Raw genomic sequence first — 171,661 nt, 5'->3', positions numbered from 1 at the left:
CCACACAGATTGTCTGATAAATTGTTAAAGAGCAGTGCAACGCGGCTTTCGCTCACCGTTGCGAGGTGGCGTATAATACGCTTTCCTCTTTCAGAGTCAAGCGATTATTTCGCGCTTTTCTCTTCAACCGGCCCGGCTGTTTGTGTGAAGTGATTCACATCCGCCGTGTCGATGGAGGCGCATTATAGGGAGTTCTCTGACAGTGACAAGCGGAAAACGACAATTTTATTTCAACCGCTCACCTTTTCGCCACAACGTCTATTTTTGCTGCTTTTTGATGGTTTCCGGTAGCGCCACCAGGCTATTAATCACCCAATCCGCTGCATTTTCTGCTTCTGGCGTGACGGGTTTGCCGGTACGCACCAGAATTTTATGCCCTACACCTGCCGCGGCAGCTGCCTGCATATCTTCCAGTTTGTCACCCACCATATAGGAAGCGCTCATATCTATATGAAGGAACTCTTGTGCCGAGATGAACATGCCCGGATGCGGTTTACGACAATCACAGGTCTGACGATACTCTTCTACAGTGCCCTGCGGGTGATGAGGACAATAATAGATACCGTCCAGGTCAACACCACGATCGGCCAGCGACCAGTCCATCCATTCGGTTAAGGTTTCAAACTGTGCTTCGGTGAATTTACCGCGCGCGATACCTGACTGGTTGGTTACCACCACCAGCGCAAAACCCATCTCTTTTAATTCACGCATGGCATCTATCACGCCATCGATGAATTCGAATTCGTCTATCTCATGCACGTAGCCATGATCGACATTAATCGTGCCATCACGATCGAGAAAAATTGCGGGTACTGATTTTGCCACCGGTTTGCTCCTGAAAAGGGATGTCCGGCTAGTATCTCATGAATCACCGCGCAATAAAGTGCTCATCGCGCAGAGTTGGATTGATTTAGACGTCTGGATGCCTTAACATCCGTTTTGTTGACGGTCATCGCCCGTACAAGGCAGCAGAAAATGCCACGGCTAACTTACATACGATAAAAATAATCTAATGATTAAACTTTCGAATATCACCAAAGTGTTCCAGCAAGGGAACCGTACCATTCAGGCGTTGAACAACGTTAGCCTGCATGTTCCGGCTGGACAAATTTATGGCGTCATTGGCGCCTCAGGTGCAGGTAAAAGTACGCTCATCCGTTGCGTTAACTTGCTCGAGCGTCCTACCGAAGGTCAGGTTCAGGTTGATGGCCAGGAGCTGACAACGCTTTCTGAATCGGATTTAACCAAAGCTCGCCGCCAGATTGGCATGATCTTCCAGCACTTCAACCTGCTCTCCTCGCGTACCGTGTTTGGCAACGTCGCCCTGCCGCTGGAGCTGGACAACACGCCTAAAGAGGAAATCAAACGTCGCGTTACCGAGCTGCTGGAGCTGGTCGGCCTGAGCGATAAGCATGATATCTATCCGGCAAATTTATCCGGCGGCCAAAAACAGCGCGTGGCCATTGCGCGAGCGCTGGCCAGCAACCCAAAAGTGCTGCTCTGTGACGAAGCCACCAGCGCCCTGGATCCTGCAACCACCCGCTCCATTCTGGAACTGTTAAAAGACATCAACCGTCGACTGGGACTGACCATCCTCCTTATTACGCATGAGATGGACGTGGTTAAACGCATCTGCGACTGCGTGGCGGTGATCAGTCAGGGTGAATTGATTGAACAAGACACCGTAAGTGAAGTGTTCTCACATCCGAAAACACCACTGGCGCAGCAGTTTATTCAGGCCACCCTGCATCTGGACATTCCGGAAGACTATCTGGCACGTTTAAAAGTGCAACCAGAAGCCAACAGCGTTCCAATGCTGCGGATGGAGTTTACCGGCAAGTCAGTGGATGCCCCGCTACTGTCTGAAACCGCCCGTCGTTTCAACGTTAACAACAACATTATTAGCGCGCAGATGGATTACGCCGGTGGCGTGAAGTTCGGCATCATGCTGACCGAAATGCACGGCACGCAACAGGATACCCAGGCGGCTATCGCCTGGCTGCAAGAGCATCATGTAAAAGTAGAGGTACTGGGTTATGTCTGAGGCAATGATGTGGTTGCTGGCGCGCGGCGTATGGGAAACGCTGGCGATGACCTTCGTATCCGGCTTTTTCGGGTTTGTCATTGGCCTGCCGGTGGGCGTGCTGCTGTATGTCACCCGCCCGGGACAAATTATTGAGAATGCGAAGCTGTATCGCACGCTCTCTGCGCTGGTGAACATCTTCCGTTCCATTCCCTTCATTATTCTGTTGGTATGGATGATTCCATTCACCCGCGTTATTGTTGGAACCTCCATCGGCCTGCAGGCGGCGATTGTTCCGCTTACCGTAGGGGCTGCGCCCTTTATTGCCCGTATGGTTGAGAACGCGCTGTTAGAGATCCCATCGGGTCTGATTGAAGCATCACGCGCCATGGGTGCGACGCCGATGCAGATCGTGCGCAAAATCTTACTGCCAGAAGCCCTGCCAGGTCTGGTCAATGCCGCGACCATCACGCTGATTACCCTGGTGGGTTACTCTGCGATGGGTGGTGCTGTCGGTGCCGGCGGTCTGGGTCAGATCGGTTATCAGTACGGCTACATTGGCTACAATGCCACCGTCATGAATACCGTACTGGTTCTGCTGGTTGTGCTGGTTTACCTCATTCAATTCTCTGGCGATCGCATCGTCCGGGCTGTTACGCACAAATAACGTTACACAACACAAACTCGACGAGTTAAGGATAAGAACATGGCGTTTAAATTGAAGACCTTTGCTGCGGTAGGCGCGCTGATCGGCTCTCTGGCACTGGTAGGCTGCGGTCAGGATGAAAAAGATCCAAACCACATCAAAGTGGGCGTTATCGTCGGTGCGGAACAGCAGGTTGCCGAGACGGCAGCCAAAGTGGCGAAAGAGAAATATGGCCTCGACGTCGAGCTGGTGACCTTCAACGATTACGTTCTGCCGAACGAAGCGCTGAGCAAAGGCGATATCGATGCTAACGCCTTCCAGCACAAACCGTACCTGGATCAGCAGATCAAGGATCGCGGCTACAAGCTGGTTGCGGCAGGCAATACCTTCGTATACCCAATCGCGGGCTACTCTAAAAAGATCAAATCGTTAGAGGAGCTGCAGGACGGTTCTCAGGTAGCAGTACCGAACGATCCAACTAACCTCGGCCGTTCCCTGCTGCTGTTGCAGAAAGTGGGCCTGATCAAACTGAAAGACGGCGTTGGCCTGCTGCCGACCGTTCTGGACGTTACCGAGAACCCAAAAAACCTGAAAATTGTTGAGCTGGAAGCACCGCAGCTGCCACGCTCTCTGGATGATGCGCAGATCGCCCTGGCGGTTATCAACACCACTTACGCCAGCCAGATCAACCTGACCCCAGCGAAAGACGGCATCTTCGTTGAAGATAAAGACTCCCCGTACGTTAACCTGATCGTGACCCGCGAAGATAATAAAGACGCAGAGAACGTGAAGAAATTCGTTCAGGCTTACCAGTCTGACGAAGTTTACCAGGAAGCGAACAAAGTCTTTAACGGCGGAGCAGTTAAAGGCTGGTAATCTGACCTCTGTGTAATATCATTCATGACGGGCGAAAGCCCGTCTTGTCATTTATGCAGGCAACTGATTCAATATCTGACGATTTGATTATTCATAGAGGAAATATTATGCGTGCTTTACCGATCTGTCTTTTAGCACTGATGCTGAGCGGCTGTTCTATGCTAAGCAGATCTCCTGTTGAACCTGTTAAAAGCACAGCAACCCCGCCTAAAGTGGAACCTGAAAAGCCAAAAGCGCCACGCCCTGCGCCCGTCAAAATCTACACCAGCGCAGAAGCCTTAGTGGGTAAACCGTTCCGCGATCTGGGTGAAGTCTCCGGCGACTCCTGCCAGGCTACCAATCAGGACTCTCCTCCAAATATCCCGACTGCGCGTAAACGCATGCAGGTCAATGCTTCCAAAATGAAGGCCAATGCGGTTCTGCTGCACAGCTGCGAAGTGACCAGCGGCACGCCAGGCTGCTACCGTCAGGCCGTTTGCGTGGGTTCTGCCCTTAACGTCTCGGCAAAATGAGTGCATTCCAGTTCGAGCAGATAGGCGTTATCCGCTCGCCCTATAAAGAGAAGTTTGCCGTGCCACGCCAGCCAGGGCTGGTAAAAAGCGGTGGCGGCGAACTTCACTTGCTTGCTCCCTATAATCAGGCCGATGCCGTGCGCGGACTGGAAGCCTTTAGCCACCTGTGGGTGCTGTTTATCTTTCATCAGACCATGGAGGGCGGCTGGCGGCCTACCGTGCGTCCACCTCGTCTCGGCGGTAATGCCAGGATGGGGGTGTTTGCCACACGCTCGACCTTCCGCCCTAACCCTGTCGGGATGTCACTCGTTGAGCTGAAAGGCATTCGTTGTCAGAAAGATCAGGTGATCCTCGAGCTTGGCAGTCTGGATCTGGTCGATGGCACGCCGGTGGTGGATATCAAACCCTATCTGCCCTTTGCCGAAGCGGTACCGGATGCGCGTGCCAGCTACGCCCAGCAGGCCCCGCTGGCGGATATGCCCGTTTACTTTTCCGACGAACTGGCTCCCCGCTTAATCGAGCTGGAAAAGCGCTACCCTCGCCTGCGGGATTTTATCGTCGAGGTGCTGGCGCAGGATCCCCGTCCGGCCTACCGAAAAGAGGAAGGGACCGGGAAAACTTACGCCGTTCTGCTGCTGGATTTTAACGTTCGCTGGCGCGTCACTTCTGCGGGTTTCGAAGTGTTTGCCCTTGAGCCGCAGTAATTTTATTCTCTTCTCTTTTGGCATCATTGCCACACTGGTAAACTAAACCACTTTTTTTGTGTCAGGCTGCCGGTCAGCCTGTTCCAATCGTCGAAATGGAACCGTAACAACATGCGTACTAGCCAATATCTGCTCTCCACACTGAAGGAGACACCTGCCGACGCCGAAGTCATCAGCCACCAGCTGATGCTGCGCGCCGGGATGATCCGCAAGCTGGCCTCAGGGTTGTATACCTGGTTGCCGACCGGCGTGCGCGTTCTGAAAAAAGTCGAAAACATCGTGCGTGAAGAGATGAATAACGCCGGTGCTATCGAGGTGTTAATGCCGGTAGTTCAGCCCTCTGAACTTTGGCAGGAGAGTGGACGCTGGGAGCAGTATGGTCCGGAACTGCTGCGTATTGCCGACCGTGGCGATCGTCCATTTGTTCTCGGCCCAACGCATGAAGAAGTGATTACCGACCTGATCCGTAATGAGCTGAGCTCATACAAGCAATTGCCGCTGAACTTCTTCCAGATCCAGACCAAATTCCGCGACGAAGTGCGCCCGCGTTTTGGCGTGATGCGTTCCCGTGAATTCCTGATGAAAGATGCCTACTCTTTCCATACTTCTCAGGAATCACTGCAAGAGACCTATGACAAGATGTATGAGGCATACAGCAAAATCTTTTCCCGCATGGGTCTGGATTTCCGTGCTGTACAGGCTGATACCGGCTCTATCGGCGGTAGCGCATCTCATGAATTCCAGGTGCTGGCACAGAGCGGCGAAGACGATGTGATCTTCTCTGACTCCTCAGACTACGCCGCTAACATCGAGTTTGCAGAAGCGCTGGCGCCAAAAGAACCTCGTGCAGCAGCCACTGTTGAGATGACGCTGGTTGATACACCAAACGCGAAAACCATCGCCGAGCTGGTTGAGCAGTTCAATCTGCCGATCGAAAAAACGGTAAAAACGCTGCTGGTAAAATCTACCGAAGGCAGCGCATTCCCGCTGGTTGCCCTGCTGGTGCGTGGCGATCACGAGCTGAACGAAGTGAAAGCAGAGAAGCTGCCGCAGGTTGCCAGCCCATTAACGTTCGCAACGGAAGCAGAAATTCGTGCCGTCGTGAATGCCGGTCCTGGCTCTCTGGGTCCAGTGAATATGCCAATCCCTGTTGTGGTTGACCGTACGGTAGCCGCGATGAGCGACTTCTCCGCTGGCGCGAACATCGACGGCAAACATTACTTCGGCATCAACTGGGATCGCGATGTGGCGACACCAGAAGTGGCTGATATTCGTAACGTGGTGGCAGGCGATCCAAGCCCGGACGGCGTAGGCACCCTGATGATCAAACGCGGTATCGAAGTCGGTCACATCTTCCAGCTGGGTGATAAATACTCCCGCGCGATGAACGCTGCCGTTCAGGGTGAAGATGGCCGTAACCAGGTTCTGACCATGGGCTGCTACGGTATTGGGGTTACGCGTGTGGTTGCTGCGGCTATTGAGCAGAACTACGACGAGCGCGGTATCGTCTGGCCGGATAACATTGCACCGTTCCAGGTGGCGATCCTGCCAATGAACATGCACAAGTCCTACCGCGTGCAGGAGCTGGCCGAGAAGCTGTACAGCGAGCTGCGTGCCCAGGGTATCGAAGTGCTGATGGACGATCGTAAAGAGCGTCCAGGCGTGATGTTTGCTGATATGGAACTGATCGGTATTCCGCACACCGTGGTCATTGGCGATCGTAACCTCGATAACGAAGAGATTGAGTACAAGTATCGTCGTAACGGCGAGAAGCAGATGCTCAAAACCGGTGACGTGCTGGATTACCTGGTGAAAGCCATCAAGGGCTAAGCCACAAAAAACCCTGCTCCGGCGGGGTTTTTTATTTCAGCTATTTGCTGTCGCAGTTCTTACCTGCTTCAAACCTGGCGTTCCGATCCGGCACCAGCGTTTTCACTCTCTCGCCGCTGTCCGGGTTAGCTTCCAGCGTAAAGTGCCCGTCAACCGTGAGCAGCACCGGTTTGGTATCACTTCCGCGCGCCGCCGCGTAATCCCGCTCCAGCTGAGCGTTATTGGCCACGCTCACCTTTTTGCCGGTGGCACAGTCGGTGAAGATCGCTGCATCAGCCATATAGAAATACATGCCGCGCATCGCCATTGGCGTTGCCGGCAGCGCGGCGGTGACCGGTGCCAGCGTATAGTTAAACTGTGATTCGATGGCATTGCCCTGCATGTCGAGCATCTCCAGTCCTTCGCCTTTGGCACGGAAATAGCGCTTTTCACCCGCCGTATCCGTCAGCACCAGCTTATCGGCGGTGCGTGCCCATGTGCCGTAGCTGGCAAAGGAGGAAGGCGCTTTGCCCCCCTGGTAGCGTTGGTTCATCACCCAGGAGCCATCTTTTTCCAGAAACAGCGAGGTTTCGATGCCTTCGCAATCGGCGCAGGGCAAAACGCCACGCCAGCTCTGCTGCATCGGTTTTAACGCCTCTGCCTGGGTTGGTTCCAGCGCCTGCATCTCTGCGCGGTTATGGCACCCCATCAGGATGAACAGCGTGCTTGCTGCCACCACTGAAAATATCGCTGTTTTCACTTTGTATTCCTTATCGTATCCCGCCCGTTAATCCTGAGGGCGGCGGACTTTGCCGCGCAGCGCCTTGACGGACGATTTCTGTGATTTCGAAGCCAGACGGCGCTCTTTCGAGGCGCGGGTCGGGCGGGTGGCCCGACGGCTTTTTTGCTCTGCCGTTAACGCCTGGATCACCGCCACCAGCCGGGCCAGCGCCGCTTCCCGGTTCATATCCTGGCTGCGGTACTCCTGCGACTTGATGATAATCACCCCTTCGCTAGTGATCAGATGATGGCTGGCGGCGAGCAGGCGTTCTTTATAGTACTCTGGCAGGCTGGATGCCCGAATGTCAAAGCGCAGATGAATGGCCGTTGAGGTTTTATTGACATGCTGACCACCCGCGCCCTGCGCGCGGATCGCGGTGATCTCAACTTCATTATCTGGAAGGCTGACAGTTCGGGACAGGACAATCATGAGCGTGACTGCCAGGCTTCAGGATGAATTTCCAGATTATTCTCAGCATCCGATAACCAGATGGCGCCATCCTGAATCGTCGCCTGCAGGCTCATGGTACGCCCGGCAAAGGCGCTCAGCGCAGCGAGCTGTTCATCATCAAGATACCATACCGACAGGTTCTTGAATTGTGAGCATTTATTCTTGTTCTGCTGCCACCAGATCTCCGCGGCGCGACTGTTATAGGTAAAGAGCACCACTTCGGCAGCCTGGGTGCAGGCTTTCTTAATACGGCGTTCATCCGGCAGGCCGAGCTCAATCCACAGATCGATCCCCAGATGGTCGTTAAGCAGCCAGGCTTCCGGCTCGTCTTCCGCGCTCAACCCGCGGGTAAACTGCAGGCGCTCGTTGGCATACTTAATCCATGCCAGCAGGCGCAGCATCATGCGCTCCTGCGTTTCCGATGGATGACGCGCCAGCGTCAGGGTCGCATCCAGAAACTGATTGCGGTCTAAATCCGCCACATTGACTGCGGCTTTGTAAATTGTCGCTTTAAGCGCCATGAGAGAACTCCTTTCGAATCAGGTGCGCATTGTAGCGAAATCTCCGCCAAAAGGCTGTTACAGGCTCGCGAATGTCTGCCACATCAACCTGCTGATATTGCTTAAATGAGTATGGTATAGTCACCTTGCTAAACCGGGTTTATGCTCGTAGGCTTAATTGTATCTCACAGTAAAGTCAGTGCGCTGGCAGGAGGGGATGTGAATAATTATTGTGAGTTAATTCGCAAACGGTATGCGGAAATTGCCAGCGGCGATCTGGGATACATCCCTGATGCGTTGGGCTGTGTATTGAAAGTTCTGAATGAAATGGCGTCGGATGACACGCTTTCAGAATCGGTCAGAGAAAAAGCGGCTTATGCTGCTGCGAATTTACTGGTGAGCGATTATGTCAATGAATGAAACTTATCAACCCATCAATTGCGATGACTATGACAACCTCGAACTCGCCTGCCAGCATCATCTGGTTCTGACGCTGGCGCTAAAAGATGGCGAAGTTCTGAAGGCAAAGGCGAACGATCTGGTATCCCGTAAAAATGTGGAGTACCTGGTGATCGAGGACGGCGGCGCAACGCGCGAACTCCGTCTCGATAAAATTGCCAGCTTCAGCCATCCCGAAATCGGCACCGTCGTGGTGAGCGAGTCCTGATCCGCTGTAACGGGCAGCCCGCTGTCCGTTACGCTTTCCACTCCAGCTGTACGCCCGTCTCCGTATCCGCCGCTCCTTCTCTCGTCACAAACACCCCGGCCGCCGCGACCAGCGTTTCGCCGTAAAACAGCAGCGGTGTGGCATCCCGACGCCAGGGAGCAACATTGAGCTCCTGCCAGATTTTTTTGATCTTGCGTCCGCCGTTGCGCCCGACAATGTGCAGCGTTCCGCTGGCGCGGAAACGTACCGTCACCGGCTCGTCGGGCTGCGGCAGGCGTAAATTACCGCCCGCCTGAATGTGCAGAGCGCCCAGGCCTTCCGGCAGTTGTAGAGGTTGATCCAGCGAAGGCCAGTCGATAATGCGATCGCCCAGCGAGGCATGGCTTTTCACCCACCACAGCTGCCCCCTGAAACGCCTGATCTCTCCCGCCCCCAGGCGCAGTTGCGGTGCCGCATCTTCCCGGGCAAGCGCCACCTCCTCCCAGAGCCGGGTGAGCATAGCCCGGGACGGCATTAAGGCCCCGTGCGCCGCCAGCCATCTTCGCAGAAGCGCCGCCCGACGCACCACGCTCATCGCCTCCAGCGGCGCAATCGCCAGCGCCCCGTCGTTGGAAACCAGTGACGCCAGCTCGTCAGCCAGCAGCTCGTCAAGCAGCTGCTCCTGCTCCGCGCACAGCGTGGCGCTACGGGAGGTAGCCTGAGCGAAATGCGGCCAGCGCTGCGCCAGCAGGGGCACGACGCGCAGCCGCAGGAAATTGCGGTCATAGCTGTCGTCCTGGTTGCTTTCATCCTCTATCCAGCGAAGGCCCCAACGCTGCGCCTCCTCGTGCAGCGACTCGCGCGTCTCACTCAGCAGGGGACGGATCTGTTCAGTATCCCCAAAACGCGCCCGCGCGGGCATGGCCGACAGCCCTGCCGGGCCGCTGCCGCGCTTAAGCGCCAGCAGAAAAGTTTCACACTGATCGTCCAGGTGTTGCGCCGTGACCAGCGCTTCGCCAGGCAGAAGCGCCTCGCGAAAAGCGGCATAACGCGCCTTGCGCGCCTGCGCTTCCAGCCCCAGCCCCTCCTCCCTTAACGCCACTCGCGTCACGATCAGCGGGATAGCCCATTCGCGACAGAGGCTTTCGCAGTGCGCGACCCAGCTGTCCGCATGCGGGCTCAGACCGTGATGAACATGAATAGCGCGCAGTTCGAGACCGGGATCCTGTTCACGCCAGCGCATCAACTGATGCAGCAACACCGTGGAATCCAGGCCACCGCTAAATCCCACCAGCAGTCGGCGGTACGGGTGGAGGGCTTGCTGAAGATCGGCTGTGGTCATCGTCGTTATTTATGCAGAAAGATGCCCGGCACGTTACCGGGCAATTCTTATGGAGGCAAGCGTTACTGCTGGTACAACTCCAGCGGCAGGCCGTCAGGATCGTTGAAGAAGGTGAAGCGTTTTCCGGTGAAAGGGTCGATACGAATGGCTTCGCACTTTACGCCATGCGATTCGAGATGCTGCACGGCCTGGTCGATGTCATCCACGCTAAAGGCAAGGTGACGCAGACCGCAGGCTTCCGGCCGGGACGGGCGCGCCGGCGGGAAGGGGAACGAAAACAACTCGATGACGTACTGGCCGTTCAGCGCCAGATCGCCCTTCCAGGAGTCGCGTTCCTCGCGGTAAAACTCACTCTGCAGGGTAAATCCCAGCGTATCGCAGTAAAACGCCTTACTTGCGGCGTAGTCGGTGGCAATAATGGCAATATGGTGAACCTGCTTTAAGCCCAGCATAGTCTCTCCTTTTTAAAGTGCCTGAACGTTATATCCGAACCCCCATGCTGTGCAAGGGGTCACTGCGCTTTTAGGACCCGTACCCGGTAGATGCCGTTTTCATCCCTTTTGGCACCGTGAATGTCCGTTTCGAATCCCGGATAGTGACGACCAATCGAGCAGAGCATTAACAGGAAATCGAGCACCGCCCTGCTCTGCTCGGTGATCATCTCTCCAGGCATCAGCAGGGGTACGCCCGGCGGATAGGGCAGGATCATATTGGCTGAGATCCGCCCCACCAGATCCTCCAGATCGACCGTTTCCACTTCCCCTTTCACCTGGCGCTGCCAGGCATGATGCGGTGTGAGCTTCATTTCCGGCAGAACGTCAAACGCCTGCAGCATCAGGCGCGGCAGATCGTGCTGGCGGATAAGCTTGTGGATCCCCTGGGCCAGCTCCTGAATGCGCATGTTGCGGTAAAAGTCAGGATCCTCGGCATAGAGATCCGGCAGCATATTTTTAACCCGCAGATTCAAATCGTAGGCGCGCTTAAATTCCATCAAGCCACGCAGCAAGCCCATCGCCCGGGTTTTATCAATACCGATACTGAACAGAAACAGCAGGTTATAGGGCCCTGTTTTTTCGACCACCACGCCGCGCTCATCGAGGAACTTCGCTACCAGCGCCGCCGGGATCCCCTCCTCGCTCATGATGCCCTGCTCGTCCATGCCCGGCGTAAGAATGGTGACTTTGACCGGATCGAGGAACATATGATCCGCATCGGCATCGCGGAAGCCGTGCCAGCTTTCGCCTGGTGCAACCGGCCAGCATTCGGCTTCGTCAATATCGTCCGGTTGCCAGATATCGAAGAACCAGCCGTCGGCTTCATCTTTAAGGCGCTGGACCTCTTTACGAAAATGCAGGGCGCGCTCGACGGAACGGTTAATCAGACGCTTGCCGGGATTGCCGCGCAGCATCGCCGCGGCGGTTTCAATCGAGGCCACTAGCGGATAACTCGGCGAGGTGGTGGTGTGCATCATAAAGGCTTCGTTGAATGTCTCTTCGTCGTATTCACCCTTAATGTGAATCAGCGAGGCCTGGGAAAACGCCGCCAGCATCTTATGCGTAGACTGGGTTTCGAAGAACACTTTGCCCGGCACCCGCTCGCCACTCATCCCACTTTTACCCGCGTAGATGGGGTGGAAATTGGTATAGGGCACCCATGCCGAGTCAAAATGAATCGAGGGGACATCGAGGGTCTGTTTTACCCAATTAGTGTTGTAGAGCAGGCCGTCGTAGGTGGAGTTAGTGATCACCGCGTGAACCGGCCAGCTTGCCCCCGGCACGGCGGCCACTTTGCTCTCAATCGCCGCATGGGAAAACTCCCGGCGCGGGATCCCGCCCAGAATACCCAGTGCGTTGCGGGTGGGCGATAGCCAGATCGGCACTACGTCGCTCATCATCAACAGGTGCGCCAGCGATTTGTGGCAGTTGCGGTCAATCAGCAGGGTACTGCCATCCGGCGCGGCGTACATGCCGACAATCTTATTGGAGGTCGAGGTGCCGTTGGTCACCATATAGCTCTGCTCGGCGCCAAAGGTGCGAGCGATATACTCTTCGGCTTCAAGATGCGGGCCGGTATGATCCAGCAGCGATCCCAGCTCCGTCACCGAGATCGACACGTCCGCCTTCAGCGTATTGCCACCGAAGAAATCATAGAACAGACAGCCCACCGGGCTTTTCTGATAGGCCGTTCCCGCCATATGGCCCGGGGTGCAGAAGGTATACTTCCCCTCTTTCACATAGGTAAAGAGTGCCCGGGTAAACGGCGGCGTAATGGTATCCAGATACTCCCCGGTATATTGCTGAATGCGGGTGGCGATGTCCTCTGCCACCCCCAGTGAATATTCAAAGAACCACAGCGCCATCCGCAGATCGTGGGCGCTGACGTCCATCGTAGAGTGGGTATTGATAAAGGCGTACAGCGGCAGATATTCATTGAGTTGATTGATATCGCTGCACAGCTCGAGGTCGTATTCGTCCCAGTCGAAGATGACGCCGCAAATGCGCGGATTGTGTTCGATGAACTTCAGTAGATCGGCGCTGTTCTGCGGCCAGATGAGTTGAAACCCGCGCGACGCTAACGCCTGCTCCAGCTCCTTGATGGGTTCGTCTTTATAAAAGACGCCGTGCGGCCCCATAATGGCAATGATGTTCACGGTTTACCTCCTTAAAAAACATTCACTAAGCATAGTTGAGGTAAACCGCAGGCATAAAAAAAGCCGCAACAATGTGCGGCTTTTCGGAGTATGGCCTGACTTACGCGTAACCGTAGCTCATCAGACGCTGGTAACGACGGTTAAGCAGATCTTCTTTGCTCAGCACGTCGAGGTCTGCGAGATCGGCCAGCAGCTGCGCCTTCAGCGAGGCCGCCATTACTTCTGGCTTACGGTGCGCGCCACCCAGAGGTTCCGGGATAACGGTATCGATCAGCTTCAGCTCTTTCAGGCGCGGGGCGATAATGCCCATCGCTTCTGCGGCCAGCGGCGCTTTGTCGGCGCTTTTCCACAGAATGGATGCACAGCCTTCCGGGGAGATAACGGAATAGGTGCTGTACTGCAGCATATTCACTTTATCGCCCACGCCAATCGCCAGCGCACCACCGGATCCACCTTCACCGATAACGGTGCAGATAACCGGCACGCTCAGGCGTGACATTTCGCGCAGGTTGCGGGCAATCGCTTCAGACTGACCGCGCTCTTCTGCACCGACGCCCGGATAAGCACCCGGGGTGTCGATAAAGGTGATGATCGGCATGTTGAAACGCTCGGCCATCTCCATCAGACGCAGGGCTTTGCGGTAACCCTCCGGCGCTGGCATCCCGAAATTGCGGCGAATTTTTTCTTTGGTTTCGCGCCCTTTCTGGTGGCCAATAATCATCACCGGACGACCGTCGAGGCGTGCGATACCGCCAACGATAGCTTTATCGTCAGCATAAGCGCGATCGCCTGCCAGCTCGTCGAATTCATCGAACGCCAGGCGGACATAATCCAGGGTGTACGGACGCTGTGGATGGCGTGCCATCTGGGCAACCTGCCATGCGCCGAGATCGGCAAAGATTTTGCGCGTCAGTTCTACGCTCTTTTCACGCAGACGATGCACTTCTTCGTCGATGTTAATATCCAGTTTTTCATCCTGACGGCCAACGGCGGTCAGAGAATCGATTTTCGCTTCCAGCTCTGCAATCGGCTGTTCGAAATCAAGGAAATTCAGACTCATAGTATTCCTGTATTAGTCAAACTCCAGTTCCACCTGCTCCGAACCAATGAGGCCACGCAGATCGTTGAGTAAACGATCGCTCGGAGAGACACGCCACGACGCACCAAAGCGCAATCGTGCACGCGCATCCGCCCTCTGATAGTAGAGATGTACTGGAATGGTCCCCGAGCGGTGGGGTTCCAGAGACTGACGGAGTCGGTTTAAAAGCTGGTCATCAATTTGCCTGTCCGTCAGCGAGATAGCAAGCCCGCGAGCATATTTTTCCCGGGCTTCGTCAATGTCCATCACTTCGCGGGCGGTCATTTTAAGCCCCCCACTGAAGTCATCAAAGCTGACCTGTCCGCTGACGATAAGTATGCGGTCTTTTTCCAGCAACTGCTGATATTTATCCAGCGCGTCGGTGAATAACATCACCTCCAGCCGCCCGGAACGGTCATCCAGGGTACAGATGCCGATACGATTGCCGCGCTTGGTGACCATAACCCTCGCGGCAATGACGAGCCCCGCAGCCGTGGTAATCTTACCACGTTCTGTCGGATGCATGTCTTTCAGCCGATAGCCTCCGACATAGCGCTCAATTTCTTTAAGATACTGGTTGATCGGGTGCCCGGTCAGGTACAGACCCAGCGTTTCACGCTCGCCGTCCAGCACCGTCTGTTCCGGCCACGGCTGACAGCTGGCATAGGATTGTTCGATCTGCTCTGGCTCTTCGGCCAGCACGCCGAACATATCCGCCTGACCAATGGCTTCGGCTTTCGAATGCTGATCGGCGGCCTTCAGGGCATCGGCCAGCGAGTTCATCAGCGCGGCGCGGTGTGGTCCAAGGCGGTCAAAGGCCCCGGACATGATCAGTTTTTCCAGCACCCGGCGGTTAAGCTTTTTAATATCGGTACGGGCGCAGAGGTCGAACAGCTCGCGGAAATAACCGCCCTGATTACGGGCCTCGATAATCGCTTCGATCGGCCCCTCACCCACGCCTTTAATGGCGCCAATACCGTAAACAATCTCCCCGTCATCGTTAACGTGGAAATGGTACTGACCGGAGTTGATGTCCGGCGGCAGGATCTTGAGCCCCATGCGCCAGCACTCATCCACCAGACCGACCACCTTCTCGGTGTTATCCATATCGGCGGTCATTACCGCGGCCATAAACTCTGCCGGGTAGTGCGCTTTCAGCCACAGCGTCTGATAGGAGACCAGCGCGTAGGCGGCGGAGTGTGACTTGTTAAACCCGTATCCGGCAAATTTCTCTACCAGATCAAAGATTTTTATTGCCAGTTCGCCGTCAACGCCGTTTTTTCTCGCTCCTTCTTCAAAGGTCCCGCGCTGCTTGGCCATCTCTTCCGGCTTTTTCTTACCCATCGCACGACGCAGCATATCCGCGCCGCCGAGGGTGTAGCCGGAGAGCACCTGGGCAATCTGCATGACCTGTTCCTGATACAGGATAATGCCGTAGGTGGGCTCCAGGACCGGTTTCAGGCTTTCGTGCTGCCACTGTACATCCGGATAAGAGAGCTCTTCGCGACCGTGCTTACGGTCGATAAAGTTATCTACCATCCCCGACTGCAGCGGGCCCGGACGGAACAGGGCCACCAGCGCGATCATGTCTTCGAAGCAGTCAGGCTGCAGACGTTTGATCAGATCTTTCATGCCGCGGGATTCAAGCTGGAAGACCGCCGTGGTCTCCGAACGCTGCAGCATGTCGAAACTTTTCTTGTCATCCAGCGGGATCGCCGCGATATCAATCGGCTCCAGACCCTGTTTGGCCCGGCGCGGGTTGATCATCTTCAGCGCCCAGTCGATGATGGTGAGCGTACGCAAGCCGAGGAAGTCAAACTTCACCAGGCCGGCGTATTCCACGTCGTTTTTATCGAACTGGGTGACCGGGTGCGAGCCGGTTTCATCGCAGTACAGCGGCGCAAAATCGGTAATTTTGGTCGGGGCAATCACCACCCCACCGGCGTGTTTACCGGCGTTACGGGTGACACCTTCCAGCTTGCGCGCCATGTCGATCAGCGCTCTGACCTCTTCGTCAGCCTCGTAAATTTCCGGTAGCTGCGGCTCGGCTTCGAAGGCTTTCGCCAGGGTCATGCCCGGATCGGGCGGCACCAGCTTCGAGATGCGATCGACAAAACCGTATGGATGCCCCAGCACGCGGCCCACGTCGCGAATAACCGCTTTTGCCGCCATCGTACCGAAGGTAATGATCTGCGATACCGCATCGCGGCCGTACATGTCCGCCACGTGCTCGATGACCTGGTCGCGTTTCTCCATGCAGAAGTCGACGTCGAAGTCGGGCATCGAGACACGTTCCGGGTTAAGGAAACGTTCGAACAGCAGGTCAAATTCCAGCGGATCGAGATCGGTAATTTTCAGCGCATAGGCCACCAGCGATCCGGCACCCGAACCACGGCCAGGCCCTACCGGCACGCCGTTGTCCTTCGACCACTGGATAAACTCCATAACGATCAGGAAGTAGCCGGGGAACCCCATCTGGTTAATCACCTGGAGTTCAATATCCAGACGTTCGTCATAGGCCGGGCGCTTCTCGGCGCGAACGGCCGGATCCGGGAAGAGGAATTCCAGACGCTCTTCCAGACCCTCTTTCGATTTCATGACCAGGAAGTCTTCCGTGGTCATGTCCCCGGTCGGGAACTGCGGCAGGAAGTACTCGCCCAGGCGGACGGTGACGTTGCAGCGTTTGGCGATCTCTACGCTGTTTTCCAGCGCTTCCGGGATATCGGAAAACAGCTCGCACATCTCCTCTTCGCTGCGCATGTACTGCTGCGGCGAATAGTTGCGCGGACGTTTCGGATCGTCGAGGGTAAAGCCGTCGTGGATAGCAACGCGAATCTCATGAGCATCAAAATCGTCGGCATTGATAAAGCGCACGTCATTGGATGCCACAACCGGCAGACCATGCTCTTCTGCAAGGGCCACCGCGGCGTGCAGATAGTTCTCTTCATCAGGACGGCCGGTACGGATCAGCTCCAGATAGAAGCGATCCGGGAAGAATTCTTTATAAAAATCGACGCACTGTTCCACCAGCGCGCCATTGCCGCGCAGCAGGCATCGGCCAATGTCGCCCATACGCCCGCCGGAGATCAGCAGCAGGCCTTCATTCAGCTCCGCCAGCCACGCGCGATCGATCCACGGCCCTTGCGGACCGTAGCCGCGCTGATAGGCCCGGGAGATCAGCAACGTCAGGTTCTGATAACCGGTGTTGTTCATCGCCAGAACGGTGATCTGCGTCATTTCATCGGCGAGAAGCTCGCTCTGAACGTGAAAATCGGCACCAATCACCGGCTTAATACCGGCCCCGTGCGCCGTTCCGTAGAACTTCACCAGACCGCACAGGTTGGTGAAGTCGGTGATCGCCAGCGCAGGCATGCCAAAGGCGGCCGCCTTTTTCACCAGCGGCCCGGTCTTCGCCAGCCCATCAATCATGGAATAGTCGCTGTGCACCCGCAGGTGTACGAAACGTGGTTCAGCCATCTTCAGATTCCGCGTTACTTATTGGCGTCTTGATTCAGGACATCAGTCCCAGTGCGCGTTTCACCGGTCCAAAACTGCGGCGGTGATGTTCAGTTGCGCCGTGTTCAGCCAGTCTTTCCAGATGGAAAGCGGTAGGATACCCCTTATGCTGGGCAAAGCCATACTGGGGAAAAGTGAGATCCAGCGCGGCCATTTCGGCATCGCGGGTAACCTTAGCGATGATCGAAGCGGCGCTGATTTCGGCCACCCGACTGTCGCCTTTGACAACCGCCAGCGACGGCATGGGCAGCGCCGGGCAACGATTTCCGTCGATCAACACATACTCTGGCACCACGCTCAGTCCGGCCACCGCACGCTGCATCGCCAGCATAGTGGCATGCAGAATGTTCAGGTCGTCGATCTCATGCGGCTCCGCTCGCCCCAGACTCCAGGCCAGCGCTTTCTCTTTAATTTCATCGTACAGCGCCAGGCGACGCTTTTCGGATAATTTTTTCGAGTCATTCAGACCGATAATAGGACGAGCAGGATCGAGGATCACCGCGGCAGTGACAACGGCACCCACCAGCGGCCCCCGCCCCACTTCATCCACACCCGCCACCAGATGGGTGTGAGGGTAAACAAATTCTATCATTGCGCTAACTCCAGCACCGCGTCAGCCGCCTGCTCATCGGCATTACAGCGAATTTGCTGGTGCAGTTCCCGGAAGGTGTCATGCATTTCATGGCTGGTTTTGCCGTCGGCCAGCAGCGGCAACAGCGCAGCGGCTAACGCCTGCGGCTGGCACTCGTCCTGCAGCAGCTCTTTGACCAGCTCGCGTCGGGCAAGCAGGTTCGGCAGGGAGACGTAATCGGTTTTAACCAGCCGTTTCGCCAGCCAGAAGGTGAATGGCTTCATGCGATAGCCCACCACCATCGGGCATTTCGCCAGCATGCACTCCAGCGCGGCGGTGCCTGATGCCAGCAGCGCGGCATCGCTGGCGACCATCGCCTCACGGCCTTTGCCATCCAGCAGATGAACATGCAGATCCGGGGCGACCTCCGCCTTAATGCGCTCGAACTGCTCCCGACGTTTGGTATTCACCAGCGGCACGACCACTTCGAGATCGGGGTAGGTCTGACGCAGGATCTGCGCCGTTTTCAGGAAATCTGCGCTGAGCATTTCCACTTCCGCACCACGGCTCCCCGGCAGCAGAGCCAGACAGTGAGCGTGGTGAGGTATGCCGAGCGCGTCGCGTGCGGCATTTTTATCGGGATCCAGCGGCATGGCATCCGCCATGGTGTGGCCGATAAAGCGGCACGGCACGTTGAATTTATCGTAAAACGCTTTTTCGAAAGGCAGGAAAGCCAGAACGAGATTCGTCGATCTGCCTATTTTGAAAACGCGTTTCTGTCGCCACGCCCAGACGGACGGGCTGACGTAATGGATGGTTTTGATCCCCTGCTTTTTCAGATTACCTTCGAGGGTAATGTTGAAATCAGGCGCATCAATGCCGACAAAGACATCGGGCTTGAGTTCGGTAAAACGACGCGTCAGATCGGCGCGGATATGCAGCAAACGACGCAGGCGACCCAGCACCTCGACGATCCCCATCACCGCCAGCTCTTCCATCTCATACCAGGCTTCACACCCTTCAGCCTGCATCAATGGACCGGCAACGCCGACAAAGCGCGCGTTGGGAACGCGCGCTTTGAGCGCTCGAATAAGACCGGCACCAAGAATATCGCCGGAGGTTTCTCCGGCGACAAGGGCGATCGTCAGCGGGCGACTATCAACCATTAACGAATCAGACCGCGAGTTGAGCGTGCGAAGAATTCCACAAACGCGTTCACCTCAGGATGCTGTTTCGCCAGTTCAGCGATTTCCGGCTTCGCCTCTTCCAGCGTTTTACCGTTACGGTACAGCTGTTTGTAGGCGTTGCGGATAGCCATGATCGCTTCACGGCTGAAGCCGCGACGCTTCAGGCCTTCGATATTGACGCCAAACGGCGTCGCATGGTTGCCCTGCGCAATCACATACGGCGGGACGTCCTGCGCCACGCCGGAGCAGCCGCCGACCATCACGTGCGCACCAATGATGCAGAACTGATGGACTGCGGTCATGCCGCCAATGATGGCATGATCGTCAACTGATACGTGTCCCGCCAGCGTTGCGTTGTTGGCGAGAATACAGCGGCTACCTACGGTACAGTCATGCGCGATATGCGCGTTGACCATAAAGAGGTTGTCGCTGCCCACCTTCGTCAATCCACCACCCTGTTCGGTACCACGATGAATGGTGACGCTTTCGCGAATGCGGTTACGATCGCCAATTTCCACACGGGTCGGTTCGCCAGCATATTTCAGGTCCTGGTTAACTTCGCCGATGGAGGCGAACTGATAGATCTCGTTGTCGCGGCCAATGGTCGTATGACCATTCACGACGACGTGAGATTTCAGTACGGTACCCTCACCAATTTCGACATGGGGTCCAACAATACAAAATGGACCAATGTGGACGTTAGCACCGATAACGGCACCCTCTTCCACAATGGCGGTTGGATGAATAAAGGCGGTTTTATCAATCACGTATCAGGCCTCCCGGCTACGCGCACACATCATGGTTGCTTCGCAAACAACTTTGCCGTCAACCAGAGCTACGCCTTTAAAGCGAGTCAGGCCACGACGCGTTTTTTCAAAAGTCACTTCCATGATCATCTGATCACCAGGCACAACCGGGCGCTTAAAGCGCGCTTCGTCGATACCTGCGAAGTAATACAGCTCACCCGGCTCCAGTTTACCAACGCTTTTAAACGCCAGAATACCGGTAGCCTGAGCCATCGCTTCCAGGATCAATACGCCCGGGAAGATAGGCTTCCCAGGGAAATGCCCCTGGAAGAATGGCTCGTTTACAGAAACATTTTTCACTGCGCGCAGAAAACGACCTTCTTCAAAATCCAGCACACGATCTACCAGCAGAAACGGGTAGCGGTGCGGCAGAAGTTCTAAAATCTCTTCAATATGCAGAGTATGAGTGTCAGTAGTCAAAATACTCTTCCTGTCAAAATATCTGAATGGCAATAATAACACGGCCTGCCGGTTTTAAAGAAAGCCGACAGGCCGGGAAGTGTGCGTTAAACGGGTGAACGCTTAGTTTTGTTGATCGATTTTGCGCTCAATGGCCTTGAGGCGCTTGCTCATATCATCAATATTCATCACCAGGGCGGCAGTTTTACGCCACGCCTTGTTAGGCTGCAACGGAATGCCTGAGGAGTAGACGCCCGGTTCGGTAATAGGACGCATAACCATGCCCATCCCTGTGACCGTGACTTTATCGCATATTTCCATATGCCCGTTAATGACGCTGGCACCGCCAATCATACAGTAACGGCCAATCTTCAGGCTGCCTGCCATAATAACGCCACCGGCAACCGCAGTATTGTCGCCAATCACAACGTTATGTGCAATCTGGCACTGGTTATCGATGATAACACCATTACCGATAATCGTGTCATCAAGCGCACCCCGGTCAATGGTCGTGCATGCGCCAATTTCGACGCGATCGCCGATGATCACCCGTCCCAGCTGCGGGATCTTCACCCAGTTACCACGATCGTTGGCATAACCGAAACCATCAGCGCCAATGACGGTGCTGGACTGGATCAGGCAATGTTCACCGATTTCGATCTCATGGTAAACGGAGACATTGGCCCACAGGCGAGAGCCTGCACCAATTTTTGTTTTTTTACCCACGAAGCAACCGGGACCAATGACCACGTTATCGCCCAGCACGACGTCTGATTCGATAACTGCATTGGCACCAATTGATACGTTGTTACCCAGCTGCGCCGTCGGATCAACCACCGCACTGGGTGCGATGTTCTGTGCCGGCTGCGGCGTGGTATCAAGAATTTGTGCCATACGGGCATACGTCAGGTAGGGGTTCTTCACTACCAGCGCTGCACCTGCGGCAAATGGCAAATCGTCCTGCGTCAGTACGACAGCAGACGCCTGGCAAAGCGCCAGATGTTCACGGTACTTCGGGCTTACCATGAAGGTGATAGTGCCTGCCTTAGCAGACTGCATGGACGCAACAGCGGTGATGACGATATCGCCATCACCGTGTAATTCTGCATCCAACTGCTGAGCTAAATCAGCTAGTCGAATTGAAGGCATTACTTATTTAACCTGTTTCAGGACATCAGCGGTGATGTCTTTAACATCGCTGCTGTTGAATGCAACAGCATTACCATCAACAACCAGATCGATGTTCTGATCGGCAGCAACAGCTTTCACAGCGGACTGGATACGGGTAACCAGCTTGCCACGTTCTTCGTTAGAACGACGTTGACGATCCTGCTCAAAAGCTTGCGCTTTTTGAGAGAAAGTCTGACGCTGAGCCATTACGTCTTTTTCCAGTTTGCTGCGCTCGCTCGCTTTCATGGTAGAACCATCGCGCTGCAGACGCTGCATTTTGGATTGCAGATCTTTTTCCATACCCTGCAGTTCGCTTGCACGGCCTTTGAACTCGTTTTCCAGTGTGGCAGAAACACCTGTTTTCTGCGCAACCTGCTGGAACAAGTTACCCATATTGACGATTGCAATTTTGTCCGCTGCCTGAGCAGAAGTTGCCATCGCTAAACCGAGACCTGCAGCTAATAACCACTTTTTCACAATTAACTCCTTACCATCCCATTGGTACCCGAAGGTACCGTTCTTTGCGTGGCAAGGCGATCCTGCGATCGCCAGTTGTCAGCGCTACACTGCCAACGCATTCCTTTGCGACGGACAATTACCAGGTTTTACCAATGTTAAACTGGAACTGCTCCGCTTTGTCTCCCTCGTATTTCTTAAACGGCTGGGCGTAGGAGAAGACCAACGGCCCCAGCGGTGACATCCATTGTAGTGCGAGACCCGCAGACATACGAATATTGCTCGGATCGCTGTAGTCCGGAATACCTGCTTCTCTCGTCGCAGAGGTATTCTGCCAGTTAGTATCCCATACGGTACCCGCATCCAGGAAGAAGGAGGTACGTACGGAATTGGCATACTTATCGCTGATAAACGGCGTCGGGGTAATAAACTCCAGGCTAGCGACGCCCATGGCGTTACCGCCTACAGCATCATCAGAGCTACATACCTGGCTCGATGAAGGTTTGTCGCAGTTGTCTTCGTCATTGCCGCCGTAATAGGCCGCTTTCGGACCAATGTTATTGGACTGGAAGCCACGCACGGTGCTTGAGCCGCCCGCATAGAAGTTCTCGTAGAATGGCAGTTCTTTGCCACCTAAGCCGTCGCCGTAACCCCAGCGCGTACGACCCAGAACCACCCATTTATGATCTTCGTCGATCGGGAAGTAGGACGCCGTATCGAGGGTGACTTTGTAGAACTCATTATCTGAGCCCGGGACGGTAACTTTACCGTTCAGGTTGACGCGTGAACCTTCGGTTGGGAAGAAGCCACGGTCGAGGCGGTTGTACGTCCAGCCATAGTTGAAGGTGAAGTCATCGGCGGCAAAGCCGTTATCATCATTCGAGGTGCTTGCAGACTGTCCGATAGAGTCCAGATAACGCCACATGGCCACCTGCGGCTGCATGTTGGACAGGTCGTTATGCACATAACCTAAGCCAGCACGCAAGGTGTTGTATTCGTTAATTGGGAAGCCGAGCGTACCATCAACACCGTAGCTTTTGTTGGTGTACGAAGACAGGTCCGCATCATCCGCTTTAAAGTCGTTATAGAAAATACGACCGCCCAGACTCACACCATCAACGGTGAAGTACGGATTAGTAACGGAGAGTTCAGAGTAAGTCTGGTAGTCGTTCTTGGTACCGTTGATACCCACAGAATAGCCGGTACCTAACCAGTTATCCTGCTGCACGCCCACCTGGAAGCTTACGCCGCTTTCCGTGCCGTAACCGACACCAAAGTTGAAGCTACCGGTATTACGCTCTTTGACCTTGTAAACGACGTCTACCTGGTCTGGCTTACCTGGCACGCGCTGGGTGTCGGTATCGACGGTTTCGAAATAACCCAGACGGTTCAGACGCTCTTTACCCTGATCAACCAGATCGCTGCCCAGCCACGCCCCTTCCATCTGGCGCATTTCGCGGCGCAGAACGGCATCTTTAGAGGTATCGTTACCTTCGAAGCGGATCTTACGAACGTAGAAACGGTTACCCGCATCGACGTTAACGTGGAGCTTAACGGTTTTATCCGTATCGTTGATTTCAGGCTGAGTCTGTACGCGCGGATAGGCATAACCATAGCGGCCGAGCAGCTTTTTAATGCCGTCTTCCATCTTGGTCACTTTCGCGCCGCTATAGAGCTCACCCGGCTGCAGTTTGGTCAGGCTTTCGATCTCGGCAGAGTGACCCGCGAGGTTACCACTCACTTCCACACCAGAAAGCTTGTACTGATCGCCTTCGGTAATGTTAACGGTGATGTAGATGCCTTTCTTGTCCGGCGTCAGGCTGACCTGGGTCGAGTCGATGTTGAAGCGCGCGTAGCCGCGGTCCAGATAGTAGCTGCGCAGGGTCTCAAGGTCGCCCGCCAGTTTCTGTTTCTGGTATTTACGGTCGCCCACCACGTTCCACCACGGCACTTCGTCGCGCAGCTGGAAGGTGGAGATCAGTTCATCGGTGCTGAACGCATGGTTACCGACGATGTTGATCTGCTGGATCTTCGCGGAAACGCCTTCCTGGAAGACCAGCTTCAGGTCGACACGGTTACGTGGCAGCGGAGTCACCACCGCTTTCACGCTCGCGCTGTATTTACCGACGCTGTAGTAGAAATCTTCCAGGCCTTTCTCGATATCAGAGAGGGTGGTGCGATCCAGAGATTCGCCAACACGCACGCCAGAGGCTTCAAGGTTTTGCTTGAGCATGTCGTCTTTCACCGACTTGTTGCCGGAGAAGGTGATGCTGGCAATGGTTGGGCGCTCTTTTACCTGAACCAGCAGCGTGTCACCATCGCGCAGGACGCGGACGTCCTCGAAGTTGCCGGTGGCAAACAGGGCGCGAATGGTATTACTAATGTCTTCATCATTAACCGTGTCGCCTGGGCGCACTGGCATACTGAGGAGGGCCGCACCAACGGCGACACGCTGAAGGCCTTCGAAATGAATATCTTTCACTACGAACCCGTCAGCACCGTATACGGTCGCGCTGCTAAACAGCAGCGACGCTATGAGCAACTTTTTCATCGCCATCGTTATTATGCGTTCTTCCTAACACTCTCTTACAACCGAGAGAAATCATTGAAAAGTGCAAGCCCCATTAACAGCACCAGTAAAATCGAACCAATGCGATAACTAAAGTCTTGAACTCGCTCGGATACCGGCCCGCCTTTTAGCTTCTCAATAGCTAAAAACAGCAGATGACCCCCATCTAAAACAGGCAGTGGGAACAGGTTGATTATCCCGAGGTTCACGCTAATGAGCGCAAGAAACATGAGATAGTAAATCACCCCGAACTCTGCTGACATCCCAGCCCCCTGAGCGATCGAAATCGGCCCACTGAGGTTGTTCAGTTTTACGTCACCGGTAATCAATTTACCCAGCATTTGCACGGTCAGTTTCATCAGTTGCCATGTTTTATCCGTGGCTTCAAGGATGGCGCTGAACGGCCCATACTGGCGTATTGTCTTGTACTCATCAGGCAGCGGGATCACTTTTGGCACCACGCCTGCAAACCCTTCTGCCTTTCCACCGCCCGGTTTGGTATCCGGGATAAGCGTTAAGGAGAGCGGGCTCCCCTGCCTTTCTATCTCCAGCGCCAGCGGCGTACCTGGATTATCACGCACCAGAGTAACAAAGGTCATCCACTGCGTTAAAGGTTGACCATCGACTTTAACGATCCTGTCGCCCGCTTGCAAACCTGCTTTACGCGCTGCGGAATCAGACTGGACTTCTGCCAGCACCGGTTCAATCTGCGCGCCGCGTGGGCGAATGCCTAACGCCGCAACGGGATCCTCTTTATCTGGCTCAAAAGTCCAGTTGCGTAAGTTCAGAATTTTATCCTGACGCGTACTGGAACCGAAAGGTGACACGCTGACGGTGGTCTGCTCGTCGCCAATTTTGGCAACCAGTTGTAACCGCACCGCATCCCAATCAGGGGTTTCGATGCCATCAATCGCTTTAAGTTCCATGCCCGGATTAATTTGCGCGCTTGCCGCGATGGAGTTGGGTGTAATTTCACCAACAACCGGACGAACGCCAGGGACACCGATGATAAACACCAGCCAGTAGGCAAAGACAGCGAAGATGAAGTTGGCCACCGGACCGGCAGCAATGATGGCGGCGCGCTGGCCGACGGTTTTGTTGTTGAACGCGTAATGTCGCACTTCAGGCGCCACTGGCTCTACGCGCTCATCCAGCATTTTGACGTAACCGCCGAGTGGGATAAGGGCAATCACAAATTCCGTGCCGTGGCGATCGTTACGACGCCAGAGCGCTTTCCCAAAGCCGATTGAAAAGCGCTCTACCCTTACGCCACAGCGCCGAGCAACCCAGAAATGGCCAAATTCATGCACCGTGATAAGTACACCCAGTGCAACAATGAACGCCGCCAGATTCCAGAGAATGCTAAGCATAAAACCTTCCGTTAAATCGTCCCAAACACCAGCAAAAACAGGCAAGCAAACACGGGAACTGCCGCCGTCAGGCTGTCTATGCGATCCAGGATACCACCGTGCCCTGGAATAAGATTGCCACTGTCTTTGATCCCTGCTTCACGCTTAAACATACTTTCGGTCAGATCACCCAGCACGGAAGCCAGCGCTGCGACGATAGAACAGACCAATAATGTTGCCGGTGCCACCTCAAGGTTGGCCCATACGCCATAACCCCAGGAGATAATCGCCGCCGTAAACAGACCGCCGATAAAGCCCTGCCAGGTTTTTCCCGGAGAAACCTTCGGTGCCAGTTTATGTTTGCCAAACAGTTTACCAAACATATAGGCGCCAGAGTCAGCCCCCCAGACGAGAATCATGACATAAAGCAGCCATAACGCCCCACTGTAAGGGTTGTCGTCGTAGTGCCAGGTACGGAGGGCAAGCATTCCCCAGAAGAAAGGAACGATGGTGAATAGCCCAAAACAGAGGCGCAGTAGTTTTGAATTACGCCATAGCGACGCAGAGCCAGGATAGAAGAGCACCAGCAGCAGCGCTGCCAGCCACCATCCCAGCGAAAGCCAGAGCGAACCCGCTATTATCGGCTGATGAATATTGTGATGGTACTCTGGCAACATAAAGAGCATCAGCGCCAGCATCAGGCCACACAGCACCGCCAGCCATACCCGCTGCGAACGCGAGGTAAAGCCGCTAAGCTGCCCCCATTCCCACGCTGCCAGCATGCAAACGACCAGTGTAACAATAGCGAAGCCCACCGGTGGCAGTAAAAACAGCGCCGCGATGACAACAGGTATTAAAACAAACGCAGAAATCAGGCGATACTTCAGCAAAAGCTACCCCCATCAGGCGTTGTCGCCACCAGGCTCGGTACCACCGAAACGACGCTCTCGATTGGCAAAGGCATGCAGCGCACCTTCAAAGTCTTGTTCATCAAAATCGGGCCAAAGAACATCTGTAAAGTAAAGTTCGGCATAGGCAATTTGCCACAGCAAAAAGTTACTGATGCGATGTTCTCCCCCTGTCCTAATTACTAAATCCACGGGTGTCAGTTCACTCATGCAGATTTGCTGACTCAGCGCCTCTTCATCAATCTGGTCCGGCTGTAATAGCCCTTCCTGAACCTGTTCAGCCAAATGCCGTACACCCTGGACAATGTCCCAACGTCCACCATAATTCGCCGCGATATTGAGCGTTAAACCGGTGTTTTGCCCGGTCAACGCTTCCGCTTTACGAATGCGTTCCTGAAGACGTGAGTTAAAACGACTGGTATCGCCGATAATCCGCAGGCGAACGTTGTGGCGGTGCAGGCTTTTTACTTCGCTGTCGAGCGCCCACACGAACAATTCCATCAACGCGCTAACTTCCTGCGCAGGTCGATTCCAGTTTTCACTGCTGAAAGCATAGAGCGTTAACGCGTCAATGCCGTTATTGGCGGCAAAAGAAACGGCGCGGCGCACAGATTTCGCCCCAGCTTTATGCCCAAAGGCTCGGATCTTCCCTTGTCTTTTCGCCCAGCGGCCATTGCCATCCATGATGATTGCTACATGACGACAGCCATGTGCTGGCAAGTTCTCGCTTATTGGTTGATTCGCAGACAACATAACGCGTTTTTGGTCCCTGAAAGGATTTAACGGTACTCAGGAATACTGAAGCCTTTACGTAAAAAAGCCGTGTCATACCACGGCTTACCTGACCACGTAACGTCAACTACCCGTAATCAGGTGGCGCAGACTATATCACTGAAGCCCAACGCTAACAAATAGCATGACCATACGCGGCTGGATTATCACCAGCTTGCGAGGTGCGTCACCGCTTTTTGCGCCGTGAGCCTGGCTTTCGCATCGACGGTCAGCACATCATCCACACTTTGCGGCTCGCGTAAATCCATCGCCTCAAGAACAGACAGGTTCAGCGCAGCGATATCCGTAAAGCGGATCCGCTGTTCGAGGAAGGCGGCGACAGCTATTTCGTTCGCCGCGTTGAGGGCGGTCGTCGCCGCTTGTCCCTGCTCGAATGCTTCCATCGCCAGCTTCAGGCACGGATAGCGCTGATAGTCCGGCGCACTGAACGTCAGCGCACTTAATTTGCAGAAGTCGAGCGGCTTAACGCCGGAGACCACGCGGTTTGGCCACGCCATCGTATGGGCGATAGGCGTACGCATATCGGGTTCGCCTAACTGCGCCATCACGCTGCCATCCCGATAACGGACCATGGAGTGGATCACCGACTGCGGGTGAATCAACACTTCCATCTGCGCTGCCGAGGCGTTAAACAACCAGCGGGCTTCAATGTATTCCAGACCTTTATTCATCATGGTGGCAGAATCGACGGAGATTTTACGCCCCATTGACCAGTTCGGATGACGACAGGCCTGATCCGGGGTCATTGAGACCAGATCAGACAACGGCGTATCACGGAATGGGCCACCAGACCCGGTAAGCAGGATAGAAGAGACCCCATTCTGCTCAAGATCAGCGTACCCCAGGTTTTGCTGAAACGGTTGCGGTAAACTCTGAAAAATAGCGTTATGTTCGCTATCTACCGGCAAAAGTTGCGCGCCACGCTGCTTCACCGCCTCCATAAACAGGCGTCCACAGGTCACCAGCGACTCTTTATTCGCCAGCAGCACCGTTTTCCCGGCATCGATCGCCGAAAGCGTCGGCAGCAGGCCCGCAGCCCCGACGATTGCCGCCATCACCTGATCAACCTCACCCAGGGCAGCCATATCGCAGGCCGCCTGCTGACCGCTTAATACCTCGGTCCGGCTGCCGCTCTCGATCAGCAATGCTTTTACCTGGCGAGCACTCTCCTCGTCGTCCATAACCGCATAGCGTGGCGAAAACTCAAGACACTGCTCAACCATCCGCTGAACGTTTTTCCCGGCGACCAGTGCGGTCACAGCGTAATGTTCAGGATTGTGGCGAACGACGTCGAGCGTGCTGCAACCGATGGAGCCGGTTGAGCCGAGGAGTGTTAATTGCTTCATGAATTGTCCAGAAGTAGTGAAACCAGCAAAGCAAAACGCCGCCAGCAAAGCCCATCGGGCCTTCTGTACGGCGTTTTATCAGATTACGTCAGAAATCAGAACTGCATCAGTTCCGCTTCTTTTTCTGCCAGCGCCGCATCAAGTTTCTTGATAGCAGCATCGGTCAGTTTCTGTACGTCGTCCTGAGAACGGCGATCGTCATCTTCGCTGATCTCTTTGTCTTTCAGCAGTGCTTTCACTTTATCGTTCGCGTCACGGCGAACGTTACGCACGGCCACACGGCCCTGCTCTGCTTCACCACGTACCACTTTGATCAGATCTTTACGACGCTCTTCGGTCAGCGCTGGCAGTGGAACACGGATATCCGTGCCTGCAGAGCTTGGGTTCAGACCCAGATCGGAGGCCATGATGGCTTTCTCAACGGCCGGGCCCATTGAACGATCGAAGACGTTGATCTTCAGCGTACGGGTATCTTCTACCGTCACCTGCGCCAGCTGACGCAGCGGGGTTGGCGTACCGTAGTATTCCACGACGATACCGTCCAGCAGGCTCGGAGAAGCACGGCCAGTACGAATTTTGCTGATTTGGGTTTTGAACGCTTCTACGCATTTGTCCATGCGTACTTCAGCATCTTTTCTGATGTCGTTAATCACGTTACGAATCCTTGGAAACTTGTCTCAGGCAGACTATCCACCAGCACATCGCTACAGGTGTGCTAAGTATAGTCGCGTTTAATTCATGACAACGCCAAAGGCGCGTCCAGGTAAGATATCACTACAAAGTAAAGCGGAATCTTACCTGTATTTAGCGTCGACGGAAATTATTCCGTGATCAAAGTGCCTTCTTTTTCGCCCATAACGACACGACGCAGCGCGCCAGGCTTGTTCATGTTGAAAACACGGATCGGCAGTTTGTGGTCGCGAGCCAGCGTGAAGGCGGCAAGATCCATCACTTTGAGTTCTTTATCCAGCACTTCGCTGTAGGACAGCTGATCGTACATGGTAGCCGCAGGATCTTTTGCCGGATCGGCAGTAAACACGCCATCGACTTTGGTCGCTTTCAGTACCACATCGGCTTCGATCTCAATACCGCGCAGGCAGGCCGCGGAATCGGTGGTAAAGAACGGGTTCCCCGTACCGGCGGAGAGGATCACCACGCGGTTGTTGCGCAGCAGGCTGATGGCTTCGGCCCAGCTGTAGTTATCACACACGCCATTTAACGGAATAGCGGACATCAGGCGTGCATTCACATAGGCACGATGCAGTGCATCACGCATAGCCAGGCCATTCATGACCGTTGCCAGCATACCCATGTGGTCGCCCACCACGCGATTCATGCCTGCTTTTGCCAGACCCGCGCCACGGAAAAGGTTACCACCGCCAATGACTACGCCAACCTGGATGCCCAGTTCAACCAGTTCTTTGATTTCCTGCGCCATGCGGTCAAGGATGCTTGCGTCGATACCGAAGCCTTCCGACCCTTGCAGCGCTTCGCCACTCAGCTTAAGCAGAATGCGTTTGTAAACGGGTTTTGCATTGGTAGCCATATTTCTTTCCTGGGACTGTCAACGATTAAGAGGGGGTTAATTCTGGCGACATGATATATCGCATCTCAACACAGACACTATAGGCATCTGGCTGATTTACACATAACGTACACAAAAAGAAGCCGCCCTCAGGCGGCTCCTTTTCAATCATTAAGACTGCTTGGACATTGCAGCAACTTCTGCTGCGAAGTCAGTCTCAACTTTCTCGATACCTTCGCCCACTTCGAAGCGGATGAAGCCAGTTACGTCAGCGTTGTGCTCTTTCAGCAGCTGAGCAACAGTTTTGCTTGGATCCATAACGAAAGGCTGGCCAGTCAGAGAAACTTCGCCGGTGAATTTCTTCATGCGGCCTTCAACCATTTTCTCTGCGATTTCTTTTGGCTTGCCAGACTGCATGGCGATGTCCAGCTGAACCTGGTACTCTTTCTCTACTACTTCAGCAGACACGTCTTCTGGCTTAACGAATTCTGGCTTGCTTGCAGCGATGTGCATTGCCAGCTGTTTAACCAGCTCTTCGTCAGCGCCTTTAGCCGCAACCAGAACACCGATACGCGCGCCGTGCTGGTATGAACCCAGTACTTCGCCTTCCAGGGAAGATACGCGACGGATGTTGATGTTCTCACCGATTTTAGCAACCAGCGCAACACGCTCTTCTTCGAACTGTGCTTTCAGAACTTCAACGTCGGTGATTTTGCCAGCAATAGCTGCATCCAGAACTTTGTTAGCAAATGCCTGGAAACCGCCATCTTTAGCAACGAAGTCAGTCTGGCAGTTAACTTCCAGAATGATGCCGTAGGTGCCGTCGATCTTAGTGATGATCACGCCGTCAGCAGCAACGTTGCCTGCTTTCTTAGCGGCTTTGATCGCACCAGACTTACGCATGTTTTCGATTGCCAGCTCGATGTCGCCGTTCGCTTCAGTCAGCGCTTTTTTGCAATCCATCATGCCTGCGCCAGTACGCTCACGCAGCTCTTTTACCAGGGATGCGGTAATTTCAGCCATTCTTAAATCCTCGGGAGATGTGAACTGCCCGGCCAGAAGCCAAACAGTATAAATTGAAAAAAGGGGCCGATAATTGGCCCCTATTCATACACGGTACTAATAAGGGGTAGAACCTTATTATTCAGCTTCTACGAAGCTTTCTTCCGCCTGAGAAGCCAGATCCTGGGAACGGCCTTCACGAACGGTAGTAGCTACAGCGCTCAGGTACAGGCTAACAGCACGGATTGCATCGTCGTTACCCGGGATAACGAAGTCAACACCGTCCGGATCGGAGTTGGTATCAACGATTGCGAATACTGGGATACCCAGGTTGTTAGCTTCTTTGATTGCGATGTGCTCGTGGTCAGCATCGATAACGAACAGCGCGTCTGGCAGGCCGCCCATATCTTTGATACCGCCCAGGCTGTTTTCCAGCTTGTCCAGCTCACGAGTGCGCATCAGCGCTTCTTTTTTGGTCAGCTTTTCGAAAGTACCGTCCTGAGACTGGGTTTCCAGATCTTTCAGGCGCTTGATAGACTGACGAACGGTTTTCCAGTTGGTCAGCATACCGCCCAGCCAGCGATGGTTCACGAAGAACTGGTCGCAGCTGTTAGCAGCTTCTTTCACAGCTTCGCTTGCAGCGCGCTTAGTACCAACGAACAGAATCTTACCTTTACGGGAAGAGATCTTGTTCAGCTCAGCCAGGGCTTCGTTGAACATTGGTACAGTTTTCTCAAGGTTGATGATGTGAACTTTGTTACGCGCGCCGAAGATGAAAGGCTTCATTTTCGGGTTCCAGTAACGGGTCTGGTGACCGAAGTGAACACCAGCCTTGAGCATGTCGCGCATGGAAACAGTTGCCATGTTTAAAACCTCTATTTAAAAGTTGGGGTTATGCCTCCACGTATCCCATATTACCGACCCCAAAGGGCACCCCGGAATATGTGCCGATACGTGTGTGTTGTTACACAAAGTGAGATTTGTCGCTCCCGTCCATCCTGTGTATCTGAAATGGATCGGAAGTCCGGCGCGCTTTATACCACAAAACGCTACCTGAAACCAACAATTGTTGGCGGTGTGTGCGGTGAAGGAATCTCAATTTGGCAGCATGTGCGCCAGACTGATACCATTGACAACACTTAGACTAGTATTGTCGAAAAAAACGACACTGATGGACAGATTACATGGCTATCTCTATTAAGACACCTGAAGAAATTGAAAAGATGCGCGTCGCCGGTCGTCTGGCCGCTGAAGTGCTGGAAATGATCGAGCCGTTCGTCAAACCGGGCGTCAGCACCGGTGAGCTGGATCGCATCTGTAATGACTATATCGTTAACGAGCAGCACGCGGTTTCCGCCTGCCTCGGCTACCACGGTTTCCCGAAATCCGTCTGTATCTCTATTAATGAAGTGGTGTGCCACGGTATTCCGGATGACGAAAAGCTGCTGAAAGATGGCGACATCGTTAACATCGACGTGACCGTCATTAAAGACGAGTATCACGGTGATACTTCCAAAATGTTCATCGTTGGTAAACCGACTATCCTGGGTGAGCGCCTGTGTAAAGTGACTCAGGAGAGCCTCTACCTGGCCCTGAAGATGGTCAAGCCAGGCATTCGTCTGCGTACCCTCGGTGCGGCTATCCAGAAATTTGTCGAAGCAGAAGGTTTCTCGGTGGTGCGCGAATACTGCGGTCACGGCATTGGCCGTGTCTTCCACGAAGAGCCGCAGGTTCTGCACTATGATGCGGATGACGGCGGCGTGGTGCTGCAGGCGGGCATGACCTTCACCATCGAGCCGATGGTCAACTCCGGCGATTACCGCATCCGCACCATGAAAGATGGCTGGACGGTGAAAACCAAAGACCGGAGCTTGTCTGCCCAGTACGAGCATACTATTGTGGTGACCGACAACGGCTGCGAAATTCTGACGTTACGCAAGGATGACACCATCCCGGCGATACTCTCGCAAGACGCATGATAAGAAGCCGGCAAATGCCGGCTTTTTTAATGGCTATCGTTTTTTCTTATGGGTGGCGCGCAATGAGTAACCTTTTACCCGAACAGTATGCCAATACGGCACTCCCCACCCTGCCCGGTCAGCCGGATAACCCCGGCGTCTGGCCGACGGCCGAACTGAACTGCGCCGGCATCAAAGCGCATATCGATACCTTCCAGCGCTGGCTGGGAGACGCCTTTGACAGCGGGATCTCCGCCGAAGCGCTCATTGAGGCGCGCACCGAATTCATCGATCAGCTCCTGCAGCGCTTATGGATTGATTACGGGTTTGGTCAGCTGGGTGATGTGGCGCTGGTCGCCGTCGGCGGCTATGGCCGCGGCGAGCTGCACCCGCTTTCGGATATCGACCTGCTGATCCTGAGCCGGAAAAAGCTACCTGACGAGCAGGCGCAGAAGATTGGCGAATTGCTGACCCTGCTGTGGGACGTCAAGCTGGAAATCGGCCACAGCGTGCGCACCCTGGAAGAGTGTCTGCTGGAGGGGCTATCCGATCTCACCGTCGCCACCAACCTGATTGAGTCGCGCCTGCTGATTGGCGACGTGGCCCTGTTCCTCGAACTGCAAAAACACATCTTCAGCGATGGCTTCTGGCCGTCAGAAAAGTTTTTCGCCGCCAAGGTCGATGAGCAGCAGGTGCGCCACCAGCGCTACCACGGCACCAGCTACAACCTGGAGCCGGATATCAAAAGCAGCCCCGGCGGCCTGCGCGATATCCACACCCTGCAGTGGGTCGCCCGTCGCCATTTCGGTGCCACTTCGCTGGATGAGATGGTGGGCTTTGGTTTTCTCACCGAGGCGGAACGCACCGAGCTGAATGAGTGTCTGCATCTGCTGTGGCGCATCCGTTTTGCCCTGCACCTCGAAGTGACCCGCTACGACAACCGTCTGCTGTTTGACCGCCAGCTGAGCGTCGCCCAGCGTCTGCACTACAGCGGCGAAGGTAACGAGCCGGTTGAGCAGATGATGAAGGACTTCTTCCGCGTCACCCGTCGCGTGGGGGAACTGAATCAGATGCTGTTGCAGCTGTTCGACGAGGCGATCCTGGCCCTGACCGCGGATGAAAAACCGCGTCCGATTGACGACGAATTCCAGCTGCGCGGCACCTTAATCGATCTGCGTGACGAGACGCTGTTTATCCGCAAGCCGGAAGCGATTCTGCGGATGTTCTACGCCATGGTGCGTAACAGCAACATCACCGGGATCTACTCCACTACCCTGCGCCACCTGCGCCATGCCCGCCGCCATCTGACCCAGCCTTTGTGCTATATCCCGGAAGCGCGGTCGCTGTTCCTGAGTATGTTGCGCCACCCTGGCGCGGTCAGCCGCGGGCTGCTGCCGATGCACCGTCACAGCGTGCTCTGGGCCTACATGCCCCAGTGGTCGCATATCGTCGGCCAGATGCAGTTCGATCTGTTCCATGCCTATACCGTGGATGAACACACCATCCGCGTGATGCTGAAGCTGGAAAGCTTCGCCAATGAGGAGGTGCGCAGCCGCCACCCGCTCTGCGTGGAACTCTGGCCGCGCCTCACCAATCCGGAACTGATCCTGATTGCGGCCCTGTTCCACGATATTGCCAAAGGGCGCGGCGGCGACCACTCGATCCTCGGCGCAGAAGACGTGTTGAAATTCGCCGAGCTGCACGGGCTCAATTCGCGTGAAACCCAGCTGGTAGCCTGGCTGGTACGCCACCACCTGCTGATGTCGGTTACCGCCCAGCGTCGCGATATTCAGGATCCTGAGGTGATCAAACAGTTTGCCGAAGTGGTGCAGACTGAGAACCGCCTGCGTTTCCTGGTGTGCCTGACGGTGGCCGATATCTGCGCTACCAACGAGACGCTGTGGAACAGCTGGAAGCAGAGCCTGCTGCGTGAACTCTACTTCGCCACCGAGAAGCAGCTGCGTCGCGGTATGCAGAGCACGCCGGACATGCGCGAGCGCGTGCGACATCACCAGATGCAGGCTCTGGCGCTGTTGCGGATGGAGAATATAAATGAAGAGGCGCTGCATTTGATCTGGGCGCGCTGTCGCGCCAACTACTTTGTGCGTCATAGCCCGAACCAGCTGGCCTGGCACGCCCGCCATCTGCTGCAGCACGATCTGACGAAGCCCTTGATCCTGCTCAGCCCGCAGGCGACCCGCGGCGGAACGGAGATCTTTATCTGGAGCCCCGACCGCGCTTATCTGTTTGCCGCGGTCTGTGCGGAACTAGACCGACGTAACCTCAGCGTGCACGACGCGCAGATTTTTACCACCCGCGACGGCATGGCGATGGATACCTTTATTGTGCTGGAGCCGGACGGCAGTCCGCTGTCGGCGGATCGTCACGAGCCGATTCGCTACGGGCTGGAGCAGGCGATCACCCAGCACAGCTGGCAGCCACCGCAGCCACGTCGCCAGCCGGCCAAACTGCGCCACTTCACCGTCGATACCGAGGTCAATTTCCTGCCAACGCATACCGACCGGAAATCCTTCCTCGAGCTGATCGCCCTTGACCAGCCGGGGCTGCTTGCCCGGGTCGGACAGGTGTTTGCCGATCTGGGAATTTCGCTGCATGGGGCCAGAATTACAACCATTGGCGAGCGAGTAGAAGATTTATTTATAATCGCCACAGCAGACCGTCGTGGGCTTAATAATGCCCTGCAACAGGAAGTGCAACAACGGTTGACAGCAGCCCTCAATCCAAACGATAAAGGGTGATGTTTTTTTTTACCTGGAAAGAGTTGAACTATGCAGCAGTTACAGAACGTTATTGAGTCCGCTTTTGAGCGTCGCGCCGAAATTACCCCGGCAAATGTAGATACCGTCACCCGCGAGGCGGTCAATCAGGTTATTTCCCTGCTTGATTCCGGCGCGCTGCGTGTAGCGGAGAAAATCGACGGTCAGTGGGTCACTCACCAGTGGCTGAAGAAAGCGGTACTGCTCTCTTTCCGTATTAACGATAACCAGGTTATCGACGGTGCGGAAAGCCGCTACTTCGATAAAGTCCCGATGAAATTCGCTGATTACGACGAAGCGCGTTTCCAGAAAGAAGGTTTCCGCGTGGTACCACCGGCAGCGGTGCGTCAGGGTGCATTTATCGCCCGCAACACCGTGCTGATGCCATCCTATGTGAACATCGGCGCTTACGTTGATGAAGGCACCATGGTAGATACCTGGGCGACCGTAGGCTCCTGTGCGCAGATCGGTAAAAACGTACACCTCTCCGGCGGCGTGGGCATCGGTGGTGTTCTGGAGCCGCTGCAGGCGAACCCGACCATTATCGAAGACAACTGCTTCATCGGCGCACGCTCCGAAGTGGTTGAAGGCGTGATCGTAGAAGAAGGCTCCGTGATCTCCATGGGCGTTTACATCGGCCAGAGCACCCGTATTTACGATCGCGAAACCGGCGAAGTACATTATGGTCGCGTCCCGGCGGGCTCCGTGGTGGTCTCCGGTAACCTGCCATCGAAAGATGGCAAATACAGCCTCTATTGTGCGGTCATCGTCAAAAAAGTCGATGCGAAAACCCGCGGCAAAGTTGGCATCAACGAACTGCTGCGCACCATCGATTAATCGGGTATAACAAAAAGCGGGGGCAACCCCGCTTTTTTTATATCTGAGGGTGGCGAAAATAGATTTTTTCGTGAATTATTCATGGGTTATGTTGAGATCAAGGGTACCGCTATGTACGATAATCTGAAAAGTCTGGGCATTACTAATCCTGATGAAATTGACCGTTACAGCCTCCGTCAGGAAGCCAACAACGATATCCTGAAAATCTATTTCCACAAGGATAAAGGCGAATTCTTCGCCAAGAGCGTGAAGTTCAAATACCCACGTCAGCGTAAAACTGTCGTTGCCGATGGCATCGGTCAGGGCTACAAAGAGGTGCAGGAGATCAGCCCGAATCTGCGCTATGTGATTGATGAGCTGGATCAGATTTGCCAGCGCGATCGCACGGAAGTGGATCTGAAGCGGAAGATCCTGGATGACCTGCGTCATCTGGAAAGCGTCGTTACCCACAAGATCGCTGAAATCGAAGCCGATCTTGAGAAGCTGACCCGTAATAAGTAATCAGTCGCTGTGTGCCGGGTGGCGGCTTCGCCTTACCCGGCCTACATTCGTGGTTTTGTAGGCCCGGTAAGCGCAGCGCCACAGGGCAATTCATTCACCGCTGTTCATCCAACTGCAACGCCACATACAGCAACAGCCGGTCGTCAAAATTCCCCAGATCCAGCCCCGTTAACTCCGAGATACGGTTGAGGCGGTACTCCAGCGTGTTGCGGTGAATAAACAGCGCCTTCGAGGTGGCCAGTGGCTGTACATTATGGCGGAACCAGGCCTGCAATGTGCGCCGCAGCAGGCCGTTGTTATCCATCGCTTTCAGACGTACCAGCGGGCGCGCCAGCTCGTTGGCCTGCCAGCCGCCGCGCAGGCTGTCGAGCAGCACCGGCAGCATCAAATCCTGATAAAAATAGCTGCGGTTTTCCGGCATGCGCTGCTTGCCGACCATCATCGTGGTGCGGGCCGTACGCCAGGAGCGGGCAATACTGCCCGGGCCGGTAAAGTAGTTGCCTAATGCCACCCGAAAGCGCAGCTGTCCGTTCTCTTTCATTCGCGCGATCAGCTGCTCCACCCGCCGACGGTGATCTTCCGCATCCCAGCGACCAAACTGGTTCAACGCCGGTTTGAGTACCACCATCTCGGTCAGCGAGACGATCGCCACCAGGTTATTGCGCTCCGGCGTCGCCAGCGCGTTCTGCAGCTGCTGCAACTCCACCATCGCGCTATCGACCCCAAGCTGTCCGCTGTCGACCTCAATCACCGCCACCACGCGGGGCTGGTTGAGATCGATGCCCAGACGCTGCGCCCACTCGGTCAGCGCCGGGGTATGTTCTTCTGCCTGGATCAGGTTCATGACCAGCTCTTCACGCAGACGGCTGTCCTGCGCCAGCAGGTGCATAAGGCGGGATTGTTCCAGCATCATCTCGGCCGTCATACAGACCAGCTCGCCATACTTGCGCAAGGACTCCGGCTCGCCGGTCAGGCCGATCACCCCGACGATCTCGCCCTCCAGGCGCAGCGGCAGGTTGATCCCCTGGCGCACGCCATGCAGATGCCGCGCCACCGCGTCATCAATATCCACCACGCGCCCCTGAGAGAGCACCAGCAGCGCACCTTCGTGCAATTCCCCAATACGCTCGCGATCGCCGCTGCCAATAATCCGGCCACGTGCGTCCATCACGTTGATATTGGTGTCGATGATGCGCATTGTTCGCGCCACGATATCCTGCGCCATTTTGGTATCAAGATGCCAGCCAGCCATGTCGCCCTCCTCTGAGCAGAGCTCAAGCATAAGGAAGATTAATCAGGGCTGCATTGTGCGAATGCACAAACTGTGAGGGAGAAGTATGGACTTGTGGAAAGGTTCACAGAAAGGGCTGAAAAAGCCCCTGTTTCCCGGCGGAAACAGGGGCGGAACAGATTACTGCATCAGCAGATAGAGAGAGGTGTCGCCACGCTGGATGTTCAGTGCCAGCACCGACGGTTTGCTGTCGAGAATTTTACGCAGTTCATCGACGTTCTTAATCGGCTGCTGGTTGGCACCCATAATCACATCCCCTTTCTTCAGGCCGATACGGGCAGCCGGGCTGTTGGCTTTGACGTTATCTACCGACACGCCTTTATCCTGGCCTTTGTTGCTCATATCCGCACCTTCGATGCCGCTGAAGACCGCGGTAGCACTACCCGCCTGATTCTGGCTACTCTGTTGCAGTTCCAGCGTCACCGTTACCGGTTTCCCTTCACGCAGCAGGCCCAGAGAGACTTTGCTGCCCACCGGCATGGAGCCGACTTCCGCACGCAGTGCCGCGAAGCTGCTTACCGGTTTGCCGTTCAGGGTGGTGATCACGTCCCCGGCCTTGATGCCCGCTTTCGCCGCAGAGGAGTTTGGCATTACCTGGCTGACAAAGGCACCGCGCTGGGCGTCAACTTTCATCGCTTTCGCCAGCTCGGAGTTCAGCTCGGTACCGAGAATCCCCAGCTCGCCGCGTTTCACCTGGCCAAACTCCACCATCTGCCCGGTCAGGTTTTTCACCATGTTGCTTGGGATCGCGAAGCCAATCCCGATGTTACCGCCGTCCGGGGCGAGGATCGCGGTGTTAATCCCGATCAGCTCACCGTTCAGGTTGACCAGCGCACCACCGGAGTTTCCGCGGTTAATCGCTGCATCGGTCTGGATAAAGTTTTCATAGTTTTCCGCGTTCAGGCCGCTGCGGCCAAGGGCAGAAACGATACCGGAGGTCACCGTCTCACCCAGACCAAACGGGTTACCGATCGCCACGGTGTAATCCCCGACGCGCAGCGCGTCAGAGTCGGCCAGCTTAATCGCGGTCAGGTTTTTCGGATCCTGAATCTGAATCAGGGCGATATCAGAGCGCGGATCTTTCCCGACGACTTTCGCGTCAAGCTTGCGCCCGTCGCTCAGCTGAACCTTGATGGTGCTGGCATTGTCCACCACGTGGTTGTTGGTGACGACATAGCCTTTGGCCGCGTCAATGATGACACCGGAGCCCAGCGCCATAAACTTCTGCTGCTGGCCGCCGCCGTTGCCGCCGTCATCGCCCGGGCCAGCGCCCTGGCAGAACGGTGAGCTCTGGAACGGGGAACCTTCCTGGCAGAACGGGGAGTTATCACCGAAGAACTGCTGGAAGTTACGCGGCATGCGCGGCGTATTGACGGTAGTACTGCCTTCGACGTTGATACTCACCACCGACGGCATCACTTTTTCCAGCATCGGTGCCAGGCTTGGCATCTGTTGCGCAGTGGCTGCGGAAGAGACGGTCTCTGCTGCGCTGGCAGACAGAGGGGATAACGCTAAACCTAAACTCAGAGCCAGTGCACTCATTGCTAAAGTGGTTTTTTTCATGTTTCTTAATCTCGATTTACAGGTCACGCACAATTGCTGTGTATATCAGATTCGTTTCGACGCGCTTAGTTCCGGCATTAAGTTTCTGGAAAAAGTAAAAATTTATTGGCCGTCTTTACAAAACTCTGCCCTATTCCACCGCCATCAACTTGCGATATTCATCCCACGCATAGAGGTCGGTCATTCCGCTGATATAGTCCTGAATCAGGCGGCAGCGATAATAAAACTCCAGCACCGGCCAGTCTGTCTGCTGGCGATCGAATTTACTGACCGATTCCACATACGCCAGCCGATGGCGCGGCGACAGTTTATGAAATAGCCGGGATTCAATCGGGAAACGGCGGATCCGTTCCTTTTCAACCAGCTCGCTGAACTCCTCGGCAGATAATTGTAGCAGCGGGCGGTAAATCTCCAGCAGGCCGGTTATCACCCGATAGCCCTGTAATTCGAGCTGCTCCACCTCCGGGTGGCTGAATACATGCCGCATGGCGACATTTTTATAGAGTTCAAGAAGTTGGCTAAAGCTGCTGTCGTCCTCCAGCAGCGCATGGTTGAATTCACCGTGATAGATCTGTTCGATATTGTCGATAAAACGCTCAGCCGCGTAGGGCACCAGTTTATTTAATGTATTGACGCGTAAATACATAAAGAATTGATCTTCGGTGCTGCGACTGAGGGAATTGGAGCGTGATTTCTCCCAGGCATTTTCAACCACCTGAGAAAACAAAGACCCTTTCTCGTGATTGCCCCAGGCATCATAAAGATGCTGATAAAGTCCCTCGACGCTGAATATTCTTTTTTCTACCGCATCTTCCAGATCGGCTACGCAATAGGAAATATCGTCCGCGGCTTCCATAATCCAGGTCAATGGAAAACGGGCATACTGCGTAAGAGACAGTTCCTGTCGGAGCCGCTCGATATACGCCTCTTCCGAAAAATAGTAGCCCGGTTTTTTCATTAAATAGTTGTGCGTCGCCGGAGGGTCACCCTGCCACCAGGCGGGGCGGGTATATTTCAGGATGCAGCCCACCTGCGCCCAGGTGAGGTTCATGCGCATCAGGGAGTGCACCAGACGGATGCCCTGCGCATTGCCTTCAAAATGACACAGATCCTGACGCACCTTGCGCCGCAGCCCGTTCAGCGTCTCTTCGCCGTCACGCAGCCGCAGGGCCTGCACCAGGCAGCGATCGTCGCTCAGCGGCTGGCTCGCGGCATCGGAGGGGAACAGGCGCTGGCGGAACCAGTCATTAATGGCCGCTTCGCCAAAATGACCAAAGGGGGGATTACCGATGTCGTGCATCAGGCACGCCATCTCAACGATACTCTCGAACGGCCCGGTCAGCTCATCCAGCCCGTAAGTCTCCAGCAGGCGCTGCTCCTTGAGACGGCTTAAGATCTCTTTGGCGATATAGCGCCCAACCTGCTGCACCTCCAGCGAATGGGTCAGGCGGGTGCGCACGGCGGCGTTGCGTTCGAGGGGGAAGACCTGAGTTTTTTGCTGCAGGCGGCGGATCGCCGGCGAGTTAACGATGCGTCCGCGGTCGCTTTCGAAGATCCGCAGGATCTCATGTTCGCTCTTGTTCCCCTGCGGCGAGCGGTACCGGCGATGCCAGTTAATTTTGGTGCGAAAATCGATTGGTGCCATGTGCCCCCCCGCGTGAGAATGCGTTTCCCCTGAAGCGCATGATAGACTATGCATCTTAACAAGGCACATCGCGAGTAAATCTATGAAAATCGGTATTATTGGAGCAATGGAAGAAGAAGTTACGCTGCTGCGTGACAAAATTGAGAACCGTCAGACCCTCTCCCTGGGTGGCTGCGAGATTTACACCGGCACGCTGAACGGTACAGAAGTTGCTCTTCTGAAATCCGGTATCGGTAAAGTTTCCGCTGCGCTGGGCGCTACCCTGCTGCTGGAACGCTGCAAGCCAGACGTGATCGTTAACACCGGCTCTGCGGGCGGCCTGGCACCTACCCTGAAAGTAGGCGATATCGTGGTATCTGACGAAGCGCGCTATCACGACGCCGATGTTACCGCCTTCGGTTACGAGTACGGCCAGCTTCCGGGCTGCCCCGCCGGTTTTAAAGCCGACGAAAAACTGGTTGCCGCCGCTGAAAGCTGTATCGCCGAGCTGAACCTTAACGCCGTGCGTGGCCTGATTGTCAGCGGCGATGCCTTTATCAATGGCTCCGTGAACCTGGCCAAAATCCGTCACAACTTCCCACAGGCGATTGCCGTTGAGATGGAAGCGACCGCCATTGCCCACGTCTGCCATAACTTCAGCGTCCCCTTCGTGGTGGTTCGCGCCATCTCTGACGTTGCGGATCAGCAGTCTCACCTGAGCTTCGACGAATTCCTCGTGGTCGCGGCCAAACAGTCAAGCCTGATGGTTGAGGCTCTGGTGCAGAAACTGGCGCGTGGCTAAGCCGCTCCTCAGGGCGCTACTGGCGCTGTTTCTGCTCACACCGGCGTGGCTTCTGGCCGCGCCGCGTGTTATTACCCTCTCCCCTGCCAATACCGAACTGGCCTTTGCCGCCGGGATCACCCCCGTCGGGGTCAGCAGCTTTTCCGACTATCCCCCTGAAGCAGCGAAGATTGAGCAGGTCGCCACCTGGCAAGGGATGAACGTTGAACGTATCGTCGCCCTGAAGCCCGATCTGGTGCTGGCGTGGCGCGGCGGCAACGCTGAACGTCAGGTGAACCAGCTGGCCTCGCTCGGGATAAAAGTGCAGTGGATCGATGCCACCCGTATTGAACAGGTCGCCCAGGCCCTTCGCGATCTCGCCCCCTGGAGCCCGACGCCGGAGAAGGCTCGCCAGGCCGCACAGCAGATGCTGGACGATTATGCCGCCTTAAAAGCGACCTACGGTGCCCTGCCGAAAAAGCGGGTATTCATCCAGTTCGGCCAACAGCCGCTGTTCACCACCAGCCAGGGCTCCCTGCAACATCAGGTTATTACGCTCTGTGGCGGGGAAAATATCTTCGCCGCCAGCCGCGTTCCCTGGCCCCAGGTGAGCCGCGAGCAGGTGCTGGCGCGCCAGCCGCAGGCAATTGTGGTAGGCGGTTCGCCGGGCGATATTCCTAAAATAGAACAGTACTGGCAAAGTCAGCTAAAAATACCCGTGATTGCGCTGAACAGCGACTGGTTTGAGCGCGCAAGCCCGCGTATTATCCTCGCCGCAAAACAACTCTGCTCTGCGCTGTCGCAGAGCCACTAATTTCCCGAGGATGACAATGCTCGTTTACTGGCTGGATATTCTTGGCACAGCCGTTTTTGCGATCTCCGGCGTTCTGCTGGCCGGCAAATTACGCATGGATCCCTTTGGCGTGCTGGTGTTAGGCGTGGTCACCGCCGTGGGCGGGGGGACGATCCGTGATATGGCCCTCGATCATGGCCCGGTGTTCTGGGTTAAAGATCCTACCGATCTGGTGGTGGCGATGGTTACCTGCCTGTTAACCATTATCCTGGTCCGTCAGCCGCGCCGCCTGCCGAAATGGCTGTTGCCGGTGCTGGATGCGGTTGGCCTCGCGGTGTTTGTCGGTATTGGTGTCAATAAGGCCTTTATGGCCGACACCGGCCCGCTGGTGGCAATCTGTATGGGGGTGGTCACCGGCGTGGGCGGCGGGATTATCCGCGATATTCTGGCGCGCGAAGTGCCGATGATCCTGAGAACGGAGATCTATGCCACGGCATGTATTCTGGGTGGGATCGTCCACGCCACGGCCTGGTACACGTTTCACGTCCCGCTGGAACAGGCGGCGATGCTGGGAATGGTGGTCACGCTGGGGATACGTCTGGCGGCAATCCGCTGGCACCTGAAGCTGCCAACCTTTGCGCTGGATGAAAACGGAAGGTAAAGCGAAGGGTTTTGTAGGCCCGGTAAGCGAAGCGCCACCGGGCATAACGGCATAACTATCAGATGCTGAACGACGAGCCACACCCGCAGGTGCTGGTTGCGTTCGGGTTGGTCACCACAAAGCGGGAACCTTCCAGACCTTCGGTGTAGTCCACCGCGCCGCCCACCAGATACTGCAGGCTCATCGGGTCAACGACCAGCGCAACGCCCTGCTTCTCAATGGTCATGTCGCCGTCGTTAACCTGATCGTCAAAGGTGAAACCATACTGGAAGCCACTGCAGCCGCCGCCGGTAATGTACACACGCAATTTCAGCGCCGGGTTGTCTTCATCGGCAATCAGGTCTTTTACTTTCTTGGCTGCTGCTTCGGTAAACTGCAACGGCAGCGCTACGTCATCACTCATCTTATGCTCCCATGAATACTGCTAGTGGGTAAAAATCACCCAATTCTTGTTGTCATTATCTAATACCCTGGTAATTCATTCAAGTATTCTGCTTCGCCAGGGTACGGGCAAGAATGGTGGAGTATAGCGGTTTTCCGCCAAGGAACTGGGCTAATAGTGTGGCCCCCAGGCAGGTAATGATCATTGGCAAAATGAGCTGGTAATTGTCGGTCATCTCCAGCACCAGCACGATACCGGTTAGCGGCGCGCGCAACGACGCGGCCAGCAGCGCCCCCATCCCGGCGATAGCAAAGGTACCAGCTTCAAGATGATACGCCGGAAAGCCTGCGGCGGCGGCCATGCCAAAGGCCGTACCCAGCAAGGTGCCCAACGCCAGCATTGGGGCAAAAATGCCCCCGGGTGCGCCGGAGGAGAAGCACAGTACGGTGGTAATGACCCGGGAGATAAACATAAATAGCAGCAGGCCGATGCTGAAATTACCTGCCGCCGCGATGGGGATCAGGCCAAAGCCGCCGCCTGCCGCATTGGGCTCGATAAAGCCCAGCACGCCGCACACGCCCCCCAGCAGGCCGCCCACCAGCACCCATTTGGTCGTATTCCCGCCGTGGATGCGCTGGAACATATCCTGCGCACGAATAATAAGGGCATTAAAAAGCGGGCCGACAATGCCAAAAATCATGCCGAGGATCAGATACAGCCACAGCGTATTAACCGGCGCGTTGGTCAATTTGCCAACCTCAATCACCGCCCCTTCGCCATTGAAAAGCCGAAAGACAATGCTCGACATAATGACGCCGGTAAAGACCGCTTTAATCGAGATCAGGTTGTAGCGAAACTGAGCGCGCATCTCTTCGATGATAAACAGGATCCCCGCCAGCGGGGCATTAAAGGCGGCGGAAAGCCCCGCGGCGGCACCGGTTGCCAGCAACGTATGGCGTGCTTCCGCGCTGCGCATCCTGAACAGGTCGCTGACCATCCGGCCCACATTGCCGCCCAGCTGTACGGTGGGCCCTTCTCGCCCGAGCACCATCCCCGCGCCAAGCGTCCCCATTCCGCCGATAAACTTCACGGGAAGGACGCGCCACCAGCGGACCGGGCGCAGTTCTTCGAGCGCCCCTTCTATCTCAGGGATCCCCGAGCCGCCTGCTTCCGGCGCGAATTTACGCACCAGAAAATAACCGACCATCGCCAACAGAGCAGACAACCCAAACGCCAGGATCCAGACCAGCCCTTCGCGATCGGCATAACCCGCCACGGTGCCAATACGCCAGTTAAGGACCGCATTGACGGCCTTTTCAAATGCGACGCCTACCAGCCCCGCCAGGGTGCCGACAACGGCGGCGCCCAGCAAAATCGCCAGCGGCGTTTTGTCGCGGTTGAGCAGCCGCCGGATGCTGATACGGTACCGCGCCCGCGCAAACTGTTGTTCTTCAAATGAGGGAGAGTCTGATTTCATGGTCTGTTATTTTTTCGTCATACAAAAGCCGCAGGGATTTTACCAGAGACCGTCCGGCCGTCTCCGGAAAATTGCTTAACAATTGTTAATGGATTACCAGGGTAAACATTTCATAACCTTCCACGAATCACTTAGAATAGTGCGCTTAATCATTTTATACGAGCCAGGAACGACGCCATGAGCAAGTCTGAAAACCTCTACAGTGCAGCCCGCGAGCTTATCCCTGGCGGTGTTAACTCCCCGGTCCGCGCCTTTACCGGTGTGGGCGGTACACCGCTGTTTATCGAACGTGCCGATGGAGCCTATCTGTACGATGTGGATGGCAAAGCCTATATCGATTATGTCGGCTCGTGGGGCCCGATGGTGCTGGGTCACAACCACCCGGCGATCCGCAACGCGGTGATCGAAGCGGCACAGCGCGGGTTAAGTTTCGGTGCGCCGACCGAGATGGAAGTGAAAATGGCGGCGCTGGTGACCGAGCTGGTGCCGACCATGGATATGGTGCGCATGGTGAACTCCGGTACCGAAGCGACCATGAGCGCCATCCGTTTGGCGCGCGGCTTTACCGGCCGCGACAAAATCATCAAATTCGAAGGCTGCTACCACGGCCACGCGGACTGCCTGCTGGTGAAAGCCGGTTCCGGCGCGCTGACCCTTGGCCAGCCGAACTCCCCGGGCGTCCCGGCGGACTTCGCGAAGCACACCCTGACCTGCACCTATAACGATCTCGACTCCGTGCGTGCCGCCTTTGAGCAGTATCCGCAGGAGATCGCCTGCATCATCGTCGAACCGGTCGCAGGCAACATGAACTGCATTCCACCGCAGCCAGGCTTCCTTCAGGGCCTGCGTGCGCTCTGCGACGAGTTCGGCGCGCTGCTGATTATCGACGAAGTGATGACCGGTTTCCGCGTCGCCCTCGCAGGCGCGCAGGCGTACTACGACGTGGTGCCGGATCTGACCTGCCTGGGCAAAATCATCGGTGGCGGCATGCCGGTAGGTGCCTTTGGTGGCCGCAGAGAGGTGATGGACGCGCTGGCACCAACCGGCCCGGTCTATCAGGCGGGTACGCTCTCCGGTAACCCGATCGCCATGGCAGCCGGTTTCGCCTGTCTGAACGAAGTGGCACAGCCGGGTATCCATACCACCCTCACCGAGCGCACCACTCAGCTGGCAAACGGCCTGCTGGACGCGGCGGAAGACGCGGGAATTCCGCTGGTGGTTAACCACGTCGGCGGCATGTTCGGCCTCTTCTTCACCGACGCGAAAACCGTGACCCGCTATCAGGATGTGGTGAAGTGCGACGTTGAGCGCTTCAAGCGTTTCTTCCATCTGATGCTGGAGGAAGGGGTCTACCTGGCACCGTCGGCATTCGAGGCGGGCTTTATGTCGGTCGTGCATAGCGAAGAGGATATCAACACCACCATCGACGCGGCGCGTCGGGTGTTTGCGAAGCTCTGAGTTGTGGGTTGCCGGGTGGCGGCTTCGCCTTACCCGGCCTACAAAAATCTTCGGACCGTAGGCCGGGTAAGCGTTAGCGCCACCCGGCATTTTTTTACCGGCTCTGTTTCCGCAGCAGATAGATAAAGTACGGCGCACCGATAAAGGTGGACAGCAGCCCCGCCGGGATCTGATACGGGAACAGCACCATCCGACCGCACCAGTCGGCGAACACCAGCAGGATCCCCCCCGTTAATGCCGACATCACGATGTGTGGCATGGTCCGGCGGAAGCCCATCATCCGCGCAATATGCGGTGCCATCAGCCCGATAAAGCTCAGCGGACCAATGGTCAGGGTGGCGGTGGCCGTCAGCGACGCCGCCAGCAGCAGCAGACCAATACGCGAGGCGCTCAGCGCCATCCCCACCGAACGGGCCGTATCGCCCCCCAGCGGCAGCACCGTCAGCCAGCGACGGCACAGCGGCACCAGCGCCAGCAGGACGATCATCGCGATACCGGTGCTCACCACCTGTTCGTTGGTGGCGTTATAGGTTGAACCGGCAATCCAGGTCAGGATCTGCGCCATGCGCGGATCGCCGCTGGCCTGCAGCATCATCAGCAGCATGGTGAAGGCGGTACTCAACGCCATCCCCGCCAGCAGCATCCGGTGCGGCGAAAAACCGCCCCGTCCGGCGGCAATCATAATGATCAGCAGCGTCACCGCCGCACCGAGACTGCCTGCCGGCATCAGCCAGCCGAAGGCATTCCCCGGCACGAAAAAGAGCATCACCACTACGCCGAAGGCCGCGCCGGAGCTGATCCCCAACACTTCCGGGCTCGCCATCGGGTTACCGGTCAGACGCTGGATAATGCACCCGGCGACAGCCAGCATCACCCCGGCAATCAGCGCGGCGAAAATACGCGGCGCGCGCCACGGCAGCAGTTCGTCGAGCATCGCCCCGCTCGTCCAGTGCCAACCCTCTGCATCACGACCAAATGCCATGGCCGCAATCACCGCCAGCAGCAACACCAGGCCGCCCGCCAGGGCAAACCACAGTACGTGGTGACGCTCCGCCTGGACTTTGTCGCCAGCGTTCATCGCCGGGGCGCTCATGCTGCGCAGGCGCGGCAGCAGCCAGAGCAGCAGCGGTGCGCCAATCAGCGCCGTCACCGACCCGGTAGAGACCTCCATCCATACCCGGGTCAGCCAGAGGATCACCTGGTCAGAGAGCCAGAGGATCAGCGCGCCAATCAGCGGGGCGAGGATCAGCCGGGAGAGCAAGCGCCGCGCGCCGAGCATTTTTGCCAGCAGCGGTGCGAACAGGCCGATAAAGCCGATGATGCCCACCGCATTCACCAGCAGGGCGCTGATGACAATCGCCAGCGTCAGCGCCGCCAGACGGGCCAGGGACAGCGCCAGGCCAAGGTTACGCGCTACGCCATCGTCCAGCCCCATCAGGGTCAGGGGACGCAGCAGCAGCAGGGTCAGCACGACGCCGCCAAGCAGTTGCGGCCACAGACGTTGCACAATGCTCCAGTCGGTTTGCGTCAGGGTCCCGGTGCTCCAGAGGAACATACTCTGGAGCTGGTCGTGATGGAAAATCACTAACAGCTGGTTGACCGCTCCGCAGTAAAGGCTCACCACCAGCCCGGCGAGGATCAGCGTCACCGGCGAGAGACGTTTACCCCAGGCTACGCCAAAGACAATCGCCCCCACCACGCAGGCTCCCACCAGCGCGGCAAACTGCGCCGCCAGAACGCCCGGAAGCGCCCACAGGGTGATAATGGTCATCCCCAGCTGAGCGCCCGTTGCTACGCCGAGGGTAGTGGGTTCCGCCAGCGGGTTACGCAGCACCTGCTGGAACAGCACGCCCACCAGCCCGAGCCCGGCACCTACCAGCAGCGAGATCGCCAGCCGCGGCAGCAGGCTGTAGTGGAACAGCATCTGTTGAATATTGTCGATATCCGGGGCGACCAGCGCCCTGCCCCACTGGCTACGCGGCAGGGCAATGCCCAGGTTCCACCAGGTCAGTCCCAGCGCAACGGCCAGCAGCAGGGTCATTAACAGCGCCGGGAAAAAGGCGATCCGTGATCTCATGCCTGGCCTCCCAGCGCGCTATCCAGCACGCGGGCAAAGTGCATGGCCGACAGCGTCGCGCCATAGAACCACACCGCCGGAACGCGTTTAACGCGCTGCTGGCGGACAAAGGGCATCGCCTGCCACAGCGGCGTCGCCATTAAGGCCTGCATTTCGCGCTCGTTGCCGTGATCGAAGCACAGCACATCCACATCGCGGAACATCGCCAGACGGTCGATACCCACGGCGGTACTGCCCCAGAAGGTCATCTCCCCTTCCCAGGCGTTTTTAATCCCGTAGCGATCCAGCACTTCCTGGAACAGGCAGTTTTTGCCAAACACCAGCATGTGGCGGGCATCAAGCAGGGTGACCATCAGCAGCGGGCGATCGCCGCGACCGGCAAAGCGCGGTTTGTAGCTGTCAATCACGCTGTCGAAATGGTCGAGATGCTCGCGGGCAGCCGCTTCCATGTTCAGCAGCTGCGCCATCTCACTTAAGGATTTGCGGGCGTTGGTCAGCGGTTTTTTACCGTCGCTAAAGGCGAACCCGCGACCCGGGGCAATCCGCGCCAGCTTCTCTTCCGACGGACCATACCCGGCCGACCAGACCAGATACGAAGGTTTCATCTGGGTGAGCAGTTCGAGGTTGGGCTCGGTACGCAGGCCAATGTCGATCACCGATTCCGGCAAACGCGGCTCGTTCACCCACAGGGTATAGTTAGGAATATCGGCCACGCCGTAGGGGATAACGCCGAGCGCCAGCAACAGCTCGACCGGCAGCCACTCGAGGGCCACAATGCGATGGGGATCGACGGCAGCCGCATGGGCGGTGCCCATTTTCCACAGCAGCGGCGAGAGGGCCATGGCCGTCAACAGCCGACGACGGCTAATCATTAAATCAGGCATCAATAGACAAAGCTCACCGGTGCTGCTCCCGCAGGATGCGGCAGAATACCCATTGGAATTCCGTAGATGTGTTCCAGCGTTTCACTGCGCATCAGCTCGGCTGGCGTGCCCCGGGCGATCATCTCGCCACCGCGCAGCGCCACCAGATAGTCGCAGTAACGCGCCGCCATGTTGATATCGTGCAGCACCGCAATCACCGTCAGGCCGCGCTGCTGGCTTAAGCGATGTACCAGCGCCAGCACGTCCACCTGATGGGCAATATCCAGCGCCGAGGTGGGTTCATCCAGCAGTAAACACCGGCTGTCCTGCGCCACCAGCATGGCGATCCACGCCCGCTGGCGCTCGCCGCCGGACAGGCTATCCACCAGACGATGGGCCAACGGCTTCAACCCCACCAGCGCAATCGCCTCCTCCACTTTCTCGCGGTCGGCCACGCCGAAGCGACCCAGAGCGCCATGCCAGGGATAACGGCCAATTGCCACCAGCTCGCGGACGGTCATGCCTTCCGCCTGCGGCAGCTGCTGCGGCAGATAGGCCACCTTGCGGGCAAAGGCCTTGCTGTTCCAGCTCTCCAGCGGCTGACCGTCGAGCAGGATCTCGCCCTCAGATGGCGACTGATGGCGGCCCAACATTTTCAGTAAGGTGGATTTGCCGGAGCCGTTATGGCCGATCAGGCCGGTCACCTGGCCTGCGGGAAAGGTCAGCGAAAGCGGATGCAGCAGCGTGCGTCCGGGAACGCGAAAGGAGACGCCGTCAAGCGCAAAAGTGGTATCGGACTGCGGGTTGTTTTCCTGCATGTTAGCCAACTTAAGTAAAGAAAAGGGCACGAAACACGTGCCCAAGTTTAAGGATCAGAAGCGGAAGGTCGCGGTCGCAACAACCTGGCGTTCTGCACCCCAGAAGCAGCCATAGGTGTTGAAGCAGCTGGCGACGTATTCACGATCCAGCAGGTTGTTGACGTGCAGCGCCACGTTCGAGCCTGCCAGGCCAACACGCGCCAGATCGTAACGCACCAGGGCATCCATTACTGCATAGCTACCCACCTTGAAGGAGTTCGCCGGATCGCCATAGCTGGAGCTGGAGAAGCGACCGCCGGTACCCAGCGTCAGGCCAGAGAGTGCGCCGTCATAGAAGGTGTAATCACCCCACAGGGAGGCCATGTGCTCCGGCACCTGCGCCGGGGTGTTGCCTTTGTAGTTGGTGTCGGTGGTGTACTCGACGTCGGTGTAGGTATAAGAACCCACCACGTTAACGCTGGCAGAGAGTGCCGCTTTGGCTTCAATTTCCACGCCACGGGCGCGGATTTCGCCGCCTTCAACCGAGAAGAACGAGCCCGCAGGATCGGCCATCAGGTTGTTGGTTTTGGTCAGCTGATACAGCGCACCGGTCAGAACAATCGGACGATCGCTCGGGACATACTTCACGCCCACTTCGTACTGCTTGCCTTTCGATGGCGCAAACGGCTTGCCTTGTGCGTCGGACTGGGAAGACGGCTCGAAGGATTCGCTGTAGCTGAAGTAAGGGGTAACGCCATTATCGAACAGGTAGTTCACCCCGCCACGCCAGGTGAACTGATTGTCATCCCGTGACGCAGTGGTGCCCGCCACGCGGTTAATGGAGTCCTGATCGGCCCAGTCGTAACGGCCGCCCAGGGTGACCAGCACTTTATCCCACTGCGCCTGATCCTGGACGTAGAGGCCGGTCTGCTGCTGCTTGTTCAGGATCTGATACGGGCCGGAGTTAGCCGGATTTTTCGAATTGAAGTCGAAATCGCTATACACCGGGTTGTAGAGATCCAGCAGCGGCACGGAACCGTCATAACCGAACCAGGCGTTGATGTCGTTACGCATGCGCATAAAGTCGACGCCGGTCAGCAGGATATGGTCAACCTCGCCGGTGGCGAATTTGCTCTGCAGCTGGGTATCGACGGTGAAGTTCTGCAGCTTCTCATCGTCAACCACGTACTTACGGGCCAGGTAGTGGCCTTTGTCCGCTGGGGATAACGCGTTACACAGGGCGTTGCCGCTGTTCGCCGCATCGGAGCAGACGCCGTAGCCATAAACGCTATTCTGCGAGGTTTTGTTCTCGGCAAAACGCAGGTTCTGACGCAGGGTAAAGGTGTCGTTGAATTCGTGATCGAAGCTATACCCGACCATTTTCTGGTTACGGGAATAGGTATTGTTTTCCGCCCCTTCGTTGAAGTCGGTCGACAGACGATCGCCGTTAGGCAGCGGATCAACCGTGCCCTCTTTCGGCAACCAGCCGTAGTAACCGGTCTCCGGTTCGTTCTGGAAATAGGAGAGGAAAGTGAAGGTGGTCTTATCCGACGGACGCCAGGAGAAGGACGGCGCAATGGTATAACGCTGCTCTTCCGCGCGCTCCTGCTGGGCGTTATTGGAACGCGCCAGGCCGGTCAGGCGATAAGAGTAGACGCCGTCATCATCCAGCGCATCGCTGAAGTCAAACCCGGTCTGGAACAGGCTGTCCGTCCCGACCTTGAACTGAACCTCTTTCAGCGGTTCCGTCAGCGGACGTTTGCTGACCATGTTCAGCAGGCCACCCGGGCTACTTTTGCCGTACAGAACGGAGGTCGGCCCGCGCATCACTTCCGCGCGCTCGATCATATAAGGATCAATTACCGCGTCGTTATAGAAGTTGCCCTGCATCTTCATGCCGTCGAGGTAGTTGTTCTGGCTTTGGCCATCGGCAGCAAAACCACGAATAATCAGGTAGTCATAGGTATTAGACGCACCGCGCGTGCCCACTGCCACCCCTGGCGTGTAGCTGAGTGCTTCTTTCACCGAGCGTGGCTGGTGCAGGGCCATCTCTTCCGCGGTCACCACGGAGATCGACTGCGGTACCTTCTCAATGGAGGTATCGGTCTTGGTCCCGGTGGCGGACTGGCGTGCTGCAATGGTTGCAGCCGGACCCCAGGCGCTCTCCTGTGGAGCAGGCGCTGCGGTAACGGTGATGGTTTCTTCTTTTTTCGGGGTGTCAGCAGCCTGAGCGTAAGCAGACATGCCGCTAACCGCTGTGGCTACAACGACTGCGATTTTACGCAGCGAAGATTGCATTGGCTGAGCAGTTTTTGAATGCGCCATTGGTATGTCTCTGATGAAAGCGTGAATGATAACGTAAACGAGAATTATTATTATGACCGCAGCATAGTATGCGAAACATTCACGGCATAGCAAGTGATATGCGCCCCTACAGGAATTGAGGGTATAAGAAATAAACAACGGAAAACGAAGGGTTAATAAAGGAGGTTTTTACTGTTGGAGGGATGTTGAATCGAGGTGAAAAGTCCCTCTCCCGCAGGAGAGGGAAATCGTATTAGTTACCGCCGAACATATCCTTGATCCAGCCCGCGACGCCGTCGCTGTCCTTCTTCTCATTCTGCTGCTGCGGCTGTTGTTGTTGCTGCGGCTGCTGCTGCTGAGGAGAAGACTGCTCGAACGGGTTACCCGTCGGCTGCGGCGCTGGGGCCTGGCACAGTGAGTCCGGGTTGGAGGTCCAGACCGGAACGCTGCGCATCCCGCCGCCACACACGAAGGTACCCGACTCATCCACGCCCATATCCACGATATCTTCCGGTGGCGTCAGGGTTAATGGAACCGGCGACTGGTTAGCCAGATAGCGCTGGTAGATCGACATCGCCCCGCTGGCACCGTACAGCTTCGTCGGCTGGTTGTTGTCGCGGCCTACCCAGGTGATCACCACTTCACGGCCGTCGATGCCCGCAAACCAGGTATCGACGTTGTTGTTGGTGGTACCGGTTTTACCCGCCAGATGCAGGCCCGGATACTTGGCACCAAGCTGGCGACCGGTTCCGCGCTGCACTACCTGCTGCATGGTCCACAGGGTCATGTAGGCCGCCTGCGCCGGTACGGCACGCTCGGCCTGCGGGAAGCTCTGGTACAGCGGCGTGCCATCTTCAGCAATCACCGAACGCAGCGCAGAGAGCTGGGCCCGGTTACCGCCGCTGGCGATGGTCTGGAACGCCTGCGCCACTTCAATTGGTGTCAGGTTCAGGGCACCTAACAGCATCGCCGGAACCGGATGCAGCTGATCTTTCGGTACGCCCAGCTTCAGCCAGGTATCGGTAACCGCCGGCAGACCCAGCGCCATCCCGAGGTTAACCGTCGGCACGTTCATGGAGCGCGTCAGCGCGTCCACCAGCATTACCTGACCGCTGTACTGTTTGTCGTCGTTCTGCGGCGACCACACCTGGCCATTCGGCTGGCGCAGGGCAATCGGGGCATCGGCAATCCAGGTATTCAGACGATACTGGTTCGGCTGGCTCAGGGCGGTAAGATAGGTCGCCGGTTTTGCCAGAGAACCAATCGAGCGGCGTGCCTGCATGGCGCGGTTGTAGCCCGCAAACTGCGGCTCTGCCCCGCCGACCATCGCCCGCACTTCACCGCTGGTCCGATCGACCACCACCATCGCGGTCTCCAGATCGTTCAGCTTACGCTGCTTTTTCAGCGCCGGAATGCCTTCCACCGCCGCTTTCTCTGCGGCGTCCTGCGCCACGGAGTCAAAGGTGGTGAAGATCTTCACGCCGGAGAGATCTTTGACCTTGTCGCCCAGCTTGGTCTGCAGCTCCTGACGCACCATCTGCATAAAGGCAGGCTGCGGGGAGATCACGCCGCCGCGCGGCTGGACGCCTAACGGACGGGCGCTGAGCATGTCGTACAGCTCCTGGTCGATCACCTGCTGCTGTTGCAGCAGACGCAGCACCAGATTACGCCGCTCCAGGGCCAGTTTCGGGTTACGCCACGGGTTGTAGATCGACGCCCCTTTCACCATGCCCACCAGCAGCGCCTGCTGGTCGAGGCTCAGCTCTTCCACCGGACGGCCAAAGTAGTAGAGGCTCGCCAGCGGGAAGCCGCGGATTTCATTGTCGCCGCTCTGACCGAGGTAGACTTCGTTCATGTACAGCTCAAGAATGCGATCCTTGCTGTAGCGGGCGTCCATCAGCACCGCCATGTAGGCTTCGTTGGCCTTACGCCAGTAGGAGCGTTCGCTGGAGAGGAACAGGTTCTTCACCAGCTGCTGGGTCAGGGTACTTGCCCCCTGCACCGTGCGCCCGGCGGTCAGGTTCGCCAGCACCGCACGACCGATGGAGTAGAGGCTGACGCCGTCGTGCTCATAGAAGTGACGGTCTTCGGTCGCCAGCAGGGTATCCACCAGCAGATCCGGGAAGCCGTTACGCGCGACGAACAGACGCTGCTCGCCGTTTGGCGAGGAGAGCATGGTGATCAGCCGCGGATCGAGACGGAAGAAGCCGAACTGACGGTTGTTCTCCATATTCTCGATGGTGTCGATATGATCGCCGTCGAAGGTCAGACGCGCGCGCACCTGTCCCTCTTTGCTGTCCGGGAAGTCAAACGGACGACGGATCATCTCGATGCTTTTCGCCTGCACCGTGAACTCGCCCGGACGCGTCATCTTCGTCACCTGGCGATACTGAGTGGCCTCCAGCAGCTTAACCATCTCGTTCTTGCTGATGGTCATTTCCGGCTCGAGGTTGACCATCCGGCCATATACCGCCGCCGGCAGTTGCCAGACTTTGCCGTCGATACGGCTACGGATCTTCTGATCCAGATAGACGCCGTAGATCGCCAGCAGGACGATGAAAACAATTAACAGCTTCAGCAGCAGCCAGAACCAGCCGCGCTTGCCGCGAGGTTTCCCTTTTTTGCCTTTTCCTTTACGTGGCACGGATGCTTCATCCTCATACTCATTATCCACGTCGTCATACTCCTCATCACTGAGGCGACGACGGCCTGCCTTTTCTTTCGCCGGACGTGAAGGTTTTCCTTTACGTCCTATTGGCTCGCGGTCATTCCCCGCCATGCTCTCTCTCCGCAACTATCAGGCGCAAGGGCCCGATTCTCAGTTCTTCCCCCTGATGGAGGAAGAAGAAATCTCTCAAAATAAACCGCGTTTTCCCCTCTCCCTGTGGGAGAGGACATTTGCCGGGTGGCGCTGCGCTTACCCGGCCTACAACTTACCCGAACGACAATGACCGTTACGAATACTTCTTCGTGCGCCGGGTAGGCGCGGTATTCGCCGGATCGTCCGGCCAGACATGTTTGGGATAGCGCCCCTTCATCTCTTTTTGCACCTCGCGGTAGCTTCCGGCCCAGAAGGCCCCCAGATCGCGGGTGATCTGCAGCGGACGCTGGGCCGGGGACAACAGCTCCAGCACCAGCGGCACCCGCCCCTGGGCAATGGCCGGCGTGGTCGCCTCGCCAAACATCTCCTGCATCCTTACCGCCAGCGCCGGAGGATTATCTTCATGATAACGAATGGCTATCCGGCTGCCGGTCGGCACAGTGTAATGCCCCGGCAGCTCAGTATCCAGACGTTGACGCAACGACCAGTCGGTTAAGTTCTGTAACGCCGCCTTAACATCCAGCGATTTCAGGGCACGAAGCGAATGCACACCCTGCATTTGCGGCAGCAGCCACGTCTCGAGCGACGCCAGCAGCGAGGCTTCGTCCACCGCAGGCCAGGCAAACTCCGGTAGCCACTGCGCCGCGCAGTGCAGGCGGATCCGGTACTGCTCCGCCTCCGGGGTCCAGTTCAGCACGCTGAGCCCTTTATCGCGAATGCCGTTAAGCATCGCCTGGTGCAACTCCTCTTCTGACGGCTTTGCCAGCGGTTTGACGTTCACCGTCAGGCGGCCAATCTGCGCCCGGCGAAAGGCCTTCAGCGTGCCCTGGGCCTCATCCCACTCGACGGTGTCCGACTGCTCCACCAGATCCGGCGAGGTCGCGATCAGTGCATCGATGTCCACGGCTAAGCCCAACAAAATACGGGCATCCGGGGACTGGTTGCCCTGCAACAGCAGCGGCGCAATCAGCCACTCGTGGCGGGTCATGGCGTCGTCGCTATGCAGCATCGCCCCCATGCCGTTCGCCAGCTGATAGCGCCCGTCGAGCCCGCGGCGACGGGCAATCCGGTCGGGAAACGCCTTTGCCAGCAGCGCAGGCACGCGGTCGCTGTCCGGCGCTCCACCGCGGCTGTTGAGGCGCGCGCTTAACTGCCGGGCGCGCTGCTGCCACTCCGGCTGATTGCGGGAGAAGGCCTGGGCCAGATCGCTGCTGCCGCCTCGCGGCGGCTGTTCAAGGATAGCCGCCAGTTTTGCCGCCGTCGTAATTTCGTCGTCACCCACGGCGCTGGCCAGCATCGCCGCCAGCCGCGGATCGTTACCGAGCTTCGCCATCTTCTGACCAAAGGCAGTGAGCTGTTCCCCCGCCAGCGCCCCGAGCTGGGTTAACAGACGGCGGGCCGCAGCAAGGTTAGTCGCAGGCGGCAGATCCAGCCAGCTTAGTTGAGCAGGATCCCGGCAACCCCATTGCAATAACTCCATCAGCAGACCGCTGAGATCGCTTTGCAGAATTTCCGGGGTACCCTGCGCCGCCGCGCGCTCGGCCTGCTCAAAGGGCGTCAGGTGCAGGCAGATACCGGGCTCCAGACGCCCGGCGCGTCCGGCGCGCTGGGTCATTGAGGCCTGGCTGACGCGCTGGGTCAGCAGGCGGGTCAGGCCGGTGCGCGGATCGAACGTCGCCACCCGCTCCTGAGCCGAGTCCACCACTAGCCGGATGCCTTCGATGGTCAGGCTGGTTTCGGCGATGTTGGTCGCCAGCACCACTTTGCGCAGTCCCGCCGGGGCGGGCAGGATCGCCTTACGCTGCTCGGCCAGCGACAGCGCGCCATACAGCGGGCAGAGCATCACGTCATCGGCCAAGCGGCGGGCGAGTTGCTCCTGCACGCGCTGGATCTCAATCACGCCGGGTAAAAAGAGCAGCAGCGAGCCGGACTCCTGGCGCAGCAGTTCAGCAGTGGCGACCGCCACCGCTTCGTCGAAGCGCTGATGGGTTGAGAGCGACTGATAGCGGCGCTCAACCGGAAAGGTGCGTCCCTCAGAGACGAGAGCGGGTGCGTCAGGCAGCAGGCGCTGGAGCCGATCGTTATCCAGGGTCGCGGACATGATCAACAGCTTAAGATCCTCGCGCAGCCCCTGCTGGACATCCAGCAGCAGCGCCAGAGCCAGATCGGCCTGCAGGCTGCGCTCGTGGAACTCATCGAGGATCACCAGCCCGACGCCGGTCAGCTCGGGATCCTGCTGCAGCATCCGGGTGAGGATCCCCTCGGTGACGACTTCCAGTCGGGTCGTCGCCCCCACGCAGGTTTCGGCGCGCATCCGGTAGCCCACCGTTTCCCCCGGTTTTTCGCCCAGCAGATCCGCCAGCCGCTGCGCCACGTTACGGGCGGCGATCCGCCGCGGTTCGAGCAGAATAATTTTGCCGTTAATCTTTCCCTCGGCCAGGATCTGCAGCGGCAGCCAGGTTGATTTCCCCGCACCGGTGGGCGCAGTAAGCAGAACCTGGGGGGCGTGTTGTAACGCGTGGAGAAGATCGGGAAGGACAGCGGCGACCGGCAACAGGGACACGAATGGCTCCAGAGGGTTAACTTTAGACGGCGTACATTGTAGCATCGCCACAATTCATTACCGAGTGCCCCGTATGTCTGAGTCGAAAAGGCTGTTCTTTGCCATTGAAATGCCCGCGCCGATCCAGCGTCAGATCGTGCGCTGGCGCGCCGGGCACTTTGCCCCGGAAGCGGGCCGTCCGGTGGCCGGGGCTAACCTGCACCTGACCCTGGCGTTTTTAGGCGATGTCAGCGAGGAGAAACGTCAGGCGCTGGCGGCCATGGCCGGTCGCATCCGCCAGCCTGGGTTTACCCTGACGCTGGACGATGCCGGTCAGTGGCTGCGCTCGCGGGTCGTCTGGCTGGGGACGCGCCAGCCGCCCCGGGGATTATTGCAGCTCGCCAATATGCTGCGGGCCCAGGCGGCGCGCAGCGGCTGTTACCAGAGCCCACAGCCGTTTCATCCGCATATCACCCTGCTGCGCGACGCCAGCCACGCGGTGGCCATTCCGCCGCCGGGTTTTCAGTGGGCGTTTCCGGTGAATGAATTTGTCCTCTACGAGAGCCGTTTTGTCGGCGGACGCACCCGCTATACGCCGCTTCAGCGCTGGACGCTTAGCGAATAACAAGGAATCTGTATGCAGTTTACCCCTGCCCTCCAACCCGCCACGCTGGTGCAGCGCTACAAACGTTTTCTGGCCGACGTGGTGACGCCGGAAGGCGAAACGCTGACCCTGCACTGCCCCAATACCGGGGCAATGACCGGCTGCGCCACGCCCGGCGATACCGTCTGGTACTCCACCTCCGAAAATATCAAACGCAAATATCCCCACACCTGGGAAATAACCCAGACTGCCGACGGGGAATATATTTGCGTCAATACGCTGCGGGCCAACCAGTTGGTCAAAGAGGCGATTACTCTGGATTTCATTCCTGAACTGCGCGGCTACAACACCTTAAAAAGCGAAGTGAAATATGGTGCGGAAGGCAGCAGAATCGACTTTATGTTGCAGGCAGAGGATCGACCCGAGTGCTATATTGAAGTGAAATCAGTGACGTTAGCTGAAAGGGATAACGGCTACTTTCCGGATGCGGTAACGCTGCGAGGGCAGAAGCATCTCCGGGAGTTGATAAGTATGGCGGCGGCGGGCAAGCGCGCGGTGCTGTTATTTGCGGTATTGCACAGCGCGATTGGACGATTTTCACCAGCCCGTCATATTGACCCTAAGTACGCGCAACTGTTGAATGAGGCACAAAAGCAGGGGGTGGAGGTTTTGGCTTACAAAGCGGAACTTTCTGCCGATAAGATGACTCTGAGATCCGCTCTTCCCGTCACGTTATAAAAGGGGTTGAGCGTTGTTTATTAAGTGTTCTGGTCGTGTGCGCAAATACGCTTTTCCTCACAGGCTTGTCAAGTGTTACGTTTAGATAATTGCCATACGGAAAAGCATCTGCTATTTATAGCGGCCTGATTTTTCCCCCAACACGGGGATCGATAGTGCGTGTTAAGGAGAAGCAACATGCAAGAAGGGCAAAACCGTAAAACATCGTCCCTGAGTATTCTCGCCATCGCTGGGGTGGAGCCGTATCAAGAGAAGCCGGGCGAAGAGTATATGAACGAAGCCCAGCTGTCGCACTTCAAGCGAATTCTTGAAGCATGGCGTAATCAACTCAGGGATGAAGTGGATCGCACCGTTACTCATATGCAGGACGAAGCCGCTAACTTCCCGGATCCGGTAGACCGTGCCGCTCAGGAAGAAGAGTTCAGCCTCGAACTGCGTAACCGTGACCGCGAACGCAAGCTGATTAAGAAGATTGAGAAGACGCTGAAAAAAGTCGAAGACGAAGATTTCGGCTTCTGCGAGTCCTGCGGTGTCGAAATCGGCATTCGTCGTCTGGAAGCCCGTCCAACAGCCGACCTGTGTATCGACTGCAAAACGCTGGCAGAAATCCGCGAAAAACAGATGGCCGGTTAATTCCGACCCTGTTATCACGCTATTACAGGCGGGAGTCTTCTCCCGCCTGATTACTTTCTGCGCTGTGTAATTATGCCTGCTGACTATATTGGGCGCTTCGCGCCATCCCCCTCTGGCGAACTGCATTTCGGCTCGCTTATTGCCGCGCTTGGCAGCTACCTGCAAGCCCGTGCCCGCCAGGGTATCTGGCGCGTACGTATCGAAGATATTGACCCCCCGCGTGAAGTTCCCGGTGCAGCAGAGACCATTCTGCGTCAGCTGGAACATTACGGCCTGCACTGGGACGGCGAGGTGCTGTGGCAGTCTCAGCGTCACGATGCCTATCGCGAACGCCTGGCCTGGCTGCACGCCCAGGGACTCTCTTACTACTGCACCTGCACCCGCGCCCGCATTCAGAGCGTCGGCGGCGTCTATGACGGCCATTGCCGCACCCTGTATCACGGCCCGGAAAACGCCGCGGTGCGCGTGGTGCAACAGCATCCGGTCACCCGATTTACCGACCTGCTGCAGGGCGAATTCCATGCCGATCCACGCCTGGCAGACGAGGATTTTATTATCCACCGCCGGGACGGACTGTTTGCTTACAATCTGGCGGTCGTGGTGGATGACCATTTCCAGGGAGTCAACGAAATTGTCCGCGGGGCCGATCTGATCGAGCCTACCGTACGGCAGATTTCGCTCTACCAGCTGTTTGGCTGGCCGGTGCCGGACTATATTCATTTGCCGCTGGTGGTGAATGAAAAAGGGATGAAACTCTCGAAACAGAATCATGCCCCCGCATTACCGACGGGCGATCCTCGCCCTGTTCTTATCAATGCTTTACAATTTCTAAACCAGGATGTAACACATGAGTGGCAGGATCTGCGAACCGAAGAATTACTGGAAAAAGCGGTGGCCCAGTGGTCGCTAAACCGCGTGCCGAAAATCCAGCATTCTCAAATGCGTCTCGCTGAGCTATGATTAGCCGCTATTTTTTGTCCTGAATTCTGAAACACACACTACCGAGGTGTATTATTTTTACCCGAGTCGCTAATTTTTGCCGTAAGGTGCTGAGCCGCGATGAGAGCATGGCGGATGACGTCATTGTTCAAAATACGATGTCGGTTATTCCGCGCGAGCAGCATGCTATTTCCCGCAAAGATATCAGTGAAAACGCCCTGAAGGTCCTTTATCGTCTGAATAAAGCTGGCTATGAGGCGTATCTCGTTGGTGGCGGGGTGCGTGACTTACTGTTGGGCAAAAAGCCAAAAGATTTTGACGTGACCACCAGCGCCACCCCTGAGCAGGTGCGTAAATTATTCCGCAACTGCCGCCTGGTCGGTCGTCGCTTCCGTCTCGCCCACGTCATGTTTGGGCCCGAGATCATTGAAGTGGCAACCTTCCGTGGTCATCACGAAGGCACCCCATCAGACCGCACGACCTCTCAACAGGGTCAGAACGGCATGTTGCTGCGTGACAACATCTTTGGCTCTATCGAAGAAGATGCCCAGCGTCGCGATTTCACCATCAACAGCCTCTATTACAGCGTGGCTGACTTTACCGTCCGCGATTTTGTCGGTGGCGTACCGGACCTGAAAGCCGGCATCATTCGCCTGATCGGCAACCCGGAAACGCGCTACCGTGAAGATCCGGTGCGTATGCTGCGCGCCGTGCGTTTTGCCGCCAAGCTGGATATGCAGATCAGCCCAGAGACCGCCGAGCCGATCCCGCGTCTGGCGACGCTTATCAACGATGTGCCACCGGCGCGTCTGTTTGAAGAGGCGCTGAAGCTGCTGCAGGCGGGCCACGGTTTTGCTACCTATCAGCTGCTGCGCGAGTACAGCCTGTTCCAGCCCCTGTTCCCGACCATCACGCGTAACTTCACCGAAAAAGGTGACAGCGCGATGGAGCGCATCATCGATCAGGTGCTGAAGAACACCGATAACCGCATTCAGAACGATATGCGCGTGAATCCGGCGTTCCTGTTTGCCGCGATGTTCTGGTATCCGCTGCTGGAAACGGCGCAGAAGATTGCTCAGGAAAGCGGTCTGGCCTATTACGATGCCTTCGCGCTGGCCGCCAACGACGTGCTGGATGAAGCCTGCCGCTCGCTGGCGATCCCGAAACGCATTACCACGCTGGTGCGTGATATCTGGCAGCTTCAGCTGCGGATGTCCCGTCGTCAGGGTAAACGCGCGTGGAAGCTAATGGAGCATCCTAAGTTCCGTGCGGCTTACGATCTGATGGCCCTGCGTGCCGAAGCGGAAAACAACCGCGAGCTGCAGCTGCTGGTGCAGTGGTGGGGTGAGTTCCAGGTTTCTGCACCACCGGCGCAGAAAGACATGCTGGGCGATCTGGATGAAGATCCGGCACCGCGTCGTCGTCACCGTCGTCCACGCAAGCGCGCACCGCGTCGCGAAGGCGCGGCATGACGCTGGCGTATATCGCCATCGGCAGCAATCTGGCCTCTCCGCTGGAGCAGGTCAATGCTGCCGTCCAGGCGCTGGGCGACATCCCGCAGAGCCGCGTTGTCGCCCTCTCCTCGTTTTACCGCACCCCCCCGCTGGGCCCGCAGGATCAGCCCGACTACCTGAACGCCGCCATCGCGATCGACACGGCTCTCAGCGCCGACGCGCTTCTGGACAACACCCAGCGCATCGAGCTGCAGCAGGGTCGCGTGCGTAAAGCAGAGCGCTGGGGACCGCGTACCCTCGACTTAGACATCATGCTGTTTGGTGATGCGGTGATTAACACCGAACGCCTGACGGTGCCGCACTACGACATGAAGCGCCGCGGCTTTATGCTCTGGCCGCTGTTCGAAATCGCCCCCGATCTGATCTTCCCTGACGGCGAAAGCCTGAGCGCCCTGCTGGGGCAACTGAACGCCGAAAAACCCGCCCGCTGGTAACGCCACTTTTTCGTTAATAAACCCTAAAACTTTTATGGTTTATCGATTACCTAAAATCATTGTTCCCTCGAATGTTACTGTTAGAATGCGCAAAGATTCGCTTTGGGCTATCAGGAAACAGTATGAAACCAACCACCATTGCTACCTTGCAGAAATGCAAACAGGACAAGCAACGCTTCGCCACCATTACGGCCTATGACTACAGCTTCGCCAAACTCTTTGCCGAAGAGGGTATTAACGTCATGCTGGTTGGCGACTCGTTAGGGATGACGGTTCAGGGACATGACTCCACTCTGCCGGTGACGGTAGAGGATATTGCTTACCACACCCGGGCGGTGCGTCGCGGTGCGCCAGCCTGTCTGCTGCTCGCCGACCTGCCGTTTATGGCCTACGCCACGCCGGAGCAGGCGTTTGAGAATGCCGCCACGGTGATGCGTGCCGGGGCCAACATGGTCAAAGTGGAAGGCGGTGCCTGGCTGGTGGAGACTGTCCGCATGCTTACCGAGCGCGCGGTGCCGGTCTGCGGCCATCTGGGATTAACCCCGCAGTCGGTCAATATCTTTGGCGGCTATAAGGTTCAGGGGCGCGGTGACGCCGCCCAGACGCTGTTTGATGATGCACTTGCCATCGAAGCCGCGGGCGCACAGCTGCTGGTGCTGGAGTGCGTGCCGGTGGCGCTGGCGAAACGCATTACCGACGCGCTCACCATTCCGGTGATCGGCATTGGGGCCGGTAACGTGACCGACGGCCAGATCCTGGTGATGCACGACGCCTTTGGCATCACCGGCGGGCATATCCCGAAATTTGCGAAGAATTTCCTTAGCGACGCAGGCGACATGCGCGGCGCGGTCAGGCAGTATATTGCCGACGTTGAATCGGGTGTTTACCCGGGTGAAGAACACAGTTTCCAGTAAGGAGTCTCGTTGTGCTAATCATTGAAACCCTGCCGCTGCTGCGCCAGCACATTCGCCGCTTGCGCCAGGAAGGTAAACGTATCGCCCTGGTGCCCACCATGGGCAACCTGCATGACGGCCACATGAAGCTGGTGGACGAAGCCAAAGCCCGCGCCGATGTGGTGGTGGTGAGTATTTTTGTTAACCCGATGCAGTTTGACCGTGCCGACGACCTGGCGCGCTACCCACGCACGCTGCAGGAAGACTGTGAGAAGCTGAAAAAGCATAAGGTGGATTTCGTCTTCTCCCCTGCCCCGGCGGATATCTATCCGAAAGGCACGGAAGAGGCCACCTATGTCGATGTGCCGGGCATCTCCACCATGCTGGAAGGGGCCAGCCGTCCGGGTCACTTCCGCGGCGTCTCCACCATCGTCAGCAAGCTGTTTAACCTGGTGCAGCCGGATATCGCCTGCTTCGGCGAGAAAGATTTCCAGCAGCTGGCGCTGATCCGCAAGATGGTGGCCGACATGGGCTACGACATCGACATTGTTGGCGTGCCGATCGTGCGGGCCAAAGACGGCCTGGCGCTGAGCTCCCGCAACGGCTACCTCACTCCTGAACAGCGTAAAATCGCCCCGGGTCTGTACAAGGTGATGAGCACCATGGCGAGCCAGCTGAAAAACAAAGAGTTGAGCAGCGAAGAGATCGTAGCGCTGGCAGAACAGGCGCTGAACGATGGCGGCTTACGGGCTGACGATGTGCAGATCCGCGATGCCGACACCCTGCTGGCGCTCTCCGCTGACAGCAAACGCGCGGTGATCCTGGTGGCCGCATGGCTTGGCCAGGCGCGTCTGATCGATAACACAGTAGTTGAACTGGCTCAGTAAACACTGAGCCTATCCATGCTAACGGATTAGTTTTCATCAGCCCCTTCTTCGGGAGGGGATACGACAAAGAGTTAAGGTAACGTCATGATTCGCAAAATGCTGCAAGGTAAGCTTCACCGTGTGAAGGTCACGCAGGCCGATCTGCATTATGAAGGCTCCTGCGCGATCGATCAGGATTTTCTCGACGCAGCGGGTATTCTTGAAAACGAAGCCATTGATATCTGGAACGTGAGTAACGGCAACCGTTTCTCAACCTACGCTATCGCGGCTGAACGTGGTTCCAAAATTATCTCCGTCAACGGGGCAGCGGCGCACTGCGCCAGCGTGGGTGATATTGTTATCATCGCCAGCTTTGTGATGATGTCCGATGAAGAAGCACGCCGCTGGCAGCCGAAAGTGGCCTATTTTGAAGGTGATAACGACATGAAACGTCTCGCGAAAGCGATTCCGGTTCAGGTCGCCTGATCGTTATCCTTGCGGCTGATTGCTGATCAGCCGCGACATCGTTTCTAATGAGTCCGTTCTGAGCACGTACAAGCGCTTCAGCAGGAATGGATTATCCCCCGGTTTCACCTTCCCTTTCACCGTCGTCACTGCCAGGTGAAAACCTGCATCATTAGCCGCTTTCACCGCGATATCGTTATAGCCGCCGAACGGGTATGAGAGATAAAGCACATGCGGGTTAAACTGCGCCAGCGCGCGGCGGGAGTGCTTAAAGTCCATCAATACGTTCTGATAGCTGCGGCTCAGCAGGATGGGATGGCGATTCGCATCCACCCGGTGCAGGAAGTGGGTGTGCGACTGCACGTCAAACACGTCCTGGATCTCACGCAGCTCGGAGAGGCTCATAAACTGCAGCGTCTTCGGATCCCATTTCAGCGGATGGGCTTTGATCCGCGAGGAGATAATAAACGCCGTGGCGTGGAAGCCGTACTGCTTCAGGATTGGCCAGGCGTAGCGGCTGACCGACTTCAGACCATCGTCAAAGGTGATCGCCACCGCGCGGGCCGGGAGGTTCATCTTGTTACGCACGTAGCCTTCCAGCTGGTACATCGTCAGCGTGGTGTAACCCTGATCGTGCAGCCAGGCCATCTGGTTATTGAAAGCGCGCACGCTGGTGGTGGTCGAGGTATGGCGATAACGGGTGTTCTCTTCGTCGCGCAGGATATGGTGATAGGTCAGCACCGGCAGGCCGTTATCCTCCTGCGCATCCAGGCTGCTGACCCAGGCCAGGCGGTTGGCGATGCGGATCTGATACCAGGTCTGATTAAGCCGATCCTTCAGCTTGCTGAGGATCGGATAGCGCAGGTTGTCCGCCAGGGTGCCGAACGGCGCGCTGCCGGCATTGGGGGCGTTGTAGACCGGCGTATCCTTCCAGGTGATCAGGTTCTGATTGCTGAGCGGCTTGTTCAGATCGCCGAGGCTGTCCTCCACGCGCTGCTTTCCCTGCACCTCGCCCAGATGCTCTTTGTCGATAAAACCGGTGCCGAAGCCAAAGCGGAACTCATAATAATCCGCCGCGGTAGGCACCACCGCAATGATTTGCCCGGCACGCACATTGCCGACGGTAACGACCTTGTTGCCCACCTGCGCCCAGATGGCGGCATCTTCGGTAGTTTGCATATAGCGGGGCGGGAGCCCTTGCTGGCTAATCAGACTGGCAGACACGCCGCCGGAGACCAGCAGCAGAAGCAGGAAAATAATACGCGAGAGCATAGGGATGTATTCAGTACGAAAAACGGACGTCATTGTAACAAAAGCGCCAGCAATACCAATGCTTAATATTTTTCCAGACCATGGAGCAGGACAAAAGGCGGGTTTTTCTGCTGCTGATGCCACAGGCTGCTGACTTCCGGCGCGCCGCGGGCAACGATGGTGTCGCGAAAGCCGCTGCTGTCGGTCATCTCCCGCAGAGGGTACATCATCTCCAGCAGCGGATAGCTAATCCCCGAGATCACTTCGCAGTTGGCGTGCTTGTGGCTGAGCAGTGCCGCCGCGCGATAGGGGGCGGCGCCGGAGATATCGGTCAGGAAGATCACCCCGTCACCGCTGTCGACCTGATGCTGGGCATCGCACAGCATGCGGCTGAGCATATTGACGCTTAATCCGCGCCAGAAATTAACCACCTGGCACTGTACCAGCGGCCCAAACCGGACGGCGAGCTTCTCCGCCATCTCCTGCGCATGTTCATCATGGCACGTGATTACCCAACCCAGCATCGTCACCTCTCATCAGAAAGGGGTAGTCTAGCCGAGCAGGAAGCGTACAGGGGTGATGAGGGTCAATAAACCGGCCCGGCAACAGAACGTCGCCGGGCCTGAGGATCAGCTGCGCAGCCCGCGTCCGCGCTGGATCAGGTTCCAGCACAGCAGATAGAAGGCCACGATAAAGATCACCAGCACGCCAACGGTGGTTGCCAGCGGCACGTCGGAAATGCCAAGGAAACCAAAGCGGAAGCCGCTGATCATATAGACGATCGGGTTCAGGTGTGACAGCCCCTGCCAGAACGGCGGCAGCAGCGTCAGGGAGTAGAACACCCCGCCGAGGTAGGTCAGCGGCGTCAGGACGAAGGTCGGGATCAGGCTGATATCGTCAAAGGTTTTGGCGAATACCGCATTCAGCAGACCGGCCAGCGAGAACAGCACCGCCGTCAGCAGCAGCGTCAGGCCGACAAACAGCCAGGAGTGCACCTGGAACGGCACAAAGAACAGGGAGATCGCCGTCACCAGCACGCCGACGCACAGGCCGCGGGCCACGCCGCCGCCGACATAGCCCGAGATGATCACGTGGGTAGGCACCGGGGCCACCAGCAGCTCTTCGATATTGCGCTGGAACTTGGCGCTAAAGAAAGACGACGCCACGTTGGCATAAGCGTTGGTGATCACCGCCATCATGATCAGGCCAGGCACGATAAACTGCATATAGGTGAAACCGTGCATCTCACCGATCCGCGAGCCAATCAGGTTGCCGAAGATAATAAAGTAGAGGGTCATGGTGATCACCGGCGGCACCAGGGTCTGGATCCAGATGCGCATAAAGCGGTTGATCTCTTTGGCCCAGATACTTTTCAGCGCCACCCAGTAAAGCTGCATCATGCGCGATCTCCTTGTTTCTCATGGACCAGCGAGACGAACAGCTCTTCCAGTCGGTTAGCTTTGTTACGCATACTTAATACCTGAATCCCCTGCTGGCTCAGCTGGCTGAAAACGCTGTTGATCCCCTGCTCACGCAGGACTTCCACTTCCAGGGTTGAGGTATCCACCAGACGGTAGTTATACCCCTCCAGCTTCGGCAGCGCGCTTTTCGCCGCCAGATCGAGAATGAAGGTTTCTGATTTCAGCTTGGAGAGCAGGTTCTTCATCGAGGTGTTTTCCACCAGCGTACCGTGCTGAATGATGCCGATGTTACGACACAGCATCTCCGCCTCTTCCAGATAGTGCGTGGTCAGAATGATGGTGGTGCCTTTGTCGTTAAGATCCTTCAAAAAGCCCCACATTGAGCGGCGAAGTTCGATATCGACCCCGGCGGTCGGTTCATCCAGAATCAGCAGTTTTGGCTCGTGCATCAGCGCCCGGGCAATCATCAGACGACGCTTCATACCACCGGACAACATCCGCGCACGTTCGTTGCGTTTTTCCCACAGATCGAGCTGTTTGAGGTACTTTTCGCTGCGTTCAACCGCCTCTTTACGCTCCACGCCGTAATAGCCTGCCTGGTTGACCACAATCTGCTGCACGGTCTCAAAGGGGTTGAAGTTGAACTCCTGCGGCACCAGACCCAGCTGGCGCTTGGCGTTCACCACCTCCTTTTCCAGGTCGTAGCCGAAGACCTTTACCTGGCCGGAGGTTTTATTCACCAGCGAGCTGATAATGCCGATGGTGGTGGATTTCCCTGCCCCGTTGGGCCCCAGAAGCGCATAAAAATCACCGGCTTCGACTTTAAGATCTATGCCGCGCAGTGCCTGGACACCACCCGGATAGGTTTTTTTAAGCTGCTCGAGCTCCAGTGCAATGGTCATGAAATAGAGTTACCTATAGTGCTGACACGCGAAGTGTTGTTTTAAAAAAAATCGAGTTGCCCTATATTAGCGCAACGCATTAACCCGGTTACAGGCCGTTTATCTCCATGAATGACATAGATACACTCATCAGCAATAACGCACTATGGTCAAAGATGCTGCTGGAGGAAGATTCCGGATTTTTTGCGAAGCTGTCTCAGGCGCAGAAACCACGCTTTCTCTGGATTGGATGCTCCGACAGCCGCGTTCCCGCTGAACGTCTGACTGGCCTCGAACCGGGCGAACTCTTTGTTCACCGTAACGTTGCTAACCTGGTGATCCACACCGATCTGAACTGCCTGTCCGTGGTGCAGTATGCGATTGATGTGCTGGAAGTGGAACACATCATTATTTGCGGTCATTACGGCTGCGGCGGCGTCCAGGCGGCGGTTGAAAACACCGAGCTGGGTCTGATCGACAACTGGCTGCTGCACATTCGTGATATCTGGTTCAAACATAGCTCACTGCTGGGGCAAATGCCGCAGGAGCGTCGCCTGGATACCCTGTGTGAACTGAACGTCATGGAACAGGTGTACAACCTGGGTCACTCCACCATTATGCGGTCGGCCTGGAATCGCGGGCAGAAAGTGACGATCCACGGCTGGGCGTACGGCATTCACGATGGCCTGCTGCGCGATCTGGAAGTGACCGCCACCAGCCGGGAAACGCTGGAACAGCGCTACCGTCAGGGCGTCTCAAACCTCACCCAGAAGCACGATAACCACAAGTAAGCCTGCAAAAAAGCCGGGTGGCGGCATCGCCTTACCCGGCCTACAAAAGCGCGGTCCGTAGGCCCGGTAAGCATAGCGCCACCGGGCAAGACCCATTTTACTCGTCCAGCAGCACCACTTTGCCGACATACGGCAGATGGCGATAACGCTGCGCGTAGTCAATGCCGTAGCCCACCACGAATTCGTCCGGAATCGAGAAGCCAACATACTCCACAGGCACCTGCACTTCACGACGGGTCGGTTTGTCCAGCAGGGTACAGATCGCCAGCGATTTAGGTCCACGCAGGCTGAGAATTTCGCGCACCTTCGACAGGGTGTTACCGGAGTCGATGATGTCTTCAACAATCAAAACATCTTTGCCGCGAATGTCTTCATCCAGGTCTTTGAGGATTTTCACATCACGAGTGGTCGACATTCCGCTGCCATAGCTGGAGGCGGTCATAAAATCGACTTCATGGGAGACCTGCACTTCGCGGCAGAGATCGGCCATAAACATGAAGGAACCGCGTAACAGACCCACCAGCACCATCTCGCTGCCGCTGTCTTTATAGTGTTCGGTGATCTGACGACCGAGTTCGGCGATACGCGCTTTGATCTCCGCTTCCGGGATCATCACTTCAACAGTATGTTTCATTTTACTAACCGTATGTTTTTATAACGAATTTCTCAATGCCGATGGCTTTGCATCCGGCATCGCTACATAAGCCCTGAAGTATACCAGCAAATGGATCCTCCTGGCGCGCCCGTTCATAAAAGCCAGATTTGTGATTCCGATCACACTTGTTAAGTCCTATACTTAATTGCTATCAAAAAATTAACAAACTTGAAGAGTACTTTTTATGGCGGAAACAAAAGTTCAACATTCACGGTTACTCGTGAAGCTAACAGCGCTGTTCGCAGCCTTATGCGGGCTCTACCTGCTAATAGGTGGGGTCTGGCTGGTAGCAATTGGTGGCTCCTGGTACTACCCGATTGCTGGCGTAGTGATGCTGGGCGTCGCCGTGATGTTATGGCGCAGTAAACAATCGGCACTGTGGCTTTATGCCGCCCTGCTGCTTGCCACAATGATCTGGGGCGTCTGGGAGGTCGGTTTCGACTTCTGGGCGCTGACTCCACGCAGCGACATCCTGGTCTTCTTCGGGATCTGGTTGATCCTGCCCTTCGTCTGGCGTCGTCTGTTCGTGCGCTCCAGCGGTGCGGTCACCGCGCTGGTGGTGGCACTGCTGATCAGCGGCGGGATCCTGACCTGGGCTGGCTTTAACGATCCGCAGGAGGTGAAAGGCACGCTGAATGCCGACGCCACGCCTGCCGCCCCGATCTCCGAAGTAGCCGATGCCGACTGGCCTGCCTATGGTCGTAATCAGGAAGGCCAACGCTACTCCCCGCTGAAGCAGATTAATGCCGATAACGTGCACAATCTGAAAGAAGCCTGGGTGTTCCGTACCGGCGACCTGAAGCAAGCCAACGATCCGGGCGAACTGACCAACGAAGTGACGCCGATTAAAGTGGGCAACATGCTTTACCTCTGTACGGCTCACCAGCGTCTGTTCGCGCTGGATGCGGCTACCGGTAAAGAGAAATGGCACTTCGATCCACAGCTGAAAACAAACAACCAGTTCCAGCACGTGACCTGCCGTGGTGTCTCTTACCACGAAGCACGCGCTGATAACGCCAGCCCGGAAGTGATCGCCGACTGTCCACGTCGCATTATGCTGCCGGTCAACGATGGTCGTCTGTTTGCCATCAACGCCGAAACCGGCAAGCTGTGCGAAACCTTTGCCAACAAAGGCGTACTGAATCTGCAGACCAACATGCCGGATCAGACCCCGGGTCTGTATGAGCCGACGTCACCGCCGATCATCACTGACAAAACCATCGTGATTGCCGGTTCGGTAACGGATAACTTCTCCGTGCGCGAGACCTCTGGTGTGATCCGTGGCTTTGACGTGAACACCGGTAAACTGCTGTGGGCCTTTGACCCGGGTGCGAAAGATCCAAACGCCATCCCGTCGGATGAACACACCTTTACCTTCAACTCGCCGAACTCCTGGGCACCAGCGGCCTATGACGCGAAGCTGGACCTGGTCTACCTGCCGATGGGTGTAACCACACCGGATATCTGGGGTGGTAACCGTACGCCGGAGCAGGAGCGTTATGCCAGCTCCATCGTGGCGCTGAATGCCACCACCGGGAAACTGGCCTGGAGCTACCAGACCGTTCACCACGATCTGTGGGATATGGATATGCCGTCCCAGCCGACGCTGGCGGACATCACCGTTAACGGCCAGAGCGTACCAGTGATCTACGCCCCGGCGAAAACCGGTAATATCTTCGTGCTGGATCGTCGTAACGGCCAACTGGTGGTGCCGGCTCCGGAAAAACCGGTTCCACAGGGCGCAGCGAAAGGCGACTACGTCACCAAAACCCAGCCGTTCTCGGATCTGAGCTTCCGTCCGAAGAAAGATCTCAGCGGGGCAGACATGTGGGGTGCCACAATGTTTGACCAGCTGGTGTGCCGCGTGATGTTCCACCAGATGCGCTATGAAGGCATCTTCACGCCGCCGTCCGAGCAGGGCACGCTGGTGTTCCCGGGTAACCTGGGGATGTTCGAATGGGGCGGTATCTCTGTGGATCCGAACCGTCAGGTGGCAATTGCCAACCCGATGGCGCTGCCGTTTGTCTCTAAACTGATCCCACGCGGCCCGGGCAATCCGATGGAGCAGCCGAAAGACGCGCAGGGTACCGGGACCGAATCCGGTATTCAGCCGCAGTACGGCGTGCCGTATGGCGTGACGCTGAATCCGTTCCTCTCTCCGTTTGGCCTGCCGTGTAAACAGCCTGCCTGGGGTTATATCTCCGCGCTGGATCTGAAAACCAATCAGGTTGTCTGGAAAAAACGTATTGGTACGCCACAGGACAGCATGCCGTTCCCGATGCCGATCCCGGTGCCGTTCAATATGGGTATGCCGATGCTGGGTGGTCCAATCTCCACCGCCGGTAACGTGCTGTTTATCGGCGCGACTGCCGATAACTACCTGCGTGCATACAACATGAGCAACGGTGAGAAACTGTGGCAGGGCCGTCTGCCAGCCGGTGGACAAGCCACGCCGATGACCTATGAGGTCAATGGTAAGCAGTTTGTGGTGATCTCCGCGGGTGGTCACGGTTCGTTTGGCACTAAGATGGGCGACTATATTGTTGCCTATGCGTTGCCTGACGAGAAGTAAGTAACAAAAAAGCCGGGTGGCGGCTACGCCTTACCCGGCCTACAGTTCGAGCTCACGTAGGCCCGGTAAGCGCTAGCGCCACCGGGCTTTTTTACACCGTGAACCCCAGCATCATTCCCGTGTCTTCATGTTCCAGCAGATGACAGTGCGCCATATAGGCATACTCTTTCGGGGCGTCATGATCGAACCTGACTAACACCTCGCTCACCCCGCCCTCAACGCGTACCGTATCCTTCCAGCCCGCGCGATGCCCCCCCGGCGCTTTGCCGTTTTCCGTCAGGATGCGGAACTGGGTGCCGTGAATATGGAACGGATGCAGCATCATGTCCCCTTCCCCGGAGATCACCCAACGCTCATACTGGCCTTTGGTGGCCGCAAACTGTGGATTGTGCATATCGAAGGCTTTGCCGTTGATCCGGTTGCCGTTACGGAAATCGAACCCGTGCATGCTGTGATCCATTCCGCCCATCTTGCCGTGATCCATCTGGCCATGATCCATGCCCGCCATGGCCTGGTGGCCGTACTTCTTCATTAAGGCCTGCATGCCCATCATGTCGAGCATCGGATCCATCGACAGCTGCAGCTTCCGCTGGGTCAGCCCCTCCAGGGACGGCAGAGCCGGCATGGTGGTCAGCGTATCCGGCAAGGTGCCCGAAGCCGTCACCAGCAGCGGCTGAACGCGCAGTACCGGCTGCGGCTGGTCGAACGGTGCCACCGCCATCCCCATCTGGCTCACCGGCAGAGTCACCAGGTCAAACGCCTTGCCGTCGCTGATATCCACCAGCACTTCAAAACGTTCGCCCATCAGCATCGGTAGCTCGGTCACTTTCACCGGTTCAGCCAGCAGCCCCCCATCGCTGGCGACCACGTACAGCGGACGTTTATCGCTGGCGGCGAAGTTCAGCGAGCGGGCGTTACAGCCGTTGAGCAGACGCAGGCGCAGCCAGCCTTTCGGGGCATTATGCTGCGGGTAGATCGCGCCGTTGGTCAGCAGCATATCGCCAAACCAGCCCACCGCGGCGCTCATCACATCCAGCTGATAGTCAATTTGCCCTTCGGCGGTAAACTTTTTGTCCTGCACGATCACCGGCACATCGTCGATGCCCCACTGCTTCGGCAGGCGCAGCAGGCGGCTTTCGTCATCTTCAATCAAAACCAGCCCGGCGAGCCCCATCGCCACCTGATGCCCGGTTTTCCCGTGCTGATGGGGGTGGAACCAGCAGGTGGCCGAACGCTGCTCCGGGGTAAAGGTCACCGTCCGCTGGCCGCCGGGTTTAATGATGCCATGCGGGCCGCCGTCTACCTCGCCCGGCACTTCCAGACCGTGCCAGTGAACGGTGGTCTCTTCATTAAGGGTGTTGTGGATGTTAACGGTCAGCGCTTTTCCCTTGCGTAGCTGAAGGGCCGGACCCAGCAGATTGCCGTTATAGCCCCAGGTGGTGGCGGTGTGCGGCCCAAAGGTCGTTTTGCCCGCCTGCACCACCAGGTTCACCTGATTACGCGCATCGGGAGTGAGTAAATTGGGGATCGGCAGAACGGGACGCTCGGCCGCAAAAGCGGCGCGGCTCCACAGGGGTAACGCACTGGCGACACCCAGTGCGGCAGAATATTTTAAAAAATCACGGCGTTGCATGTTCATCTCCTTATTCGCAGCAGGCGATGTCATGAGCATAAACCCTCCCCTTGCCGGAAGGTCAAGAAAAGCGGGAATAATAAAGATCGTCGCACCGGCGGGAAGTGTGCTAACGTTGAATTTCCGTGACGTATTGGTAGAAGCAATGAAGACGTTTTTCCGAACAATCCTGTTCAGCACCCTGATGATTAATTGCGCAAACAGCTATGCGCTGAGTGAAAATGAAGCCGAAGATATGGCGGATTTAACGGCGGTGTTTGTATTTCTGAAAAACGACTGCGGCTACCAGAATTTACCTAACGGTCAGATACGTCGCGCGCTGGTCTTCTTTGCTCAACAGAACCAGTGGGATCTGAGTAACTACGACAGTTTCGATATGAAATCCCTCGGTGAAGACAGCTACCGCGATCTCAGCGGCATCGGCATTCCCACGGCAAAAAAATGTAAAGCCCTGGCTCGCGACTCGCTGAGCCTGCTCGCCTACGTTAAGTAACTCCCCTCCCGATGCCCTTTTGCTGAATGGATGACCGTGCAACCACGGTCATTGTTAGCTATGATGTTTCGCCCGTTTTAACCGGGTGTTAACAAAGGAGGTATCATCCCATGGCCGAAAAGAAGATGTGGCATGAAACGCTGCATGACCAGTTTGGACAGTACTTTGCCATTGATAACGTGCTCTATCATGAGAAAACCGATCATCAGGATCTGATCATTTTCGAAAACGCGGCCTTTGGCCGGGTGATGGCGCTGGATGGTGTGGTGCAAACCACCGAGCGTGATGAATTCATTTATCACGAGATGATGACCCACGTCCCGCTGCTGGCTCACGGCAATGCGAAACATGTGCTGATCATCGGCGGCGGCGACGGCGCCATGCTGCGCGAAGTGTCCCGCCACAAAACCATTGAAAGCATCACCATGGTAGAGATCGACGCCGGTGTCGTTTCTTTCTGCCGCCAGTATCTGCCCAATCACAATGCCGGCAGCTACGACGATCCGCGCTTCACCCTGGTGATCGACGATGGCGTCAATTTTGTTAACCAGACGACGCAGACCTTCGATGTGATCATCTCCGATTGCACCGATCCGATTGGGCCAGGCGAAAGCCTGTTTACCTCGGCGTTCTATGAGGGCTGCAAACGCTGCCTGAATCCTGGCGGGGTCTTTGTCGCCCAGAACGGCGTCTGCTTCCTGCAGCAGGATGAGGCCCTCGACAGCCACCGTAAGTTGAGCCATTACTTCAGCGACGTCAGCTTCTACCAGGCGGCGATCCCGACCTACTATGGTGGCGTGATGACCTTTGCCTGGGCGACGGATAATGACGCCCTGCGTCATCTCTCTACCGGCATCATTCAGGCGCGCTTCCAGCACGCAAATTTAACCTGCCGATATTACAATCCGGCGGTCCATACCGCAGCCTTTGCCTTGCCGCAATATTTGCAGGATGCTCTGAGGGGGTGAATGAATTGAAAAAGCTGAAACTGCATGGCTTTAACAACCTGACCAAAAGCCTGAGTTTTTGTATTTACGATATCTGCTATGTCAAAACGGCGGAAGAGCGCGATGGTTATATCGCCTATATCGATGAACTCTATAACGCCAACCGACTGACCGAGATCCTGTCAGAAACCTGCTCTATTATCGGTGCCAACATCCTGAATATCGCCCGTCAGGATTATGAACCCCAGGGGGCCAGCGTCACCATTCTGGTCAGCGAAGAGCCGGTTGATCCCACCCTTATCGATCACACCGAGCGTCCCGGCCCGCTGCCGGAAGCGGTGGTGGCCCATCTCGATAAGAGCCATATCTGCGTGCACACCTATCCGGAGAGTCACCCGGAAGGCGGGCTATGTACTTTCCGCGCCGATATTGAAGTATCGACCTGCGGTGTGATTTCGCCCCTCAACGCGCTGAATTATCTAATTCATCAGCTGGAATCCGACATCGTGACCATTGATTACCGCGTGCGCGGCTTTACCCGCGATATCAACGGCATGAAGCACTTTATCGATCATGAAATTAACTCGATTCAGAACTTCATGTCTGACGATATGAAATCGCTGTATGACATGGTCGATGTGAACGTCTATCAGGAAAATATTTTCCATACCAAGATGCTGCTGAAGGAGTTCGACCTGAAGCACTACATGTTCCATACCCGGCCGGAAGATTTAAGCGAAGATGAGCGGAAGGTCATTACTGACCTGCTGTGGAAAGAGATGCGCGAAATTTACTACGGCCGCAACATTCCGGCCGTATAGGATACGCAGGGAGCAGGGACGCTCCAGCTATTATTTCTGTTTCATGAAATCGCGGTAGGCCGCCACCACCTGAAGGAAGTCCTCAACGCCGCACAGCGACAGGCTCTCCTCGTCGTAGTAGTTCATCCCCTCTTCCATCTCGTCACCGGAAAACTCCAGCTGGTTGGCGCGCACCATCACCTCTTCGCCATCCATCCACAACGTGTATTCATGTCCGGTGCGTTGCCAGGATCGTTCACTGCCTTTTACCGTGCGCGCAGCCTGTTCCACTTCATCGAGCAGGCTCAGGTTCTCTTTCACTTCCTCATTGAACCAGTGACCGACCACTTCGTGGCCCATCGACATACGCACTTTCACCACCCCGGTGATATCACGCAGAAATTCGTAATCCATAGTATTTTCCTCTGCAAAGCCCTTGCAGTAATTATCGCAGCCCGGAGGAAGAAAAAAAGCGGAACGCGTGGAAGGAATGAAAATAAAAAAGCCCACCGCGGTTGCGATGGGCTTGTAGGCCAGGTAAGCGTAGCGCCACCGGGCGATGGGTCAGGTGCCCTCTCCCACGGGAGAGGTAGCATTTATACCGCGGTCTGGAAGATAACCCCGTCAGCCTTCTCGGTGTACTGAGAGAGCTGGTCGAAGTTCAGATAGCGATAGGTATCCACCGCCGTCTTATCTACCTGCGCCACGAAGGTCTGGTACTCTTCCGGCGTTGGCAGTTTGCCAATCAGCGCCGCAACCGCCGCCAGCTCCGCAGAGGCCAGGTAGACGTTTGCACCAGTACCTAAACGGTTCGGGAAGTTACGGGTTGAGGTGGAGACCACCGTCGCACCGTCGGCCACGCGCGCTTGGTTACCCATACACAGGGAACAGCCAGGAATTTCGATACGCGCCCCGCTCTTACCGAACACGCTGTAATAACCCTCTTCGGTCAGCTGCGCCGCGTCCATACGGGTTGGCGGTGCCACCCACAGACGGGTCGGCAGCTGGCCTTTGTGGGTATCCAGCAGTTTACCGGCAGCGCGGAAGTGACCGATGTTGGTCATGCAGGAGCCGATGAACACTTCGTCAATCTTGTCGCCCTGGACGTCAGAGAGCAGACGCGCGTCGTCCGGATCGTTCGGCGCACACAGGATTGGCTCTTTGATATCCGCCAGATCGATGTCGATCACTGCCGCGTATTCTGCGTCAGCATCGGCTTCCAGCAGCTGTGGATCCGCCAGCCATTTCTCCATGCCCTGGATACGACGCTCCAGGGTACGACGGTCGCCGTAGCCTTCGGCAATCATCCACTTCAGCAGCACGATGTTGGAAGTCAGGTACTCTTCAATCGGCGCCTGGTTCAGCTTGATGGTACAGCCCGCAGCGGAACGCTCGGCGGAGGCATCGGTCAGTTCGAACGCCTGCTCCACTTTCAGATCCGGCAGACCTTCAATTTCCAGGATACGGCCAGAGAAGATGTTCTTCTTACCTTTCTTCTCAACGGTCAGCAGGCCCTGTTTGATGGCGTACAGCGGGATAGCATGCACCAGGTCACGCAGGGTGATGCCCGGCTGCATTTTGCCTTTGAAACGCACCAGAACGGATTCCGGCATGTCCAGCGGCATCACGCCCGTTGCAGCGGCAAAGGCCACCAGACCAGAGCCCGCCGGGAAAGAGATACCGATTGGGAAACGGGTGTGGGAGTCACCGCCGGTACCCACGGTATCCGGCAGCAGCATGCGGTTCAGCCAGGAGTGGATCACGCCGTCACCCGGACGCAGCGAGACACCGCCACGGTTCATGATGAAGTCTGGCAGGGTGTGGTGGGTGGTGACGTCAACCGGCTTCGGATAGGCCGCGGTGTGGCAGAAGGACTGCATCACCAGGTCAGACGAGAAGCCCAGGCACGCCAGGTCTTTCAGTTCGTCACGGGTCATTGGACCGGTGGTGTCCTGAGAGCCCACGGAGGTCATCTTCGGCTCGCAGTACGCGCCCGGACGAACACCCGCTACGCCGCACGCGCGGCCCACCATTTTCTGCGCCAGAGAGTAACCGCGGTTGCTCTCTGCCACGTCTTTCGCCTGACGGAATACGTCGCTGTGCGGCAGACCCAGCGCTTCACGCGCTTTGGTGGTCAGGCCACGGCCGATGATCAGCGGGATACGGCCACCGGCACGCACTTCGTCGATCAGCACGTCGGTTTTCAGCTCGAAGCTGGCCAGCAGTTCGTTGGTTTCGTGGTTACGCACTTCGCCTTTGAACGGGTAAACGTCAATAACGTCGCCCATGTTCAGGTTGGACACATCCACTTCAATCGGCAGGGCGCCAGCATCTTCCATGGTGTTGAAGAAGATAGGGGCAATTTTGCCGCCGAGGCACAGACCACCGCCGCGCTTGTTCGGCACGTGAGGGATGTCATCGCCCATAAACCACAGCACGGAGTTGGTGGCAGATTTACGGGAAGAGCCGGTACCCACAACGTCGCCGACGTAGGCGAGAGGGAAACCTTTCTGCTGCAGCGCTTCGATCTGTTTGATCGGGCCAACGGCACCCGGCTGATCCGGCTGAATGCCTTCACGGGCGTTTTTCAGCATCGCCAGGGCGTGCAGTGGGATATCCGGGCGAGACCAGGCATCCGGCGCCGGAGAGAGGTCATCGGTGTTGGTTTCGCCGGTCACCTTGAAGACGGTGACGGTCATTTTTTCCGCCAGCGCCGGGCGGCTCAGGAACCATTCGGCATCAGCCCAGGACTGCATGACCTGCTTCGCGTAGCTGTTGCCCGCTTTCGCTTTCTCTTCTACGTCGTAGAAGTTGTCGAACATCAGCAGCGTGTGGGACAGGGCTTTGGCAGCAATCGGTGCCAGCGTGTTGCTGTCCAGCGCATCAATCAGCGGATGAATGTTATAACCACCCTGCATGGTGCCGAGCAGTTCAATCGCTTTTTCAGGGGTAACCAGTGGGGAGGTTGCTTCGCCTTTGGCAATCGCAGCAAGGAAACCGGCTTTGACGTAGGCGGCTTCATCGACGCCTGGCGGTACACGGTTGATCAACAGATCTAACAGGAATTCTTCTTCGCCTTCAGGCGGATTCTTCAGCAGCTCGACGAGCCCAGCCATCTGGGTAGCATCTAAGGGTTTCGGTACAATCCCCTCGGCGGCACGTTCTGCTACGTGCTTACGGTATTCTTCTAGCACGACGGTTCTCCTCGCTCTCATTGTCATATGCGGCCGGCGTTTTCTTCACGCTCCTGTGAGACAGCAGTTTGTAGGGTAAATGCCCGATACCGCGTCGGGCAGCATAGCAGGATTTTCAGACAGTGTTAATCCGTTTACAAAAAAGCAACATTAAATTGTTTGCTGAATCGTTAAGCATGGTATAGCGGCGAGACGGGAAGAATTTCGGGCACAAAAAAACCGCCCTGAAGCGGTTATTTTGTTGCCTTGCGGTGGTAGCACACCGGGTTGGCAGATTTGCGGCAAAACCCAACGAGACAGATTTTGCTCCGCAAAAAGGCAGCTTGCAAGTGGCTTTTTGAGTTTTGCGTAGCGCTTTCCTGTTCCGGATGAAAGTGCATGTAAACGCATTATTTCTCTTCTACGTTGATATCTATTGCCCTACTCTTTTCTTCGGCCTGCTTCGCTGGTGTAGCAACCAGTCACCGGGCCCGGGAGCAGTTCCGTAACCTACGCGGCGAAACCCAATTTGCCAGGTTCTGCCTTTCCCGGTGAAGAAAGAACCCGCGTAGCCTGCAAAGGAACGCTCGCAATGGAGATGCGATTCTATACGCTGATCGTTGTGATCGGTTTACTGCTAACGGCACTGCACGGTGGCTGGAGCATATCCGACATCACAGTGCTGTTTGTCATTAACCTCGGCAACTAGCTGCTGGCCGCTCGCAAGAGCGGCCATTTGAATACCCCAACGGCTTTTGCACAATCAGATATAATCTGTGTAATAAATGCTCACACTCTTTCTCCGGCCATTCGGAACGGTTCCCAGTTTAAGTCAAAAAAGTAATACCCGGGTGCATATACTCGCGGCAACGTAAACGCCTTACGGCCTCGCTCTCGTCGGAGTCTTATTATGAAGTTGCCCCTTAAGCCTCATCTGCTTGCTCTCATATGTAGCGCCGGGCTGTTAGCCGCCTCTGGCGTTGTGTACGTTAATGGCCGCGCAACGGATACCCTCACTCAGCCATCGCCGTCCGTACAGCCCGCCCCGACAGCGCAAGCCGCCCCGGTGGCTGAGCCTGAGGTGCCGGTGGCCTACACTGCAGCGCAAATCGATCAGTGGGTTGCTCCGGTTGCCCTCTACCCGGACGCCCTGCTGTCGCAGGTATTGATGGCCGCAACCTATCCGGCGAACGTGATCCAGGCGGCCCAGTGGTCGCGGGACAACCCTCGCATGCAAGGGGATGCGGCGGTTCAGGCCGTGGCGGGGCAGCCCTGGGACCCGAGCGTTAAATCGCTGGTCGCCTTCCCGCAGCTGATGTCGATGATGGGGGAGAATCCGCCCTGGGTGCAGAATCTCGGAGACGCGTTTCTCGCCCAGCCGAAGGATGTGATGGACTCCGTTCAGCGCCTACGCCTGCTGGCGCAGCAGACCGGCGCGCTGCAGTCGACGCCGCAGCAGACGGTGACCACGGTGGCGAAAACCGCACCGGTAAAAGCCGCTTCATCGACCTCAACCTCTACGTCGACATCAACCCCTGCCCCGACGGTGATCAAGATTGAATCCGCCGATCCCCAGGTGGTGTATGTCCCGACCTACAACCCCAGCACGGTTTACGGCACCTGGCCAAACACCAGCTATCCACCGGTCTATCTGCCGCCGCCTCCGGGGGAGCAGTTCACCGACAGCCTGGTCAAAGGGCTGGGCTTCAGCCTCGGGGTAGCGACAACCTACGCCATCTTCAGCAATATCGACTGGGATAACGATGACGACTGGGATCATCACCATCATGACGACGATCACCACGGCGGATATTCGCGTAACGGCGATAACAACATCAATATCAACGTGGACAACTTCAATAAAATCAGCGGGCAGCGCCTGACCGATGCCAGCCGCGGCTGGCAGCATAACCCGGCCTATCGCGGCGGCGTACCCTACGCTACCAGCCAGCTGAATAACCGTTATCCGCAGAACAGCACCGCGGTGCGCCGGACCGCTAACGGCAGTCTTCCGGCACCGCAAGGGGCCGTCAATCGCGACGCCCAGCGCCAGGCGGCAATGAGCCAGATGGAGCGCTCGACGGGTAAAAACCTCTCCCAGACGGCACGTCCGGCCACCCGTGACGGGCAGCGTCAGGCGGCAAGCCAGCAGTTGAATCAGATCTCCCAGCGCAATAACTATCGGGGGTATGACAACGATCGACCACAAACGGCAAAACGGGCCAGTAGCACCCCGCGCGAAACCCCGCGTGCGGCGTCACGTCAGGAGACTACCCGCAAGGCACAACCCCAGCAGCGGACCACGCAGACGCATCAGCGGGCCAATGCTCTCAGCGGCAACGACAGCCGCTCGGCCAACTGGCAGGCGCAGCAGCAGCGTGGAATGCAGAGCCGTCAGCAGTCGGCCCGCAATCTGGAACAGCGCAGCGGCGGCAGAGCCCAGATGTCTGAACGCCGGGCCGGCGGTGAACACCGTGAATTCCGTCATCGTTAAGGGAGGCGACAATGAAAAGTAAATTACTCAGCGGAATGATGTTGTTCATGGTATCGACTGGCGTCTTTGCCCAACAACATTTCAGCACGCCCGAACAGGCAACCGATGCGCTGGCGAAGGCCATCAGCGAGCAGAACGACAAGGAACTTGGCAACCTGCTCGGCGAGGACTGGCGCACCTTTTTACCCTCCGATGGCGTCGATCCGGAGGCGGTAGATCGCTTTAAACGCGACTGGCAGGTGAACCATAACACGGTGATCGACGGCGATATGGCCTGGCTGACGGTAGGCGAATACCACTGGCAGCTGCCGATCCCGGTGGTGAAACGCGCAGAGGGCTGGCAGTTCGACATGCAGGAAGCCAAAGAGGAGATCCTCAACCGCGAAGTGGGCCGCAACGAGCTGGCCGCTATCGAGGCGCTGCACGCCTATGTGGATGCCCAGGAGAGCTATCACGCCCTCACCAGCCGGTATGCACAGAAAATTGTCAGCAGCGAGGGTAAAAAAGATGGACTCTACTGGCCGGTGAAACCCGGTGAAGCCCCCAGCCCGCTCGGCCCGGCCTTCAGCCCGAAAGAGCCCGGTCAGGGGTATCATGGCTACCACTTCCGCATCCTGCCGGACAGCAAATCAGGCTTCGCGATGATTGCCTGGCCGGTGAGCTACGGCGAGACCGGGGTGATGAGCTTTATGATTAACGGCGACGATCGGGTCTGGCAGGCCAACCTGGGTGACAAGTCAGCGGAGGAAGCGAAAGCGATGCCGATCTTTAACCCGGCCGATCGCTGGCAGCTGGTGGCGCAGTAGGTTTTGCAGAATAAAAAAAAGCGGCTCAGGAGCCGCTTTTTTCATGCCGGAAGAAAATTACTTCTTCTTCGCTTTCGCGTTTGGCAGGTCGGTGATGCTGCCTTCAAACACTTCTGCCGCCAGGCCAACAGACTCGTGCAGAGTCGGGTGAGCGTGGATGGTCAGCGCGATGTCTTCAGCGTCACAGCCCATTTCGATCGCCAGGCCGATCTCACCCAGCAGCTCGCCGCCGTTGGTGCCGACAATCGCACCACCGATCACGCGGTGAGTCTCTTTGTCGAAGATCAGTTTGGTCATACCGTCTGCGCAGTCGGAAGCGATAGCACGGCCAGAAGCAGCCCACGGGAAGGTGGCGGTTTCGTAGCTGATGCCTTTCTCTTTCGCTTCTTTCTCGGTCAGACCCACCCAGGCAACTTCTGGCTCGGTGTAGGCGATAGATGGGATCACTTTCGGATCGAAGTAGTGCTTCATGCCGGCGATAACTTCAGCGGCAACGTGGCCTTCGTGAACACCTTTGTGCGCCAGCATTGGCTGACCGACGATATCGCCGATAGCAAAGATGTGCGGCACGTTAGTGCGCAGCTGCTTGTCAACGCGGATGAAGCCACGGTCGTCAACTTCCACGCCCGCTGCGCCTGCATTGAGGTTTTTACCGTTCGGCACACGGCCGATGGCTACCAGCACGGCGTCGTAACGCTGTGGTTCTGCAGGGGCTTTTTTGCCTTCCATGGAAACGTAAATACCGTCTTCTTTCGCTTCAACGGCAGTCACTTTGGTTTCCAGCATCAGGTTGAACTTCTTGCTGATGCGTTTGGTGAAGACTTTAACGATGTCTTTGTCAGCAGCCGGGATAACCTGGTCGAACATTTCAACCACGTCAATCTGTGAACCCAGCGCATGGTACACGGTACCCATTTCCAGACCGATGATACCGCCACCCATAACCAGCAGGCGTTCCGGAACGGTTTTCAGCTCCAGCGCGTCGGTGGAGTCCCACACGCGTGGATCTTCATGTGGAATGAACGGCAGTTCGATCGGACGGGAGCCCGCCGCGATGATCGCGTTGTCGAAGTTGATCACGGTTTTGCCGTTTTCACCTTCCACTTCCAGGGTGTTTGCCCCGGTAAATTTACCCAGACCGTTTACCACTTTCACTTTACGGCCTTTGGCCATACCGGCCAGACCACCGGTCAGCTGAGTGATAACTTTCTCTTTCCAGGTACGAATCTTGTCGATATCGGTTTTCGGCTCGCCGAAGACGATACCGTGTTCAGCCAGCGCTTTGGCTTCTTCGATAACTTTCGCTACGTGCAGCAGCGCTTTAGAAGGGATACAGCCGACGTTCAGACAAACACCGCCGAGGGTGTTGTAACGTTCTACGATGACGGTTTCCAGACCTAAATCCGCGGCGCGGAATGCTGCGGAATAACCTGCCGGGCCTGCCCCAAGTACTACGACCTGAGTTTTGATTTCTGTGCTCATCATGACCTCTTAATTTATACCCGTCGTCCACCGGGTCGTTCTATCCGCTCGCATTTTACAAAATTGTTAACAATTTTGAAACAACAAACGGCTCACGAATTGTCGCTTTCGCCGATAACCTCACAACCATCAGGAGATTACCAGAAAAAAGCCGGCCGATTGGCCGGCTCTTCGATTACATCACCAGGCGGCGAATGTCGCTCAGGGTGTTATTGATGATGGTGATGAAGCGCGCACCATCAGCACCGTCGATCACGCGGTGGTCGAAGGAGAGAGAAATCGGCATCATCAGACGCGGCATAAACTCTTTCCCGTTCCACACTGGCTCCATCGCAGACTTGGAGACACCGAGGATCGCCACTTCCGGCGCGTTAACAATCGGTGCGAAGTGGGTGGTACCCAGGCCGCCGATGCTGGAGATAGTGAAGCAGCCGCCCTGCATTTCGCCGGCAGTCAGCTTACCATCACGCGCTTTCTTGGAGATGGTGGTCAGTTCACGGGACAGCTCAGTGATGCTCTTCTTGTTCACATCTTTGAAGACCGGAACAACCAGACCATTTGGCGTATCAACCGCAACACCGATGTTGATGTATTTCTTCAGCGTCAGCTTCTGGCCGTCTTCGGACAGGGAGCTGTTGAAGCGTGGCATCTGCTCAAGGGCAGCGGCAACGGCTTTCATGATGAAGACCACTGGGGTGAATTTCACGTCCAGCTTGCGCTTCTCAGCTTCGGCGTTCTGCTGTTTACGGAACGCTTCCAGATCGGTGATATCGGTTTTATCGAAGTGGGTAACGTGCGGGATCATTACCCAGTTACGGCTCAGGTTGGCACCAGAGATCTTCTGGATACGGCCCAGTTCCACTTCTTCGATTTCGCCGAACTTGCTGAAGTCCACTTTCGGCCATGGCAGCATGCCCGGGATACCGCCACCGGTGGCAGCAGCAGGTGCCGCTTCAGCACGCTTAACCGCGTCTTTCACGTAAGCCTGAACGTCTTCGCGCAGGATACGGCCTTTACGACCGGTGCCTTTCACTTTCGCCAGGTTCACACCGAATTCGCGCGCCAGGCGACGAATCAGCGGGGTCGCGTGGACGTAAGCGTCGTTTTCAGCGAACTCAGATTTGCCTTCTGCTTTCGCAGCAGGAGCCGCAGCAGGTTTAGCAGCCTGAGCCGGTGCAGCAGCTGGTGCTGGAGCAGCAGCTGCCGGAGCCGCAGCAGGCGCAGCGCCTTCCACTTCGAAGACCATGATCAGAGAGCCGGTAGACACTTTGTCGCCGGTGCTGATTTTAATCTCTTTAACGGTACCCGCGAACGGCGCAGGGACTTCCATAGAAGCCTTGTCGCCTTCAACGGTGATCAGTGACTGCTCAGCGGCAACTTTGTCGCCCACTTTCACCATCACTTCGGTCACTTCAACTTCGTCACCGCCGATGTCCGGTACGTTAACGTCTTTCGCGCCGCCAGCCGCAGCTGGTGCAGCAGCCGGAGCCGGAGCAGCGGCCTGTGCTGGCGCGGCAGCAGGTGCAGCACCCGCCACTTCGAAGACCATGATCAGAGAGCCGGTAGACACTTTGTCACCGGTGCTGATCTTGATCTCTTTAACGGTACCGGCGAACGGAGCTGGCACTTCCATAGAGGCTTTGTCGCCTTCTACGGTGATCAGTGACTGCTCAGCGGCAACGGTGTCGCCCACTTTCACCAGGATTTCAGTGACTTCAACTTCGTCACCGCCGATGTCAGGCACGTTCACTTCTTTCGCGCTCGCGGCAGCGGCTGGAGCAGCGGCGGCCGGAGCGGCTTCTTTCTTCTCTTCCTGCGCAGGTGCAGCAGCTGCTGCACCGTCGGCGGAATCGAAAATCATGATCAGTTTGCCGGTCTCGGTTTTATCGCCAACAGAGACTTTGATCTCTTTAACGATGCCAGCCTGAGGAGACGGGACTTCCATAGAGGCTTTGTCGCCTTCTACGGTGATCAGCGACTGTTCAGCTTCAACTTTGTCGCCCACTTTGACCAGGATCTCGGTGATTTCAACTTCATCAGCCCCGATGTCCGGTACATTGATTTCGATAGCCATTATTCTTTTACCTCTTACGCCAGACGCGGGTTAACTTTTTCTGCATCGATGTTGAATTTGGTGATTGCGTCTGCAACCACTTTCTTATCGATTTCGCCACGTTTAGCCAGTTCGCCCAGTGCTGCTACAACCACGTAAGAAGCATCAACTTCGAAGTGGTGACGCAGGTTTTCGCGGCTGTCAGAACGACCGAAGCCGTCAGTACCCAGTACGCGATAATCATCAGCTGGAACGTAAGTACGAACCTGCTCAGCGAACAGTTTCATATAGTCAGTAGACGCCACCGCTGGTGCATCGTTCATCACCTGAGCGATGTACGGAACACGTGGGGTTTCCAGTGGGTGCAGCATGTTCCAGCGCTCACAATCCTGGCCATCACGTGCCAGTTCGGTGAAGGAGGTCACGCTGTAGACATCAGAACCTACGCCGTAGTCGTTCGCCAGGATCTGTGCTGCTTCACGGACGTGACGCAGGATAGAGCCGGAGCCCAGCAGCTGAACTTTACCTTTGCTACCTGCCACGGTTTCGAGTTTGTAGATACCTTTACGGATACCTTCCTCGGCACCTGCTGGCATAGCCGGCATGTGGTAGTTTTCGTTCAGAGTGGTGATGTAGTAGTAAATGTTCTCTTGTGCTTCACCGTACATACGGGTCAGACCGTCATGCATGATGACTGCCACTTCGTACGCGTAAGACGGGTCGTAAGAGATACAGTTAGGGATAGTCAGAGACTGAATGTGGCTGTGGCCATCTTCGTGCTGCAGACCTTCACCGTTCAGGGTCGTACGACCGGAAGTACCACCTACCAGGAAGCCGCGAGCCTGCTGGTCGCCAGCCTGCCAGCACAGGTCACCGATACGCTGGAACCCGAACATGGAGTAGTAGATGTAGAACGGGATCATCGGCAGGTTGTTGGTGCTGTAAGAGGTCGCAGCAGCCAGCCAGGATGCGCCGGCACCCAGTTCGTTGATACCTTCCTGCAGGATCTGACCTTTCTCGTCTTCTTTGTAGTATGCAACCTGCTCGCGGTCCTGCGGGGTGTACTGCTGACCGTTCGGGCTGTAGATACCGATCTGACGGAACAGACCTTCCATACCGAAGGTACGCGCTTCGTCAGCGATGATTGGAACCAGACGATCTTTGATCGACTTGTTCTTCAGCATCACGTTCAGGGCACGCACGAAGGCGATAGTGGTGGAGATCTCTTTGTTCTGCTCTTCCAGCAGCTGAGAGAAGTCTTCCAGCGCTGGCAGTTCCAGTTTCTCGGTGAAGTTCACCTGACGGGACGGCAGGTAGCCGTTCAGTTTCTGACGCTGAGCGTGCAGATAGGTGTGCTCTTCAGAACCTTCCGGGAAGGTGATGTAAGAGAGGTTTTCAACCTGCTCGTCGGTCACTGGAACGTTGAAACGGTCGCGGATATAACGCACGCCGTCCATGTTCATTTTCTTAACCTGGTGCGCGATGTTTTTACCTTCGGCGGTGTCACCCATGCCATAACCTTTAATGGTATGTGCAAGGATTACAGTTGCTTTGCCTTTGGTTTCCTGCGCTTTTTTCAGTGCAGCGTAGACTTTCTTCGGATCGTGACCACCACGGTTCAGGGCCCAGATCTGCTCATCAGTCCAGTCTGCAACCAGCGCTGCGGTCTCAGGGTATTTACCGAAGAAGTGCTCACGTACGTAGGCACCGTCTTTGGATTTGAAGGTCTGGTAGTCGCCGTCAACGGTTTCCTGCATCAGCTGCATCAGCTTACCGCTGGTGTCTTTACGCAGCAGCTCATCCCAACGACCGCCCCACATGACTTTAATCACGTTCCAGCCAGCACCTGCGAAGATGCCTTCCAGTTCGTTGATGATCTTGCCGTTACCGGTTACCGGACCATCCAGACGCTGCAGGTTACAGTTGATGATGAAGCACAGGTTGTCCAGCTTCTCACGGGTCGCGATGGTGATCGCACCTTTAGATTCTGGCTCATCCATCTCGCCGTCACCCAGGAAGGCGTAAACGGTCTGCTGGGAGGTGTCTTTCAGACCACGGTGTTCCAGATATTTCAGGAATTTAGCCTGGTAGATCGCACCGATTGGACCCAGACCCATGGATACGGTCGGGAACTGCCAGAATTCTGGCATCAGTTTCGGGTGTGGGTAAGAAGACAGGCCTTTACCGTGAACTTCCTGACGGAAGTTGTTCATCTGCTCTTCAGTCAGACGACCTTCCAGGAAAGCACGTGCGTACACGCCCGGAGAGATGTGGCCCTGGAAGTACACCAGGTCGCCGCCGTCTTTCTCGGTGCGCGCGCGGAAGAAGTGGTTGAAGCACACTTCATAAACGGTTGCAGAAGACTGGAAGGACGCCATGTGGCCGCCCAGCTCCAGATCTTTTTTGGACGCGCGCAGAACGGTCATGATGGCGTTCCAGCGAATTGCAGAACGGATGCGGCGTTCCAGATCCAGATTGCCCGGGTATTCCGGTTCGTCTTCGACGGCAATCGTGTTTACGTAGTTGTTAGCCCCTGCACCTGCAGCTACTTTCACGCCACCTTTGCGGGCTTCAGAAAGCATCTGTTCAATCAGATACTGAGCGCGCTCAACACCTTCTTCACGGATGACCGATTCGATCGCCTGTTGCCAGTCGCGAGTTTCGATCGGATCCACGTCATTTTGGAGACGTTCTGACATGGGGGTATTCCTTATCTATCTAATACGTTGATTTGTCTGGAACCTGTCCCATTGTATTTTCGCCAGAAAACACAATAAGACAGGTTCTGCGTTTAGTTGCCGCGCTCTAAAAAACTGGCGCTTAATCCTTTCGTTGCTGTATGCGGCGCAGTGAACGTTCTCGACGACTCTGTTCACGGCTGCGGTCCAGCAAGATTTCCTCAATGAAAGCCAAGTGGCGGTGCGACGCTTCACGCGCCTGCTCCGGTTCCCCGGCCATTATCGCCTCGAATACTCGGGTGCGATGGTTGCTGACCAGCGGGAGCATCTCCCGACGGGCATACAACAATTCAAAATTCTGACGAACGTTCTGGGCAAGCATTGGCTCCATGCAGCGTAGCAGATGGAGGAGTACCACGTTGTGGGCTGCTTCAGTGACGGCAATTTGATACTGGACAACGGCGTCGGACTCGGCGTCGAGATCGCCGGACTGCTGGGCCCGTTCAATGGCCTGATGGAGTTCGCGAATGCGTTCACGATCTTCATCGTTGCTGCGCAGCGCCGCGTAATAAGCCGCGATGCCCTCAAGCGCGTGACGGGTCTCAAGCAGATCGAACTGGGATTCTGGGTGGTCGGAGAGCAGCTCCACTAACGGGTCGCTGAAGCTCTGCCACAGGCTGTTTTGCACAAAGGTTCCGCCACCCTGGCGACGAAGCAGCAGGCCCTTGGCTTCGAGACGTTGAATCGCCTCACGCAGCGAGGGACGGGACACGTCGAACTGTTTTGCCAGTTCGCGTTCAGGAGGCAGTTTTTCACCGGGGCGCAGGGTCCCCTCAAGGATCAAAAACTCCAGCTGCTGCTCAATCACATCGGATAATTTTGGTTGGCGAATTTTGCTGTAGGCCATATTCCCTGTCTTACGCCTTTTTGCCCGGAGTCAATTGGTCTTACCAATTTCATGTTCGTATCGCTAAAGTAACAAAGTATTCACCTTCTGTCCATATTGGTTTTGATTGAAATCAGTAAACCCTGCTTATTTTAACAACCTTACAGAAATAACGTTTCAAAAATGTAACTCTGCACAAATGAATTGATTACTCCCAAAGAGGCAGTTTTAACTTTATCGAAACGGGGAAAAGTGCGATCTGAACCGATTTAGCGGCGCAAAAAATGAAAAACTGCCCACTTATGGCGCATTTTTATTCTATAGGTTGATAAAGGGACTTAAACGGGACGATTTACAAATGCTTTCTTTTTATTCGAACTCGCTTTCTCCTCGCATAAAGCAGGTGCATTCGCCGTCGCTTAACACTATTCTTGCGAATACGGAAGACACATCCGTTTTTTTTCAGCCAATTGAACCGTAAACTAATAAATACATGAAATGGAATTTCATAATTACACACGCCAGAGCGTGAACATAACAACCACACACGAGGTTTCATAATGGATGGTCAACAGCATGGCGATCAGCTGAAGCGCGGCCTTAAAAACCGCCATATTCAGCTTATCGCTCTCGGTGGCGCTATCGGTACCGGCCTGTTCCTGGGCAGCGCATCGGTTATTCAGTCTGCCGGTCCGGGTATTATTCTGGGTTATGCCATTGCCGGTTTTATCGCCTTTCTTATTATGCGTCAGCTGGGTGAAATGGTGGTCGAAGAGCCGGTAGCCGGTTCCTTTAGCCATTTTGCTTATAAATACTGGGGCAGCTTTGCCGGGTTCGCTTCCGGCTGGAACTACTGGGTGCTGTATGTGCTGGTGGCGATGGCGGAACTGACCGCGGTCGGTAAATACGTCCAGTTCTGGTGGCCTGAGATCCCGACCTGGGTCTCCGCGGCGGTCTTCTTCGTGGTGATTAACGCCATTAACCTCACCAACGTAAAAGTGTTCGGTGAGATGGAGTTCTGGTTCGCCATTATTAAAGTGATCGCGGTTGTGGCGATGATCCTCTTCGGCGGCTGGCTGCTGTTCAGCGGCAACGGCGGCCCGCAGGCAAGCGTAAGCAACCTCTGGGATCAGGGCGGCTTCCTGCCGCACGGCATGACCGGCCTGGTGATGATGATGGCGATCATTATGTTCTCGTTCGGGGGTCTTGAGCTGGTGGGTATCACTGCCGCTGAAGCCGACAACCCGGAGCAGAGCATCCCGAAAGCGACCAACCAGGTGATCTACCGTATCCTGATCTTCTATGTGGGCTCGCTGGCCGTGCTGCTCTCTCTGCTGCCGTGGACCCGCGTCACCGCTGACACCAGCCCGTTCGTTCTGATCTTCCACGAGCTGGGCGACACCTTTGTGGCTAACGCCCTGAACGTGGTGGTACTGACTGCGGCGCTGTCGGTCTATAACAGCTGCGTTTACTGCAACAGCCGCATGCTGTTCGGCCTGGCCCAGCAGGGTAATGCCCCGAAAGCGCTGCTCAACGTGGATAAGCGTGGCGTGCCGGTGAACACCATTATCGTATCGGCGATCGTTACCGCGCTGTGCGTACTGATCAACTACCTGGCACCGGAATCAGCCTTCGGCCTGCTGATGGCACTGGTGGTCTCCGCCCTGGTGATCAACTGGGCGATGATCAGCCTGGCGCACATGAAGTTCCGTCGTGCGAAGCAGCAGCAGGGCGTGAAGACGCGCTTCCCTGCCCTGCTCTACCCGCTGGGTAACTGGGTCTGCCTGATCTTCATGGCGGCGGTACTGGTTATCATGCTGATGACCCCGGGCATGGCGATTTCGGTCTACCTTATCCCGGTCTGGATTGTCATCCTCGGCATCGGCTATATGTTCAAAGAAAAAAATGCCAAAGCCGTAAAAGCGCATTAATGCTCTTCCCCTCTGCGTCTCCGGGGACGCAGAGGGTTGTTACCTTCCTCACACTTTCCCGCCAATAGCCATTTAATCCATATCACCGACGTTATCCTGCAACGCATATTTTGCTTTGGCAGCGAATAATTCTCTCCATACCGTAACTCGGAGAATCGTCGATGGATAACAATAAACTGTCAGTAAAAGAAAAGATCGGCTATGGGATGGGCGACGCCGGATGTAACATTATTTTTGGCGCCATCATGTTGTTTGTGAACTATTTTTATACGGATATTTTTGGCCTGGCCCCGGCGCTGGTAGGCGTTCTGCTGCTCTCCGTGCGGGTTATCGACGCGGTTACCGATCCGATTATGGGTGCCATTGCCGATCGTACCCGCAGTAAGTATGGGCGTTTTCGTCCATGGCTTTTATGGATCGCCTTCCCCTATGCGTTGTTCAGTATCCTGATGTTTACCACTCCGGACTGGACCTACAACAGCAAAGTTATCTATGCCTTTGTCACCTACTTCCTGCTCTCTCTGACCTATACGGCGATCAACATTCCTTACTGCTCGCTGGGAGGCGTCATTACTAACGATCCTAAGGAGCGCGTGGCCTGTCAGTCCTATCGCTTCGTGATGGTCGGTATCGCCACCCTGCTGCTGTCCCTGACGCTGTTGCCGATGGCCGACTGGTTCGGCGGCGAGGACAAAGCCAAAGGCTACCAGATGGCGATGACCGTGCTGGCGCTGATTGGCACCTGCATGTTCCTGTTCAGCTTCTCTACCGTGCGCGAGCGCGTGCGTCCGGCGGTGCAAACCAATGACGAGCTGAAAAACGACCTGAAAGACGTGTGGAAGAACGACCAGTGGGTACGCATTCTGCTGCTGACCCTGTGTAACGTCTGCCCGGGCTTTATCCGCATGGCGGCTACCATGTATTACGTCACCTGGGTGATGGGCCAGAGCACCCACTTCGCCACCCTGTTTATCAGCCTGGGCGTGGTGGGCATGATGCTCGGCAGCGTGCTGGCAAAAGTGCTGACCGACCGCTGGTGCAAACTGAAGGTCTTCTTCTGGACCAACATCGTGCTGGCGATCTTCTCCACCGCCTTCTATTTCTTCGACCCGAAAGCCACCGTGACCATTGTGGTGCTCTACTTCCTGCTGAACATCCTGCACCAGATCCCGTCTCCGTTGCACTGGTCGCTGATGGCCGACGTGGATGACTACGGCGAATGGAAAACCGGGAAACGTATCACCGGGATCAGCTTCTCCGGCAACATCTTTTTCCTCAAGCTGGGCCTGGCGATTGCCGGGGCGATGGTGGGCTTCCTGCTCTCCTGGTACGGTTATGACGCGGGTGCCAAAGCGCAGAGCGCGGACGCCATTAACGGCATCGTACTGCTCTTTACCGTCATTCCTGGCGTCGGCTACCTCATTACCGCGGGCGTGGTGCGTCTGCTGAAGGTCGATCGCGAAACCATGAAGCAGATTCAGGAAGACCTGGAAAAACGTCGCACCAATTACCGTGAACTGAGCGACTATCAGGAACTGAAAGCCGCAGAGACAAAATAAGGAGAGCCAAATGCATCAGTGGCCAAACCCGTTTATCGAACAACGTGCCGACCCGTACATTTTACGCCATGAGGGGCAGTACTATTTTATCGCCTCCGTGCCGCAGTACGACCGGCTGGCGATCCGCCGCGCCGACTCGCTGGAAGGGCTGCGCAGCGCCGATGAAGTGGTGGTGTGGCGCAAGCCCGATACCGGCCCGATGAGTCAGCTGATCTGGGCCCCGGAACTGCACAATATCGACGGCAAGTGGTACATCTATTTTGCCGCTACGCACACCCAGGCGCTGGATAAGCTCGGGATGTTCCAGCACCGGATGTTCGCCCTGGAGTGTGCCGACAGCGACCCGCTTACCGGCACCTGGGTTGAAAAAGGGCAGATAAAAACCCCGTTCGACACCTTTGCGCTGGACGCCACTACCTTTGTTCACCAGGGGAAACGCTGGTACCTCTGGGCGCAAAAAGCCCCGGATATCACCGGTAACTCGAACCTGTACCTGTGCGAAATGGAAAACCCCTGGACGCTAAAAGGCGAGCCGGTAATGCTCAGCAAACCGGAGTATGACTGGGAGTGTCGCGGGTTCTGGGTAAACGAAGGCCCGGCGGTGCTGTTCCACGGCGAGCGGTTGTTTGTCAGCTACTCCGCCAGCGCTACCGATGAAAACTACTGCATGGGGCTGCTGTGGATCGATCTGCATGCCGACCCGCAGAATCCGGCGAACTGGCATAAATCACCGCAGCCGGTATTCACCACCAGCTATGAAAATCGCCAGTACGGTCCGGGACACAACAGCTTTACGCAAACGCCGGAAGGGGAGGATGTGCTGGTGTATCACGCGCGTAATTACACCGAAATTGAGGGCGACCCGCTGTACGATCCGAACCGCCACACCCGCCTGAAGCGGGTTCGCTGGAATGAAAACGGGATGCCTGATTTTGGCATCCCGTCAGCGGATACAGTGTAAGACCTGCGGCACGCGGGTTTAGATCAGCGTGCCGTAAATCGTCAGCAGCGCCACAATCACCACCACCACAAAAGAGGTTTTCTTGGCCATTGAAACCGCCGCTTTCGGCGTTTCGATCTTATCGGTGTGCGGCTCACGCGCCAGCGAGAACTGCGCCAGACGCGTTAACACCAGGTACTGCGAGGTATGGCGATCCCCCAGCGAGGCGAACCATGCTGGCAAGGCTTTCTCACCATGCCCGATCAGGGCATACACCACCCCGAACAGCCGCACCGGCAGCCAGTCCAGCACGTGCAGAATGGCGTCGATCCCGGACAGCAACCGCTCGTGTGGCGTCAGGTAGCGCGCCAGCCAGCTCTGCCAGGCGCGTAAAAACGCATAGCCCATCAGCAGCACCGGGCCCCACACGCCGCCCACCACAAACCAGAACAGCGGGGCCAGGTAGAAACGGTAGTTAATCCACAGCAGCGCGTTCTGCAGTTCGCGTAAAAACTCGCGTTCGTTGCACTCCGGCGGGACGCCGTGGATCAGCGTCAGCTCGCTGGCCATCGCCCCGCGGGCATGGGCATCATTGTTGGTTGCCGCCTTCAGATACGCATGGTAGTGCAGACGCACCTTGCCCGCGCCAATGCAGAGGACCCCGAGCAGGATCCACATCACCAGCAGCGGCACATTAAAGAACAGGCCATACAGCGACCGCAGCAGCAGAAACACCACAAGCATCACCCCCGCCGTCATCAGCAGGGTGCGGATCATGGAAAAATGGCGGATGCGACGAAACAGCACTTCCATCCGGTGATCCAGATGCCAGTGTTCGCCCAGCTTGAACAAACGCTCAGCGATCATCACCAGCAGCATGGTAAATAACGTCATGTCATCTCCTTATCTGACAGGGCGGTAAGCAGTGTGTTAAAGCGTTGCCAGTCAAACGCCGGGCCAGGGTCGGTCTTGCGCTGCGGGGCAATATCGCTGTGTCCGGTCACATTGCGGGCAATAGCCGGGTAGAGGCGGATAAGGGTGCGCGTCACCGCGGCCAGCTGCTGATACTGCGCATCGGTGTAAGGCAGCGTATCCGTCCCTTCCAGCTCGATGCCAATAGAGAAATCATTGCAACGTTCGCGCCCCTGATACTGAGAAACGCCCGCATGCCAGGCACGTTTATCAAAGGGAACATACTGGACGATTTCACCGTCACGGCGAATCAGACAATGGGCAGAAACGCGCAGGTGGGCGATCTCCGCAAAAAAGGGGTGAGCATCGGGATCGATTGTCCCGGTGAATAGCGCGTCAATCCACGGACCGCCAAATTCGCCAGGCGGCAGGCTGATGTTATGCACTACCAGCAGCGACGGGATCTCGTCCTCCGGGCGGCAATCGTGGTGTGGCGAAGGAACACGCCGTGCATCTGCCAGCCAGCCATGTTCTGAGTGCATGCAGGATCTCCTTATATATGGTGCTGATTCCCGGTTCAGAGTAGCATGTTTCAATCTTATGATTCGTTACCAATTTGGAGTTTTAACATGCCGCCTCGCCGCTACAACCCCGACCACAGACGTAACGTACTGCTGGAGCGTATAAATCTCGATATTCCAGTAAGCGTCGCCAATGCGCTGCGTGAAGATCTGGGTGGAGACGTCAATGCTGACAACGACATTACCGCTCAGCTGCTGGCGGAAGACGCCCGTTCCCACGCGGTGGTGATCACCCGTGAGGACGGTGTTTTCTGTGGTAAACGTTGGGTGGAAGAGGTCTTTATCCAGCTGGCCGGTGACGGTGTGAAGGTGACGTGGCATGTCGACGATGGCGACAGCATTACTGCTAACCAGCCGCTGTTTGAGCTCGAGGGCTCATCGCGCGTCCTGCTGACCGGTGAACGCACCGCGCTGAACTTTGTCCAGACGCTCTCCGGCGTCGCCAGCGAAGCTCGCCGCTATGTCGATCTGCTGGAAGGGACAAATACCCAACTGCTGGACACGCGCAAAACGCTGCCCGGCCTGCGTACTGCCCTGAAATATGCCGTGCTGTGCGGCGGCGGTGCCAACCACCGTCTGGGGTTATCCGATGCGTTCCTTATTAAAGAGAACCACATTATCGCCTCCGGCTCCGTGCGCCAGGCGGTGGAAAAAGCCTTCTGGCTGCATCCGGATGTGCCGGTGGAAGTGGAAGTGGAGAACCTGCAGGAGCTGGACGATGCGCTGAAAGCCGGGGCCGACATCATCATGCTGGATAACTTCAAAACTGAAGAGATGCGTGAGGCGGTGAAACGCACCAACGGCCAGGCTCGCCTCGAGGTCTCCGGCAACGTGACGCACGAAACTCTGCGCGAATTTGCCGAAACCGGCGTCGATTTCATCTCCGTTGGCGCGCTGACCAAACACATTCGCGCCCTCGACCTGTCGATGCGCTTTCGCTAAGTGACAAAAAGCCCGGTCTATACAGGCCGGGCAAGCCTGATTTACGACCCGCCCCGCAAAGCTTCTGCACTGTTCTGTAACGACTGCACATCCCGCTGAATCACGCTTCACGAATCGATTTTTGCCTCTCGCCCCTGGTCTGCCCTGCTGCCACAGTAGCGTGCATCAACATAAGGAGCGACCCATGGAAAGACAAAAAGGATTTACCCTCATTGAGTTAATGGTAGTTATTGGCATCGTGGCCATCCTCAGCGCGATTGGCATTCCGGCTTACCAGAACTACCTGCGAAAAGCCGCCCTCACCGACATGCTGCAAACCTTTATGCCCTACCGCACCGCAGTCGAACTCTGCGCTCTCGATCATGGCGGGACAGAGAGCTGCGATGCGGGTGTTAATGGTATCCCCTCCCCGGCAACCAGCCGCTATGTCTCCGGGATGAGCGTCGCCAAAGGTGCCGTCACCCTGACCGGCCAGGAGAGCCTTAACGGTCTCGAGGTGGTGATGACCCCACAGTGGGATAACGGCAACGGTATTACCGGCTGGAAGCGACTCTGCACCGTGGCGGAAGACAGCGCGCTGAAGCAGGCCTGCGAAGAGGTGTTCCGCTTTACGGCTGCGCAGGAGAGCGAGTAATGAACGCCGAGCGCTTAACGGCCCTGTGTCGGCGTCACAACGCCCTCCTGCTGACCTGCGCCCCGGAGAGAATCAATATTGCAGTGGTCGGCAACCCGCCGCCCGACCTACTGGAGGCGTTACGTTTTGCGACGCAAAAAAGAATCGATATCGAATGCTGGACCGCCGAGCGCATGGAAAAGCACCAGCAGGCCACGTCGGAGGCACATCTGCCCGTGGTCGCCAGCTCGACGCGTTCCGCCATCGACATCCTTAACCAAACCCTGACCCAGGCGCTGAGCCAGCGGGCGTCGGATATTCATATTGAGCCCGCCGACGAAAGCTGGCAGATCCGGTTACGCATTGACGGCGTGCTCTATCCGCAGCAACCGCTCTCCGCTGAACTTGGTACTTCACTTATCGCCAGGCTGAAGGTGCTGGGCAATCTCGATATCGCCGAGCGTCGCTTACCCCAGGACGGGCAATTCACGGTCGAACTTTCGGGCTCCCCCGTTTCGTTTCGTATTGCCACGCTTCCCTGTCGCAGCGGCGAAAAAATCGTCCTGCGACTTCTGCAACAGGAGCAACAGGCGCTGCAGCTTGAACAACTGGGGATGAGCGAAACCCAGCAACGGCTGTTCGCCAGCGCGCTGCACAAATCCCAGGGGCTGATTCTGGTGACCGGCCCCACCGGCAGCGGCAAAACCGTTACCCTTTACAGCGCCTTGCAGGCCCGGAACACGCCAGAAGTGAACATCTGCAGCGTAGAAGATCCGGTCGAAATCCCGCTGGACGGGCTGAATCAGACCCCCATTAACCCCCGGGCGGGGTTAACCTTCCAGAGCGTGCTGCGGGCATTTTTGCGCCAGGACCCCGACATCATCATGGTGGGTGAAATACGCGATGGCGAAACGGCGGAGATCGCCATCAACGCCGCCCAGACCGGGCATCTGGTGCTGTCGACACTGCATACCAACTCTACCGCAGAGACGCTGGTGCGCCTGCAGCAGATGGGCGTGGCGCGCTGGATGATCTCGTCGGCGCTGTCTCTGGTGATCGCTCAGCGGCTGGTGCGTCGACTCTGCCCACACTGCCGTACCGAAGTGCGCCGGGACGCCCCCTTACCCCAGGCGCTGTGGCCCCGGCCATTGCCGCACTGGCAGCCCGTAGGCTGTGACCGCTGCTATCACGGATTTTATGGCCGGGTGGCGATCTTCGAAGTGATGGTGATCACCCGGGAACTGCGCGCCGCCATCGCTGGTGGAGCATCGGTGGAGGATATTGAAAAACTGGCCCGGCAGACGGGCATGATCACACTGTTTGAGCACGGCTGCATGGCGGTAGAACAAGGACACACCACGCTCGGGGAGCTGGTGCAGATGCTGGGCGAATCAGATGGCAGGTAATCAACTCTGGCGCTGGCGGGCGCTCAGCCAGCAGGGGGAACAGCAAACAGGCGCGATCTGGGCTCCCGACAAGCAGACGGCGTGGAACCTCCTGTTGGGTCGGGATCTTTTCCCCCTGGAACTCAAACGAAGCCTGCTACAGACGCGCTGGCAGGCGCAGCATCGCTACGAGGCGATCCACCAGTTGGCGACGCTGCTGCAGGCAGGCTTAACGCTCTCAGCAGGTCTGGCCCTTCTGGCCCAGCAGCACCCCGTCCGGCAGTGGCAGGCGCTGTTGCAAAGCGTGGCTGACGATCTCAGCGCCGGGTGCGCCTTTTCAGATGCCCTGAAAAAGTGGCCGCACGTCTTCCCTCCCCTCTATATTTCGATGATGAAAACGGGGGAGCTGACCGGCAAGCTCGATGAATGTTGTCGTCAGCTGGCGCGGCAGCAAAAAACGCAGCAACAGCTCGGAGCGAAGGTGAAAAAGGCGCTGCGCTATCCGGTGATTATTCTCACCCTGGCCTTCGCCGTGGTACTGGCGATGGTGACCCTGGTGCTGCCGGAGTTTGCCGCGATCTACAAAACCTTCAACACCCCCTTACCGGCGCTGACCCGGGCGGTGATGGCGCTGGCAGACGCACTTCAGGAACGGGGGGCCGGGCTGATACTCTGTCTGTTGGCAGCGGCGTCTGGCCTGATGTTTATTCACCGTAACCGCCGATGGCAACGCGCCACGCAGCGCCTGCTGCTGAACAGTCCGGTGGTGGGCCCGCTGGTGCGTGGACAAAAGCTCAGCCAGATCTTTACCGTTCTGTCGCTCACGCAGCAGTCAGGCATCGCCTTTATCCAGGGACTGGAAAGTACGGAAGAGACGCTGACGTGCCCCTTCTGGCAGGAGAAACTACAGACGATACGCCAGCGCATCATGCAGGGGGCGCCTGTCTGGTCTGCCCTGAGTGAAGCAGAGATCTTTACACCGCTGTGCATTCAGCTCGTGCGCACTGGCGAAGCGTCGGGGTCGCTGGATACGATGTTAAGTAATCTGGCGCAGCATCATAATGAACAGACTTTTCAGCAAGCCGACAATCTGGCCTCGCTGCTGGAGCCTCTGCTGTTGATAGTGACGGGATTAATCATCGGCACGCTGGTGGTCGCGATGTATCTGCCGATTTTTCATCTGGGGGATGCGATGAGTGCGGGATGACGCTGGCGCGAAACGCGCCAGCGAGAGAGCATTACAGGCTGTTGAAAACGCGGTTTTCCTGTTCCTGAACGCGGATAAAGGTGGTGCGCTTGGTCAGCTCTTTCAGACGGGATGCGCCCACATAGGTGCATGCAGAGCGCAGGCCACCCAGGATATCACGCGCGGTATTCTCAACCGGGCCACGCAGTGGCAGCTTAACGGTTTTACCTTCTGCCGCACGATACTGCGCAACACCGCCCACGTGACGGTTCATCGCGGATTCAGAGCTCATGCCGTAGAACAGCATGAATTTTTCACCGTTTTCATCAACCACGGTACCGCCGCTCTCTTCGTGACCAGCCAGCATTCCGCCAAGCATCACGAAGTCTGCGCCGCCGCCAAAGGCTTTCGCTACGTCACCCGGCGTGGTGCAACCGCCGTCGCTGATGATCTGGCCGCCGAGGCCGTGAGCGGCGTCAGCACACTCGATCACCGCAGAGAGCTGGGGATAGCCAACACCGGTTTTCACGCGGGTGGTGCAGACAGAGCCCGGGCCAATGCCCACTTTCACAATGTCTGCCCCGGACAGGATCAGCTCTTCACACATTTCACCGGTAACCACGTTACCTGCAATAATGGTTTTGGTCGGCCAGGCCTGGCGCGCTTTGCTGACGAACTGCACGAAATGCTCGGAGTAACCATTCGCGACATCAATACAGATGAAGTTCAGGTTTGGGTTAGCAATAAGGATCTGTTTCGTTTTTTCGAAATCGGCGTCGGAGGTGCCGGTGGAAACCATCACATGCTTGAGAACGGTTTCAGATACGGAGCCTGCAAATTCATTCCACTCTTCGATGCTGTAGTGTTTGTGCACCGCAGTCAGAATGTCGAAGGAAGCCAGCGCTTTTGCCATTGCAAAAGTCCCAACCGTATCCATGTTAGCGGCGATTACAGGTACGCCAGACCAGGTCTGACCGGAATGCTTAAAGGTGAATTCACGTTCGAGTTCAACGTCAGAGCGACTTTTCAGAGTAGAACGTTTAGGGCGGATAAGAACGTCTTTGAAACCTAACTTCAGATCTTCTTCGATACGCATTTGCGGATTCCTGGGGTACTGGGGTAAATGTCGAAAAACGAAACACACAACTCCAGTGACGCTATCATACGCACTAATACCTGTTGCGCAAGACTGCGAAAATCACTTTTTTTACGCTACAATCCTATAAATTTACCTGGTAAAAAGTCCGTAAGCAGAGCTTAACCTTTGCAGTTAAAAGATTAAATCTTAAGCAATTGATATCAATAATGAATATTTCCCAGGATTTTAATTAATGGGGTACATCGTTGCATTAACGGGAGGCATTGGCAGTGGCAAAAGCACTGTGGCCGACGCCTTCTCTCGTCTGGGTGTCACGATTATTGATGCCGACATCATTGCCCGCCAGGTGGTAGAGCCAGGTACACCCGCATTACACGCTATCGCAGAACACTTCGGCCGCGATATTATCGCGCCTGACGGAACCCTTAACCGCCGGTTATTGCGCGAACGCATTTTCTCGCATCCTGAAGAAAAAGCCTGGCTTAACGCCCTGCTGCATCCGCTGATCCAGCAGGAGACGCAGAAGCAGATATCGCAGGCGACCTCACCCTATGTCCTATGGGTCGTACCGCTTCTGGTGGAAAATAAGCTCCACGACAAAGCTGACCGGGTGCTGGTGGTAGACGTCTCTGTGGCAACCCAAATTCAACGCACCATCGCCCGCGATAATGTCCCGCGCGAACATGCTGAACAAATTCTTGCCGCGCAGGCCACGCGTGAAGCGCGCCTTGCCGTCGCGGATGATGTTATTAATAATGACGGCGCACCGGATGCCATTGCCTCCGATGTTGCCCGCCTGCATCAGTACTACCTGGCGCAGGCCGTTTTACAGGAAAAAGCCTAATGCACACCCACGTTCTTTTTGAGCATCCCCTCAATGAAAAAATGCGTACCTGGCTGCGCATCGAGTTTTTAATCCAGCAGCTTTCGGGCCTCCTGCCGGTACACGACCACACCACGGCGCTGCATTTTTTCCGTAACGTAGGCGACCTGCTGGATGTGTTAGAGCGTGGCGAAGTTCGTACTGATTTACTGAAAGAGCTGGAGCGTCAGCAGCGTAAATTGCAGGCCTGGGCCGAAGTGCCGGGCGTGGATAACAGCCGTATCGACAGCCTGCGTCAGCAGTTGAAACACAACAGCACGGTATTGATGGCTGCACCGCGTATCGGCCAGTTTTTGCGGGAAGATCGCCTGGTAGCACTGGTGCGTCAGCGCCTGAGCATTCCTGGCGGCTGCTGCAGTTTCGATTTGCCGACCCTGCATATCTGGCTGCATATGCCCCAGGAACAGCGCGATGTGCAGGTACAAAGCTGGCTCAGCAGCCTTGAGCCGCTGACCCAGGCGCTATCGCTGATCCTCGATTTGATCCGCAACTCCGCACCGTTCCGCAAGCAGACCAGCCTGAACGGTTTTTATCAGGATAACGGCGAGGATGCCGATCTGCTGCGCCTGCAGCTAACCCTTGCCGATCAGCTTTATCCGCAAATTTCAGGTCACAAGAGCCGCTTTGCGATTCGTTTTATGCCGCTCGACAGTGAGCATGGTATGGTGCCGGAACGTCTCGACTTTGAGCTGGCGTGTTGTTAAGGAGTCATGATGTCTGATGTAACCACCGTGAACTGCCCCACCTGTGGGAAGCCTGTCATCTGGGGCGAACAGAGTCCTTTTCGCCCTTTTTGCTGCAAACGTTGCCAGCTGATCGATCTCGGTGAATGGGCCGCAGAAGAGAAACGCATTCCAAGCGAAGGCGGGCTCTCCGACAGCGATGACTGGAGCGAAGACCAGCAGTAACGGTTATAGCCTGCTGGCGCTTCGCTGGGCAGGCTTACAGATTACCCACCAATCGGGTAATGACGGGCGCATTTGCCGGCGGGAACTTGTCGGCATCCAGCGCGCTCAGCGCAACCCAGCTTCCAGGCTGCCCCTCTTTGCCCCACGGCTCCCCTTCCCAGCTTTCCACCAGCCAGAACCACAGGGTGATATGGCGATCGGGAAACGCATATTCGAGCTTATCGAACAGCGTCGCGCCGAGTGGGGTGATCCCTACCTCTTCCTGAAGCTCGCGGATCAGCGCCTGCTCCGGCGTTTCGCCAGACTCAATCTTCCCGCCCGGGAACTCCCACTTATTCGCCATGTGCGCGTCCGCCGCACGCTGGGTAATAAAAATTTGGTTATCGGAATTGCGAATGATCCCGACAGCGATTTGCAGTGTTTTCATTGTCTTGATTCCATAAAAAAGGCGCAGATATCTGCGCCTTTTCAGTTGGTTTAATGCTTAGCTCAGACGGCCATGGCACTGTTTGTATTTTTTACCGGAACCGCATGGGCACGGATCGTTACGGCCAACCTTACGCTCACCGGCCTGCGCAGCAATCGCGGCAGCGGCAGCTTCTTCGTCGTCCTGATGGCTGAGCTGCTGCATCTGGGCCAGACGTTCAGCCTCTTCGCGGCGCTGCTGCTCCATCTCTTCAACTTCTTCCGGCATGCGCACCTGTACCTTGCTCAGGGTGCTGATCACTTCATATTTCAGGGATTCCAGCATCGAGGCAAACATGGCGAAGGATTCGCGCTTGTACTCCTGCTTCGGATCTTTTTGTGCATAGCCGCGCAGGTGGATGCCCTGACGCAGATAGTCCATCGCCGCCAGGTGCTCTTTCCACAGGGAGTCCAGCGTTTGCAGCATCACGCCTTTCTCGAAGTGACGCATCATCTCAGCGCCGACCACTTCTTCTTTACGCTGATAAACTTCAATGGCGGTCGCAAAAATACGCTCGCGCAGGGTCTCTTCGTGCAGCTCCGGCTCTTTATCCAGCCACTCCTGAATCGGCAGGTCCAGATCGAAGTCGTTTTTCAGACGCGCCTGCAGGCCTTCGATATCCCACATCTCCTCCAGGGACTGCGGAGGAATGTGACCATCGAGGGTCGCCTTGAAGACGTCTTCACGGATGCTGTTGATGGTTTCGCTCACGTCGGACACGTCCAGCAGTTCGTTACGCTGGGTGTAGATCGCGCGACGCTGGTCGTTGGCCACGTCATCATATTCAAGCAGCTGCTTACGAATATCGAAGTTACGGCTTTCAACTTTACGCTGGGCGTTGGCGATAGCTTTGGTTACCCACGGGTGCTCAATCGCTTCGCCCGGCTTCATGCCCAGCTTACGCATCATGCCCGACACACGGTCAGAGGCGAAAATACGCATCAGCGCATCTTCCATCGACAGGTAGAAGCGGGATGAACCGGCATCACCCTGGCGACCCGCACGACCACGCAGCTGGTTGTCGATACGACGGGATTCATGACGTTCAGTACCGATGATATGCAGACCGCCCGCGGCCAGAACGGCATCGTGACGAACCTGCCAGTCGGCTTTGATCTGCGCGATCTGTTCCGGGGTTGGGTTTTCCAGCGCGGCCACTTCTGCCTGCCAGCTACCGCCCAGCATGATGTCGGTACCACGTCCCGCCATGTTGGTGGCGATGGTCACGGCTGCCGGGTAACCCGCCTGGGCAACGATATCCGCTTCTTTGGCGTGGAACTTGGCGTTCAGAACGTTGTGTTTGATCCCGGCTTTAGTCAGCTCTTCGGAGACCACTTCTGATTTTTCGATGGAGATGGTACCCACCAGAACCGGCTGGCCCGCGGCGGTACGGTCGCGAATATCTTCGATGATAGCCTGAATTTTTTCCGCTTCGGTCATGTAGACCAGGTCCGGCATATCCTTACGGATCATCGGACGGTTAGTTGGAACCACCACGGTATCCAGCTTGTAGATAGAGCTGAATTCAAAGGCTTCGGTATCCGCCGTACCGGTCATCCCCGCCAGCTTCTCGTACAGACGGAAGTAGTTCTGGAAGGTAATAGAGGCCAGCGTCTGGTTTTCATTCTGAATATCCACGCCTTCTTTGGCTTCCACCGCCTGGTGCAGACCATCAGACCAGCGGCGACCCTGCATGGTACGGCCGGTGTGTTCGTCGACGATAATGACTTCGCCATCTTTAACGATGTAGTCCACGTCACGGGTAAAGAGCACGTGCGCACGCAGCGCTGCGGTCACGTGGTGCATCAGCATGATGTTGCTCGGGGAGTAGAGTGACTCACCCTCTTCCATAATGCCCTGCGCAACCAGCAGCTCTTCGATCTGGACCAGACCACGCTCGGTCAGGTTCACCTGACGGGCTTTTTCGTCCACGGAGAAGTGACCTTCACCCTGGAAGGTGTCGGAATCCTCTTTTTCCTGACGGATCAGGTGTGGAATGATTTTGTCGACTTTGCGATACATCTCGGAGCTGTCTTCAGCCGGGCCGGAGATGATCAGCGGGGTACGGGCTTCATCGATCAGGATGGAGTCCACCTCATCCACCAGCGCATAGTGCAGTTTACGCTGAACGCGCTCTTCCGGGCTGAATGCCATGTTATCGCGCAGGTAGTCAAAACCGTATTCGTTGTTGGTACCGTAGGTGATGTCTGCGTTGTAGGCTTCGCGTTTCGCCGGTGCCGGCAGGCCTGACATGTTGATCCCGACGCTCATGCCGAGGAATTCGAACAGTGGACGGTTGTTTTCGGCGTCACGCTGCGCCAGATAGTCGTTGACGGTGACGACGTGCACGCCTTTACCTGACAGAGCGTTAAGGTAAGCAGGCAGGGTTGCGGTCAGGGTTTTACCTTCACCGGTACGCATCTCAGCGATACAGCGGTCGTTCAGGACCATACCACCCAGCAGCTGCACGTCGAAGTGACGCATGCCGAACACACGCTTACTTGCTTCGCGAACTACGGCGAAGGCTTCCGGGATCAGGCTCTCAACGGTTTCGCCTTTTTCGAGACGGGCACGGAATTCGGCGGTTTTGCCTTTCAGCTCTTCATCGGAGAGTTTTTCCATCGCTGGCTCAAGACCGTTGATGACGCTGACAGCTTTGCGCATGCGGCGCAGGGTACGATCGTTACGACTACCGAAAACTTTAGTTAGTAATTTGATTAACATAATAAATTCTCAAACGCCCCATCATGGGCAGTTAAATTAAGGTATTGAAAAGGTTTAATTTAGCTGAGGCGTTGAGGTCCGGCGCGGATGCCCTGTACCTGGCTAATCCAGGCGGATACGGAGAAAACGGATTGTGGATAAAACGCAGCAAGAGCAACCTGACGAACAATGATCGGCGGCTCGCTCTGCTGGGTCAGCAGCGTATTGAGTGTATCCAGCAGCGCCAGGTGGTGCGCCTGAACCGGCAGGGATTCTTCAACAGCTGGCAGCGCCTGCGGTGCCATGGCGAAAGAGAGATGACGAATAACGGTGCGGATAGCATGCTGATGCCAGTAATCCACCGTGAAATTCGGTCGGCGGTTCGCTTCCAGCAGGGCAAGGTTAGTGAAATTAACCCGCGTGTTCAGGTCTTGTCGGGAGGTGGCGGTCTTCGCAGGGTTAGCCGCCTCGGCGTTACTGTTAAGCGCAGGCAGGCCAAGGCTTGCCGCGACCATCCCCAGAAGGAGATGCGGCCAGAAGTAACGTCTGCCAAATTGTCGCCAGCGCGTCAGAATTCCGCTCAATTGCCCCACCACAAGTAAGTAAGCCTTCAGGCTCACCGTATGATTTTTATTTTTTCGCGCCCAGATATTACCATCAATGCGACGGTACAGCAGCAGTAATAAGGCACGCAGGAGGTTAAAAATGGTGATGAAATCAGCAAACGCGCCATTGACTACGGCTAATCAGAAAGGACAAAAACAAAAACGACTGGTCTTGCTGGCCGGAGAGAGTGCCAGGTCAACCAGTCGAATTTAGATAACGGAATCTGCCGTTACGCCAGAACCGTGCTCGGTGCTTTGAATGCCAGTGGCAGTTCAGCTTCGTCTTCGAAGGTCACATATTCCCAGGCTTCCTGTTTTGCCAGAACAGCCTGCAACAGTTTGTTGTTCAGCGCGTGACCGGATTTATACGCGGTAAACGCACCAATGATATTGTGACCACACATGAACAGGTCCCCAATCGCATCCAGCATTTTGTGACGAACGAATTCATCTTCAAAACGCAGGCCGTCTTCGTTCAGTACGCGATAATCGTCAACAACGATGGCACAATCGAAGCTGCCGCCCAGGCACAGGCCGCGGGACTGCAGATATTCGATATCACGCATGAAACCGAAAGTACGTGCACGACTGATCTGACGCATAAACGCATCAGCAGAGAAGTTCATCGCATAGCGCTGAGTGCTGGAATCGATCGCCGGATGGTTAAAGTCGATGGTGAAGTCCAACGAAAAACCATTAAACGGCTTGAATTCAGCCCATTTGTCGCCATCCTGGACACGAACGGTCTCTTTGATACGCACAAATTTCTTCGCACTGTTCAGTTCTTCGATGCCGGCATCCAGCAGCAGATAAACGAACGGTGCCGCGCTGCCATCCATGATCGGGATTTCTGGCGCATCGACTTCAATAACGATGTTGTCGATACCCAGACCCGCCAGGGCGGCATTCAGGTGCTCTACGGTAGAGATCCGCACATCATGCTCGTTCACCAGGCAAGTACAGAGCATAGTATCACGCACAGATTTGGCATCGGCCGGGAAATCTACCGGTGGATTCAAGTCGGTGCGACGATAGATGACCCCGGTATTGGCCGGCGCAGGGCGCAACGTCAGTGTGACTTTCTTGCCGGTATGTAAACCGACACCAGTCGCCTGAACGATACGTTTTAATGTCCTTTGTTTGATCATCGTATAATCTCGCCAAGTTACTTATCCAACCGAGAGTGTATATCACTATCGGGCGGCCAGTTTAGCACAAAGAGCGTAAATCCCCTAATTCCAGCTAATTCTTAATCAGCTTGCTTACGCAGGAACGCTGGGATATCCAGATAATCTGGCTCTTTCTGGGTCTGTGTTGTGTTGTCATTAACCACTTTCGCGGCCGGTTTCTGCTCTTGCGTCAGCGGTGCCATACCGTGCGGCTGGTAACGATCCATGACCGGCTGCTGAGCAGGTTTGTTGGTCACCAGGGTGATCTCAGGACGCTTGTCCATGCCGATACCGGTAGCCACAACCGTTACACGCAGCTCATCGTTCATTTCCGGATCAAGGGAAGTACCGATTACCACGGTGGCGTTGTCAGAGGCGAACGCACGGATGGTGTTACCCACGGTTTCGAACTCATCCAGACGCAGATCGAAGCCAGCGGTGATGTTGACCAGCACGCCGCGCGCGCCAGACAGATCGATATCTTCCAGCAACGGAGAAGAGATGGCCATTTCAGCGGCTTCTTCTGCACGGTCTTCGCCTTTCGCCACGCCGGAGCCCATCATCGCGTAACCCATTTCGGACATCACGGTGCGCACGTCAGCAAAGTCGACGTTCATCAGACCAGGACGGGTGATCAGCTCTGCGATACCCTGTACTGCGCCTTTAAGAACATCGTTCGCCGCGCCAAAAGCGTCCAGCAGAGAGATGCCACGGCCCAGCACTTTCAGCAGCTTGTCGTTCGGGATAGTGATCAGCGAGTCCACGTGTTTGGACAGCTCGGTGATACCCTGCTCGGCAAACGCCATACGCTTTTTGCCTTCAAAGTTGAAAGGCTTAGTCACGACAGCAACCGTCAGGATACCTAAATCTTTTGCGACTTCAGCAACCACTGGCGCAGCACCGGTTCCGGTACCACCGCCCATGCCCGCGGCGATAAACACCATGTCTGCACCATCAAGCGCAGCACGTAGGGCTTCACGATCTTCTTCTGCAGCATTACGGCCGACTTCCGGGTTTGCCCCAGCGCCCAGCCCTTTGGTGATGCCGCCACCGATTTGGATCGTCTGGCCAACCGCCGTCTTACGCAGTGCCTGCGCATCGGTGTTCACCGCGAAGAACTCAACACCTTCGATGCGCTCGCGCACCATATGCTCTACAGCATTACCGCCGCCGCCACCGACGCCGATGACTTTAATCACCGCGTCGTTGGTCAGTTCCATAGGTTCAAACATAGTTTCTCTCCGTTTTGTGCCTGTCGCCCGAAACCGTTAATTCTCGCCGGTCTCTTACTAAAATTAAAATTCTTTTCGCAGCCAGGTATTGATTCGTTTGAACCACGAACCTACCGACGCGCGTTTTTCTACTTCTGCTTCACCACTGAGATGCGTTTCTTTCCCGTAATGAAGCAAGCCCACGGCCGTTGAGTAATACGGCTCCTGCGCATAATCCGTTAAACCGGTGATGTTCAGCGGGGCACCGATGCGCACCTGCGTATGGAACACGCGCTGAGCACAGGCCGCAAGACCTTCAATTTGCGCCGCGCCGCCGGTTAATACAATCCCCGCCGCAAGATGGTGTTTGACACCCTGTTGGCGAAGCTGTTCCTGTAACTGCAAAATCTCTTCGTTGACCAGGTTGAGCAGCTCGGTATAACGCGGCTCAATCACCTCGGCTAACGTCTGGCGCTGCAGGCTGCGAGGTGGACGTCCACCGACGCTTGGCACTTCAACGCTCTCATCTTTGCCCACAATGGAGCCCAGTGCACAACCGTGGCGCACCTTAATCGCCTCTGCATCGCTCGGTGGCGTGCCAAAGGCGTAAGCGATATCGCTGGTCACCACGTTACCCGCATACGGGATAACTTTGGTGTGGCGCAGCGCACCGCCGGTATAGACAGCCATGTCCATGGTACCACCACCGATATCCACCACACAGACGCCCAGCTCACGTTCGTCTTCGGTCAGCACGGAATAGCTTGCCGCCAGACCGGCGAAAATCAGTTGGTCAACTTTAAGACCACAACGTTCCACGGCTTTGACAATGTTCTTCGCCATATCGTTGTGACATGTGATCAAGTGCACTTTTGCCTGCATACGTACGCCGGAAAGCCCTACCGGATTTTTAATCCCTTCCTGGTAGTCGATCGCATACTCCTGTGGGATCACATGCAGCACACGATGCTCATCGCGAACGCGCACAGACTTCGCAGTATGCACTACGTTTTCGACGTCTTCCTGCGAGACTTCTTCTTCTGAGATCGGCACCATGCCAATCTCGTTCTGGCAGCTGATATGCTTGCCAGAGAGCGCCAGATACACGGAGGAAATCTGGCAATCTGCCATCAGTTCGGCCTGATCGATGGCGCGCTGAACGCATTTCACCACCGACTCGAGGTCGTTTACCCCACCTTTATCCATACCACGAGACGGGCAGCTACCCACACCAATGATATTGACCATACCGTCGGGCAGAACTTCCCCTACTAAAGCGGCAACCTTCGCAGTGCCAATCTCCAGTCCTACTACCAGTTTTCTGTCCGTCGCCTTGATCATTGTTATTCTGCCTGTACCTGAGCCTGATTCTGTTGCTGATTAGGTTCCTCAACCGGCGCCGGGATCCACCCGACCGATGCGCCTGAGTCATAGCGCAAATCAACGTAGCTAATCCTTTTGCCTTCAGCCTGCCCCTGCTGCTGCAGAACGGGATAAAGTTCTACAAAACGGGCCAGACGCTTCATCGTGTCACCCCGGCCAAGATTCAGCTTAATGTCGTTCGTCAGCGTCAACTGCCAGGAACGACGCGCCGTCATCGCGGCTTGCTTCAGGGTAAAACGATCTTTAGCCAGCACCTGCCCCATGTTACGGAAACCTTCCAGCACTTCGTTTTCGCTGCCTTCCGGACCATACAACATGGGTAAATTTTGCTTGCTGACACGATCGGCCGGGACGCTGAAAGAAATTCCATCTACGTCAACCATATGCTGATCATTCCAACGCGCAATGGGTACATATTCAACCAGATGAATCTTCAATTCATCCGGCCACTGCTTTCTGACGCTCGCCTGTTTAATCCATGGCAAGCGTTCAATCTGGCTCTGGATAATGTTCACGTCCTGCGTCATGAAGGTGCCGGGCGATCCCAATGCCAGAATCGACTGCCGGATATCATCATTACGCGTGTAGTGACGGTCACCCGTCACGACCAGTTTCGACAGAGGCAGACGTTGTGCATCTTCCATCCAGCCGAGCACCATCCAGCCGCTGACAAACACCGTACACAGCACGGCGAGCAGGAAGGTAATCCCTGCAAGACGCGTTCCATTACTCCGCCGCGAAGAGGAATACTCTTCTTCTTCCTCACGGTTTCGCGTGTTCAGCGCAGCCTGAGACATATCAGCCCGCCTGGTCCAGAATGCGAACCACTAACTGCGAGAAGCTCATTCCCGCCTGGCGCGCCGCCATCGGCACCAGGCTATGACTGGTCATTCCCGGCGAAGTATTGGCTTCCAGCAGATAAAACTGCCCATCGCTATCCAGCATAACGTCGATACGTCCCCAGCCGCGGCAGCCCAGAACTTGCCAGGCTTTAAGCACCAGAGCGTTTAAAAGGGCTTCGCGCTCCGCTTCCAGACCACTTGGGCAGAAATATTGCGTCTCATCAGAGAGATACTTCGCCTCATAATCATAGAAGGTTCCGGCTGGTTGGATACGAATTGACGGTAAAATTTCTTCCCCGAGCATCGCAACGGTAAATTCCGGTCCGTTGAGCCATTTTTCAATCAAAACTTCTTCATCGTGTTGAAATGCCAACGCTAATGCAGATGATATATCGCCTGCTTTATCAACTTTAGACATTCCTACGCTTGAGCCTTCACGGCTGGGTTTCACAATCACCGGCAATCCCAGCGCCGCGATACGTTCCTTAACGCTGGCGTCAAGGCCCAGCTCAAATTCACGACGGGTCAGTGCTACCCACGGCGCTACCGGTAAACCGGCCCCCTGCCACAGCAATTTGCTGCGCAGTTTGTCCATGGAGATGGCCGAGGCCATCACGCCACTGCCGGTATAAGGCAGACCGATGATGTCCAGCAGGCCCTGCAGCGTACCGTCTTCTCCGCCGCGCCCGTGCAGCGCGATAAAGACTTTAGCAAAGCCCATCTCTTTCAGGCGCGTCACGTCAGTCTCTTTCGGATCGACCAGATGCGCATTAATACCGCCTTCGCGAAGCCCTGCCAGCACCGCAGCGCCGGAATTCAGGGAAACCTCGCGCTCAGCAGAGGTGCCGCCGGACAGGACCGCAATCTTATCAGCCATGATGCTCTTCCTCCGAAATTTGCGGCTTAAGTTTGATTTCAGCCAGCGTACGGGCGATCTTGCCGATATTTCCTGCACCCTGCACCAGAATCAAATCATTGCCGGTCAATACTGGAGCCAGCATCGCTGCCGCCTGAGCATGGTCGGAGACCAGGATCGGGTCAATCTTACCGCGGCCGCGAATAGTACGGCACAGAGAGCGACTGTCTGCCCCCGGAATGGCCGCTTCGCCCGCAGAGTAAACATCCAGCATCAGCAAGGCATCTACCTGTGACAGCACGTTAGCGAAATCGTCGTACAGATCGCGGGTACGGGTATAACGGTGCGGCTGGAACAGCATAACCAGATTTTTGTCCGGCCAGCCCGCGCGCGCCGCTTTGATCGTCGCATCCACTTCGGTCGGGTGATGGCCGTAGTCATCAACCAGCATCGCGGTTCCGCTTTTGCCGTTAACGGTTTCGAGCGGGAACTCGCCGAGGAAATCAAAACGACGACCGGTGCCCTGGAAGCTTTCCAGCGCCCGCAAAATATCTTCGTCGTCAATGCCTTCTTCTGTTGCGACCGCTACGGCCGCCGCCGCGTTCAGGGCGTTGTGACGGCCTGGCGCATTCAGCGTTACCTGCAGCAGCTCTTTATCCTGACGCGCGAGAGTGAAATGCCCCTGCGCCCCAATCTGCTTGTAACTTTCCACACGGACGTCGGCATCTTCGCTGAAACCGTAGGTGGTGATCTGACGACCGACGCGCGGCAGCAGCTCGCGGATCACCGGATCGTCAACGCACATCACCGCCCGTCCATAAAACGGCAGATTGTGGAGAAAGTTTATAAAGGTTTGCTTTAAATTTTCGAAGTCACCCTGGTAGGTATCCATATGGTCGGCTTCGATGTTGGTGACAATCGCCACCATCGGCTGCAGATGCAGGAAGGACGCGTCACTTTCATCTGCTTCGGCAATCAGATAACGGCTGTGGCCCAGGCGCGCGTGCACGCCCGCGGCTTTCACCAGGCCGCCGTTGACGAAAGTCGGATCGAGGCCCGCTTCGGCATAAATACTGGAGACCATCGCCGTGGTGGTGGTTTTACCGTGAGTACCGGCAATGGCGATACCGTGACGAAAACGCATCAGCTCGGCCAGCATCTCCGCACGACGGATCACCGGGATACGCGCCTCGTGTGCGGCAACGATTTCCGGGTTGTCGGCAGAGATGGCGCTGGAGACCACGACCACGCTGGCATCAAGGACGTTTTCCGGGCGATGGTTAAAATAGATGGTCGCACCAAGCGACGCCAACTGTTGCGTAACAGGGTTCGGCGCCAGATCGGAACCGCTGATCTGGTAGCCTTCATTCGCCAGCACTTCGGCAATACCGCCCATACCGGCGCCGCCGATGCCAACAAAATGAATGTGCCGGACGCGACGCATCTCGGGCACGATTGAACGCAGTTTCGCCAGTTGTTGTGTATTCATTCTCTAAACGCCATCGACTACTTCAAAAAATTCGTGCAGCGCAACACGCGCTGCGAGGGTTAAACCTGGGCTGCCAGGCTCACTTCTTTCGCCACCCGCTCCGTTGCATCCGGGATCGCTGCGGCACGTGCGTGCTGCGCCATCTCCAGTAATGTCTCCCGGTTCCAGCCCGCCAGGGTGGTGGCGACCGCGTCTGCGGTAAACTGCGGCTGTTCAAAAATTTTCGCGGCACCGGCTTTCTCTAGCGGCAACGCATTCCAGTACTGCTGACGGTCTTTGTGCTGGAAGGGCACAAACAGCGCCGGTAAACCTGCGGCGGCAATTTCGCTCACCGTCAGCGCGCCGGAGCGGCAGACCACGACATCGGCCCAGGCATACGCCGCCGCCATGTCGTCGATAAATTCAGTCACTTTATGCTGCGGCTGACCCGCGTCGGCATAGGCCTGTTCGACCGTCTGCTGGCCGCCCTTCCCGCTCTGATGCCAGATGGTCACCGCGTCACCGAGCTTTGACGCCACCTGCGGCAGCGTCTGGTTCAGAATGCGCGCCCCCTGTGAGCCGCCTACCACCAACACGCGCACCGGACCTTCGCGTCCGACAAGCCGTTCCTGCGGCAACGGCAGCGCCAGTACGTCTACGCGTACCGGGTTACCCACCACGTCGGCCTTCGGAAACGCGCCGGGGAACGCCTGCATCACTTTGCTGGCGATGCGGGAGAGCCACTTATTGGTCAGGCCGGCAATACCGTTCTGCTCATGCAGCACCACCGGGATACCCAGCGACCACGCCGCCAGCCCGCCAGGCCCGGAGACATAACCGCCCATTCCCAGCACCACGTCCGGCTTAAAGCGCTTCATGATCGCCCGCGCCTGACGCCAGGCGTTGAAAATACGCACCGGCGCCAGCAGCAGGGCTTTAACGCCCTTGCCGCGCAGGCCAGAGATATGGATAAAGTCGATCTCAATCCCGTGCTTCGGCACCAGATCGGCCTCCATGCGGTCTGCGGTTCCCAGCCAGCGTACCTGCCAGCCCTGATCCATTAAATGGTGCGCAACCGCCAGTCCCGGGAACACATGTCCACCGGTACCGCCTGCCATCACCATTAACCGCTTCGGTTGATTCATCGTGAACCTCGTGTAAACGCCTGGGCATTTTCCAGACGCGTTTCATAATCTATACGTAGCAAAAACATGATGGCGGTCGACATGATCAGCAGACTCGAGCCACCATAACTGATTAACGGCAACGTCAGACCTTTGGTCGGGAGCATGCCTGCTGCGGCACCCACGTTCACTAAAGCCTGAAAACTGAACCAGATACCGATTGAACAGGCTAAAAAGCCCGAGAAACGGTGGTCGATAACCAGTGCTTTCCGGCCGATCGACATCGCACGGAAAGCCACGAAGAATACCATTAAAAGTGCCAGTACCACACCGATATAACCCAGTTCTTCCCCAATAATGGAGAAGATGAAGTCGGTGTGCGCCTCGGGTAAATACTCCAGTTTTTGCACTGAATTTCCCAGCCCCTGCCCCCACACTTCACCGCGGCCAAAGGCCATCAATGACTGGGTCAGCTGATAGCCGCTGCCGAAGGGATCTTCCCACGGGTTCCAGAAAGAGGTTACACGACGGATACGATAGGGTTCAGCGAGGATCAGCAGCACCACTGCGGAAATTCCCATCCCGATGATGGCGATGAACTGCCAGAGTTTCGCTCCGGCCAGGAACAGCATCGCCAGGGTGGTAACGAACAGTACGACCACGGTCCCGAGGTCAGGCTGGGCCAGCAGCAGAACCGCCAGTACCAGGATCACGCCCATCGGTTTTAAGAAGCCGCGCAGGTTGTTACGAACCTCATCCACCTTACGCACCAGGTAGTTGGCGAGGTAACAGAACAGCGACAGCTTGGTAAATTCCGCAGGCTGAATACGCAGCGGGCCGAAGGCAATCCAGCGCGATGCCCCGTTCACCGAGCTCCCGACCACCAGCACGATCAGCAGCATGACGATCGAGGCGATCAGCATCGCGGTACTGTGACGCTGCCAGAAAGCCATCGGCAGACGCAGCGTCACCATCGCCAGACAGAACGCCAGGATGATATACAGCCCGTCACGCTTAGCGAACAGGAAGGGATCGTTAGCCAGACGCTGCCCGACAGGCATCGAGGCCGAGGTAACCATAATAAAGCCAATCGCCGCCAGCCCCAGCGTGAGCCAGAGCAGCATGCGGTCGTACATCACCAGGCTATCGGAATCTTTGTCCCGGGAGCCCATGACCCAACCCTTTAACGCCGACGAGATCCACACCAGGATGCCAAATCCTGGCAGGCGCGGCATTTTCGGGCGAGGAAGAGAGAAGCGCATCAGCCTAACTCCTTCGCCAGGCGGGTAAAGAGATCGCCGCGTTGCTCGAAGTTCTTAAACTGATCGAGGCTGGCGCAGGCCGGAGAAAGCAGCACCATATCACCCGGCTTCACGCGCGGGGCAATCAGCCGCATTGCCTGCTCCATAGTGTCGGTCTGCTCCGCAACTTCGGGGCGCAGGGCCGCCAGTTCAGCACCGTCACGGCCAAAGCAGTAAAGACGCACGTTGTCACCGCTGAGGTACTGCGTCAGCGAAGAGAAATCGGCCGATTTGCCGTCGCCGCCCAGCAGCAGATGCAGTGTGCCGTCAACCTGTAGGCCATTCAGCGCTGCTTCGGTGCTGCCAACGTTGGTGGCTTTTGAGTCGTTGATCCAGCGCACGCCGTTATGCTCCAGCGCCAGCTGGAAGCGATGCGCCAGACCGCTAAAGGTGGTCAGGGCTTTCAGGCTCGTCGCACGCGGCAAGCCGGCGGCATCCGCCAGTGCCAGCGCGGCAAGGGCGTTGGTGTAGTTATGCTGACCCGTCAGGTGCATCTCTTTCACGTTCAGCACCTTCTCACCTTTCGCCCGCAGCCAGGTTTCACCCTGCTGACGGTTCAGGTGATAGTCGCCCATATTGATGCCAAAGCTCACGCAGCGCTCATCCGCGCCGCGTACCGGCATGGTCAGCGCATCATCGGCGTTCACCACGCAGACCTGAGCATTTTCATAGATACGCAGCTTGGCGGCGCGGTACTGCTGCAGACCAAACGGATAGCGATCCATATGATCTTCGGTCACGTTCAGGATGGTCGCCGCCACTGCCTGCAGGCTAGAGGTGGTTTCCAGCTGGAAGCTGGAGAGCTCCAGGATGTACAGCTCGCGGGCCGCATCCAGCAGCATCAACGCTGGCAGGCCGATGTTACCGCCCACGCCCGCATTGACGCCTGCCGCTTTCGCCATTTCACCGACCAGGCTGGTGACGGTACTTTTACCGTTGGAACCGGTAATGGCCACAATCGGTGCCTGGGCTTCACGGCAGAACAGTTCAATATCGCCGACAATCTCAACGCCCACATCCGCCGCGGCGCTCAACGCCGGGTGGGCCAGGGCGATGCCCGGGCTGGCGACAATCAGATCGGCAGCGTTCAGCCACGCTTCATTCAGACCACCAAGGTGGCGTTCAACCTGTTCCGGCAGTTTATCCAGACCAGGCGGAGAGACACGCGTATCCATTACGCGCGGGGTTACGCCGCGCGCGAGGAAAAAGTCCACGCAGGAGAGGCCCGTGAGGCCCAACCCGATGATAACGACTTTTTTACCCTGGTAATCTGCCATGATTAACGTACCTTCAGCGTTGCCAGGCCAATCAGGACCAGCATCAGCGAAATAATCCAGAAGCGCACGATGACGCGCGGTTCCGGCCAGCCTTTCAGTTCATAGTGGTGATGGATAGGCGCCATCCGGAAGATGCGCTGTCCGCGCAGCTTGAAGGAGCCTACCTGCAGGATCACCGACAGGGTTTCAACCACGAATACGCCACCCATGATCACCAGCAGGAACTCCTGACGCAGCAGCACGGCGATAATGCCCAGCGCGCCGCCCAGCGCCAGCGAACCGACGTCGCCCATAAAGACCTGCGCCGGGTAGGTGTTAAACCACAGGAAGCCCAGGCCCGCGCCGACAATCGCCGTACAGACGATCACCAGTTCACCGGCATGACGCAGATAAGGAATGTGCAGGTAGCTGGCGAAGTTCATGTTGCCGCTCGCCCAGGCCACGAGGGCAAAGCCCGCCGCGACGAAGACCGTAGGCATAATTGCCAGGCCATCCAGACCGTCAGTCAGGTTTACCGCGTTGCCGGTACCGACAATGACGAAGTAGGCCAGCAGGATATAGAACAGACCCAGCTGCGGCATCACGTCCTTAAAGAACGGCACCACCAGCTCGGTGGCCGGGGTGTCTTTGCCAGCCAGATAGAGCGCGAAGGCCACGCCCAGCGCAATCACCGACATCCAGAAATACTTCCAGCGGGCGATCAGCCCTTTGGTGTCTTTGCGTACCACTTTGCGGTAATCATCGACAAAACCGATCACGCCATAGCCCACCAGCACCACCAGCACGCACCAGACGTACGGGTTTGACGGATACGCCCACAGCAGCACCGACACCACAATCGCGGTGAGGATCATAATGCCGCCCATGGTTGGCGTGCCGCGTTTACTGAAGTGTGATTCCGGACCGTCGTTACGCACGACCTGACCGAAAGAGAGTTTTTGCAGACGGGCAATCATGCGCGGGCCCATCCACAAGGAGATGAACAGCGCAGTCAGCAGGCTGACGATGGCGCGAAACGTCAGATAGGAAAAGACGTTAAAGCCGGAATAATATTTGACCAAATGTTCGGCCAGCCAAACTAACATGTCCCGTTCTCCTGTAAAGCGTGCACAACCTCTTCCATGGCGGCACTCCGTGAACCTTTCACTAAAACTGTCACAATTTGTTGTTCTTCGACCAGGGCCTTAAGGCGGGCGATCAACGCCGCTTTATCGGCAAAATGCTCACCGACGCCGCTGGCCTGGCTGATATTTTTACTGAGATGACCCGCGCTCAGTACGCGATCGATACCGGAGGCTTTCGCCGCTTCACCCACCTGGGTGTGGCAGGCTTCACTCTCATCGCCCAGCTCGGCCATATCGCCCACCACCATCACACGATAACCCGGCATCTCAGACAGCACCTGGACTGCAGCGGTCATGGAGCCAACGTTGGCGTTATAGGAGTCATCCAGCAGCAGTTTGTTTTCCGCCAGCGGGATCGGGAACAGGCGTCCAGGGACGGCTTGCAGATTTGCCAGCCCGGTTTTGATCGCCGACAGCGGAGCGCCGACGGCCATTGCCAGCGCGGTGGCGGCCAGGGCATTGGCGATATTATGGCGACCCGGCAGCGGCAGCAGCACGTCCACATCCCCCGTTGGGGTCTGCAGCGTAAATTCGGTGCCGTGGGAAGTCACATGAACGTTGGTAGCCGTGAAGTCGCTGTTGGCGGCATTCGGTGAGAAGCGCCAGGTTTTGCGATCTCCAATGACGCTTTTCCAGTTCAGCCAGTCGTTGTTGTCGGCATTCATGATAGCGATTCCATTGACCGGCAGGCCGGTGTAGATCTCGCCCTTGGCTTTCGCCACTCCTTCCAGCGAGCCGAAACCTTCCAGATGCGCCGCCGCGAGGTTATTCACCAGCGCCGCTTCCGGCTGGGTCAGGCTCACGGTCCAGGCGATTTCGCCCTGATGATTTGCACCCAGCTCGATCACCGCATAGTCGTGCTCGCGGGTCAGGCGCAGCAGCGTCATCGGCACGCCGATATCGTTATTCAGATTGCCTGCGGTATAAAGCGTGTTCCCACACTGGCTGAGGATCGCGGCGGTCATCTCCTTAACGGAGGTTTTGCCGGAGGAGCCGGTCAGCGCCACAACGCGGGCCGGAACCTGCTGGCGAACCCATGCCGCCAGTTGACCAAAGGCCAGGCGGGTATCTTTCACTACCGCCTGCGGCAGGTCGATATCCAGTTTACGGCTTACCAGCAGCGCACCCGCACCTGCGGCTTTCGCCTGTTCGGCAAAATCGTGCGCATCAAAACGCTCGCCCTTCAGGGCCACAAACAGGCAGCCGGGCGTGATTTTACGCGTGTCGGTGGTCACCGCATCGAAGGTCAGCTCACCGCTGACCTCAGCGCCGAGGATAGTGACCAGCTGGCTTAGCGTTACGCTAATCATGCCATCACTCCCAGCAGACGCGCTGCGGTTACACGGTCGGAGTAGTCCAGACGGTTGCCGCCGACGATCTGATAATCTTCGTGGCCTTTACCGGCCAGCAGCACCACGTCGTTCTCACCAGCCTGCATGATGGCGTTGGTCACCGCTTCGGCGCGACCCTCGACAACACGGGCGCGCCCGGCATCGAGCATCCCGGCCAGAATATCGTTGATGATGGCGCGTGGCTCTTCGGTACGCGGGTTGTCATCGGTCACCACCGCGATATCGGCGAACTGCTCAGCAATGGCCCCCATCAGCGGACGCTTGCCCTTATCGCGATCGCCGCCGCAGCCAAAGACACACCACAGCTTACCGGCGCAGTGCAGACGCGCCGCTTCCAGCGCTTTTTCCAGCGCATCCGGCGTGTGGGCGTAATCCACCACCACGGTAGGTTTGCCTGGGGCGGTGAACACTTCCATGCGCCCACAAACCGGCAGCAGACGCGCGGAGGTGCTGAGCAGCGCTGCCAGCGGATAGCCCAGCGCCAGCAGCGTGGCGAGAGCCAGCAGCAGGTTGCTGACGTTGAATGCTCCCATCAGACGGCTTTCGATTTCGCCTTCTCCCCAGGAGGAGGCAAAGCGGATGGTTGCACCGCTGTCGTGATAGGTCACGTCGGTGGCTTTCAGCCAGCGACCGTGGCAGTTCGGATTGATATGGTCAGCCATGGAGACCGCAACGGCATCCGGCAGCTTAGCCAGCCAGCGGCGGCCCACTTCGTCATCGGCATTAATAATGGCCTGACCGGCGTGATGCGTGGCATACAGCTGCCATTTCGCCGCTTCGTAGTTTCCCATGTCGCCATGGTAGTCAAGATGATCCCGGCTCAGGTTGGTGAACACGGAGGCGGCAAACTTCAGCGCCGCGACACGGTGCTGAACCAGCCCGTGGGAAGAGACTTCCATCGCCGCGAAGGTTGCACCCTGCCCTGCCAGACCGGCCAGCACATGCTGCACGTCGACGGCGGAGCCGGTGGTGTTTTCCGTTGGGTTCACTTTGCCCAGCAGGCCGTTCCCCACGGTGCCCATCACCGCACTGGTTTCACCCAGCAGCTGCGCCCACTGCGCCATCAGCTGTGTGGTGGTGGTTTTACCGTTGGTGCCGGTTACGCCAACCAGGCGCAACTGGTCAGAAGGTTCGTTATAAAAACGCCCCGCCAGCGCGGAGAGACGTTCGGTTAACTGGCTGAGATAGATGACCGGCACGCCGTGCATTTCACGGATTTCGCCATCCGCGGCCTCACCTTTTGCCTCAGCAATAATGGCAGCAACACCTTGCGCTATCGCCTGCGGGATATACCGACGCCCGTCCGCCTGATGACCTACCACTGCCACAAAAAGATCGCCCGATGCAGCCACACGGCTGTCGAGTACCATCTCTCGCAGTTCTCGCGCAGGTAAACCTGATACCCACGGAGCAAGAAGGTCGCGCAAATTACGATCTGCCACCTGTTCCCTCGCCTTGATTAATTACAAATTCACTTTTCTCGCCCGTTGCCAGTGCATCCGGCTCGATGTTCATGGTGCGCAGTACGCCGCCCATGATGGCACCAAAGACCGGCGCGGAAACGGCGCCACCGTAGTATTTACCCGCCTGTGGATCGTTGATCACCACCACCAGCGCAAAACGCGGATTACTCGCAGGCGCAACGCCTGCGGTGTATGCAATGTATTTGTTGATGTAGCGGCCATCCGGACCGACTTTTTTCGCCGTACCGGTTTTAATCGCGATGCGATAGCCTTTGATCGCCGCCTTCACGCCGCCGCCGCCGGGCAGGGCCACGCTTTCCATCATGTGCACGACGGTGCGGACGATCGATTCCGGGAAGATACGCTCACCGGGAACCGGCGGATCGACTTTGGTAATCGACAGCGGGCGATAGACGCCATAGCTGCCAATCGTTGCATAGACACGCGCCAACTGTAACGGGGTTACCATTAGCCCGTAGCCGAAAGAGAAGGTGGCCCTCTCTATGTCAGACCACCGTTGTTTTTGAGGATATAAGCCACTGCGTTCTCCGACCAACCCCAAATTGGTCGCTTTTCCCAGCCCAAAACGCGAGTAAGTTTCTACTAACGCTGAGGACGGCATCGCTAACGCCAACTTAGAAACGCCGACGTTACTCGACTTCTGTAAAACCCCGGTGAGGGTCAATTCGCTGTAACGCGCCACGTCTTTGATTTCGTGACCGTTGATTCGGTAAGGCACCGTGTTGAGCACGGTATTTTCATTGACGATACCGCGCTGCAGAGCCGTCATCACCACCATCGGTTTGACCGTTGAGCCCGGTTCGAAGACGTCAGTGATGGCGCGGTTACGCATAGCATCTTTGGCGGTGCCGGTGAAGTTGTTCGGGTTGTAGGAGGGGCTGTTGGCCATCGCCAGCACTTCGCCGGTACTGACATCCACCAGCACCGCGCTGCCCGATTCCGCCTTGTTGAAAGCCACGGCGTTATTCAGCTCACGATACACCAGCGCCTGCAGGCGTTCGTCGATACTCAGCGCCAGGTTGTGCGCCGCCTGGCTGTCCGTGGAAGAGATATCTTCAATCACGCGGCCATAGCGGTCTTTACGCACCACACGCTCGCCCGGCTGGCCGGTCAGCCACTTATCGAAACTCTTCTCGACGCCTTCGATACCCTGGCTGTCGACGTTGGTAAAGCCGATCAGGTGTGCGGTCACCTCCCCGGACGGGTAGTAACGACGCGACTCTTCACGCAGGTGAATGCCGGGCAGCTTCAGCTTTTTGATGTAGTCGGCCATGTCAGGGTTAACCTGACGCGCCAGATAGATAAAGCGCCCTTTCGGGTTGGCATTGACGCGGGCCGCCAGCTGATCGAGCGGCATTTTCAGCGCGTCAGAGAGGGCTTTCCAGCGGTTATCGAGGGAGATCCCGCCGGCATCATGCAGCTCTTTCGGATCCGCCCAGATCGCTTTCACCGGTACGCTGACCGCCAGCGGACGACCGGAGCGGTCGGTGATCAGGCCACGCGAGGTCGAGACTTCCTGCACGCGCAGGGAACGCATATCGCCCTGACGCACCAGCATGTCAGGGGCAATGATTTGCAGCCACGCCACACGTCCCAGCAGGAAACCCAGCGCCAGTAAAATACAGCCGCAAAGCAACGCAAAACGCCAGCTGATAAAGCTGGCCTGTTCTTCCTGACGTTTTGGTTTTAGCGCCTTCGCCGCCGATTTCATGCGTCGCGTTTTCCCTTATTTTTGTACTACGATATTTTCCTGAGAAGGATCAACATGCTGCATCTGCAGCTTTTCCGTTGCGATCCGTTCAACCCGGCTATGATCGCCGAGCGCATTTTCTTCGAGGATCAGATTTCGCCACTCGATATCCAGCGCATCACGCTCAAGCACCAGCTGTTCGCGTTGCGCCGTTAACAAACGGGTATGGTGAGCGGTGGTCACCACGGTGACCGCCGACACGATAATGCAAATGAACAGGCACAGTGGCAGCTTGCCGAAACGCAACAGATCGTCCCAGATGACGCCCGGCAAGGCATGACGCTCGTTGCTGCCTAACGTCTCTTTCACCTTGCTGAGGGTGTCTGCCACTCTGCCGATCATGCACTGGTCCTTTCTGCGATGCGCAGCACTGAACTACGGGCGCGTGGGTTTTCGTCCACTTCCGCTTCACCCGGCATTAACTTGCCTAAAGCGCGCAGCTGACGACCACCCAATTTTTTGAGTTGCTCTTCCGTCATCGGTAACCCGGCCGGTACCTGCGGCCCACGGCTTTGCTCACGCATAAAGCGCTTCACAATACGGTCTTCCAGCGAGTGGAAGCTGATCACCGACAAACGGCCACCCGGAGCCAGCACGCTAAGCGAACTTTTCAGCGCCTGCTCAATCTCGTCGAGCTCGCTGTTAACCCAGATACGAATCGCCTGGAAGGTGCGGGTCGCCGGGTGTTTATACTTGTCCTTCACCGGTGTTGCCGCAGCGATCACTTCCGCCAGCTCTTTGGTGCGGGTCATGGGTTCGATACGGTTACGCTCAACGATGGCGCGGGCAATACGTTTGCCAAAGCGCTCTTCCCCGAAGGTTTTGATCACCCAGGCGATATCCGCTTCTTCTGCCGTTTGCAGCCACTCGGCCGCAGACTGTCCGCGCGTCGGATCCATACGCATGTCCAGTGGGCCATCGCGCATAAAGGAGAAGCCGCGCTCAGCATCGTCAAGCTGCGGGGAGGAGACGCCAAGATCGAGGAGGATCCCGTCAATCTTACCGGTTAAATCGCGCTCGCTGACGTACTCAGCCAACGCGGAGAAAGGTCCATGTACGATGGAAAAGCGTGGGTCATCGATGGTTTTCGCCACGGCGATAGCCTGCGGATCGCGATCGATTGCCAGCAAACGGCCGTCCGCGCCCAGTTGGGAGAGGATCAAACGCGAGTGGCCACCCCGGCCAAAAGTGCCATCAATATAGATGCCATCAGGACGAATATTCAGGCCGTTGACGGCCTCATCCAGTAGCACCGTCGTATGTTTATAATTTTCCATCATCTTTATAGAGACAAATCCTGCAATCGTTCCGACATTGTTGCGGAATCGGACTGCTCAGCGTCGATATCTTCCTTGACCCGTTGATACCAGGCCGTTTCATCCCACAGTTCAAACTTATTGAACTGTCCGACCAGCATCACTTCTTTTGTCAGACCGGCATGCTGCCGCAGCACGGGCGCAATCAATAAACGCCCCGCACTGTCCATCTGACATTCACTGGCATGTCCCAATAACAGCCGCTGCACGCGGCGTTCCTGCGGGTTCATGCTCGACAGTCGAGACAGCTTTTGCTCAATGATTTCCCATTCAGGCAAGGGGTAAAGCAGCAGGCAGGCGTGGTTGATGTCAATGGTGCAGACCATTTGACCAGAAGCGCTCTCGTTCAGCTGGTCGCGATATCGGGTTGGTACCGACAAACGCCCTTTGCTGTCGAGATTGACTAACGTCGCTCCACGGAACATGCCAGTCTCACCCCTCCTCACCACTTTAACCCACAAATTCCCACTTAAGGGAGTTTACGGAGCGATGGAAAAGCTTGTCAAGCCAGGACTTCCGCGACATCTGTCTAAATGTCACTGATTTACGAATGGAAGTTAACCCGGCTATTAACTGCACAACTGGCGCGGCAAAATTAACGTGATGAATATTTGTGAGAAAAAAGGCAAATATGCATACCTGTCTTAAAAACCACTCATATCATCGCGAGGAAATATAAAGTGTCAGTTTGCGACGCGGGCGGCATTTTAAGCCATATTGCTGGGGGATGACAGCGCCAGATGCAGCGCGGGCGCAAAGCCTCTCGCGGGCAGGCTCGTGCAGGCCAAACCTGGCGGAAAAAGCGGCGGATAATTGAGCTGGGCGGATCGGTAATGTAACAAAATAATACAATTCACCGCACATCAGACAATAAAATAAACATGAAACGAAGTTTTAAACAGAAAAGGGAATTAAAACGCGTAGCAGGCAAAGAGTTTAAAGGAATTATCTTAAAAAGAATGTGGGAATTAATACGTTGATTCAGGATGAGAAATTCAGGGCAGCGGACGCTGCCCTGAGGTCATTACGAACGGCTTAATATGCCGCGACGATAAAGATTACGCCGGATGCGTGTGAGCCCCGGTTTCGGCTTACGCGGCTCATCGAGGCTCGCCAGCACAATCTCCAGCACCCGCTCGGCCACGTCGCGATGACGCTGGGCAACGGCCAGTACCGGACACTGCAGGAAATCGAGCAGCTCATGATCGCCAAAAGTGGCAATCGCCAGATCTGACGGCAGCTTGCCTTCACGACGGAGGGTCACGTCCATCACACCCTGTAACAGCGCAAACGAGGTGGTGAACAGGGCCTGCGGCATCGGATGCGTCTCCAGCCACTTCTCGAACAGCTGAGCTGAGGCCTCGCGCTCGTAGCTGTTGGCATAGAGGTAATCCACTTCACGGGGATCGTCTTTCCATGCGGTGCGGAACCCCTGCTCGCGCAGGAAGCTCACAGAGAGTTCCGGCAGAGCCCCCAGATAGAGGACGTTTTCCGCCGGGAAAGTACGCAGCTCTGCTGCCAGCATTTCCGCATCGTCCTGATCCGCACCGACCACGCTGGTGAAGTGCTCACGATCTAACGCGCGGTCAAGGGCGACAATCGGAAACACATCGTTGGCCCAACGCTGATAGAAGGGATGCTCAGGGGGTAACGAGGTGGAGACGATAATGGCATCTACCTGGCGTTGCAGCAGATGCTCAATGCAGCGCATCTCATTATCAGGCTGATCTTCCGAACAGGCGATCAACAGTTGATAGCCGCGCTGACGCGCCTGACGCTCAAGGTAGTTTGCGATCCGGGTGTAGCTGGTATTTTCCAGATCCGGGATCACCAGACCGATCGAACGGGTGCGCCCGGCACGTAAACCTGCCGCGACCGCGTTCGGATGGTAGTTATGTTCCCGAACCACGGCCATGACTTTCTCAACGGTCTTATCGCTGACACGATACTGCTTCGCTTTACCGTTAATCACATAGCTTGCCGTCGTCCGCGACACACCGGCTAGCCTGGCGATTTCATCCAGTTTCACAATTGCCCCTTAAAAAAAAGAAAAGAGTCCATGACCTCGTCAGGGTTATGGCTAAATCTTGTAACATCTAAGCGCAGAATAGCTTGTCCGGCAACCGCTTTTGTCGGTACAGCGACGTCGGTGCACAAAAAAAAGCCCGGTCATTCACACCGGGCAAGCTAGAGGCGAACCTTATATCCTTAACGCATCACTTTGTCACCGCGGGAAAGCCCCACGACGCCCGAACGCGCCACTTCAACAATTTTGGCGACATCCCGCACCGAGGCGAGGAAGGCGTCCAGTTTATCGCTGGTACCGGCCAGTTGAACGGTATAGATAGAGGGGGTGACGTCGATGATCTGCCCGCGGAAAATGTCCGCATTGCGTTTCACCTCTTCCCGCCCGTAACCGGTGGCCTGAATTTTCACCAGCATGATCTCACGTTCAACGTAAGCCCCCTGCCCCAGCTCGCTGACGCGTAATACATCAACCAGTTTGTGCAGCTGCTTTTCAATCTGCTCCAGCACCTTGGCATCACCGACCGTCTGGATGGTCATGCGCGAAAGCGTCGGATCGTCCGTCGGGGCCACCGTCAGGCTTTCGATGTTATAGCCGCGCTGTGCGAAGAGCCCAATCACGCGTGACAGCGCGCCGGACTCGTTTTCGAGTAATACAGATAATATCCGGCGCATATCAGGTCCTCTCCGTTTTGCTTAACCACATTTCATCCATACCGCCGCCGCGAATATGCATCGGATAGACATGCTCGGTGCCATCAACCACGACATCGACAAACACCAGGCGGTTGTTGTTAACGTGCTCAAGCGCTTCGCTGAGCTTCGCCTCCAACTCTGCCGGATCGCTGATGCGCATGCCAATGTGGCCGTAGGCTTCAGCCAGACGGACAAAATCAGGCAGCGACTTCATGTACGACTGTGAATGGCGGCCGGAATAGATCATATCCTGCCACTGCTTCACCATGCCCAGATAGCCGTTGTTCAGGTTGAGCACCAGCACCGGCAGGTCGTACTGTAGCGCGGTAGAGAGTTCCTGAATGTTCATCTGAATACTGCCATCGCCGGTCACGCAGACCACCGTTTCATTCGGTAACGCCAGCTTCACCCCCAGCGCGGCGGGCAGGCCAAAGCCCATGGTGCCCAGGCCGCCGGAGTTGATCCAACGACGCGGCTTATCAAACGGATAATATAGGGCGGCAAACATCTGGTGCTGCCCAACGTCAGAGGTCACGTAAGCCTCGCCTTTGGTCAGTCGCCAGATAGTTTCAATGACCGCCTGCGGCTTGATGCTCTCGCTTTGGGTGTCGTATTTCAGGCACTGACGCGCGCGCCACTGCTCAATCTGCAGCCACCAGTCGCGGATCTCATCGAGCGGCTGGGCGTCGCTTTCCTGTCCTAGTAGTTCCAGCATCTGTTCCAGTACCAGACGCGCGTCGCCCACAATCGGCACATCTGCCGGGACGGTTTTGGAAATGGAGGTCGGATCGATATCAATGTGCAGCACCGTGGCATTGGGGCAGTACTTCGCCAGGTTATTGGTGGTGCGATCGTCAAAGCGTACCCCCACGGCAAAAATGACGTCGGAGTTGTGCATCGTCATGTTGGCTTCATAGGTGCCATGCATTCCGAGCATGCCAAGCGCCTGACGATGCGTAGCCGGAAACGCGCCTAAGCCCATTAATGAAGAGGCCACCGGCAGATTCAGCTTTTCGATAAGGGCGCGCAGCTGCGTTTCACATTTAGCATTCACCGCCCCGCCGCCGACATATACTACCGGCTTTTTGGCGGCGATTAAGGTTTGCAGCGCCCGTTTAATCTGGCCCTTATGCCCCTGCGTTGTCGGGTTGTAAGAGCGCATGCTGACCGACTCCGGCCAGACGTAAGGCAGTTTGTTCGCCGGATTGAGGATATCTTTAGGCAGGTCAACCACCACCGGCCCCGGACGCCCGCTCGCCGCCAGCCAGAAGGCTTTCTTCAATACGCCGGGAATATCTTCCGTCTGTTTTACCAGGAAACTGTGTTTTACCACCGGGCGGGAGATGCCGACCATATCGCACTCCTGAAAGGCATCGTAGCCTATCAGCGACGTCGCAACCTGACCGGAGAGCACCACCATTGGAATAGAGTCCATATAGGCAGTGGCGATACCCGTGATGGCGTTGGTCGCGCCGGGGCCGGATGTCACCAGCACTACGCCAACCTCGCCCGTCGCACGCGCCAGGCCATCGGCCATATGCACGGCGGCTTGCTCATGACGCACCAGAACGTGATCGATACCACCCACCGTATGTAGCGCATCGTAAATATCGAGGACCGCGCCCCCGGGATAACCGAACACTTGCTTCACGCCCTGATCGATTAACGATCGGACGACCATTTCGGCGCCAGACAACATCTCCATGATTAGCCTCCAGGCTTATCGTTTCAGACGGACAGGAGAAATATGCCCTTAGCCGTCTTTTTTGTCAGGGTCACCCCTGGCGTTTTTATATTGTGCAGAGTGACAGTTACCATAACCGCTCGCCGAAAGGCAGGCAATTAGCAAACCTGCCCGGGCGTATAATCGCGAAAGAAGAAATATGAGGTATTAATAATTGTTATGGATAAATCAACTACGATAACGAAGAGGCGTGAGCATTCATCATTTAAAAAGGTGAAGGCGCAGTAATTCATGCAATTTTACTGCCCGGAAGCAGCAGTAAAAAAAACAGCGACAGAATAAAGTTTCATAAATAAAAGTAAAATCAGGATAAACAGTAACAACAGCGCCATTTATCCTGAGGTCAATTAGCGGCGGCAGACGCTCACCAGCAGCTCTTCCATCCACTGATGGCCTTTATCGCGCCCGGCGGCTTCATGCCAGGAGAGATAGCACGTACGCGAGTTAAGGTTCAACGGCAGCGGCAATATCCGCAGATGCAGCGGCTCGGCAAACTCTTCTACCAGCCAGCGTGGCGCAATGGCTACCAGCTGCGTTTGTGAAACCACATTTAATACGCTGACCATCGCCATTCCCTGATAGGCCACGCAGGCTTGTTTATCCGGCGTGTCGTACCACGGCTGGCTAAAAGAGGCGTAGCGATCGAGAGCAACAACCGCATGCTGTTCGCGATAAATATCGTTCTCCAGCAGCGGACCTTGCAGGCGTGGGTGTGTTTTACTGGTCACCAGTACCATTTCATCTTTGAATAAGGGTACGCAGGAAAATTCCGGACGACGAAACTCTTCATAGCCAATCACAAACTCGGTTTCCTGATAGCGCAGCTGATGTTCCGTATTCTGGTTAAGAGACGATTTGAACACCAGATGAATATTAGGTGCCACCTGCTCAACCTTATTATAAATAAGAGAGGTCAGATAATTATCGAGAGGACTACAAACACACAAATGAAAAATACGCTCGCTGCTGGAGGAATCAAACCCTGAACCCGGTAGCTCATTCTGCACCAGCTGCAGGGCCTGACGTACCGATGCAAACAGCTGGAATGCCCGAGCCGTAGGCTGGATCCCGCGGCCATATCGCACGAATAATTCGTCATTAAACATAACCTTAAGCCTGGCCACGGCATTACTGACGGCGGGCTGTGACATCCCCAGCGACTGGGCGGCGCGTGTGATATTTTGCTCCTGCATCACCGCATCAAATACCGTTAACAGATTCAGATCCACCGTACGTAGCTGCGGTTTTGCCCCGTCAAATGCTGCCGGTTTTTCACTTTTTTCTTCAGACATACCCTGCTCCACTGTCACGCTAAACTCCCTTTACTCGTCAGCAATAATCATTTTTAAAAATATGATTTACCACGCATATAAAACAAGAAAAAGAGAAATGTTACAAATTAGGAATATATAAATACCCGTCAACCGTGACAGGAATAAGGAGTACAACATGAGAACATCTTCAGATACGAGAAAACATATCTGTGAGTTAATGATTCGAATGAAACCATAGATAATGCGAATAAACAATATGGCGTTTAGTTAAGTCTTGTTTAAGTTTTAATGAAATATTAATAGCAGTTTAATTTTAATATTTAACATTCCGTTATCACCAATATTACCTTCGCAGCCTTTTTGTACTTAGCATCAGGCTAACATAATGAAAGTTAACACATTCAAAAGGCGGAGCTATTGTTTCGAAAGTTTGAACAATTGCAATCAAGTATATTCAAATAATTCTTTCGATGTATTCAGTATCATCCAACAGAAGAACAAAATTGTCAGAAAGCGAAAAACCAGCACAATAAGCTAATTTCATGGAGAGAGGTCTAAAGGCTGAATCACCGTTTTCATCGCCCAGGGGTTGACATCAAACCGCGTATCCAGTACCACTAAAAGCATATCTTATTTATCTGGGGCATGATTCATGAATCGCAGCATTCGTTTCACCGGTCTACTACTACTAAACGCATCCACTGTGCGCGGTAGACTGGCGGGCGAAATTCAGCATTGAATCGTTCTCTCGTTAAGACAAAAAACCCGCGCCGCTGCGCGGGTTTTTTTATGCTCGTAGCAAGGCGCCCAAATTCAGACAAGGACCTAACCCATGAGCCAGCAAGTCATTATTTTCGATACGACCTTACGTGACGGTGAACAGGCATTACAGGCAAGCCTGAGCGTTAAAGAGAAATTGCAGATTGCTCTGGCCCTTGAACGTATGGGCGTAGACGTAATGGAGGTCGGCTTCCCGGTCTCTTCTCCGGGTGATTTTGAATCCGTTCAGACCATTGCCCGCACCATCAAAAACAGCCGTGTGTGCGCCCTGGCGCGCTGCGTCGAGAAGGACATCGATGTGGCCGCTGAGTCGCTGAAAGTCGCTGAAGCCTTCCGAATTCATACCTTTATTGCTACCTCGCCAATGCACATCGCCACCAAGCTGCGCAGCACGCTGGATGAGGTGATTGAGCGCTCCATCTATATGGTGAAACGCGCCCGTAATTACACCGATGACGTTGAATTCTCGTGTGAAGACGCAGGCCGTACGCCAATCGAAGATTTGGCCCGTGTGGTTGAAGCGGCTATCCGTGCCGGTGCCACCACTATCAACATCCCGGACACCGTCGGCTACACCATGCCGTTCGAGTTCTCCAACATCATTACCGGGCTGTATGAGCGCGTGCCTAACATTGATAAAGCGATTATCTCCGTTCACACCCATGACGATTTGGGCCTGGCGGTGGGTAACGCGATTGCAGCCGTCCACGCCGGTGCGCGTCAGGTTGAAGGTGCCATGAACGGTATCGGTGAGCGCGCGGGTAACTGTTCGCTGGAAGAAGTGATCATGGCGATCAAAGTGCGCAAAGACATCATGAATGTGCAGACCCGCATTAATCACCACGAAATCTGGCGCACCAGCCAGACCGTCAGCCAGATTTGCAACATGCCGGTCCCGGCGAACAAAGCGATTGTGGGTACGGGTGCCTTCGCCCACTCCTCTGGGATCCACCAGGATGGCGTGCTGAAGAACCGCGAAAACTACGAGATCATGACCCCGGAATCCATCGGTCTGAATCAGGTGCAGTTGAACCTGACCTCCCGCTCTGGCCGCGCCGCGGTAAAACACCGCATGGAAGAGATGGGTTATAAAGAGACTGATTACAACATGGATCACCTGTATGACGCCTTCCTGAAGCTGGCCGATAAGAAAGGTCAGGTCTTTGATTACGATTTGGAAGCGCTGGCGTTTATCAACAAGCAGCAGGAAGAGCCAGAGCATTTCCGTCTGGACTACTTCAGCGTGCAGTCAGGTTCAAGCGATATCGCCACCGCCTCCGTCAAGCTGGCCTGCGGCGATGAGATCAAAGCCGAAGCCGCCAACGGCAACGGTCCGGTTGATGCCATTTATCAGGCCATTAACCGCGTCACTGACTACGACGTTGAGTTGGTCAAATATGACCTGACGGCCAAAGGCCAGGGCAAAAACGCGCTGGGCCAGGTTGATATCGTGGTCAACTACAACGGTCGTCGCTTCCACGGCGTGGGTCTGGCGACCGATATAGTCGAGTCCTCCGCCAAAGCGATGGTCCACGTTCTGAACAACATCTGGCGCGCCGCCGAAGTGGAAAAAGAGTTGCAACGCAAAGCTCAGAATAAAGAGAACAATAAGGAAACCGTGTAATGTCGAAGAATTACCATATTGCTGTGTTACCGGGCGACGGAATTGGCCCTGAAGTGATGGCACAGGCGCTGAAGGTTCTGGAAGCGATCCGTACCCGTTTTGCGATGAAAATTACCACCAGCCACTACGATGTGGGCGGTATCGCCATTGATAATCACGGCACGCCGTTGCCGCAGGCGACCGTGACCGGCTGTGAGAATGCCGACGCGGTGCTGTTTGGCTCCGTGGGTGGCCCAAAGTGGGAACACCTGCCGCCGGCTGAGCAGCCTGAGCGCGGCGCGCTGCTGCCGTTGCGTAAACATTTCAAGCTGTTCAGCAACCTGCGTCCGGCGAAGCTGTACCAGGGGCTGGAAGAGTTTTGCCCGCTGCGCGCCGATATCGCTGCCAACGGTTTCGACATTCTGTGCGTGCGCGAGCTGACCGGCGGCATCTACTTTGGTCAGCCGAAAGGCCGCGAAGGCAGCGGTCAGCACGAAAAAGCCTTTGATACCGAGGTGTATCACCGTTTTGAAATTGAACGTATCGCCCGTATCGCCTTCGAGTCTGCCCGCAAGCGCGGCCATAAAGTTACCTCGATCGATAAAGCGAACGTCCTGCAATCCTCGATCCTGTGGCGCGAAATCGTCAATGAAATCGCCCGGGAATACCCGGACGTGCAGCTGTCGCATATGTATATCGACAATGCCACCATGCAGTTGATTAAAGATCCGTCCCAGTTCGACGTGCTGCTCTGCTCCAACCTCTTCGGGGACATTCTCTCTGATGAGTGCGCGATGATCACCGGCTCGATGGGGATGCTGCCGTCCGCCAGCCTGAATGAAGAAGGCTTTGGCCTGTACGAACCGGCAGGCGGTTCAGCCCCGGATATCGCGGGCAAGAACATTGCTAACCCGATCGCACAGATCCTCTCCCTGGCGCTGCTGCTGCGCTACAGCCTGGATGCTAACGACGCGGCGACGGCGATTGAAGACGCCATCAACCGTGCGCTGGAAGAAGGCATTCGCACCGGGGATTTGGCCCGTGGCGCTGCTGCTGTTACTACCGATGAAATGGGTGACATCATCGCCCGCTATGTCGCTGAAGGGGTGTAATCATGGCGAAGACGTTGTACGAAAAGTTGTTTGATGCGCACGTGGTCTTCGAAGCGCCGAACGAAACCCCACTGCTCTATATTGACCGTCACCTGGTGCATGAAGTGACCTCGCCGCAGGCGTTTGATGGCCTGCGCGCGCATCATCGTCCAGTGCGTCAGCCAGGCAAAACCTTTGCGACGATGGACCATAACGTCTCGACGCAGACTAAAGACATCAACGCCTCCGGTGAGATGGCGCGCATTCAGATGCAGGAGCTGATCAAGAACTGCAACGAGTTTGGCGTAGAACTGTACGACCTGAACCACCCGTATCAGGGCATTGTCCACGTGATGGGGCCAGAGCAGGGCATCACCCTGCCGGGCATGACCATCGTCTGCGGCGACTCTCATACCGCCACCCATGGCGCCTTTGGCGCGCTGGCGTTCGGGATTGGTACCTCAGAAGTGGAACACGTGCTGGCGACGCAGACCCTGAAGCAGGGCCGCGCGAAGACCATGAAGATTGAAGTCACCGGCCAGGCCGCACCAGGCATCACCGCCAAAGATATCGTGCTGGCGATCATCGGTAAAACCGGCAGCGCTGGCGGTACCGGTCACGTGGTGGAGTTCTGCGGCAGTGCGATCCAGGCTCTGAGCATGGAAGGCCGTATGACCCTGTGCAACATGGCCATTGAGATGGGTGCCAAAGCCGGTCTGGTCGCCCCGGATGAGATCACCTTCGCCTATGTGAAGGATCGTCTGCACGCTCCGAAAGGCCAGCACTACGACGATGCAGTCGCTTACTGGAAAACCCTGAAAACGGACGAAGGCGCGCAGTTTGACACCGTGGTGACCCTGCAGGCCGAGGCCATCGCGCCGCAGGTGACCTGGGGCACTAACCCCGGCCAGGTGATCTCCGTTAACGACAGCATTCCTGACCCGGCCTCGTTCGTCGATCCGGTTGAGCGTGCCAGCGCAGAAAAAGCGCTGGCCTATATGGGGCTGAAACCGGGCGTGCCTTTGACCGACGTGGCGATTGATAAAGTGTTTATCGGCTCCTGCACCAACTCGCGTATCGAAGATTTGCGCGCGGCGGCAGAAGTGGCGAAAGGCCGTAAAGTGGCCCCGGGGGTACAGGCGCTGGTGGTACCCGGCTCCGGCCCGGTAAAAGCCCAGGCGGAAGCCGAAGGACTGGATAAGATTTTCATTGAAGCAGGTTTTGAATGGCGTCTGCCTGGTTGCTCCATGTGTCTGGCCATGAATAACGACCGCCTGAACCCGGGCGAGCGCTGTGCCTCCACCAGCAACCGTAACTTTGAAGGCCGTCAGGGCCGCGGTGGGCGCACTCATCTGGTCAGCCCGGCGATGGCCGCCGCTGCGGCAGTCACCGGCCATTTTGCCGATATTCGCAGCCTGAAATAAGGAGACCATCATGGCAGAGAAATTTACCCAACATACTGGCCTGGTGGTCCCACTGGACGCGGCCAACGTCGATACCGACGCCATTATCCCGAAGCAGTTTTTGCAGAAGGTCACCCGCACCGGTTTTGGCGCCCATCTGTTTAACGACTGGCGTTTTCTGGATGACAAAGGCGAAGTGCCGAATCCGGAATTCGTGTTGAACTTCCCTGAGTTCAAAGGCGCGTCGATCCTGCTGGCGCGGGAAAACTTCGGCTGCGGCTCCTCCCGTGAGCACGCCCCCTGGGCCCTGACCGACTACGGTTTCAAAGTGGTGATTGCACCGAGCTTTGCCGATATCTTCTACGGCAACAGCTTTAACAACCAGCTGCTGCCGGTGACCTTAAGCGATGAGCAGGTCGACGAGCTGTTTGCGCTGGTGCAGAGCCAGCCGGGGATTCGCTTTGTGGTTGATCTGGAAGCACAGGAAGTGAAAGCCGGGGATAAAACCTATAGCTTTAACATCGATGCGTTCCGTCGCCACTGCATGATTAACGGCCTGGACAGCATCGGGCTGACGCTGCAGCACGAAGACGCGATTGCGGCCTACGAGAATAAACAGCCGGCCTTTATGAGTTAATTTAATGGCCCGCAAAGCGGGCCATTAAAAAGGTGCCTGAGCCAACCAACCCCTCTGGAAAGGCGGGGAAAGATTTCCCCGTCCTCGCCTTAACGTTTCACTTCACAAGCTAACACTGCCGCCAGCTCTGTATGGTCCTGTCTGAATCGCAGCTCACACAGTGAGTCGCGAACCATCCAGGTGAAGATCAATAACGTCATACAGATCATCAACAAACCTAACAGCAGAGTACGTTTTGGCATTCCAGCCTCCTTATTGCTTTCCAGCGATGAAGAGGCTACCCTCATAGGGTCAAGTATGTTTGTTGGGTAGCCTCACATTGTACTGACCCCCAAAAGTTGGACAGAATAATCGAGGCATCTCAGAAAGAGTCCATGGAATACATGGGCTCTTTTTTGTTTCCTGCAAAAGCTAAATAAATCCTTCCACAGCCAAATTATCCATTCAGCTGCTTCTTACTCCATGCATTTCCCTGACTCTGCAATTACCTGTACTGCACCAGTTAGTTGAGCAAGATCCGAATCTGGTTATTCAGATCTTAGGTGAAGAAAAGATTAATTGATGTATGTAGAGCATTTTTCCATGCACCGCATGTGCGCTTCTATCACTCCGAGGTAGTCACATCTATACATATGCCCAACATCTACCTATACTTTGCATATGCTTTAAGGCTAACCTATCAGGAGAAATACTATGAGAACCGTATCGATATTTAAAAACGGCAATAATCGTGCTATCCGTCTGCCCCGAGACCTGGATTTTGAGGGAGTGAGTGAACTGGAGATCGTCCGGGAAGGTGATAGCATCATCCTTCGTCCCGTTCGCCCAACATGGGGTTCGTTTACTCAGCTCGAAAAAGCCGATTCAGACTTTATGGCCGAGCGCGGTGATGTTGTCAGCGATGAAGGACGGTTTGACCTGTGATCAAGACCTATATGCTGGACACCAACATTTGCTCGTTCATCATGCGTGAGCAGCCGGAAGCTGTCATTAAACGGCTGGAGCAGGCAGTGCTGCGGAATCACCGCATCGTGGTTTCGGCCATTACTTATGCAGAGATGCGTTTCGGTGCGATCGGAAAGAAGGCATCTCCCCGCCACGGCCTGCTTGTCGAAGCTTTCTGCGCCCGCCTCGATGCAATCCTCGCCTGGGACCGCGCCGCGGTGGACGCAACCACGGAGATTAAAGCCGCGCTGACTGCGGCCGGGACGCCAATCGGTCCGAACGACATGGCGATTGCCGGGCATGCCATCGCCGCCGGTGCCGTACTGGTGACGAACAACGTGAGAGAGTTTGAGCGTGTGCCTGGCCTGATCCTGGAAGACTGGGCTAATTGACGGCAGAAAGAATCCTGAAAAATTGTAACGTCCGCTTTGTGCCAAAAGCGGAAGTAGCTAACAGTACTTAGTGTTGATCAACGGGAAGCTGGTCAACTCCATTACTAACTGATCGTTGTATCTAATATTGGGGCAGGCCGGGCCGGACTGTGCAAGCTGCTTAACAAATTTCGTTGAGAACACTTATTCCTGTTGTTAGTTATTCTCCTACCGAAATTGTTCTTCCAATTTCATTAACTATCGCCTCCTTGCATTGCATGAGTTCTTTCCGATAAAAGGTTTCATGTTTATGGAAACGTGCCGCTGGAACTAATAATGAGATAGAAAAACGACCAAAAAGTGTGTCTAACGCTACTGCTATCGTGCAGACGCCCTCAAGAGTTTCACCCAGATCTATAGCCAGCCCATTAGCACGAACATCGGCGATCAGCTCCAGAAGCTGTGGAAGAGTTTTAACTGTCATTCCGGTTAGATCTTCATAGGCATCGCCTACCAGTATGCGGACATCTTCATCACTTTCCATAGCCAGTAACACCCGACCGCCGGAAGTACTGTAGAGCGGCAAATTAAGTCCAATACGAGGTACAACACGTAATTCACGGGATGCTACAACGTAATGGACGATTGCCAGCTGGGTACCACTGGCACGTGCCAGGGTCACTGTTTCATTAATATTGGCCGAAAGCTGCTCCAGGAAGGGACGTACAAGATCCACTACATCGCTGTGCACACTGGAAATAAGTTTGAGTAGTGCTGGTCCCAGACGCAGACCACCTACACCGCTGCTACGCACAAGTTGAGCACTGTCTAAGGCCGCGACAATACGCTGCACCGTTGAACGAGGGAGAGCAACCTCCTGCGCAATTTCCCCCAGACTCATGCCGCCAGGGTGTTTACCCAGCACATTCAAAATTGCAGCTGCGCGGGCGATAACCTGAATCCCGCCGGGTTTTTCATCCTCAAAGCTTGAAGCATTAACGGCCATATAGAGCTCCTTATTGTCCGGTGACGGGCAGCCTGTTACCTCAGTTCATGTATTAATTATCACATTGCAACGGACGCTCTCGCAATGTAAGATGCCACACTGTACCACAATACGGTACACCGTACCGATTTAATGCACGAGAACATTGTATGAATGCACAGCGTTCTACCCCACCCTCGACCCCTTTTACCTGGCGCCTTGCATTGGGGTTTGTGGGGGTACTGATTGCAGCCTTGACCTCTGGGCTTAATGGTCGGGTTATAGATATAGCGCTTGCAGATGTGCGTGCCGGAGTTGGCGTGACTTATGATCAAGCCAGTTGGTTCACATCTGCCTACCAGGCCGCGGAAGTAGTGGCGATGATGATCGCACCATGGTTTGCTGTGACTTTTTCGCTGCGTAAATTGGCTCTTGGTTGCGCTGGCGGTTTTATGGTTTGCGGCATACTTTTACCCTTACTACCGAACGCGCAGTTGTTTATTCTCTTGCGAACGATACAGGGCCTGTTTAGCGGCGCACTTCCTCCCTTACTCATGACTGTGGCGCTACGTTTTCTGCCACCATCTATAAAACTTTATGGACTGGGAGCTTATGCTCTGACTGCGACTTTTGGTCCAAATGTGGCACCTTCACTGGCGGCATTCTGGACAGATGAAGTGAGCTGGATGTTCATGTTCTGGCAAGTGGTCCCCGCCATTTTGATTTCGATGATATTTATTGGCTGGGGTTTGCCGCAGGACCCGATTTATCTCGACCGATTTAAACAGATCGACCTGTTCGGTATGCTTACCGGCTGTTCTGGTATGGCGTTTTTAATAATCGCCATCACTCAGGGTGGACGTCTGGACTGGTTTGAATCGCCGTTATTTAATTGTCTGTTATCCAGCGCCATCGTGTGCCTGGTGATTTTTCTGATTAATGAATGGTTTCATCCCCTCCCTTTGTTCAAATTACAGATGCTGGAGAGAAGTAACTTTTCATATGGCCTGATGGCGCTCGCTGTAGTATTGGTACTGGCGCTGGCTGGCTCGGCTTTGCCGTCCAATTTCTTTGGCAAAGTAGAGGGCTTTCGAACAGCGCAATTTGCGCCGCTGGCTTTGACCATTGGGCTCCCTCAGTTAATTATCACCCCACTTGTTGCCGCACTGCTTAGTCTGCGCTGGGTTGATTGTCGCTGGCTGATAGCTTTCGGGATTGCTCTGATGATTTTCGCCAGCCTGATGGGTATGCAGATAACCAGCGACTGGGCACGCCAGAATTTCTGGGCCATACAGGTTCTGCAGGCGATTGGATTACCGTCAATTATTTTACCGTTGCTTATGAGCGCAACCAGCGTTGTGGCTCCCCCGGAAGGACATTATGCCTCTGCTATGTTCAATACCGTACGGGGTTTTTCAAGCATCGCTGCTGGCGTTTTAGTGGAATGGTTTATAAACCACAGAGAACAATTTCATTCTAATGTTCTGGTCAATAACGTAGCCAACCGCCCATGGTTGATATCGACACCGGCCAGTGAGCAGGCCAGCAGTAACATCCCTTTATTACACGACGGCAGCATCAGCAACACCGAGAACATCGCGGGATTTATCACCTTATTGAAACATCAGGCAATTGTTCTGAGTCTGGGCGACAGCTATCTGCTGATGACTGGCTTTGCCGTCCTTCTGTTATTGCTCACCGTCTGGCTACCAAAACGTGTCTGGCCGCCCCAGACACGCTTTCAACCTGCCATGACAAAATAGAGGTGGTTAAATGAAATTTACTGTATCCAGAAGAACGATTCTGCTCAGCGGATCATTAATCCTGATGTTGACGATGATATTTTTCGTCTGGTCGACAATGCTGAAAAATGATACCCGTACCAATGATGCCTATGTAAATGCGGATTACACACTGGTAGCACCAAAAGTCTCGGGTTATATCAAAAATATCTATGTGGCAGATAACCAACGCGTTAAAGCAGGGCAAACACTGGCCATGCTGGATGACCGTGACTACAAAATAGCGCTTGAAATGGCGCAAGCTAATTTGCAGCTTAGTGAAGCAAAACACCTGAGCAGCCTTGCACAACTGGAGCAGCAACAATCCATTATTGCCCAGACAAAAGCGACCCTTTTAGCCAGTCAGGCGTCGGCGCAGTACGCCAGTCAGAACGCTGAACGTTTTAACAAGCTTTATCAAAGAGGTACCGTCGCTGCGGACGATCAACAAAAAGCCCATTCAACGCAGCGTTCTGCATCCGCAGTCGTTCGTCAGAACGAAGCTGCTCTGACCTCAGCAGAAAAACAGGTAGGCGTGTTGAGGGCTGCATTACGTCAGGCGGAAGCCGATGTTGCAGTCGCGCAGGCGAAAGTCAGTCAGGCGAGGCTTAATCTTTCTTATACGCGTATTGTTGCACCAGTCGATGGGATGGTAGGCCAGCGTTCGGTGCGCATCGGTGCCTACGTTAATGCAGGGACACGTCTGCTGGCCGTGGTTCCGCTACATCAAACTTACATCACTGCCAATTATCTTGAAACACAGCTGGCAAATGTTCAGCAGGGGCAGAAGGTCTTAATTAAAATTGATGCCATGCCTGGCAAAAAGTTTACTGGACATGTCGATAGTATCGCTCCTGCAACCGGCGCAACGTTTTCAGCCATCCAGCCAGACAATGCAACGGGTAACTTTACTAAAGTCGTCCAGCGTTTACCGGTGAAAATAGTGCTGGATGGTAATCAACCCGATGCAAAATTATTGCGCGTCGGGATGTCAGCCGTTCCTGAAATTGAGGTCCGCTAATATTCCAGATATACTTAAAAAACCGCTTTATTTTTGAACGCCTGGCTTATAACCGGTGTTCCCGTTATCTATACATAATTTCCTGTAGGAAATAAAGGGCACTGACACCAGGCTAACTTCATGTTACTAACGCATGTACCATCACGATCATATTTAGTCGACCCTCATTTACAGAGAGTGATCGACTAAATTTTTTTCAGGCAACAATACTGGTAAACAATAGGTTATTCTTCACGCCTGGCTATCAAAATACTTAATGCTGCATAAGCGCCAGTGTTTTTTCCTTAACCCGCTGCAAAATTTTCTTCGCCTCTTCGGTTGAACGAATATTGGTGTATCCAATGACTAATCCATAACGTTTTTGTGTCTGCGCATACCAGCTCGAGAGTGGCCGGACGTAAAGCTCGTGCTGTGTCCATAATGCAGCTAATGCAGTATCTTCAATGCCACGTTGCTGGAAGGCAACAATATGCATCCCGCCATCTGTAAGCTCAAATTCAAATAACCCTGGAAAGGTCGTTTCAATTGCTTCAAGCATCATGCGACGCCGCTGCTGGTAGAGTAAGCGCATCTTTTTTATATGCCGGTAGAAGTGCCCTTCACTAAGGAATTGTGCAAGGATTTTTTGCGGTAGTAATGGCAGGCCCGTTTCAAGGATTTCGCCCAGTTCACTGAAACGGGCTACCGTCTCCTGTGGTATTACCATATAGCCGATACGCATAGCTGGCATTATCGTTTTACTAAACGTACCGGTATAAATAACCCGGTCATGCATATCGAGACTTTTCAACGCCGGGATTACTTTTCGTGTGTAATGAAACTCTCCGTCGTAATCATCTTCGATTATCCAGCTACTGTTTTGCTGTGCCCAGGCCAGCAGCTGATGCTTACGCGGTAATGAAAGGCTAACTGCGAGCGGACTTTGATGAGTGGGTGTAACGATAGCGAAGCGTGCATCATTGTGATAGCGCTGAAGAAAATCAACATCCATGCCCTGCCGATCAACAGGTATATAGTGCAGATTGGATGCCATTCGCTTCAATAATTGCTGACCATAAAAGTAGCCAGGATCTTCAAACAGCACTTTATCGTCAGGCTGTGCAAGCACCGACAGAATTAACCGTAAGTTGGCCCGATAGCCGCTGGTAACAAAGATTTGCTCCGGTCGGCAATTCAGTCCTCTTGAAATATTGAGATAACTTGAAATGGCCTCACGTAGCGGCTGAAAGCCCATTACCGGGGGCATGAGCATTTCTTCTGGACGAAGACTTCGCGCCGCTTTTCCCGATATTAGTAACCATTTTTTATGGGGAAATTCATCCAGGGCAGGGATTCCGAGCCTCAGATCACCCTTCCTTTCAGTAACCTGAGGATTAAGTGAACAAGACGATACAGCGTTGTCTGCGCTGACCGTTGAAGTCAGCCTGAGCTCCGGATTTATATAGGTCCCCTTTGCCCCCAGACTCACGAAATAGCCTTCTCCAATAAGAATTTCATACGCGGTTTCTACCGTTTTTCGCGCTACCTGCAACTCGCTTGCTAGCGAACGAATCGAGGGAACGCGCGCTCCCGGTTTCAGAAGACCATCCTGAATCTGCTGACGATAGCGGGCATAAATCTCTTTGTACCCCATTAAATGCACCTTTAGATGTCCTACCAATTAAGTCCAATAATGGCCCTTTTTAACAAGACATACAAGATTAAGATATGGCTATTAACTAAGCCACTCAATATGAGGCGTCATGAAGATTGAACATTACGACACCGCTACTGACCTTGCCCATTGCTTTGCGCTGATGCGGGAACTACGCAGCAAACTGACGAATGAGAAACAATTTATCGCCCAGGTACAGCGCCAGCAGGCGCAAGGCTATCGGCTTGCAGGACTGGAGCAGGATGGCAAACCAATAGCGCTGGCCGGTTATCGACTGCTCGAAAATTTTATTCACGGGCAATTCTGTTACGTCGACGATCTGGTAACAGTGAGCGAGGCTCGCGGTCAGGGCATGGGTGCAACGCTGTTGAATCACTTAGCGGTAATCGCACGTGAATACGGTTGTGGTCAGATGGTCCTTGATACCGCAATTAGTAATTCAGGAGCCCAGACATTTTATCAGCGTGTCGGATACACCACCCTCGGCCTGCACTTTTATCGCGATCTCACCTGAGGAAAAAAATGATGAAACTGCTTCACATTAAAGTCAGTCCGGATTTATCAGGATCGGCATCCCGCGCGGCGTCTGAACGCCTGGTAGAAAAATTACGCGCGCATCATGCCGAGCTTGAAGAATCAGTTCTGGACCTGGCTCAACGGCCGCTACCACATCTTGATGCATTTACCATTGCTGCTTTTTTTACCCCACCAGACCTACGCAGTGAAGCTCAGCTCACCGCTATTAAGACTTCGGAACAACTGGTAGATCAGCTTTTTGATTGTGACACACTGGTTATCTCATCACCGATGTGGAACCTCGGCCTGCCTTCCGTGCTGAAGGCCTGGTTCGATCATATAACCCGCGCCGGACGAACTTTCGCCTTTACGCCAGAGGGCAAAAAAATAGGGCTAGTCAGCGGCAAAAAAGTGTATTGCGTTGTCGCCAGCGGCAGCGTATTTGCCCACGGTCCATTTGTAGCAGATGACCAGTTCACGCCCTACATTCGCGTAGCGCTTGAATATATTGGCATTACCGACGTGCAATTTATTCGGGTAGACGGCACGCATGACCCCGTCGCTCGTACTACAGCGTTACCTCATGCACTGCAAACCATTGATCGTTTATTTTAAAAAGAGGATTACAATATGTCGTCACGTGTGAATCATTTTAAAACCATTCCTGCACTGGCTAAAACACTTGCCGATGCTTCTATGGCATTAGGAAAAATCTCACTGGATAAAAAACTTAAGCACTTAGTGGATATCCGTGCCTCACAGCTGAATCATTGTGCGTTTTGTCTGGATATGCATGTTAAAGAAGCAAAAATGCATGGGGAGCGTGAACTGCGTCTTTATCACGTTGCAATCTGGCGGGAATCGCCATTGTTCAGCGCCAAAGAGAAAGCTGCTCTGGCACTGACTGAAGCGTTGACACACATTGGTGATAATGGTGTAAGCGAAGCGCTTTACAGCGAATTGCGCGAACATTTCTCTGAAGTGGAAGTATCAGAGTTAACATTCACCATTGCTGTAATCAACGCCTGGAATCGTCTCCAGATTTTATCACAGATGGCACCAGGATCGATGGATAGCGCTTACGGTCTGGATCGTGCTGAATTACATTAATAAATGTCCGTCAACAACACTTCTTGTTGGCGGCTTTATTTTTTAATTATAAGCTTACATATGTTGTAATAATCGCACACGAATAGTATTCATAGTGTATTTTTAGCCTAATATTATACATTCTTAAAAGAATATTAAGATCGATTATATTCATCGTTAGCTGTTAAAAAAGTAAAAACCGCCTTTCGGCGGTTTTTACTTTGGGGGAAATGAGTAACCAATCGCGAGAAGAAAACGAATGGTAATTTATGCCCTGGCCAGCGGCTTCATTCGAAAGCTGACGCCCATACGATTAAGTGCATTCATTGTTGCAATAACGATGGTCAAATCGACCAAATCTTTTTCACCAAATACTGAAAGTGCTGCAGAATACGCTTCATCCGAAGCATGTGTCTCACTTACTCGGGTAACTTCTTCAGCCCATGCCAGTGCCGCTTGCTCCAGATCCGAGAATAAATATGTAGCCTCCTCCCATACGGGAATCAAAACTATTTTCTCTACCGACATGCCACACTTCATAAGATCGCGGGTGTGAATATCAATACAATGCGCGCAGCCATTAATCTGAGATACTCTTAAAAAAACCAAATGTATTAACTCTTCCGGGAGATTTGTTCCTGTTGTGGCGAAATGATGCAGAGTTCCCAGTGCCTTTGAGCCTTCTGCAGATACCTGGAACCAATTTGGACGTTTCATTTGCTTTCCTTTAGAAAGTGTTATTTGATTGATTTATCTACGGAAATATGCCTCGCCTTCTTAAGAAGGGTTACTGATGGATACTTCAGTGTTAAGTCATCATAATCAAAATTGACATATAAAAAAGACACAAAGGAGAGGAAAACGCGTAGGACATGATAAAAATGGAATACCATGAAACTAATATGGGTTTAACTTTGATTCAACAATGATGATTGTTTGAATGGCCAGTTTTAGTCTTTATGCAGAAATGGCACCTGAGGGTGTGACTTAGTGAAGGCCTTCATCATTATGGTAAAAAAGGTGGAGGATACATTGTCGGAACATTCTTTCTTCTGGCTGAACTGACGATTACTAGCAGGTTTAAGCCTGGCTATCCCAAACGACAATCGACGTTCCCAGGGAAGAAATGTTTAATTCATATGTAATGAAATTCGTTCTGCACGTCTACCTCTCGCTCATTGCCGACCTTCAACTCAACTGCCTTGTCCGCTTCGTGCCAGAAGCGGACATAACATATAACTAAATGAGTCAGTCCTCAGAAAATTGGTTTACGTTACAAAGTATTTAGCGCTTACCATTAAGCATACGGTTGCCGCCATTGCCTGACATGTTCGATCAGGGCGCGTAGTTTTGGCGCTATATTCCGGCGTTGAGGAAAATACAGATAAAAGCCAGGAAAATAGGGAAGAAAATCATCAAGCATTGAAACAAGTTGACCATTTTCAATATACGGCCTGAATGTTTCCTCAGGGGCAAATGTTATACCTCCACCGGCAAGAGCCAGCCTCAGCATGAGACGCAGGTCATTAGTTGTTATTCGCGGTTCTACCGCCACGTCGAAAGCTCTCCCGTTCTCCTCAAATTCCCAGCGATAAGGAGCAACATCCGGGGAAGGACGCCAGCCGATACACTGATGATATACAAGCTCACGCGGATGAAGAGGGGCGCTACTAGCAGTGAGATAGGATGGGGACGCAACCACCATTTCACGTTGCTTTTCTGTAAGCGGGACGGCAATCATATCCTTCTCGATCACATCTCCGAGCCTTACCCCAGCATCATAACCAGCGGCCACAATATCAAATTCCTCATCTGTCACGACAATATCGATCGTCACGGCTGGATTAGCAGCCGCAAACGAGGCGATCAGCGGACCTGAAAGAAACTCTTCAGCTATGGAGGTCACCGCGATCCTCAGAAGTCCACGTGGCGTGCTGTCGGATGCAATATCTTCGAACGCAGCTTCAATGCTGGATAAAGATAATGACAGGGATGTACGCAGTCGTTCTCCCGCTTCAGTCAGGTTTACTGAACGTGTTGTCCGCATTACCAGCATTGTGCCGAAAGTATCCTCAAGCCGCCGTATTCCCTGACTAACCGCCGAGCGCGTAACCCCCAGCCGGGCTGCGGCTATGGTGAAATTACGCTCTTCAGCAACCGCGATAAAAATAGGTAAAAGATTGAGATCAATTTTCATTGTTTAATTCTGCTAACCACTGAGTCCAGTAAAAGCAGGATACTGGAACTAATCATAAAGTTCTATCATCTCTCTGAACTCAACTGAAGGAGCACATCATGGATAAAGTTATATTAATTACCGGCGCGTCAAGTGGCATTGGGGAAGGCATTGCCAGAGAGCTTGGAAAGGCAGGTGCGAAAGTGCTATTAGGGGCGCGCAGACTGGATCGTATCGAAGCCATTGCAGCAGAAATCCGCAGCGCCGACGGTATGGCTGAAGCGCGTGAGCTGGATGTCACAAATAGACTGTCCATGGCTCATTTCGTGCAGTCAGCGCTTGATAACTGGGGGCGTGTTGACGTTCTGATTAACAATGCGGGCATCATGCCACTTTCACCGCTTGCGGCCGGCAAACAGGATGAATGGGAACGTACGATTGACGTTAACATCAAGGGCGTGCTGTGGGGAATTGGGGCTGTGCTTCCAGTGATGGAAGCTCAGGGTTCTGGTCAGATAATTAACCTTGGCTCTATCGGTGCCCTTTCAGTTGTGCCTACAGCTGCCGTCTATTGCGCCTCTAAGTTCGCAGTACGCGCTATTTCCGATGGTTTACGACAGGAAAGCTCGAAAATCCGCGTGACCTGCGTTAATCCCGGCGTTGTAGAAAGTGAACTCGCCTCAACCATCACCCATGCGGAAACCATGGCGGTGATGGATGCATACCGTTCTGTTGCACTTAAACCCGCTGATATTGCCCGTGCCGTACGACATGTCATTGAGGCTCCGGAAAGCGTTGATACAACAGAAATAACCATCAGACCGACAGCATCCGCAAACTAAAGCGTATGACAGCGGGATGAAGTAAATCTCTGCAATCATTATTTATTTAATGCCTCTGGAACAAGAACTGCTGATGAAATGATAACTTGCATGACAATTGTTAATTCATTACGTCATTCTTAACCGACAGCAAGACTGTATTAATTACAGAAGCCAAGCTGGCACAGGGAATAAATTTAAATTATATTATTCCCTTTTTTTTAAAAATCATCTCTTATCTATTAACAGGAAAATCACCATGAATATTATCCATCGCTTGACTGCAGCAACATTTCTGTCTTTATTATCTTTCAGCCCTATGGCCCAGATTGTTACGGCAGTAGATTCAACCATTGAGGGTGCTGAGGAAAAAATTTCCACACAGGCATCTAAAGAGGGGAAATCATATGAAATTCTTGGAGCCTCTTTTAAAAACAGGGTTTATATGACGGCAGAGTTAACCCCTGTTAATAACAAATAATACGCTCATATTCGCCGGTAATTTCTCTTAACCGGCATTACTCAAAATGAGTCGTGATTTCACATACCAATACGATAGTTTATCTCTAACAAATATACATGACATCAGGAACCATATGAAAGAACAGCATACTTATACAGGCCTCTGGATTACCAAAGATGGATTCATTTGCCATGAGCTATTACCTAATGGGCGTTACGATGAAGCACGTGGCACAAAACCTCATGCTTATCAGGGCGACTACGACATTCGTGAAAACAGGATCTACTATCAGGACGATACCGGTTTTACAGCTGATGGTACTTTTGTCAGTAATGACGAACTTCATCACGCGGGTATGGTGCTTTTCCGGTATAAATAAATAGTGCACTACCTATAGAAATTAGCAAGATAAAGCCTTGATCATCAAAAGGCACTTTGTCGACTAATAATTATTATTACTTTGCCAATGAATTGCCTGTCAAAAAGCGATAATTTTTAAAGGTGTTCAATGACAATATAGATACTTATTTATAATTCTTAAATTAACGTTATAGTAATTACTCAAGGCTGTAAAAGTTATCTCCGTAGCAGGATTTATTGCGCTCCTACACCTAGGAGGCGTTATACCTCATAGTCAGGCAGTGTCCGCTTCTCGCTCATAGCGGACATATACCCCATTCATGTCAGCCGTTGTGCAGGCTTAAGAACTGGATGGCTTCTTTAACACCATCATCAGAAATATAAATAGCCTGCGCAAGTTGATTACGCCTTGTCATCAGTTACTTTATGGTGCTTATTAACGAAAATCACCATGTCAAATTCGTAGCGGGTAGGTCTTCAGGCGGTATTCAACCGGGCTGAGGCCGTTAAATTTCAGGCTTATTCGCCGCGTGTTGTAGTACCGAATGTAATCCTCAAGAACGACCTTAAGTTCGTCGACATCGTTAAATTTACGGGTGTAAAAGCATTCTGATTTTAACGTCCCGAAAAAGCACTCAGCGCAGGCATTATCCAGACAATTCCCTTTGCGGGACATACTTTGCAGAACTCCGAACTTCCGCAACTGATACTGATACCACCGATGCCGGTATTGCCAGCCCTGATCTGAGTGAAGAACTGGCGTGCTGTCTGCGTCCATTCTGGCGAATGCCTTAATCAACATATCGTCAATCATCGGCATTGTCGGGCGTTCTGAAATACTGTAGGAAATCACTTCGTTATTGAAGAGATCGATGATTGGAGAAAGATAAAGTTTACGGCCGTTGACAGCGAACTCCGTGACGTCTGTTACCCATTTTTCATTGGGCCGGCTGGCTTTGAAGTTTCGTTGCAGGAGATTGTCAGCAGCACACCCACGTTCGTCACGCCAGGAGGTGTAGCGCTTTACTTTGATAGCTGCTTTTAGGTCAAGGCCATTCATCAGGCGTTGAACCACCTTATGGTTGATTACTCCTCCCTCTCTTCTGAGCGCCAGCGTTACCCGTCGATAGCCATAGCGGCCCTGGTTTTCATCATATATCTCGCTGATTCGACGATTTATTTCATCGTATTTTCCCGGAGACCGAAGCGCCTTGAGATGATAGTAAAACGTGCTCCGGGATATCCGGGCGGTACTCAGCAGCTGATCAAGCGGGTAATGTTGCCTTAGTTCGTCAACAACACGAACTTTATCTCTTACCGAACTAAGGCTTTCAGCTTTTGAAGATAAAGTATCTGTAATTCAAGACGTTTGACCTTCCTTTCCAGCTCATGAATCCGTTGCTCTTTTGATCGTTCCTCTGCTGCTTCAATAAGTTCAGGGTGTTCAGCCATGTAAGATACCCTTTTTGTGCCTACCTTGAGTGAGCGAAGCCCTTCTTCACCCTGCTCTTTGTACACTTTTAACCATTTGGCGACAGATGATGCACCTGCAACATTGAATTTAGTCGCGGCCTGTGTCTGAGATATCTGACCGGATAGCACCGCTTTCACAGCTTCAATTCTGATTTCAGGATCGATGGATACGCCCTTATCTCTGGGTTTTAGTCCCTCTTCACCATAAGCATCATAGGCTGCAACCCAGATTCTCACCTGGGTTCTGGGAACGTTGAAACGGGCTGAAGTTAACCGATAGCCTTCATCGCTAGCAAGATAGTGCATAACGACTTCGAGGCGTTCTTCGAGGGTATATTTACGTCCGGGCATGGGACTCTCCAGTTTGAGAGTCCAACTAAATGGGTGCAGTGCACATCAATGTTAAGTTGAGTGGGGCTTTCTTCTGTCTACCCTTCCAGCAATGCTTCAGGCAGACAGCCTCAAGCACCCGCGTGAACTCTATGCGTAATCCGTCCTGCTGTCAGAATGGGCTCTCATTTCGTGAAGCCGCCTTCCAGAATTTCACTCTCTTTTACCCGCCAGGTCAGAACCAGCGCCACCAGCGAAATCGCCGCGATAACCCAGTACACCACGTAATGACCGTAGCTTTGCGCCAGCGCGCCCTGGATAATCCCGGCCAGAATCACCCCGGTTGAAATACTGTTGGTAAACAGGGTGGTAGCTGAACCTGCACGCCCCGGCATCAGATCCTGGAACCAGAGCATGCCAATTCCGGCGACAATGCCAATAAAGACCGCGTTAAACAGCTGCAGGGCAAGTAACGCTTCGCGGCTGTGAAAGAGGATCAGCCCCAGATAAAACAGCACGCCCGCCGCTACCGCAATTACCATCATCCGCCGTTTACCAAAGTGTTTGACGTAATATCCGGCGAGGATCATCGCCGGGATTTCCAGCCCGGCGGCGGTGCCCATTAAGATCCCGGCCAGCTTGTCCGGCAAGCCCAGATCGCTGCTGATCCACAGCGGCATGTCGATGATGTACATGGTGTTGCAGGTCCACATCAGGGTAGAGGCGATAAACAGCCTGCGGACATTTTTGTTTTTCCAGCCGCTGATCTGGGTCACCGGTATCGCGCCTGCGGCGTCCACCCGGGCAACGGAGGGCAGCGCGAAGGCAATCAGGCCGAGGCTAAGGGCAAAAATAGCGGCGGCAATGGAGAACATGGCGGTAAAGCCATAGTTAAGCGCCAGCATAAAGGCCAGCGGCGGGCCGATGACCCACGCCAGCGAAAGCTGGGCCCGCATCACCGAGCTGAACATCACCACTTCCCGCGCGGAGCTGTCGGCATATTCCCGCGCCAGGGCAAACAGCTGCGGCATGGCGGTATTGGCCAGCGAAGCCAGCAGCACGCCGCAGGTGAGTAAGGTCAGATAGTGACGATTAAAGGCGAACAGCAGCGCGTTGCCGATCGCCATCGCACAGCAAAAGAGGATCAGCTTGCGGCGGTCGCCCTGGCTGTCCGATCGCTTCGCCAGCCACAGGCTGACCAGGATCCCGGCGACGGCGTTGACGGTATAAAAAATCCCCACCCAGAAGGGCTGGGCCCCCACCTCACGGCTCAGGAACAGGCTCAGGGTCGGGGCCTGCAGCGCACCGGCGACGCCCATCATAAAAGCCACCATTAAAAAGGCAGCATAAACACCGTTGAGACGGCGTCCCATCGTCATTAACCAGAGCATTACCTGTTCCCTTTAGCGCAAGTGAAAACGAAAAAAGCCAGCAGATAATACCTGCTGGCGTGGTGATTCGCACCAATACTCAGTCACACATGATCGAAGCAATTCAGCGTTCCGAGGTCGACGTTGTCACCTCCCACTGCATCAGATCTTCCAGTATTTTCAGCCGCTGCTCTGCACACCGGCGGGCCAGCCAGGACACTCCCTTTGTCGCTGAGAAGTACTGTTGGTAAAACTGATTTGCGGTAGACCTCTTCATATTCACCTCCTCGCTTCATCGAAGTGAATTATTGGCTTAATATAGGGATTAATAAATTGCTGATTTTTTGTCAGGAGTTCCTCTTTTATGCCCTCTGGTCGTCTGCAACAACAATTCATCCGCCTGTGGCAGTGCTGTGACGGCCAGACCCGGGACACCACGCTCAGCGAGCTGGCCGAGCTGCTCAGCTGCTCGCGCCGCCATATGCGCACCCTGCTCAACACCATGCAGCAGCAGGGCTGGCTGAGCTGGGAAGCCGAGGCCGGACGCGGCAAGCGATCCCGTCTGACCTTTCTCTACACCGGCCTCGCACTGCAGCAGCAGCGAGCGGAAGATCTGCTCGAGCAGGATCGCATTGAGCAGCTGGTGCAGCTGGTGGGCGACAAGGCCGCGGTGCGCCAGATGCTGGTCTCCCACCTGGGCCGCAGCTTCCGCCAGGGCAGGCATATCCTGCGGGTGCTCTATTATCGTCCGATGAAAAACCTGTTGCCGGGCAGCGCGTTACGACGCTCTGAAACCCACATGGCGCGGCAAATCTTCAGCGGTCTGACGCGCATAAATGAGGAAAATGGGGAACTGGAAGCGGACATTGCCCACCACTGGCAGCAACTTTCCCCGCTGCACTGGCGCTTTTTCGTGCGCCCCGGCATCCATTTCCATCACGGACGCGAGCTGGAGATGACCGACGTCATTGCCTCGCTGCAGCGCGCCCGCGAACTGCCTCTCTATTCGCACATCACCCGGATCCAGTCCCCCACCGCCTGGACGCTGGATATCGAGCTTTCACAGCCCGACCGCTGGCTGCCGTGGCTGCTGGGGTATGTCCCTTCGATGATCCTGCCGCGCGAGTGGGAAACCATGCACAACTTTGCCAGCCTGCCGGTAGGCACCGGGCCGTACGCGGTTTCCCGCAACAACAGTAACCAGCTCAAGATCCGCGCCTTCGATGACTACTTTGGCTACCGGGCGCTGATTGACGAGGTCAACGTCTGGGTTCTGCCGGATATCAACGAAGAGCTGAGCGTCGGCCTGACGCTGGAGGGCCCCACCGAGGGGGAAAAGGCGGTGGAGAGCCGCCTTGAAGAGGGCTGTTACTATCTGCTGTTCGACAACCGTTCCCACCGTGGAGCCAGCGCCGAGGTGCGTCAGTGGGTAAGCCGGATCCTCTCCCCGGCCAACCTGATCTATCAGGCCGAGGAGGTGTATCAGTCCTACTGGTTCCCGGCCTATGGCCTGCTGCCGCGCTGGCACCACGCAAGACCAGGACGCGGCGACAAACCGGCCGGGCTGGAGAGCCTTACTCTGACCTTCTACCGCGAGCATATCGAACATCGGGTGATCGCCAGAATGATGAGCGAACTGCTGGCCGCCGAGAATGTGACGTTAAACATTCAGGAGGTCAGCTATGAGGAGTGGCATCGCGGCGAGACGGTAAGCGACATCTGGCTCAACAGCGTCAACTTCACTCTACCGCTCGACTTTTCCCTGTTCTCGCATCTGTATGAAGTCCCGCTCCTGCAGCACTGCATTCCTCGCGACTGGCAGCAGGACGCCGCCGAGTGGCGCGCGGGGGAGATGAATCTTGCCGTCTGGTGTCAGCAGCTATTGTCGCAGCAGGCGATCGTTCCGCTGATCCACCACTGGCTGATGATCCAGGGACAGCGCAGTATGCGCGGCTTACGCATGAATACTCTGGGCTGGTTTGACTTTAAATCCGCGTGGTTTGCGCCGCCGGAACCATAATACTTTCGTAATATTCACCAAATCATTACAATACCGCCGTTCTCAACGGGGTGCTGCGCGCGAGCGTGTGCTGAGAAAATACCCGTCGAACCTGATCCGGATAACGCCGGCGAAGGGATTTGAGGCTGTCGCTCAAAATCCTTTGCCACTCTCACATACAGAGGTGCAAAGTGTTCAAAACTGTTCTTCCCCTGCTGGCGCTGGTTGCGCTGCCTGCATTTGCCAGTCCTGTCCTGACGGTCTACACCTATGACTCCTTCGCTGCCGACTGGGGCCCTGGCCCGGCGGTCAAAAAAGCCTTCGAAGCCGACTGTAACTGCGAGCTGAAATTCGTGGCGCTGGAAGATGGCGTCTCCCTGCTCAATCGCCTGCGTATGGAAGGCAAGAACAGCAAAGCCGACGTGGTGCTGGGTCTGGATAACAACCTGCTGGAAGCGGCGACGCAAACCGGGCTGTTTGCCAAAAGCGGCGTGGCGACCGATGCGGTTAACGTGCCTGGCGGCTGGAAAAGCGACACCTTTGTGCCCTTCGATTACGGCTACTTCGCCTTCGTGTATGACAAAAACAAGCTGAAAAACCCGCCGAAGAGCCTGAAAGAGCTGGTTGAGAGCGATCAGAAGTGGCGCGTGATCTACGAAGATCCACGCACCAGCACCCCGGGGCTGGGTCTGCTGCTGTGGATGCAAAAAGTGTATGGCGATAAGACGCCGGAAGCCTGGCAGAAGCTGGCCGCCAAAACCGTCACCGTCACCAAAGGCTGGAGCGAGGCCTACGGGCTGTTCCTGAAAGGGGAAAGCGACCTGGTGCTGAGCTATACCACCTCTCCGGCGTATCACATTATTTCGGAGAAAAAAGAGAACTACGCCGCCGCTGATTTTGCCGAAGGTCACTACCTGCAGGTGGAAGTCGCCGCCCGCACCGCCGCCAGCAAACAGCCGGAACTGGCGGAGAAGTTCCTGAAATTTATGGTCTCCCCGTCGTTCCAGAACACCATCCCGACCGGTAACTGGATGTACCCGGTCACCAACGTGGCGTTACCTGCCGGGTTCGACACTCTGGTGAAACCGCAAACCGCGCTGGAATTCTCCCCGCAGGAAGTCGCCGGGAAACGTGCCGCCTGGGTCAGTGAATGGCAACGCGCCGTCAGCCGCTGATCGCCGGTTGGTTACTCCCGGGGCTGATAGCCGCCATCCTGATGGTGGCGGTCGCCCTGGGGGCATTTCTGGCGCTGTGGTTTAACGCGCCCGCCACCGACGTCAAGGCGCTGCTGCACGACAGCTATCTGTGGCACGTCATCCGCTTCTCGTTCTGGCAGGCGTTTCTTTCCGCCCTGCTCTCCGTGGTGCCGGCAATTTTTCTGGCCCGCGCCCTCTACCGGCGGCGTTTCCCCGGACGGCAGGCGCTGCTGCGCCTGTGCGCCATGACCCTGATCCTGCCGGTGCTGGTAGCGATATTTGGCATTCTCAGCGTCTACGGGCGTCAGGGCTGGCTTGCCGCGCTCTGTCAGGCGCTGGGGCTGGAGTGGACCTTCTCGCCCTATGGCCTGCAGGGCATTCTGCTGGCGCACGTCTTTTTCAACATGCCAATGGCAACGCGGCTGTTGCTGCAGGCGCTGGAGAATATCCCCGGCGAGCAGCGCCAGCTCGCCGCCCAGCTCGGGATGCGCGGCGGAGCCTTCTTCCGCTTCGTGGAGTGGCCCTGGCTGCGCCGACAAATTCCTCCCGTCGCGGCGCTCATTTTTATGCTCTGCTTTGCCAGCTTTGCCATCGTGCTCTCGCTGGGCGGTGGGCCGCAGGCTACCACCATTGAACTCGCCATCTATCAGGCCCTGAGCTATGACTACGATCCGGGCCGCGCGGCACTGCTGGCGATGGTGCAGATGTTCTGCTGCCTGGGGCTGGTGATGCTGAGCCAGCGGCTGGGTAAAGCCATCCCCGTGGGCAACAGCCAGCTTGCCGCCTGGCGCGATCCGCAGGACAGCCTGCGCAGCCGCCTGACCGACGGCCTGCTGATCGCCCTCGCCCTGCTGCTGTTGCTCCCGCCGCTGCTGGCGGTAGTGGTGGATGGCCTGAATCTTAATCTGCTGTCGGTGCTGCAACAGCCGGTGCTGTGGCAGGCGCTCGGCACCTCCCTGCGCATTGCGCTGGGGGCGGGTCTGCTCTGCGTGCTGCTGACCATGATGCTGCTGTGGACCAGCCGGGAGCTGTATGCCCGCCAGGCGACAGTGGCCGGGCAGGCGCTGGATTTGAGCGGAATGCTGATCCTGGCGATGCCCGGCATCGTGTTGGCGAGCGGCTTTTTCCTGCTGTTTAACAGCACCGTCGGCCTGCCTGAATCAGCCGATGGCATCGTCATCTTCACTAACGCCCTGATGGCCATTCCGTATGCGCTCAAAGTGCTGGAAAACCCGATGCGCGATCTCAGCGCCCGCTACACTTTGCTCTGCGATTCGCTGGGAATGCACGGCTGGCAGCGGCTGAAGGTAGTGGAATTCCGCGCCCTGAAACGCCCCCTGGCGCAGGCGCTGGCTTTTGCCTGCGTGCTGTCGATCGGGGATTTCGGGGTGGTGGCGCTGTTTGGCAATGATGATTTCCGCACCCTGCCGTTCTGGCTGTATCAGCAGATCGGCTCGTACCGCAGCCAGGAGGGTGCCGTCACGGCGCTGCTGCTGTTGCTGCTGTGCTTTGCCTTATTTACCCTTATTGAGAAACTTCCGGGGCGTGATGTTAACTCTCACTGATGTAACCTGGCTTTATCAGCATCTGCCGATGCGCTTCACCCTCTCCGTACGCCAGGGGGAATCGATCGCCGTGCTCGGCCCCAGCGGGGCGGGGAAAAGCACGCTTCTCAACCTGGTGGCCGGGTTTCTGCAGCCCGCCAATGGCCGTATCACCATTGCGGGTCAGGACCACACCCACACGCCGCCGTCCCAGCGCCCGGTGTCGATGCTGTTCCAGGAAAACAATCTCTTTACCCACCTGACCGTACGCCAGAACATCGGCCTCGGCATGCATCCGGGACTCAGGCTGAACGCCGGACAACAGCAAAAGCTGAGTGATATCGCGACGCAAATGGGGATTGGCGAGCTTCTGGAACGGCTGCCGGGAGAGCTCTCTGGGGGGCAGCGTCAGCGCGTCGCCCTCGCCCGCTGTCTGGTACGCGAGCAGCCGATCCTGCTGCTGGATGAGCCCTTTTCGGCGCTCGACCCGGCGTTACGTCAGGAGATGCTGCTGCTGGTCAAAGAGGTGTGCGAACGCCAGAACCTGACGATGCTGATGGTGTCCCACAGCGTGGAAGATGCGGTCAAAATTGCCCGGCGGTCGGTAGTGATAGCCGATGGCCGTATCGCCTGGGACGGCGATACGGAACAGCTGGTGAGCGGAAAGGCCAGCGCCTCGCGCCTGCTGGGGATCCACTGACGGCGGTCAGCGGCTGACCACCTTCAATAAGATCTCCCCGTAGACCGGCATCAGCGGATGGCGGATCAGCGCCACCAGCGCCACCACGGCAATTCCCAGCATGACGGGCGCAATCCAGAATAAGCGCTCGCGCGGCAGATAATGGCTCAGACGATCTCCGGAGGCTTTCCCGCTGCGCCACAGCCGCCAGCAGAGCCATGCCGCCAGCCACAGCAGGAGCGCGGTCGCCAGCAGCAGCCACTTAAAGCCGCCGCTCTGGACATCAGAAGGAATATCGATGGCCGCACCGGCCAGGATCCCCGGCAGGAAGTAGATCGGCGGCCATAACAGGCAACCCAGCAGGTTCGGCACAATGAACTTGGTCACCGGCAGATCCAGCATCCCCGCCACCATCGGCACCAGCGGACGCGTCGGGCCGACAAAGCGGCCTACCAGAATGGTAAACATGCTGTGCTGATGCAGGGCGTGCTCGGTTTTGTCGAGCAGGGCTTTGTTCTTCTTCATGAACGACCAGCGGTGGAGCGGCTTTTTAAAGCGCCAGCCCAGCCAGAATGAGATCCAGTCCCCCAGCAGACACCCGACGATCCCCGCCAGCCACGCCTGCCAGAAGTTAACCTCGCCGCTGCCGATCAGGGCACCGAGCCCGCTCATCATCACCGTGCCGGGTAAAATCAGCCCGACCAGCGCCAGGGATTCAAGAAAAGCCACTAACGCCACAGCGATAAGCGAGTAAGTAACGGACTGGGTAATGAAGTGTTCCAGCAATGCCTGCATAACAGTTCCGGTCAGGTGACGAAGCAGGGATTCTGCGAAGAGAGGCCTGCTGCGTCAAGACAACAATTGTCTGAATAGTTTACCGGGTGTTAGCGGCGTTCAGCGAATATGTTTAGTTTTATTTACCTTCTATTCACAGCCTGCGCGAAATTCGCTCGGGCTGGCACCGGTGCATTTTTTGAAGACCCGGGAGAAATAGAGCTGATCCTCGAAGCCGACGTTGCGTCCGACGGTGGCGATCGGCATCCGGGTGGTGCTGAGCAGCAGCTTGGCCTGGCTGATGCGTTGATCCTCGCGCCAGCTCAGGACGCTCACCCCCAACTGCTGGCGGAACAGGTGCGACAGCCGCGACGGCGACAGGCAGACGTGCTGGGCGACGCTGGCGATATCAAACTGGCTGTCCGCCAGGTGATCGCTGATGTACTGGCAGGCTTCGCGCACCCGGTGATCCAGCGGCGGGTTAAGGGATTCGTTGATCGCCTCCATCCGGCGCAGCAGAAGCTGCTCAAGCAGGTTGATCGCCAGCAGCTCCGCATAGCGCCCACCGGCCTGCCCGGCCTCGATGATCTGGGCAAAGAGTTCACGAAACTGCGGCTGATGGACCTCGTCCGGGCGATAAAAGCCGGTATGGGCAAACATCGACGGCCAGGCGAGCCACTCATGCCAGTAGGCGCGAGGGCGGAAGTAGACCCACTGGTGATACCACTCCCGGGCATCGGGATGGCGGCCGTAGTGGTGAATTTCCCCCGGTGGGAAGAGCAGGATATCCCCCGGACGGCAGACGAAGGTCTGATCGCCATTCTTGATCACCCCCTCCCCGCGCACGGTCAGGTTGAGGATATAGCCCTTCATCCCCAGCGGTCGGTCAACGTAAAAATCGAGATAGCCTTCGGCCTCAATGGGCGTCAGCCCCGCCACCAGATGGGCGTTAAATGAGTAGCCCGGCAGCAGGGGATCACTTTGCGTTTCAGCCATATTGTCTGTACTCCTGACGGTCCTGAAGGAAACCATTTGTCCATATCAACAAAAGCGGCATAAAAACGGCGCTGCCAAAGAGCGAAAAGGTATCAGCCCGCTTTCAGATCCGCCATCTTAACGCTTCCGTTGCGATTTAACCGTAACATCGAGCGGGTCGGCAGTAACAAAAGTGTCTATAACCACGGCAGAAATGTCCACATCGATTATTTGCACGGCGTCACACTTTCCCATGTCACAGCAAAATCATCCATAAGATTAGCGGATCCTGCCTGACGGTTTCCCCCCTCACTCTCTAATGTTCATTCATATCTGTTTTTTGATGGAGCAACACCATGGCAATTGCGATTGGCCTCGATTTTGGCAGTGACTCAGTACGCGCCCTGGCAGTGGAGTGCACAACGGGTCAGGAGATAGCAACCAGCGTTGAGTGGTACCCGCGCTGGCAAGAGGGGCGCTTCTGCGATGCGCCGAACAATCAGTTCCGCCACCATCCCCGCGACTATATCGAGTCGATGGAAGCGGCGATCAAAACCGTACTGGCTGAGTTAAGCGAGGCGCAGCGCAGCCAGATCGTCGGCATCGGCGTGGACAGCACCGGTTCCACCCCGGCACCGATTGACGCCGAGGGCCACGTGCTGGCGCTGCGTCCGGAGTTTGCCGACAACCCGAACGCCATGTTTGTGCTGTGGAAAGACCATACCGCAGTGGAAGAAGCCGAGGCCATCACCCGTTTGTGCCATCAGCCGGGCAAAAACGATTACTCCCGCTACATCGGCGGCATCTACTCCAGCGAATGGTTCTGGGCCAAGATCCTGCACGTTACCCGCCAGGATAAGCGCGTTGCCGAGGCGGCGGTGTCGTGGATTGAGCTGTGCGACTGGGTTCCTGCCCTGCTCTCCGGCACCACCCGTCCGCAGGATATTCGCCGCGGCCGCTGCAGCGCCGGGCATAAATCCCTCTGGCATGAGAGCTGGGGTGGCCTGCCACCTGCCGCATTCTTTGACGACCTCGACCCGATCATCAACCAGCACCTCGACTACCCGCTGTTTACCGATACCTGGACCGCCGATATCCCGGTGGGCACCCTCTGCGCCGAGTGGGCGGAACGCCTTGGCCTGCCGCAGCACGTCGCCATCTCCGGCGGTGCCTTTGACTGCCATATGGGCGCGGTCGGGGCCGGTGCCCAGCCGAATACGCTGGTAAAAGTAATCGGCACCTCCACCTGCGACATTCTCACGGCGGATAAAGCCAGCGTTGGCGACCGCGCCGTGAAAGGCATCTGCGGGCAGGTTGACGGCAGCGTGGTTCCTGACTTTATCGGTCTCGAAGCGGGTCAGTCCGCCTTCGGTGATATCTACGCCTGGTTTGGCCGGGTGCTGGGCTGGCCGCTGGATCAGCTGGCGGCCGCGCATCCGGAGCTGAAAACCCAGATCGACGCCAGCAAGAAACAGCTCCTGCCGCAGCTGACCGAGGCCTGGGCCAAAAATCCTTCTCTTGACCATCTTCCGGTGGTGCTCGACTGGTTTAACGGCCGCCGTACCCCGAATGCTAACCAGCGCCTGAAAGGGGTGATTACCGACCTGAATCTTGCCACCGACGCCCCGGCGCTGTTTGGCGGCCTGGTGGCCGCTACCGCCTTCGGCGCGCGCGCCATTATGGAGTGCTTCACCGAGCAGGGGATCGCCGTGAATGAGGTGATGGCCCTGGGCGGTATCGCCCGTAAGAACCCGGTGATCATGCAGGCCTGCTGCGACGTGCTGAACCGTCCGCTGCAGATTGTCGCCTCCGATCAGTGCTGCGCCCTGGGCGCGGCGATCTTCGCCGCCGTGGCGGCAGGCGTACATGCCGATATCCCAACGGCGCAGCAGCATATGGCCAGCCAGGTGGAAAGTACCCTCCAGCCGCGCGCCCAGCAGGCGCAACGTTTCGAACAGCTTTATCAGCGCTACCAGCAGTGGGCGAAGAGCGCTGAGCAGCACTATCTCCCTGTCGCCGCCCCGGTTAAAAGCATCCCGGAATCTACGGCAACCCTGACACATTAAGGACACGATAATGACGATTTTTAATAATTATGAAGTGTGGTTTGTGATTGGTAGTCAGCATCTTTACGGGCCGGAAGCCCTGCGCCAGGTGACTCAACACGCAGAACATGTGGTCAACGCCCTGAATGCGGAAGCAAAACTGCCGTGTAAACTGGTGCTCAAGCCGCTGGGCACTTCGCCGGATGAGATCACCCATATCTGCCGCGACGCTAACTACGATGACAAATGCGCCGGGCTGGTGGTGTGGCTGCACACCTTCTCCCCGGCCAAGATGTGGATCAACGGCCTCGCGATCCTCAACAAACCGCTGCTCCAGTTCCATACCCAGTTCAATGCGGCGCTGCCGTGGGACAGCATCGACATGGACTTTATGAACCTGAACCAGACCGCGCACGGCGGCCGCGAGTTCGGCTTCATCGGCGCGCGTATGCGCCAGCAGCATGCGGTGGTGACCGGCCACTGGCAGGACAAACAGGCCCACCAGCGTATTGGATCCTGGATGCGCCAGGCGGTATCGAAGCAGGATACCCGCCAGCTGAAAGTGGTGCGCTTCGGCGACAACATGCGTGAAGTGGCAGTGACCGACGGCGACAAAGTGGCCGCGCAGATTAAATTTGGTTTCTCCGTCAATACCTGGGCGGTGGGCGATCTGGTGCAGGTCGTTAATGAGATCGGCGATGGCGACGTGAACGCGCTGGTGGATGAGTATGAAAGCAGCTACCGCCTGACGGCGGCGGCACAGGTGAATGGTGACAAACGCCAGAACGTGCTGGATGCGGCCCGCATCGAGCTGGGCATGAAGCGCTTCCTGGAACAGGGCGGCTTCCATGCATTCACTACCACCTTTGAAGATCTTCACGGCCTGAAGCAGCTGCCGGGCCTGGCGGTACAACGTCTGATGCAGCAGGGCTACGGCTTTGCCGGGGAAGGCGACTGGAAAACTGCCGCTCTGCTACGCATCATGAAAGTGATGTCGACCGGTCTGCAGGGCGGCACCTCCTTTATGGAGGATTACACCTACCACTTCGAGAACGGCAACGATCTGGTGCTCGGCTCGCACATGCTGGAAGTCTGTCCGTCGATCGCCGTGGATGAAAAACCGATCCTCGACGTTCAGCACCTCGGCATCGGCGGCAAAGCCGATCCGGCCCGTCTGATCTTCAACACCCGCACCGGTCCGGCGATTAACGCCAGCCTGATCGATCTGGGGGATCGTTTCCGCCTGCTGGTCAACTGCGTAGACGCGGTTGAAACGCCTCACGCCCTGCCAAAACTGCCGGTGGCCAACGCCCTGTGGAAAGCCCAGCCGGATCTGGCGACCGCGTCCGAAGCCTGGATCGTGGCGGGCGGTGCCCACCATACCGTCTTCAGCCATGCGCTCGATCTCAACGACATGCGTCAGTTCGCGGAGCTGCACGACATCGAGCTGACCGTGATTGATAACGACACCCGGATGCCAGCCTTTAAAGACGCGCTGCGCTGGAACGAAGTCTATTACGGTTCAAAACGTTAACAGGGGAACCTTTGGCCTGCCGCAGGGCGGGCCTTTTTTCCTGGAGGATACATGCTGGAAGATCTTAAACGTCAGGTGCTTGAAGCTAACCTGGCTCTGCCGGAACATAATCTTGTCACTCTGACCTGGGGTAACGTCAGCGCGGTCGACCGCGAGGCTGGCGTGTTCGTGATTAAACCCTCCGGCGTCGACTACCGGATGATGACCGCCGACGATATGGTGGTGGTGAGCATCGCCACTGGCGAGGTGGTGGAAGGCACGAAAAAGCCCTCCTCCGATACACCAACCCACCGCCTGCTGTATCAGGCCTTCCCGTCGATCGGTGGTATCGTCCACACCCACTCCCGTCACGCGACCATCTGGGCGCAGGCCGGACAGCCCATCCCGGCGACCGGCACTACGCACGCCGACTATTTCTATGGCACCATCCCCTGCACCCGCAAGATGACCGATGCCGAGATTAACGGGGAATACGAGTGGGAAACCGGCAACGTGATTGTCGAAACCTTCGAGAAACAGGGGATCGACGCGGCGCAGATGCCGGGGGTGCTGGTTCACTCTCACGGCCCGTTCGCGTGGGGCAAAAATGCCGAAGACGCGGTGCACAACGCCATCGTGCTGGAAGAGGTGGCCTATATGGGCATCTTCTGCCGCCAGCTGGCGCCGCAGCTGCCGGATATGCAGCAGACCCTGCTGGATAAGCATTACCTGCGCAAGCACGGCGCGAAGGCCTATTACGGGCAGTAAAAACCGCCCGGTGGCGCTACGCTTACCGGGCCTACGAGACCCGTAGGCCGGATAAGCGCAGCGTCATCCGGCAGAAACACCCCTGTATAAAACCCCAGCAAAACACCCGCAACCAGGCTATACTCACGCCTGGTTTTGTTTTATGAGAAAACAGCGTGGCGCAGGCGCAAGAAGGCTTTTTACTGACCCGACACTGGCGGGATACCCCGCAGGGTACCGAAGTGGAACTCTGGCTGGCGACCGATAACGGCCCGCTGCACATCACCCTGCCGCCGCAGGAGTCCGTGGCCTTTATTCCTGAGCCTGATGTCGAAAAAACGAAACAGCTGCTGCGCGGTGAAAACGGCTGGCGGCTGACCCCCCTCGAACTGAAAGATTTCCAGCGCCGTCCGGTGTATGGCCTCTACTGCCGCGCCCATCGCCAGCTGATGCGCTATGAAAAACTGCTGCGCGAAGCGGGCGTAACATTGTACGAAGCCGACGTTCGCCCGCCGGAACGCTTTCTGATGGAGCGCTTTATCACCGCCCCGGTCTGGGTGGATGGGACGCCCCAGGGCGATCGGCTGGTCAATGCCCGCCTCAAACCCAACCCGCACTATCGCCCGCCGCTGAAATGGGCGTCGGTGGATATTGAAACCACCCGTCACGGCGAGCTGTACTGCATCGGCATCGAGGGCTGCGGTCAGCGGGTGGTCTACATGCTGGGCCCGGCAAACGGCGATGCGTCCGGGCTCGATTTCGATCTCATCTATGTGAACAGCCGCCCGCAGCTGCTCGAAAAACTCAACGCCTGGTTTGCAGAGCACGACCCGGACGTGCTCATCGGCTGGAACGTGGTGCAGTTCGATCTGCGGGTGCTGCAAAAACATGCCGAACGTTACCGCATCCCGCTGCTGCTCGGGCGCGGCAACAGCGAGCTGGAGTGGCGCGAGCACGGCTTTAAAAACGGGGTCTTCTTCGCCCAGGCCAACGGGCGGCTAATCGTTGACGGCATCGAGGCGCTCAAGTCGGCATTCTGGAGCTTCTCGTCGTTTTCGCTGGAGTCGGTGTCGCAGGAGCTGCTCGGGGAAGGCAAATCCATCGACAACCCCTGGGACCGGATGGACGAGATTGACCGCCGCTTCGCCGAAGATAAACCGGCCCTGGCCACCTATAACCTGAAAGACTGCGAGCTGGTGACGCGCATCTTCCACAAAACCGAGATCATGCCGTTCCTGCTGGAGCGCGCCACGGTCAACGGTCTGGCAGCCGACCGGCACGGCGGCTCGGTGGCCGCCTTCAGCCATCTCTATTTTCCGCGCATGCACCGGGCAGGCTACGTAGCGCCCAATCTCGGCGACGTGCCGCCCCAGGCCAGCCCCGGCGGCTATGTCATGGACTCCCGCCCCGGCCTGTACGATTCGGTGCTGGTGCTGGATTACAAAAGCCTCTATCCGTCGATCATCCGTACCTTTCTGATCGATCCGGTCGGGCTGGTGGAAGGTCTGGCCCAGCCGGACGAGCAGCACAGCACCGAAGGCTTCCTCGGGGCGCGTTTCTCCCGGGAAAAACACTGCCTGCCGGAGATCGTCAGCCAGATCTGGCACGGGCGCGAAGAGGCCAAGCGCCACGGCAATAAGCCCCTCACCCAGGCGCTGAAGATCATCATGAACGCCTTTTACGGCGTGCTCGGCACCAGCGCCTGCCGGTTCTTCGACCCGCGGCTGGCCTCGTCGATTACCATGCGCGGCCACGAGATCATGCGCCAGACCAAAGAGCTGGTGGAATCCCGGGGCTATGACGTGATTTATGGCGATACCGACTCGACCTTCGTCTGGCTCAAAGGCGCAAAAAGCGAAGCAGAGGCGGCTGCCATTGGCCTGGAGCTGGTGAATTATGTCAACGACTGGTGGCAGACTCACCTGCAGCAGGCGGGCTTAACCAGCGCCCTGGAGCTGGAGTATGAGACCCACTTCTGCCGCTTTTTAATGCCCACTATTCGCGGCACCGATCAGGGCAGCAAAAAGCGCTACGCCGGACTTATCCAGGAGGGAGAAAAACAGCGGATGGTGTTTAAGGGGCTGGAGACCGTGCGCACCGACTGGACCCCGCTGGCGCAGCACTTCCAGCAGGCGCTTTATCTGAAAATCTTCCGCCGCGAGCCCTATCAGGAGTTTGTCCGTGAGACCATCGCCAGCCTGATGGCGGGCGAGCTGGATGACCAGCTGATCTACCGCAAACGGCTGCGCCGTCCACTGGCAGAGTATCAGCGCAACGTGCCGCCGCATGTGCGCGCCGCCCGGCTTGCCGATGAGGAGAACGTCCGCCTCGGGCGGGCACCGCAGTACCAGAACCGGGGCACCATCAAGTACGTCTGGACCACCAGCGGCCCGGAACCGGTGGATTATCAACGCTCTCCCCTGGACTATGAGCACTACCTTACCCGCCAGCTACAGCCCGTCGCGGATGGAATATTGCCCTTTATGGACGATGACTTTGCTACACTGATGACAGGTCAGTTGGGGCTATTTTGACAGGTGACGAAATCGCTGCCATCCAGTACCATAGCGCCCTTTCCATTCCCGGACCCATTATTCGATTACCGTCATTTCTGATCGGTGGTTGAACTATTGCCTGCAATTAAAGATTAGAGCCGAACAAATATGCCTTTTACACTTGGTCAACGCTGGATCAGCGACACAGAAAGCGAACTCGGATTAGGAACGGTAGTGGCGCTGGATGCGCGTATGGTCACTCTCCTCTTCCCCGCCACCGGTGAAAACCGTCTGTATGCTCGCAATGATTCCCCTGTTACCCGCGTGATGTTTAACCCGGGCGACACCGTTACCAGCCATGAAGGCTGGCAGCTGAAGATTGAAGACGTAAAAGAAGAGAATGGACTGCTTGCCTATATCGGAACTCGCCTCGATACCGACGAGACCAATGTGATGCTGCGCGAAGTGCTGCTCGACAGCAAACTGGTCTTCAGCAAGCCGCAGGATCGCCTGTTCGCTGGTCAGATTGACCGCATGGATCGCTTCTCCCTGCGCTACCGCGCGCGCAAGTTCCAGAGTGAGCAGTACCGCATGCCGTGGAGCGGCCTGCGCGGCCAGCGTACCAGCCTGATCCCCCACCAGTTAAACATCGCCCATGATGTCGGCCGTCGCTATGCGCCGCGCGTCCTGCTGGCCGATGAGGTGGGTTTAGGTAAAACCATCGAAGCAGGCATGATTTTGCATCAGCAGCTGCTTTCCGGCGCAGCCGAGCGCGTGCTGATTGTGGTGCCGGAAACCCTGCAGCACCAGTGGCTGGTGGAGATGCTGCGCCGCTTCAACCTGCGCTTCTCCCTGTTTGACGATGAGCGCTACGCCGAAGCCCAGCACGATGCCGATAACCCGTTCGAAACCGAACAGCTGGTGATCTGCTCCCTGGACTTTGTCCGCCGCAGCAAGCAGCGTCTCGAACACCTGTGTGATGCCGAGTGGGACATCATGGTGGTCGACGAAGCTCACCACCTGGTGTGGAGCGAAGAGGCCCCGAGCCGTGAGTACATGGCGATTGAGCAGTTGGCCGAACGCGTGCCTGGCGTGCTGCTGCTGACCGCAACCCCGGAGCAGCTGGGTCTGGAGAGCCACTTTGCGCGCCTGCGCCTGCTGGATCCCAACCGTTTCCACGATTTTGAGCTGTTCGTCGAAGAGCAGAAAAATTACCGCCCGGTCGCCGATGCGGTTGCCCTGCTGCTGGCGGGCAAGCACCTCTCCAACGAGGAGCTCAACACCCTGAGCGAGCTGATTGGCGAACAGGATATCGAGCCGTTACTGCAGACCGCCAACAGCGATCGTGACGGGGCGGAAGCCGCGCGCCAGGAGCTGGTCTCCATGCTGATGGATCGCCACGGTACCAGCCGCGTCCTGTTCCGTAACACCCGTAACGGCGTGAAAGGCTTCCCGAAACGCGAGCTGCACACCATTCGTCTGCCGCTGCCAACCCAGTACCAGACGGCGATCAAGGTCTCCGGCATCATGGGTGCGCGCAAAACGGCGGAAGAACGTGCCCGCGACATGCTCTACCCGGAACAGATTTACCAGGAGTTTGAAGGCGACAGCGGAACCTGGTGGAACTTCGACCCGCGCGTGGAGTGGCTGATGGGTTATCTGACCGCCAACCGCTCGCAGAAGGTGCTGGTGATCTGCGCCAAAGCGACGACCGCGCTGCAGCTCGAACAGGTTCTGCGCGAGCGGGAAGGTATCCGCGCGGCGGTGTTCCATGAAGGTATGTCGATTATCGAACGCGACCGCGCGGCGGCGTGGTTCTCCGAAGAGGACAGCGGTGCCCAGGTGCTGCTCTGTTCTGAAATCGGCTCCGAAGGGCGTAACTTCCAGTTTGCCAGCCGTCTGGTGATGTTCGATCTGCCTTTCAACCCGGATCTGCTCGAGCAGCGTATCGGCCGTCTGGATCGTATTGGTCAGGCCCACGACATTCAGATTCACGTCCCGTATCTGGAAAAAACCGCCCAGTCGGTACTGGTGCGCTGGTTCCACGAAGGGCTGGATGCGTTTGAACATACCTGCCCGACCGGCCGTACCATTTACGACAAAGTGCATAGCGAGCTGACCGGCTATCTGGCGACGCCGGAAAACACCGACGGTTTCGACGATCTGATCAAAACCTGTCGCGAGCAGCATGAAGCGCTGAAAATGCAGCTGGAGCAGGGACGTGACCGTCTGCTGGAGATCCACTCCAACGGCGGCGAAAAAGCCCAGGCGCTGGCGGAGAGCATCGAAGAGCAGGATGACGATACCAGCCTGATCAGCTTCGCCATGAACCTGTTTGATATCGTTGGGATCAACCAGGACGATCGCGGCGAGAACATGATTGTGCTGACCCCGTCCGATCACATGCTGGTTCCGGACTTCCCGGGCCTGCCGGAAGATGGCTGCACCATCACCTTTGAGCGTGATGTGGCTCTGTCCCGGGAAGACGCGCAGTTCATCACCTGGGAGCACCCGCTAATCCGCAACGGTCTGGATCTGATCCTCTCCGGCGATACCGGCAGCAGCACCATTTCGCTGCTGAAGAACAAGGCGCTGCCGGTGGGTACCCTGCTGCTGGAGCTGATCTACGTGGTGGAAGCCCAGGCGCCGAAACAGCTGCAGCTCAGCCGCTTCCTGCCTGCTACCCCGGTGCGTCTGCTGCTGGATAAGAACGGCACCAACCTGGCGGCGCAGGTCGAGTTTGAGAGCTTCAACCGCCAGCTGAGCGCGGTCAACCGCCACACCGGCAGCAAGCTGGTGAACGCGGTGCAGCAGGACGTCTATACCATTCTGCAGCAGGGCGAACCGCAGATCGAGAAAGCGGCGCGGGCATTGATTGACGCGGCGCGCAGCGAAGCGGACGAAAAACTGTCGGCGGAGCTGTCGCGTCTGGAAGCCCTGCGCGCGGTGAACCCGAACATTCGTGACGATGAACTGGCGGCGATTGAGAGCAATCGCCAGCAGGTGCTCGAAAGCCTGAATCAGGCGGGATGGCGTCTGGATGCACTGCGTCTCATCGTTGTGACGCATCAGTAAGCGGAGCGTAACATGTTGATGGAACCCTACAATCCGCCGCAGGATCCGTGGCTGGTCATTCTGTATCAGGATGAGCACATCATGGTGGTCAACAAGCCGAGCGGCTTGTTGTCCGTGCCGGGCAGGCTGGATGAGCACAAAGACAGCGTGATGACGCGCGTTCAACGCGATCATCCGCAGGCGGAGTCAGTCCATCGTCTGGACATGGCGACCAGCGGTGTGATTGTGGTGGCGCTGACCAAGGCGGCGGAGCGTGAGCTGAAGCGTCAGTTTCGTGAGCGCGAGCCGAAGAAGCAGTACCTGGCGCGCGTCTGGGGACATCCACAACCGGCGGAAGGGTTGGTTGACCTGCCGCTGATCTGCGACTGGCCGAATCGCCCATTGCAAAAGGTCTGCTATGAGACCGGCAAAGCGGCACAGACCGAGTATGAAGTGCTGGAGTACGCGGCGGATAACAGCGCCCGCGTGCTGCTAAAACCGATTACCGGTCGTTCGCACCAGCTGCGTGTGCATATGCTGGCACTGGGACACCCGATTCTGGGGGATCGTTTTTACGCCACGCCGGAAGCCCGGGCCATGGCACCGCGTCTGCAGCTGCATGCGGAGATGTTGACCATTACCCATCCGGAATACGGTACGCCGATGACCTTCAGGGCCCCGGCGGACTTTTGACCTGTTGCCCGGCGGCGCAACGCCTGCCGGGCAAACATCATTTACTTGAAGCCCTTCTGCTCTTTAATGAGCTCGTACGCTTTCTGAATTTCCTGCGCTTTTTGCTTCGCCATCTCCATCATTTCCGGCGGTAACCCTTTCGCCACCAGCTTATCCGGATGATGCTCGCTCATCAGCTTACGATAGGCGCGCTTGATGGTCGTCGGCTCATCGGTCGGCTTCACGCCCAGCACGTTACAGGCATCTTCCAGTGTCGGGCCGCGCTGCGCCTGCTGCCAGCCGCCGCTGCCCTGCTGCTGTTGATAGCCGTCGCCAAACTGCGCGCCGCCCTGCATCATGCGCAGGAACTGATCGAACTGAGTGCGGGAAATGCCCAGCTCTTCGGCAATGACGTAAAGCACCGCTCGTTCGTTCGGATGAAGCGAGCCGTCAGCAAAGGCCGCCTGGATCTGAATCTCCAGAAACATCCGAATTAAGTCGAAGCGTCCGAAGCAGATACTGCGAAACTGGCGCATTTTTTCGCGCAACGGATAGTTATCCGCCTTGCCGATACGAAATGCGTGCTGCGCCGCCGCCCGGGAGTCGCCGTGCAGGTTCATACGATCCATAAACTGGCTGGCGATATGGATGTCGGCCTCGGTCACCCGCCCTTTCGATTTGGTCAGATGCCCCATCACCTCAAAGGTCGTGGCAAAAAAAAGTGCCTGACGTTCACGCTGGTTGGCAAACCAGGCCATCTTACGACTTCGAGCTTTATCAAACATATGGCCGATAATCAGGCCCAGAACGATACCCCAGAAGCCCGCGCCCATCAGTAAAGCGAACGCCACGCCGATAATTTTTCCCCAATACTGCATATACTCCCCAAATGGTGATGTATGTGATCCCGCGAACGCCATCATTCCGGTGGCCTGGCCACGGTCAATTGAAGGACATCGCCTATAATTTGCATTATCATACTCGTCATTCAATAACGAGCCTATCACCACGGCTTGTTTACGGGCAGGATTAACGCTGGCACTGTGATGATGAGTAAGATAGTCTCTGACCGTTTGCCAGCGATAAGCCACTGATGACGGAACAATAAATAAAACGTATGAAAAAACGTATCCCCACCCTCCTGGCCACGATGATAGCTACTGCCCTGTACAGTCAACAGGGTCTGGCAGCCGATCTCGCCTCGCAATGTATGCTGGGTATTCCCAGCTATGATCGCCCGCTGGTTCAGGGCGATACGAACACGCTACCGGTCACCATCACTGCTGACAATGCGAAAGGGAATTATCCTGACGATGCCGTGTTTTCTGGCAACGTAGATATTAACCAGGGCAACAGCCGTTTGCAGGCCGATGAAGTTCAGTTGCACCAGAAACAGCCAGAAGGCGCGGCCGAGCCGGTACGCACTGTAGATGCACTGGGTAATGTGCACTATGACGATAATCAGGTCATCCTGAAAGGTCCGAAAGCCTGGTCGAACCTGAATACCAAAGATACCAACGTCTGGGAAGGTGATTATCAGATGGTGGGCCGTCAGGGTCGCGGTAAAGCCGACCTGATGAAACAGCGCGGTGAAAACCGCTACACCATTCTGGAAAACGGGACCTTTACCTCCTGTCTGCCGGGCTCAGATACCTGGAGCGTGGTCGGCAGCGAAGTGATCCACGACCGTGAAGAGCAGGTTGCGGAGATCTGGAACGCCCGCTTTAAGCTCGGACCGGTGCCGGTTTTCTACAGCCCGTATCTGCAG

Annotated in this window: 152 protein-coding genes and 1 riboswitch (1 of these 153 only partly in view); of the genes, 68 read left to right on the top strand and 84 right to left on the bottom strand. The window is 56.1% G+C overall.

Features of this window, described 5'->3' with window-relative positions; genetic code table 11:
• Positions 1-258: 258 nt before the first annotated feature.
• Positions 259-825: a D-glycero-beta-D-manno-heptose 1,7-bisphosphate 7-phosphatase gene (gene gmhB / locus WFO70_RS14565; protein ID WP_337016984.1), complete on the bottom strand. Its 567-nt coding sequence runs from the start codon at positions 823-825 to the stop codon at positions 259-261.
• A 187-nt stretch (positions 826-1,012) separates the two neighbouring features.
• On the opposite strand from gmhB, the gene metN reads away from it, so the two are divergent.
• From metN to proS, 6 genes are all read left to right on the top strand, one after another.
• The gene (gene metN, locus WFO70_RS14560) at positions 1,013-2,044 is read left to right on the top strand and encodes a methionine ABC transporter ATP-binding protein MetN (RefSeq protein WP_337016983.1); all 1,032 of its coding nucleotides are present in this window, start codon (positions 1,013-1,015) and stop codon (positions 2,042-2,044) included.
• Positions 2,037-2,690, top strand: coding sequence for a methionine ABC transporter permease MetI (locus WFO70_RS14555; RefSeq protein WP_032616645.1), 654 nt, complete (start codon positions 2,037-2,039; stop codon positions 2,688-2,690). The genes metN and WFO70_RS14555 overlap by 8 nt, the downstream gene beginning before the upstream one ends.
• Before the next feature lie 39 nt (positions 2,691-2,729).
• Complete coding sequence (metQ, locus tag WFO70_RS14550) at positions 2,730-3,545, top strand: methionine ABC transporter substrate-binding lipoprotein MetQ (RefSeq protein ID WP_142488316.1); 816 nt, start codon at positions 2,730-2,732, stop codon at positions 3,543-3,545.
• Between the two features lie 107 nt (positions 3,546-3,652).
• On the top strand, positions 3,653-4,057 hold the full coding sequence (rcsF, locus tag WFO70_RS14545; protein ID WP_333855549.1) for an Rcs stress response system protein RcsF: 405 nt from the start codon (positions 3,653-3,655) through the stop codon (positions 4,055-4,057).
• Positions 4,054-4,761: a tRNA (N6-threonylcarbamoyladenosine(37)-N6)-methyltransferase TrmO gene (gene tsaA, locus WFO70_RS14540; RefSeq protein ID WP_337016982.1), complete on the top strand. Its 708-nt coding sequence runs from the start codon at positions 4,054-4,056 to the stop codon at positions 4,759-4,761. The genes rcsF and tsaA overlap by 4 nt, the downstream gene beginning before the upstream one ends.
• Before the next feature lie 111 nt (positions 4,762-4,872).
• Positions 4,873-6,591 carry a proline--tRNA ligase gene (gene proS / locus WFO70_RS14535; RefSeq protein WP_337016981.1) on the top strand — a complete coding sequence of 573 codons (1,719 nt, stop codon included), beginning with the start codon at positions 4,873-4,875 and terminating at the stop codon, positions 6,589-6,591.
• Between the two features lie 40 nt (positions 6,592-6,631).
• On the opposite strand, the gene nlpE is transcribed toward proS, so the two are convergent.
• From nlpE to WFO70_RS14520, 3 genes are read right to left on the bottom strand one after another with little or no spacing between them, the layout of a single operon-like run.
• Entirely contained in the window at positions 6,632-7,330 is a 699-nt protein-coding gene (nlpE, locus tag WFO70_RS14530) for an envelope stress response activation lipoprotein NlpE (RefSeq protein WP_337016980.1), read from the bottom strand.
• A 27-nt stretch (positions 7,331-7,357) separates the two neighbouring features.
• On the bottom strand, positions 7,358-7,780 hold the full coding sequence (gene arfB / locus WFO70_RS14525; RefSeq protein WP_337016979.1) for an alternative ribosome rescue aminoacyl-tRNA hydrolase ArfB: 423 nt from the start codon (positions 7,778-7,780) through the stop codon (positions 7,358-7,360).
• The gene (locus tag WFO70_RS14520; RefSeq protein WP_337016978.1) at positions 7,777-8,322 is read right to left on the bottom strand and encodes a YaeQ family protein; all 546 of its coding nucleotides are present in this window, start codon (positions 8,320-8,322) and stop codon (positions 7,777-7,779) included. Before WFO70_RS14520 ends, arfB begins: the two co-directional genes overlap by 4 nt.
• A gap of 198 nt (positions 8,323-8,520) precedes the next feature.
• On the opposite strand from WFO70_RS14520, the gene WFO70_RS14515 reads away from it, so the two are divergent.
• Complete coding sequence (locus WFO70_RS14515; RefSeq protein WP_142488310.1) at positions 8,521-8,721, top strand: YaeP family protein; 201 nt, start codon at positions 8,521-8,523, stop codon at positions 8,719-8,721.
• Entirely contained in the window at positions 8,708-8,968 is a 261-nt protein-coding gene (gene rof / locus WFO70_RS14510; RefSeq protein WP_337016977.1) for a Rho-binding antiterminator, read from the top strand. The genes WFO70_RS14515 and rof overlap by 14 nt, the downstream gene beginning before the upstream one ends.
• Before the next feature lie 28 nt (positions 8,969-8,996).
• Here rof and tilS read toward each other — a convergent pair whose 3' ends face one another.
• The 20 genes from tilS to rpsB form a co-directional block, all read right to left on the bottom strand.
• A complete protein-coding gene (gene tilS, locus WFO70_RS14505; protein WP_337016976.1) occupies positions 8,997-10,289 on the bottom strand; it encodes a tRNA lysidine(34) synthetase TilS in 1,293 nt (430 codons plus the stop codon).
• Between the two features lie 62 nt (positions 10,290-10,351).
• The gene (locus WFO70_RS14500; protein ID WP_337016975.1) at positions 10,352-10,741 is read right to left on the bottom strand and encodes a VOC family protein; all 390 of its coding nucleotides are present in this window, start codon (positions 10,739-10,741) and stop codon (positions 10,352-10,354) included.
• A 59-nt stretch (positions 10,742-10,800) separates the two neighbouring features.
• On the bottom strand, positions 10,801-12,939 hold the full coding sequence (locus tag WFO70_RS14495; protein ID WP_337016974.1) for a lysine decarboxylase LdcC: 2,139 nt from the start codon (positions 12,937-12,939) through the stop codon (positions 10,801-10,803).
• A gap of 100 nt (positions 12,940-13,039) precedes the next feature.
• Positions 13,040-13,999, bottom strand: a complete 960-nt coding sequence (accA, locus tag WFO70_RS14490) for an acetyl-CoA carboxylase carboxyl transferase subunit alpha (RefSeq protein WP_106994311.1) — start codon at positions 13,997-13,999, stop codon at positions 13,040-13,042.
• A gap of 12 nt (positions 14,000-14,011) precedes the next feature.
• Positions 14,012-17,494: a DNA polymerase III subunit alpha gene (dnaE, locus tag WFO70_RS14485; protein ID WP_337016973.1), complete on the bottom strand. Its 3,483-nt coding sequence runs from the start codon at positions 17,492-17,494 to the stop codon at positions 14,012-14,014.
• 34 nt (positions 17,495-17,528) lie between these two features.
• Positions 17,529-18,125, bottom strand: coding sequence for a ribonuclease HII (rnhB, locus tag WFO70_RS14480; RefSeq protein ID WP_337016972.1), 597 nt, complete (start codon positions 18,123-18,125; stop codon positions 17,529-17,531).
• Positions 18,122-19,270, bottom strand: a complete 1,149-nt coding sequence (lpxB, locus tag WFO70_RS14475) for a lipid-A-disaccharide synthase (RefSeq protein ID WP_337016971.1) — start codon at positions 19,268-19,270, stop codon at positions 18,122-18,124. Before lpxB ends, rnhB begins: the two co-directional genes overlap by 4 nt.
• Positions 19,270-20,058 (bottom strand): acyl-ACP--UDP-N-acetylglucosamine O-acyltransferase, encoded by a 789-nt coding sequence (gene lpxA / locus WFO70_RS14470; protein WP_337016970.1) that lies wholly within the window; start codon positions 20,056-20,058, stop codon positions 19,270-19,272. The genes lpxB and lpxA overlap by 1 nt, the downstream gene beginning before the upstream one ends.
• 3 nt (positions 20,059-20,061) lie before the next feature.
• Complete coding sequence (gene fabZ / locus WFO70_RS14465) at positions 20,062-20,517, bottom strand: 3-hydroxyacyl-ACP dehydratase FabZ (protein ID WP_007373234.1); 456 nt, start codon at positions 20,515-20,517, stop codon at positions 20,062-20,064.
• A gap of 102 nt (positions 20,518-20,619) precedes the next feature.
• Positions 20,620-21,645 carry a UDP-3-O-(3-hydroxymyristoyl)glucosamine N-acyltransferase gene (gene lpxD, locus WFO70_RS14460; RefSeq protein ID WP_337016969.1) on the bottom strand — a complete coding sequence of 342 codons (1,026 nt, stop codon included), beginning with the start codon at positions 21,643-21,645 and terminating at the stop codon, positions 20,620-20,622.
• Between the two features lie 3 nt (positions 21,646-21,648).
• Positions 21,649-22,143 carry a molecular chaperone Skp gene (gene skp / locus WFO70_RS14455; protein ID WP_032616621.1) on the bottom strand — a complete coding sequence of 165 codons (495 nt, stop codon included), beginning with the start codon at positions 22,141-22,143 and terminating at the stop codon, positions 21,649-21,651.
• Between the two features lie 118 nt (positions 22,144-22,261).
• Positions 22,262-24,679: an outer membrane protein assembly factor BamA gene (gene bamA, locus WFO70_RS14450; protein WP_337016968.1), complete on the bottom strand. Its 2,418-nt coding sequence runs from the start codon at positions 24,677-24,679 to the stop codon at positions 22,262-22,264.
• A 29-nt stretch (positions 24,680-24,708) separates the two neighbouring features.
• Positions 24,709-26,061 carry a sigma E protease regulator RseP gene (gene rseP, locus WFO70_RS14445; RefSeq protein ID WP_337016967.1) on the bottom strand — a complete coding sequence of 451 codons (1,353 nt, stop codon included), beginning with the start codon at positions 26,059-26,061 and terminating at the stop codon, positions 24,709-24,711.
• 11 nt (positions 26,062-26,072) lie between these two features.
• A complete protein-coding gene (cdsA, locus tag WFO70_RS14440) occupies positions 26,073-26,930 on the bottom strand; it encodes a phosphatidate cytidylyltransferase (protein ID WP_032616617.1) in 858 nt (285 codons plus the stop codon).
• A gap of 12 nt (positions 26,931-26,942) precedes the next feature.
• Entirely contained in the window at positions 26,943-27,701 is a 759-nt protein-coding gene (ispU, locus tag WFO70_RS14435) for a (2E,6E)-farnesyl-diphosphate-specific ditrans,polycis-undecaprenyl-diphosphate synthase (RefSeq protein WP_142488298.1), read from the bottom strand.
• Between the two features lie 185 nt (positions 27,702-27,886).
• The gene (gene ispC / locus WFO70_RS14430) at positions 27,887-29,086 is read right to left on the bottom strand and encodes a 1-deoxy-D-xylulose-5-phosphate reductoisomerase (RefSeq protein ID WP_337016966.1); all 1,200 of its coding nucleotides are present in this window, start codon (positions 29,084-29,086) and stop codon (positions 27,887-27,889) included.
• A 95-nt stretch (positions 29,087-29,181) separates the two neighbouring features.
• On the bottom strand, positions 29,182-29,739 hold the full coding sequence (gene frr / locus WFO70_RS14425) for a ribosome recycling factor (protein WP_032616614.1): 558 nt from the start codon (positions 29,737-29,739) through the stop codon (positions 29,182-29,184).
• A gap of 167 nt (positions 29,740-29,906) precedes the next feature.
• Positions 29,907-30,632, bottom strand: a complete 726-nt coding sequence (gene pyrH / locus WFO70_RS14420; protein ID WP_166181630.1) for a UMP kinase — start codon at positions 30,630-30,632, stop codon at positions 29,907-29,909.
• Positions 30,633-30,782: 150 nt separating this feature from the next.
• Entirely contained in the window at positions 30,783-31,634 is an 852-nt protein-coding gene (gene tsf, locus WFO70_RS14415; protein ID WP_337016965.1) for a translation elongation factor Ts, read from the bottom strand.
• 117 nt (positions 31,635-31,751) lie between these two features.
• A complete protein-coding gene (gene rpsB, locus WFO70_RS14410) occupies positions 31,752-32,477 on the bottom strand; it encodes a 30S ribosomal protein S2 (RefSeq protein WP_103178332.1) in 726 nt (241 codons plus the stop codon).
• 320 nt (positions 32,478-32,797) lie between these two features.
• On the opposite strand from rpsB, the gene map reads away from it, so the two are divergent.
• The 4 genes from map (at position 32,798) to WFO70_RS14390 (ending at position 37,686) form a co-directional block, all read left to right on the top strand.
• Entirely contained in the window at positions 32,798-33,592 is a 795-nt protein-coding gene (map, locus tag WFO70_RS14405) for a type I methionyl aminopeptidase (protein ID WP_337016964.1), read from the top strand.
• Positions 33,593-33,654: 62 nt separating this feature from the next.
• Positions 33,655-36,330 (top strand): bifunctional uridylyltransferase/uridylyl-removing protein GlnD, encoded by a 2,676-nt coding sequence (gene glnD / locus WFO70_RS14400; RefSeq protein ID WP_337016963.1) that lies wholly within the window; start codon positions 33,655-33,657, stop codon positions 36,328-36,330.
• Between the two features lie 30 nt (positions 36,331-36,360).
• Complete coding sequence (gene dapD, locus WFO70_RS14395) at positions 36,361-37,185, top strand: 2,3,4,5-tetrahydropyridine-2,6-dicarboxylate N-succinyltransferase (RefSeq protein WP_008501915.1); 825 nt, start codon at positions 36,361-36,363, stop codon at positions 37,183-37,185.
• A 111-nt stretch (positions 37,186-37,296) separates the two neighbouring features.
• Positions 37,297-37,686: a DUF3461 family protein gene (locus WFO70_RS14390; RefSeq protein ID WP_337016962.1), complete on the top strand. Its 390-nt coding sequence runs from the start codon at positions 37,297-37,299 to the stop codon at positions 37,684-37,686.
• A 94-nt stretch (positions 37,687-37,780) separates the two neighbouring features.
• Here the strand turns inward: WFO70_RS14390 and cdaR are convergent, their stop codons facing one another.
• From cdaR to dgt, 3 genes are all read right to left on the bottom strand, one after another.
• Complete coding sequence (gene cdaR, locus WFO70_RS14385; RefSeq protein ID WP_039030313.1) at positions 37,781-38,938, bottom strand: DNA-binding transcriptional regulator CdaR; 1,158 nt, start codon at positions 38,936-38,938, stop codon at positions 37,781-37,783.
• Positions 38,939-39,097: 159 nt separating this feature from the next.
• A complete protein-coding gene (gene degP, locus WFO70_RS14380; RefSeq protein ID WP_337016961.1) occupies positions 39,098-40,540 on the bottom strand; it encodes a serine endoprotease DegP in 1,443 nt (480 codons plus the stop codon).
• A 130-nt stretch (positions 40,541-40,670) separates the two neighbouring features.
• On the bottom strand, positions 40,671-42,185 hold the full coding sequence (gene dgt, locus WFO70_RS14375) for a dGTPase (protein WP_337016960.1): 1,515 nt from the start codon (positions 42,183-42,185) through the stop codon (positions 40,671-40,673).
• A gap of 82 nt (positions 42,186-42,267) precedes the next feature.
• Here dgt and mtnN point away from each other — a divergent pair, with 82 nt between their 5' ends.
• Genes mtnN through WFO70_RS14360 form a run of 3 tightly spaced genes read left to right on the top strand, consistent with a single transcriptional unit; the run spans position 42,268 to position 44,399 of the window.
• Positions 42,268-42,966 (top strand): 5'-methylthioadenosine/S-adenosylhomocysteine nucleosidase, encoded by a 699-nt coding sequence (gene mtnN / locus WFO70_RS14370; RefSeq protein ID WP_337016959.1) that lies wholly within the window; start codon positions 42,268-42,270, stop codon positions 42,964-42,966.
• Entirely contained in the window at positions 42,959-43,759 is an 801-nt protein-coding gene (gene btuF / locus WFO70_RS14365; protein ID WP_337016958.1) for a vitamin B12 ABC transporter substrate-binding protein BtuF, read from the top strand. Before mtnN ends, btuF begins: the two co-directional genes overlap by 8 nt.
• 16 nt (positions 43,760-43,775) lie before the next feature.
• On the top strand, positions 43,776-44,399 hold the full coding sequence (locus WFO70_RS14360) for a TRIC cation channel family protein (protein ID WP_337016957.1): 624 nt from the start codon (positions 43,776-43,778) through the stop codon (positions 44,397-44,399).
• Positions 44,400-44,457: 58 nt separating this feature from the next.
• Here the strand turns inward: WFO70_RS14360 and erpA are convergent, their stop codons facing one another.
• Together erpA and clcA are read right to left on the bottom strand one after the other, a co-directional pair.
• Positions 44,458-44,802, bottom strand: a complete 345-nt coding sequence (gene erpA, locus WFO70_RS14355; RefSeq protein WP_142488288.1) for an iron-sulfur cluster insertion protein ErpA — start codon at positions 44,800-44,802, stop codon at positions 44,458-44,460.
• A gap of 79 nt (positions 44,803-44,881) precedes the next feature.
• Entirely contained in the window at positions 44,882-46,258 is a 1,377-nt protein-coding gene (gene clcA / locus WFO70_RS14350; protein WP_337016956.1) for a H(+)/Cl(-) exchange transporter ClcA, read from the bottom strand.
• Positions 46,259-46,435: 177 nt separating this feature from the next.
• On the opposite strand from clcA, the gene hemL reads away from it, so the two are divergent.
• Complete coding sequence (hemL, locus tag WFO70_RS14345; RefSeq protein WP_337016955.1) at positions 46,436-47,716, top strand: glutamate-1-semialdehyde 2,1-aminomutase; 1,281 nt, start codon at positions 46,436-46,438, stop codon at positions 47,714-47,716.
• A 94-nt stretch (positions 47,717-47,810) separates the two neighbouring features.
• Here hemL and fhuB read toward each other — a convergent pair whose 3' ends face one another.
• From fhuB to hrpB, 6 genes are all read right to left on the bottom strand, one after another.
• The gene (gene fhuB / locus WFO70_RS14340; RefSeq protein WP_337016954.1) at positions 47,811-49,793 is read right to left on the bottom strand and encodes a Fe(3+)-hydroxamate ABC transporter permease FhuB; all 1,983 of its coding nucleotides are present in this window, start codon (positions 49,791-49,793) and stop codon (positions 47,811-47,813) included.
• Positions 49,790-50,677 carry a Fe(3+)-hydroxamate ABC transporter substrate-binding protein FhuD gene (gene fhuD / locus WFO70_RS14335; protein ID WP_442913381.1) on the bottom strand — a complete coding sequence of 296 codons (888 nt, stop codon included), beginning with the start codon at positions 50,675-50,677 and terminating at the stop codon, positions 49,790-49,792. The genes fhuB and fhuD overlap by 4 nt, the downstream gene beginning before the upstream one ends.
• On the bottom strand, positions 50,677-51,474 hold the full coding sequence (gene fhuC, locus WFO70_RS14330) for a Fe3+-hydroxamate ABC transporter ATP-binding protein FhuC (protein ID WP_337016952.1): 798 nt from the start codon (positions 51,472-51,474) through the stop codon (positions 50,677-50,679). The genes fhuD and fhuC overlap by 1 nt, the downstream gene beginning before the upstream one ends.
• A 54-nt stretch (positions 51,475-51,528) precedes the next feature.
• Positions 51,529-53,778 carry a ferrichrome porin FhuA gene (gene fhuA, locus WFO70_RS14325; protein WP_337016951.1) on the bottom strand — a complete coding sequence of 750 codons (2,250 nt, stop codon included), beginning with the start codon at positions 53,776-53,778 and terminating at the stop codon, positions 51,529-51,531.
• Positions 53,779-54,010: 232 nt separating this feature from the next.
• On the bottom strand, positions 54,011-56,536 hold the full coding sequence (mrcB, locus tag WFO70_RS14320; RefSeq protein ID WP_337016950.1) for a bifunctional glycosyl transferase/transpeptidase: 2,526 nt from the start codon (positions 56,534-56,536) through the stop codon (positions 54,011-54,013).
• Positions 56,537-56,711: 175 nt separating this feature from the next.
• On the bottom strand, positions 56,712-59,141 hold the full coding sequence (gene hrpB, locus WFO70_RS14315; RefSeq protein ID WP_337016949.1) for an ATP-dependent helicase HrpB: 2,430 nt from the start codon (positions 59,139-59,141) through the stop codon (positions 56,712-56,714).
• A 73-nt stretch (positions 59,142-59,214) separates the two neighbouring features.
• Here hrpB and thpR point away from each other — a divergent pair, with 73 nt between their 5' ends.
• From thpR to panD, 9 genes are all read left to right on the top strand, one after another.
• Complete coding sequence (thpR, locus tag WFO70_RS14310; protein WP_337016948.1) at positions 59,215-59,745, top strand: RNA 2',3'-cyclic phosphodiesterase; 531 nt, start codon at positions 59,215-59,217, stop codon at positions 59,743-59,745.
• A 12-nt stretch (positions 59,746-59,757) separates the two neighbouring features.
• Entirely contained in the window at positions 59,758-60,462 is a 705-nt protein-coding gene (gene sfsA / locus WFO70_RS14305) for a DNA/RNA nuclease SfsA (protein WP_337016947.1), read from the top strand.
• A 177-nt stretch (positions 60,463-60,639) separates the two neighbouring features.
• The gene (gene dksA / locus WFO70_RS14300; RefSeq protein WP_012016093.1) at positions 60,640-61,095 is read left to right on the top strand and encodes an RNA polymerase-binding protein DksA; all 456 of its coding nucleotides are present in this window, start codon (positions 60,640-60,642) and stop codon (positions 61,093-61,095) included.
• 69 nt (positions 61,096-61,164) lie between these two features.
• Positions 61,165-62,055, top strand: coding sequence for a tRNA glutamyl-Q(34) synthetase GluQRS (gene gluQRS, locus WFO70_RS14295; RefSeq protein ID WP_442913385.1), 891 nt, complete (start codon positions 61,165-61,167; stop codon positions 62,053-62,055).
• Between the two features lie 53 nt (positions 62,056-62,108).
• Positions 62,109-63,506 (top strand): polynucleotide adenylyltransferase PcnB, encoded by a 1,398-nt coding sequence (gene pcnB, locus WFO70_RS14290; protein ID WP_337016996.1) that lies wholly within the window; start codon positions 62,109-62,111, stop codon positions 63,504-63,506.
• Complete coding sequence (gene folK, locus WFO70_RS14285; RefSeq protein ID WP_337016945.1) at positions 63,503-63,982, top strand: 2-amino-4-hydroxy-6-hydroxymethyldihydropteridine diphosphokinase; 480 nt, start codon at positions 63,503-63,505, stop codon at positions 63,980-63,982. The genes pcnB and folK overlap by 4 nt, the downstream gene beginning before the upstream one ends.
• A 122-nt stretch (positions 63,983-64,104) precedes the next feature.
• On the top strand, positions 64,105-64,896 hold the full coding sequence (gene panB, locus WFO70_RS14280; protein WP_106994278.1) for a 3-methyl-2-oxobutanoate hydroxymethyltransferase: 792 nt from the start codon (positions 64,105-64,107) through the stop codon (positions 64,894-64,896).
• An 11-nt stretch (positions 64,897-64,907) separates the two neighbouring features.
• Positions 64,908-65,762: a pantoate--beta-alanine ligase gene (gene panC / locus WFO70_RS14275; protein ID WP_337016944.1), complete on the top strand. Its 855-nt coding sequence runs from the start codon at positions 64,908-64,910 to the stop codon at positions 65,760-65,762.
• Positions 65,763-65,846: 84 nt separating this feature from the next.
• Positions 65,847-66,227, top strand: coding sequence for an aspartate 1-decarboxylase (gene panD, locus WFO70_RS14270; protein WP_337016943.1), 381 nt, complete (start codon positions 65,847-65,849; stop codon positions 66,225-66,227).
• A gap of 3 nt (positions 66,228-66,230) precedes the next feature.
• On the opposite strand, the gene WFO70_RS14265 is transcribed toward panD, so the two are convergent.
• The 4 genes from WFO70_RS14265 to WFO70_RS14250 all read right to left on the bottom strand — a co-directional run bounded on the left by WFO70_RS14265 (position 66,231) and on the right by WFO70_RS14250 (position 69,780).
• Complete coding sequence (locus WFO70_RS14265) at positions 66,231-67,484, bottom strand: polysaccharide deacetylase family protein (protein ID WP_337016994.1); 1,254 nt, start codon at positions 67,482-67,484, stop codon at positions 66,231-66,233.
• Between the two features lie 56 nt (positions 67,485-67,540).
• Positions 67,541-67,981 (bottom strand): PTS sugar transporter subunit IIA, encoded by a 441-nt coding sequence (locus tag WFO70_RS14260; protein WP_337016942.1) that lies wholly within the window; start codon positions 67,979-67,981, stop codon positions 67,541-67,543.
• Positions 67,982-68,086: 105 nt separating this feature from the next.
• On the bottom strand, positions 68,087-68,857 hold the full coding sequence (locus WFO70_RS14255) for an ABC transporter permease (protein WP_337016941.1): 771 nt from the start codon (positions 68,855-68,857) through the stop codon (positions 68,087-68,089).
• Positions 68,854-69,780, bottom strand: coding sequence for an ABC transporter ATP-binding protein (locus WFO70_RS14250; protein WP_337016940.1), 927 nt, complete (start codon positions 69,778-69,780; stop codon positions 68,854-68,856). The genes WFO70_RS14255 and WFO70_RS14250 overlap by 4 nt, the downstream gene beginning before the upstream one ends.
• 107 nt (positions 69,781-69,887) lie before the next feature.
• Here WFO70_RS14250 and can point away from each other — a divergent pair, with 107 nt between their 5' ends.
• Positions 69,888-70,550 carry a carbonate dehydratase gene (gene can / locus WFO70_RS14245; protein ID WP_337016939.1) on the top strand — a complete coding sequence of 221 codons (663 nt, stop codon included), beginning with the start codon at positions 69,888-69,890 and terminating at the stop codon, positions 70,548-70,550.
• Between the two features lie 97 nt (positions 70,551-70,647).
• On the opposite strand, the gene hpt is transcribed toward can, so the two are convergent.
• On the bottom strand, positions 70,648-71,184 hold the full coding sequence (gene hpt, locus WFO70_RS14240; protein WP_142488266.1) for a hypoxanthine phosphoribosyltransferase: 537 nt from the start codon (positions 71,182-71,184) through the stop codon (positions 70,648-70,650).
• Between the two features lie 205 nt (positions 71,185-71,389).
• Between hpt and WFO70_RS14235 the strand changes: the two genes are divergently transcribed.
• Positions 71,390-73,777 carry a glucose/quinate/shikimate family membrane-bound PQQ-dependent dehydrogenase gene (locus WFO70_RS14235; RefSeq protein ID WP_337016938.1) on the top strand — a complete coding sequence of 796 codons (2,388 nt, stop codon included), beginning with the start codon at positions 71,390-71,392 and terminating at the stop codon, positions 73,775-73,777.
• A gap of 91 nt (positions 73,778-73,868) precedes the next feature.
• Here the strand turns inward: WFO70_RS14235 and cueO are convergent, their stop codons facing one another.
• Complete coding sequence (gene cueO / locus WFO70_RS14230) at positions 73,869-75,410, bottom strand: multicopper oxidase CueO (RefSeq protein ID WP_337016937.1); 1,542 nt, start codon at positions 75,408-75,410, stop codon at positions 73,869-73,871.
• A 145-nt stretch (positions 75,411-75,555) separates the two neighbouring features.
• On the opposite strand from cueO, the gene WFO70_RS14225 reads away from it, so the two are divergent.
• The 3 genes from WFO70_RS14225 to speD all read left to right on the top strand — a co-directional run bounded on the left by WFO70_RS14225 (position 75,556) and on the right by speD (position 77,671).
• Positions 75,556-75,903 carry a YacC family pilotin-like protein gene (locus WFO70_RS14225; protein ID WP_337016936.1) on the top strand — a complete coding sequence of 116 codons (348 nt, stop codon included), beginning with the start codon at positions 75,556-75,558 and terminating at the stop codon, positions 75,901-75,903.
• A gap of 110 nt (positions 75,904-76,013) precedes the next feature.
• A complete protein-coding gene (gene speE, locus WFO70_RS14220; protein ID WP_337016935.1) occupies positions 76,014-76,871 on the top strand; it encodes a polyamine aminopropyltransferase in 858 nt (285 codons plus the stop codon).
• A gap of 5 nt (positions 76,872-76,876) precedes the next feature.
• Complete coding sequence (gene speD / locus WFO70_RS14215) at positions 76,877-77,671, top strand: adenosylmethionine decarboxylase (protein ID WP_333851378.1); 795 nt, start codon at positions 76,877-76,879, stop codon at positions 77,669-77,671.
• A gap of 30 nt (positions 77,672-77,701) precedes the next feature.
• On the opposite strand, the gene yacL is transcribed toward speD, so the two are convergent.
• Both yacL and acnB read right to left on the bottom strand, forming a co-directional pair.
• Positions 77,702-78,064 (bottom strand): protein YacL, encoded by a 363-nt coding sequence (gene yacL, locus WFO70_RS14210; protein WP_106994266.1) that lies wholly within the window; start codon positions 78,062-78,064, stop codon positions 77,702-77,704.
• Positions 78,065-78,246: 182 nt separating this feature from the next.
• Positions 78,247-80,844 carry a bifunctional aconitate hydratase 2/2-methylisocitrate dehydratase gene (acnB, locus tag WFO70_RS14205; protein ID WP_337016934.1) on the bottom strand — a complete coding sequence of 866 codons (2,598 nt, stop codon included), beginning with the start codon at positions 80,842-80,844 and terminating at the stop codon, positions 78,247-78,249.
• An 889-nt stretch (positions 80,845-81,733) separates the two neighbouring features.
• Here acnB and WFO70_RS14200 point away from each other — a divergent pair.
• Together WFO70_RS14200 and WFO70_RS14195 are read left to right on the top strand one after the other, a co-directional pair.
• A complete protein-coding gene (locus WFO70_RS14200) occupies positions 81,734-83,317 on the top strand; it encodes a DUF3300 domain-containing protein (protein WP_337016933.1) in 1,584 nt (527 codons plus the stop codon).
• 11 nt (positions 83,318-83,328) lie between these two features.
• On the top strand, positions 83,329-84,123 hold the full coding sequence (locus tag WFO70_RS14195; protein ID WP_337016932.1) for a DUF2950 family protein: 795 nt from the start codon (positions 83,329-83,331) through the stop codon (positions 84,121-84,123).
• Between the two features lie 57 nt (positions 84,124-84,180).
• Here the strand turns inward: WFO70_RS14195 and lpdA are convergent, their stop codons facing one another.
• From lpdA to pdhR, 4 genes are all read right to left on the bottom strand, one after another.
• On the bottom strand, positions 84,181-85,605 hold the full coding sequence (gene lpdA, locus WFO70_RS14190; RefSeq protein WP_337016931.1) for a dihydrolipoyl dehydrogenase: 1,425 nt from the start codon (positions 85,603-85,605) through the stop codon (positions 84,181-84,183).
• 175 nt (positions 85,606-85,780) lie between these two features.
• Entirely contained in the window at positions 85,781-87,679 is a 1,899-nt protein-coding gene (gene aceF / locus WFO70_RS14185; protein ID WP_337016930.1) for a pyruvate dehydrogenase complex dihydrolipoyllysine-residue acetyltransferase, read from the bottom strand.
• A gap of 14 nt (positions 87,680-87,693) precedes the next feature.
• Positions 87,694-90,357 (bottom strand): pyruvate dehydrogenase (acetyl-transferring), homodimeric type, encoded by a 2,664-nt coding sequence (aceE, locus tag WFO70_RS14180; protein WP_333851391.1) that lies wholly within the window; start codon positions 90,355-90,357, stop codon positions 87,694-87,696.
• A gap of 121 nt (positions 90,358-90,478) precedes the next feature.
• A complete protein-coding gene (gene pdhR, locus WFO70_RS14175) occupies positions 90,479-91,243 on the bottom strand; it encodes a pyruvate dehydrogenase complex transcriptional repressor PdhR (protein ID WP_103947083.1) in 765 nt (254 codons plus the stop codon).
• 539 nt (positions 91,244-91,782) lie between these two features.
• Between pdhR and aroP the strand changes: the two genes are divergently transcribed.
• The 3 genes from aroP (at position 91,783) to WFO70_RS14160 (ending at position 95,673) form a co-directional block, all read left to right on the top strand.
• Positions 91,783-93,153: an aromatic amino acid transporter AroP gene (gene aroP / locus WFO70_RS14170; RefSeq protein WP_337016929.1), complete on the top strand. Its 1,371-nt coding sequence runs from the start codon at positions 91,783-91,785 to the stop codon at positions 93,151-93,153.
• Between the two features lie 161 nt (positions 93,154-93,314).
• The gene (locus tag WFO70_RS14165) at positions 93,315-94,712 is read left to right on the top strand and encodes an MFS transporter (protein ID WP_337016928.1); all 1,398 of its coding nucleotides are present in this window, start codon (positions 93,315-93,317) and stop codon (positions 94,710-94,712) included.
• A gap of 10 nt (positions 94,713-94,722) precedes the next feature.
• Positions 94,723-95,673: a glycoside hydrolase family 43 protein gene (locus WFO70_RS14160; protein WP_337016927.1), complete on the top strand. Its 951-nt coding sequence runs from the start codon at positions 94,723-94,725 to the stop codon at positions 95,671-95,673.
• 18 nt (positions 95,674-95,691) lie between these two features.
• On the opposite strand, the gene ampE is transcribed toward WFO70_RS14160, so the two are convergent.
• Together ampE and ampD are read right to left on the bottom strand one after the other, a co-directional pair.
• The gene (gene ampE, locus WFO70_RS14155) at positions 95,692-96,546 is read right to left on the bottom strand and encodes a beta-lactamase regulator AmpE (protein WP_337016926.1); all 855 of its coding nucleotides are present in this window, start codon (positions 96,544-96,546) and stop codon (positions 95,692-95,694) included.
• Positions 96,543-97,106: a 1,6-anhydro-N-acetylmuramyl-L-alanine amidase AmpD gene (ampD, locus tag WFO70_RS14150; RefSeq protein ID WP_337016925.1), complete on the bottom strand. Its 564-nt coding sequence runs from the start codon at positions 97,104-97,106 to the stop codon at positions 96,543-96,545. The genes ampE and ampD overlap by 4 nt, the downstream gene beginning before the upstream one ends.
• Positions 97,107-97,193: 87 nt before the next feature.
• Between ampD and nadC the strand changes: the two genes are divergently transcribed.
• From nadC to hofC, 4 genes are all read left to right on the top strand, one after another.
• A complete protein-coding gene (nadC, locus tag WFO70_RS14145; RefSeq protein WP_337016924.1) occupies positions 97,194-98,087 on the top strand; it encodes a carboxylating nicotinate-nucleotide diphosphorylase in 894 nt (297 codons plus the stop codon).
• A 184-nt stretch (positions 98,088-98,271) separates the two neighbouring features.
• Entirely contained in the window at positions 98,272-98,721 is a 450-nt protein-coding gene (gene ppdD, locus WFO70_RS14140) for a prepilin peptidase-dependent pilin (RefSeq protein WP_337016923.1), read from the top strand.
• Entirely contained in the window at positions 98,721-100,106 is a 1,386-nt protein-coding gene (gspE, locus tag WFO70_RS14135; RefSeq protein WP_337016922.1) for a type II secretion system protein GspE, read from the top strand. The genes ppdD and gspE overlap by 1 nt, the downstream gene beginning before the upstream one ends.
• Positions 100,096-101,292 carry a protein transport protein HofC gene (gene hofC / locus WFO70_RS14130; protein ID WP_337016921.1) on the top strand — a complete coding sequence of 399 codons (1,197 nt, stop codon included), beginning with the start codon at positions 100,096-100,098 and terminating at the stop codon, positions 101,290-101,292. The genes gspE and hofC overlap by 11 nt, the downstream gene beginning before the upstream one ends.
• A 31-nt stretch (positions 101,293-101,323) precedes the next feature.
• On the opposite strand, the gene WFO70_RS14125 is transcribed toward hofC, so the two are convergent.
• Positions 101,324-102,367 (bottom strand): GMP reductase, encoded by a 1,044-nt coding sequence (locus WFO70_RS14125; RefSeq protein WP_337016920.1) that lies wholly within the window; start codon positions 102,365-102,367, stop codon positions 101,324-101,326.
• A gap of 235 nt (positions 102,368-102,602) precedes the next feature.
• Between WFO70_RS14125 and coaE the strand changes: the two genes are divergently transcribed.
• From coaE to yacG, 3 genes are read left to right on the top strand one after another with little or no spacing between them, the layout of a single operon-like run.
• Positions 102,603-103,214, top strand: coding sequence for a dephospho-CoA kinase (gene coaE / locus WFO70_RS14120; RefSeq protein ID WP_337016919.1), 612 nt, complete (start codon positions 102,603-102,605; stop codon positions 103,212-103,214).
• A complete protein-coding gene (gene zapD / locus WFO70_RS14115) occupies positions 103,214-103,957 on the top strand; it encodes a cell division protein ZapD (protein ID WP_337016918.1) in 744 nt (247 codons plus the stop codon). The genes coaE and zapD overlap by 1 nt, the downstream gene beginning before the upstream one ends.
• Positions 103,958-103,966: 9 nt before the next feature.
• Positions 103,967-104,161 (top strand): DNA gyrase inhibitor YacG, encoded by a 195-nt coding sequence (gene yacG, locus WFO70_RS14110; RefSeq protein WP_337016917.1) that lies wholly within the window; start codon positions 103,967-103,969, stop codon positions 104,159-104,161.
• Positions 104,162-104,195: 34 nt separating this feature from the next.
• On the opposite strand, the gene mutT is transcribed toward yacG, so the two are convergent.
• The 23 genes from mutT to leuO all read right to left on the bottom strand — a co-directional run bounded on the left by mutT (position 104,196) and on the right by leuO (position 131,349).
• A complete protein-coding gene (gene mutT, locus WFO70_RS14105; protein WP_337016916.1) occupies positions 104,196-104,588 on the bottom strand; it encodes an 8-oxo-dGTP diphosphatase MutT in 393 nt (130 codons plus the stop codon).
• 57 nt (positions 104,589-104,645) lie between these two features.
• Positions 104,646-107,351 (bottom strand): preprotein translocase subunit SecA, encoded by a 2,706-nt coding sequence (secA, locus tag WFO70_RS14100; RefSeq protein ID WP_337016915.1) that lies wholly within the window; start codon positions 107,349-107,351, stop codon positions 104,646-104,648.
• Between the two features lie 59 nt (positions 107,352-107,410).
• Positions 107,411-107,914, bottom strand: coding sequence for a secA translation cis-regulator SecM (gene secM / locus WFO70_RS14095; protein WP_337016914.1), 504 nt, complete (start codon positions 107,912-107,914; stop codon positions 107,411-107,413).
• A 251-nt stretch (positions 107,915-108,165) separates the two neighbouring features.
• Complete coding sequence (gene lpxC / locus WFO70_RS14090) at positions 108,166-109,083, bottom strand: UDP-3-O-acyl-N-acetylglucosamine deacetylase (protein WP_039030368.1); 918 nt, start codon at positions 109,081-109,083, stop codon at positions 108,166-108,168.
• A gap of 101 nt (positions 109,084-109,184) precedes the next feature.
• Entirely contained in the window at positions 109,185-110,336 is a 1,152-nt protein-coding gene (ftsZ, locus tag WFO70_RS14085) for a cell division protein FtsZ (protein WP_142488237.1), read from the bottom strand.
• 63 nt (positions 110,337-110,399) lie between these two features.
• On the bottom strand, positions 110,400-111,656 hold the full coding sequence (ftsA, locus tag WFO70_RS14080; RefSeq protein ID WP_032616543.1) for a cell division protein FtsA: 1,257 nt from the start codon (positions 111,654-111,656) through the stop codon (positions 110,400-110,402).
• A 2-nt stretch (positions 111,657-111,658) separates the two neighbouring features.
• Positions 111,659-112,495: a cell division protein FtsQ gene (ftsQ, locus tag WFO70_RS14075; RefSeq protein WP_337016913.1), complete on the bottom strand. Its 837-nt coding sequence runs from the start codon at positions 112,493-112,495 to the stop codon at positions 111,659-111,661.
• Between the two features lies 1 nt (position 112,496).
• The gene (locus WFO70_RS14070; RefSeq protein ID WP_337016912.1) at positions 112,497-113,417 is read right to left on the bottom strand and encodes a D-alanine--D-alanine ligase; all 921 of its coding nucleotides are present in this window, start codon (positions 113,415-113,417) and stop codon (positions 112,497-112,499) included.
• Positions 113,410-114,885 (bottom strand): UDP-N-acetylmuramate--L-alanine ligase, encoded by a 1,476-nt coding sequence (gene murC, locus WFO70_RS14065; RefSeq protein WP_337016911.1) that lies wholly within the window; start codon positions 114,883-114,885, stop codon positions 113,410-113,412. Before murC ends, WFO70_RS14070 begins: the two co-directional genes overlap by 8 nt.
• 59 nt (positions 114,886-114,944) lie before the next feature.
• The gene (gene murG / locus WFO70_RS14060) at positions 114,945-116,009 is read right to left on the bottom strand and encodes an undecaprenyldiphospho-muramoylpentapeptide beta-N-acetylglucosaminyltransferase (RefSeq protein ID WP_337016910.1); all 1,065 of its coding nucleotides are present in this window, start codon (positions 116,007-116,009) and stop codon (positions 114,945-114,947) included.
• Entirely contained in the window at positions 116,006-117,250 is a 1,245-nt protein-coding gene (gene ftsW, locus WFO70_RS14055; protein WP_337016909.1) for a cell division protein FtsW, read from the bottom strand. Before ftsW ends, murG begins: the two co-directional genes overlap by 4 nt.
• The gene (murD, locus tag WFO70_RS14050; RefSeq protein WP_337016908.1) at positions 117,250-118,566 is read right to left on the bottom strand and encodes a UDP-N-acetylmuramoyl-L-alanine--D-glutamate ligase; all 1,317 of its coding nucleotides are present in this window, start codon (positions 118,564-118,566) and stop codon (positions 117,250-117,252) included. Before murD ends, ftsW begins: the two co-directional genes overlap by 1 nt.
• Before the next feature lie 2 nt (positions 118,567-118,568).
• The gene (gene mraY, locus WFO70_RS14045; protein WP_333851444.1) at positions 118,569-119,651 is read right to left on the bottom strand and encodes a phospho-N-acetylmuramoyl-pentapeptide-transferase; all 1,083 of its coding nucleotides are present in this window, start codon (positions 119,649-119,651) and stop codon (positions 118,569-118,571) included.
• On the bottom strand, positions 119,645-121,000 hold the full coding sequence (gene murF / locus WFO70_RS14040) for a UDP-N-acetylmuramoyl-tripeptide--D-alanyl-D-alanine ligase (RefSeq protein WP_337016907.1): 1,356 nt from the start codon (positions 120,998-121,000) through the stop codon (positions 119,645-119,647). Before murF ends, mraY begins: the two co-directional genes overlap by 7 nt.
• Positions 120,997-122,484 carry a UDP-N-acetylmuramoyl-L-alanyl-D-glutamate--2,6-diaminopimelate ligase gene (gene murE / locus WFO70_RS14035; RefSeq protein ID WP_337016906.1) on the bottom strand — a complete coding sequence of 496 codons (1,488 nt, stop codon included), beginning with the start codon at positions 122,482-122,484 and terminating at the stop codon, positions 120,997-120,999. Before murE ends, murF begins: the two co-directional genes overlap by 4 nt.
• Positions 122,471-124,237, bottom strand: a complete 1,767-nt coding sequence (locus WFO70_RS14030) for a peptidoglycan glycosyltransferase FtsI (protein ID WP_114315899.1) — start codon at positions 124,235-124,237, stop codon at positions 122,471-122,473. Before WFO70_RS14030 ends, murE begins: the two co-directional genes overlap by 14 nt.
• A gap of 15 nt (positions 124,238-124,252) precedes the next feature.
• Entirely contained in the window at positions 124,253-124,618 is a 366-nt protein-coding gene (gene ftsL / locus WFO70_RS14025) for a cell division protein FtsL (protein ID WP_032616529.1), read from the bottom strand.
• The gene (gene rsmH / locus WFO70_RS14020; RefSeq protein WP_337016905.1) at positions 124,615-125,556 is read right to left on the bottom strand and encodes a 16S rRNA (cytosine(1402)-N(4))-methyltransferase RsmH; all 942 of its coding nucleotides are present in this window, start codon (positions 125,554-125,556) and stop codon (positions 124,615-124,617) included. The genes ftsL and rsmH overlap by 4 nt, the downstream gene beginning before the upstream one ends.
• Before the next feature lie 2 nt (positions 125,557-125,558).
• Positions 125,559-126,017: a division/cell wall cluster transcriptional repressor MraZ gene (mraZ, locus tag WFO70_RS14015; RefSeq protein WP_337016904.1), complete on the bottom strand. Its 459-nt coding sequence runs from the start codon at positions 126,015-126,017 to the stop codon at positions 125,559-125,561.
• Between the two features lie 599 nt (positions 126,018-126,616).
• Positions 126,617-127,621 (bottom strand): catabolite repressor/activator, encoded by a 1,005-nt coding sequence (cra, locus tag WFO70_RS14010; protein WP_337016903.1) that lies wholly within the window; start codon positions 127,619-127,621, stop codon positions 126,617-126,619.
• 179 nt (positions 127,622-127,800) lie between these two features.
• Positions 127,801-128,292 (bottom strand): acetolactate synthase small subunit, encoded by a 492-nt coding sequence (gene ilvN, locus WFO70_RS14005; RefSeq protein ID WP_032616525.1) that lies wholly within the window; start codon positions 128,290-128,292, stop codon positions 127,801-127,803.
• 1 nt (position 128,293) lies between these two features.
• Positions 128,294-130,018, bottom strand: coding sequence for an acetolactate synthase 3 large subunit (gene ilvI / locus WFO70_RS14000; RefSeq protein ID WP_337016902.1), 1,725 nt, complete (start codon positions 130,016-130,018; stop codon positions 128,294-128,296).
• A gap of 386 nt (positions 130,019-130,404) precedes the next feature.
• The gene (gene leuO, locus WFO70_RS13995) at positions 130,405-131,349 is read right to left on the bottom strand and encodes a transcriptional regulator LeuO (RefSeq protein WP_337016901.1); all 945 of its coding nucleotides are present in this window, start codon (positions 131,347-131,349) and stop codon (positions 130,405-130,407) included.
• A 634-nt stretch (positions 131,350-131,983) separates the two neighbouring features.
• Here leuO and leuL point away from each other — a divergent pair.
• The 5 genes from leuL (at position 131,984) to leuD (ending at position 136,845) form a co-directional block, all read left to right on the top strand.
• Positions 131,984-132,070, top strand: coding sequence for a leu operon leader peptide (leuL, locus tag WFO70_RS22520; RefSeq protein ID WP_442913384.1), 87 nt, complete (start codon positions 131,984-131,986; stop codon positions 132,068-132,070).
• 93 nt (positions 132,071-132,163) lie between these two features.
• Positions 132,164-133,735 (top strand): 2-isopropylmalate synthase, encoded by a 1,572-nt coding sequence (gene leuA, locus WFO70_RS13990; protein WP_337016900.1) that lies wholly within the window; start codon positions 132,164-132,166, stop codon positions 133,733-133,735.
• A complete protein-coding gene (gene leuB, locus WFO70_RS13985; protein ID WP_337016899.1) occupies positions 133,735-134,826 on the top strand; it encodes a 3-isopropylmalate dehydrogenase in 1,092 nt (363 codons plus the stop codon). The genes leuA and leuB overlap by 1 nt, the downstream gene beginning before the upstream one ends.
• A gap of 2 nt (positions 134,827-134,828) precedes the next feature.
• The gene (leuC, locus tag WFO70_RS13980; protein WP_337016898.1) at positions 134,829-136,229 is read left to right on the top strand and encodes a 3-isopropylmalate dehydratase large subunit; all 1,401 of its coding nucleotides are present in this window, start codon (positions 134,829-134,831) and stop codon (positions 136,227-136,229) included.
• A gap of 10 nt (positions 136,230-136,239) precedes the next feature.
• Positions 136,240-136,845, top strand: a complete 606-nt coding sequence (gene leuD, locus WFO70_RS13975; protein WP_337016897.1) for a 3-isopropylmalate dehydratase small subunit — start codon at positions 136,240-136,242, stop codon at positions 136,843-136,845.
• 89 nt (positions 136,846-136,934) lie between these two features.
• On the opposite strand, the gene WFO70_RS13970 is transcribed toward leuD, so the two are convergent.
• A complete protein-coding gene (locus tag WFO70_RS13970; RefSeq protein ID WP_142488218.1) occupies positions 136,935-137,087 on the bottom strand; it encodes a Hok/Gef family protein in 153 nt (50 codons plus the stop codon).
• 451 nt (positions 137,088-137,538) lie between these two features.
• Between WFO70_RS13970 and vapB the strand changes: the two genes are divergently transcribed.
• Positions 137,539-137,769: a type II toxin-antitoxin system VapB family antitoxin gene (gene vapB / locus WFO70_RS13965; protein ID WP_021314452.1), complete on the top strand. Its 231-nt coding sequence runs from the start codon at positions 137,539-137,541 to the stop codon at positions 137,767-137,769.
• Positions 137,766-138,182, top strand: coding sequence for a PIN domain-containing protein (locus WFO70_RS13960; RefSeq protein WP_021314451.1), 417 nt, complete (start codon positions 137,766-137,768; stop codon positions 138,180-138,182). The genes vapB and WFO70_RS13960 overlap by 4 nt, the downstream gene beginning before the upstream one ends.
• A gap of 199 nt (positions 138,183-138,381) precedes the next feature.
• On the opposite strand, the gene WFO70_RS13955 is transcribed toward WFO70_RS13960, so the two are convergent.
• Positions 138,382-139,167: an IclR family transcriptional regulator domain-containing protein gene (locus tag WFO70_RS13955; RefSeq protein WP_021314450.1), complete on the bottom strand. Its 786-nt coding sequence runs from the start codon at positions 139,165-139,167 to the stop codon at positions 138,382-138,384.
• A gap of 149 nt (positions 139,168-139,316) precedes the next feature.
• Between WFO70_RS13955 and WFO70_RS13950 the strand changes: the two genes are divergently transcribed.
• On the top strand, positions 139,317-140,909 hold the full coding sequence (locus WFO70_RS13950) for an MFS transporter (protein ID WP_337016896.1): 1,593 nt from the start codon (positions 139,317-139,319) through the stop codon (positions 140,907-140,909).
• A 10-nt stretch (positions 140,910-140,919) separates the two neighbouring features.
• On the top strand, positions 140,920-141,948 hold the full coding sequence (locus WFO70_RS13945; protein WP_337016895.1) for an HlyD family secretion protein: 1,029 nt from the start codon (positions 140,920-140,922) through the stop codon (positions 141,946-141,948).
• 253 nt (positions 141,949-142,201) lie between these two features.
• Here WFO70_RS13945 and pdxR read toward each other — a convergent pair whose 3' ends face one another.
• Positions 142,202-143,581, bottom strand: a complete 1,380-nt coding sequence (gene pdxR, locus WFO70_RS13940; RefSeq protein WP_337016894.1) for a MocR-like pyridoxine biosynthesis transcription factor PdxR — start codon at positions 143,579-143,581, stop codon at positions 142,202-142,204.
• Between the two features lie 109 nt (positions 143,582-143,690).
• Here pdxR and WFO70_RS13935 point away from each other — a divergent pair, with 109 nt between their 5' ends.
• From WFO70_RS13935 to WFO70_RS13925, 3 genes are read left to right on the top strand one after another with little or no spacing between them, the layout of a single operon-like run.
• A complete protein-coding gene (locus tag WFO70_RS13935; RefSeq protein WP_337016893.1) occupies positions 143,691-144,116 on the top strand; it encodes a GNAT family N-acetyltransferase in 426 nt (141 codons plus the stop codon).
• An 8-nt stretch (positions 144,117-144,124) separates the two neighbouring features.
• Entirely contained in the window at positions 144,125-144,733 is a 609-nt protein-coding gene (locus WFO70_RS13930) for an NAD(P)H-dependent oxidoreductase (RefSeq protein ID WP_021314445.1), read from the top strand.
• Between the two features lie 15 nt (positions 144,734-144,748).
• On the top strand, positions 144,749-145,228 hold the full coding sequence (locus WFO70_RS13925; RefSeq protein WP_021314444.1) for a carboxymuconolactone decarboxylase family protein: 480 nt from the start codon (positions 144,749-144,751) through the stop codon (positions 145,226-145,228).
• Between the two features lie 246 nt (positions 145,229-145,474).
• Here WFO70_RS13925 and WFO70_RS13920 read toward each other — a convergent pair whose 3' ends face one another.
• Both WFO70_RS13920 and WFO70_RS13915 read right to left on the bottom strand, forming a co-directional pair.
• On the bottom strand, positions 145,475-145,924 hold the full coding sequence (locus tag WFO70_RS13920) for a carboxymuconolactone decarboxylase family protein (protein ID WP_021314443.1): 450 nt from the start codon (positions 145,922-145,924) through the stop codon (positions 145,475-145,477).
• A 580-nt stretch (positions 145,925-146,504) separates the two neighbouring features.
• Positions 146,505-147,404 carry a LysR family transcriptional regulator gene (locus WFO70_RS13915; protein WP_325937955.1) on the bottom strand — a complete coding sequence of 300 codons (900 nt, stop codon included), beginning with the start codon at positions 147,402-147,404 and terminating at the stop codon, positions 146,505-146,507.
• 98 nt (positions 147,405-147,502) lie between these two features.
• On the opposite strand from WFO70_RS13915, the gene WFO70_RS13910 reads away from it, so the two are divergent.
• The 3 genes from WFO70_RS13910 (at position 147,503) to WFO70_RS13900 (ending at position 149,046) form a co-directional block, all read left to right on the top strand.
• On the top strand, positions 147,503-148,225 hold the full coding sequence (locus tag WFO70_RS13910; protein WP_021314440.1) for an SDR family oxidoreductase: 723 nt from the start codon (positions 147,503-147,505) through the stop codon (positions 148,223-148,225).
• A 238-nt stretch (positions 148,226-148,463) separates the two neighbouring features.
• Entirely contained in the window at positions 148,464-148,685 is a 222-nt protein-coding gene (locus WFO70_RS13905; RefSeq protein ID WP_337016892.1) for a hypothetical protein, read from the top strand.
• A gap of 115 nt (positions 148,686-148,800) precedes the next feature.
• Positions 148,801-149,046, top strand: a complete 246-nt coding sequence (locus WFO70_RS13900; protein ID WP_021314438.1) for an Atu4866 domain-containing protein — start codon at positions 148,801-148,803, stop codon at positions 149,044-149,046.
• A gap of 435 nt (positions 149,047-149,481) precedes the next feature.
• On the opposite strand, the gene WFO70_RS13895 is transcribed toward WFO70_RS13900, so the two are convergent.
• From WFO70_RS13895 to sgrT, 3 genes are all read right to left on the bottom strand, one after another.
• A protein-coding gene (locus WFO70_RS13895; protein ID WP_337016891.1) for an IS3 family transposase occupies positions 149,482-150,851 on the bottom strand; the annotation gives its coding sequence in 2 pieces (ribosomal slippage) (positions 149,482-150,368 and positions 150,368-150,851; 1,371 coding nt in all).
• Positions 150,852-151,015: 164 nt separating this feature from the next.
• The gene (locus WFO70_RS13890; RefSeq protein ID WP_337016890.1) at positions 151,016-152,221 is read right to left on the bottom strand and encodes a sugar efflux transporter; all 1,206 of its coding nucleotides are present in this window, start codon (positions 152,219-152,221) and stop codon (positions 151,016-151,018) included.
• A 103-nt stretch (positions 152,222-152,324) separates the two neighbouring features.
• Positions 152,325-152,477 carry a glucose uptake inhibitor SgrT gene (gene sgrT, locus WFO70_RS13885; protein WP_142488216.1) on the bottom strand — a complete coding sequence of 51 codons (153 nt, stop codon included), beginning with the start codon at positions 152,475-152,477 and terminating at the stop codon, positions 152,325-152,327.
• 87 nt (positions 152,478-152,564) lie between these two features.
• Between sgrT and sgrR the strand changes: the two genes are divergently transcribed.
• The 4 genes from sgrR to thiQ all read left to right on the top strand — a co-directional run bounded on the left by sgrR (position 152,565) and on the right by thiQ (position 157,639).
• On the top strand, positions 152,565-154,220 hold the full coding sequence (sgrR, locus tag WFO70_RS13880) for an HTH-type transcriptional regulator SgrR (protein ID WP_337016889.1): 1,656 nt from the start codon (positions 152,565-152,567) through the stop codon (positions 154,218-154,220).
• 36 nt (positions 154,221-154,256) lie between these two features.
• Positions 154,257-154,356: riboswitch (TPP riboswitch) on the top strand.
• A gap of 34 nt (positions 154,357-154,390) precedes the next feature.
• Positions 154,391-155,374: a thiamine ABC transporter substrate binding subunit gene (gene thiB / locus WFO70_RS13875; protein WP_337016888.1), complete on the top strand. Its 984-nt coding sequence runs from the start codon at positions 154,391-154,393 to the stop codon at positions 155,372-155,374.
• Entirely contained in the window at positions 155,350-156,960 is a 1,611-nt protein-coding gene (thiP, locus tag WFO70_RS13870) for a thiamine/thiamine pyrophosphate ABC transporter permease ThiP (protein ID WP_337016887.1), read from the top strand. The genes thiB and thiP overlap by 25 nt, the downstream gene beginning before the upstream one ends.
• Positions 156,944-157,639, top strand: coding sequence for a thiamine ABC transporter ATP-binding protein ThiQ (thiQ, locus tag WFO70_RS13865; protein ID WP_337016886.1), 696 nt, complete (start codon positions 156,944-156,946; stop codon positions 157,637-157,639). Before thiP ends, thiQ begins: the two co-directional genes overlap by 17 nt.
• Positions 157,640-157,645: 6 nt before the next feature.
• On the opposite strand, the gene WFO70_RS13860 is transcribed toward thiQ, so the two are convergent.
• Together WFO70_RS13860 and araC are read right to left on the bottom strand one after the other, a co-directional pair.
• Entirely contained in the window at positions 157,646-158,413 is a 768-nt protein-coding gene (locus WFO70_RS13860; RefSeq protein ID WP_337016885.1) for a DedA family protein, read from the bottom strand.
• A gap of 129 nt (positions 158,414-158,542) precedes the next feature.
• Positions 158,543-159,388, bottom strand: coding sequence for an arabinose operon transcriptional regulator AraC (gene araC, locus WFO70_RS13855; RefSeq protein WP_337016884.1), 846 nt, complete (start codon positions 159,386-159,388; stop codon positions 158,543-158,545).
• 335 nt (positions 159,389-159,723) lie between these two features.
• On the opposite strand from araC, the gene araB reads away from it, so the two are divergent.
• From araB to rluA, 6 genes are all read left to right on the top strand, one after another.
• Positions 159,724-161,433 (top strand): ribulokinase, encoded by a 1,710-nt coding sequence (araB, locus tag WFO70_RS13850; protein WP_337016883.1) that lies wholly within the window; start codon positions 159,724-159,726, stop codon positions 161,431-161,433.
• Between the two features lie 10 nt (positions 161,434-161,443).
• Complete coding sequence (araA, locus tag WFO70_RS13845) at positions 161,444-162,946, top strand: L-arabinose isomerase (protein ID WP_337016882.1); 1,503 nt, start codon at positions 161,444-161,446, stop codon at positions 162,944-162,946.
• A gap of 51 nt (positions 162,947-162,997) precedes the next feature.
• Entirely contained in the window at positions 162,998-163,693 is a 696-nt protein-coding gene (araD, locus tag WFO70_RS13840; RefSeq protein WP_337016881.1) for an L-ribulose-5-phosphate 4-epimerase, read from the top strand.
• A gap of 155 nt (positions 163,694-163,848) precedes the next feature.
• Positions 163,849-166,206, top strand: a complete 2,358-nt coding sequence (polB, locus tag WFO70_RS13835; protein WP_337016880.1) for a DNA polymerase II — start codon at positions 163,849-163,851, stop codon at positions 166,204-166,206.
• A gap of 129 nt (positions 166,207-166,335) precedes the next feature.
• Entirely contained in the window at positions 166,336-169,242 is a 2,907-nt protein-coding gene (rapA, locus tag WFO70_RS13830; protein ID WP_337016879.1) for an RNA polymerase-associated protein RapA, read from the top strand.
• Between the two features lie 12 nt (positions 169,243-169,254).
• The gene (rluA, locus tag WFO70_RS13825) at positions 169,255-169,914 is read left to right on the top strand and encodes a bifunctional tRNA pseudouridine(32) synthase/23S rRNA pseudouridine(746) synthase RluA (protein WP_337016878.1); all 660 of its coding nucleotides are present in this window, start codon (positions 169,255-169,257) and stop codon (positions 169,912-169,914) included.
• A 41-nt stretch (positions 169,915-169,955) separates the two neighbouring features.
• Here the strand turns inward: rluA and djlA are convergent, their stop codons facing one another.
• Positions 169,956-170,771, bottom strand: a complete 816-nt coding sequence (gene djlA / locus WFO70_RS13820) for a co-chaperone DjlA (protein ID WP_337016877.1) — start codon at positions 170,769-170,771, stop codon at positions 169,956-169,958.
• A 239-nt stretch (positions 170,772-171,010) separates the two neighbouring features.
• Here djlA and lptD point away from each other — a divergent pair, with 239 nt between their 5' ends.
• Positions 171,011-171,661 carry the beginning of an LPS assembly protein LptD gene (lptD, locus tag WFO70_RS13815; protein WP_337016876.1) on the top strand. The gene runs 1,698 nt beyond the window's last position, so 651 of the gene's 2,349 nt are visible here — the first part of the coding sequence; its start codon is at positions 171,011-171,013; its stop codon lies beyond the right edge, outside the window.

Source organism: Leclercia sp. AS011 (genome assembly GCF_037152535.1).
In the GTDB taxonomy this organism is placed as follows: domain Bacteria; phylum Pseudomonadota; class Gammaproteobacteria; order Enterobacterales; family Enterobacteriaceae; genus Enterobacter.
This window is presented reverse-complemented; position numbering and strand designations above follow the sequence as displayed.

Bases quoted from the DNA above. Each gene is read 5' to 3' on its own strand.
- WFO70_RS14200 (WP_337016933.1), top strand. From the start codon at position 81,734: ATGAAGTTGCCCCTTAAGCCTCATCTGCTTGCTCTCATATGTAGCGCC.
- WFO70_RS14500 (WP_337016975.1), bottom strand. From the start codon at position 10,741: ATGCTGGGCTTAAAGCAGGTTCACCATATTGCCATTATTGCCACCGAC.
- WFO70_RS14555 (WP_032616645.1), top strand. From the start codon at position 2,037: ATGTCTGAGGCAATGATGTGGTTGCTGGCGCGCGGCGTATGGGAAACG.
- coaE (WP_337016919.1), top strand. From the start codon at position 102,603: ATGGGGTACATCGTTGCATTAACGGGAGGCATTGGCAGTGGCAAAAGC.
- vapB (WP_021314452.1), top strand. From the start codon at position 137,539: ATGAGAACCGTATCGATATTTAAAAACGGCAATAATCGTGCTATCCGT.
- lpxD (WP_337016969.1), bottom strand. From the start codon at position 21,645: ATGCCTTCAATTCGACTAGCTGATTTAGCTCAGCAGTTGGATGCAGAA.
- ispC (WP_337016966.1), bottom strand. From the start codon at position 29,086: ATGAAGCAATTAACACTCCTCGGCTCAACCGGCTCCATCGGTTGCAGC.
- map (WP_337016964.1), top strand. From the start codon at position 32,798: ATGGCTATCTCTATTAAGACACCTGAAGAAATTGAAAAGATGCGCGTC.
- metN (WP_337016983.1), top strand. From the start codon at position 1,013: ATGATTAAACTTTCGAATATCACCAAAGTGTTCCAGCAAGGGAACCGT.
- panD (WP_337016943.1), top strand. From the start codon at position 65,847: ATGATTCGCAAAATGCTGCAAGGTAAGCTTCACCGTGTGAAGGTCACG.
- dapD (WP_008501915.1), top strand. From the start codon at position 36,361: ATGCAGCAGTTACAGAACGTTATTGAGTCCGCTTTTGAGCGTCGCGCC.
- WFO70_RS14235 (WP_337016938.1), top strand. From the start codon at position 71,390: ATGGCGGAAACAAAAGTTCAACATTCACGGTTACTCGTGAAGCTAACA.
- WFO70_RS13910 (WP_021314440.1), top strand. From the start codon at position 147,503: ATGGATAAAGTTATATTAATTACCGGCGCGTCAAGTGGCATTGGGGAA.
- leuA (WP_337016900.1), top strand. From the start codon at position 132,164: ATGAGCCAGCAAGTCATTATTTTCGATACGACCTTACGTGACGGTGAA.
- ilvI (WP_337016902.1), bottom strand. From the start codon at position 130,018: ATGGAGATGTTGTCTGGCGCCGAAATGGTCGTCCGATCGTTAATCGAT.
- mraZ (WP_337016904.1), bottom strand. From the start codon at position 126,017: ATGTTCCGTGGAGCGACGTTAGTCAATCTCGACAGCAAAGGGCGTTTG.
- pyrH (WP_166181630.1), bottom strand. From the start codon at position 30,632: ATGGCTACCAATGCAAAACCCGTTTACAAACGCATTCTGCTTAAGCTG.
- araB (WP_337016883.1), top strand. From the start codon at position 159,724: ATGGCAATTGCGATTGGCCTCGATTTTGGCAGTGACTCAGTACGCGCC.
- leuB (WP_337016899.1), top strand. From the start codon at position 133,735: ATGTCGAAGAATTACCATATTGCTGTGTTACCGGGCGACGGAATTGGC.
- thpR (WP_337016948.1), top strand. From the start codon at position 59,215: ATGTCTGAGTCGAAAAGGCTGTTCTTTGCCATTGAAATGCCCGCGCCG.
- WFO70_RS14520 (WP_337016978.1), bottom strand. From the start codon at position 8,322: ATGGCGCTTAAAGCGACAATTTACAAAGCCGCAGTCAATGTGGCGGAT.
- WFO70_RS14360 (WP_337016957.1), top strand. From the start codon at position 43,776: ATGCTCGTTTACTGGCTGGATATTCTTGGCACAGCCGTTTTTGCGATC.
- WFO70_RS14255 (WP_337016941.1), bottom strand. From the start codon at position 68,857: ATGATGCAGCTTTACTGGGTGGCGCTGAAAAGTATCTGGGCCAAAGAG.
- zapD (WP_337016918.1), top strand. From the start codon at position 103,214: ATGCACACCCACGTTCTTTTTGAGCATCCCCTCAATGAAAAAATGCGT.
- WFO70_RS14070 (WP_337016912.1), bottom strand. From the start codon at position 113,417: ATGGCTGATAAGATTGCGGTCCTGTCCGGCGGCACCTCTGCTGAGCGC.
- accA (WP_106994311.1), bottom strand. From the start codon at position 13,999: ATGAGTCTGAATTTCCTTGATTTCGAACAGCCGATTGCAGAGCTGGAA.
- WFO70_RS13935 (WP_337016893.1), top strand. From the start codon at position 143,691: ATGAAGATTGAACATTACGACACCGCTACTGACCTTGCCCATTGCTTT.
- rnhB (WP_337016972.1), bottom strand. From the start codon at position 18,125: ATGATAGAATTTGTTTACCCTCACACCCATCTGGTGGCGGGTGTGGAT.
- WFO70_RS13925 (WP_021314444.1), top strand. From the start codon at position 144,749: ATGTCGTCACGTGTGAATCATTTTAAAACCATTCCTGCACTGGCTAAA.
- WFO70_RS14195 (WP_337016932.1), top strand. From the start codon at position 83,329: ATGAAAAGTAAATTACTCAGCGGAATGATGTTGTTCATGGTATCGACT.
- speE (WP_337016935.1), top strand. From the start codon at position 76,014: ATGGCCGAAAAGAAGATGTGGCATGAAACGCTGCATGACCAGTTTGGA.
- dgt (WP_337016960.1), bottom strand. From the start codon at position 42,185: ATGGCACCAATCGATTTTCGCACCAAAATTAACTGGCATCGCCGGTAC.
- arfB (WP_337016979.1), bottom strand. From the start codon at position 7,780: ATGATTGTCCTGTCCCGAACTGTCAGCCTTCCAGATAATGAAGTTGAG.
- ftsQ (WP_337016913.1), bottom strand. From the start codon at position 112,495: ATGTCTCAGGCTGCGCTGAACACGCGAAACCGTGAGGAAGAAGAAGAG.
- WFO70_RS13955 (WP_021314450.1), bottom strand. From the start codon at position 139,167: ATGGCCGTTAATGCTTCAAGCTTTGAGGATGAAAAACCCGGCGGGATT.
- araA (WP_337016882.1), top strand. From the start codon at position 161,444: ATGACGATTTTTAATAATTATGAAGTGTGGTTTGTGATTGGTAGTCAG.
- djlA (WP_337016877.1), bottom strand. From the start codon at position 170,771: ATGCAGTATTGGGGAAAAATTATCGGCGTGGCGTTCGCTTTACTGATG.
- tsaA (WP_337016982.1), top strand. From the start codon at position 4,054: ATGAGTGCATTCCAGTTCGAGCAGATAGGCGTTATCCGCTCGCCCTAT.
- araD (WP_337016881.1), top strand. From the start codon at position 162,998: ATGCTGGAAGATCTTAAACGTCAGGTGCTTGAAGCTAACCTGGCTCTG.
- yacL (WP_106994266.1), bottom strand. From the start codon at position 78,064: ATGGATTACGAATTTCTGCGTGATATCACCGGGGTGGTGAAAGTGCGT.
- bamA (WP_337016968.1), bottom strand. From the start codon at position 24,679: ATGGCGATGAAAAAGTTGCTCATAGCGTCGCTGCTGTTTAGCAGCGCG.
- WFO70_RS14030 (WP_114315899.1), bottom strand. From the start codon at position 124,237: ATGAAATCGGCGGCGAAGGCGCTAAAACCAAAACGTCAGGAAGAACAG.
- WFO70_RS14390 (WP_337016962.1), top strand. From the start codon at position 37,297: ATGTACGATAATCTGAAAAGTCTGGGCATTACTAATCCTGATGAAATT.
- cueO (WP_337016937.1), bottom strand. From the start codon at position 75,410: ATGCAACGCCGTGATTTTTTAAAATATTCTGCCGCACTGGGTGTCGCC.
- WFO70_RS13970 (WP_142488218.1), bottom strand. From the start codon at position 137,087: ATGCCAAAACGTACTCTGCTGTTAGGTTTGTTGATGATCTGTATGACG.
- sgrR (WP_337016889.1), top strand. From the start codon at position 152,565: ATGCCCTCTGGTCGTCTGCAACAACAATTCATCCGCCTGTGGCAGTGC.
- lpxC (WP_039030368.1), bottom strand. From the start codon at position 109,083: ATGATCAAACAAAGGACATTAAAACGTATCGTTCAGGCGACTGGTGTC.
- WFO70_RS13915 (WP_325937955.1), bottom strand. From the start codon at position 147,404: ATGAAAATTGATCTCAATCTTTTACCTATTTTTATCGCGGTTGCTGAA.
- clcA (WP_337016956.1), bottom strand. From the start codon at position 46,258: ATGAAATCAGACTCTCCCTCATTTGAAGAACAACAGTTTGCGCGGGCG.
- rpsB (WP_103178332.1), bottom strand. From the start codon at position 32,477: ATGGCAACTGTTTCCATGCGCGACATGCTCAAGGCTGGTGTTCACTTC.
- dnaE (WP_337016973.1), bottom strand. From the start codon at position 17,494: ATGGCTGAACCACGTTTCGTACACCTGCGGGTGCACAGCGACTATTCC.
- rof (WP_337016977.1), top strand. From the start codon at position 8,708: ATGTCAATGAATGAAACTTATCAACCCATCAATTGCGATGACTATGAC.
- pdxR (WP_337016894.1), bottom strand. From the start codon at position 143,581: ATGGGGTACAAAGAGATTTATGCCCGCTATCGTCAGCAGATTCAGGAT.
- lpxB (WP_337016971.1), bottom strand. From the start codon at position 19,270: ATGGTTGATAGTCGCCCGCTGACGATCGCCCTTGTCGCCGGAGAAACC.
- WFO70_RS14260 (WP_337016942.1), bottom strand. From the start codon at position 67,981: ATGCTGGGTTGGGTAATCACGTGCCATGATGAACATGCGCAGGAGATG.
- fhuA (WP_337016951.1), bottom strand. From the start codon at position 53,778: ATGGCGCATTCAAAAACTGCTCAGCCAATGCAATCTTCGCTGCGTAAA.
- cdaR (WP_039030313.1), bottom strand. From the start codon at position 38,938: ATGGCTGGCTGGCATCTTGATACCAAAATGGCGCAGGATATCGTGGCG.
- aceF (WP_337016930.1), bottom strand. From the start codon at position 87,679: ATGGCTATCGAAATCAATGTACCGGACATCGGGGCTGATGAAGTTGAA.
- mtnN (WP_337016959.1), top strand. From the start codon at position 42,268: ATGAAAATCGGTATTATTGGAGCAATGGAAGAAGAAGTTACGCTGCTG.
- WFO70_RS13900 (WP_021314438.1), top strand. From the start codon at position 148,801: ATGAAAGAACAGCATACTTATACAGGCCTCTGGATTACCAAAGATGGA.
- rapA (WP_337016879.1), top strand. From the start codon at position 166,336: ATGCCTTTTACACTTGGTCAACGCTGGATCAGCGACACAGAAAGCGAA.
- tilS (WP_337016976.1), bottom strand. From the start codon at position 10,289: ATGACCACAGCCGATCTTCAGCAAGCCCTCCACCCGTACCGCCGACTG.
- mutT (WP_337016916.1), bottom strand. From the start codon at position 104,588: ATGAAAACACTGCAAATCGCTGTCGGGATCATTCGCAATTCCGATAAC.
- WFO70_RS14165 (WP_337016928.1), top strand. From the start codon at position 93,315: ATGGATAACAATAAACTGTCAGTAAAAGAAAAGATCGGCTATGGGATG.
- glnD (WP_337016963.1), top strand. From the start codon at position 33,655: ATGAGTAACCTTTTACCCGAACAGTATGCCAATACGGCACTCCCCACC.
- WFO70_RS13950 (WP_337016896.1), top strand. From the start codon at position 139,317: ATGAATGCACAGCGTTCTACCCCACCCTCGACCCCTTTTACCTGGCGC.
- panB (WP_106994278.1), top strand. From the start codon at position 64,105: ATGAAACCAACCACCATTGCTACCTTGCAGAAATGCAAACAGGACAAG.
- ppdD (WP_337016923.1), top strand. From the start codon at position 98,272: ATGGAAAGACAAAAAGGATTTACCCTCATTGAGTTAATGGTAGTTATT.
- murG (WP_337016910.1), bottom strand. From the start codon at position 116,009: ATGAATCAACCGAAGCGGTTAATGGTGATGGCAGGCGGTACCGGTGGA.
- mrcB (WP_337016950.1), bottom strand. From the start codon at position 56,536: ATGGCGGGGAATGACCGCGAGCCAATAGGACGTAAAGGAAAACCTTCA.
- mraY (WP_333851444.1), bottom strand. From the start codon at position 119,651: ATGTTAGTTTGGCTGGCCGAACATTTGGTCAAATATTATTCCGGCTTT.
- yacG (WP_337016917.1), top strand. From the start codon at position 103,967: ATGTCTGATGTAACCACCGTGAACTGCCCCACCTGTGGGAAGCCTGTC.
- metQ (WP_142488316.1), top strand. From the start codon at position 2,730: ATGGCGTTTAAATTGAAGACCTTTGCTGCGGTAGGCGCGCTGATCGGC.
- WFO70_RS14125 (WP_337016920.1), bottom strand. From the start codon at position 102,367: ATGCGTATCGAAGAAGATCTGAAGTTAGGTTTCAAAGACGTTCTTATC.
- dksA (WP_012016093.1), top strand. From the start codon at position 60,640: ATGCAAGAAGGGCAAAACCGTAAAACATCGTCCCTGAGTATTCTCGCC.
- ftsA (WP_032616543.1), bottom strand. From the start codon at position 111,656: ATGATCAAGGCGACGGACAGAAAACTGGTAGTAGGACTGGAGATTGGC.
- murC (WP_337016911.1), bottom strand. From the start codon at position 114,885: ATGAATACACAACAACTGGCGAAACTGCGTTCAATCGTGCCCGAGATG.
- sfsA (WP_337016947.1), top strand. From the start codon at position 59,758: ATGCAGTTTACCCCTGCCCTCCAACCCGCCACGCTGGTGCAGCGCTAC.
- aceE (WP_333851391.1), bottom strand. From the start codon at position 90,357: ATGTCAGAACGTCTCCAAAATGACGTGGATCCGATCGAAACTCGCGAC.
- thiQ (WP_337016886.1), top strand. From the start codon at position 156,944: ATGTTAACTCTCACTGATGTAACCTGGCTTTATCAGCATCTGCCGATG.
- ftsZ (WP_142488237.1), bottom strand. From the start codon at position 110,336: ATGTTTGAACCTATGGAACTGACCAACGACGCGGTGATTAAAGTCATC.
- ilvN (WP_032616525.1), bottom strand. From the start codon at position 128,292: ATGCGCCGGATATTATCTGTATTACTCGAAAACGAGTCCGGCGCGCTG.
- tsf (WP_337016965.1), bottom strand. From the start codon at position 31,634: ATGGCTGAAATTACCGCATCCCTGGTAAAAGAGCTGCGTGAGCGTACT.
- proS (WP_337016981.1), top strand. From the start codon at position 4,873: ATGCGTACTAGCCAATATCTGCTCTCCACACTGAAGGAGACACCTGCC.
- sgrT (WP_142488216.1), bottom strand. From the start codon at position 152,477: ATGAAGAGGTCTACCGCAAATCAGTTTTACCAACAGTACTTCTCAGCG.
- pdhR (WP_103947083.1), bottom strand. From the start codon at position 91,243: ATGGCCTACAGCAAAATTCGCCAACCAAAATTATCCGATGTGATTGAG.
- rseP (WP_337016967.1), bottom strand. From the start codon at position 26,061: ATGCTTAGCATTCTCTGGAATCTGGCGGCGTTCATTGTTGCACTGGGT.
- rsmH (WP_337016905.1), bottom strand. From the start codon at position 125,556: ATGATGGAAAATTATAAACATACGACGGTGCTACTGGATGAGGCCGTC.
- leuO (WP_337016901.1), bottom strand. From the start codon at position 131,349: ATGTCTGAAGAAAAAAGTGAAAAACCGGCAGCATTTGACGGGGCAAAA.
- fhuC (WP_337016952.1), bottom strand. From the start codon at position 51,474: ATGCAGGAAAACAACCCGCAGTCCGATACCACTTTTGCGCTTGACGGC.
- lpdA (WP_337016931.1), bottom strand. From the start codon at position 85,605: ATGAGCACAGAAATCAAAACTCAGGTCGTAGTACTTGGGGCAGGCCCG.
- ampE (WP_337016926.1), bottom strand. From the start codon at position 96,546: ATGACGTTATTTACCATGCTGCTGGTGATGATCGCTGAGCGTTTGTTC.
- WFO70_RS14250 (WP_337016940.1), bottom strand. From the start codon at position 69,780: ATGACCATTGCACTGGAGCTCGAGCAGCTTAAAAAAACCTATCCGGGT.
- murF (WP_337016907.1), bottom strand. From the start codon at position 121,000: ATGATTAGCGTAACGCTAAGCCAGCTGGTCACTATCCTCGGCGCTGAG.
- ftsW (WP_337016909.1), bottom strand. From the start codon at position 117,250: ATGCGCTTCTCTCTTCCTCGCCCGAAAATGCCGCGCCTGCCAGGATTT.
- WFO70_RS13890 (WP_337016890.1), bottom strand. From the start codon at position 152,221: ATGCTCTGGTTAATGACGATGGGACGCCGTCTCAACGGTGTTTATGCT.
- leuD (WP_337016897.1), top strand. From the start codon at position 136,240: ATGGCAGAGAAATTTACCCAACATACTGGCCTGGTGGTCCCACTGGAC.
- fhuB (WP_337016954.1), bottom strand. From the start codon at position 49,793: ATGAGATCACGGATCGCCTTTTTCCCGGCGCTGTTAATGACCCTGCTG.
- fhuD (WP_442913381.1), bottom strand. From the start codon at position 50,677: ATGCCTGATTTAATGATTAGCCGTCGTCGGCTGTTGACGGCCATGGCC.
- folK (WP_337016945.1), top strand. From the start codon at position 63,503: ATGACGCTGGCGTATATCGCCATCGGCAGCAATCTGGCCTCTCCGCTG.
- murD (WP_337016908.1), bottom strand. From the start codon at position 118,566: ATGGCAGATTACCAGGGTAAAAAAGTCGTTATCATCGGGTTGGGCCTC.
- nadC (WP_337016924.1), top strand. From the start codon at position 97,194: ATGCCGCCTCGCCGCTACAACCCCGACCACAGACGTAACGTACTGCTG.
- WFO70_RS13930 (WP_021314445.1), top strand. From the start codon at position 144,125: ATGATGAAACTGCTTCACATTAAAGTCAGTCCGGATTTATCAGGATCG.
- WFO70_RS13945 (WP_337016895.1), top strand. From the start codon at position 140,920: ATGAAATTTACTGTATCCAGAAGAACGATTCTGCTCAGCGGATCATTA.
- ispU (WP_142488298.1), bottom strand. From the start codon at position 27,701: ATGTTGTCTGCGAATCAACCAATAAGCGAGAACTTGCCAGCACATGGC.
- gspE (WP_337016922.1), top strand. From the start codon at position 98,721: ATGAACGCCGAGCGCTTAACGGCCCTGTGTCGGCGTCACAACGCCCTC.
- can (WP_337016939.1), top strand. From the start codon at position 69,888: ATGAATGACATAGATACACTCATCAGCAATAACGCACTATGGTCAAAG.
- leuC (WP_337016898.1), top strand. From the start codon at position 134,829: ATGGCGAAGACGTTGTACGAAAAGTTGTTTGATGCGCACGTGGTCTTC.
- degP (WP_337016961.1), bottom strand. From the start codon at position 40,540: ATGAAAAAAACCACTTTAGCAATGAGTGCACTGGCTCTGAGTTTAGGT.
- ftsL (WP_032616529.1), bottom strand. From the start codon at position 124,618: ATGATCGGCAGAGTGGCAGACACCCTCAGCAAGGTGAAAGAGACGTTA.
- WFO70_RS14160 (WP_337016927.1), top strand. From the start codon at position 94,723: ATGCATCAGTGGCCAAACCCGTTTATCGAACAACGTGCCGACCCGTAC.
- WFO70_RS14225 (WP_337016936.1), top strand. From the start codon at position 75,556: ATGAAGACGTTTTTCCGAACAATCCTGTTCAGCACCCTGATGATTAAT.
- WFO70_RS13905 (WP_337016892.1), top strand. From the start codon at position 148,464: ATGAATATTATCCATCGCTTGACTGCAGCAACATTTCTGTCTTTATTA.
- hpt (WP_142488266.1), bottom strand. From the start codon at position 71,184: ATGAAACATACTGTTGAAGTGATGATCCCGGAAGCGGAGATCAAAGCG.
- araC (WP_337016884.1), bottom strand. From the start codon at position 159,388: ATGGCTGAAACGCAAAGTGATCCCCTGCTGCCGGGCTACTCATTTAAC.
- ampD (WP_337016925.1), bottom strand. From the start codon at position 97,106: ATGCACTCAGAACATGGCTGGCTGGCAGATGCACGGCGTGTTCCTTCG.
- rcsF (WP_333855549.1), top strand. From the start codon at position 3,653: ATGCGTGCTTTACCGATCTGTCTTTTAGCACTGATGCTGAGCGGCTGT.
- hofC (WP_337016921.1), top strand. From the start codon at position 100,096: ATGGCAGGTAATCAACTCTGGCGCTGGCGGGCGCTCAGCCAGCAGGGG.
- WFO70_RS13860 (WP_337016885.1), bottom strand. From the start codon at position 158,413: ATGCAGGCATTGCTGGAACACTTCATTACCCAGTCCGTTACTTACTCG.
- thiP (WP_337016887.1), top strand. From the start codon at position 155,350: ATGGCAACGCGCCGTCAGCCGCTGATCGCCGGTTGGTTACTCCCGGGG.
- secA (WP_337016915.1), bottom strand. From the start codon at position 107,351: ATGTTAATCAAATTACTAACTAAAGTTTTCGGTAGTCGTAACGATCGT.
- erpA (WP_142488288.1), bottom strand. From the start codon at position 44,802: ATGAGTGATGACGTAGCGCTGCCGTTGCAGTTTACCGAAGCAGCAGCC.
- aroP (WP_337016929.1), top strand. From the start codon at position 91,783: ATGGATGGTCAACAGCATGGCGATCAGCTGAAGCGCGGCCTTAAAAAC.
- rluA (WP_337016878.1), top strand. From the start codon at position 169,255: ATGTTGATGGAACCCTACAATCCGCCGCAGGATCCGTGGCTGGTCATT.
- leuL (WP_442913384.1), top strand. From the start codon at position 131,984: ATGAATCGCAGCATTCGTTTCACCGGTCTACTACTACTAAACGCATCC.
- hemL (WP_337016955.1), top strand. From the start codon at position 46,436: ATGAGCAAGTCTGAAAACCTCTACAGTGCAGCCCGCGAGCTTATCCCT.
- WFO70_RS13920 (WP_021314443.1), bottom strand. From the start codon at position 145,924: ATGAAACGTCCAAATTGGTTCCAGGTATCTGCAGAAGGCTCAAAGGCA.